Source organism: Pseudomonas sp. 478, from assembly GCF_003254125.1.
Lineage (GTDB): Bacteria > Pseudomonadota > Gammaproteobacteria > Pseudomonadales > Pseudomonadaceae > Aquipseudomonas.
On record NZ_QKZG01000004.1, the window covers coordinates 228763 to 459448 of the forward strand.

At 58.1% G+C, this 230686-nt stretch carries 174 protein-coding genes, 2 tRNA genes, 7 pseudogenes and 2 riboswitches (2 of these 185 running past the window's edge); of the genes and pseudogenes, 89 read left to right on the plus strand and 94 right to left on the minus strand.

Annotation, left to right across the window (positions count from 1 at the left end; genetic code table 11):
* Positions 1-919: the 5' portion of a thiamine pyrophosphate-dependent enzyme gene (locus DFS28_RS10890; protein WP_111449748.1), read on the minus strand. Its footprint begins 254 nt before the window's first position; the window shows 919 of its 1173 coding nt (coding positions 1-919); it begins with the start codon at positions 917-919; the stop codon falls past the left edge of the window.
* A gap of 515 nt (positions 920-1434) precedes the next feature.
* Between DFS28_RS10890 and DFS28_RS10895 the strand changes: the two genes are divergently transcribed.
* From DFS28_RS10895 to DFS28_RS10915, 5 genes are all read left to right on the plus strand, one after another.
* Entirely contained in the window at positions 1435-2595 is a 1161-nt protein-coding gene (locus DFS28_RS10895) for a PotD/PotF family extracellular solute-binding protein (protein WP_111449749.1), read from the plus strand.
* A gap of 211 nt (positions 2596-2806) precedes the next feature.
* Positions 2807-3742, plus strand: a complete 936-nt coding sequence (locus tag DFS28_RS10900) for an ABC transporter permease (protein ID WP_111449750.1) — start codon at positions 2807-2809, stop codon at positions 3740-3742.
* Between the two features lie 31 nt (positions 3743-3773).
* The gene (locus tag DFS28_RS10905; protein WP_046053026.1) at positions 3774-4565 is read left to right on the plus strand and encodes an ABC transporter permease; all 792 of its coding nucleotides are present in this window, start codon (positions 3774-3776) and stop codon (positions 4563-4565) included.
* Positions 4566-4570: 5 nt separating this feature from the next.
* Complete coding sequence (locus tag DFS28_RS10910) at positions 4571-5650, plus strand: ABC transporter ATP-binding protein (RefSeq protein ID WP_111449751.1); 1080 nt, start codon at positions 4571-4573, stop codon at positions 5648-5650.
* Between the two features lie 113 nt (positions 5651-5763).
* The gene (locus DFS28_RS10915) at positions 5764-7350 is read left to right on the plus strand and encodes a GMC family oxidoreductase (protein ID WP_111449752.1); all 1587 of its coding nucleotides are present in this window, start codon (positions 5764-5766) and stop codon (positions 7348-7350) included.
* Positions 7351-7517: 167 nt separating this feature from the next.
* Here the strand turns inward: DFS28_RS10915 and DFS28_RS31170 are convergent, their stop codons facing one another.
* From DFS28_RS31170 to hisD, 3 genes and pseudogenes are all read right to left on the minus strand, one after another.
* Positions 7518-8357, minus strand: coding sequence for a methyl-accepting chemotaxis protein (locus DFS28_RS31170; RefSeq protein ID WP_371922168.1), 840 nt, complete (start codon positions 8355-8357; stop codon positions 7518-7520).
* An 18-nt stretch (positions 8358-8375) separates the two neighbouring features.
* A pseudogene (locus DFS28_RS31175) lies at positions 8376-9632 on the minus strand (HAMP domain-containing protein); the annotation flags it as partial.
* 180 nt (positions 9633-9812) lie between these two features.
* Positions 9813-11096 (minus strand): histidinol dehydrogenase, encoded by a 1284-nt coding sequence (hisD, locus tag DFS28_RS10925; protein WP_111449754.1) that lies wholly within the window; start codon positions 11094-11096, stop codon positions 9813-9815.
* Positions 11097-11491: 395 nt separating this feature from the next.
* On the opposite strand from hisD, the gene DFS28_RS10930 reads away from it, so the two are divergent.
* The 3 genes from DFS28_RS10930 to DFS28_RS10940 are packed head-to-tail and all read left to right on the plus strand — an operon-like array spanning position 11492 to position 15620.
* Positions 11492-12208, plus strand: coding sequence for a ThuA domain-containing protein (locus DFS28_RS10930; RefSeq protein WP_111449755.1), 717 nt, complete (start codon positions 11492-11494; stop codon positions 12206-12208).
* Entirely contained in the window at positions 12205-13992 is a 1788-nt protein-coding gene (locus DFS28_RS10935) for a thiamine pyrophosphate-binding protein (protein ID WP_111449756.1), read from the plus strand. The genes DFS28_RS10930 and DFS28_RS10935 overlap by 4 nt, the downstream gene beginning before the upstream one ends.
* A gap of 17 nt (positions 13993-14009) precedes the next feature.
* The gene (locus DFS28_RS10940; protein ID WP_111449757.1) at positions 14010-15620 is read left to right on the plus strand and encodes a GMC oxidoreductase; all 1611 of its coding nucleotides are present in this window, start codon (positions 14010-14012) and stop codon (positions 15618-15620) included.
* A 62-nt stretch (positions 15621-15682) separates the two neighbouring features.
* Here the strand turns inward: DFS28_RS10940 and DFS28_RS10945 are convergent, their stop codons facing one another.
* Both DFS28_RS10945 and DFS28_RS10950 read right to left on the minus strand, forming a co-directional pair.
* Positions 15683-16783 carry a LacI family DNA-binding transcriptional regulator gene (locus DFS28_RS10945; RefSeq protein WP_111449907.1) on the minus strand — a complete coding sequence of 367 codons (1101 nt, stop codon included), beginning with the start codon at positions 16781-16783 and terminating at the stop codon, positions 15683-15685.
* Between the two features lie 55 nt (positions 16784-16838).
* Positions 16839-17966, minus strand: coding sequence for an MFS transporter (locus DFS28_RS10950; RefSeq protein ID WP_111449908.1), 1128 nt, complete (start codon positions 17964-17966; stop codon positions 16839-16841).
* A gap of 304 nt (positions 17967-18270) precedes the next feature.
* Between DFS28_RS10950 and DFS28_RS10955 the strand changes: the two genes are divergently transcribed.
* Together DFS28_RS10955 and DFS28_RS10960 are read left to right on the plus strand one after the other, a co-directional pair.
* Positions 18271-19563 (plus strand): MFS transporter, encoded by a 1293-nt coding sequence (locus tag DFS28_RS10955; RefSeq protein WP_111449909.1) that lies wholly within the window; start codon positions 18271-18273, stop codon positions 19561-19563.
* A gap of 78 nt (positions 19564-19641) precedes the next feature.
* Positions 19642-21042: an amino acid permease gene (locus tag DFS28_RS10960; protein WP_111449758.1), complete on the plus strand. Its 1401-nt coding sequence runs from the start codon at positions 19642-19644 to the stop codon at positions 21040-21042.
* A gap of 53 nt (positions 21043-21095) precedes the next feature.
* On the opposite strand, the gene treS is transcribed toward DFS28_RS10960, so the two are convergent.
* Positions 21096-23162 (minus strand): maltose alpha-D-glucosyltransferase, encoded by a 2067-nt coding sequence (gene treS / locus DFS28_RS10965; RefSeq protein ID WP_111449759.1) that lies wholly within the window; start codon positions 23160-23162, stop codon positions 21096-21098.
* Between the two features lie 508 nt (positions 23163-23670).
* Positions 23671-25566, minus strand: coding sequence for a sigma-54-dependent Fis family transcriptional regulator (locus tag DFS28_RS10975; protein WP_111449760.1), 1896 nt, complete (start codon positions 25564-25566; stop codon positions 23671-23673).
* 244 nt (positions 25567-25810) lie between these two features.
* Between DFS28_RS10975 and DFS28_RS10985 the strand changes: the two genes are divergently transcribed.
* Positions 25811-27634: an NAD(P)/FAD-dependent oxidoreductase gene (locus tag DFS28_RS10985; protein ID WP_111449762.1), complete on the plus strand. Its 1824-nt coding sequence runs from the start codon at positions 25811-25813 to the stop codon at positions 27632-27634.
* Between the two features lie 30 nt (positions 27635-27664).
* On the opposite strand, the gene DFS28_RS10990 is transcribed toward DFS28_RS10985, so the two are convergent.
* The 7 genes and pseudogenes from DFS28_RS10990 to DFS28_RS11020 form a co-directional block, all read right to left on the minus strand.
* On the minus strand, positions 27665-28507 hold the full coding sequence (locus DFS28_RS10990) for a LysR family transcriptional regulator (RefSeq protein ID WP_111449763.1): 843 nt from the start codon (positions 28505-28507) through the stop codon (positions 27665-27667).
* Positions 28508-28538: 31 nt separating this feature from the next.
* Positions 28539-28649 (minus strand): annotated as a pseudogene (locus DFS28_RS10995) (AbrB family transcriptional regulator); the annotation flags it as partial.
* Entirely contained in the window at positions 28649-29053 is a 405-nt protein-coding gene (locus DFS28_RS30615; RefSeq protein WP_178082206.1) for a hypothetical protein, read from the minus strand. The pseudogene DFS28_RS10995 and the gene DFS28_RS30615, both read right to left, overlap by 1 nt.
* Positions 29054-29076: 23 nt before the next feature.
* Positions 29077-30057: an isopenicillin N synthase family oxygenase gene (locus DFS28_RS11005; protein ID WP_111449764.1), complete on the minus strand. Its 981-nt coding sequence runs from the start codon at positions 30055-30057 to the stop codon at positions 29077-29079.
* Between the two features lie 170 nt (positions 30058-30227).
* Complete coding sequence (locus DFS28_RS11010) at positions 30228-31127, minus strand: glycine betaine ABC transporter substrate-binding protein (protein ID WP_111449765.1); 900 nt, start codon at positions 31125-31127, stop codon at positions 30228-30230.
* Positions 31128-31268: 141 nt separating this feature from the next.
* Positions 31269-32204, minus strand: coding sequence for an electron transfer flavoprotein subunit alpha/FixB family protein (locus DFS28_RS11015; RefSeq protein WP_111449766.1), 936 nt, complete (start codon positions 32202-32204; stop codon positions 31269-31271).
* A complete protein-coding gene (locus DFS28_RS11020; protein WP_111449767.1) occupies positions 32204-32953 on the minus strand; it encodes an electron transfer flavoprotein subunit beta/FixA family protein in 750 nt (249 codons plus the stop codon). Before DFS28_RS11020 ends, DFS28_RS11015 begins: the two co-directional genes overlap by 1 nt.
* A gap of 205 nt (positions 32954-33158) precedes the next feature.
* Here DFS28_RS11020 and DFS28_RS11025 point away from each other — a divergent pair, with 205 nt between their 5' ends.
* The 3 genes from DFS28_RS11025 to DFS28_RS11035 all read left to right on the plus strand — a co-directional run bounded on the left by DFS28_RS11025 (position 33159) and on the right by DFS28_RS11035 (position 36822).
* Entirely contained in the window at positions 33159-35195 is a 2037-nt protein-coding gene (locus DFS28_RS11025) for an NADH:flavin oxidoreductase (RefSeq protein WP_111449768.1), read from the plus strand.
* 55 nt (positions 35196-35250) lie between these two features.
* On the plus strand, positions 35251-36375 hold the full coding sequence (locus DFS28_RS11030) for an S-(hydroxymethyl)glutathione dehydrogenase/class III alcohol dehydrogenase (RefSeq protein WP_111449911.1): 1125 nt from the start codon (positions 35251-35253) through the stop codon (positions 36373-36375).
* Between the two features lie 63 nt (positions 36376-36438).
* Positions 36439-36822, plus strand: a complete 384-nt coding sequence (locus DFS28_RS11035; RefSeq protein ID WP_111449769.1) for a VOC family protein — start codon at positions 36439-36441, stop codon at positions 36820-36822.
* A gap of 70 nt (positions 36823-36892) precedes the next feature.
* Here DFS28_RS11035 and DFS28_RS11040 read toward each other — a convergent pair whose 3' ends face one another.
* Together DFS28_RS11040 and DFS28_RS11045 are read right to left on the minus strand one after the other, a co-directional pair.
* On the minus strand, positions 36893-37669 hold the full coding sequence (locus tag DFS28_RS11040) for a pyrroline-5-carboxylate reductase (protein WP_111449770.1): 777 nt from the start codon (positions 37667-37669) through the stop codon (positions 36893-36895).
* On the minus strand, positions 37659-38366 hold the full coding sequence (locus tag DFS28_RS11045; RefSeq protein WP_111449771.1) for a TetR/AcrR family transcriptional regulator: 708 nt from the start codon (positions 38364-38366) through the stop codon (positions 37659-37661). Before DFS28_RS11045 ends, DFS28_RS11040 begins: the two co-directional genes overlap by 11 nt.
* Positions 38367-38604: 238 nt before the next feature.
* On the opposite strand from DFS28_RS11045, the gene DFS28_RS11050 reads away from it, so the two are divergent.
* Both DFS28_RS11050 and DFS28_RS11055 read left to right on the plus strand, forming a co-directional pair.
* Positions 38605-39372 carry an SDR family NAD(P)-dependent oxidoreductase gene (locus tag DFS28_RS11050; protein ID WP_111449772.1) on the plus strand — a complete coding sequence of 256 codons (768 nt, stop codon included), beginning with the start codon at positions 38605-38607 and terminating at the stop codon, positions 39370-39372.
* Between the two features lie 12 nt (positions 39373-39384).
* Positions 39385-40140 (plus strand): SDR family NAD(P)-dependent oxidoreductase, encoded by a 756-nt coding sequence (locus tag DFS28_RS11055; RefSeq protein WP_111449773.1) that lies wholly within the window; start codon positions 39385-39387, stop codon positions 40138-40140.
* 78 nt (positions 40141-40218) lie between these two features.
* Here DFS28_RS11055 and DFS28_RS11060 read toward each other — a convergent pair whose 3' ends face one another.
* On the minus strand, positions 40219-40998 hold the full coding sequence (locus tag DFS28_RS11060; protein ID WP_111449774.1) for an SDR family NAD(P)-dependent oxidoreductase: 780 nt from the start codon (positions 40996-40998) through the stop codon (positions 40219-40221).
* A 446-nt stretch (positions 40999-41444) separates the two neighbouring features.
* Between DFS28_RS11060 and fdhA the strand changes: the two genes are divergently transcribed.
* Entirely contained in the window at positions 41445-42644 is a 1200-nt protein-coding gene (gene fdhA, locus DFS28_RS11065) for a formaldehyde dehydrogenase, glutathione-independent (RefSeq protein WP_033061695.1), read from the plus strand.
* 103 nt (positions 42645-42747) lie between these two features.
* Here the strand turns inward: fdhA and DFS28_RS11070 are convergent, their stop codons facing one another.
* From DFS28_RS11070 to DFS28_RS11085, 4 genes are all read right to left on the minus strand, one after another.
* Entirely contained in the window at positions 42748-43677 is a 930-nt protein-coding gene (locus tag DFS28_RS11070) for a DMT family transporter (RefSeq protein ID WP_111449775.1), read from the minus strand.
* Positions 43678-43785: 108 nt separating this feature from the next.
* Positions 43786-45132, minus strand: a complete 1347-nt coding sequence (locus tag DFS28_RS11075) for an FAD-binding oxidoreductase (protein ID WP_111449776.1) — start codon at positions 45130-45132, stop codon at positions 43786-43788.
* On the minus strand, positions 45129-46646 hold the full coding sequence (locus DFS28_RS11080) for an aldehyde dehydrogenase (RefSeq protein ID WP_111449777.1): 1518 nt from the start codon (positions 46644-46646) through the stop codon (positions 45129-45131). The genes DFS28_RS11075 and DFS28_RS11080 overlap by 4 nt, the downstream gene beginning before the upstream one ends.
* Positions 46639-47550 carry a dihydrodipicolinate synthase family protein gene (locus DFS28_RS11085; RefSeq protein WP_111449778.1) on the minus strand — a complete coding sequence of 304 codons (912 nt, stop codon included), beginning with the start codon at positions 47548-47550 and terminating at the stop codon, positions 46639-46641. The genes DFS28_RS11080 and DFS28_RS11085 overlap by 8 nt, the downstream gene beginning before the upstream one ends.
* 790 nt (positions 47551-48340) lie before the next feature.
* On the opposite strand from DFS28_RS11085, the gene DFS28_RS11095 reads away from it, so the two are divergent.
* Entirely contained in the window at positions 48341-49576 is a 1236-nt protein-coding gene (locus DFS28_RS11095; RefSeq protein ID WP_111449912.1) for an SRPBCC family protein, read from the plus strand.
* Between the two features lie 137 nt (positions 49577-49713).
* Here the strand turns inward: DFS28_RS11095 and DFS28_RS11100 are convergent, their stop codons facing one another.
* The gene (locus DFS28_RS11100; protein ID WP_165933958.1) at positions 49714-50676 is read right to left on the minus strand and encodes a LysR family transcriptional regulator; all 963 of its coding nucleotides are present in this window, start codon (positions 50674-50676) and stop codon (positions 49714-49716) included.
* 448 nt (positions 50677-51124) lie between these two features.
* Between DFS28_RS11100 and DFS28_RS11105 the strand changes: the two genes are divergently transcribed.
* From DFS28_RS11105 to DFS28_RS11130, 6 genes are all read left to right on the plus strand, one after another.
* Complete coding sequence (locus tag DFS28_RS11105; protein WP_111449779.1) at positions 51125-52162, plus strand: glycine betaine/L-proline ABC transporter ATP-binding protein; 1038 nt, start codon at positions 51125-51127, stop codon at positions 52160-52162.
* 8 nt (positions 52163-52170) lie between these two features.
* Positions 52171-53175, plus strand: a complete 1005-nt coding sequence (gene proW, locus DFS28_RS11110) for a glycine betaine/L-proline ABC transporter permease ProW (protein ID WP_223527127.1) — start codon at positions 52171-52173, stop codon at positions 53173-53175.
* Between the two features lie 69 nt (positions 53176-53244).
* Entirely contained in the window at positions 53245-54288 is a 1044-nt protein-coding gene (gene proX, locus DFS28_RS11115; protein ID WP_165933957.1) for a glycine betaine/L-proline ABC transporter substrate-binding protein ProX, read from the plus strand.
* A gap of 86 nt (positions 54289-54374) precedes the next feature.
* Positions 54375-55724 carry an MmgE/PrpD family protein gene (locus DFS28_RS11120; protein ID WP_111449780.1) on the plus strand — a complete coding sequence of 450 codons (1350 nt, stop codon included), beginning with the start codon at positions 54375-54377 and terminating at the stop codon, positions 55722-55724.
* Between the two features lie 47 nt (positions 55725-55771).
* Positions 55772-56806, plus strand: coding sequence for a GlxA family transcriptional regulator (locus tag DFS28_RS11125; RefSeq protein WP_111449781.1), 1035 nt, complete (start codon positions 55772-55774; stop codon positions 56804-56806).
* 100 nt (positions 56807-56906) lie between these two features.
* Entirely contained in the window at positions 56907-58058 is a 1152-nt protein-coding gene (locus DFS28_RS11130) for an MFS transporter (RefSeq protein WP_111449782.1), read from the plus strand.
* A gap of 475 nt (positions 58059-58533) precedes the next feature.
* On the opposite strand, the gene DFS28_RS11135 is transcribed toward DFS28_RS11130, so the two are convergent.
* From DFS28_RS11135 to DFS28_RS11160, 6 genes are all read right to left on the minus strand, one after another.
* A complete protein-coding gene (locus DFS28_RS11135; RefSeq protein ID WP_111449783.1) occupies positions 58534-59643 on the minus strand; it encodes a hypothetical protein in 1110 nt (369 codons plus the stop codon).
* Positions 59640-65411 (minus strand): hypothetical protein, encoded by a 5772-nt coding sequence (locus tag DFS28_RS11140; RefSeq protein ID WP_111449784.1) that lies wholly within the window; start codon positions 65409-65411, stop codon positions 59640-59642. The genes DFS28_RS11135 and DFS28_RS11140 overlap by 4 nt, the downstream gene beginning before the upstream one ends.
* Complete coding sequence (locus DFS28_RS11145) at positions 65389-66237, minus strand: hypothetical protein (RefSeq protein WP_111449785.1); 849 nt, start codon at positions 66235-66237, stop codon at positions 65389-65391. Before DFS28_RS11145 ends, DFS28_RS11140 begins: the two co-directional genes overlap by 23 nt.
* A complete protein-coding gene (locus DFS28_RS11150) occupies positions 66224-67690 on the minus strand; it encodes a hypothetical protein (protein WP_111449786.1) in 1467 nt (488 codons plus the stop codon). The genes DFS28_RS11145 and DFS28_RS11150 overlap by 14 nt, the downstream gene beginning before the upstream one ends.
* A gap of 105 nt (positions 67691-67795) precedes the next feature.
* The gene (locus DFS28_RS11155; protein WP_111449787.1) at positions 67796-68965 is read right to left on the minus strand and encodes a hypothetical protein; all 1170 of its coding nucleotides are present in this window, start codon (positions 68963-68965) and stop codon (positions 67796-67798) included.
* Positions 68962-72753: an ATP-binding protein gene (locus DFS28_RS11160; protein WP_132834025.1), complete on the minus strand. Its 3792-nt coding sequence runs from the start codon at positions 72751-72753 to the stop codon at positions 68962-68964. Before DFS28_RS11160 ends, DFS28_RS11155 begins: the two co-directional genes overlap by 4 nt.
* Before the next feature lie 159 nt (positions 72754-72912).
* Here DFS28_RS11160 and DFS28_RS11165 point away from each other — a divergent pair.
* From DFS28_RS11165 to DFS28_RS11180, 4 genes and pseudogenes are all read left to right on the plus strand, one after another.
* Positions 72913-73189 (plus strand): annotated as a pseudogene (locus DFS28_RS11165) (transposase); the annotation flags it as partial.
* Between the two features lie 64 nt (positions 73190-73253).
* Positions 73254-75071, plus strand: a complete 1818-nt coding sequence (locus DFS28_RS11170) for a hypothetical protein (protein ID WP_218281364.1) — start codon at positions 73254-73256, stop codon at positions 75069-75071.
* A complete protein-coding gene (locus DFS28_RS11175; RefSeq protein WP_111449789.1) occupies positions 75068-78172 on the plus strand; it encodes an AAA family ATPase in 3105 nt (1034 codons plus the stop codon). Before DFS28_RS11170 ends, DFS28_RS11175 begins: the two co-directional genes overlap by 4 nt.
* Positions 78173-78292: 120 nt before the next feature.
* The gene (locus tag DFS28_RS11180; protein WP_111449790.1) at positions 78293-80566 is read left to right on the plus strand and encodes a hypothetical protein; all 2274 of its coding nucleotides are present in this window, start codon (positions 78293-78295) and stop codon (positions 80564-80566) included.
* Positions 80567-80689: 123 nt separating this feature from the next.
* Here DFS28_RS11180 and DFS28_RS11185 read toward each other — a convergent pair whose 3' ends face one another.
* The 4 genes from DFS28_RS11185 to DFS28_RS11200 form a co-directional block, all read right to left on the minus strand.
* The gene (locus DFS28_RS11185) at positions 80690-80926 is read right to left on the minus strand and encodes a hypothetical protein (protein WP_111449791.1); all 237 of its coding nucleotides are present in this window, start codon (positions 80924-80926) and stop codon (positions 80690-80692) included.
* A 17-nt stretch (positions 80927-80943) separates the two neighbouring features.
* The gene (locus DFS28_RS11190) at positions 80944-81984 is read right to left on the minus strand and encodes a hypothetical protein (RefSeq protein ID WP_111449792.1); all 1041 of its coding nucleotides are present in this window, start codon (positions 81982-81984) and stop codon (positions 80944-80946) included.
* Between the two features lie 286 nt (positions 81985-82270).
* A complete protein-coding gene (locus tag DFS28_RS11195; protein WP_111449793.1) occupies positions 82271-82984 on the minus strand; it encodes a hypothetical protein in 714 nt (237 codons plus the stop codon).
* Between the two features lie 322 nt (positions 82985-83306).
* The gene (locus DFS28_RS11200) at positions 83307-84164 is read right to left on the minus strand and encodes an HNH endonuclease (RefSeq protein WP_111449794.1); all 858 of its coding nucleotides are present in this window, start codon (positions 84162-84164) and stop codon (positions 83307-83309) included.
* A gap of 325 nt (positions 84165-84489) precedes the next feature.
* On the opposite strand from DFS28_RS11200, the pseudogene DFS28_RS30825 reads away from it, so the two are divergent.
* The 3 genes and pseudogenes from DFS28_RS30825 to DFS28_RS11215 form a co-directional block, all read left to right on the plus strand.
* Positions 84490-84687 (plus strand): annotated as a pseudogene (locus DFS28_RS30825) (hypothetical protein); the annotation flags it as partial.
* Between the two features lie 217 nt (positions 84688-84904).
* Positions 84905-85195: a type II toxin-antitoxin system ParD family antitoxin gene (locus DFS28_RS11210; protein WP_111449795.1), complete on the plus strand. Its 291-nt coding sequence runs from the start codon at positions 84905-84907 to the stop codon at positions 85193-85195.
* A gap of 2 nt (positions 85196-85197) precedes the next feature.
* A complete protein-coding gene (locus tag DFS28_RS11215; protein ID WP_111449796.1) occupies positions 85198-85554 on the plus strand; it encodes a type II toxin-antitoxin system RelE/ParE family toxin in 357 nt (118 codons plus the stop codon).
* A 207-nt stretch (positions 85555-85761) separates the two neighbouring features.
* Here DFS28_RS11215 and DFS28_RS11220 read toward each other — a convergent pair whose 3' ends face one another.
* The 7 genes from DFS28_RS11220 to DFS28_RS11250 form a co-directional block, all read right to left on the minus strand.
* Positions 85762-86061 (minus strand): Arm DNA-binding domain-containing protein, encoded by a 300-nt coding sequence (locus DFS28_RS11220; protein ID WP_111449797.1) that lies wholly within the window; start codon positions 86059-86061, stop codon positions 85762-85764.
* Between the two features lie 225 nt (positions 86062-86286).
* Positions 86287-86362, minus strand: a tRNA-Gly gene (locus DFS28_RS11225).
* A gap of 62 nt (positions 86363-86424) precedes the next feature.
* Positions 86425-86985, minus strand: coding sequence for a CDP-diacylglycerol--glycerol-3-phosphate 3-phosphatidyltransferase (pgsA, locus tag DFS28_RS11230; RefSeq protein WP_008150904.1), 561 nt, complete (start codon positions 86983-86985; stop codon positions 86425-86427).
* Positions 86986-87017: 32 nt separating this feature from the next.
* Positions 87018-88841, minus strand: coding sequence for an excinuclease ABC subunit UvrC (uvrC, locus tag DFS28_RS11235; RefSeq protein ID WP_056741535.1), 1824 nt, complete (start codon positions 88839-88841; stop codon positions 87018-87020).
* Between the two features lie 2 nt (positions 88842-88843).
* Positions 88844-89485, minus strand: coding sequence for a UvrY/SirA/GacA family response regulator transcription factor (uvrY, locus tag DFS28_RS11240; RefSeq protein ID WP_008015884.1), 642 nt, complete (start codon positions 89483-89485; stop codon positions 88844-88846).
* A 126-nt stretch (positions 89486-89611) separates the two neighbouring features.
* On the minus strand, positions 89612-90055 hold the full coding sequence (locus tag DFS28_RS11245) for an N-acetyltransferase (protein ID WP_111449798.1): 444 nt from the start codon (positions 90053-90055) through the stop codon (positions 89612-89614).
* Entirely contained in the window at positions 90055-90813 is a 759-nt protein-coding gene (locus tag DFS28_RS11250; RefSeq protein WP_111449799.1) for a carbon-nitrogen hydrolase family protein, read from the minus strand. Before DFS28_RS11250 ends, DFS28_RS11245 begins: the two co-directional genes overlap by 1 nt.
* Before the next feature lie 624 nt (positions 90814-91437).
* On the opposite strand from DFS28_RS11250, the gene DFS28_RS11255 reads away from it, so the two are divergent.
* From DFS28_RS11255 to DFS28_RS11310, 11 genes are all read left to right on the plus strand, one after another.
* Entirely contained in the window at positions 91438-92526 is a 1089-nt protein-coding gene (locus DFS28_RS11255) for a 3-deoxy-7-phosphoheptulonate synthase (RefSeq protein ID WP_111449800.1), read from the plus strand.
* A gap of 288 nt (positions 92527-92814) precedes the next feature.
* The gene (locus DFS28_RS11260; RefSeq protein ID WP_111449801.1) at positions 92815-93696 is read left to right on the plus strand and encodes a triacylglycerol lipase; all 882 of its coding nucleotides are present in this window, start codon (positions 92815-92817) and stop codon (positions 93694-93696) included.
* Between the two features lie 108 nt (positions 93697-93804).
* Positions 93805-94086, plus strand: coding sequence for a peptidylprolyl isomerase (locus DFS28_RS11265; RefSeq protein WP_008150918.1), 282 nt, complete (start codon positions 93805-93807; stop codon positions 94084-94086).
* A gap of 135 nt (positions 94087-94221) precedes the next feature.
* On the plus strand, positions 94222-96090 hold the full coding sequence (locus DFS28_RS11270) for an extracellular solute-binding protein (protein WP_111449802.1): 1869 nt from the start codon (positions 94222-94224) through the stop codon (positions 96088-96090).
* A complete protein-coding gene (locus DFS28_RS11275; RefSeq protein ID WP_111449803.1) occupies positions 96090-97151 on the plus strand; it encodes a microcin C ABC transporter permease YejB in 1062 nt (353 codons plus the stop codon). The genes DFS28_RS11270 and DFS28_RS11275 overlap by 1 nt, the downstream gene beginning before the upstream one ends.
* A complete protein-coding gene (locus tag DFS28_RS11280) occupies positions 97151-98173 on the plus strand; it encodes an ABC transporter permease (protein ID WP_111449804.1) in 1023 nt (340 codons plus the stop codon). Before DFS28_RS11275 ends, DFS28_RS11280 begins: the two co-directional genes overlap by 1 nt.
* A gap of 14 nt (positions 98174-98187) precedes the next feature.
* Positions 98188-99762 carry an ABC transporter ATP-binding protein gene (locus tag DFS28_RS11285; RefSeq protein ID WP_111449805.1) on the plus strand — a complete coding sequence of 525 codons (1575 nt, stop codon included), beginning with the start codon at positions 98188-98190 and terminating at the stop codon, positions 99760-99762.
* A 56-nt stretch (positions 99763-99818) separates the two neighbouring features.
* Positions 99819-101234, plus strand: coding sequence for a sigma-54-dependent Fis family transcriptional regulator (locus tag DFS28_RS11290; protein ID WP_111449806.1), 1416 nt, complete (start codon positions 99819-99821; stop codon positions 101232-101234).
* Positions 101235-101540: 306 nt separating this feature from the next.
* Positions 101541-102932, plus strand: a complete 1392-nt coding sequence (locus DFS28_RS11300) for a GntP family permease (RefSeq protein ID WP_111449808.1) — start codon at positions 101541-101543, stop codon at positions 102930-102932.
* Positions 102933-102939: 7 nt separating this feature from the next.
* Positions 102940-103713, plus strand: a complete 774-nt coding sequence (gene hbdH, locus DFS28_RS11305; protein WP_111449809.1) for a 3-hydroxybutyrate dehydrogenase — start codon at positions 102940-102942, stop codon at positions 103711-103713.
* A 148-nt stretch (positions 103714-103861) separates the two neighbouring features.
* The gene (locus DFS28_RS11310; RefSeq protein ID WP_111449810.1) at positions 103862-105817 is read left to right on the plus strand and encodes an acetoacetate--CoA ligase; all 1956 of its coding nucleotides are present in this window, start codon (positions 103862-103864) and stop codon (positions 105815-105817) included.
* A gap of 19 nt (positions 105818-105836) precedes the next feature.
* On the opposite strand, the gene DFS28_RS11315 is transcribed toward DFS28_RS11310, so the two are convergent.
* Positions 105837-109673, minus strand: coding sequence for a hypothetical protein (locus DFS28_RS11315; RefSeq protein ID WP_132834024.1), 3837 nt, complete (start codon positions 109671-109673; stop codon positions 105837-105839).
* 147 nt (positions 109674-109820) lie between these two features.
* Positions 109821-110930, minus strand: coding sequence for a PilT/PilU family type 4a pilus ATPase (locus DFS28_RS11320; protein ID WP_111449916.1), 1110 nt, complete (start codon positions 110928-110930; stop codon positions 109821-109823).
* Positions 110931-111049: 119 nt separating this feature from the next.
* Between DFS28_RS11320 and DFS28_RS11325 the strand changes: the two genes are divergently transcribed.
* Positions 111050-113587, plus strand: coding sequence for a PAS domain S-box protein (locus DFS28_RS11325; protein ID WP_111449812.1), 2538 nt, complete (start codon positions 111050-111052; stop codon positions 113585-113587).
* 69 nt (positions 113588-113656) lie between these two features.
* A complete protein-coding gene (locus tag DFS28_RS11330; RefSeq protein WP_007898282.1) occupies positions 113657-113932 on the plus strand; it encodes a peptidylprolyl isomerase in 276 nt (91 codons plus the stop codon).
* Positions 113933-114057: 125 nt separating this feature from the next.
* Here DFS28_RS11330 and DFS28_RS11335 read toward each other — a convergent pair whose 3' ends face one another.
* The 8 genes from DFS28_RS11335 to DFS28_RS11370 form a co-directional block, all read right to left on the minus strand.
* Positions 114058-114990 carry a sugar kinase gene (locus DFS28_RS11335; protein ID WP_111449813.1) on the minus strand — a complete coding sequence of 311 codons (933 nt, stop codon included), beginning with the start codon at positions 114988-114990 and terminating at the stop codon, positions 114058-114060.
* A 141-nt stretch (positions 114991-115131) separates the two neighbouring features.
* Positions 115132-116349: an amino acid deaminase gene (locus tag DFS28_RS11340; protein ID WP_111449814.1), complete on the minus strand. Its 1218-nt coding sequence runs from the start codon at positions 116347-116349 to the stop codon at positions 115132-115134.
* Positions 116350-116388: 39 nt separating this feature from the next.
* Complete coding sequence (locus DFS28_RS11345; protein WP_111449815.1) at positions 116389-117153, minus strand: IclR family transcriptional regulator; 765 nt, start codon at positions 117151-117153, stop codon at positions 116389-116391.
* Between the two features lie 143 nt (positions 117154-117296).
* Complete coding sequence (locus tag DFS28_RS11350) at positions 117297-117686, minus strand: RidA family protein (protein WP_038982964.1); 390 nt, start codon at positions 117684-117686, stop codon at positions 117297-117299.
* A gap of 44 nt (positions 117687-117730) precedes the next feature.
* Entirely contained in the window at positions 117731-118522 is a 792-nt protein-coding gene (locus DFS28_RS11355) for an amino acid ABC transporter ATP-binding protein (RefSeq protein WP_111449816.1), read from the minus strand.
* Entirely contained in the window at positions 118519-119181 is a 663-nt protein-coding gene (locus tag DFS28_RS11360) for an amino acid ABC transporter permease (RefSeq protein ID WP_111449817.1), read from the minus strand. Before DFS28_RS11360 ends, DFS28_RS11355 begins: the two co-directional genes overlap by 4 nt.
* A gap of 9 nt (positions 119182-119190) precedes the next feature.
* On the minus strand, positions 119191-119853 hold the full coding sequence (locus DFS28_RS11365) for an amino acid ABC transporter permease (RefSeq protein ID WP_007941741.1): 663 nt from the start codon (positions 119851-119853) through the stop codon (positions 119191-119193).
* A 52-nt stretch (positions 119854-119905) separates the two neighbouring features.
* Entirely contained in the window at positions 119906-120754 is an 849-nt protein-coding gene (locus DFS28_RS11370; RefSeq protein ID WP_111449818.1) for a transporter substrate-binding domain-containing protein, read from the minus strand.
* A gap of 343 nt (positions 120755-121097) precedes the next feature.
* Between DFS28_RS11370 and DFS28_RS11375 the strand changes: the two genes are divergently transcribed.
* Entirely contained in the window at positions 121098-121541 is a 444-nt protein-coding gene (locus tag DFS28_RS11375; RefSeq protein WP_111449819.1) for a co-chaperone YbbN, read from the plus strand.
* 39 nt (positions 121542-121580) lie between these two features.
* Here DFS28_RS11375 and DFS28_RS11380 read toward each other — a convergent pair whose 3' ends face one another.
* Positions 121581-122447 carry a LysR family transcriptional regulator gene (locus DFS28_RS11380; RefSeq protein WP_111449820.1) on the minus strand — a complete coding sequence of 289 codons (867 nt, stop codon included), beginning with the start codon at positions 122445-122447 and terminating at the stop codon, positions 121581-121583.
* 103 nt (positions 122448-122550) lie between these two features.
* On the opposite strand from DFS28_RS11380, the gene DFS28_RS11385 reads away from it, so the two are divergent.
* Positions 122551-124101, plus strand: coding sequence for an MFS transporter (locus tag DFS28_RS11385; protein WP_111449821.1), 1551 nt, complete (start codon positions 122551-122553; stop codon positions 124099-124101).
* Here DFS28_RS11385 and DFS28_RS11390 read toward each other — a convergent pair.
* Positions 124091-124495 (minus strand): MerR family transcriptional regulator, encoded by a 405-nt coding sequence (locus DFS28_RS11390; RefSeq protein ID WP_111449822.1) that lies wholly within the window; start codon positions 124493-124495, stop codon positions 124091-124093. The two genes, DFS28_RS11385 and DFS28_RS11390, sit on opposite strands and share 11 nt — an antisense overlap.
* Positions 124496-124572: 77 nt before the next feature.
* Here DFS28_RS11390 and DFS28_RS11395 point away from each other — a divergent pair, with 77 nt between their 5' ends.
* Positions 124573-125808, plus strand: a complete 1236-nt coding sequence (locus tag DFS28_RS11395; protein ID WP_111449823.1) for an NADH:flavin oxidoreductase/NADH oxidase family protein — start codon at positions 124573-124575, stop codon at positions 125806-125808.
* Positions 125809-125913: 105 nt separating this feature from the next.
* On the opposite strand, the gene DFS28_RS11405 is transcribed toward DFS28_RS11395, so the two are convergent.
* The 5 genes from DFS28_RS11405 to cobW form a co-directional block, all read right to left on the minus strand.
* A complete protein-coding gene (locus DFS28_RS11405; RefSeq protein WP_111449824.1) occupies positions 125914-127560 on the minus strand; it encodes a phospholipase D-like domain-containing protein in 1647 nt (548 codons plus the stop codon).
* Between the two features lie 25 nt (positions 127561-127585).
* A complete protein-coding gene (locus DFS28_RS11410; RefSeq protein ID WP_223527069.1) occupies positions 127586-128242 on the minus strand; it encodes a VWA domain-containing protein in 657 nt (218 codons plus the stop codon).
* A 2-nt stretch (positions 128243-128244) separates the two neighbouring features.
* Positions 128245-129243 (minus strand): ATP-binding protein, encoded by a 999-nt coding sequence (locus DFS28_RS11415; RefSeq protein ID WP_111449826.1) that lies wholly within the window; start codon positions 129241-129243, stop codon positions 128245-128247.
* A gap of 151 nt (positions 129244-129394) precedes the next feature.
* A complete protein-coding gene (gene cobN / locus DFS28_RS11420) occupies positions 129395-133258 on the minus strand; it encodes a cobaltochelatase subunit CobN (protein WP_111449827.1) in 3864 nt (1287 codons plus the stop codon).
* A 3-nt stretch (positions 133259-133261) separates the two neighbouring features.
* Positions 133262-134323: a cobalamin biosynthesis protein CobW gene (gene cobW, locus DFS28_RS11425; protein ID WP_111449828.1), complete on the minus strand. Its 1062-nt coding sequence runs from the start codon at positions 134321-134323 to the stop codon at positions 133262-133264.
* 98 nt (positions 134324-134421) lie between these two features.
* A riboswitch (cobalamin riboswitch) is annotated at positions 134422-134637 on the minus strand.
* Positions 134638-134892: 255 nt separating this feature from the next.
* Positions 134893-135122: riboswitch (cobalamin riboswitch) on the plus strand.
* A 120-nt stretch (positions 135123-135242) separates the two neighbouring features.
* Between cobW and DFS28_RS11430 the strand changes: the two genes are divergently transcribed.
* From DFS28_RS11430 to cobM, 4 genes are all read left to right on the plus strand, one after another.
* Positions 135243-135446: a CbtB domain-containing protein gene (locus DFS28_RS11430; RefSeq protein WP_111449829.1), complete on the plus strand. Its 204-nt coding sequence runs from the start codon at positions 135243-135245 to the stop codon at positions 135444-135446.
* Positions 135447-135457: 11 nt separating this feature from the next.
* Positions 135458-136165: a CbtA family protein gene (locus tag DFS28_RS11435; RefSeq protein ID WP_111449830.1), complete on the plus strand. Its 708-nt coding sequence runs from the start codon at positions 135458-135460 to the stop codon at positions 136163-136165.
* Positions 136162-136575 (plus strand): cobalamin biosynthesis protein, encoded by a 414-nt coding sequence (locus DFS28_RS11440; RefSeq protein ID WP_111449831.1) that lies wholly within the window; start codon positions 136162-136164, stop codon positions 136573-136575. Before DFS28_RS11435 ends, DFS28_RS11440 begins: the two co-directional genes overlap by 4 nt.
* Positions 136576-136658: 83 nt before the next feature.
* Positions 136659-137405 carry a precorrin-4 C(11)-methyltransferase gene (cobM, locus tag DFS28_RS11445; RefSeq protein ID WP_008150987.1) on the plus strand — a complete coding sequence of 249 codons (747 nt, stop codon included), beginning with the start codon at positions 136659-136661 and terminating at the stop codon, positions 137403-137405.
* 300 nt (positions 137406-137705) lie between these two features.
* Here the strand turns inward: cobM and nfuA are convergent, their stop codons facing one another.
* Together nfuA and DFS28_RS11455 are read right to left on the minus strand one after the other, a co-directional pair.
* Positions 137706-138290 (minus strand): Fe-S biogenesis protein NfuA, encoded by a 585-nt coding sequence (nfuA, locus tag DFS28_RS11450; RefSeq protein ID WP_046048486.1) that lies wholly within the window; start codon positions 138288-138290, stop codon positions 137706-137708.
* A 98-nt stretch (positions 138291-138388) separates the two neighbouring features.
* Complete coding sequence (locus DFS28_RS11455; protein WP_111449832.1) at positions 138389-140683, minus strand: fatty acid cis/trans isomerase; 2295 nt, start codon at positions 140681-140683, stop codon at positions 138389-138391.
* A 155-nt stretch (positions 140684-140838) separates the two neighbouring features.
* On the opposite strand from DFS28_RS11455, the gene metH reads away from it, so the two are divergent.
* Together metH and DFS28_RS11465 are read left to right on the plus strand one after the other, a co-directional pair.
* A complete protein-coding gene (gene metH / locus DFS28_RS11460; RefSeq protein ID WP_111449833.1) occupies positions 140839-144549 on the plus strand; it encodes a methionine synthase in 3711 nt (1236 codons plus the stop codon).
* A 151-nt stretch (positions 144550-144700) separates the two neighbouring features.
* Positions 144701-144919, plus strand: coding sequence for a DUF2970 domain-containing protein (locus tag DFS28_RS11465; protein ID WP_111449834.1), 219 nt, complete (start codon positions 144701-144703; stop codon positions 144917-144919).
* On the opposite strand, the gene DFS28_RS11470 is transcribed toward DFS28_RS11465, so the two are convergent.
* Positions 144916-145989, minus strand: coding sequence for an ABC transporter substrate-binding protein (locus tag DFS28_RS11470; protein ID WP_111449835.1), 1074 nt, complete (start codon positions 145987-145989; stop codon positions 144916-144918). The genes DFS28_RS11465 and DFS28_RS11470 overlap by 4 nt on opposite strands.
* 523 nt (positions 145990-146512) lie before the next feature.
* Between DFS28_RS11470 and DFS28_RS11475 the strand changes: the two genes are divergently transcribed.
* Both DFS28_RS11475 and DFS28_RS11480 read left to right on the plus strand, forming a co-directional pair.
* Complete coding sequence (locus DFS28_RS11475) at positions 146513-148171, plus strand: nitrite/sulfite reductase (protein ID WP_111449836.1); 1659 nt, start codon at positions 146513-146515, stop codon at positions 148169-148171.
* On the plus strand, positions 148155-148649 hold the full coding sequence (locus tag DFS28_RS11480; protein ID WP_111449837.1) for a DUF934 domain-containing protein: 495 nt from the start codon (positions 148155-148157) through the stop codon (positions 148647-148649). The genes DFS28_RS11475 and DFS28_RS11480 overlap by 17 nt, the downstream gene beginning before the upstream one ends.
* A 73-nt stretch (positions 148650-148722) precedes the next feature.
* Here DFS28_RS11480 and DFS28_RS11485 read toward each other — a convergent pair whose 3' ends face one another.
* Together DFS28_RS11485 and sohB are read right to left on the minus strand one after the other, a co-directional pair.
* The gene (locus tag DFS28_RS11485) at positions 148723-152553 is read right to left on the minus strand and encodes a dermonecrotic toxin domain-containing protein (protein ID WP_111449838.1); all 3831 of its coding nucleotides are present in this window, start codon (positions 152551-152553) and stop codon (positions 148723-148725) included.
* A 199-nt stretch (positions 152554-152752) separates the two neighbouring features.
* Entirely contained in the window at positions 152753-153775 is a 1023-nt protein-coding gene (gene sohB / locus DFS28_RS11490) for a protease SohB (protein ID WP_102614296.1), read from the minus strand.
* A 203-nt stretch (positions 153776-153978) separates the two neighbouring features.
* Here sohB and DFS28_RS11495 point away from each other — a divergent pair, with 203 nt between their 5' ends.
* From DFS28_RS11495 to DFS28_RS11520, 6 genes are all read left to right on the plus strand, one after another.
* On the plus strand, positions 153979-154689 hold the full coding sequence (locus tag DFS28_RS11495) for a histidine phosphatase family protein (protein WP_111449839.1): 711 nt from the start codon (positions 153979-153981) through the stop codon (positions 154687-154689).
* 64 nt (positions 154690-154753) lie between these two features.
* Positions 154754-155068, plus strand: a complete 315-nt coding sequence (locus DFS28_RS11500; RefSeq protein WP_020296906.1) for an SCP2 sterol-binding domain-containing protein — start codon at positions 154754-154756, stop codon at positions 155066-155068.
* Positions 155069-155376: 308 nt separating this feature from the next.
* Positions 155377-157224 (plus strand): amidohydrolase, encoded by a 1848-nt coding sequence (locus tag DFS28_RS11505; RefSeq protein WP_111449917.1) that lies wholly within the window; start codon positions 155377-155379, stop codon positions 157222-157224.
* Positions 157225-157430: 206 nt separating this feature from the next.
* The gene (locus DFS28_RS11510; RefSeq protein WP_111449840.1) at positions 157431-158294 is read left to right on the plus strand and encodes a LysR family transcriptional regulator; all 864 of its coding nucleotides are present in this window, start codon (positions 157431-157433) and stop codon (positions 158292-158294) included.
* A gap of 106 nt (positions 158295-158400) precedes the next feature.
* Complete coding sequence (locus DFS28_RS11515; RefSeq protein ID WP_111449841.1) at positions 158401-159546, plus strand: SRPBCC family protein; 1146 nt, start codon at positions 158401-158403, stop codon at positions 159544-159546.
* Positions 159519-160634: an SMP-30/gluconolactonase/LRE family protein gene (locus tag DFS28_RS11520; RefSeq protein WP_371922166.1), complete on the plus strand. Its 1116-nt coding sequence runs from the start codon at positions 159519-159521 to the stop codon at positions 160632-160634. Before DFS28_RS11515 ends, DFS28_RS11520 begins: the two co-directional genes overlap by 28 nt.
* Before the next feature lie 111 nt (positions 160635-160745).
* Here DFS28_RS11520 and DFS28_RS11525 read toward each other — a convergent pair whose 3' ends face one another.
* Together DFS28_RS11525 and DFS28_RS11530 are read right to left on the minus strand one after the other, a co-directional pair.
* Positions 160746-160985 (minus strand): hypothetical protein, encoded by a 240-nt coding sequence (locus DFS28_RS11525; protein ID WP_111449843.1) that lies wholly within the window; start codon positions 160983-160985, stop codon positions 160746-160748.
* Positions 160986-161094: 109 nt separating this feature from the next.
* A complete protein-coding gene (locus tag DFS28_RS11530; RefSeq protein ID WP_111449844.1) occupies positions 161095-161337 on the minus strand; it encodes a hypothetical protein in 243 nt (80 codons plus the stop codon).
* 217 nt (positions 161338-161554) lie between these two features.
* On the opposite strand from DFS28_RS11530, the gene DFS28_RS11535 reads away from it, so the two are divergent.
* The gene (locus tag DFS28_RS11535; protein WP_111449845.1) at positions 161555-162076 is read left to right on the plus strand and encodes a DUF4142 domain-containing protein; all 522 of its coding nucleotides are present in this window, start codon (positions 161555-161557) and stop codon (positions 162074-162076) included.
* A gap of 216 nt (positions 162077-162292) precedes the next feature.
* On the opposite strand, the gene DFS28_RS11540 is transcribed toward DFS28_RS11535, so the two are convergent.
* From DFS28_RS11540 to DFS28_RS11550, 3 genes and pseudogenes are all read right to left on the minus strand, one after another.
* A complete protein-coding gene (locus DFS28_RS11540) occupies positions 162293-164917 on the minus strand; it encodes an excinuclease ABC subunit UvrA (RefSeq protein ID WP_111449846.1) in 2625 nt (874 codons plus the stop codon).
* A 126-nt stretch (positions 164918-165043) separates the two neighbouring features.
* On the minus strand, positions 165044-167155 hold the full coding sequence (locus DFS28_RS11545) for a PAS domain-containing sensor histidine kinase (protein ID WP_111449847.1): 2112 nt from the start codon (positions 167153-167155) through the stop codon (positions 165044-165046).
* A 329-nt stretch (positions 167156-167484) separates the two neighbouring features.
* Positions 167485-167775: pseudogene (locus DFS28_RS11550) on the minus strand (FCD domain-containing protein); the annotation flags it as partial.
* Between DFS28_RS11550 and DFS28_RS30830 the strand changes: the two are divergent.
* Positions 167771-167997 (plus strand): annotated as a pseudogene (locus DFS28_RS30830) (flavin reductase family protein); the annotation flags it as partial. The pseudogenes DFS28_RS11550 and DFS28_RS30830 sit on opposite strands and share 5 nt — an antisense overlap.
* Before the next feature lie 228 nt (positions 167998-168225).
* On the opposite strand, the gene DFS28_RS11560 reads toward DFS28_RS30830, so the two are convergent.
* The 9 genes from DFS28_RS11560 to DFS28_RS11600 all read right to left on the minus strand — a co-directional run bounded on the left by DFS28_RS11560 (position 168226) and on the right by DFS28_RS11600 (position 178263).
* Positions 168226-168885, minus strand: a complete 660-nt coding sequence (locus DFS28_RS11560; RefSeq protein WP_111449848.1) for a DUF799 domain-containing protein — start codon at positions 168883-168885, stop codon at positions 168226-168228.
* Positions 168882-169226, minus strand: a complete 345-nt coding sequence (locus DFS28_RS11565) for a DUF4810 domain-containing protein (RefSeq protein WP_371922169.1) — start codon at positions 169224-169226, stop codon at positions 168882-168884. Before DFS28_RS11565 ends, DFS28_RS11560 begins: the two co-directional genes overlap by 4 nt.
* A gap of 60 nt (positions 169227-169286) precedes the next feature.
* The gene (locus tag DFS28_RS11570; protein WP_165933960.1) at positions 169287-169961 is read right to left on the minus strand and encodes a CsgG/HfaB family protein; all 675 of its coding nucleotides are present in this window, start codon (positions 169959-169961) and stop codon (positions 169287-169289) included.
* A 311-nt stretch (positions 169962-170272) separates the two neighbouring features.
* Positions 170273-173371 (minus strand): error-prone DNA polymerase, encoded by a 3099-nt coding sequence (locus tag DFS28_RS11575; protein ID WP_218281365.1) that lies wholly within the window; start codon positions 173369-173371, stop codon positions 170273-170275.
* A complete protein-coding gene (locus DFS28_RS11580) occupies positions 173347-174762 on the minus strand; it encodes a DNA polymerase Y family protein (protein ID WP_111449852.1) in 1416 nt (471 codons plus the stop codon). Before DFS28_RS11580 ends, DFS28_RS11575 begins: the two co-directional genes overlap by 25 nt.
* A gap of 7 nt (positions 174763-174769) precedes the next feature.
* Positions 174770-175387, minus strand: a complete 618-nt coding sequence (gene imuA, locus DFS28_RS11585) for a translesion DNA synthesis-associated protein ImuA (RefSeq protein ID WP_008155007.1) — start codon at positions 175385-175387, stop codon at positions 174770-174772.
* A complete protein-coding gene (lexA, locus tag DFS28_RS11590; RefSeq protein WP_111449853.1) occupies positions 175387-176004 on the minus strand; it encodes a transcriptional repressor LexA in 618 nt (205 codons plus the stop codon). Before lexA ends, imuA begins: the two co-directional genes overlap by 1 nt.
* A gap of 386 nt (positions 176005-176390) precedes the next feature.
* Positions 176391-177359 (minus strand): Gfo/Idh/MocA family protein, encoded by a 969-nt coding sequence (locus tag DFS28_RS11595; RefSeq protein ID WP_111449854.1) that lies wholly within the window; start codon positions 177357-177359, stop codon positions 176391-176393.
* Positions 177360-177375: 16 nt separating this feature from the next.
* Complete coding sequence (locus DFS28_RS11600) at positions 177376-178263, minus strand: Dyp-type peroxidase (RefSeq protein WP_111449855.1); 888 nt, start codon at positions 178261-178263, stop codon at positions 177376-177378.
* Between the two features lie 212 nt (positions 178264-178475).
* Between DFS28_RS11600 and DFS28_RS11605 the strand changes: the two genes are divergently transcribed.
* Positions 178476-180101, plus strand: a complete 1626-nt coding sequence (locus DFS28_RS11605) for an NADP-dependent glyceraldehyde-3-phosphate dehydrogenase (RefSeq protein WP_111449856.1) — start codon at positions 178476-178478, stop codon at positions 180099-180101.
* Positions 180102-180169: 68 nt separating this feature from the next.
* A complete protein-coding gene (locus DFS28_RS11610) occupies positions 180170-181189 on the plus strand; it encodes an FUSC family protein (protein ID WP_111449857.1) in 1020 nt (339 codons plus the stop codon).
* Positions 181190-181203: 14 nt separating this feature from the next.
* On the opposite strand, the gene DFS28_RS11615 is transcribed toward DFS28_RS11610, so the two are convergent.
* Positions 181204-182100, minus strand: coding sequence for a DMT family transporter (locus DFS28_RS11615; RefSeq protein WP_111449858.1), 897 nt, complete (start codon positions 182098-182100; stop codon positions 181204-181206).
* Between the two features lie 135 nt (positions 182101-182235).
* On the opposite strand from DFS28_RS11615, the gene DFS28_RS11620 reads away from it, so the two are divergent.
* Entirely contained in the window at positions 182236-182673 is a 438-nt protein-coding gene (locus DFS28_RS11620) for an Lrp/AsnC family transcriptional regulator (RefSeq protein ID WP_008155029.1), read from the plus strand.
* Between the two features lie 65 nt (positions 182674-182738).
* Here DFS28_RS11620 and DFS28_RS11625 read toward each other — a convergent pair whose 3' ends face one another.
* Positions 182739-183410 carry a Bax inhibitor-1/YccA family protein gene (locus DFS28_RS11625; RefSeq protein WP_111449859.1) on the minus strand — a complete coding sequence of 224 codons (672 nt, stop codon included), beginning with the start codon at positions 183408-183410 and terminating at the stop codon, positions 182739-182741.
* A 123-nt stretch (positions 183411-183533) separates the two neighbouring features.
* Here DFS28_RS11625 and DFS28_RS11630 point away from each other — a divergent pair.
* A tRNA-Ser gene (locus DFS28_RS11630) sits at positions 183534-183621 on the plus strand.
* A gap of 401 nt (positions 183622-184022) precedes the next feature.
* On the opposite strand, the gene DFS28_RS11635 is transcribed toward DFS28_RS11630, so the two are convergent.
* Positions 184023-186149: a TonB-dependent siderophore receptor gene (locus DFS28_RS11635; RefSeq protein ID WP_111449860.1), complete on the minus strand. Its 2127-nt coding sequence runs from the start codon at positions 186147-186149 to the stop codon at positions 184023-184025.
* A gap of 202 nt (positions 186150-186351) precedes the next feature.
* The gene (locus DFS28_RS11640) at positions 186352-187287 is read right to left on the minus strand and encodes a LysR family transcriptional regulator (RefSeq protein ID WP_111449861.1); all 936 of its coding nucleotides are present in this window, start codon (positions 187285-187287) and stop codon (positions 186352-186354) included.
* 165 nt (positions 187288-187452) lie between these two features.
* On the opposite strand from DFS28_RS11640, the gene DFS28_RS11645 reads away from it, so the two are divergent.
* Genes DFS28_RS11645 through DFS28_RS11675 form a run of 7 tightly spaced genes read left to right on the plus strand, consistent with a single transcriptional unit; the run spans position 187453 to position 193728 of the window.
* The gene (locus tag DFS28_RS11645; RefSeq protein ID WP_111449862.1) at positions 187453-188793 is read left to right on the plus strand and encodes a cation:dicarboxylate symporter family transporter; all 1341 of its coding nucleotides are present in this window, start codon (positions 187453-187455) and stop codon (positions 188791-188793) included.
* A 12-nt stretch (positions 188794-188805) separates the two neighbouring features.
* Positions 188806-189366, plus strand: coding sequence for a carboxymuconolactone decarboxylase family protein (locus DFS28_RS11650; RefSeq protein WP_111449863.1), 561 nt, complete (start codon positions 188806-188808; stop codon positions 189364-189366).
* A 10-nt stretch (positions 189367-189376) separates the two neighbouring features.
* Positions 189377-190195: an SDR family NAD(P)-dependent oxidoreductase gene (locus DFS28_RS11655; protein WP_111449918.1), complete on the plus strand. Its 819-nt coding sequence runs from the start codon at positions 189377-189379 to the stop codon at positions 190193-190195.
* A gap of 20 nt (positions 190196-190215) precedes the next feature.
* Positions 190216-191043 carry an amidohydrolase gene (locus tag DFS28_RS11660; protein WP_111449864.1) on the plus strand — a complete coding sequence of 276 codons (828 nt, stop codon included), beginning with the start codon at positions 190216-190218 and terminating at the stop codon, positions 191041-191043.
* Between the two features lie 26 nt (positions 191044-191069).
* Positions 191070-192005, plus strand: a complete 936-nt coding sequence (locus tag DFS28_RS11665; protein WP_111449865.1) for an SMP-30/gluconolactonase/LRE family protein — start codon at positions 191070-191072, stop codon at positions 192003-192005.
* 53 nt (positions 192006-192058) lie between these two features.
* Positions 192059-192844 (plus strand): substrate-binding domain-containing protein, encoded by a 786-nt coding sequence (locus tag DFS28_RS11670; protein ID WP_111449866.1) that lies wholly within the window; start codon positions 192059-192061, stop codon positions 192842-192844.
* Entirely contained in the window at positions 192844-193728 is an 885-nt protein-coding gene (locus tag DFS28_RS11675; RefSeq protein ID WP_111449867.1) for an alpha/beta fold hydrolase, read from the plus strand. Before DFS28_RS11670 ends, DFS28_RS11675 begins: the two co-directional genes overlap by 1 nt.
* Before the next feature lie 111 nt (positions 193729-193839).
* Here DFS28_RS11675 and DFS28_RS11680 read toward each other — a convergent pair whose 3' ends face one another.
* Complete coding sequence (locus tag DFS28_RS11680; protein ID WP_111449868.1) at positions 193840-194718, minus strand: alpha/beta fold hydrolase; 879 nt, start codon at positions 194716-194718, stop codon at positions 193840-193842.
* A 236-nt stretch (positions 194719-194954) separates the two neighbouring features.
* On the opposite strand from DFS28_RS11680, the gene DFS28_RS11685 reads away from it, so the two are divergent.
* The gene (locus tag DFS28_RS11685) at positions 194955-196250 is read left to right on the plus strand and encodes an MFS transporter (protein WP_111449869.1); all 1296 of its coding nucleotides are present in this window, start codon (positions 194955-194957) and stop codon (positions 196248-196250) included.
* A gap of 45 nt (positions 196251-196295) precedes the next feature.
* On the opposite strand, the gene DFS28_RS11690 is transcribed toward DFS28_RS11685, so the two are convergent.
* Positions 196296-196757: a 3-hydroxyacyl-CoA dehydrogenase family protein gene (locus tag DFS28_RS11690; protein ID WP_256596865.1), complete on the minus strand. Its 462-nt coding sequence runs from the start codon at positions 196755-196757 to the stop codon at positions 196296-196298.
* Positions 196758-196782: 25 nt separating this feature from the next.
* On the opposite strand from DFS28_RS11690, the gene DFS28_RS11695 reads away from it, so the two are divergent.
* The 4 genes from DFS28_RS11695 (at position 196783) to DFS28_RS11715 (ending at position 202610) form a co-directional block, all read left to right on the plus strand.
* Positions 196783-197091 (plus strand): DUF4198 domain-containing protein, encoded by a 309-nt coding sequence (locus DFS28_RS11695; protein WP_256596868.1) that lies wholly within the window; start codon positions 196783-196785, stop codon positions 197089-197091.
* An 866-nt stretch (positions 197092-197957) separates the two neighbouring features.
* Entirely contained in the window at positions 197958-198506 is a 549-nt protein-coding gene (locus DFS28_RS11705; RefSeq protein ID WP_111449871.1) for an Hsp20/alpha crystallin family protein, read from the plus strand.
* 298 nt (positions 198507-198804) lie between these two features.
* Entirely contained in the window at positions 198805-200628 is a 1824-nt protein-coding gene (gene ftsH / locus DFS28_RS11710) for an ATP-dependent zinc metalloprotease FtsH (protein WP_111449872.1), read from the plus strand.
* Positions 200629-200801: 173 nt separating this feature from the next.
* Positions 200802-202610, plus strand: coding sequence for a DAHL domain-containing protein (locus DFS28_RS11715; protein WP_111449873.1), 1809 nt, complete (start codon positions 200802-200804; stop codon positions 202608-202610).
* A 106-nt stretch (positions 202611-202716) separates the two neighbouring features.
* On the opposite strand, the pseudogene DFS28_RS11725 reads toward DFS28_RS11715, so the two are convergent.
* Positions 202717-202905: pseudogene (locus DFS28_RS11725) on the minus strand (arginine-ornithine antiporter); the annotation flags it as partial.
* Between the two features lie 353 nt (positions 202906-203258).
* On the opposite strand from DFS28_RS11725, the gene arcD reads away from it, so the two are divergent.
* The 9 genes from arcD to DFS28_RS11770 all read left to right on the plus strand — a co-directional run bounded on the left by arcD (position 203259) and on the right by DFS28_RS11770 (position 215010).
* Positions 203259-204686, plus strand: a complete 1428-nt coding sequence (gene arcD, locus DFS28_RS11730) for an arginine-ornithine antiporter (protein WP_111449874.1) — start codon at positions 203259-203261, stop codon at positions 204684-204686.
* 35 nt (positions 204687-204721) lie between these two features.
* Positions 204722-205978 carry an arginine deiminase gene (arcA, locus tag DFS28_RS11735; protein WP_111449875.1) on the plus strand — a complete coding sequence of 419 codons (1257 nt, stop codon included), beginning with the start codon at positions 204722-204724 and terminating at the stop codon, positions 205976-205978.
* An 81-nt stretch (positions 205979-206059) separates the two neighbouring features.
* The gene (locus DFS28_RS11740; protein WP_111449876.1) at positions 206060-207070 is read left to right on the plus strand and encodes an ornithine carbamoyltransferase; all 1011 of its coding nucleotides are present in this window, start codon (positions 206060-206062) and stop codon (positions 207068-207070) included.
* A gap of 179 nt (positions 207071-207249) precedes the next feature.
* Positions 207250-208179 (plus strand): carbamate kinase, encoded by a 930-nt coding sequence (arcC, locus tag DFS28_RS11745; protein WP_111449877.1) that lies wholly within the window; start codon positions 207250-207252, stop codon positions 208177-208179.
* 63 nt (positions 208180-208242) lie between these two features.
* Positions 208243-208605, plus strand: coding sequence for a DUF5064 family protein (locus tag DFS28_RS11750; protein ID WP_111449878.1), 363 nt, complete (start codon positions 208243-208245; stop codon positions 208603-208605).
* 83 nt (positions 208606-208688) lie between these two features.
* Positions 208689-208880, plus strand: a complete 192-nt coding sequence (locus DFS28_RS11755; protein ID WP_256596872.1) for a hypothetical protein — start codon at positions 208689-208691, stop codon at positions 208878-208880.
* A gap of 400 nt (positions 208881-209280) precedes the next feature.
* Positions 209281-210369: an efflux RND transporter periplasmic adaptor subunit gene (locus DFS28_RS11760; RefSeq protein ID WP_306109811.1), complete on the plus strand. Its 1089-nt coding sequence runs from the start codon at positions 209281-209283 to the stop codon at positions 210367-210369.
* A complete protein-coding gene (locus tag DFS28_RS11765) occupies positions 210366-213575 on the plus strand; it encodes an efflux RND transporter permease subunit (RefSeq protein WP_111449880.1) in 3210 nt (1069 codons plus the stop codon). The genes DFS28_RS11760 and DFS28_RS11765 overlap by 4 nt, the downstream gene beginning before the upstream one ends.
* A gap of 1 nt (position 213576) precedes the next feature.
* Positions 213577-215010 (plus strand): efflux transporter outer membrane subunit, encoded by a 1434-nt coding sequence (locus DFS28_RS11770; RefSeq protein ID WP_111449881.1) that lies wholly within the window; start codon positions 213577-213579, stop codon positions 215008-215010.
* 673 nt (positions 215011-215683) lie between these two features.
* On the opposite strand, the gene DFS28_RS11780 is transcribed toward DFS28_RS11770, so the two are convergent.
* The 7 genes from DFS28_RS11780 to DFS28_RS11810 all read right to left on the minus strand — a co-directional run bounded on the left by DFS28_RS11780 (position 215684) and on the right by DFS28_RS11810 (position 227022).
* The gene (locus tag DFS28_RS11780; RefSeq protein WP_111449883.1) at positions 215684-217327 is read right to left on the minus strand and encodes a fatty acid--CoA ligase; all 1644 of its coding nucleotides are present in this window, start codon (positions 217325-217327) and stop codon (positions 215684-215686) included.
* 31 nt (positions 217328-217358) lie between these two features.
* Positions 217359-219137, minus strand: a complete 1779-nt coding sequence (locus DFS28_RS11785) for an acyl-CoA dehydrogenase C-terminal domain-containing protein (RefSeq protein WP_111449884.1) — start codon at positions 219135-219137, stop codon at positions 217359-217361.
* 7 nt (positions 219138-219144) lie between these two features.
* On the minus strand, positions 219145-221661 hold the full coding sequence (locus DFS28_RS11790) for an RND family transporter (protein WP_111449885.1): 2517 nt from the start codon (positions 221659-221661) through the stop codon (positions 219145-219147).
* A gap of 31 nt (positions 221662-221692) precedes the next feature.
* On the minus strand, positions 221693-222766 hold the full coding sequence (locus tag DFS28_RS11795; protein ID WP_111449886.1) for a YCF48-related protein: 1074 nt from the start codon (positions 222764-222766) through the stop codon (positions 221693-221695).
* Positions 222767-222915: 149 nt separating this feature from the next.
* On the minus strand, positions 222916-224274 hold the full coding sequence (locus DFS28_RS11800; RefSeq protein ID WP_111449887.1) for a DUF1329 domain-containing protein: 1359 nt from the start codon (positions 224272-224274) through the stop codon (positions 222916-222918).
* A 41-nt stretch (positions 224275-224315) separates the two neighbouring features.
* Positions 224316-226328, minus strand: coding sequence for a DUF1302 domain-containing protein (locus DFS28_RS11805; RefSeq protein ID WP_111449888.1), 2013 nt, complete (start codon positions 226326-226328; stop codon positions 224316-224318).
* A gap of 127 nt (positions 226329-226455) precedes the next feature.
* Complete coding sequence (locus DFS28_RS11810; RefSeq protein ID WP_111449889.1) at positions 226456-227022, minus strand: alpha/beta hydrolase; 567 nt, start codon at positions 227020-227022, stop codon at positions 226456-226458.
* A 355-nt stretch (positions 227023-227377) separates the two neighbouring features.
* Here DFS28_RS11810 and DFS28_RS11815 point away from each other — a divergent pair, with 355 nt between their 5' ends.
* Entirely contained in the window at positions 227378-228436 is a 1059-nt protein-coding gene (locus DFS28_RS11815) for an AraC family transcriptional regulator (protein ID WP_111449890.1), read from the plus strand.
* A 190-nt stretch (positions 228437-228626) separates the two neighbouring features.
* On the opposite strand, the gene DFS28_RS11825 is transcribed toward DFS28_RS11815, so the two are convergent.
* The 4 genes in view from DFS28_RS11825 to DFS28_RS11840 are tightly spaced (each overlapping or abutting the next) and all read right to left on the minus strand, a layout consistent with a single transcriptional unit that may run on beyond the window.
* Entirely contained in the window at positions 228627-229637 is a 1011-nt protein-coding gene (locus DFS28_RS11825) for a YeiH family protein (RefSeq protein WP_111449892.1), read from the minus strand.
* Positions 229634-229960: a Rieske 2Fe-2S domain-containing protein gene (locus DFS28_RS11830; protein ID WP_111449893.1), complete on the minus strand. Its 327-nt coding sequence runs from the start codon at positions 229958-229960 to the stop codon at positions 229634-229636. Before DFS28_RS11830 ends, DFS28_RS11825 begins: the two co-directional genes overlap by 4 nt.
* Positions 229957-230619 carry a DsbA family protein gene (locus DFS28_RS11835; protein ID WP_111449894.1) on the minus strand — a complete coding sequence of 221 codons (663 nt, stop codon included), beginning with the start codon at positions 230617-230619 and terminating at the stop codon, positions 229957-229959. Before DFS28_RS11835 ends, DFS28_RS11830 begins: the two co-directional genes overlap by 4 nt.
* Positions 230616-230686 carry the final stretch of an MFS transporter gene (locus DFS28_RS11840; protein WP_111449895.1) on the minus strand. The gene runs 1258 nt beyond the window's last position, so only the last 71 of its 1329 coding nucleotides appear in the window; the start codon falls outside the window, past its right edge — the gene reads right to left on this strand; its stop codon occupies positions 230616-230618. Before DFS28_RS11840 ends, DFS28_RS11835 begins: the two co-directional genes overlap by 4 nt.

The following is a 230686-nucleotide window of genomic DNA, read 5'->3' on the forward strand; positions in this document are numbered from 1 at the left end:
ACACCAGGAACACCACGGGAATGCTGTGCATCACGCACACCGCCATCTCCTGCATCGACTGCAGGAAATCCCCGTCGACTACGGCGCACACCACCTGACGCGCCGGCATGGCGAGCTTCGCGCCGATCGCCGCCGGCACCGCCCAACCCAGCGTGCTGACACGACCGGTGCACAGATGGTTGCCGGGATTGTCGAGGGGGAACATTTCCCGTGCGATGGCCTGGATACGCCCCGAGCCGATGACCAGCATCGCATCGCTTTCCAGCACCGCGCGCAATTCAGCCAAGGGTTTGTGAACGGTCAAGGCCAGGACGTCACTGGCGCTGTCTTCAACCCATCGCGCCGCTTGATGTTCATCTGGCCCGGCTGTTTTCAATCGGGGATCTGGCCGTTGCACTTCGCTGCTCGCTCGTAACGTAGCGGGCGCCAGGCTGACGTCCAGCGAGGCGGTCTGCACCGCTTGCGCAATCTCCAGGCTGACCGGGCCGACGCGGCCACTCAACATCGTATCGAACGCCTGACGCAGGGCGCGCGGCAGCTGTTCAATCGCCGAGACCTGCACATGCTCTTTGGTAATGCCGGGGGCCAAAGTGGCCGGACGCTGAACAGCGCTATCACCACTGATGACCAGCATCGCCGATGAATCCGCCAACGCGGCCGCCATCGCACCCAGGGCTTTCGAAATAGCCGGCGGGACGGGCAGCAGGACCGCCATGGGACGACCGCAGGCGCGGAAATAGCCATCGGCCACATGCACCGAGCTTTGCTCCTGCATCACTTGAATGAACGGGATATCGGTACCAGCCGTCAGCAATGCTTCCACCAATGCCCACGAGCCGTCACCCGGCATCCCGGCAACATAGTCGACACCGTTCGCTTTCAGCGCTTTCGCCACAATCTGGCCACCAGTGAGTTTCACAGGACACTCCAATCAAATCTCAGGATCGCGATTGGAGTATTCGCCCGCAGCAGCCCCGGCTCAATTTCGCACCCCCGGTAAAAGAGACGCAGGTTGACGCAGCTCATCCATCCCCCTCACCCGTTAAGGGAGAACTATGGTTAAAGGGAGTCTGCTGCGCCGATTAGGTCACTTTGATGCGTCAGAGTGCGTCGCTTTTAAAGATGCTGCGAAATTGAGTGCTCTGCCTGCCAGGCCAATACTCGATCCATGAAAACAACAAGCCGAGCCTATCAAGCGCTAGGCGCGCCGCTTCAAGTCTTGACCTTGCAACCCGAGGTAAGCGGCGCAGCCCAGCCAAGGAAGAGTCAATCGGATCAGTGGAGGTCAACCGCGCAATGCCCGCTGCATCAGGCAATTTTGCGCCGCCCGCCTCCCCAGCTGCAAAGGACCCATGCTGGCCATAACACTGCCGATCTACAGACATTGCTAGTCGCAAAGCGTTTGCTAACAACCACCCTAGGCAGGAACTCGAAATGAAAAAAGAAACAGAAACGGGTTATGGCTTGACCGGCATTGACCTGGATTCGATCAGCTTGAAACGGCGCACGTTTTTGCTCGGGGCCGCCGCCTCTGCCGTGGGGTTGTACGTGGGTTCTTTTGTGCCCAGTGCGTTCGCCGCGTCGGGCGGGCATTTGGAGATTCTTGGCTGGGAAGGTGAAACCGGTGACGCGGAACTGGCCGAATGGCGCAAACAGCGTGGCATCACCGTGCGCTCCAGCTATGCCAGTAATCAGGACGACATTACCGCGCGGTTGGCCGGTTCCGATCCCGTGCAACTTGACCTGACCATGTACGCGTTGGGTTACGAGACCATCTACCAGGAAATGGGCCTGCTCAAGGCCATCGACACCTCGAAGATCCCCAACTACTCGCAGGAAAATACCGTCCCGCTGTTCTACAAGGGCAAACGCTGGTTCTGGGATGGCAAACAGTGGGGCGTGCCGCTTCTGTGGGGCATGAACACCATTGTCTACAACCCGAAAAACGTGAAAAAGCCTAGCGAGTATAAGGACCTGCTGGACCCGAAACTGAAAGGCAAGCTGACCTTCGTCGATGACGGCACCTCGAACTGGTCACTCATTGCAATCATTGCCGGCTACGGCGACAAGTTCCCCAACCTGACCCGTGCCGAGTTCGACGACGCCTTCGAAAAACTCAAACCGTATCGCGATCAATGCCGCGTCTTTGCCGCCTCTTCGGGTGACGCGGTGTCCCTGCTGGTGTCGGGCGAAGTCGACGCGGTGTTCTCGGCGTCCGCCAACACCCCGAGCGAAACCGTCAAGCGCGGCGTGACCACCGCGCTGTCCGTTCCCAAGGAAGGCGCAGCGCTCTGGTGCGATGCCCTGTTTATCCCGAAAACCGCCAAAGACGTGCCCTTGGCGCTGGAGTTCATCAACAAGACGCTCGAGGCGGAAACCCAGGCCAAGATGGCTACCACCATGTTCTCGGGCGTGGTCAACCAGAAAGCCGTGCCGCTGCTGCCCGAAGACCTGCGAAACACCTTCGACTACGCGAACCTCGACAGCTTTTTCGAGAAGTCGAAACTCTACGGCCAGCCACCCCTGAGCTCCGACAAGTATGTGACCTATGCTGAATGGATCGATCAGTGGGCGAACTTCAAAGGCTCGTTCTAGAGCGGCCGGCAACCCGGTGTAGTGGAAGGTTGGTTTGAACGGACGGTAACCGGAGGGCGCGTGTCTACGGGCACGCGCTGCTCCGTTTGATTAGGGCGATGCAATGGCCTGTCGACGCCATTCGCAGCGCCCGGAAACAGCACACGTTACGCCGTGCATGCGCTCGCCAAAGCGCCCTCGTTATCGATAAAAAAGTAAAGGCACCCTAATCATGAACGTAGTCAACAACAGCGAGCCCATCCTTCTTGATGAACGGGATTCGCAGGCCGGTAAACACGTGAAAATCGACAAAAAAACCCTGAGCGGTTATTTGCTGGCGTCGCCTCCCCTGTTTTTCCTGGTCGTGTTCTTTCTCATCCCGTCGGTACTGCTGCTGGTCGCCAGTTTCTGGACCGCCAAGACCTTCAGCATGGAACCGGCCGCCACCCTGGCCAACTATGCCAAGGCCCTTGGCGCCAGCGGGTTTTACGACTCGCTCTGGATCGCGCTGCAAAACGGTTTCTGGACCGCCGTGCTGTCAACGCTGATCAGCGCCCCGGTGGCCTATTACATCGTTTATCGAACGCGCTCCAACGCCGTGCTGTACCTCGCGTTGATCTCGTGGTTTTCCAGCTACCTGGTGCGGGTCTACGCCTGGCGCTCGATCCTGGGCACCAACGGCGTGATCAACTCCACCTTGCTGCACCTGGGGCTGATCGATCAACCACTGGACTGGCTGGTGTTCAGCAAGTTTTCCGTGGTGTTGACCCTGGTCCACATCATGTTGCCGTTCACCCTTTTGCTGTTGGTCTCGGGCCTGCGCGACATCAAGAAGGATTACCTCGAAGCGGCCGCCGACCTGGGCGCCAGCGGCGCCACTATTTTGTGGCGGGTGATCATTCCGATGGCGCACAAGAGCATCGTCAGCTCGTTCATGTTCACCTTCGTCCTCGCCGCCAGTGACTACGTCACACCGCAGTTGTTGGGCGGTCGAGATGCCATGACCACGGGCCTGGTGATCGCCAACCAGTTCCGTTCGGTGGGTAACTGGCCACTGGGTGCGGCGATGGCCTACCTGCTGTTGATTGTCTTCATGCTGGTCTATGCGCTGCTGCTGGGTGTGTTGCGGGCGGCCAACCTGGCGCCCGGCAAGCGTTACCACGACTGAATGCCGCCCATAACAATGCAAGGTGACCGCCATGATCAGACTCTTCACTTACGTTTACATGCTGTTTCTCTACGCGCCGATCGCGATTATCACGCTGTTCAGCTTTCACTCGTCGGCTTCGTTGTCGTTCCCGTTCGAGGGCTTCTCCACCCAATGGTATGAGGCGCTGTTCAGCAGTTCGGACTTCATGACGGCACTGACCAACAGCGCCATCGTCGCCGCGGGCTCGACCGTACTCACCACCCTGCTGGGCACGTTCTCGGCACTGGCGCTGATGCGCATGAAAGGCCGTGTCAAATCGGTCTTTGCCTTCATGAACTTCGCCCCCATCGCCCTGCCCGGTCTGTTCCTCGGGATCGCGCTGGTGATTTTCTTCTCGTTGATCGGCCTGCCGCGTTCGCTGCTGACCGTGGTCATCGGCCATACGTTGTTCACCTTTCCGTTTTTCGTCGAGTCCGTGCGTTCACGCCTGGAGTACTTCGATCTGTCGTTCGAGGAAGCGGCGCGTGACCTGGGCGCCACACCGCTCAAGGCGTTCTGGCTGGTGACGCTTCCGATCATTGGCCCGACGATTGCCGGCGCCGCGATCCTCGCAGTGGCGCTGTCCATGGACGAATTCCTGATCACCGTGTTCGTCACCGGCAGCGACACCACGCTGCCCCTCATGATTCTTTCGATGATGCGCCGCGCCGTCAGCCCAACCATCAATGCCGCCTCGGTATTCATGCTGGTCGTGACCATCGCCATCATCGTCATCGCCGGCCTGGTCATGACCTTGCGCCGTCGTCGTCTCGAACTTGAACGCGCTGAAACTGCAGAGTAATCACCATGACCAACAGTATTGAACTGACCGGAATCTCCAAAAGCTACGGTGGCCTGACCGCCCTGGGCAAAGTCGACCTGACCGTAAAACGCAACGAAATCCTGACCTTGCTCGGCCCCAGCGGCTGCGGCAAGACCACCCTGATGCGCATCATCGCGGGCTTCGAAGAACCCACCACCGGCAAGGTCGTGATCGACGGCAAGGACTCCACGTCCCTCCCGCCCGAGCAGCGTCCGGTGAACATGGTGTTCCAGAAATACGCGCTGTTCCCGCACCTCGATGTCTTCGACAACGTGGCGTTCGGCCTGCGCCTGAAGAAGAAACCGAAGGATGAGATCAAACGTGAAGTGACTAAGGCCCTGGAGCTGGTGCAGTTGGAAGGCTTCAAGAATCGCTGGATCTCCGAGCTCAGCGGCGGCCAGGCACAACGGGTCGCTCTGGCCCGGGCGCTGGTGAATCGCCCTGCCGTGCTGTTGCTCGACGAACCGTTGGCGGCGCTGGACCTGAAGATTCGCCACCATATGCTCAACGAGATCAAACGGATCCACGAAGAGACTTCGACCACCTTCGTGTATGTCACCCATGACCAGGACGAAGCGATGATCCTGTCTGACCGCGTCGTGTTGCTGAACAAGGGCGGCATCGAACAGATCGGTGGCCCGCAAGAGATGTATTGGTCGCCGCGCACACTGTTCGCCGCGAAGTTTTTCGGCGACACCAACATCGTCAACGGCACGTATGGGCTAGCCGATACCAGCAATGGCTTTGTCGATCTGCCGTTCGGTCGCTATGCACACACGGCCAAGAACAGTCTCGGTGCCGGGCCGGTCAATGTGTCGATCCGTCCTGAAACCATCGGCCTTGAGCCCGCTCTAGGCGCGACGCTGGCTGACGGCGCCTTTGCCGGGAAGGTGAAGGACACATCGTTTATCGGCAATCGGGTCATTTACCGGGTGGCGGTGGCCGGCGGCACCATCGATCTTAAATGCCAGCAACTGCCCACGCCGGGTAGTCACACGCTGGCGCCCGGCTCGGATGTGGCGCTTACCTGCAAGCCGGACAGTTTTGTGGTGATACCGGCGTAAACATCACTCAGCAAGGCATTACACAGTACCTGTGGCGAGCCCCCTCGCCACAGTGCTTTGCGTTTGCCGCATCTTTTCCTCAATTGATCGACGTCAGTCACGGGCACACAACAATGGTCGACTATATCGTGGTCGGGGGCGGGTCAGCCGGGTGCGTGATTGCAGCACGTTTGAGCGAAAATCCGCAGGTTTCAGTGATCCTCCTCGAAGAAGGTCCGAGAGACAGCCACCCGTTTATTCATCTGCCGGTCGGTTTCTACAAGACCAGCCAGGGCAACCTGGTCGAGCATTACCCCTGGGAGCCGATAGCGGACTACATCGGCGCTGCGAATCCCACCATGGTGCAGGCGCGCGTGCTTGGCGGCGGCAGTTCGGTCAACGCCATGGTGTATCTGCGCGGGCAACCCGCCGATTACGACAGTTGGGCCGCCGGCGGTGCCCAGGGCTGGGCCTATCAGGACGTCCTACCCTTCTTCAAGAAATGCGAAATCAACGACCGCTTCAGCAACGACGCACACGGCACCGATGGCCCGCTCGGCGTCAGCGATCAGCGTTATACCCATCCCTTGACCAAGCTCTGGCTGCAAGCCTGCCAACAAGCCGGGCTGGTCTATAACGCCGATTTCAATTCAGGGGTACAGGATGGCTGCGGGTTGTATCAAATCAACACAAAAAACGGCCTGAGATCGAGCACCTCCATTGCGTACCTGAAGCCTGCGCGCAAGCGACCGAACCTGACGGTTAAAACTAACTGCCGGGTCTTGCGCATCCTCATCGAAAAGGGGCGCGCGACGGGCGTTGAATACATGGAGAAAAATCAGCGCCGAGTACTCAGGACTGATGGCGAGATCATCGTCAGCGCCGGTGCGATCAACTCGCCGAAACTGTTGATGCTATCGGGCATTGGCCCGGCCAGTCACCTGCACGAAAAAGGGATCAAGGTGATGCATGACCTGCCTGGAGTCGGGCAGAACTTGCAGGACCACATCGAAGTGTCCTTGATCAATGAACTGCGGCGCCCCTTGAGCTACGACAAGTACAAAAAGCCGCACTGGAAACTCGCAGCAGGCTTGCAGTACGCGTTGTTTCGGGAAGGCCCGGTGACGTCCAACGTGGTCGAAGGTGGGGCGTTCTGGCGCACGTCGGTAGCGCAGAACCGCGCGGATGCGCAGTACTGCTTCATGGCCGGCGCCGGCGTCGAGGCGGGCGTCGGTTCCGTCCCAGGCGGCAATGGCTGCACCTTGAACGTGTGCCAGACCCGCCCGCGCTCGACGGGTGCCGTGCAACTGCGCAGCGCCAACCCGATGGACTTGCCGTCGATTGAACCCAACTACCTGACCGATCCTTTCGATCTGGAGTGCATGGTGCAAGCGACCGAGTTCGGCCGCCACATCATGTGCCAGAGCGCCATGGCCGGGCACATTCTGCGCGAGCACGTCCCCGCCGGACCTTTGCGCACCCACGACGATTACCGGAAGTTCGTGCGCCAACAGGCCCACGCCGCGCTGCACCCGGTCGGCACCTGCAAAATGGGTGTGGACGAGATGGCGGTGGTGGATAACACGTTGCGCGTACACGGGATCGAAGGCCTGCGAGTCGCCGACAACTCCATTGCACCGAGTTTGTGCTCCAGCAATACCAACGCACTGGCGATCATGATCGGCGAGAAAGCGGCGGATCATATCCAGAACGCTCATTAGCAAGCACAACACAGCCCCCCCCAGTGGGAGCAAGCTTGCTCGCTATAGCGGTGTAACAGGCAACATTGATGTTGAATGTACCGCCGTCATCGCGAGCAAGCTCGCTCCCACAGGTGATCTTTGCCGGGCCCAGGACTTGTGAACGACACCAGTCCAGTGTGGGAGGGTCAGATCCTGAAGTTGTTCATCAGCACCTGTTGCTGGTTCGCCAGGTCGTTCAGGGATTGGCTGATCCGCGCCGATTGATCGGCTTGTTCCACCAGCGCGCCCGTCACGTCCCTGATCGCCGAGACATTGCGGTTCACTTCTTCGGTCACCGCACTCTGCTCTTCCGCCGCACTGGCGATTTGCAGGTTCATGTCCGTCATGATCTCGATGTTCTGGCTGACATGGGCCAGTGCGTCGACCGCCTCCAGTGCCTGGGCGGCGCTGGCGTCTGCCTGGAGGTGCTGGCTCTGCATGGCATTCACCACCTCGCGCGTACCGCTTTGCAGGCTTTCGATCACTCCCTGGATCTCACTCACGGAATCCTGGGTGCGCTGGGCCAGATAACGAACCTCATCCGCCACCACCGCAAATCCCCGGCCCGTCTCCCCGGCCCTCGCCGCTTCGATCGCAGCGTTGAGTGCCAACAGATTAGTCTGCTGTGCGATGGTGCGAATCACGTCGAGCACGCTGCCGATTTTCTCACTGCTGTCGGAGAGCTGGCGGACCCCGGTCATTGCGCCGCTCATGTGATCGGCCAGGGACTGAATGGAGTGCGCCGCCGTCTCGATCGTAGCTTTGCAGGACTGCGCAGCGATATCGCCATTGCGCGCGGCAGTCGCGGCCATGGACGCATTGCGCGCGACGTCTTGAGAGGTGGCGCTCATCTCATGGGCGGCGGTGGCGACTTGCTCGACCTCGCGCAGTTGTTGCTGCATGCCACTGCTGGTCCGGGTGGCAATCGACGACGCCTGGTCAGCGGTGGATCGGGTCTCCAGAACGCTCTGACTGACCTCGGCCATGATGGGCTGCAGCTTATCGAGGAAGCGATTGAACCAGCCCACCAGCACGCCCATTTCGTCCTGACGCTCTGCGCTCAATCGGCGAGTCAGGTCGCCCTCGCCATTCGCGATGGCTTCCAGCATGGCGGACACCCGACGAATAGGCCGCGTCACGCTGACCGCCAACAACCCCATCAACAACGTACCGGCCACGGTGACCCCGATTCCGGTGGCCACTTGCACCATGATCGACCGCCGATTGGATTGCTCCATGATCTGCTGCATCGCCGCGACCGAGGCCATTAGCGCCGCGCGCGGCACTTCGATGATGGTCATCCACTGGCTGGCGTTTGGAATCGGGGAGAACGGCACGACGAGCATCACGTTGGCGCTGTCAGGCTCATCGTGGACCAAGGTTTTCCCTGACTTCGCGCCCTCGAACATGTCAGCAGCCTTTCGTGGGTAGAGGTCCTTGATGGATTTGCCCAACGCCGCAGGGTCGCCGCTTTTACCCATGACGGCACCGGCGGCGCTGACAAACGTCAGTTGCCCCAGGCCTTCGAACAGCGAGGTACTGGCTTTCTGCGCAATATTTTGCAAGCTGCTCAACGGCACGTCGATGCTGACCACGCCAATGAATTTGCCGCCGTCCAGCAACGGTATCGCGATGCTCGAGGTCAGGGTCGCCACACCGTTGAGCTCGAAGGTATAGGGCTCGATCAGGCAGGCCTTGCGGGTTTTTTTCGGGCAATTCCACCAGGCTTTCCCAGGGTCACCGTCGTCCAGCATTTCCTTTTCGTCGAGGACGAAGTTCTGCATCGACGAGACGTATACCGCAAACCGGCCCTTGGGGTTGCCGGTGAAATCGGCGCCATTGATTGCGCTCCCGTCGGCACCGTCCAGGGCATTCGGTTCAAAGGAAATGCCGACGCCGAGGATCTCCGGTGTGGTTGCCACTTGCGCGCGAATCAAGCGATAAAGATCGCCACGCAGCTGCGCCGGGGCCAAACCATTTTGCTTGGCCTGGCGACGCATCATCACGACTTGGGTGGCCAGGGAACGGGTGAACATCAGGCTGCTGAGGAAGCGCTTCTCAACCCCGTTGGCCTGCAAGAATCCCGTCGCCTCCAGGTACTGCATTGACGCTTGGGACAGCGCCTGGGTACTGGACTCGCTGACCACCGCAGAGGTGTCGCGCATCTGTTGAATCGAAAACCCCACCAGGCAAAGCACCATGACAAACAGGCAACTCCCGGCAGCCAGCGTAATTCTTGTTTTAATCGAGAAGGTTCCCATCGCATCGCCTCACTATAATCCAGCCTGGAACAACGAGTTCTTTCGAGCGCTTCAAAAAAAAGCTCCCCGTACGGAGAGCCTGAAAACACTTGGAAAGACGGTGAGAGTGACCAACAGCAGCGAGAAACGACCCTTTTTCTCGCTACCCGCTTGCCAAGTGCTGCAACTGAGCAACAACCCTCAAGCGTGTTTCTTGTAGCGACGAATGCGAATATCCGCCTGCTCCTTGTGCCCGGCGAAGCCTTCCATGCCGCACAAGCGCGAGCAGTATTCGCCGACCAGCACCGACGCCTCGTCCGTCAGCACTCGCTGATAAGTGCAGGTCTTGATGAACTTTCCGACCCACAGCCCACCGGTGTAACGCGCGGTGCCGGTGGTAGGCAGGGTGTGGTTGGTGCCTATAACCTTGTCGCCGTAGGAGACGTTGGTCCGTTCACCGAGGAACAGCGCGCCGTAGTTGGTCATGTGCTCCAGGAAATACAGCGGCTCGCGAGTCATCACCTGGACGTGCTCGGATGCAATCCGGTCGGCTTCCTGCACCAGCTCGTCGACGGTGTCGCACAGGATGATTTCGCCATAATCACGCCAGGCAACCGAGGCGACGGGCGCGGTCGAGAGAATGGCCAACTGGCGCTCGATTTCGGCCGGCAGGTTTTCTGCCAGTACCGTGCTGTTGGTCAGGAACACCGCAGGCGAGTTGACGCCATGTTCAGCCTGGCCTAGCAAGTCGGCGGCGATGATTTCAACATCGGAACTGTCATCGGCAATCACCAAGGTTTCGGTCGGACCGGCGATCAGGTCGATACCAATTTTGCCGAACAGTTGGCGCTTGGCTTCCGCGACATAAGCGTTACCTGGCCCGACGATCATGTCCACCGCTTTGAAGGTGTCGGTGCCTAGGGCAAACGCGGCGATCGCCTGTACACCGCCGACGCAATAGATCTCATCGGCACCGGCCAGGTACATCGCGGTGACGATGGCCGGATGGGGTTTGCCATCGAACGGTGGCGCGGCGGCGACCACGCGTTTCACGCCCGCGACCTTGGCGGTCAACACGCTCATGTGCGCCGAGGCCAGCAACGGGTATTTGCCGCCGGGGATGTAGCAGGCCACCGAGTTCACCGGAATGTTGCGATGCCCGAGGATCACCCCCGGCAGGGTTTCGACTTCGACGTCGTGCATGGAGGCTTTTTGCACTTCGGCAAACCGGCGGACTTGCGCCTGGGCGAATTTGATATCGCCGATTTCCTGCTCCGACAGACTGGCGACACACGCCGCGATTTCTGCGTCGGTCAGGCGGAAAGACACGGGTTCCCATTTATCAAATTGCTTCGAGTATTCACGCACGGCGGCGTCGCCGTTCCTGGCGATGTTGGCGATGATCTGCTCAACGGTGTCGCGGACTTGGGAGGCGATTTCGGCTTGAGCTTCGACAGGCTTACTTTTTTTCAGATAACGAATCATCAACTTGCTCCAGGTGGTTCTTGAGGGCACGCCACATGCACTCAGCATTGGCGACCATCTTTTCTCACCCCCCTGCCCCGGGCAATTTCGCAGGCTCCTTATTGATGACGCGATCTGACGCAGCACAGACGCAATGCTGAAGCACTGACAGCGACAACTACTGTTATTCGTATAACCATTTATTAACAAACCCTTGCGACCTGATCGTTCTCAGAACTACCGGTTATTTACAAACTGCGCCCTGTGCGGCTTTAAGGCCCATAAAACAAGGCCTGCAAGCCATCATCCATAAAAAAACAACGAAGGCATTGACTTAGTTATTCGGAGTGATAGCTTAAATAAGCGGTTATACGTATAACCTAATAATCACACCCAACTTGAAGAGGTGACCAACCGTGAGTCGAGTCTTGTATCTATACGGTGGCTGGCCCGGCCATTACCCCTACGAAATTGCTGCATGGGCACGGACCGTTTTCCAGGAACTGGATTTCGATGTCGAAGAGTCCACCGACATCTTCACACTGGACAGGGACTTGACCGGTTACGACCTGATCGTGATCGGCTGGAACAACGCCGTGACCACGGAAACGCTGACCGCCTCCCAGGAAAACCGCCTGCTCGAAGCCATAGAAAGCGGCACCGGGCTGGTCGGCTGGCATGGCGCCGGCGCGGCGTTTCGCGCCAGCCTCAAGTATCACTGGGTGCTGGGCGGCTCGTTTCTCGAGCACCCGATGGGCGAAGGTTTTCCCCATCCGTACCAGGTCAACATCATCGACCACAGCCACGAAGTCACCCAAGGCGTCGAGGATTTCGAGGTGCGGTCCGAGCAGTACTACATGCAGGTCGACCCGAACATCCACGTATTGGCCGAAACCACCTTCGACGGTAACCCGCTCCCGTGGCTCAAGGGCCATCGCAGCCCGGTCGCCTGGGTTCGCCAGTGGGGTCAGGGCCGGGTGTTCTATCACTCGATCGGCCACGACACCAGCAACCTCGCCGACCCGAATATCCGCCGCCTGACCAAGCAGGGCCTGAACTGGGCAACTCGCGGCCGCGCACAAGGCACGGAAAAAAACACCTCACTTTCATCAACCCAAGGAGTCCTGTCATGACTAAATTGACCGGCAGCCAGATCGTGGCTCAAACCCTGAAAAACTATGGCGTCGAATACGTCGCCGGTATCCCCGGTCACGGTATCTGGACCCTCACCGATGCCTTCCTTGAGGAAGACTCCAAACTCAAGTTCATCCAGGTCTTCCACGAACAGAGTGCGGTTCACCTCGCGGACGGTTACTACCGGGTTTCCGGCAAGCCGATGGCGGCGGTCACTTCCATCGGTGCCGGCGCGGCCAATACCGTTATCGGCATGGCCACCGCGTTCACCGACTCCACCAGCCTGATGCTGATCACCGGCGGGCCGCCCACCCACATGCGCGGCCACGGATTGCTGCAGGAGCTGGAGCGCTACACCGACAACGACTTCCCGAAAATCGCCGAAGCCGTGACCAAACGTCACTGGGTCGCGACCCGCGTTGAAGAGCTGCCGTTCATGATGCATCGGGCCTGGAGCGCGATGGTCACCGGCCGCCCTGGCCCGGTTCATCTGGAAATCCCGATGGACGTTCAGGCCGAAGCCGCCGAAGTAACCCTGCACGCCCTGGAAGAACGCACCCCGATCGGCAAATGCTTCCCGGACCCGGCAGCTACCGCCCGCGCGGTTGAAGAGTTGAAGGCGTGCAAGCGCCCGGTGCTGGTGATCGGCGGCGGTGTCATCACCGGCGAGGCCAGCGCTGAAGTGCTCGCCCTGGCCGAAGCCTGGAAGATTCCGGTGGTGACCACCTGGAACGGCAAAAGCGGCTTCCCGGAAGATCACCCGCTGTTCGCCGGCAGCGTCGGTCAGACCGGCACAATGTGCGGTAATACCGTGGCGTCCACCGCCGATGTGATCATCGCCGTGGGCTGTCGTTTCACCGACTGGTCATCGTCCAGTTATGCCAAGGGCGTGACCTTTGCGATTCCGCCGTCGAAGCTGATCCACATCGACATCGATCCGCACGAAATCGGCAAAAACTACCCGGTGACCGTGGGCATCTGCGCCGATGCGAAATACGCCCTGGCCCACATCGTCGAAGGCTTGAAAGGCCAGACCGTGGACCGCGAAGGATACCTGGCCGACCTGCGCGGTTATCAGGACGAATGGGAAACCAAACTGGCGGGTCGTCGCGACTCCGACCGTTTCCCGTTTACCTCGCAACGTCCGCTGGGCGCGCTGCGCAAGATCTTCCCGCGGGACACCATTGTGGTTGTCGGCTCCGGCAACACCCAAGGCGCGGTCAAGCAGACCTTCCCGGTGTACACGCCGCGCACGCACCTGACCTCGGGCGGCTTCTCGTCCATGGGCTGGGCGGTGCCGGCCGCGATCGGCGCCAAACTGGCGGCACCGAACCAACCGGTGGTGTGCATCCTCGGCGATGGTGACTTCCTGATGACCTCGCAGGAAATTGCGATCTGCGTGACCAACAACATTCCCGTGGTGTTCATGATCCAGAACAACGCCGGGTACATGTCGATTCGCGGTGGCCAGCGCAAGCAGACCAGTCGCCACATCGGCACCGAGTTCAACCACCCGGACGGCACGCCGTACAGCCCGGATTTCAAAGCGGTCGGCGAAGCCTTCGGCCTGAAATCCTATCGCGTGGAGCGCCCTGAAGACCTGGAGCCGATCCTGCAGGAAGCCCTGGACCTGAACGTGCCGGTGCTGATCGAGATCCCGACTGACCGTGACGCCGCAGGTCCTTGGGTACCAGGCTGGTGGGATTTCCCGATTCCCGAGTACATCACTGACGAACGCCAGGACGAATACCGGGAACTGCGCAACTCCGAACAGCACCTATAAGAACTGGAGCAGCTCAAATGAGTGATGCCTTGATTTCGCATCATGCAGAGCTGAATCCACAACCGGGGGCGCCGCGCGAACCGCGCGCCCTCGACGTGGTGACACCTGATGCAGATGGCAATATCAACTGTGATGTCGTGATTATCGGCTCGGGCATGGGCGGCTCAACCTTTGCCCATGCGCTGCGCGAGAGTGGGCTGGACATTGTGATCGTCGAACGGGGGGATTTCCTGCCCCGTGAAATACAGAACTGGAGCACCGAATCGGTGTTCGCCGAAGGCCGCTATCGCAATGCCGAACAGTGGCTGGATGAATCCAATCAAGCGTTTTCGCCGGGGGTGTTTTATTACGTCGGCGGCAATACCAAATTCTACGGCGCCATGCTGCCACGGTTTCGCGAAGAGGATTTTGGCGAAATTCAGCACGCCGAGGGCGTTTCACCCGCATGGCCCATCAGTTACGCGGAGTTGGAACCCTGGTACGCCGAAGCCGAAAAGCTTTATCGGGTGCATGGCCAGGCCGGCATCGACCCCAGCGAACCCTGGCGCTCGTGCCCTTTTCCGCAGCCTGCGCTCAAACATGACCCCGCCCTGATTCCGCTGGAGCAAAGCATGCGCCGTTCCGGACTCAAGCCCTTCGTGATGCCGGCAGCGGTGGATTATGGCGACGGCGGTGACTGCGTATTGTGTTCAACCTGCGACGGCTATCCTTGCCTCGTCGATGCCAAGGCTGACGCTGAAGTATCGGCGCTGAGACCTGCCTTGCGCAGTGGCACCGTCAGGCTGATGACCCGCACCATGATCAAACAACTGATCACCGGCACCGACGGCCGGACCGTGAACGAGGCCCGTGGCCTGATTGATGGCCGCGAGGTGACGCTTCGAGCCAAACGCTTTGTCCTGGCGTGCGGCGCGGTGAACAGCGCAGCCCTGTTGTTCAAGTCGGCAAACGATCAGCACCCTGAAGGCCTTGGCAACAGCTCTGGGCAACTGGGGCGCAACTACATGGTTCACAACAGCACCTTCATGCTGGCGGTGGACCCGCGACGCAAGAACAAAGTGATCTTCCAGAAGACCCTGGCCATCAACGACTGGTACAGCGCCAGCCCGCACAATTCGTTCCCGCTGGGTAACGTGCAGATGCTGGGAAAAATCCGCGAGCCCATGATTACCTCCATGCGCCCGTGGCTGCCAAAGTTCGCATCGCGATACATCACCGACCACAGCGTCGACCTGTATCTGACCTCTGAGGATTTGCCGACGCAGGAAAACCGCGTCACGTATGACAAACAGCGTGATGCGATCAAGGTCCACTGGACGCCGAACAACCTCAAGGCTCATGAGGGTTTGGTGAGCAAGACCAGTAAAGTGATGCGCGAGGCGGGCTATCCAGTGATTCTGAAAGCACGCATGGGGATTGCCACCAACTCGCATCAATGCGGCACTGCCGTGATGGGCACCGACCCCGCTACCAGTGTGCTGGACGTGAATTGCAAGCTGCATGACCTGAATAACGTCTGGGTGGTCGACAGCTCTTTCTTCCCCTCATCGGCCGCGGTCAATCCGGCACTGACCATCGCCGCCAATGCCCTTCGGGTCGCGGCGAGTTTCAAACGCCTGCCGAGTTGAACGGTTAAAAACCAACCTGAAGAATGGTTGCGGCGTACTTTACGCCGCAGCCCTGCAAGTTCTTAAACGTCTGCAGCCTGCACATTGAGCGTCGATGTGCGCACAATCAATTTCGTGGCGAAAATCTTCTGCTCGGGTTCGAGCCGGGTGCCGGCTGGTGCATTCAGTTGTTCGGTCAGCATTCTTGCGGCATAAACGCCCTTCTCCACCATGGGCTGGCCAATCGTGGTCAAGCCGAGCTGAACCGCCTCAGGAATATCGTCAAAGCCAATTACAGAAAGGGTTTGCGGGACATCGCGATTGAGCGCATGAGCCGTTTTCATGCAGGCGATCGCCATCACATCCGAGCAGGCAACCACCGCCGTGACGTCGTTGGACGTCAGCAGCGTGAAGGCGGCCGCTTGCCCCGCCGTCGAATCAAGTCCGCCGGCCTCGATAATGCTCAGGTCTTCGAAGGCCAGGCCGGCCACACTCGCCGCTTCCACGTACCCGGTCAGCCGCTCCCTCACAATGCGCTCACTGGCGCTTTTGAATCGCTGCTGATCAATCGGGCCGCGATAACCGTCGGGGTTCAGACGGTCAATGATGATGCCTATTTTGCGATGCCCCAGGTCCAGCAGGTGTTGCATTTGCGTACGGGCGGCACCGCGATCATCAATCCCGACAAAAAACGAGTCTTCCACCAGTGGGGAATCGATCACCACAAACGGAATGTTCTGTTTCACCACGGCCAATACGGCTGGGTGATCATCAGGCAAAGTTGAGATAATCAAACCATCCACCAGCCCGCGCAGTGCAAGGCTGCCGTGGTTCGCCGCCTGCGCACGACCGACGAGCCGGTTGTTATTGAGTGGAAACAACGTCAGCGCGACATTTTCCAGCTCCCCTACTTCACTGATCCCGCGCAATAAGGCGATGGTGCAGGGATCGGCGAACGCCAGGGACAATTTGTCCATCATCATCAGCCCGATCGCCCCAATCTTGCCCGAGCGAAGGCTTCGCCCCAGAACATTGGGTCCCGGGTAGCCCAATGAGGTGGCCACCTCAAGGATGTGCTCACGCTGGGCTTGCGACAATTTGGAGGGGCGATTGTAAGCGTACGACACAGCAGCCTGAGACACCCCCGCAGACAGTGCTACATCTTTCATTGAAACGGATGCCATCGCTTGCTTCCCAATCTTTTTGAACCTCATACGAGGTCCGTGAAAAAACATGCACTCAGTGTAACCGTTGACGGGAAGCCTTCGGAACCAGTCGAGTAGCACTGACCATGATCGCGATCATTAATGAAGCAACTGCGAGCAGCGCCGCAGACAGACCGGTCGCGTGAGCGAAGAGCCCAATGACTGCCGGACCCATCAAGATGCCGAGGTAACCGAGACTGGTTGCCGCGGCAATCGCCAACTCACCCGGCATCGTCTGTTGGGCACCTGCCAGCGATAAGTAAACCGGAGCAATGTTCGCCAAACCAATGCCTATGACGGCGAACCCCACCAGGTTCAGGAGCCAGTTCGTCGCCAGCACGACCATCATGAATCCCAGTATGACAATAAGGCCGCCACCGATGAGCACCACGCGCGAACCAAGCTTCAGCAGAATCCGGTCGCCACTCAATCGTCCCAGGGCCATCATCACTGCGAACGCCGCGTAGCCCAGGCCGGCAATCGAATGCTGAACCCCACGTACCTCCGCGAGAAACACCGCGCTCCAGTCAAGAATCGCCCCTTCCGCGAGAAAGGCGAACAGACAGAGCAAGCCCAACAACAAGACTTTTCGCGTGGGCCGGACAAATATCGGGCTGCCTTCATCGCCGCTGCGCCCCAACATTTGTCGCCCGGAGGTCAGGGCGAAAGCGACCAGTGCCGCCAACACCGCGCTGCTCGCCAGCAAAGGCGTAGCGCCGAGCCATAACAAGGTGGTCATACCCGCCGCACTGACAATCGTTCCCAGGCTGAACAATCCATGAAAGCCTGACATGAGTGAACGGCCCGTCGCGCGTTCCACCATCACCCCTTGTACGTTCATCGTCACGTCGACTGATCCGCACCCAGCGCCGAAAACTGTCAGGGCAAACATCAAGCCTGCAAATGAATGCGTCGTCGCTAGCATTGGCAATGTCAGTAATACCAGTGCAATACCGACGTGCATGGTAAAGCGGCAACCTTTCCTGGCGTTCAGAACGCCGGCAAGCGGCATCATCACCAGTGAGCCCAGGCCGAGGCATAGCAATAGCAGGCCTAACGCACCGTCGTCGACCTCTGCTCGACTACGTGCATAAGGAACCAGGGGTGCCCATGCGCCCATGCAAAGGCCTGACATCAGAAATGTCAGTCGGTAGGCGGCCATATCAGGTGTGGCGCACGGCAATACCAATTCTTGAGACGACACGGAAACCTCTGTGTTCGATTCAGTAAGGTTATACGTATAACTCAAAACAATAGAATAGGCCAACAGGACAACGAAAAGCGGGACAACGACGCCCAGCAGGATGTGAGATACGAATGCGCACGTACTGGCCACAAAACCGAAAAGGATTGACAGCCAGTCTGTTGCCAATGTTACTTTTATAGGGTTATACGTATAACTCTATCGACATAAACTTCCAATTGCATGAACACCCCCAAAAAAACAAAAGGGACAATGCAGCGTGATTAACAACATTCAAAAAACACAGATCCCCGATCGCATTCGCAGGGCGCGTATCGCGACTTTCCTGGGCTTCATGATGATTGGGGCCATGATGTACATCTGGTCGACAGGTGTCAGTGTCTTCAGAGCGCAACTGGGCTTTACCGGCGAGTTGGGAGATGCGAACTTCGGTTTAGTCGCTCTCGGGGTTGGTGTGGGTTCGGCAACGGGTGCGCTGTGGGTTGGCCGCTTGTTGGACACTTTCGGTGCAAAGCCAGTCATCACGGTGTGCGCACTCGCGTATCCCCTCTCCATTATTCCGCTGGGTTTCGTCAGTGGTTTCTGGTTCGCGTTGTGCTTCGGTGTTGTGCTCGGTCTACTGCGAGGTGCTCTGGATACCGCGTTGAATGCGCATGGTGTTCAAGTCGAACGCTTCTACCAGCGCTCGATCATGTCTGGCTTCCACGCGTTTTATTCACTGGGCGGCTTTCTGCTGGGAATGGTGTGCAGTTGGCTGACCGGTTTCTACACCGACAGCGTGCAAGTGCCCTACACCGTACTTGGCGTGGCGCTATTTATCGTGGGCTGTTTTTTCAGCCGATGGCTGCTCGGCAAGCATGATGTTCCCGAGTCGTCATCCAGCGACTGGCACACAGGCGCCCGCCCGACAGATGAGTCAGGCAAAGGCCCATCGACCAAATCGTTACTGGTCATGATTGCGCTCGGTACCCTGTTGCTCGGCAGCATGATGGGAGAAAACGCGATTGCCGACTGGGGCCAGGAATACATTCGGCGTGAGTTCTCGACAACGACCTCGACAGCCGGCATGGCAGTCTCCGTCTTCGTCGGTGCAGCCTTTGTCGGGCGTCTTTTCGGTGACCGGTTGGCTGCCGCGTTCGGTAACTCACAGGTGGTTTTCGGCTGCGGGACGCTGTGTGTCCTCGGCATGATCATCACCATTGTCGGTGGCACCGCAATGACCGGCATCGTCGGCTTCGCACTGTTCGGCCTCGGACTGTCCTGCATCGCCCCCCTGATGATTTCTGCCGCCGGACGCCGCGATCCACAACATGCGGGTCGCAACATCGGCATCGTTAACTGTATCGGGTTCTCCGGGATGCTTGTGGGGCCGGCCGCCATCACGGTGATTGTCAGCAACTTTGGCCTGGGCAGACTAATGTTTTTCCCGTTGATCATGCTGGGCTTGCTGGCAACGTTCGGCCCATTACTGACGCGAACACCCAAAACAGCTTCGACCGATAAACAACGCCAGGCACGCAGCAACAACGCCTCATTAAAAAAAAATGTTCTCTAAACGTGCAACAGCAAAAAGTAACTGGCGACTCATCACGTCCGGGTTTCTGACAACGATAAAATCGGGGGATCTATACCAATGAGCACTTACAACACGCAGGAGACTCCGCCTGTTGGCGGCAAACTTTCAAAAGGCCTAAACAGCCGGCAGATCACCATGATCTCGATCGGCGGCGTGATTGGCGCCGGATTCTTCGTCGGATCGGCCAGCGCCATTTCCGCCGCTGGCCCGGCAGTCCTTGTCTCATTTGCTATCGCCGCGGTCATGGTAATTTTGGTTATGACCATGTTGGGAGAACTGGCGACCGCCAATCCGGATACGGGCTCATTCTCAACTTACGCTCAACAGGCATTGGGACGCTGGGCCGGCTTCTCTATCGGATGGTTGTATTGGTGGTTCTACGTGCTGGTCATCCCGCTTGAGGCCATCGTCGCCTCGGACATCCTCGGCGGCTGGCTGGGCGTACCGTCAATGTTGGTGGGCGCCGCCATGATCGCTTTGCTGACGGCAACCAACATCCTCAGCGTCAAGAACTTTGGCACCCTGGAGTACTGGTTCTCGCTGTTCAAGGTCATCACCATCTTGGCCTTCACCGCACTGGGCCTCACTGCGATCTTCGGATTATTACCTGGCTCCTCAACAAGCGGTGTGAGCCACCTCTGGATTGATGGTGGCTTCGCCCCTACGGGCGGCACGGGCATACTCGCCGCGCTGGTACTGGCGATGTTCAGCTTCACCGGCATGGAGATCGTCACCATTGCCGCCGCCGAATCCCCGGATCCGCGTACCAGCATTCGCAAAGCCATACGATCGGTTGTCTGGAGGATGGTGATTTTCTACTTCGGCTCAATTTTCGTGATCGTGAGCCTGGTTGCCTGGAACGCCCCGGCGCTGGCGAACGGTTCTTTCCAGGCAACGCTGGAAGCGATAAACATTCCCGCTGCGGCGACGATTGTCCAGACCGTCATCCTGGTTGGCGTCGCCAGCACCTTGAACTCTGCAATCTTCACCGCCTCACGGATGGGTTACTCCCTCGCTTCACGAGGTGACGCTCCGCGATCATGGGCTAAAACGACACATAACGGTGTGCCACGGATCTCGATTTTTTACTCCAGTGCAGCATCGTTGATTCTGCTGGTCGCTAACTACACCCTGCCGCAAGCCGTTCTGGTGCCACTGATTGCGACGATTGGCACAATTGCGTTGGTTATGTATCTGGTGATTGCGATCAGCCACGTCATTCTTCGCAAGCGTGCCATTGCGAGTGGAGAAAAACTGCTGGTAAAGGTGCCCTTCTTCCCGGTGCTTTCTTACATCACCATCGCCTTTATTCTGGTGTTCCTGGGCCTTATGGCTTTCGTCCCGGGGCATCAAATGGAATTGGGGGTTTCCGCTGTCTTGTCATTGATGTTGGTCGTGATCGGTGTGTACCTACAGCGGCGCGATGCTGGTGACGCAACGGTGATGAGCCGAGGTTGAAGTGCCGTCGAGGTGGTTGAGCGATCAACCACTTCGATTTCCCCTACAGGTTACTAGATCATAGGTGAGCTGCTCACCACCCGCAGTGCCAACCCCTCATACGCATCCAGCGTAATGGTGAACTCGCCCTCAGGCGTAAGATCACCTTCGACTCGTTCATTGATGATGTCGACCACCGGCCCGGGTGCGATATTGGGCAGATGCAGAGTTTCGGTGATCGGAGTCGAGCCGAAGTTCAGCGCGGTGATTTGCGTACCTTTGCCGGCCGGCAGCTCATGGACCATGATCAGCAACCCCGGATGCTCGACATCCGGCACCAGGATCTGGCGACTGGCGGCGATGTCGTAGGCGCGGCGCGCAGCAAGAATTTTGCGCAGTTGTGAGACGAACGAATCCGAATCCTTCAGTTGGCTCGGCAGGCTGCCATACAAAGTCTTCGGACGTGGCATCCGCCCCGCCGACATCGATGCCTGCGGGTTGAGGTCCACCAGATCATAGGCACCGCGATGTATCCAGCGTGTGTCACCGTCGCCCATCAAATGCTCGACTTGTTCCGCAGGCAATGGCAACGCGCCAACCAGGTCCCAGCCAGACAATGCGAACACGCCGGGTTGCATGGCGTTGTACATCACCAACAACAGATGGACCTGGCGGATCTGCTGAATATCCGCAGAGGTTATCGCCTCGAGGTCACGAATGCCCAGAGCCGCCGTAATGAGGCTGGTGGTGGTGCAGGACACGCCATTGGTGACGAATTTCAGATTGTAGGGAGCATGTTCTCCCGCCAGGCGCTCATACATCTGCTCGCGAATGTGCTCGCGCAAGATGTTGCCGGGAAAGGTTTGGCCCTGATAGAGGTAGGTGTCGTGAGCGTGCAGCGTCCAGAAATGCACCAGTTCCAGGGTCAATTCATCATGGTTCTGCAAGGCATGGATCAGCGAGCCCGGATCGATGCCGAGGTTGTGCATCTGACGCAGCATCAAGCGCAAAAATTCGGTGTCGCCCATCAGTAAGGCGTGTTGGTAGGCCGGTCGGGTGATGAAGTCATAGGACAGGTCGGCGCCGCCATGGGACATGGCGGCAATGTCGTCGACCGTCAGGTTCAACTCTTGGAAACTGAAGCCACCGGCCTTGCGAATCGCCCCGCCCAGCAGTTGGTTGCCAGTGATCGACAACGGATGGCTCTCGGACCAGGCGGTGCCATCGATTTTGCGTTCCACGCCGAGGAAACCGTTGGCGTCCAGACGCAGGATTTTCGCCCCCATGACGTCGATGGCATGTAGCGCATCTCCGATGATCATCTGCTGAGCGGCAAAAGTCGGGTCAAGCCAGTTCAGCGACGGTTGCCCCTCCTTGAAGTAATGCAGGTAAACCCAACGTCGCGGCTTGCCGTCGACCCCCATCACGATCGATGTCGCACTCCAATCGGTTTCCTTGACTCCCGGCTCGAAGAAGATCACCCGTTGCAACTGGCCGACGATGTAATGCTTGTCTCGCAGAACGTCTACCTGCTGCGGGGTCAGGTTCTGCGCATCGCGTCCCTCGGTAATGTCGGGCAGTAGCGGCCAGTCTTCTTCGCGAATCTCCACCATATGGTAGAGCCCCGGATAGTCTTCATACGCCATCTCGGCAAGGCGAAAATCCGCGCCTTTGCCGGTGTGCGACGGGATTACATCGTCGATGATGACCGCATTGTGCGCGGCGGCCATGCGCACCAGCGCCTGAAGCTGAGCCTCGGTGCCCAATTGCGGGTCGATGTCGAAACTGATGCGGTCAAAGTTGCCGTCAATCGTCGGCGTGTGTTCCGTGCCCGAAAGGCCGCCAGACCTCTTCAACGGGCCATTGTGGATGCCCTGGATACCGATTCTCGACAACGCGTGCCATAAGGTTTCATCCCCCAGGGCTTCCAGTACGCTGCCGTCTTCGCGAGTGACAATGGACGCCGGGTAAGCGGTGAACCACACCGACGCCAGGGCCGAAGCATCACGGGGCCGGGTATGGGCGTAAGGCTGTTGCCACAATCGACCTTGTCCCGAATAGAGCTTGGCCCGCTGTTTTGCGGCATGAAGCATCGATTGTTCGACCAGCCAGTCGACATGATTTTTCTCAGCTGCCGTCATGGAAACAATCACCTCTGTAATGAAAAAACCGCACTCGCCCCTCTCCACCAAAGGCGCCGCTCGTTTTTATATGAGGCCATGACGTGGCATTCGTTGCATCGAGTCAGCAGGACGCTTGCGATGCGCAATGGGTTAAGTAAAAACCTAGAGGCCCAACGCAGCGCACTGACATTTCCAAGGTACCGGCACGTATTTCAACAACGAGTACTTTTCAGGCTCAATATTTTCACTGGCGATGATTTTGGGAACGATGAGTATCTACCTTCTGCTGCTGTCGAGATAAAGCACGTCAAACTCATCGGGCCGCACATTTTTGCAAGGTGAAAAATTACTGAAATCCGCCAGATGAGCAAAGCGATAAAGTACTTCACGGCGCCGTGACCAAACTTGGACCTGCTTGTGCACACTGAGCTTCATCCATCACGCTATAACAAGTCCTGAGCATGCGGAACAGAGCCTCTCAGTCCAAGTCCACAGAGGCAGGAAACGCGACGATGTCATTCTGCATTCAACCGGGTCGTGAAATACCGTGATGACGCAGTTTGCGATAGAGCGTATTGCGGCTGATCCCTAGGCGAGCGGCAACATGGGCGATATGCCAATGTTCCGCCTCAATCAATGTGAGCAGTGTCTGCCGCTCGGATACGCCTAGCGGATTTTCAGCCAGCGCAACTGTCGCTGGCACTGCCGGCAGCAACTCCGCCAAATCGTCAAGGGTGACACGCCCCTCCAATGCCAACGCTACCAGCGTGCGCAGGCACGTACGCAACTGCCGGACATTGCCCGGCCAAGGCTGCGTCAGCAGGCGCTCTCTGACGCCCGCCTCTAGCCGAATCCTGACCCCTGCTGCCTCCTCGCGCAGCAATAGGTCCAGCAAACGCCCCTTGTCTGATCGTTCACGCAGCGGTGGGAGCTGCACGGCGAATCCGGCAACGCGGTAGAACAGATCCTCGCGCAAGCGCCCTTCGGCCACACAGGCGTGCAGATCCTGGTGGCTGGCACTGATGAGGCGAACATCGAGTGGACGTGCCGTCGCGCCGCCTAAGGGCACCACCTGACGCTCCTCCAACACGCGTAGCAGGCGAGTCTGTAAAGCCAGAGGCATATCGGCGATCTCATCAAGAAATAGTATGCCGCCGTGGGCCTGTTCCAGCTTACCGATCATCCCGTCTTTACGTGCACCAGTGAAGCTGCCACCGCGATAGCCGAACAGCTCGCTTTCGATAAGCGCTTCTGGAATGGCTGCGCAATTGATCGCCACAAACGGCTGGGTTGCTCGGGAGCTGGCGCGGTGCAGCGCCGCAGCAAAAGCTTCTTTGCCAGTACCGGTTTCGCCCTGTAAAAACACCGGAACGTCACGCTCCAAAACACGTAATGCGCGAGCAAAGCCGCGTTGCAGGCGTGGGTCTTCCAAGCACACGTGCACATCGTTGATTTTGGGGGGCGCGGGAATGACTAAAGGCGCCTGGTGCGCGGGCTCTCGCAGCTGCCCGTAGAACTGGCGTCCGTCCAGCAGCCGCACTGGCCAACAGACACTCGGCTGAGCGCTGGCCTGGCTCATCACCTGCTCAATAGGTGTTTCCAACAACGCTGTTAGAGACTGGCCGATCACTTGATCACGGCTGAGGCCTAACAGATCCAGCGCAGCATGATTGACTGAGCAAATACGGGCACTCTCGTCGAAACTGAGCAGACCTTCACCCAGCAGTCCAACGAAGCCTGCCTCAGGGTGGAAGCGCAGCAAATATCGCTGCGGATCATGCCCCAAGAAAAAACAGCTCTCTATTAACTTGGCCGATAGGTTGGTCAATGCCATGGCCTGGAAGTGTCGCTGAAGGCTGTGGTCATCCCTTACAGAAGTGAGGTTGAGCACGGCTAGCAACTCTCCACTCGCATCAAATATCGGGCTCGCCGAACAGGTAAGACCGACGTGCTTGCCACGGAAATGCTCATCACGACGGATGGTTACGTCCGCTCGCTCGACCAAGCAGGTGCCGACACCGTTGGTGCCTTCGCAATCTTCACTCCATACAGAGCCGAGCCACAGCCCGGAACGCTGAAATTCGGCTCGTTCGGATTCGTTAAACACACTGTCGATCGCCACACCGCGAGCATCGGTGAGTAGCACCACGTGACCATCACGTCCGAGTTGTTGGTGCAGGTTGCTCATCTGCCAGTGCGCCACAGCGATGATGTGTTCCAGTGGCGCGCGGTGATCCTGCAAGCGTGGATGCTCAACCACGTTCGGTGCGCGGCGACTGGCAGGATCGAGCTGATACTGATCCAGGCACCGACGCCAAGATCGTGTGATGGCACGGTCAACAATAGGGCCATGGTTGGCGTGAGTGTCCTGCACGGCTTGCAGCACTTGTTGTGCATGGGCGTTGATCAAGGCCGGCTTCATTGTTCTTGTTCTCCGTTACGGTTAGGACACGGGTCTGTTCGCAGCTTATATGAAAAGATCTCAACGAGCGCTTTTTGCACCGAGTGACACTCTGTCATCCACCCTTTCCAGAATCGTGACAGAGAGGTGAATCCAAGCCTGAGCAATACTGCCGCAGCAGCTCTGCAATGGGGCTTTCGCGAAGGTGGCCCGAGCCTTGCTCTGGAGCAAGTTGTACAAAAACAACAAGATCTGGAGAAGCCCCATGAACATCGCTGTCGAAACGCCTCTGCACACGCCAACTGCTCAACTCGCTGCTTGGATCGAAAACCTCGGCGAGCGTCTCGCCCAACGTGATTTGAACGGCGTACTGGAACTGTTTGCCGAAGAGTGTCACTGGCGTGACCTACTACTTTTCAGCTGGAACTTAGTGACCTTGGAAGGCAAGCCTGCCATCCGAGACATGCTCGAAACACGCCTCGACCAGACTCGTCCTGAGCGATGGAAACTAGAAGGTGAGGCGACGCTGAATGACGGTGTGCTCGAAGGTTGGATCAGCGTGGAAACCGATGCGGCGCGAGGTAAAGGCTACGTGCGTCTAAAGGAGGGCCTGTGCTGGACGCTGTTGACGACCATGCGCGAGCTCAAAGGCTTTGAAGAACCCAGCGGCCGCCGTCGTCCAATGGGTGCCAATCATGGTCACGCCAACACCGACAAACGCAACTGGTTAGAGCGCCGTCGCGATGAGGAAGCTTCGCTAGGCATCACCACCCAACCTTACTGCCTGATCGTGGGTGGTGGCCAGGGTGGGCTGGGGCTCGCTGCGCGGCTCAAGCGAATGGGTGTGCCAACTCTGATCGTCGACAAGGCCGAGCGTCCTGGTGATCAGTGGCGCGGTCGCTACAAGTCGCTGTGCCTGCACGACCCTGTCTGGTACGACCATATGCCTTACCTGCCCTTCCCCGATCACTGGCCAGTCTTCACCCCAAAAGACCAGATTGGCGACTGGCTGGAAATGTACACCAAAGTCATGGAGCTCAATTATTGGCCGCGTACGGAATGCGTGAGCGCCAGCTTTGACGAGCAAAGTGGCACCTGGAAGGTTGAAGTGCAGCGCGATGGCGAGCGTGTGACTTTACAGCCTACCCAGTTGATCCTCGCCACCGGCATGTCTGGCGTACCCAATGTTCCGAGTTATCCGGGTGCCGAGGTTTTCAATGGCCAGCAGCATCACTCCAGCCGCCATCCCGGCGGGGACACCTGGAGCGGCAAGCGCGCGGTGGTCATCGGTGCGAACAATTCGGCTCACGACATCTGCGCCGACTTGGTGGAGAACGGCGCCGAGGTGACCATGGTGCAACGCTCCAGCACCCACATCGTGCGCTCCGACAGTTTAATGGACCTCGTCTTCGGCGGGCTCTACTCTGAAGACGCTCTGGAGATGGGTTTGACCACGGACAAGGCTGACATGCTGTTCGCCTCAATCCCCTACAAGGTCATGCCAAGCTTTCATCAACCCATCTTTGACGCGATCAAGGAGCGCGACAAGGACTTCTACGAGCGCTTGGCCAAGGCCGGCTTCATGCTAGATTTCGGTGACGATGAATCTGGCCTTTTCATGAAGTATGTACGCCGTGGTTCTGGTTACTACATCGACGTCGGCGCCTCCGAACTGATCGCTAACGGCACGATCAGGCTCAAGAGCGCGCCTGGCCTGGGTGTCGAACGCATCGAAGCAGATGCCGTCGTTCTCAACGATGGCAGCCGACTACCGGCAGATCTGATCGTCTACGCCACGGGCTATGGCTCAATGAATGGTTGGGCAGCGAAGCTGATTTCCCAGGAAGTAGCTGACAAGGTCGGCCGCTGCTGGGGCTTGGGTTCTGGAACCACGAACGATCCTGGCCCGTACGAGGGCGAACTGCGGAACATGTGGAAGCCAACACAGCAGGAAAACCTCTGGTTCCACGGTGGCAACCTGCATCAGTCACGGCATTATTCGCTGTATCTGGCGCTGCAGATAAAAGCGCGCTTCGAAGGCATCGACACATCCGTCTATGGCCTTGCCGAGAGTCACCACACTGGCTGAGTCAAATGGCGCCCAACCGTGGTTGGGCGCCTATCCACAATGCCCCGAATGCAGCCTACTCGTAGAGACCCGCTTGGAAGGTACCGGGTAACCGTCCAGCGCTCGAACAAGCGAACCGTCTTTTAGATGCTCTCGCACCGTTAACTCAAGCGCTTGAAGCAGTCCAAACCCGGCTAGTGCCGACGCAACGAACGCTTCGCTGTCATTCACGTTGATTGCCGAATTAAGGCGTATAGTCTTCACCTGCCCGTCCACGACGAAGATCCATTCGATTGGCCGTGGATGGGTACCGGAGAAATAATTGACTGCTTGATGGGTGTCCAGGTCGGCTAATGTGCGGGGCTCTCCAAAGCGCTCAAGGTAGGCCGGCGCAGCACATGTCACGATCGGTAGAAAACCTATGCCGGTAGCGACCATGCTCGAGTCTTCAAGGGCCCCCAACCGCACCACACAATCCACTCCCTCTGCGATCATGTCGATAGGCTTGTCATTCGTGCCAAGGGTCAATTCGATACCTGGATATTGGCTTTGAAACTCCATCAGGGACGGGATGATAAGCAGCTTCCCCAAGGCGACAGGCATATCTACACGCAGCTTTCCAGTGAGATGTGCTGGACGATTACCGAATGACGCCATGGTCTCATCGACCTCGGCCAAGATGGCTTTGCACCGTTTGTAGAACACTTCACCCTCAGGGGTGAAGCTCACCTGGCGAGTTGTTCGATTAAGCAATCGCCCTCCCAGTTGCAGCTCCAAAAGCTGAATCGTTTTGGAAACAGCAGGCCGGTGAAGGTGTAAGGCCTGTGCTGCCTTGGTGAAACTGCCGGTTTCCATGACGCTGACGAAAACCTGCATCGAGTGAACGATGTCCATTAAAACGCACCTGACGAAGGATCATCACAGCTTACTCCCCTCTTCTCCGCCAATAACGGTATAGAGGCTCCGCAAGAAAAAGCACCAGCACGAGCCTTAGCGTTTGCATGGCGGTAACCAAGGGTACCGACAACGCAAGCGTTAAGGAGTTGCAGCACCCAAGCCGCGAGCCCGCCGACTGGAAACAGCCCCAACAGCCAATACCAATTCACCTCCGCGACGTGGTGTGTAGACGATTCTATCGGCAGCAAAAAAGGCTGGCGCTATCGCACCGTCCTTCTGCAGGGCACGGTGAAAATCCACCAGCCGTATGAGCGACACGTGAGCAGGCAAACGGGCCAAATCGAACTGATCAACTCCAGCCCCCGCAGCGTAGAGGAGCCGAAGATTACCAAACTGCTCCGCAAGGCTGGCAAGAGGCTCCCAAGCCAGGATGTAGTGCACCTCTGCCGGGTTACCGATATCAGGCCATTGGCGGAACTCTAGTTGAGGAGCGAGCGTTGACAGGCCATCTCGCCATTTCTGCGCATCGGCGGGATTGGCCATGTATAGGATGCACATTGCCCCCCCTATTCGCCTTTCAAATGCGCATAGCTATCAACGAAACGCTTAAATTTGTGTTGGCCACACGTGTACGCTTCATACTTCGCGGGTAGAGCCTCACTCACGCAGGTTGGCACAGGTTCAACCACCGCATCGAAATCCAAATCAATAAAGAAAGGTATTGAATAGCGCTCTAGACCGCTAGTGTTTATGACGCGATGCATTGTCGAGGTGTAGCGATCGTTGGTAAGGGTTTGAACTAGATCACCAATATTGACGATAAAAGTGCCTTCAACTGGAGGGGCAGTAACCCACTCCCCTGCGCGGTTCCTGACTTGCAAACCGCCAACTGCATCTTGGGATAGGACCGTCAAGAAACCATAGTCCGTGTGCGCCCCAATACCGATCTCCTCTTGGGAGACCCTTCCGATCTGGGGCGGGTAATGCAAAATTCGTTGGATAGTGATGGGCTTACGTTGAAGATGTTCAAAGTAATCTTGTGGTAGACCCAAGCTCAGCGCGATCCCACCAATAAGCATTCGCGCGAGTGCCAATACAGAGGAATGGTAATCTTCGGCAATCTTCTCAAATTGCGGCAGTGCCGACGGCATTTGATTAGGACCAAAAAATGGAGAGACCTCATCGTAATGAGCTCCGCAATCAAAACATTCTTTGAAATCGCGGGTATTAGCAGGATCGACGTTTTCCGCGTACATCGGTATATAACCACGTAGCGTGGGCCCGGAATTTACGACATTAAGCTTGTTCTTCTCATCAAAAGGAAGCTTGAAAAAGCTTTTGGTAAGCGCATACATCTCATCTATTAACTGCTGGCCAATGCCATGGTTTTTTATATAAAAAAAACCCACCTTTTCGCAGGCATCACCTATTTGGCTTGCCACCTTCAGTGGATTTTCGCCATTTATGAGCGACGATATATCTATGACTGGAATTTCAGTGAAAGCTGTTTGTTTGCTAGCCAGACGAATATCAAATAACTCTGTCACGTATGCTCTCCTTTCCAAAATATCAATTAGGCAGAAGATCTAGAAGGCACGGTGGCGCCCTCTTTAATCTCGCCTCCTATAAAAACCCGACCCGAAGATAAACATTCAACACCCTTCACTCACTGCAAAGGGCATCGAACTGCAAAATAGTGACAAAACAGTGGCAGTCGTCACTGGCCCGCTGTTGTTGCAGCAGTCGTGCCGTCAAACATTGCTGAAAAGCGGGGCTTGTTGGCTGAGTAGTATTCTGCAACTACCTTATCTGCCGAACTATCACGCGCAGCAGCCATCATTTCCTCAAGGTCAGCTTTAGGAATTTTGAAGTTGGCGAAGAATCGAGCAACATCGGGATGTTCTGCGCTAAAACCTTTGCGTGCAACCGCGTGGATTTGCTCAGAGCCTCCGAAGATCTGCTTCGGATCATCCAAATATCGCAGTGACCACTTGGAGAACATCCAGTGCGGGCTCCATGCGTTAATCAAAGACCACTTGTCACGTTTCAGATTACGATCCAACTCGCTCAACATTCCAGACTCTGAAGAAGCGACCATCTTATATCCATCCAGACGATATTCTTTAATGGCCTTTTCCGTAAGTTTGTACTGACCATTACCAACTTCGGAAGTCAGAATTTTGCCGCCGAGTTTTCCCCTTACATCTGGCTTGTTGAGGTCTTCGACACTGGCGATTTCACTGACAGGAATAGAAGTAGGCACAGCCATGCCAATCCGACCTTCATAAAGCACCCCTAAGTCTTCGAGCTTGTCGCGGTATTTGTCATAAAAAGACTTGTGAGTGCTCGGCAGCCAAACCATAGGAATCAGGTCGATATTACCGTTAGCCAGCGCCTGGAACTGAATACCAATATCGGCCAGAATCAATTTGACCGGCTGCTTCAGGTGATCTCGCAGCGCCGTGTCTGCCAGCTTTACAGCGATCTCCGTATCCGACCAATTCACCCAACCAATACGGATAGGCGCGGGCTCCTCGGCTTGAGCAATCAGGCTGCTGGAGATCATAACCAACCCTGCAAGCCAGCCGGTACAAGTTTTACTGGATAACGTAATCATGTGCATCTCCGCGTGCGGCATTAATAGTTATTGGCAGGACAGCAGAATCATCAACCCCCTCATAAAAGTTCGAAGATAATATTAAATCTTCAAATATGAAATTTAGTTCATTGTTCTGCCATGGAATCATTATTAACTCACTCACAATGCCTTTTCGAGCGCCGGTAATGCCTCAAACAAATCCGCCACCAACATGTAATCTGCAACTTTGGCGATCGGCGCCTCAGCGTCCTGGTTGATCGCGACGATTACCTTTGATCCACTCATACCCGCCAGGTGTTGAATAGCGCCACTGATTCCAGCGGCGATATAGAGATCCGGCGCCACTATTTTCCCCGTCTGCCCGACTTGCAAGTCGTTGGGGGCAAAACCTGCGTCCACCGCAGCGCGTGATGCGCCTACGGCGCCACCGAGTTTGTCTGCCACACGTTCGATCAATGCAAAATTCGCTTTGCTTTGCATCCCGCGACCACCGGAAACGACAACACGAGCGCTCGACAGGTCAGGCCTTTCGCTCACCGTCAGCTGTTCGCTTACAAAGCTGACAGTGCTTGCACTGCGCCCCCCATTAACGGCCATGACTTCGCAGCGATCCTGATGGGACGAGGCTTGGGTAAAAGCCGAGGCACGGAGGGTCAACAACTTGACTGAATCGATGGACTGAACGGTGGCGATCGCATTACCCGCATAAATGGGTCGCTCGAAAGTGTCTGCCGACACAATTTTGATGACGTCCGAAAGCATTCCGACATCCAGGCTGGCCGCTACCCGTGGCAACACATTGCGACCCATGCTGCTCGCATCGGCCATTACATGGGTATAAGTGTCGCCCACTAGCGAAGTGATCAGTGGCTGGACATTTTCGGCCAGCGTCTTCTCGAACATCTCATCCTGCGCGAGCAGCACTCGATGCAGGCCCTTGGTAAGCGCGGCCTGTTCCGCAACGTCTGATGCCTCCGGCCCCCCCATCACAAGCAAATCCGTTTCGAAGCCCAGATCGATAGCAGCAGTAATTGCACTCAACGTGCCTGCCGTGAGTTGACTACCTGTGTGCTCGGCTATAACCAATGTGCGCATCAAACTAACCCCGCCACGTTTCTCAGTTTTTCCACCAGTTCAGATACCGAACTGACGTTGATACCTGCTTTTCGCACTGGAGGTGGCGTCACCTTGAGCAGCCGGGTGTGCTCCCTCACGCTCGCGCCCAAGCCATCAGCGGCAATCACCTCGAGCGTTTTTTTCTTGGCCTTCATGATGTTCGGTAACGAGGCGTAGCGCGGTTCATTAAGGCGCAGATCACAGGTAACAACTGCGGGTGCCGTAAGGGCCACAACCTGGCTGCCACCATCGACTTCACGCTCAACAACCCATAGGCCATCGGCATAGCTGATGGCTGAGGCAAAGGTGGCCTGACCACTACCTATTAATTGCGCAACCATCTGCCCGGTCTGGTTGTTCTCCTGGTCGATAGCCTGTTTACCAAAAAGGATCAATTGCGGCTTTTCGTTATCGATCACTTTACTTAGGTATTTGGCCACGTTGAGCGGCTCGAGCATCGTGTTCGTTTCAACCAGGAGTGCTCGATCTGCGCCAAGCGCTAATGCCGTACGTAATTGTTCTTGCGCAGCAGAAGTGCCAACTGAAACGACCACCACCTCGCAAACCACGCCTTTTTCCTTAAGGCGAATAGCTTCTTCCACTGCGATTTCGCAGAAAGGGTTCAAGGCCATCTTTACGCCATTCAGGTCGACGCCTGAACCATCGCCTTTAACACGAGCCTTCACGTTCGGGTCGATGGCGCGTTTTACCGCTACGAGCACTTTCATAATTCCCTCGGACACTCATCAATCGATGCAATGGATGACAGGCGTGGATGAGCCAGTTCAGTCCTTGTTTTGACGGATGTTAATCCTGGATTTTTTGTTGCGCAAGCAAAATGTACACCGGTGTCACCAACCATTGACACAGGTGTACATTTATCCTAATTTCTAGTCACCAAGCCTGATGAAGCCCACTTTGGAGCGCACCACGATGTCCAGCGATCCCTTGCTGCAACCCTATAAAATCAAGAATCTGACCCTCAGAAACCGGATCATGACCACCTCCCATGAACCGGCCTACCCTGTGGATGGCATGCCCAAGGATCTCTATCGCGCCTACCACGTGGAGCGCGCAAAGGCCGGTGTCGCCCTGACCATGACTGCCGGTTCCGCAGCCGTCTCCCGAGACAGCCCGCCGGTATTCAACAATGTGCTCGCCTACAAGGATGAAGTGGTCGGATGGTTGAAGGACCTGACCGATGAATGCCACGAACATGGCGCGGCAGTGATGATCCAGTTGACTCACCTGGGCCGCCGCACCCGCTGGGACAAGGCCGACTGGTTGCCGGTGGTGTCGCCGTCACACCGTCGCGAGGCTTCACACCGCTCCTTCCCGAAGAAAATGGAAGAATGGGACATCGAGCGGATCATCAAGGACTATGTAGACGCGGCGGAGCGCATGAAGGCGGCAGGTCTCGATGGTCTGGAGCTTCAGGCTTACGGGCATTTGATGGACCAGTTCTGGTCACCGTTGACCAATGACCTCGACGGCCCTTACGGCGGCTCGCTGGAAAACCGCATGCGCTTTACCTTCGACATCCTGCGTGGCATCCGCCAACGGGTCGGCGAAGACTTTCTGCTCGGGGTTCGCTACACCGGTGATGAAGAACTGCCCGGTGGCTTCAATGCCAGCGAGGGCATGCAGATATCCCACATGCTCAAGGACAGCGGACTGGTCGATTTCCTGAACGTGGTACGCGGCCACATCGATACGGACGCCGGCCTGACCGATGTCATCCCGATTCAGGGTATGCGCAACTCACCCCACCTCGACTTCGCTGGCGAGATCCGTTCGGCAACAGGCTTCCCGACCTTCCACGCGGCGAAGATTCCCGACGTGGCCACGGCGCGCTACGCGATCGCCTCGGGCAAAGTGGACATGGTGGGCATGACCCGCGCGCACATGACCGATCCGCACATCGTGCGCAAAATCATCGAGAAGCGCGAAGAAGATATTCGCCCGTGCGTCGGCGCCAACTATTGTCTGGATCGCATCTATCAGGGTGGCGCGGCCTACTGCATCCACAACGCAGCGACGGGGCGGGAAACCACTATGCCTCATGACATTCCCAAAGCCGCGGTCAAGCGCAAGGTGCTGGTGGTCGGTACGGGCCCTGCCGGGCTGGAAGCGGCGCGGGTCGCCGGTGAGCGCGGCCATGATGTAACGGTACTTGAGGCGGCTGACCAACCTGGCGGGCAGATTCGTCTGACGGCATTGAGCGAGCGTCGTCGCGAGATGATCAGCATCATTGATTGGCGCATGGCGCAATGTGAACGGCTGGGGGTGAAGTTTCACTTCAACACCTGGGCCGAAGCCGACACTGTGCAAGCCTTCGAGCCTGACGTGGTCATCGTTGCGACCGGCGGCCTGCCGGATACCGAGGTGCTCCGCAAAGGCAACGAACTCGTGGTTTCAACCTGGGACATCATTTCCGGTGACATCAAGCCCGGACGCAACGTACTGATCTTCGACGATGCAGGGGATCATGCTGCCCTGCAGGCTGCCGAGGTTATCGCGCAAAGCGGTGCGACCGTGGAGATCGTTACCCCTGACCGCTCGTTTGCACCGGAAGTCATGGCCATGAACCTGGTGCCGTACATGCGCAGCCTGCAGGACCTGGACGTCACCTTCACCGTCACCTACCGGGTCGATACCGTGGAAAAACGTGATGACGGGCTCGTTGCAACCTTTGGCAGCGATTACGGACAGGTCCACAAGCAGCGCGTGGTCGATCAGGTGGTCGTCAACCACGGCACCCTTCCCCTGGACGACTTGTACTTCGACCTCCGTCCTCTCTCCACCAATGGCGGCGCGGTAGAGCAGCATGACCTGATCGCCGGCACGGCACAGAACATCGTCACCAATCCCGAAGGACGCTTCCAGCTGTTCCGGATCGGCGACGCCGTGTCTGCTCGCAACACCCACGCGGCCATCTACGACGCGTTGCGCCTGGTGAAAGAAATCTGAATCCGAACCTCCATTCCTGTTGGAACGGAGGCTCGCCATGAACAAGAGGGAAACCATGTCAGCAGTGACCATCAAATCGAAGGCGGCAGTCGCTTTCGGCCCAGGACAGCCGTTGCAGCTGGTGGACATCGATGTCGCACCACCCAAGGCCGGCGAAGTAAGGGTACGAATCGTGGCAACCGGTGTCTGCCACACAGATGCTTTTACCCTGTCGGGCGACGATCCCGAGGGGATCTTTCCTGCCGTGTTGGGTCATGAGGGCGGCGGGATCGTCGAGTCGATCGGCGAAGGCGTGACGTCATTGTCGGTCGGCGACCATGTGATTCCGCTGTACACGGCCGAGTGCCGACAATGCAAATTCTGTCTGTCGGGCAAGACCAACTTGTGCCAGGCAGTCAGAGCGACACAGGGCAAGGGCTTGATGCCTGACGGAACATCGCGTTTCTCCTTTCAGGGCCAGCCAGTATTCCACTACATGGGCTGCTCGACCTTCTCCGAGTACACGGTATTGCCGGAGATCTCCCTGGCCAAAATCCCCAAGAATGCGCCTCTAGAGCAGGTGTGCCTGCTGGGCTGTGGCGTGACCACAGGCATAGGTGCCGTACTCAATACCGCCAAGGTTGAGGCCGGGGCAAGCGTTGCGATATTCGGGCTCGGTGGGATCGGGCTGGCGGCCATCATCGGCGCGAAAATGGCCAACGCCGGGAGAGTCATCGCCATTGATATCAACCCGGCCAAGCGGGACGTCGCCCTATCGCTCGGCGCCACCGATTTCATAAACCCCATGGACTATGACAAGCCCATCCAGGACGTGATTGTCGAGCTCACCGACGGTGGCGTGGACTATTCGTTTGAATGTGTCGGCAACGTCAAATTGATGCGAGCTGCTCTGGAGTGCTGCCACAAGGGCTGGGGTGAATCGATCATCATCGGTGTTGCCGGTGCGGGCCAGGAAATCAGTACCCGCCCTTTCCAACTGGTAACCGGGCGCGTCTGGCGTGGCAGCGCGTTTGGTGGAGTCAAGGGCCGCACGGAGCTTCCCAGCTACGTCGAGAAAGCGAGCACCGGCGAAATTCCGCTGGAAACCTTCATCACTCACAACCTTGGCCTTTCAGACATCAACAAGGCTTTCGAATTGATGCATGCAGGGCAAAGCATCCGCACCGTCATTCATTTTTGACCAAGGCACTGCCGTGATACCGGCCAGCGCTCACACCCGCATCACAACCCAAAGGAAATCAAAATGTCTGTTTTTACCCATGTCACTGTCGGTACCAATGACCTTCCCAAAGCACGGACCTTCTATGATCGTATTCTCAAAGAAATTGGTCTTAACCGTGTTGCCGACCTTGATGAATCCGGCTCCATTTGGGGCGTGGATAAACCGTCGTTCTTCGTGCTAAAACCCGCCAATGGCAATCCTGCCAACGTTGGCAATGGCGTGACTGTGAGCTTCGAAGCGCCGAATCGCGCGGCAGTACATGCATTCCACGAAACCGCACTCGCCGCCGGTGGCATCTGTGAAGGCCAACCGGGTTCGCGTAACTGGGCTGAAAATGCCTATGCCGCTTACGCTCGGGACCTTGATGGCAACAAACTGGCTGTCTATTGCTTCAAGGCCGAATAATCGCAATCGGTTGACGCTTTCTACAGTGAAGGCCCTTCAGCGGGCCTTCACTGTATATCCCCTGCCCTGGCTACATTCCCCGCCGCGCAACTTCAGCGCCGGCCTTTACCGCCGTCCCCACAATGGACTCGATGTTCTGATCGACCATCGACTGCAGCGCTGCCGCCGTCACGCCACGGTAAGCCATCAACGACTCAATCATTTGCCGCGGATCGCGGCTGGCTAGCATCTGGCCGCCCCCCACCACCACGCCTTGTGCAGCGCGCTGCGCGATGGCTAGGGGAATACCCGCAGCCACCGCCTGATTAGTCAGTGCCATTTGCAACATCGCCGGGAAGGCCGGCCCAGTCCCGGACAACGCGCTGAGGTAATCAATACAGTCTTCATCAGGCACTTCGTCCGCCGAACCTACGCACTCGAACAGTCGCTGCACCCACTGGCGGTCGCTCTCAACAAGGTTTCCGACACAGTACCAGGGCGTGAACGACTGCCTGATTTCCACGGCCGCATTCGGCATGGCCCGCACTATTACATCCGCACCGGTTGCGGCGCTGATGGCTGCCGCCGGAACTCCGGCCATCAGAGAAATCACTAGCTTGCCGCGGGCATTGATCAGCAGTTCGCGAAACTGCTCCGGCCGGATGGACAGCACGACAATATCGCTGAGGTCCACCAACTGCTGGTTGTCGGCCAGCAGCCTCACGCCTGGCTCGAAAGTACTGACGCCGGAACGGTTCGAGATCAACAAGCGGTCAGGCTCGATGAACCCGCTATCGAGCAGCGCCTGCGCAATTGCGCGCCCGAGCCAGCCGGTGCCCCCAATGATGCCCAGGGTTCTATTCTCCATCGGCAGGAGACTCCTCGAATGTTTCTACCAAGGGGACGAAAACGCCCGGCTCTTTTTCTGCGTAGCCGAACTTTCCATAAAAGCGGTCCAGCTCGCGACGCTTCGGTACCTTGCCGGTAAACACGCTCACGTACTGAGGAATCCGTCGAAATCGCACGACAATATCTTCATTGGTTTTCATCGAGATGTAGCCGATCTGTGTGAGGTAGATCGTCCTGGCCCGAACGTCAGCCCCCTCGACGTCGTAACCAAACCGTCGGAACATCGCGGCCAGGGCATTCATCCGCGCTTCATCGGCTAAAGCGATTTCAGCTTTGACCTCGTCCGATTGCAGCGCCCAACTGCGCACGGCAAATTCGAACTGCGAATCAAACAGCTCAGGGTTCAGCCAGCACTCGAAGATGTTGAGAATCGCTTCAGAAATACTTTCTGCATAACTCTCACATTGGCTGACCATACCGCCGGTGTTCTTGTCCCGCCATCGAGCGAGGAGCGCTGCTAACAGCTGCTCCCGATCTTCATAGAACCAGTAGAAGCTGGTACGAGACAAATTCAGGCGCTTGGCCAGCGGCATCACCCGCACAGCATCCACACCCGACTCTTTAAGAGCGTCGTAGGCGGCATCCAGCCAACCATCGACGGAGCCTCGCCAGCCTGCATCCTGCGCTTTGGTTTTCGCCCTTCCTGTCTGTGACATTCGGGTTGACCTTTCTTTGAAAATTCCTCGTCACTGTACACCCCAGAATCTGTGTCGTACACGGCATGTACATCGGCGTACATTTTTTAGACATATGTTCGCCATGCCAAGAGGATGTTGCGCGCGCGATTTTTTGGATAACGCCACGTCATCTTTGGCCCAGTAAAAAAGTTGTTGGACGCTGCGATCCATTGAAACCAAATAATGGCTGCGCCAAAAACTTCAGGCAGGTTGCCCTATGAAATTCAATAATAAAGTGGTGGTCATTACCGGCGCTGCCGGGGGCGTCGGACAGGCGTTAGCGTTATTATTCGCTCGCGAAGGCGCCAAGCTTGTTTTGTCTGACCTTGACGAAGACGGTTGCAAATCAATTTCCGCCAGAGTCCGTGACTTAGGCGCCGAAGTACACTATCTGGCGGGCGATTTACGCCGCAAAGAATATTGCGAAGCCATTGTCCAAACGGCCGTCGATATATTTTCGGGTATCGATATCGTATTGAACAATGCGGGCATCATTCCCCGGGGCACCATTGAAGAAACAACTGATGAGATGTGGTTTGACGCCATGGGCGTAAACCTGAATGCCGTGTTCTTCATCTGCCGAGCAGCGATACCACACATGAAAAATCGCCCCGGCGCCGCGATCGTCAACACATCATCTGTTTGGGGTATTTATCCCGGCCCCGCCCATGTGGCGTATTGCACAAGCAAAGGGGCTGTTGCGGCGTTAACCAAAAATCTGGGCCGCGATTGTGCCCCTTTGGGTATCCGCGTCAACGCCGTGTGCCCGCACGAAATCAATACCCCGATGATACGCAGCGGCTTTGAGCGTCGTGGCCTGGATCCGGATAAGGCCGTGCAAGAACTGAACAAGAGCGTGCCATTAGGCCGTATCGCCGAGCCTGAAGACATTGCGGATGTCATCGCATTTCTGGCGTCCGACGAGGCCAGGTACATCGCCGGTGAAACGGTGGAAGTCACAGGCGCCAAGCCGGTATCCGGCTAAGGAGAGGTAGCGATGCTCAACGGTAAAAATGTAGTGGTGACCGGGGGCGGCAGAGGGATTGGCCGAGGCATCACCGAACAATTGCTTGAGGCGGGAGCTTCTGTGTTGATCGCTCAGCGTCAGGCACTGGACGCCGACTTGCAAAATCACCCTCAAGTCTATTTCGTCGAGGCTGATCTCGCCTCGATGGAGTCACCCAATTTGATTGCCCAGTTCGCCCAGGAGCAGCTTGGCGGAATCGATGTCCTGGTTAACAACGCCGGGTTCATGTTCGAGAAATCCATTGATGATATGACCGAGCAGGACTGGGATCGCATGATGGCAGTCAATCTGCGGGCGCCAGCATTCTTGTGTAAGGCGTTGGTGCCTCAGATGCGTCAGCGAGGCGGTGGCAGCATTATCAATATCGGGTCGATCGAAGGCATAGGCGCCAACCCTGAACATGCTGCGTACTGTGCCTCCAAGGCCGGCATCCATGGGCTGACCCGAGCCTTGGCAATCGATCTCGGCCGGGACGGGATCCGCTGCAATGCCATTGCTCCAGGGTGGATCAATTCCGAGTTGAGTGATGCGTACCTCGCCGCTCAAGCTGATCCGCGTGCGGCGCGCCAGGCACTCCTGCGCCTTCATCCGGTCGGGCGTACCGGATTGCCGGCGGATGTTGGCGGGACAGTCGTATTCCTGGCCTCGGAGTCATCGGCCTTTATCACCGGGCAGGTCCTGGTGGTGGACGGAGGTCGCACGGCAAAACTGCCACTGCCGTTTTGATCGAATCAGCCTGAATTGCGACGGAGGGAGTCACTTACTCTCCTCCGCCGCATTTTCTTGCGGCGGGCAACGCATTCATTACTTGGGTGCTTTGTTCTCTATCAGGCAATTGCCACCATCGATCACCAGCAACTCCCCAGTGATGTAACTGGACTCAGGTGAGGCCAGGAATGTAACGGCAGCAGCCACTTCTTCTGGGCGACCCGCCCTGCCAACCGGGACATACTTCGCTGCATTCTCTTCCTCTGGAGTGCTTGACCCAGTGGCGATCCAACCCGGCGCGACCGAATTCACAGTGATTCCATAGCGCGCGACCTCAAGGGCCAGGCTCATGTTCATACCCACCATTCCGGCTTTTGCCGCAGCATAAGCCGCCTCGCCTCGATTACCGGCTCGAGTGCCAGTCGTGGAGCTGACATTGACGATACGGCCGTAACGTCTGTTACGCATCCCCGGCAAAATTCCACGGGTCAACAGAAAGGCGGTTGTCAGATTTCGAGCAATTGAAAGATTCCAGCTATCGACACTCATATCCGCCAGATCGGCAAAAGGCTCCGGATGACCCTGGGCGGCCATGCCGGCATTGTTCACAAGAATATCGATTCTTCCCCATATCGATTCAGCCCAGGTGGTCAACTCAAGGACTTGATCCTCTTCGCTCAGGTCAGCCGCACGCCCGTGCACTTCAAACCCTGCGACGCGTAACTCCTCCACTCGATCATGGATGCGAGCGCTGCTGCCTGTGATGATCAACCTCACGCCGAGGCTGCCCAGACGCTTCGCAATCGCAAAGCCAATTCCACGTTCACTGCCGGCGCCACTGACAAGCGCTACCTGATCACTCCAGTCCGCAACCATTGCATTTTGCTCCTGTCGTCCAGGGTTAGCCCCTGAATCTATGGAAATTGAGGGGAAAGAGAGACTCAACACACAACTCACACCGAGCACTGCAGGTGGATATCTGGGGGTACAGGCGCTGATCCTGATGGTAAGTACTGCGTCTTCATAAACGATCCAGGCTGAATCATAGACGCACTCGGTACGGAGCGATGCATACCTCCAGTAAGACTGGCGGTTGAGCGTCCTGAAACTGGTGGTGATCGGGTGCTAAATGCTCTCGCCGGGTGCTGATACCAGGCGTAGGATCGATACGATGACGGCTAATCACGCGTCGTTGGAAGGTGACTTCCAATCAATCTGCACTCACGCGCAAACGCAAGACATATACCGCCGCACTGTAAGGCCGCGCGACCCTTCCTAGTACAAGGGCCGTGTTCTCACAACAACAAAAGCGAGGTGAAATCATGTCTGGTAATCGTGGTGTCGTGTATCTCGGCGCTGGCAAGGTCGAGGTGCAGACCATCCCCTATCCGAAAATGCAAGACCCGCGCGGCAAGCGCATTGACCATGGCGTGATTCTGCGCGTGGTCTCGACCAATATCTGCGGCTCCGACCAGCATATGGTGCGTGGCCGGACCACAGCCCAGGTCGGGCTGGTGCTTGGCCATGAAATTACTGGTGAGGTGATCGAGAAGGGCCGCGACGTTGAAAACGTGCAGATCGGTGACTTGGTCTCGGTGCCGTTCAATGTCGCCTGCGGCCGTTGTCGCAGTTGCAAGGAGCAGCACACCGGCGTCTGCCTGACGGTCAACCCGGCGCGCCCTGGCGGTGCCTATGGCTATGTGGACATGGGCGACTGGGTTGGCGGCCAGGCCGAATACGTGCTGGTGCCGTATGCCGACTTCAACCTGCTGAAGCTGCCCGACCGCGACAAGGCAATGGAGAAAATTCGCGATCTGACCTGCCTCTCCGATATCCTGCCGACCGGCTACCACGGCGCGGTGACCGCCGGTGTCGGCCCTGGCAGCACGGTGTATATCGCTGGCGCCGGTCCGGTCGGACTGGCTGCCGCCGCCTCCGCCCGTCTACTGGGTGCGGCGGTAGTGATCGTCGGCGACGTCAATCCGCTGCGTCTGGCGCATGCCAAGGCCCAGGGCTTCGAGATCGCCGACCTGACCAAGGACACTCCACTGCACGAGCAAATCGCCGACCTGCTCGGTGAGCCGGAAGTCGATTGTGCGGTCGATGCGGTCGGCTTCGAAGCCCGAGGCCACGGCCATGACGGCGCGCAGCACGAGGCCCCGGCCGATGTGCTCAACGCGCTGATGGGCGTGGTGCGGGTCGCCGGCAATATCGGTATCCCCGGTCTGTATGTCACCGAAGACCCGGGCGCGGTCAACAAAGCCGCCAAGCATGGCAGCCTGAACATCCGTTTCGGCCTCGGCTGGGCCAAGTCCCACAGCTTCCACACCGGCCAGACCCCGACGATGAAGTACAACCGTCAGCTGATGCAGGCGATCATGTGGGACCGGATCAACATTGCCGAGGTCGTCGGCGTGCAAGTGATCAGCCTGGACGACGCGCCGCGCGGTTACCACGAGTTCGACGCCGGGGTGCCGAAGAAATTTGTCATGGACCCGCACAAGCTGTTTAGCGCGGCCTAAGGGGTAGGTTGGGAAAAGGGCAGCGTTGAGCTGCCCTTTTTTATCGCCGTGCCTCGCCCTGAAAACCAACCACGCATTGATTACTTCATACACTCAGGTACGTTCACGCCTTTGCCTTAATCGCATACAGCCCCCCAATAATCACCAACGCTGCACCGACAACCACCCAGGTGTCCGGGCGCTCGGCAAACACGATCACACCAATCAACGTGGCGAACACCAGAAGCGCATAGTTGAACGGCTGCAGGGAAGAAGCGGTCGCGTATTTCAGTGCTTGAATGAAGAGAATCTGTGCGACTACTCCGGTCAATGCCAGGATCCCCATCAAGAGGCCCTGGACTGGAGTCGGAGTCACCCATGCAGGCAGCCCCGCAAATGTGACCGTCAGGGCACCCACACTTGCCATGTAGAGCATGTTCGTTGCGAAGGAGTCGTGCTGGCTAATCCGGCGCGTCAGTACATTGAACACCGCGAACGCCAAAGCAGCCAGCAGGGGGATCAGCGCCGCGAGTTCAAAGACGCCCGCGCCTGGTCGGAGAATGATCAGTGTGCCGGTGAACCCTATCGCCGCAGCAACCCAGCGCCGCAGCCCTATGAACTCCCCAAGCACCGACCCCGCCAATGCCAGTGTCATCAGCGGAAATACGGCATAGAGTGCATGCATTTCGGCCAGGCCCAAATATCGTAGCCCCACTGCAAACAGTACGGTTTCACCCACAGCCAGCAACGCTCGAATGATTTGCAGCCAGGGGTGCTTACTGCGAAACGACGCTTTTGCCCTACCGTGGCAGGCGGCATATCCGAGTGCAAAAACGACAAACACCCAATAGCGCATCATGACCAGTTGGGCGACCGGGAAGTCTTTGACAAGCACCTTGGTTATTCCGTCCTGGCTCGCAAAGATAAGCATTGAAAGCAGGCATAGAAAGATCCCGAGTTGTGGCCTCGCGACAACAAGACTAGCGGCAATAGAGGGCGTCGTTAAGGGCTCCGTGTTTTTTGTTTGATCGCTCTTCAATCGCACTTCGGTCATGCCCTTCCCCTTTGCAGGATGCCCTCCAGATATTTCTCATGGATTATTCCGTGCTTATTAGTGACTTGTTAAACGGCCTTTATTGGAAAATCCGACAACTTAAATTTGTTAACCTTCTCGCCCGGCCCAAAACTCATGCCAGCGAATAACCGAACTGACGCCCAGTTTCGTTATTATCTTGGGTGGTAACTTGCTGGGGCCTGGCGCGTGACTGAAGCTATCGAGAAACTCCGAACGCGTACCCGATGCCAACTCCGCAGCCATCACACCTGCCAGAGTGCTTTTCACAGTACCCAGTCCATTTTCGCAACATGCCGAATACAGATTTTCTTCAATCTCGCCAAATGCCGCAGCACTGTTACGACTTAAGCACAGGCGGCCGGCCCAACTAAATTCCAACGCCGTGGATTTCAGCTCGGGAAAGCGCGCATCCAGGGAGTGACGCTGCTCCTTAGCCACCGCAGCTACCTGCTCTGGAGTGACTTGGATGCTCGGTTCATAGGTGAACTTTGTCCGAATGACAATTCGCGAGAGACCGTCTGAACAGATCTTGCGAACGGTCGCTCCCATAGGATCCGCCGGCAACAACGCCCACTTGGCTTTGCCCGGTACCTCTTTCCTGAATTCATCATCACTGTACGCCGCCGTCATGGACGCGTAAGTGAAGACGTGCAGCAGGCGTCCTTGATAATGGCCGAAGTTTTCAATGTGCCCGTTAACCCCCAGGATGACCTTGGGTGCGTGCACCGTACCGTTATGAGATCGAGCGCTCCAACCGCTTCCCTGTTTGGTCAACTCAATAATCGGAGAGCGCTCGAACAGCGTGATTTTCCCGTCGAGCCCTGCTGCCAGGTCTCTAATGTATTGCGCGGGTTGAATCATCACCGCGCCGGGCGTGTAGATCCCACCGTGGTAATAGGTGGACCCGGTGATTTCACGCATTTGCGCGGCATCAAACATCTCGAACTTTTCGCCAATGCGCTCAAGGGATTGAGCGTAATTGACGTTCAGCTTCAATCCCCGCTCAGTGGCGGCCGCGTTGATCTTCCCTGAAGGGTCGAAGGTGTCGGCGGACATGCCGTACTCCCGCGCAGCTTCAGCGGCAAATGCAATCGCAAAACGATTTTGCGTGATTTCCAGGGCCGTTGCTGACTCGCTCGCCACGGAGTATTCCCCGGACGACAGACTGTGCGGCACATCGATCATGAAACCAGAGTTTCTGCCCGCCGGCCCCTTGGCGACTTCATGAGCATCGACCACAACAATGCTGTCACCCGGGTGTAACTGTGAAAGCCTGCGAGCAGCGGACAGGCCAGCAAAACCGGCACCGATAATCAGCCAATCCGCCGTCACGTTTCCATCAAGCATGCGGACAGGCGCAGTGCGTGCGGAAATCGCCTCCCAACCTGAAACCCCGGTGTCTACCGGCAGCCGCTTGATGGTATGGGTGCTCATTTTTCGGTCTCTTCGTCCGACCGATCAGACACATCGATCCAGATGGTTTTGATTTCGGTGTACTGGTCATGGGCGAAAATGGATTTGTCCCGACCGCCGAAGCCCGACTCCTTGTAGCCACCGAATGGTGTCGATGCGTCGCCCTCACCAAAGCAGTTCACGGTAACGATGCCCGCGCGAATTTCCCGCGACAACTTGATTGCCCGCCGCAGACTGCCGGTATATACCGAGGCGGCCAGGCCGTAGACCGTGTCATTGGCCAACGCAATGGCTTCGCTGATCGTGTTGAACGTGGTGACCGAAAGGATCGGGCCGAAGATCTCTTCCTGGAACAGCCGGTTGTCTCGACCAACACCGTCAATCACCGTTGGCTCTACAAAGGCTCCGTCTTTGGTCGCGCCACCGTAAACAACTTGAAGCTTTCCGGCAGCGGCGTGCTCAAGGTACGACTTCACTTTTGCGAAATGCTCTGGGCTGACCAACGACCCTACGCGGTTCTGCGGATCGAGTGGATCACCCATTTTCCATTCGCGGATGTAAGCGCCCATGCGCTCCAGCAGCTCATCTTTGACAGACGCATGGACGATCAGACGAGAAGTTGCGGAGCAGTTTTCGCCCATGTTCCAAAACGCACCATTGACGACATGCTGAGCAACGAGGTCCAGGTCTTGCGCATCGTCCATCACCACGGCCGGATTTTTTCCGCCGCACTCAAGGACGATGCGTTTCAGGTTCGAATCGGCGGCGTAATGCAGGAAGCGGCGACCGGTCGCGGTGGAGCCGGTGAAGCTCACCATGTCGACGTCGTTGTGCAAGCCAATGGGTTCACCGACGTCTTTGCCCGTGCCGGTGACAATATTGAGGACACCGGCGGGTATACCGGCTTCAAACGCCAACTGCGCGACACGCAACGTGGTCAGCGAGGTTTGTTCAGCAGGTTTGACGATGACCGAACACCCCGCAGCGAGCGCCGGGCCGATTTTCCAGGCAAGCATCAGCAGCGGGAAGTTCCAGGGCAATACGCAGCCCACCACGCCGATCGGCTCCCGGACCACCATGGTCAGCGCGTCACTGCCCACCGGAGCGGTGTTGTCATAAATCTTGTCAATCAGTTCTGCGTGCCAGCGGATCGTGTGGATGGTGTCCGGGACGTCGACCAACTGACATTCACTGACCGGTTTGCCGCTATCGAGGCTTTCGAGGACGGCCAGTTCGTGTTGATGGCTTTCAAGCAGGTTTGCAAACTTCAACAGAACCGCTTTGCGCTCCCGAGGAGAAATAGATCTCCAGCGTCCATCCTCAAATGCCTCCTTGGCATTGCTCACTGCGAAGTCGACATCATCGGACGAACAAGCTGCAACGTCGGTCAAAAAGTCACCGGTCGCCGGATTGTTCGTGGCGAAGGTTCTGCCAGAGATCGCGGGTTTAAACGCGCCATTGATGAACGCCTTGGATGGCAACGAAATGTCTTTGGCCAGAGCGGCATATTCGGCCTTGCTCAGAAGATCACCCATGGCTGGCTCCCGAAGAAATGTTGGCTACGTTACGTTTGAGTTCAGTAATGACCGACGCGAAACTCTGTTTTTCGTCCGCTTCAAGTGGCTGCAATGGCAGGCGCACGTTACCGACTTTCAATCCCGCAACTTCGCAGCCGTACTTGATCGACTGCACGAACTTGCCACCGTCCAACGCATTCATCAGCGGCATCATCGCCGACATGATTTGACGGCCTTTGTCGAAGTTCTTTTCGATCACGCAGGCTTCATAAAGCGCAACGTGTTCCTTGGGCAGGAAGTTGGAACCTGCGCACACCCAACTGCGGGCGCCCCAGGCAAAAAACTCAAGGGCCTGGTCGTCCCATCCGCAGGACAAGGCGATGTTGGGGAACTGCAGGGCCAGCCTATGCACCTGGCCCATGTCGCCGGAACTTTCCTTGATGGCGACGACGTTTTTCGATTGGCTGACACGGGTGAAATATTCTTCGTCCATCGAAACGCACATCCGCCCCGGATAGTTGTAAAGCATGATCGGCAAGTTCGCAGCACGATCGATAGTGAGCGCGTGAATCGCGTTTTCCTGTGAGGTAGGCAGCGCGTAAGGCGGGGACGTGACGAGAATGGCGTCTGCTTTGATCGATTTGGCATCCTTGGCGTACTGAACCGCATCTTCGGTACGAATCGCCCCGGTACTGACGATCAGTTGCACCCGAGTGCCGATCACATCTTTGGCGTAGGCCGCCAACTCGGTGCGTTCTTCAAAGGTCTGCGCATAATACTCGCCGGTCGACCCGCCGATAATAATGCCGTGCACCTTCGCCTCAATCAGCGACTCCAAAACTTGCGAGTACACATTCCAGTCAATCTCCCCGTCCGAGTTATAAGGAGTTACTGCTGGCGTATAAATACCTTCAAATTTCAAGATAAATGCTCCGAATGCGAGTCAGGTGGAAGATAAACGAGCGCGTCAGCGTTGATGCCTTGAGGCGCAATAAAAAAACCCATGTTTCACGGGACACAGGCCCTGACGTTTAAAGTCTCTGTAAAGAGCAGTTTTCTGCTTTCACAAATGACCTGCAGAGGCTGTGTTACCAACTAGTGCGGTGGACTGCTGAATCCAGACTCGCATGCGCCAAGAAGGTGGTCAATAGAGTGTATTGCTGCCGCATACCTTTCTGAAAGGGTAAATCCTTCAGCCAATAAAATTACTTTTCCTTAATAATCAATAACATAAAAAATCATCACCGAAGCGGCGGCATCAATCGATAACATTTGTTTATGCATTGATAAGAGTAAATGTTTCTTGTTGACGCACGATTACCGTCGTAGCCTTACAACAGCGATATTCTACCGATACATTGGATAAAAGATTTTCTCGTACAGTCGTCTCATTAATTAAGATCTGGTTTCCCAGGCTCGAATTAAGGTGATGTAGAAATATAGCTATTGATGCAAACATTGGCATTCCAGAAATGTCTGCATGAGTAAGGACTCGAACGAAATGAGTGCACGGATGGCACCACCATCCAAGAAGGCACATTTTTCGTAAGACGCTTCCTGAACGTGGCAAAGCGTTCCGGTTCGCGGATAGAAGCAGCACGGTTTGATGGGCTTGCATCCACAGACGGTACTGCGAACTCAAGACCGTTTGGCCTCACCTCGGTGAGCAGGCTGAACGTTTCGCCCCCTTGGTATTTTGGAGTGTGTTGACCGTGAGCACTAAATCGGCAGTTTCAAATCTTATCGCGCAGCGCAAGCCTGACCACGCGCTGCCAGGTGCCCTTTATAGCGATTCAGACGTTTACAGGCAGGATCTGCAACAGATCTGGCACAAAAGCTGGATCTTCGCAGGGCACACATTTGAGCTGGAGAAGTCAGGTCAGTACCTGTCGCTGCAAATCGGCGACTATCCTGTCGCTATCGTGCGCGGCGCAGACAAGCAGATTCGTGCATTCCACAACGCCTGCCGCCATCGCGGTTCCAAGGTGTGCCCGGAAGCCAGCGGCAAAGTTGCCAAACTGGTGTGCCCTTACCACAAATGGACATTCGAGCTGGACGGCAAACTGCTTTTCGCCGGGAACATGGGGGACGATTTCGACAAGTCTCAGCATGGGTTGAAGTCGGTGCATTGTGAGGTCGTCGAAACGTACATCTATGTGTGCGTTGCAGAGGTCGCCCCAGACTTTTCGTCGTTCAGAAAATCCGTCACCCCTTTCGTTGCCCCTCATAACCTGGACGACTGCAAAGTCGCGTTTGAGTCGAACATCATTGAGAAAGGCAACTGGAAACTGGTTTTCGAGAACAACCGTGAGTGCTACCACTGCGATTGTACTCACCCGGAATTGATGCACTCATTCGTGGACAACCCATCGGTGGGTGGCGCCGGCGGCGATGAAGATCCCGAACTCAAAGAGCACTGGGATCGCTGCGAGGCGGCAGGTCTGCCTAGCCGATTGGTCATGGATGATAAAGGTCGTTTCCGAATGACGCGCATCCCCCTGTTTTCCGGGGCCGTCAGCTACACAATGGATGGCAAGCCTGCAGTCGCTGGCCGGTTGGACACCACCGGAGAAGCCAACATCGGTGCGCTGCTGTATTTCAACTACCCATCAACCTGGAACCACTTTCTGGGCGATCACGCGCTGAGCTTCCGCGTACTGCCCATTGGTCCGGGCGAGACGTTGGTCACCACAAAATGGCTCGTCAAGAAGGACGCGCAGGAAGGTGTCGACTACGACCTCGATCGATTGACCAAAGTCTGGCTTGCAACCAATGATCAGGATCGCACCTTGGTGGAAGGCGCACAGGTCGGGGTCAGCTCCCCTGCTTACGAGCCAGGCCCGTTGTCGGTGGCCAGCGAAATTGGTGTGTGTCAATTTGATGATTGGTACTGCAAAACGATGCTTGATCAGCTCAATGACACCATCCCGTTAAGATCTGTCGGCTAAGCGCAACACTGCCGGTGGTGAGAATCATGAATGATCACCACCGGCATCCCCTTCAGTTCTGCCTTGAGCAATACCTGTTGGTGGTGGAGCTCCCCGCACCTCGAGTGATTGCTCAAGCACGGCCGCCTTCCTTTCCTCTAAACGGCTCTGGAAAACTGGGCCAGAATCCAGTCGCGTAGCCGGCAACAGGCGTCATCATTGATCCGGTCTTCACGGAATGTCAGATAGTGCTGACTTTCATGGAGAACCACTTCTTCTTCGATCGGACGAATCAGCGTGCCGTTTTCGATCAGGTTTTCGACCAGGTGATTCCAGCCCAGCGCTACACCTTGGTGTGTCAACACCATGCTAATCACCAGGTTGTAGTCATTCGCGTTGAAAACGTGAGGACTGTCGTGGGGGCGCTTCTCGATATCAACATCGTGATAAGCCAGCCAAACACCCCAGTCGACGTGCTCCGCTACCTGGGATCTGCCATAGGGGCTGAGGTTTAGCAAAACCCCGTCGCGTAATCCTTCCAGGCTGGATAGCTCAGGGTGCTCCGCTTTGTAACGAGGCGTGCACACCGGGTAGATGACGTCATGGAACAACGGATAGCTACGATACCCATCCTGAATCCTGGCCATCTTGGTGATGAAGATGTCCGGAGTTACACCCGGCTCCATCGACAAAAAGTTTTGAGTGGTTACCAGATTGAGGTCGATGTCTGCGTTCTTAGTAAAAAACCCCGGCAGCTTCGCTGCGAGCCAGAGGGCTGAAAACGCGGGAGAACAGCAAAGCGTCAGCGTGCGTTTGCCTGCATTGTTGGTGCGAATGCGCTCCGCCGCTTGGGAAATATTGACGAAAGATAGCTGTGCCGCATCAAAAAAGATGGACCCGGCTTCCGTCAACTCGACCGCTCGACCCACCCTCTTGAAAAGATCCACCCCAAGGTACGCCTCAAGCTCCCGAATCTGACGGCTGATTGCCGCTTGGGTAACGCACAGCGCTTCAGCCGCACGCGTAAAGCTCTGATATTTGGCGGCGGCTACGAATGACTTCACTGCTTTCAGAGACGGCATTTTCAGCAGCGTCATGTCTGGATCGATGTGCTTAACCATAACCTAGAGTATTGAATATCCGGTTTGGGGCCTTTCGGAGGGCCGTTAGGGATGAGATCGGCCGAAGGGTTCCACCTAGAGCCTACACTGGAGCGTAGCTGAAACAGTGGGTCTAAGACAGGCCCCGCGGCAGTCGTCTTCGCAACTAGCACTGCCGCAGTCGCAAATTGACCTATTTAAATGATTGATAACATCACGTTATTGATTGGCGGGAAGAAATGTTGTTAGACGCTGACCCTATTAGGTAATAACTTGGTTCCCAAGGAACTGCTTAATTCAGCGCCGATAAAACAAAAATAATAAACATCACATAATAAAGAGGATGGTCACAATGACTAATTCCCAATCTGTCTCCCATTTTGACTGCCCCCACAAGCACCGTCTTAACTGATCAAGACACGTACACCTAAATTCTTGATCTTACGTCGTAATTGCAGCAGGAGGGGTTATGAGTCTTGGTGACGAGATACTCTCGGTAAAAAACATTTACAAAGTCTTTGGTGCTCAGCCAAAGCTCGCGATGGAGATGCTGGCTCGCGGTGCTGACAAGAATGAAATTTTCAGCAAAACCGGTCAAGTCGTTGGCGTTTTTGATGCCAGTTTCTCCGTAAAACGCGGTGAGATTTTCGTCATCATGGGACTTTCCGGCTCTGGAAAGTCGACGATGGTTCGGCTGTTCAACCGACTGATAGAACCGACCTCGGGCACCATCCATCTCAACGGCCAGGAAATCACCGGTCTGTCAGATGCTGATCTCCTCAGCGTTCGTCGCAAAGACATGAGCATGGTGTTTCAGTCATTCGCCCTGATGCCCCACATGAGTGTGATCGACAACGTCGCTTTCGGCCTGGAAATCTCGGGTGTCGAGGAAAGTGAACGGCATAAACGTGCACTCGAGGCACTCAAACAGGTGGGGCTCGATGGCCACGCCTACAGCTATCCGCATCAACTGTCCGGCGGCATGCAGCAGCGGGTAGGCCTGGCCCGAGCGCTGGCCAATGACCCCGCCATTCTGCTGATGGACGAAGCCTTCTCGGCACTCGACCCGTTGATTCGCCACGAAATGCAAGGCGAGCTGATCCGCCTGCAGGCAGAACAGCATCGCACCATCATCTTCATCTCCCATGACATTGACGAGGCTATTCGCATCGGCCATCGCATCGCGATCATGGAGGGTGGTCAGGTCGTTCAGATCGGTACCCCGCAAGAGCTGCTTTGCAACCCAGCGAACGATTACGTCAGAGCTTTCTTCAAAGGCTTTGATGCCTCGAAGATCCTCAAGGCGGGTGATGTCGCCAAAATTTGCGCAGAGCATCCGTACGCCATGGATCACTCCACTCCTACGCTGCGCGACGATGTACTTCTGCAGGACGTCTTTCACATCGTTGCTGATGCCGTTAATCCAGTTGCCGTGCTCGATCGCCAGGGTGTGTTCAAAGGCACGATCTCCAAGAGCCTACTGCTTCAAACAATGAGCCGACACTAACAGGCTCTATTTGCTGGCTTGCCAGGCTCGGACATTCAGGTGATGACATGAACGAATTCAATTTCCTAGACCCCTTTCAATCCATCAACGTCCCTTTGGGCCAATGGGTAGAAGTTGCCCTGAACTTTCTGGTTCATAATTTCCGCGAGGTTTTCCGATCGATAAGATGGCCAATCGACCAAGTACTTAATGGTATTCAGTTCGGATTGTTGGCTATTCCTCCGTCAATATTCATTATTATTGCAACGCTCTTCGGCTGGCAGATAGGAGGGAAAAAGATAGGCATACTTTGTTTCGTCACCCTCACCCTCTTAGGAGTGATCGGCGTATGGAATGACGCCATGATCACCCTCGCCCTGGTGCTCACTTCACTGTTTTTCTGTGCAGTTATTGGCATTCCGCTGGGCGTCCTGTGTGCCCGAAGTGACCGACTAGAGATGCTTCTGCGCCCGGTTCTCGATGCAATGCAAACACTGCCTGCATTTGTTTATCTGGTGCCCGTGGTGATGCTGTTTGGCATCGGTAACGTACCGGGAGTACTGGTCACGATCATCTTTTCAGTCGCACCACTGGTCAGGCTCACCAATCTGGGCATTCGCCAGGTACCGGAAGACAAGGTTGAAGCTGCACGCGCTTTCGGATGCACCCCACGCCAGATGCTGAGGCGGGTTCAACTTCCCTTAGCTGCACCGACGATCATGGCGGGTCTGAATCAGGCATTGATGTTGTCACTGTCCATGGTGGTGATCGCTTCAATGATATCGGTTGGTGGACTGGGGATGATGGTACTTCGAGGGATTGGCCGCCTCGATATGGGCTTGGCAACCGTCGGTGGATTGGGTCTGGTATTGCTGGCGATTTTCCTCGACCGACTGACCCAGGCAATGGGCGAACGCAGTAACAGGGCAACCAAAGGTGAACACTGGTATCAGACAGGACCGGCGGGCGTCATTTATCGCCTGAAAAGAAAAAACACTGTCATGAAAATAGAAGTCAGTCCTAAAGAAAGCTAACTCCGCCAAGTGGCGCGTCGTGAACCAAAAGAAATGCCAACTTCTTTAATCCAGCCAAGGCAAACGATAATGAACTTCACAACCTTCGGAATAAAACAGAAATTCATTCACTCTGTGGCGCTTTTAGTACTAGCGGTCTCCCCTGTTTTCGCATCAGCCGCCACGGCGCAGGAGCCCGGAAAAGGGGTATCAATCACCCCGATTTTCCCGTCAATCGCCGAAGAGCGATTTCGCGGAGAGATCGCAATGGCGGGGCTCAAGGAATTGGGCTACGACGTTCAGACGCCTAAGGAAACCGAATACTCCACCATGATGATTGCGATTGCCAATGGTGACGCTGATTTCTCGGTTCATCTGTGGGAGGAACTGCACAAATCGTTCTACGCGAAGGCCGGCGGTGATGAAGCGATGGTGAAAACCGGCAATATTATGCCGGGCGTACTACAGGGCTACATGATCGATAAGAAAACGGCTGACCAGTATCACATCACCTCTCTCGATGATTTGAAAAAGCCAGAGATTGCCAAGCTGTTCGATAGTAACGGTGACGGCAAAGCGGACCTGACTGGTTGCAACCCCGGCTGGGGCTGTGAGCTGATCATTGCCCACCATATGAAAGCCTATGGCCTGGATAAGACTGTCACAAATAACCAGGGCTCCTATTTTGCCCTGATGGCCGACACCATTGCTCGTTACAAAGAAGGCAAGCCGATTCTCTATTACACCTGGGTACCTCAGTGGATCTCCGGTGTTCTGATCGAAGGTAAAGATGTTGTTTGGTTAACCGTGCCACGTACGGATCTTCCAGGTGGTAAAAACGATGTCAACACTACCTTCAATGGTAAAAACCTTGGTTTCGCGGTCGACAGTGTCAGAGCGGTCATCAACAAAGAGTTCGCCGAGAAAAATCCGGCTGCCGTGAAGTTCCTGTCTGAAATGCAGATCTCTACTGACGATGAAAGCGCGCAAAATCTCAAAATGCACAATGGTGAAAAAAGTGCAGCTGACATTACTCGTCACGCCAAAGAATGGATCGCGGCCCATCACGCGAAATACGACAGCTGGCTGGTAGACGCACGAGCCGCGGCTAATACCGCCACCGCAAAAAATTAATCCCTTCATTTAAATCTGCATAAAAGGTTGCCCTTCCCCGGGCAACTTTTTATCCGTTTCGGCGTTCATCATTCAGGAATCATGAAATGCAGTTGTATTCATTCGTCCAGAATTTCAGTTACAAGGACGCGCCCCTGCATACACGCGAGTTGGTTAAAACTTGCCTGCTCGACATCATTGGTGTGGCCGCCGGTGCTCGCGACAATCAAACCAGCGTGATGCTCAAAACCTACGCTGACACCCACTACTCTGCCAACAAGCTGTCCAGCCGCCTTTGGTTCGACGGCAGAGCCGTGCATCCATTGGGCGCTGCGTATGCAGGCGGTTTCTGCGTTGATAGTCTGGATGCACATGAAGGTCACTTCACCTCCAAGGGACATGCGGGTGCAACCGTTGTCCCGGCCCTTGTTGCATTGGTTGACGCGTATCGCAGCCAGGGCAAAGACATCAGCGGCGAGGAATTCCTCAGCGCACTGTGCATCGGTTACGAGACCGCCCTGCGTGCGGGCCAGGCATTGATGGCCACCGCTCCTGAATATCATGCCTCAGGCGCCTTTTCCGGAATCGGGGTCGTTTGCGCCGGTGCCCGCCTGCTGAAGCTTGATGAAGCGACATTCCGTCATGCGCTGGGTATCGCAGAATACTTCGGCCCGAGATGCCCGATGATGCGCCTGGTGAGCTTTCCGACAATGTTGCGTGATGCCCACGGCGCCGGGGCGTATGCCGGACTGAACGCACTACTGATGGCGCAGCTCGGTGTCACTGGCGCCCCAGCCGCCACCGTTGAACCGTTGGAGATTTCCACTTTCTGGCAGGACATCGGAACCCGTTGGGAGATCGACGAGCAATATTTCAAGCCTTGGCCGGTATGTCGCTGGGCGCAACCGGCACTCACCGCCATGACCGATTTGATGCGAGCACATCCGGTCATCACTGCAGAGTTGATCGAGACCATAGATGTCGAAACATTCCATGAGTCTGTGTGCTTGCAGGGGCATTTTCCGAAGAATGCGGACGAAGCCCAGTATGCGCTGGCGTTCCCGCTGGCGGCCTTGATCGTTCGCGGGAAGCTGGGCCCTAAAGAGGTCACCGGGGATTCCATTCATGCGCCAGACATCTTGAGTATCAGCGAGAAAATAACCCTTCATGAGGCGCCTGACCTGTCGGCCAGGTTCCCGGAGGAAATACTGTCCCGCGTCACGGTTACCCTGAAAGACGGCACGCGTCTTACGAGCCCAACCGCGACGGCCAAGGGCGACCCCGGCAACCCTATGTCGAGTGACGAACTCACCGCTAAATACCATTTACTGGCTGATGACAGTTTGGGAACCACACTCAGCAATGCCATCAAAAACAGTGTTGAGGCACTGCCCGGTAGTGATGACTGCCAATCATTCTTTGATTTGTTGCTGTCTGCTCCAAAAACCGCTGCCTGAATTTAGCAACGGTTTTTAGCTATTCGTTCAGGTGTCAAAGAGGATTTATGCCATTCGTATTCGAGAGCGTGCTCAAAGACAAAAACATGGGGTACTCCTGTACGGCGCAGAAACTAACAGAGCCACAGGCGGTGACTCGTGTAGCTTTCGTGCTTTTGAACAATTTCTCGATGATGTCGTTTACCGGCGCTATCGACGCGCTGGTGACCGCCAACCTGATTAGCGAAACACCGGCGTTTGAGGTGTTGACTGTCGGCATCAAGAGCCGTCTGGTCATGAGCGATCTGGGAATTGCGATTTCGGCAGACCTGGAGCTATCACAACTTACAGATCGTATCGACGTTCTCATCGTCGCCGGGGGATTGCGAGTGAAGCTGATCAGCGACCCGCTATTACGACGCAAGCTGCGTAACGTCGCGTCCCTTGGCGCGACCATGGGCGGCTTGTGGAACGGGGCATTTTTCCTGGCAGACGCTCAGCTTATGGATGGTGTCGAATGCGCCTTCCATCCCGATGGGCGAGCGATGATGGAGGATGTTTTCCCCAAAGTCCTGGTCACTTGTCGAACTCACGTAATAGACAAAAATCGTATCACGTGCGCTGGCGCCAGCAGCTCGTTACGCATGATGCTCGAGCTCATCACTGCTAAACAAGGCGTGTCGCTGACCCATGCTGTCGAGGAAATACTCAGTTGCGATCAAGCCTCTGAAGTGTCTGGGATATCGACTGTCATCGTTGACTCTGACCCCACCTTGCCACAAACCCTGAAGCTCGCTTTAGAACTGATGCAAAAGAATATCGAAGAGCCGTTATCGATCGACGAACTGGCTGAATGTGTGAACATTTCCCGACGACAATTGGAGCGTCGCTTCTGTCGTTTCGTGGGCGCCACGCCCACGCGTTACTACCTGGAGCTGCGCTTGACTCGAGCACGGCAACTTATTCTGCAGAGCAATCGGCCGATCACTGATATCGCGATTGCGACCGGCTTCTGTAGTTTCGCCAACTTCCATATGCGCTTTCGAGACTTCTTTGGCGTCGCGCCAAGCAGTTATAGAGCAACGTATGAGCGCAGGCGCTAGGTTTTCCGAAACCCCGGCCCACCAAAAACACACAAGAAACCCGTACTGTCTAAGCCGAACAAACGATGGCTAGCATCATCGATAAGGATTACCGAGAACTATGAATGCTCCATCGCCCGTGTTGGTCCCCACGGCTAACCACAGCGAGCGGATGTCTACACGCATCGCCTTCCTTATCGCGGGTTTACTCATGTCCGCATGGGCGCCTCTGGTCCCATTGATTAAAGCCCGCACTGGCTTGGACGATGGTGGCCTGGGGTTGCTGCTGCTTGGCCTGGGCGGTGGATCTATTGTGGCCATGCCCTTCGCTGGGTATCTCACTGCACACTATGGATGCCGCCCGGTCGTAATCTGGGCGACGATTGTCTTGTGTGCCGTTCTTCCGCTATTGAGCACCTTGATGTGGCTGCCGGGTCTGGTCATCGCTGTCATTCTCTTCGGCGTCAGTATGGGCATGCTGGATTGCGCCATGAACATTCAGTCCGTCATAGTCGAAAAAAACAGCGGGCAGGCACTTCAATCCGGCTTCCACGGCCTCTACAGCGTTGGAGGTATTTTAGGCGCCGGGGCGATGACCGCTCTGCTGACCTTGGGCCTGCATCCGTTGGTTGCTGTGCTCTGCATCGTTGCCGCCGTTTTGGGATCGCTTTACAAGGCTGCGCCTGCTTTGCTGACTTACGGCACTGAACGGGGTGGACCGATGTTCGCGATGCCCAGGGGTATCGTGCTGTTTTTAGGGGGACTCTGTTTCATCGTCTTCCTCACTGAAGGCGCAATCCTCGACTGGAGCGCGGTTTTCCTTGTCTCGAGCCGAGGGTTAGAGCCGAGCATCGCCGGCTTGGGCTACGCATCCTTCGCCGCTGCGATGACGGTGGGCCGCCTGACAGGAGATGCCATCGTCAGCAAACTAGGCGGCGTGTGCGTCGTTGCACTTGGCGGACTCTGCGCAGCCGCAGGCATGATCGTGTCGCTTGGAATCGATGGCTGGGCCGCATCCTTGATTGGCTACGCTCTGGTCGGTGCTGGATGCTCAAACATTGTCCCTGTGCTCTTTACTGCTGTAGGCCGCCAGCAACGTATGCCACAGGCGGTAGCCATCCCCGCTGTCATCTCAATGGGCTACGCGGGAATTCTGATAGGTCCGGTGTTTATCGGAGCGGTCGCCCATCTGAGCACGTTGTCATTCGCTCTTGGCTGCGTAAGTGTTCTGTTGGTTTTTGTCAGTGCGACCGCTCGATTACTTCGACATTAACCATCTTTTCAGACGCGAGCTCAGCATTGGCCACTCCGACACGCCATATCGCATTGGCAGCCACGAGCGTGCTTTCAGGAGGAACTCGGCAAAGGCGAAAGAAAGACTTTTCTTTGGACGAAAAAAAATGGACCTCTTTTCAGAGATCCATTTTTTAATGCTTGGAGCGGGAAACGAGACTCGCATCTGGCGTCCGACCCATTGAAATCTAAGGTTTTTCTTTTCTTGCCGAAGCAGGAAAAGACTCAATTCTGGACTTGTTTTTGGGGTGTTTCAAGAGCGGAAAAAGGGGTAATTCTAAGCAAGGCTATTGGATTCTACCCATAGCCAATCGGACGAACGATCATCAAGCCGGCGGTGTCAGGATCAACAGGGGATGGGTCCCCACCGAAAAGACAGATCCAGGTTCACTAGACATGGATTCTGCTTGAGATCACTCTAGAGCTTCGACTTTCACTGCTTCATTCTCCACCACTTAGCATGGGAATTGGTGTTCGGATTCGCCATGGGTGGCAATTTCTTGCAACGAGAGACACTCCTGATCCAAGCCGCATTTGGCGCACAGTTCCGCAAGTTGTCGGATCTCTGGCAGGTCCGCAAACTCATCGGCGCTTAAAGCAGCCTGTCCCTCCTTACCAGTGATCTGATGATACTCATGTCCTTTGCCTGCCTGAAGGAGGGAGTGCAGTGGCCCGTAAAGAGGACTGAGAACAAGCTGCGGAATGCGCTTAAGCAGACTCCGGTATATCCGAAACGCTTCCAGGTCGAAATCGCCCCAGAACTCGATCCTAGGATGAGTGAGCAACTCACTCATCTCTGCAACTTCGGAATTTCTCCGCAATTGGATCAGGGCTGACCAATTTCCTGTAAGCAGGTTCTGCAACTGCTTGCCATAGGCATCACCGCTCTTGGACAGCCCATAGCCAAAAGTGGCAATCAATGCGTGACGCCTCGCCAGGCCCGCCTCAATGGCGCGCTCAAATGCCCAAGGATTCTCAATCAGCACGACTCGCTCTGGCATCGCGGGACCAGCAGTCACCACATATGGAATGCGATCTGGTTGGGCGAACAGGGAGGGACAGAACTGTCGCAACGTAGCTGCCGGAAGTTTGCCGATGACTTTTGATGACCCAAGTAGGTGCTTGGAGCTAATGACAAACATCGACTCTGTTGAGGGTTGGTTAAGCTCGTTTCGCAAGTGGCCAAGTCCAGCCGCCAAACGTTCCAACATCTCTGGAGACAATCCATCAGTCACCAAATGTATTGTCTCGAGCAGAGCCTTGGAACCCTCATCCAAGGCACAGCGCTGTAACGCCGAGCGCCAAGCTAATAGCGATGCTGGTTCAGCTTCCGCTGGCTTCGGAGTCAGGATACTGACCTGGCCGAGCGGAATTCCGTTGGATGCCACGTTTCCCAACCACCCCTGCTCCTTGAGACGAATAAATCCACGCCGGACGTCGTCGGGGTGAATTCCCAGGTCTTTACCAAGCTTTTCCAGTAACCCAGTTGGCCTCAGAAAAGAACCTTTCCCAAGTCGTTTCCAGATTGCATCTTGTAGCTCCGGCAACCGGTCATCAATGCTCACCGACTATCCTCCGTTGAGGCTGGTCGTAACACCCGTATGGCTTGGAAGGTAGCAAGGCTGTTCTGACCTAAAGCATCTGTTTCTCCGATTTCATTCAGGTGAGACCAGGCGCGCATGTAATGCCCCTGCATCTCTCTCGCTACAACCAGGGCCGGGAACCGGTTGAAGTCATTCTGGTAGGCCGGATCGTGGACAGTGACAATCAGTTGGAAGCGCCCCGTCGTGTCCTCGATCCCCTTCAAGGTTTCGGCGATCAAGTTTTTCGAAGACAGGTGCGAGAAGGCACCGTCCAGAATGGTGAAGCCTGTGGACCTATCGCGCATCCGCTTACGTTGTGCACGCCCAACGGTTTGTCGACGGATTTCTCGCTCACTGATGAACTCAGAAAGCCGCAAGATCCACAGGAAGGTGATTGCGATGCCCTGGCCGGAGCTTGCCATGTTGCGTTCCATCTCGAGAGTTACCGCACTCATCGCGGGCAGAACGAGATAGATGCGCGGGCTGACGATGACTTTCCGATAGAAGTTCTCGCGGATATTGTCTCTCAACGAGCGCTTCAGGGTATCCCTTACGAAGGACTCCTTAGCCTGATCATTTGCCTCGTAATCCTCTACATCCTGGATGATCGATTCGATCAACGCCTGGATTCCCTCTGAATCGATAACCTTTGCCTCGATGATGAACCCAGCCCGAAGTACAGTCTTGGAGACTGGGTCCACCTTGGGGGAGAAGATACTTCGCAATGTCTTAAGGTTGTCAGGCAGGCGTAGCGTGAAGTTTGTAAGCCAGCTGCTGAGTCCAGCACGCTCCTCAGTAAGGTGATTATCAGCAATCGTGTTGACCTTCAGGTTCTCAGTGTAAGACACCTGGGTCGCTTGTAGCATCGCAGTGACTAACAATGGATTTTGTCGCGCTTGCCGTAGCTGCGTGCGTGCCACCTCAGGCAACTTGAGGTAAGAGTCGCCCAGCGCCTTGTCGATGAGCTTAATGAAATTCTCCGTATGACGCTGGAGATTCTGGTCAGCATCTTTGTAGCGTTGCTGCAACTGCTCAGCCTCCTCCGACGTTAGTCTTTCACAGGCTTGATCCATGCTGCGCGCGAGGTCCATGAGCAAGAAATCGCCCTTAGGATGAAACGCCTGATAAAGCTCGTGGCTGCGGAGCTGTTCGGGGCTCAGAGCGATGGCGTCAGGTATCACTTTCTTGCGCTCTAGGTAGCTACGTCGCACTCGTATAATTGACTCGTCAATGATCTGAGCAGCTCTTCGAAGCGGATCCTGGGCCTGCCGTAGTTGTTCATGCGTTGTCAGATTGGTCTTAAGCACCTCGGCAATGTCTAGCCGGCGCTTTTCTCCCTGCCCTAATTCCGTCTGAATTGACGTCAGGCGAGCGCTTCCTCCGCTTTCCACAAACTGCGTCACGCCCTGAAAATCGAACGCAGCTCTGCGCTGAGCATGGTCTCGCGCACGCTCAAGGTGGACGCTTGTATCGTCAGCCCTACTCATGAAGTCGGGCCCATATTCCGTGTGATCTGCGAAGGTTTGGAGACCTCTGAGGTCATCAATCTGGTGGTACTGTGAATAGGCTTGGAGAAGTCTTTCCCGGCATTTTTTGCCCAGTTGTTCCAGCTCCTGGAGCAATGTCTGGCTGGTAGCGAGATCGTCAGAGAGGTCGCCTTGCTTGGTATCCGCCGCTTCAATCGCAAGACTCAACTCATCAATCGATCTGCCCTGCAGCTCCTGCTCTACAGCACGCATGGCTCGAATGGACGTAAGTGCATCGAACGAAGCTCGCGCCTCAAGCAGAGGCATCCTTTGGCCAAGATCAATGTTCAGCGACACCAATGCGGCATGTCGCTCAGGAACTCCGCTTTCGATGGCCGCGGCGGCCTCGCGTGCGAAGGACTCAATCGATGAAGACTGGTTCAACTCCTCGATCGATTGGAAAATTTCCTGGAGCTTTGCCTCCTGGACGGCCTGCTCTTCCTCAACCTTGGACCGTGCTTCCAAAACGATCTGCCAGGAGGCGTGAGAAGCGAGTCCAAGCAAGTCCTGAAGGCTTGCCATGGCGCGAATAGAAGACCTAGCTTCATCCGATACCCTATCTTCAAAACCGGGCAATGCAGAGCGAAGGCGGGCAATGGATCCGCACAGCTGTTCTGCCTGAGACGGTTTGCCTTCACCAATGGCTTTCGCAGCGATGGCCGCATTGGCTTCCTGGTCCACATCTCGCTCAAGCTCGGCAAGAATAGTTTGCGCCTCACTGATACAGGATTGAAGCTCCTGGATACGGCTATCCAATTCAGCCATGGAGTGCAGAATGGAATCCCAGCTAGCGCCGGACTCCAGGCCTAATACTTCGGTGACAACAATCCGAGACTCAATCGTTCGCTGAGCATCATCAGAGGCACGATTCGCAAGTGCTGGGAGGGCCTCGTCGATCCGCTGGATCTGGGCTTTGAGCTCACTTCCGCGATCAGGGATCCCGCGCTCAATCGCGTCCTGGGCCCGCGCAGCAATACGAGCAAATGGCTCCTGCGCCACGAACCGCTCGTAGCTTGTCTTCAGGTCGCCAATATGGCTCAGCAGCTCACTGAGCAAAGAATTAAGCCGAGCGCGCTCTTGCAGAAGAAGATTAGGGTCTAGCAGACAAGCTACCGGCCAGGTCTTCACTCCTACTAGCCAGCTATCAGCCACTCCATCTCGATAAGAAATTGATCCGCTGCGACAAAACTCGGCCAGCGGACCGGCAACCAATACGGGCACGTCAATATCGGCTGCAGCCAATCGCACAGCGACCTCGGCAGCAGCTTCAACGTTGGACAGCACGGGAGCAAATATCAGAGCAGAGAACAGCGATAGAACCACTTCCCTGCGAGCTTCATTGAGTTCTAGAGACTCGATAAAAGCGTAAAGTGGTTGAGCCGCAGTCCCCGCTATTTCCGTCGCCGCACGTGCCGTTGCATTCGGTACTACAGGCTCTTTATCGAGGATTCGGCGCCGCTCAGCGACGCGCTCATATTCTCCGCGCTTCTCGGCCAGAGCATGCTCAACGTCAGAACGAGATGCACGCCATTGTTCAAGCCAGAGACCGGGCTCCACCTCAGCAACCTCGGCCCTAAACACATCGACAGCATCAAGCTCTGCCTGGATGTGAGTCAGGGCTTTGGCGAAATCAATTCGCCGCTGTCTTGCTGACTCCAACTGTGCTACGACCTTGCCCGCTAGGCCGTACGGATCCTCATTCAAGAACCAAGTGTCATATCCTTCAGCTTGAGCCCGCGGCTCCAAAACGACCTGGTGCTGAGCAAGTGACGATTCCAATCGCGGCCTGTTTGCAGAAATCTGCTCGGCCGCATGAGCCGACTTCTGGTCTCGGTCTGCCAGCCACTCACTAGGATGCATGTTGGGGAAGCGATGCTGAAACTGCTCAATCGCCGCCAAGTCCGGCTGAATGGAGCGCAGGGCAGACTCATCTTGGTCGAGCGACGCTTGCGCTCTTTGGAGCTCGTTCAGAACGTTCGCTTCCAACCCGTCAGTCGAGGATCCCGAGAAGCGCAGCTCAAATGGAATGGCTGTCTGCCAATGCTTGTCGGCGCGCTGCAGCAACTCCTGCGAACGTCCCAATGCCATGCGAGTGGCTGCATTTTGGTTTATCAATTCCTTTCGCGCATCTTCTCGCGCACGGAGCCACTGAGCCGGGTCACTGTTTGGATACGCTTGATTGAATACATTGAGCGCTTTGACTGCTCCAAAGAGTGCTCCCATATCTTCAGAGCAACGCTTCTGCTTCGCTTTGGCATCATCTAGCTGGCTGCGAACTAGTTGCTCCAACCCGTCCGAGGGTTCACCCGCAAACATCTCCTTGAACTTGTAGGTGCCAGGGAGATGGTGGAGCACCTTGGAATGACTTTGGCGAAGTTGCTCTACGGTGGATCTAGCCTGTTCGTGTTCCCGAGACAATCCCGAGACAAAGTCCTTCTGGGTAGCATGGCGGCCTTCCGCGTCTTTCGACTGTTGCTCTGCCACGGTCTTCTCTTGCTCCAGGTCTTCCGCCAGCGCTCCTGGAGAGGTGCCGTCACCGTATTCGGCCTGGAATGCTTGCCACTGCAAAAAAACTAATCGACGTTCGGACGTGATCTTGTTGTGGTCATCGACCCCCTGGTTGGCGCGCGCGGCTTCAGACGCGACAGCTGCTGCAGTGTTTGTTGGGTCAGCTAGCTCTTGTTCACTGAAGTAGCCGCTTTTCTGAAGCGCCTCCCAAGCCATGCCGCCGCTCTTAAGGCCTTCTTCCTCTTGCCTCAGTTCGGAAGCTTTTTCATCAAGCGATGCGCTCTCCGTTTCCAAAACGCGGCTCTGCGCCGCGATAGCAGCTAGTTGAAGATTAGCCTTTCGGATCTCGCGACGAGCCGGATTGGTATCTGCCTGATCCTTCGCCCAAGCAAAAGCCGCTTTCAACTGCGAAACAACGGCTTCGCTGTCCTCTCCCGACCAATTTTTCATCGCGTCGAAGCAGACAGTCAGAGCATCCTGCAGATTGTAAAGCTTGGCTGAGTGCCCCCCGCGATCAGGCGTTCGACGAGCAAGGTCACAATATAAATCAATGACTTGCGATTTCTGAACGCTAGTGATGTCGGTGCGTGCAACCAAGGCCCTCATTGCTCGCTGATTAATAGTTTTCACAGACTCATTCAGCAGGAATGCGAGCCCCTGATCGGTGATCCACCATTCGCTGCGCTGGAGAAGCATGTAGAGATACAGATCGGGATCATCTGCAGAAGGAACCCTGGGTGAACCTGCGATCGGATTCGTGACGACGGCGTCCTCAAGAACGCAAAGCTCCTCAATCAATGGCTGCCGTGTGGCATGTAGATCGGCTTGTGCCGCTTCAATCTGCTGCACTTCAGCGTCGAGCTCACTCAAGCACTCAAGAACACGATTAGCCGCTCCCAGCTCGCGCGCTGTCTCCCGAGTTCGCTTACGCGCCCGCACCACGCTACTGGCCTTTTCATGGATAGTGTCTTCGATGCCACGTTCATCTTCCTCGCTGTAACTCCCCATCACATCTGCGAGTAGCTCAGGGGCGAGGTGCTTGTAGAACAGTTCAGCGCTGTAGTTGCCGGTCTTGGAGGCGACATCAAAGTACGTACTTGCCCCCTCAGCAGCATTCGCCAACTGATATGCGTATTGCTGCTGAATTGCCGCCGAATCGAAGTGCTCCGCGATGAAGCGCCGCCACTCTTCGTCCTGCCGCTCCTTCTGGTTGGATGGAAACAGACCTGCGCGCTTCCTCAGACAATCTAAAAATTCCTCACGAGAGAACAGGTCGATGACCGGCCCTACCTGCACTCCCAGAGGGCAGTCATCTAACGTCCCTCGATAGGCGTAGAAGTCGAATGCCCGGTTTTCCCTCGCGTTGCCATAGATACCGAACACCATTCTTTCGCCATCGCTGGGTCCAACAAGCCCCAGCAGCAGGTCTTCGTGGTCCGGATTGCGGTGAGTGATCTCGACGCGCAGATGCGTGAATGAACCTGTAAACTCCGGCGCGCCGTGTGTTCGCATAAGTTGATTCAGTTTTTTTGTTTTCCCCGCCAGCATCGCCAGGAGCATCAACATCATCGTGCTTTTGCCGCGCCCGTTCGGAATGTTGAGCGCCGCATGGAAGCCACCCAGCAGAAAGCGATTGCAGGGCCAGTCGGGCATCCAAGGAGATTTTCGTCGATGATTCAGGAAGTTTGAGACCTCAAATGCGTGAATCAGGGGCATCTTCCTCTCCTATAGAAAACTCTTCATAGCCGTTGATGAGCGATTGGGAGCGAAGCAAAAGCGCTTGATCGGCCGCGGGCATCAAGTAGCGCAACGAACGGTCAGCGATACCAGACATATCCACGGCAGCCACCAGTGTCTGACGCCAAATTCCTTCCTGGTCAGTCGGCTCGATCATTCGGTACTGCTTCATGAGCTTGAAGAACCGGCGAGCAATCTGAGGGATGCTCTCTCGCTTTTGCCAATAATCGTCCCAAAGAAGCCCAGCCTCGCCTTCAGGGCGACCTGCGTTTCCCATCGTCTCGACATCAGTCTTCAGTTGAGTGATGAAGTCTGTCTCCTTCACCATGGCGTTGCGCCAGTTGTAGAGGTTGCCTACCGGCCGATCAATTCGATCGTAAAAGAAGTACTGGAGGGTCAACCAAAGCCTCGCAATCCAAAACACCGAGGATGTTTTGTTCAACTCCACCGCTTCGTCATCAGCGCTACGCTCTCGACGCCGGTCGCGGAAATCCGAAAAGAATGCCCGGACGTCCACGTAGGACGGAGCCTCCTCACCGAACCGACGGCACAGGATATAGTAGACAATCGGGCGCCCGCTCTGGTCCGGAATAGCGAGGTCTGCGATGCCATCAAGAATCCGCAACCCAAGACCTTGCCCGGAGAGAAATTCATCGAAGTCATCAAGTACCGTCTGCCCACAGTCGTACAAGATTCGAGCTGTTCGTATTTCTTCGGGAAACGCCGAGCGCCCTATTGGACGGGTGGAGAGTTCCCGGTGTTTAAGTAGCATCGAGAAAACGAAGCCTTGCTCAGCTGGGGACATCAGCTACTTCCTCCAGGGACAGAATCGGATTATTGGTAACCAGCACGGAGTTTTCTGATGAAACCTCAATAAGGTCGTCCTGATACACCACTCGGATGCTCTGGTTACCCACCTCGAAGACCTCAGGGTAGGAGTAAATACCTGTGAAGTCGGCTAGCCCCTCCCCCCCTTCGTAGACCAACCCGTCAAGACTCATCAGCTCTTCGAGTGGCTTGGGGCCAACCTTCAACGAATCAATTATCAGCTCAGCATTGCGCAGCAGGAATTCATGCACCTGTTCAACACGATCATCCACCTGATCGGTCTGGCGGAACGAGAGCTTGGGCGGAGCAGGTAGACTTTGGGCATAGAGCCTCGATAGGCTGATCTCGCCAGCGATGAGATCGGGGCTAAAGAAGGCCAGGTCGGGGGACCAGGGGACAAAATCGGTCGTTGCAGATTCGAGTTGCTCAAGGAACCCATCTGGTCGTGAATGAAGCGAGTGGACCAGCTCCAAAAAACCTACCGATGGGCTTCGAACTGTTTGCGCCTTCTGCGCATCGGTCAGAAAGCGCACGAATTTCCTGGAAAGACTCTCCGTCACCTGAAGAACGTTTTCCATCTCCGCCTGGAGATTGCTCAGCTCATACGAAATGTTGTTCGAGACTTTCCATAGATCGAAGGCGCTTACTACAGGTGGCGAGAAGAGGTGTTGCATCGCCTTATGCACTAGGTCTGCAGCATCCCGAAGTGCACTGCTGATGGTGACGCCCTCGCGAATCAAGCCATAGCGCAGATCGGTATAAGCTGGTCGCTCCGAAACATCCGAAATTTGACGGGCTTTGGCCGCAAGATCTCGGAGCATCTCCCGGCAGAAGCGCGGGATATCCCCAAACTGCCGCCGCTCGAGAGCGGCTAGCAGACGCTGCGCATCTAGATCGCTGTACAACCAGCTGTCCTTTAGCTCAGCCACACGGATGAACAGTCTCGCGTTATCGGTAAGACCAACCTGTCTCAAGCTGCTATCAAAGATCAGAAGCGGCGTCGTATCGCTGGTGCGAGCGTAGGCAATGCCCTCTGTGGTCTGGACGCCGTAACGAATTTCTCGTGGACGGGAAAGCGACAGGATGCAGTGTTCCAACGCTGCCTCATCGAAGGCTTGCACGTCTTCGCTAAGGATCTGCTGTAGGAGTTTGATCGAAACCAGAGTCTGACCTTGCTCCAGCTCCCAGCGACCAAGCGCAGAGATCAACGAGATTGCGAGATGAAGGTTGCCTGCTGCGGACTCAGGAACCTCAGGGGTCGAAATACTCCCACCACTACTGCGGGTTTGGTGGAAATCGATAAGCCGAGAAACGGCCGCAACCAGTCTCACCTCTGCTGGCAGTTCAGATGACGCCTCGGGCGACGAGCCAAGTTGGCTCAAAGAGAGATTTTGTGCCATCACCGGCACGTCGTCCTGAAACAGATCCATTGTTTACACCCTCCGATGCCTCTACCCAGAAGGGTCCGGCCAGGTTCGCCCTCAGCTACCTCATATGCATCCATCGCGCTGAAATGTCAAAGATAAACTGCTTGCTCAACGCAGCAGGTCTGGAAGATCGTAAAGAAGCTTAAGCGCATCGGGCCATCCGACCTCGGAGAAGACCTGAAGAATCGCCACCAGCCTGTTACGTTGATCTTCGTCCTCAAAGATCGAGCGATGGTCGGCGATGTAACGTTGCACAATCTCTACGATCACCGAGCCACCAAGACTTTCGTAGTGATAGCCCTCCTCCTTACCACGTCCGAGTAAAATCTCGTGAATGGTCTCAAAGACAGCGATTGGGTTGCCGGGGATCAAGAAGCCGTAAAGCTCTATCAAATGGTGCAACGTCGCGGGATTGCGTGTGTTTGCAATAAGCGCAAGTATTTCAGCATAGTCAGCTAGGAAGTGCGCCATTGCAGACTCATTCGGCAACCCGGGTTTCTCATCACCATGGCTCTCAAAGGCACCGGAGCCGAAGTAAAGCTGATTCATCCCTTGATGGATAACCTTCTCTGCTGCTTCGAACCGTTTGCCTGCTGCCTCCTTGTCAGCTTCACCGGCATCAGAAATAAGCACCCCATAGGCTTCAGCTGAGATGGCGATTGCCGGCCTCAGGATAAGCGCGAGACTTTCCTGCGCGCGATCACAGATGGCGCAGATTTGGGTCGTGTTCTCGGGCTGATAGCGCTCAAAAAAAGCTGCGCGCAGGTTGAAAGTAAAACGGCCGAGCAAACCGCCAAAGCGCTCTGGTTCGACTACCCATTCCTCGAGCCAGGTACGCGAGAGTGCTCGGCCCTGACCTACATACAGCTGGGCAAGCCAGCCGCTGAGAGTATCTTGAAGATGTTCGTTTTCTTGATCATCTAAATCAAGATCTACAAACAGTCGATTCTTGATGATGCTTAAGACAGCTTCACACCGCTCTGGCTCCGACACACTGAAAGGATCCATCGAATACTGGAGGTAAAAGCCAACTATTTCAGCGCTGGTCTCCTGAGCCGCTATACGCTGCCCCATCGCCCACATGCGTTCGGGGGCGACAGCGCTTATGACCTGAAGTCTTTGAGCCACCTGAAGCCGAACCGCGGGCTCACGATCTTGGAGAAATTCTTCGAGTCGGTCGATGATTACCGAATGCTCTGCCCCAAAACGAGAAGCAAGTGAAACCCAGGCATCAGCAGCATATACACGCACGTCCCAATTCCCCCAGCTGATGGTCATGACTCAGTCTCGTTCGGTTCGGGATAGCGGCTAGTCGAGAGCCGATCCAAGACTGCAATTAGCGTTTCAATATCCGGCAAGCCATCTGCGCCCGGCATAAAACTGGAGCTAGACGCAACCCGCTCTACTGCACACGCAAGATGTCCCCAGGCTGGGCGATCGACTTGATCGTGCAGATCAGGATTCGCATTAATCAAGGTAAGCAACGCCATTGCCTCGTCCCATAGCAATACCAGTTCGGGCGCCAGGCTGTCGTTGGATGTGCGTTGTACGTGGGCGTAAAGAGCGTTCGAAGCATCGAGCACCTCACGGTGGGGGCCGGCGTTCGTATCGACACCCGCCCGGCGCAGTTGCTCAAGTTCGTAATCTTCTGTGTCTACCCAAGCAACCTGGGGTCGATACGGCTCGTCATTTATCAGGAGCTCCCGAGTAGTAAGCGAATTTTGCAGCGTGCGCATTGCCTCCAGCTCAAGGGTTTCCGGTGGCATTGGCGCTAAAATGTGGCCCAAGACGCGATGCCATTGGTGAAGACGCTCTGTATCAGTGAAGCGCGTCGCATCGAGCGCCATTGTCTCAAATGTCACGCGCTCTTCCTGCGTACGCGACGTCCAGGCGGCATTTAAAAACTGAGCCGCGGCGCGCGAGGTAAACCTGTTTTCGAGAAAATCAGGTCGCTCAATCAGCGGCCAGAGAAGGTCGCCCAACTCAGAAATCCGTTCGCTACCAACACCAAAAATCCGCGTCCAGACTGACGCGGTGGCGTAATCACGCGATGCGGCTGTGACGCTAAGCCTAAAGGTTGCAACGTTGCACTCACGCAGAAAGCGCACATAGTGATGCAACAAATCTTCCTTTGCCGGATGACTTTCCTGCTGATCCCACGCCCTGAACTCAGTGAAGAGCCCGCGAAGCTCTAGCGTCGAGCTGCCGATATCGATCAGTTCAGCCGCAAAATTGCCGCCACGGCTTCGAATAGCGACTGCACCTATCAGGGCCTCGATCAGTGCGCGCGTGCCATGTTCGGGCGAAATCGCCAAAACTTCGCCCATGGCTGCACCCAATTGATAACGGCAATGCTCATAGTTCTGCCGCCTATTAGAGGTAAGCTGCATAATGCGACTGTGTTGCCCGCCGAGCGCAGTGGGAGCGTCGTCAGCAATCTGCTGGCTGTAGAGGGCCGCGTAGATTTCGACACTAAACTCAGGATCAGCACGCGTGATCGGAACAATCTCTCCGGCGAGCCGTGTGGCCTCTCGGTCAGCATGTTTCGAAAAATGGGGTTCACGCAATATGCGGTCTAGCAGTGTCCGTGATGCCACCGGGTCCGAGGCAAAACTTCTGCCGACGAAGCGAATTGCGCTATCTGCGATGTGCGATGAAGCGGTTATCCAACCCACCTCCAGTAGTGCTCGTGCTGCCTGCCCGAACTCTGCCAGAAGCTTTGGATCCTCGAGATCACCATGATCAATCAGCGTATGGAGCAGGTACCGAGCCGGATCCAGCAGCATCTGCTCTTCGCTTGCTAAAAGAGCATTTGCGAGCTTACCCCACGCGATGGCTGTAGGGGTTGCAATGACTTTGACCGATTCAGAAACCATTTTGGCGAAACGAGCAAGGCGCGCGAGCAGCGATGCGAATCCTGGTTCTTTTGAGGCGGTAGCCATACGCGCCATCAACCCGGCGACATCACTCTCATCTTCGATGTTTTCGACTGCGATCCGCAGCGCCATGCTCCCCAACACTGAATTAATAGTACTTGTCCCGTAAATCCCGCTGATCAGTTTCCAGCTCGTAGGTCGTCCCACTTGATCGAAACGCCAGATTCTTTCGATTGCAAATCGAAGCGCTGGCGCGAGCAAAAGCGCCGTTGATGCATCACCGGCGATCTGAGCAAGGAGTGCCTCAGAGTTGTCCCAGGCGAGATGGAAACGACTGGCGATATGATCAAACAATACGTGGTGGGCAAAACTTACCAAGTCCCCCGTGGCAGTGAGTACGCCTGCCTGGATAACCGCGTCGAGAGCAGCATGTTCAATCAACACCTTGCGCACTACTAGGCGTTGGCCGTTTATCATAGTCCTCACCGCAGTAGTCGCGGCCTGTTGAAGCTGCGTCGTGTTGAGCCGCGCATCTTCATAAACGTCAACCAGTCCTGATTGAGTACGAATTGCGCGGAATGCTTCAGGTGCGGTGCCGTCGGCGAGTAATTCTGCAGCCAAGGACAAGTTAAAGACGTTACCCAGTAGCTCTGCGAAAGGCCGAGTCGCCGAACTGAGCAATACGCCCAGCTCCGGTGATGCGGTACCTACTGCAGCGAGATCGACCTCACTCAGGCGTGGAACAAGAAAGTGACGTACGTTTGAAAGACCAGATTCCGCAAATCCGGCATTGGCAGGTTCGCCCAAAAAAGCTTTCTTGTAACGATGACCGTTTCTGAGATCGAAGGTACGGATCGATGCTATGACGATCCATTCATCAGCGAGTTGTTTACGAACATCTTCAATCAGCGCAGCAAATACCCCTTCTGCGGGTGCACCACGCGCAGCATCGAGCGCATCAATGAACAGTACCTTTTGACCGGCTCCGGGCATGGCTGCAAGGGTTTCAACGAGCGGGTGCGTGAGCCCAAGCTCAGAGGTAAGTTGAGACGCCATAGTGACGCCAGGAAAACGATCGAGTGAAAGAAACACAACGGTGTCGCCCGCAGCCGCGATTGCAGCAGCGGCATGGATCAATGCGCCTGTTTTCCCCCCACCCGGCTCGCCAACTACTAGCAGCGAACCCGACATGATGGCTGCCAACAACGGTGCATCGCTCTCGCGCGTGATTGGCACGCCATCACCAAGTGGCAACTGACCATGGCTCGCGAGTCGAGTAAGCTCGCTGGCGGTTGCTGTGCGCAGTTTGGCGATATCCGGCTCAAAGCCTGGGGCGCCGACATCGACGTGGCCACGACGACGCAGAGCGCGCAACAAACCGTCACGATCGGCAGGGGCGCCGGTGGCAATCAGATTACGCATGATGCCCTTGAGGTCGCGCAGAGGCGCTTCGCCCGCAGCATCCCCACCGAACAAGGCACGTCCCAATAATTGTGAGGCTTCGCGCCAATTACTGTGTCCTTCATCCATGGAGAAGCGCGGGATGCGAAAAATTCGCGCTAAGTCCGCAAGATCGCCACCTCCAGGTGCCGCGCCTCGATACTCGCTCCAAGCCGGGGAAGCAATCGCCTCAAATGTGTCGAGGGCCTCCCGCTCTGCCTGATTACGTTGAGTGCGCGTCACAGTCCAGGCACCACCCAGATCGAACGCCCGACAAGCTGATTCAAGAGTGTCCAACGTACGCGGCGCGTCGGCGTGCACCGCAAGCAGGGCGACGTTTCGATTCAGATCAGGAAGACCGCCCGTAGCCTTTGCATCAGCAACCCAGCGCACGAGCTGTCCAACCGTTTTGGACAGCGGTGCCCTTGGCCCGAGACCTAAGGTCGCGCTGGTCTTGCACTGGATATGGAGCGCACCACCGTCCGACTGGGTCACCTCGATGTCATCAAGGCCCTCCCCTGTTTCGAGCCGGATAGCGATCGGAAGCGCCTGATTATTGATGCCGAACCTGCCCCCTACTGGCATGCGCACAAGTATGTGAACGGCAAACCAGGTCGCCACTTCCGCCTGGAAAGCCATTCCAGCTTCTGTGGCACGGCCGCCGGCGCGCATAGGTGCCGGTAGCGCTGAAGATGTCTGCTCCATTGTTATCGAAACGCTCCAAAAATCACTTAATCTGAACACAATCATGTCATCCGGCGTGGGCGATTGTCTCGCCTTAGCTCAACGCATTCCGTTGATGCCGCTACTGATCAAAAAATGCAGCCATCGGTCGGGGCATCGGGCGCCGGTTTCAGATGGGAGCATTTCGGCATGAGTGCTCGAGGGATCGGCCAGCGACGAGGTTTTGGTTACAGCCTTAAACGCTGGATGGCGTTGGCGCGCTATCCTGGCGAAGACGCGGTACCTATCAACAACAATTGGGTGGAAAACCAAATCCGGATATGGGCACTTGGGCGCTCGAACTGGCTGTTCACAGGCTCGTTGCGCAGCGGCGGCCGTGCGGCTGCGATCCTGAGGTTGATCCGGTCGGCAAGGCTTAATAGGCATGATCCGCATGCCTACTTGAAGGAGCGTTCTAACATGTTGTCCGACGCAGCGGGCGTGTGAGATTACGAGCTATTAACACGTGGGCGCCCGTTTAACCACGCAAGGTGTGTTGGGCAGGCGCTTAAAAGTGACTCAACTGGATGACTCCCCAAAGCCAACATTTGCAGCTATTGTTGGGACTCCTCACGGAAGATAAAAATAATATGCCGACGCGAGACGTATCATCAGCCCTCCTTCCCTTCGGCCTTCTTGAACCGGATCTGGAAATGCTTCGGCCGACAGAGACAAGCTATACATCTCTGCTATTGCAACCCAGCGGCCCAATTTTTGCGTCAGAGCAGCGCATTGGCAGCCTAGATGTGTCTACAGCGATCGCTAAAAGTCTATCGTTCTTGACATTAGCTCGCGACAGAGGCGCGCATCTTGCGATAACACCTGAATATTTCATGCCATGGGTGGCGTTGAGCGAAGCAATAACAACCGGCATTGCGCCAGCTGCAGATGCGCTCTGGGTTCTGGGATGCGAAAGTATTACTGAAGAAACACTTGAGCGGTTTACGCAGACCGTTAGCGCTCATTGCTTGGTCATTCACGAACCAATGGAAGATTTAGCCCAGGATCGCGATCTCTTTGACCCTGTGGTGCTTATGTTTCAGGCCAAGCATCAAGACGGCTCATCCCAATTAGTTGCGCTGGTCCAGTTCAAGACGTTTCCGTCGAGAGACGAATTATTTCTGGAGGAGCGGTGGTTGCGTCGGGGCACCCAGATCTATCGGTTTCACGGGCGTAGTAGACGTCTTTCGGCTGCTGTAATCATATGCTCTGACGCCTTCGCTGTCGGGGATGATTGGCTAGCGGACTTCAATGATCGCTCAACACTGATTCATATCCAACTCAATCCAAGTCCGCGGAACACAGCATACCGTCACTATCGAACGACAACATTCAATACGGATCCGCGATCCAGCAATTGCCATATCGTCTGCCTGAACTGGGCGCAGTCCATCGTCCAACATGGCGCCCCCGGAACCCCTCCTTACCCATGGAGGAACATCGCCGCATCGACCTGGTACTGCTCTGCGGAAGATTGTTCCTCCGACGATGCAGTGGTCATGCCGAATCATAATCTAGGTCTTTACTATGCCTATATGACAGAGCGACGCCATGCTCTTATTTTTCACTATGACGAAGCGGTGTTCGAGCTACGGGTACCGAAAGTATTAACGGTCGGCATCGCAGTCATGGCCAATAGAAATGGCCCCACTGCAGTCCAGCGATACGTTTGGGATGCTGCTGATGATACATGGGTGATAGCAGGCGCACCCGAGGCGGGGTTTGCAGCCCTGGTTGCTGCCAGCCCGCCGACGCAAATAGCTCTGCAGCACATTATTGCAGCTCACAATCCCTTAGCCATTGAACGAGTATTGGCATTAAGCGCTGGCCAGATAACCGGCCAATCAAATTGGCGGGCACTCAAAGAGATTGATTCTTGCAGGATGGGACCAGACGAGGTGGTACGTAGATTAACTGTTGCTCAAGATCGCGAGGGCCAAGATTTTCGTCATCAGCGGCTCAATACTGCAGCTCAGATCCATCATGAAATTTTGAACAGGATTGAATGGCCTCCTCAGGTTCGCGGAGTGGATGCCGCATCTACTCTGCAGTGGGATGACTCCAATCCGAACTTCAACGTGCTGACCGCGGACAACCAACCAACTCTCATCGCATATCTAGGAGAGTCACCTCAGCCTCGCCACATAGAAAACATTGCGGACAAACTCTACGATTTGCTACGACGAGAAGGCGGGCAGCATCAAAAGAGGCTGTGCATAGCGTACCGAGAATTTGGGCAAGTCAAATTTGCAGGCATTGATGCACTGACCCGCTTTGATGATCCAGCAGAAGACAAGACCGATTTCCTTGCCGTTACTCCGCTCGACACCACGGACGCCTTATGATTGATTCAGCCGCTTTGCGTCGCACGATCACGGAAAAGCTCACCCGGGTTCAAGATTTGGGTAACAACATTTTTCGTGGGGAACGTATCTACCAGGGTAAAACCTTCGCTACGGCCTATATAGACCTATCGGATAACATTATCCAACGGGCAGCGAACCTGGCGAAATTTCAAGAAGGGTTACTGGGAAGTGAATTCTTCACAGCCGATGGCGACCAGCGCTGGAACAGCTATCTGTATTTTTGGGCAGGCCCCGACTCTCAGAACGATGAAAGCTTTTTGAAAGCGAAGGCGCGTATTGAGGGGGATAGGCATTTTGCGAGAAAATTTGTCCTTACTGAAGAGGATCTTTTAGAGCGTTTTGAGGACGTCTCGATTCGGAAGCACAGCGCGCAAGTCGCTACCGACGCCAGTGTCCAATGGGAAGAAATTTTACGAACTGCAGCGCTCAGTATCTTGTTAGAGAAGCGCCCTCGAACCCAATTAATAGAACTGATAGGCACGGGAGAAGCCTTTGCCGTCGACACCGTCCCGGTAGCGCGTGCGCTTCCTAATCCCCTGTCTGACCCGCTGAGTACCGGTCTGCTTCGTAGTTTTCGGGTAGGAAAATTTCGGGCAGCCCTCACTGATAAGCAGTTTCAGTTTGGCGATGTGAACCTGATATTCGGCCCAAACGGAGTAGGCAAAACTTCATTACTCGAGTCCATAGAAGCCCTGTACTGCGGACGTGTTCGCCATGATCGTGAAGCAACGTTTGAGAACATCGAAGCCGATGTCTTCACCCCAGCCGGTGAAGTAGTAACTGTAAAAAGCACGGCTGTGCCTGCAATCATAAGGGCACGCAATCTTGCATGGTACGGACAGTCGAACCAAAACGCTGGAGCAATCAGCCAGTCATTCACCCGGTTCAACTTCCTAGATACTGATGCCGCATTCCGACTTTCGGGCGAATCAACACCGGACCAGCTTAAGAAGGATCTGAGTCTATTGCTGGTCGGGGCCGAAACCTCATCGCTATGGACCGATCTCTGCAAGCTTCGTGACGACGCCATGTCAAAGCGTACGAGCTTCAGCGAGCGCATTCCCTCGCTCCAAAAGCAGACTGAATTGCTCGGTAATGAGGTCAAGCGGCTGCAAGATTCACCAACTGAGACGACCGCTTTCAGAAAATCATATCGTGCAAGTTTGCACGAACTCGGCTGCTCCTGGGCTCAGGACGGCGGCAATGAAGCACTCGCACCTTCCGACCGATCTCGTCTTGAATCGCTTTCACGCGGGTTACGCCAAGCTATCGCTTTAGCGCAAGGCACGCCTGCGAAAATCACAATGCTACGCCAGCAAGCGCAGTCGCTGTTGGCTGCGCTCGATAAGATTCGGAACCTGGTAGAGGCTGACACGAGTAAGCGGCAGGAGCTTCGTGAGCATGAAGCGCAGATAGAGGCCTTTCAGCCAATGCTGTCTGACTTGGGGGTATGGTCGATATACTGCGAAGCGGATGCGCCAGCTCTTGCCAAATCGATTGAGCAAGCCAAGCTTGCGACTTCTAATGCGCGGATCGCCCTCTCAGGAATATCTCTCGACGATGTCCATGAGGTTCCTGCTGAGTACGCTATTCGTGGGCTATCCGCAGCCTTCCAAATCGCCTCGGAAAGCCTCGCGCTTGCTGAGCAGCAAGAGAAGTCAGCTTCAGACAGCCTGGCGCAACAGGAGCGAATCGGCCAATCATTGACTGCACTTCGCTCTGATCTGCGAGGGCTTGCGCAGGCAATAATCGATCGTACGGGCGACACACTGCATTGCCCTGTTTGCGCGACGCCTCACCTAGACGGGGAACTGCTGCACAAAATTGAGGCACTCACCGCGACGGACAATGCGGGCCTGAGCAATGGGCTTCATCAGGCTGCACAGGTAGCCAGAGATCGCGCGCAACGAGAGCGTGATGCACTAGCTACCCTGCAAGTACTTCAACGCTTCGCCGAGGCAAATGATGTAAAGAATTCAGCAACTGTTCGCGAAACTCATCAACGATTGATTTTAAAACACCGAGAGCTCATCGACGCAATGTCCGAGCTGGAAAGATTGGAATCAGCGACGCATTCGCTCGGTCAGTATGGTGCAGACTGGGCTGGCTACCCCAACGCAGAGGCGGCAGCTTTCAAATTGCTGGGAGCCGAGGAAGACCTTTCAAATCTGCAGGTGGTGAACTCACGTATAGCAGCAATACGTAAAGATGCAGAGGCGGCAGACAAAGCCGCATCTGAAGCTCGTGAGTCTTTGGCGGTTACGAACTCCGAGGTGAACGCAATTGCTCTCTCTGTAGGGCTACCTGCGGATGGCGCCTCTCCGAAGGACATGGACATTACGATCCAACGAGCGATGGGGACGCACGACACAGTCTTGGATTTTCTCGGTGAAGCTTCTCGGGTAATTACCTTGGCAGATGATCAACCATTAGAGCCTATTTTGCAGGCAATCGATGACACCATTAACGCCTTTGACCGCGCCCAACATGCGGAGAAATCTGAGATAAATGCGCGTTCCGAGCTAAACGCCAGGGCCGAAGAGCTTCAAGAGAGCACCGCACAGCTCAGCGCGGCGTCAGATCGCAAAGAAAATCTCACAAAAGCTATTGATGTGCTGTCGGAGATTGTGGAAATGCACTCTCTTGAAAAAGCGACCCAAGAAGCTCTCGAATCGATACGAGGGCACGTCAGCGAAATTTTCTCCAGGATTCATTCTCCCGCGGAATACACGCTAGGAGACTTTCACGGCGACCACCTTCTTATTACGCGCGATGGTCTTCGCACCCACGGCGCTGCTCAAGTGAGTACGGGGCAACGTGCGGCATTGGCGCTATCGATATTCTTGGCGATGAACCGCAGCGCAGATTCCGCCCCGCCGGTATTGCTTATCGATGATCCCATCGCACACATTGATGACCTCAACGCATTGTCATTTCTAGACTATCTGCGCGATCTCGCAGTGAGTACGCGCAAGCAGATTTTCTTCGCCACGGCCGACGCTCGGCTCGCCGCATTGTTCCAACGAAAGTTCGAGTTTTTGGGGAGCGAGCGATTCAAAAAAATTGTCCTAGCTCGCTAACAGGCGGTTCGCCGGATTACCTCGCCCACCGCTGAGCAACCCCGGCCTCGGCGCACGGTTTTAGTCGGCACTCCAACTGACGGAACCCGCCAAACGCGCACACGTTTTTGAGGTTTATGCATGTACGATTTGCACCGTCTTGGATGGAACAGTTTTCAGCAACTTTGCCTCACCATAGCCCGTGAAGTGTTAGGGCAGACAGTGCAGACTTTTCTGGATTCGAATGATGCAGGGCGCGATGGTGCTTTCGCTGGGAATTGGACGGTTGCACCGGGCCAGTGTTTCAGTGGGAAATTTGTCATCCAATGCAAGTTCTTAAGCAAAGCTGGAGATCGCCTCACCAAATCCGACCTAGCGGGGGAAATACCCAAGGTGCGCAAGCTCGTATCAGGTGGGCTATGCGATGTCTATGTCTTGATGACGAATGCTGGGATAAGCGGGAAACAAGATGAGCAGATTACATCGGAGTTGATCGATGCCGGAGTGAAACATGTTCTCATCTGCGGCCGCCCTTGGATCGAAGATCAAATCAAAGAAAGCACTAGACTTCGTATGCTCGTTCCCCGCGTATACGGATTGGGGGATCTAAGCCAGATCCTGGATGAGCGAGCCTACGCGCAGGCTCGAGCTGTTCTAGAGTCTCTGCGGGAAGATTTAGCCAAGGTCGTTATCACAGACTCATACAGAAAGGCCGTGCGCGCGCTCGACGAACATGGATTCGTGTTGCTCATCGGCGAACCTGCTGCTGGCAAAACGACCATCGCCTCCATGCTGGCGATGGCTGCTGCCGATATGTGGAAATCTCAGGTGCTCAAACTAGCCGACCCAGCAAAGGTCGTGGAACGCTGGAATGTGGATGAGCCCTCACAATTTTTCTGGATCGATGACGCATTTGGCGTGACTCAATACGAACCACCGCTGGTGCATGGCTGGAACCATTCTCTCCCGCAGGTGAAAGCTATGCTGCGTCGTGGAGCCAAGATCGTCATGACCTCACGGGATTATATCTACAATCGTGCCCGTCAGGAGCTCAAAGAAAGCGCCTTTCCCCTTCTCAGTGAAAGCCAGGTTGTGATCGACGTTCACGATTTGTCCGATGACGAAAAACAACAGATCTTGTACAACCATCTAAAGCTAGGTAAGCAGCCTTCAGTCTTTCGCTCAGACATCAAACAGCATCTAGAACACGTAGCGTCACACCCTCGCTTCATACCGGAAACAGCAAGGCGCATTTCAGATCCGTTGTTTACTAAAAATCTTTATGTGAACGAATACCACTTGGTGCAGTTTGTAGAGAAGCGCGAGCAACTTCTGCTTGAGGTGATCCAGGGACTGGACATGAAGAGTAAGGCCGCGCTGGGTCTGATTTACATGAGGAAAGACTTTCTCGAAAGCCCAATCACGTTGCAGGGAGCGGAATCACAGGCGCTGGAAAGGCTCAGCAGCACATTAGGAGAGTGCATCGCGGCGCTAGACGCCCTCAACGGCAGCCTTGTGGCACAGGCGCTCATTGACGACCAACTGGTGTGGCGCTTCAAACACCCGACCATCGGCGACGCTTATGCCGCGACGCTGTCTTTCAGTCCAGACTTGCTTGGGATTTTTTTGAGTGGCAGCTCTGCGGAAAATCTTACATCCCAAGTCACTTGCGGTAACGTCGGGGTGGAAAAGGCGGTTGTTGTCCCCAAGTCGCTGTTCTCACTGATGATCAATCGGCTACGCGAATTCTCTACCAGTGAAAAATACAAAGTGCAGTGGCTCTCCTCATGGATGGCCCGACGCACTCTTTATCGATTTCTTGCTAATCGCTGCTCAAAAGAGTTCCTTGCTCTGTATCTCGGACAAGACCCTGAGACACTGAAGCGCATAGCAGAACCAGGTCTAAGTCTCAGCTTTTCTCCCGAGGTCGATCTCGTGGTACGTCTGCATGCACTTGGCCTACTGCCCGAGGAAAGCCGCAGGAAGTTTGTTGAAGCTGTCAGCAACTACGCCATCGAGGGTGACGACGTTCTCGCACTGAATGATTCCAGCATGCGGGAAGTTTTCACAGAAAATGAGCACGAGGAGCTTGTGAGGGCGGTCCGAACGGATCTTCTACCCAAGTTGGCAGATGTGAGGAGAAATGCGCAAAGCAATCATGACCCGGCCAAGCCACCAGATGAGCATATGCAGGATCTTTTCGAATCGTTTAGCACGCTCAAAAAACGATTTGCCGACGACGATGAGGCAATCAAGATCATTGAACAAGAAACTGCTCTAGCGAATGATTGGATTGCGGAAACGGAGATTCCCGAGCCGAAAGTAAGTCCACGAGTTCTCGGGGCTTTGGAACCTTCTGAAAAAAAACACGGTACGAGAAGTATTTTTGACGACATCGATGAAAGTGATGAATGACGATGTAAAAAAGGCTGTGCGCATGCTAAGAAAATATCACCCTTTCTCCCCCACATCCCTAAGGAACCGCCAAACAACTCAGCGAAGCTCCCGCAACCTGGGCTGAAATAGCCCGTCATCCAGTCACGACCAGCCCCCTGTGTACGGCGATATCCGTCGCTTCGGCGCCAGGCACAAATCGGCATTATCTATCACCGTGCCATAGGTATCGGCCTGCAGGCCGAGGCTACCTTTGTGGTTGTCACGGTCCCAGCCCAGGCGTGCGGAAATATCGGTGCTGCTTTCCGCACCGGTGTAATACAGGCGGCTGTCGGTGATACGCCCCTGTTGGTCGTAGAGAGTTTCGCGTAAATAACGCACCCCTATCACGGGGCCGTTTATTTACACCCCAAGTCCAGTAGGAAGGAGGTGGTATCTACAGGTGCCAGGTGTTCCGTATAAAATCGTCCAAACGTCCATGCCCCTGCAGTATTAAACCTACCGTCTGACGCAACCGTAATCGACAAAAACGCAGGCCTATTCCCTCTCTCCCAAGATGGAACTAGAATTTCCCTGATCGTTTCCAACCAAGATGGATGTTCCTCATCCAAAAAACTCTTGAACTCATCATTATATCGAGGCTGAAAATATTTAATCAAGCCTGCCTCCAAAACTTTGGCAGCATTGTGTTTTCCAATCTTCGCTTCAAGAATTCCGCTATTGTGAATAAACCCACCAGGCCTTGGCTCTACAACATATTTAGCGCTAAACCCAAAAACATAAACCTGTAAATTAGGCGAATCTCTTTGAATTATCCCAGAAACCTCTCTTACTTTCTCATGATTCCAAAGACGATCGCCAAAATCACGATTCCCTGTTTCCCCAGTAGAGATACCTATATACTCGACCTTGAAGTCCAAAATATTAGGAAACTCCTGGTCATCCACAGAAATATAATGTAAAAAATCAGGCTCAAGAAAAAAACCAAACACACCACTCTTTGTTTTCAGAACCACTCGATTTGGAAATCCGAATTCAGACTCTTGAATTTCCGCGTGAATTATATCTTTAGCACTATCCAGCCCCTCTTTCTGAGGAAATGGATAGGGTGAACTGCCATCCAGCAACAGCTGAAACGGGACCTTCCTATATTTTTTATATCCAACCTCGAACTCGAGATTCCCATACCCGCGACTATTCATAGCATCCCAATAGAAACTATCCTTATCAAACATACACCGCGGGCGAGTAGTTATGAAATAATGATGATAGCCGTGCACAACTCCAAAACCTGTGACCTCATAGCCTGACTTTGTTAGCACAGTCAGCTTTGCGCCTTCATCAGACACTTTTATTTTTTTGTAATTTTCAACATGATGCAAGCCAATAACCAGTGGAAAGCCAGTTGAATAATGGAGAACTGAAGGAAAATCTGACATGTTAAATCCTTTTACAACATAAAAAACAAGCAATCAACCTTAGCAGCTCACAATACTCATTCACATTCAAAACATCGAAAGAAGGGAGCGATCTACTTTACAGAAAATAAATCAGCCCTCTTTTCGCTGTACGTAGGCCGCTACCCTTTAGGCCACATCCGACTTTGGCGAATCAATATTATCATCACTTGCCCGCGCTCGGAGTGGCGGACTGCCCATATAAATTTATCAATTATTTGGAAAGTTCCGCCTTGGTTTGACTCTTAAGCTCCGCGCTAGACTCAAGTCAACCAGGCAAACGCGGCAACCCCCATCCGCCCTGCCCATCCTGCGACATTATCGACAGCAGATAGTTATCGACCTCTCTTAAACTGACCGACGTCCTAGTACTTTCTTCCATTGAATCACGTAGTGCCAGAACACGTATGCACCAACCCTGATAGCGATCTACCTTGCCAAACCCACGCCAGCCTTTGTAGCTTTCGTTCAGTTCGTCCATAACCCAAGACCAACCCTCACGAACATAAGAGTCCACAATCGGGAAAAAAGCGGGCCGATGAAAATGCAAGTACTTCGACGCAAGGCTGCTGTTCTCACGATTGTTCGCCGTCGCCAGGGCACCACAAAGCTCGAGATGAATCGCGACAGCTTCCGGTAAGCGCTCAAGGGTGAGACGCTCATCCACCTCGATAGCATCTAGCATCACCGAACACTTTGATGCGGCAATTGCTTCGGCGGCCGCGATGATGACCTCCAGCGCCTGCCGCTCATCCTTGACGTGGCCCTTGGTTTTTCTGCGTTCCACAGAGGCAGAGTAGGTACGCCCAATTAGCATCAGCTTACCGATAATCTGCGACCTTTCGACGTTGCTGGGCTGCGCCGCTACAGCTTCATATAGCATCGAATTTAGCACGTCGAAGGGAGGGCACCCGTGCTCATTGCCAAGCCAATCGAGCTTTGGAGGAAACAGAGCTAGAGGGTTGAGCTTTTTCTTTTTCATTGTGCACTTATCCGTAGTTTAATCTCATCACGCGCCTCATCAATTGTACGGCAAGCACCGGATAACTGAATTGCCTTTGGTTTTGTAGACATATCTGGATGACCACTATCGCCGAAGGAGCTCTAAGGCTGGGCGCCCGCCCGCTGGCCGACTTCTGCCGGTCGTGATCGGCAGCTGCGCCCGGACGCTTGTGCGAGATCTGCATCTCCGTTAACTGCGGACTACGGGAACGGAGCTGTTCGTATGAGGCATAATCTCGTCCTGGCGCGCTTGTGATTTGGCCTTGGCCAATTCGGCAGGATCACCGCGCTAATGGTGTCGACTAAGGAATGGCCTCAGTGTCATCGGGGCCAGTCTGTAAGCTGAGCCCTGCCAGTGGTACTTCCGGTGACCAAACTGCTGCACACTTGATGTCTGAATTTTCGTTGTTCGCTTCATCTGCTGAATTTTTCGCATTCCATTGAGCGATTTGCTCAAACCAGATTTTTTCGTCGCTCGATACGGCGAAAACAGTGCGAGCTGACTCGCCACTTGCAACAAGAGGTCCGACTTCAACACCGCCGAAAAATGTCATCTCCCAAATGATTTTCTTCGGGTTAGTTCGTTGATACGCCCCGTGGTATCGAAAGACATCCTTGCCCAAGGTGACCTTCACCTGTTCTCCATGTGCAGGCCCCGCCATTTGACCTCTAAAGTACTTGGCGCCTTCGCTGGTCATACGTCTCGCGTCGGTAAGCGAATCGGGCGCGAGCAGGATCTGCCAATGGTGCCAAGCAAGTCCCTGGGCAATGAGGCTAGCCAGTTTCAGCAACATGGTCACATCGAATGGGGTGATCGTCCCTGAATGCCATGTACGAGCTGCATCCAGCACAAAAAATGACCGCTGCGCCTCAGCAATGCTCTTGGCCAGCTTCTGATTCTTAGCCAGCCGCGGCCCTACCTGATCGGAAATGGCAATAGCTGCGCCATCATGCCTGCCCCCCAACGGTAATACCGCAAGAACGTAATGTTCTAGGGCTGCCTTAGCGTTGTTGCATGGCACACAAGCTGGCACTTGGGGCAGGTTGTGGCGATCGTCCTTAGGGAAAAATTCACGCGCAATGACGTGGTCACCAGTGGTCGACGAACCGGGCTTTCCACAGTAAACGCAGGTCTTGTTGAGGTATTTCTTACTGCCCATCTGTACTTTCCACTCCCCAAGAAAAGTGTAAATCGGTTCAGGCTTGCGACTCGGTGCAAGCTGTTACCCTTAAGGTAAACGAGGATCGGGCGCAAGAACGGCGCTTATGGAAACACCTTTTTCGGCGGTTTGATCCATGTGCAGATCAAGAGCGGGGCAAATATTCAGGGCCTGCCTTAGGATCTTATTCGGTTGGCTGCTTTGGCCGATTGTAGTCACCTGCCCCAAGTCTCCTTTGCTAAATCGTACAAACACCCTGGCGGGCCTTTTGTTGTAAGCCCTCCCCCGCGGCTACGCTTTCGATTCCTCGATTGGAGTCGAAACGATGTCCACTGAATATTCACTACCTGATGTCCTCGAACGGCTGTACCAAAACCAGCTCGCCTTAGAAGCGGCCGTGATGGAGTAGACCTTGAGGGTTGAGCGCCAAGGTGCGACTGATACTGGCGACAATGTCCGCGGCGCGCTTCATACGATCGGTGAGAACGCCGGACACATCAAGCAGGGCTTGACCAAGCTGAGGGCCCACACTGATCAAGTTGCCCCCGACGTCCCGCCTGCAACAACCTTTTTGGACTTTGTGTGCATGCAGTCGGGGCCAGCACGCGCTGTTCGGCGCGAAGGATGGCCACGTACGACACAGTTTGTCAGATACAAATCCCAAACTATGTGCTCGCGGGCAAAATGGCATAATATGCCAATGGTCGAAAGAATCTGTTTGCCCAGATCTGGAGTTCATTATGGCGACGCGAAACGTTGTGCTCACCCCTCACCAGGAACAGGTTATCCAGGACCTGGTTCAGTCCGGCCGTTATCAGAATGCCAGCGAAGTGATGCGAGAAGGTTTGCGTCTATTGGAACAACGCGTCGCCGAAGACACCGCCAAAATTGAGGCCCTGCGTCAGGCGACCTCGATCGGCATCATGGACCTTGAGCACGGTCGCTTTACTCAGTTGAACGAAGGGGATCTGGAGCACTACCTCGAAGGCTTGAGCCAGGAGGCGACCCTCCCCGCGAGAGAGAAACACTGAGCATGCCGCAGTATCGGATTTCCAACGCGGCGCGCGCCGACATTGTCGACATCCTCCGGCTCTCCCAGACGCAGTTCGGCGATCAAGCACGCCAGCGCTACCAGGCGCTGATCCTCGCGGCGCTGCAAGCGATTGCCGGCGCGCCTTATCGGGTTGGCAGCCACGACCGCGATGAGCTTGCACCGGGCCTTCGCAGTTATCACCTCATCTATTCACGCCAACAGGCCAAACACCCCCATGGGACGGTCAAAAGTCCGCGCCATATCGTGTTCTATCGTGTGGCAGACGGCGACGTGATCGAGGTCATCCGACTCCTTCATGACTCCATGGAAGTGCAGTTGCATTTGCCTAATGACTGATCACCGACCTGGCCCAACGGCTTAACTGACCATGAACAGCGAAGGTAAGGCGCCCGCCTCTACATCGCAACCTGAGCGCCCTCGCTGCCAGCCGACTCGGCGGCCAATTGAAGCGGGAGGTTCTGGGTCCGACCGGACTATCGAGACCCACGACCAGAAACACGATGCTCAACTTTGCGTCCACTTTCAATGCTGAACAACCGCTTCTTAGGCGTTTTCCGTGACCAGGCGCCTAGCATTACGCTCCAGCTGCCGATGGACACGCGGATCGATGCCCCGAGCGACCAGTGCCCTCGCAACATCACGCAGAGCGCGAGCATCTCGTAAGCTAATTTCAGGATAGGTACCGAGAGAAACACGCGGTTGCTTATCTGCCCAGGAAAAGCGGAAGTGCCAGCACTTGGCGCCTTTCGTATTCACGAAAAGAGCGAGGCCGTTGTAGTCAGGGAGGGTGTAGTCCTTGGCACGGGGTTTGGCGTGCCGGACTGCAGTATCGGTGAGGGCCATCGTACAATCTCCGTCTCGTTTGAATAGAGGAGATTTGTACGGTTTCCAGAAAGGCGAGTCCCACGAAAAAATGATCTACCAAGCTCCGGATTAATGTACTAAACGATGTACTAAAAAAACGTGGATGGTAGTGCTTTCGAGTAGAACTTACTGGAACGAAAAAAGAGGCCGAAGCCTCTTTTTTCAGTTTCTGCAGACTTCAATAGAAGCCTGTAGAACAATAATTGGAGCGGGAAACGAGACTCGAACTCGCGACCCCGACCTTGGCAAGGTCGTGCTCTACCAACTGAGCTATTCCCGCGTCTTGGTGAGGCGCATTCTATAGAATCCAGAAGCCCCGTCAACCCCTTGATTCAAAAAAGTTTATTTCTTTTCCACGTCGGTCTTCAGATGCGGCCAGGCAGCCCGCAAATACTGGACCATTGACCACAACGTCAGGCCCGCGGATATCAGCAGCAAGGCATAACCCAGCAGCACCCAGAACGTGAAATCCGACGGATTGGCCAACAGGATCACCAGCGCCAGCATTTGCGCGGCGGTCTTCCATTTGCCCAGGTTCGACACGGCTACGTGAGCGCGGGCGCCGAGTTCCGCCATCCATTCGCGAAGTGCCGAGACGACAATCTCGCGACCGATGATCACGGCGGCCGGCAGTGTGAGCCACAGGTTGCCATGTTCTTGCACCAGCAATACCAGCGCAACAGCGACCATCAGCTTGTCAGCCACAGGATCGAGGAAAGCCCCGAACGGTGTGCTTTGTTCCAGTCGGCGGGCCAGATACCCATCCAGCCAGTCTGTGGCGGCGGCAAATGCGAACACCGAGGCGGACGCCAGGTAGCTCCATTGATACGGCAGGTAGAACAGTAAAATGAAGATCGGAATGAGCAGGACGCGTAGTACGGTAATCAGATTAGGGATATTCATCGGCACAACTGGCTACGAGGTGAGGGGGCATTCTACTCGCTGTGCAGATTGGCATAAATCAACTCTGCGAGCTTTTTACTGATCCCGGGTGCTTTGGCGATCTCTTCGATGCTGGCACGAGACAGCTCCTGCAATCCACCAAAATGTTTCAACAAATCGCGGCGGCGTGTCGGTCCGACGCCAGCAACGCCCTCAAGTGTAGACGTGCGCCGGGTTTTGCCACGGCGGGCGCGGTGCCCGGTAATCGCGAAACGGTGAGCTTCGTCGCGTATCTGCTGGATCAAATGCAGCGCAGGGGAATCACCGCGCAAGGTGAATTCGTGGGCAGCATCATTCAGATACAAGGTTTCGAAACCGGCCTTGCGCGTGGCGCCCTTGGCGACGCCCAGCAGAATCAGATCAGGCACGGCCAATTCATTGAGCACGTCGCGGGCCATGGACAGCTGCCCCTTGCCACCGTCCACCAGCAAAATGTCCGGCAGCTTGCCCTCCCCGTCCTTCAGTTTGCTGAAGCGTCGGGTCAGGGCCTGATGCATCGCGGCGTAGTCATCGCCCGGGGTGACGCCTTCAATGTTGTAGCGACGGTAGTCGGACTTGATCGGACCTTCGGGGCCGAACACCACGCAGGATGCCACGGTCGCTTCGCCGCTGGAGTGACTGATGTCATAACACTCCAGGCGCTGTGGTGGCTCATCCAGATTCAACACTTCCGCCAGGGCATCGAAACGTGCAGCAACGTGTTGACGGTTAGCCAGTCGCGCTCCCAGGGCCTGCTCGGCGTTGGTGACCGCCAACTGTTGCCAGCGTGCTCGCGTACCCCGAACCCGATGACTGATGGTCAGTTCGCGACCGCGCAGCTCATCGATGGCCGCAATCAGGGTCGGGAAGTCTTCGTGAACCACGTTGACGATCAGTTCGCTGGGCAAGTCGCGCTCGGGACTGCTGATGAAGTACTGGCCGAGAAACGCCGCCATGACTTCAGAAACGTCCTCTTCAATACCCACCTGCGGAAAGAAGTTCTTGCTCCCCAACACCCGCCCGCCCCGCACACTGATCAAATGAACGCAGGCACCACCCGGATTGACGAACGCTGCGATCACGTCGACATCGCCCGTCCCGCCTTCCATGCTTTGCTGGTCCTGGACCCGGCGCAGTAATGAAATCTGATCGCGCAGCTCGGCCGCACGCTCGAACTCGAGGTTGATCGCCGCCTCTTCCATTCCTGCGGACAACTCATCCGTCAGCGCATTGCTGCGCCCCTCAAGGAACATCACCGAGTGTCGTACGTCTTCGGCATACACCTCGGGCTCCACCAGCCCGACACAGGGTGCCTTGCAGCGTTTGATCTGGTATTGCAGGCAAGGACGCGTGCGGTTCTTGTAATAGCTGTCTTCGCACTGACGAACGAAAAACGTCTTCTGCAGCAGGCTCAGGCTTTCACGAATCGCACCGGCGCTGGGATAAGGGCCGAAATACTTGCCCTTGGCCTTTTTTGCACCGCGATGGATGCTCAAGCGAGGGAACTGGCCATCCGAGAGAAAGACATAAGGGTAGGATTTATCGTCGCGCAGCAGGATGTTGTAGGGCGGACGCCATTCCTTGATCAGCGTCTGCTCAAGCAACAAGGCTTCGGTTTCATTGGCCGTAATCGTCGTTTCGACCTGAGCGATACGCGCGACCAGCGCCGCGGTCTTGGGCGCAAGACCGGATTTGCGGAAGTAACTCGACAGGCGATTCTTGAGGTTCTTGGCCTTGCCGACATAGAGCAGGCGTGCCTCGCTGTCGAACATGCGATACACACCGGGACGCCCACTGACCGTCGACAGAAAGGCGCTTGGATCGAAGACTTCAGTCATTTTCAGAGACTGGCATCGACCATGCCGTGCCGAACCGCCAACAGCGTCAACTCGACATCGCTGCTGATCGAAAGCTTTTCGAAAATGCGGTAACGGTAAGTGTTCACGGTTTTTGGCGACAGACACAGTTTGTCGGAAATGATCTGGACCTTCTGACAGCCGACAATCATCAGCGCGATCTGGATTTCCCGCTCCGACAAGGCGTCGAAAGGCGAATCATTGGTCGGCTGGAAGGATTTGATCGCCAGTTGCTGTGCAATTTGCGGGCTGATGTAGCGCTGCCCGGCAAACACCAGGCGGATGGCCTGGACCATTTCCGGCAATCCGGCGCCCTTGGTCAGATAGCCTGCGGCCCCTGCCTGCAACAACCGCGTCGGAAACGGATCTTCTTCGCACACGGTGACCGCGACGACTTTGATATCCGGATGACTGCGCAATAATTTGCGTGTGGCTTCAAGACCGCCGATGCCGGGCATCTTGACGTCCATCAGCACCACATCGGGTTTCAACTCACGCGCCTTGAGCAGGGATTCTTCGCCTGACTCAGCCTGGCCGACTACTTGCAGGCCATCGATGTCAGCCAGCATTCGTGTAATGCCTGTACGAACGAGATCATGATCATCGACTACTAGCACCCTAATCAAGCAGACACCTCGCGAAATGGTCTTATTGGGTTGCCGACACCTTAGCAAAAAGCAACTGGCAGACCTAGCGGCAAGCATCATATAAAAAGTTTCAATACATCTTGAAAGACTTGTCGTATGCGTGTTTCAGCCGGGCGAGGCATCGATATCACGCTGCATTCTCAGGAAACACGCGTCTGTGCCGACCACCTTCAACCCCTTTCTCTCATACAACGCTTGCGCGGGATTATTTTCAAATACCGTCAAACGCAATGCCGGACGCCGTTCCTTGCACGCCATGGCGAATACCTGATCAATCGCCCAGGAACCGGCGCCCTGCCCTCGAAACGCTTCGAGGACGTGCAATTCGCGGATGTACAGGGCCTTGGCGTCACGACTCAGACTGAAAAAGCCCAGCACCGTACTGCCACTCACAATCAACCAGTTCTCGCGCCCGGTCCAGCCCACGTCGAACCCTTCGTCCTGCCACAGCAGATTGTGCTGTATGTAATAGCGGAGCATGTTGTTGCGGGTCAGTTCACGAGCGAAGTCGAGGTCCCGGGATGTCGCCGGGCGTAAATTAAATACCATCACCCCTGCGCAACCTCCACTGTTTGCCCTTTCCAGCCGTCAGCGTTGCGTCGAGCGACAACCATCAGGTTACCCGTACCCGGTGCGGCCGCAATCAGCGAACCGTCCGACGCCCAGATCGCGCTGCGTCCTGCCGATTCCCAGCCACCCGTTGCACCGCCATGGTTGGCCATCAGGACCGTCATCGAATGAGCGCTGGCGTAGCCTTGCAACAACGCGGTATCCGGGGCGTAGCCGTTTTCCGTGATCAGCACGCCCGCCGCATAGAGATCGGCGCCTTGCTGCGCCGCTGCGGCGGCATGACTGGCGTGAGAGAAGTCCGCGCACACCGCCAATGCGACCGTATCGGCACCTACGGTCAGGGTCGAACCGCCGGCTCCCGGTGCAAATGCCACTTCCTCGCCCGGATGCAGATGTTGCTTGCTGTAGATCCCGAGCGATCCATCAGTGCCCAACACCAGCGCCCCAATCAATACGGGCGAATCCTCCGACAGGCGAATCGGCATCCCCACGACTGTCGTCACACCGACTTCCCGCGCGAAATCCCGTAGCGGTTGCAGGACCTCGGCATCTGGCGCAATGGCCAATTCAGCCGCAAGTCCACGCTCGTACCCGGTCAGCGATAACTCCGGGAACACCAGCAATTGCACGCCCTGCTCCGCGGCAACTTGCATGAAGCGCTGATGCCACACAATGTTTGCGGCAACGTCACCGGCGATGGAGATCGATTGAGCAGCGGCGATGATCAGTGGCGTCATGGTTCGTCCTTGTGACGTTCATGTATGTGAAGCACAAAGTGTGTCACAACCGGCGACGCACTCAAGCGATAGAAAATGCCGTCGGCGATCGATAGCATTTTCTGATTGAAACCACGTACCAGCCTCGCGTAAGCTCGGCGCACTTATCGGAGAAACACCATGTCCAGCACCCTCTCACAGCTTCGTACCGTCAGCGCCCTGCGCTCGGTGGCGGCTGCCCGGGTGAATGACGTTTGTGCTCCGGTCAGCTTTTATTTTGGGTATTGGTTTAGCCACTGGCGCGCCTGATACCCACACGGCGCCCACTTTAAACGGGTCGCCACCAGAGAATTCTCAACCCCCGGTCGGCTTCCCGACCGGGGGTTTTGTTTTTTCAGCCCCGCACATTTTTAGCGACACACCAGACAACCAGAGGATTCAACAATGAACTACGCCACTTATTACCGTTACGACAGTTTTACCGCCTGGCGATTTAGCAGCCTCCGCTCGGGACAGCCTGCCGCCTCCGATCGGTCACCCACAGGTGGCAAGCACACACACGCAGCCAATCCGGCCAATTGTCGAACACCCCAGTAGGGCCGAGCGCGCGGGAACGAACCCGCCGCCAGCCCAGGAAGCCCGAATATGAACTCGTCCGTCTCTGCTCTGCCGCTGTCCACCTTGAGCCCTGCCAATGAAGCGCTGACCCTGCGTCTGCCCAGCTCATTGCAACTCAAACAGCAACTGCCACTCAGCAACGCCCTGAGCCAGCAAGTCGCCGCCCACCGCCAGGCGGTTCGCGCGATCCTCAACGGTGAAGACTCCCGTCTGCTGGTCATCGTCGGCCCCTGCTCGATTCACGATCCTCAGTCCGCCCTCGAATACGCCGGCAACCTCGCCCGCCTCGCCGCCGAGGTCAGTGATGAACTGCTGCTGGTGATGCGCGCCTACGTCGAAAAACCCCGCACCACGGTCGGCTGGAAAGGCCTGGCCTACGATCCCCATCTGGATGGCAGCGATGACATGGCCGGCGGCTTGACGCTGTCCCGCGAGTTGATGCGCGAAATGCTCCGCCTGGGACTGCCGATTGCCACCGAACTGCTGCAACCGATGGCTGCCGGCTACTTCGACGATCTGCTGAGCTGGGTCGCCATTGGCGCTCGCACCACCGAATCGCAGATCCACCGTGAAATGGCCAGCGGCCTGAACATGCCGGTCGGCTTCAAGAACGGCACCGATGGTGGTGTCGGTGTGGCCAGCGACGCCATGCGCTCTGCCGCCCATCCGCATCGCCATTTCGGTGTCGACAGCCAGGGTCATCCGGCAATCATTCAAACGCCGGGCAACCCCGACACCCACCTGGTGCTGCGTGGCGGACATCGCGGGCCGAACTACAACCGCGACAGCATCGCCCAAGTGAACAGCGATTTGACCCAACTGAAGATCCCGGCCCGGATCATGGTCGACTGCAGCCATGCCAACAGCGGCAAAGACCCGTTGCGTCAGCCAGCGGTGTTTAACGATGTGCTTGAACAGCGCCTGCAAGGTGATCGATCACTGATCGGCATGATGATCGAAAGTCACCTGTTCGAAGGCTGCCAACCGCTGAGTACGTCCATGCGTTACGGCGTGTCCGTCACGGACGGCTGCCTTGGCTGGAGCGGGACAGAGTCATTGTTGCGCCAGGCAGCCGACCGGCTCAGAGCCCAGAACCGGGATCAACAATCGGCGTGAGCCACACCCTCGTCCAGTCCTCCTATCGAGGACTGGACGTCGGAATTGAGACACGACTCACAGGCAAAGGGTGTTCCCGAAGTAGGCCATCGCAGAAAAGCGCTCTGTTACAGATCAAAAGATGTCCAAATATTCCGAACAAGACCTCATCTACTTTCGAACTTTCGTACATTTTCTATTCCGTTTTCATCAGGTTACAGCGGCTTTTTCATACAACGCCGAACAGCAGGTGTGCTTTAGAGTGAGCCCATCAACACACCTCTGAACGACTGCGAAAAAGGAAAGAACATGCTACGGAATGCAACTACTCAGTATCCGATCCTGTTGGTCCACGGGCTCTTCGGCTTCGACCGCATCGGCAAGATCGAACTCTTTCGTGACGTCAAGCAGGCACTCAGGAGTGCAGGCGCAAGAGTGTTTATCCCGCACTTGTCGGCTACCCATAGCAACGAAGCTCGCGGCGACCAGCTTCTGGCGCAGATCGAACGTGTACTGGACGGAACCGGTGCGAACAAAGTCAACCTGATCGGCCACAGCCAGGGCGCACTCGCTGCACGTTATGCGGCGGCGACGGCGCCGCAAATAATTGCTTCGGTAACCTCCGTCAGCGGACCGAATCACGGCTCGGAACTGGCCGACTTCTTGCGCAAGGCGCTGACGCCCGGGCGCCTGCCGGAACACGTCGCCTCGACAGTTGCAACGTTGTTTGCAGACTTTCTATCGTTGCTTAGCGGCCACCGTCACCTGCCACAGAACGCCATCGCCGCGCTGAATGCCCTGACCACCGAAGGTGTAGGCGCGTTCAACGACAAATACCCGCAGGGCTTGCCGAAAACCTGGGGGGGCAAGGGTCGCGAACTGGTCGACGGCGTACGTTATTACTCCTGGAGCGGCACCCTGCAGGGCGATCTCCTCGACAAAGGGCTTGATGCCCTGAGTCCGCTGCACGGGTTCCTCCGCGCCTTTTCCCACTACTTCACCACCGAACCCGAACAGAACGATGGCCTGGTTGGCCGCTACAGCTCCCATTTGGGCAAAGTCATCCGGTCCGACTACCCGCTGGATCATCTGGACAGCCTCAGCCAGACCGCCGGTCCGTTGCGCAAGGGCATCGACCCGATTGCCCTGTATGTGCAGCATGCCGAGCGCCTGAGAAATGCCGGCCTATAAAGGAATACCGTACCGGCCTGCATAGTCTGTACGGAACTTTGAGAAGAAATAGACCACTGAATCCGGTAGGCTCCGCACTTTACTGAACATTGAAAGGAGTATTTCACCATGGCTAAAGCCACTGCCCGTCACATCCTCGTTGCCAGCGAAGCCAAGTGCAACGAATTGAAAGCCCAAATCGAAGGCGGCGCCGATTTCGCCGAAGTCGCCAAAGCCAACTCCACTTGCCCGTCCAGCCGCCAGGGCGGTGATCTGGGTTCGTTCGGTCCAGGCCAGATGGTCAAGGAGTTCGACACCGTGGTCTTCAGCGCACCGATCAACGTGGTGCAAGGCCCGGTCAAGACCCAGTTCGGTTACCACCTGCTGGAAGTGACCAGCCGTCAGGACTGATCAAGCCTGAAGTTTTCTGCTCAACGGCCCGCCTTTTGGTGGGCCGTTGTGTTTCGGATACGTGATACGGGTGGCGAGGGACGCGCCGCTAGCGTACAAATTGCGGTTATTGACCACCCGGCTCTAAGGCTGACAATGCGACTGGCGTTCCCTACTTTATTGTTCACGGCCGTGGCTCTGTTATTGAGCGTCACCGGCGTGACTGCAGCACCGCAACATGCGTTGACCGTGTACGGTGAACCGGCGAAGTATCCTGCCGGCTTTAGTCATTTTGCCTACACAAACCCGCAAGCCCCCAAGGGTGGCACGATGCGCCGCTCGGCCGTCGAAATCGGTCATTTCGATCATATGTTGCCCTACATCGATAAAGGCATTGGCGTCACACAGGTCGACGGCCTGCTTTACTCGCCCCTCGCCCAGCGTTCACTGGACGAGCCTTACACCGTGTACGGCCTGGTGGCTCAGAAGATGGAGCGCTCGGACGACGGTTTGTTCCTGCGCTTCTACCTCAACCCCAAGGCCCGTTTCGCAGACGGCAAACCGATCACGGCCGAAGACGTGCGCTACACCTTTAACCTGTTGATGACCCAGGGCAGCCTGCGTTATCGCACTCAGTTTGCCGACGTCAAAGGCGTCGAAGTGGAATCACCTCTGACGGTTCGATTCGACTTTAAAAGCAATGAAAACCGTACCCTGCCCCTGGATATCGCGACCTTGCCGGTGCTTCCTGAGCATTGGTGGAAGACTCGCGACTTCGCCAATGGGGGCGGTTACGAGCCCCCGTTGGGCAGCGGCCCCTACAGGGTAGGCAAGGTCGACTCCGGTCGCAGCATCACCTTCGAGCGCAACGCCGATTGGTGGGGCAAGGATTTACCGGTCAGCCGCGGCCTCTACAATTTCGATCGATTCAGTATCGAGTACTTCGGCGATACCGACGTCGCCCGCCAGGTTCTGCGCGGCGGTGCCTACGACTACAACCGAGAATTCTCCGCCACCGCTTACTCCATCGGCTACGACGGCCCGGCCCTCAGTGACGGGCGCCTGCAAAAGGCGCACCTGGCAACTCAAGCCCCGCAACCGGCTCAGGGTTTTGTGTTCAATCTGCAAAACCCGCTGTTCCAGGACCGTCGAGTGCGTCAGGCGCTGGTCATGCTCTGGGATTTCGAGTGGAGCAACCGGCAGATGATGCGCGACATGTACATCCGCCAGCAGAGTTACTTTTCCAACACCGACCTCGCCGCCCGACACCTGCCGGACGCCGGCGAACTGGCGATTCTCGAACCGCTGCGCGGGCAGATCCCCGACGAGGTGTTCACCCAGGTTTTCCAGGCACCGAAAACCGACGGCAGTGGCGTGATACGCGACAAACAGTTGCAGGCACTCGATTTGCTCAAACAGGCCGGCTGGAAACCCGATGGCGATCAACTGGTCAACGCCGAAGGCCAGTCATTGAGTTTCACTTTCCTGGTCAGCCAGAACGGCATGGACCGATTGCTGCTGCCTTATAAGCGCACCCTGAAACAGATCGGCATCGACATGAACATCCGCCGCATCGACTCCTCCCAATACGTGAATCGCCTGATGAGCCGCGACTACGACATGATCGTCACCGGCTACCCGGTCACGACGTCGCCCGGGGGTGAACTGCTCAATTACTTCGGCTCGGTCTCGGCCAACGACCCAGGCGCCAATAACTACATGGTGTTGAAAAATCCGGCGGTCGACACACTGATCGCCGGACTGATTCGCGCCACCACCCAACCCGAAATGCTGCACTACGCCCACGCGCTGGACCGGGTGCTGCAATGGAACTACTACTGGATTCCCAACTATTACCCGCCGGGCAGCTCCACCGTTTGGTGGAATCGTTTCGGCAGGCCCAACGAGCAAGCGAGCAATGACGAAGCGATCGAGAGCTGGTGGGAAATCAGCACCACGCCGCTGACCAACCAACAGATGACCGCTGAGCAAATCAGCCGTGGCAAACCCGGAGGGCCGCACTGATGTGGGCTTACATACTGCGGCGTCTGCTGCTGATCATTCCGACGCTGGTGATCATTCTTCTGGTCAACTTCATCATCGTCCAGGCCGCGCCGGGCGGCCCGGTGGAACAGGCCATCGCGCACTTGCAAGGCATAGGCGGCGCGAGTGTCGGCGGCGGTTCCAGCGAACGCATGTCCGGCACCTCCCGATCCAGTCGAGGCCTTGATCCGCAGCTGATCAAGGACATCGAAAAGCAATACGGCTTCGATAAACCGGCGCACGAACGCCTGTGGCTGATGCTCACCAGCTATGCGCGCCTGGACTTCGGCAAGAGCTTTTTCCGCGGTGCGACCGTCACCGACCTGATCCTGGAAAAAATGCCGGTGACCATTTCCCTCGGGCTCTGGGCAACGCTGATCACCTACCTGGTGTCGATCCCTTTGGGCATCCGCAAGGCCGTGCATCACGGCAGCCATTTCGATATCTGGAGCAGCACCGCGATCGTCATCGGCTACGCCATGCCGGCGTTCCTGTTCGCGATGTTCCTGATCGTGGTCTTCGCCGGCGGTACCTCGCTGAACTGGTTCCCGGTGCGCGGGCTGGTCTCGGACAACTTCGAATCGCTGTCGACCGTGGGCAAAATCGCCGATTACTTCTGGCACCTGGTACTGCCGGTGACAGCGCTGGTGGTCGGCGGGTTCGCCACGCTGACCATTCTGACCAAGAACTCCTTCCTCAATGAAATCACGCGCCAGTACGTGGTCACCGCCCGCGCCAAAGGCCTGAGCGAACGCCGAGTGCTTTACGGTCACGTGTTTCGCAACGCCATGCTGCTGGTGGTCTCGGGAATTCCCCAGGCGTTCATCAGCGTATTTTTCGCCGGATCCCTGCTGATCGAAGTGATCTTCTCGCTCGACGGACTGGGTCGCATGAGCTACGAAGCCGCGGTTTCCCGGGACTATCCGGTGGTGTTCGGTTCGCTGTTCATCTTCACGCTGTTCGGTCTCTTGATAAAACTGGTCGGCGATCTCTGCTACACCCTCGTCGACCCGCGTATCGACTTCGCCGCGAGGAACGCCTGATGTTCAAGCTCTCGCCGTTAGGTCGTCGTCGCTTCGAGCGCTTCAAGAAAAACCGTCGCGGCTGGTGGTCGCTGTGGCTGTTTGTCGGCCTGTTCCTCTTGACTCTGGGTGGCGAGCTGATCGCCAACGACAAACCGCTGATCGTCAGCTATCAGGGCTCCCTCTACTTCCCGGTCCTGAAGCGTCATACCGAGCAGGAGTTTGGCGGGCAGCTGCCGTTCCAGGCGGACTACCGCAGCGATTATGTGCAGAAGCTGATTCAAAAGGACGGTGGCTGGATGCTGTTCCCGCCAATCCCCTTCAGCGACGACACGCCGAACTATGACCTCAACCAACCGGCGCCCAGCCCTCCGACGAAGGTCAACTGGCTGGGCACCGATGATCAGGCGCGGGATGTGTTGGCCCGAGTGATTTTCGGTGCTCGGGTGTCGATCCTGTTTGCCTTGATGCTGACGTTTGTCAGCGCACTGATCGGCATCGCTGCCGGCGCCCTGCAAGGCTATTACGGCGGCTGGGTCGACCTGATCGGTCAACGGTTACTGGAGGTTTGGTCGGGACTGCCGGTGCTGTACCTGCTGATCATCCTGTCGGGGTTCGTCGAGCCTAATTTCTGGTGGCTGCTGGGGATCATGGCGCTGTTTTCCTGGCTGGCCCTGGTGGACGTGGTGCGCGCCGAGTTTCTGCGCGGACGCAACCTGGAATACGTCAAAGCCGCCCGTGCGCTGGGCCTGACCGACCGCAAGGTTATCGTCCGGCACATCCTGCCCAACGCCATGAACGCGACCCTGAGTTATCTGCCGTTCATTCTGACCGGAGCGATCTCCACCCTTACGGCGTTGGACTTCCTCGGTTTCGGCATGCCCGCCGGCAGTGCATCGCTGGGCGAGTTGATCGGTCAAGGCAAGCAGAACCTGCAAGCGCCGTGGCTGGGACTGACGGCGTTTTTCACCCTGGCGTTGATTCTTTCTTTACTGGTGTTTATCGGAGAGGCATTGCGAGATGCCTTTGATCCCCGGTCATGACGCGGACTGTTGATATGAGTAACAACCTGATCGAAATCCGTGACCTCAACGTGGCCTTCAGCGGCCAGACCGTGGTGCGCAATCTGTGCCTGGACATCCGCCCCGGCGAATGCCTGGCGCTGGTGGGCGAGTCGGGCTGCGGCAAGTCGGTGACCGCTCACTCGATCCTGCAACTGCTGCCCGAGACCGGCACCGAAACCACCGGCAGTATTCGCTACCGTGGCCAGGAGTTGGTCGGCGCTCCGGCCAAGGTGTTGCGAGAACTGCGGGGTGACCGCATCGCGATGATCTTCCAGGAGCCCATGACCTCGCTCAACCCATTGCACAGCATCGAAAAGCAAATCGGCGAAACGCTGCTGCTGCACAAGGGCCTGGCCGGTAAAGCGGCGCAAGCGCGGATTCTCGAGTTGCTGCATCTGGTTGGCATTCAGAAACCCAAAGAGCGGCTCAAGGCCTATCCCCATCAATTGTCCGGTGGCCAACGGCAACGGGTGATGATTGCCATGGCCCTGGCCTGCGAACCGGAGTTGCTGATCGCCGACGAACCGACCACCGCGTTGGACGTGACAGTGCAGCGCAAGATCCTGCTGCTGCTCAAATCCCTACAGAAGCGACTCGGCATGTCGCTGCTGCTGATCAGCCACGACCTCAATCTGGTGCGCAGCATTGCCCAACGAGTCTGCGTGATGAAGGCCGGGGAAATCGTCGAGCAGGCACCTTGCGAAACACTGTTTACCGAACCGAAACATCCTTACAGCTGCGTCTTGCTGAACGCGGAACCGGAAGGTGAAGCGCTGCCCCGGGACGAGCGCGAGAACGTGCTTGAGGTAGATGACTTGCGGGTGCAGTTTGCCCTCGGTGGCGGGCTGTTCCAGCGCAAGACCTACCTGAAGGCCGTGGACGGCATCAGCCTCAACATTCAACGCGGCAAGACGCTGGGCATTGTGGGCGAATCCGGTTCCGGCAAGTCGACGCTGGGGCAGGCGATCCTGCGCTTGCTCGACTCCGAAGGCAGCATTCGCTTTCAAGGTGAAGCGCTGGACGGCCTGACGCAAAAACAGCTGCGACCGTGGCGCAAGAAAATGCAGGTGGTGTTCCAGGACCCGTTCGGCAGCCTCAGCCCGCGCATGTCCGTGGCGCAGATCATCAGTGAAGGCCTTGAGGTGCATAGCCAGTTGACGGCTGACGAATGCAAAGCCGAAGTAATTCGGGCATTGCTGGAAGTCGGCCTCGACCCGCAAAGCCGTCATCGCTACCCGCACGAGTTTTCCGGCGGCCAACGCCAACGCATCGCCATCGCCCGGGCGCTGGTGCTGAAACCGGCGCTGATCCTGCTGGACGAACCAACCTCGGCGCTGGATCGCACGGTGCAAAAACAAGTGGTCGCCCTGCTCCGCCAACTTCAGGAAAAACATGGCCTGACGTATCTGTTTATCAGCCACGACCTGGCAGTGGTCCGTGCCCTGGCTCATGACATGATCGTGATCAAGGACGGCAAAGTGGTGGAAAGCGGTGCCAGCCACGACGTGTTTGAATCGCCGCAGCATCCGTATACCAAAGAGCTGTTGGCAGCGGCGCATCCGGGTTAAGACTTGAAACCGCGATTAGGCCTGCACAGACACTACACATTTTGGACATGACGCCCATGAACACCACCGAAAGCCTCAAGGACTACCAGCGCGTTCGCCTGCTGGCCATCCGTTCGCTGTTCGAGATCATCGAGCAGTCCAGCGAGGGCACGGTGATTGTCGACCGCGATGCGAACATCGTCTGGATGAACGAGCGCTATGCCCGGCGCTTTGGCCTGGAATCGGCGGAAGTGGCGATCGGCAAGGCCTGCGAAAGTGTAATCCCCGGCAGTCTGTTGCGCGAGGTGGTGCGCACCGGTCGGCCGATCCTGCTCGATATGCAGGACACCCCCAAAGAACCGCTGGTGGTGATGCGCCTGCCGATTCATGACGACGCCGGCGTGGTGATCGGCGCTATCGGGTTTGCGCTGTTCGACGAATTACGCAGCCTCTCGCCGATGCTCAAGCGCTACATGAGCATGCAGGAAGAACTGGCGTCCACCCGCTCGCTGTTGCGGGCGCGGCAGACCAAATACAACTTCGCGCACTTTATCGGCACCAGCGCCGCCAGCCTCGAAGTCAAACGCCGTGCCCGACGCAGTGCGAGCGCCGAGTCCCCGGTGTTGCTGCTGGGTGAAACCGGCACCGGCAAAGAGCTGCTGGCTCAGGCGATCCACGGCGCTTCGCCGCGCGCGCACAAAGCCTTTGTCAGCATCAACAGCGCGGCGATTCCCGAATCGTTGCTGGAAGCGGAATTCTTCGGCACCGCACCCGGTGCGTTTACCGGCGCTGATCGCAAGGGCCGTGCCGGCAAGTTGCAGATCGCCCAAGGCGGCACCCTGTTTCTCGATGAAATCGGCGACATGCCGTTGCCACTGCAAAGCAAACTGCTGCGGGTACTGCAAGAAAAGGAATTCGAACCGGTGGGTTCCAACGAAGTGATCCAGAGCGATGTGCGGGTGATTGCCGCGACCTCCACGGATCTGGAAGCTGCGATCAAACGCGGTGAATTTCGCGCCGACCTGTATTACCGCCTCAACGTGCTGCCGATCCAGGTCCCGCCGCTGCGTGATCGACTCGATGACCTGCCAGCCCTCAGTGAAGCGATTCTGGAGGAGCTGCGCAGTCAACACGAATTGAACCGCGAAGCCCTGGAACTGCTGGGTCAACATGCCTGGCCGGGGAACATTCGCGAACTGCGCAACGTGCTGGAGCGTGCGGCGCTGCTCAGTGATGACTTGATGCTGACTGCCACAGATATCCGCGCGGCGATTGGGACGTTCACACCGGTAGAGCGCGTGGCGCCTGTCACGATTGAGCCGGTTGTGCATGAGACGTTCAGTGCGGCTCGGGAGCGGTTTGATCGGCAGTTGATTGAAGCGGCCCTTGCGCAATGCGGTGGGAAGGTTGTTGAAGCGGCGGCGCAGTTGGGGCTGGGGCGGTCGACGTTGTACAAAAAGATGGTGGCGTTGGGGATTGCGGAGTCTCTATAAAGAGACATAAGTCTCTATTGTTAGACATGACCTCGTGAGCGCTGCGCGCTCTTCGCGAGCAAGCCCGCTCCCACATTTGACCGCATTCTTTGGAACGACTCGATAGAAATGTGGGAGCGGGCTTGCTCGCGAAAGGGCCTGCCCAGTCAGAAAAAGTCTCAAAATAGAGACAAACAATCCAGAACCGATGCCCCGCTCAAAAAATATCTTTATATTTCAACGTGTTGCATGCATGGCACGAAACTCGCTAAAGCCCTCTCCCACAACAGTTCCACCCTACAAAAATAACAATTCAGGAGACACACCATGAGTGTGATCATTGCCTTGGCAGCCCTCACGCTGCTAATGCTCGCGGCCTACCGTGGCTACAGCGTTATCCTCTTTGCCCCGATTGCCGCCCTCGGCGCCGTTCTGCTCACCGACCCTTCCGCGGTCGCCCCCGCTTTCACCGGGGTGTTCATGGAGAAAATGGTCGGCTTCATCAAACTGTATTTCCCGGTGTTCCTGCTCGGTGCCGTGTTCGGCAAGCTGATCGAGCTGTCGGGCTTTTCGCGCTCCATCGTCGCAGCGGCGATTCGCCTGCTCGGCACGCGTCAGGCGATGCTGGTGATCGTACTGGTCTGCGCCCTGCTGACTTACGGCGGCGTGTCGCTGTTCGTGGTGGTGTTCGCGGTCTACCCGTTTGCTGCTGAAATGTTCCGCCAGAGCAATATTCCCAAGCGTCTCATCCCGGCGACCATCGCCCTCGGCGCATTCTCGTTCACCATGGACGCCCTGCCCGGCACCCCGCAAATCCAGAACATCATCCCCAGCACCTTCTTCAACACCACCGCCTGGGCCGCGCCCTGGCTGGGCCTGATCGGCGCGATCTTCGTGGTCTGCGTCGGCATGCTGTTTCTGCAGCGCCAGCGCAACAAGGCCCAGCGCGCCGGTGAGGGTTATGGCACCGAGCTGCGCAACGAGCCGGAAACCGCTGCCGACATCAAACTGCCCAATCCATGGATCGCACTGTCGCCGCTGCTGGCGGTGGGCATCATGAACCTGCTGTTTACCCAATGGATTCCACAGTGGTACGGCAAAACCCACAACCTCGCGCTGCCGGGCATGGCCGCGCCGGTGACCACCGACATCGCCAAACTCACGGCGATCTGGGCCGTTCAAGCTGCGTTGCTGGTGGGCATCGTCATGGTGCTGGTGTTCGGCTTCCAGGCGATTCGCGGCAAGTTGGCTGAAGGCAGTCGAAGCGCGGTCAGCGGTTCGTTGCTGGCGGCGATGAACACCGCATCGGAATACGGCTTTGGTGCGGTAATCGCCTCCTTGCCGGGCTTCCTGGTATTGGCCGACTGGCTCAAAAGCATTCCCAATCCGCTGGTCAACGAAGCGATCACCGTGACCCTTCTTGCCGGTATCACCGGTTCTGCATCGGGTGGCATGAGCATTGCGCTGGCGGCCATGGCCAATGACTTCATCGCAGCGGCCCACGCCGCCAACATCCCGCTGGAAGTGCTGCACCGGGTGGCCGCGATGGCCAGTGGCGGCATGGACACCCTGCCGCACAACGGCGCGGTGATTACCTTGCTGGCGGTCACCGGCCTGACCCACCGTGAAGCCTACAAAGACATTTTCTGTATTACGCTGATCAAGACCCTGGCGGTTTTTGTGGTGATCGGTACTTTCTACGCCACTGGCATTGTGTGAGGTATTCATGACGACTCTTTCGGGCAAGACTGCACTGGTCACCGGTTCCACCAGCGGCATCGGCTTAGGGATAGCCCTCAGCCTGGCCAAGGCTGGCGCCAACCTGATCCTCAACGGTTTCGGCGATGCGTCCAAGGTGATTGCCGAGGTTGAGCAATTTGGTGGCAAGGTCGGCCATCACCCGGCTGATGTGAGCAACCCTGAGCAAATCGCCGACATGATTGCCTACGCCGAGCGTGAGTTCGGCGGCGTGGACATCCTGGTCAACAACGCCGGTATTCAGCATGTGGCGCCGGTGGAAGAGTTCCCGGTGGAGCGCTGGGATTCGATCATTTCGATCAACCTGTCGTCGGTGTTCCACAGCACCCGTTTGAGCCTGCCAGGCATGCGCGCCAAGGGTTGGGGACGGATCATCAACATCGCTTCGGTGCACGGCCAGGTCGGGTCGGTGGGCAAGGCGGCTTACGTGGCAGCCAAGCATGGGGTGATCGGTTTGACCAAGGTGGTCGGGCTGGAAACCGCCACCACCAATGTCACCTGCAACGCCATCTGCCCAGGTTGGGTGTTGACGCCACTGGTGCAGAAGCAGATTGATGACCGCATCGCCAAAGGGATCGACCCGCAACAGGCGCAACATGATTTGCTGGCCGAGAAGCAGCCTTCCCTGGAGTTTGTGACGCCGCCACAATTGGGCGAGCTGGTGCTGTTTTTGTGCAGCGAGGCCGGTAGTCAGGTGCGTGGCGCGGCGTGGAATATTGATGGTGGGTGGTTGGCGCAGTGATCTGACGTTAGACCGCGTTATCGTTCATCGCGGGCAAGCCACGCTCCCACAGGTTTTTGTGGTTGGCGCTGGATTAGGGTTCGACACAAACCCTGTGGGAGCGTGGCTTGCCCGCGAATGGATCTGAAGATAGAAGAAGAGGCAAGCCATGTCCGACATCCTCTGGCAACCCAGCGCCAAGCGCATCGGCAAGACCCGCATGGAGGCCTTCCGGCGCTTCATCAATCAGCGACACAATCTCCATGTCGACGACTACCCTGCCCTGCATCAATGGTCCATCGATCAGCGTGAAGCGTTCTGGCAGGCCATCGTCGATTTCTTCGACATCCGTTTCCACGATCAACCGGACGCTGTACTGGTTGAGGGCGCGCAAATGCCCAGCGCCCAATGGTTTCCCGGCGCCACCCTGAACTTCGCCGAACACCTGATGCGCCGTCGTGACGATGCCGTGGCGGTCATTGCCATCGGCGAGAACGGCCAGCGTGAACACCTGACCTGGGCAGAACTGGCGGAGCATGTCGCCGGCTTTCAACAGAGCCTGATCGCCGCTGGCGTCGTCGTTGGCGACCGAGTGGCCGCGTGCATGCCCAATACCTGGCAAACCCTCGTGGCGATGCTCGCCACCACTAGCCTGGGGGCGATCTGGTCCTGCTCCTCACCGGACTTCGGCACCCAGGGCGTAATCGACCGTTTTGGCCAGATCGAGCCGACAGTGCTGATCACCTGCGCCGGTTACCGCTATGCCGGCAAGGACATCGACCAGACGGCCAAGGTCAATGAAATCCTCGAGCGCTTGCCGTCCTTGCAGCAGTTGATTGTCGTGCCTTACGCCCGACCGCAAGCGCGCATCGAACATTTCCACACCCGGGCCAACGTGACGCTCTGGGATGATTTCTACGATGTGGGCGGCGAGCCGGATTTCGTCCCCGTGCCCTTTGCGCATCCGCTGTACATCCTCTATTCCAGCGGCACCACCGGCGTGCCGAAATGCATTATTCACAGCACCGGCGGCGTGTTGCTGCAACACGTCAAGGAGCATGGATTGCATTGCGACCTCGGCCCCGGCGACCGCTTGTTCTACTACACCACCTGCGGCTGGATGATGTGGAACTGGCTGGTCTCGGCGCTGGCCGTGGACAGCACGGTGGTGCTGTACGACGGCTCGCCATTTCATCCAGGTCCCGAGCGTCTGGTCGACCTGATCGACGACGAACGCATCAGTGTCTTCGGCACCAGCCCCAAGTACCTCGCGACCCTGGAAAGCAGCGGCATCAAACCTCGCGAAAGCCACGACCTGAGCAGCCTCAAAACCCTGCTGTGCACCGGCTCCGCGTTGTCGCCGCAGAGTTACGACTACGTCTACCGCGACCTCAAGCCTGACCTGTGCCTGGCCTCGATGTCCGGCGGCACCGACATCGTCTCGTGTTTTGTGAACGGCAATCCGCTGCAACCGGTACGCCGTGGCGAGATACAAGGCAAAAGCCTGGGCATGGCGGTGGAAGTCTGGAACGACAATGGCCAGCCGGTGATTGGCGAAAAAGGTGAGCTGGTGTGCACCCGGCACTTTCCGGCAATCCCCATCGGGTTCTGGAATGACCCTCGGCAGGAAAAGCTTCGCGCCTCGTATTTCAGTCAGTTCCCCGGTGTCTGGGCTCAAGGCGATTACGCGGAACAATTGCCCCACGGCGGGATGATGATCCACGGACGCTCCGACGCCGTGCTCAACCCCGGCGGCGTGCGCATCGGCACCGCGGAAATCTACCGTCAGGTGGAGAAAATCCCACAGGTTCTGGACAGCGTGGCCATCGGTCAACAATGGCAGGATGACGTGCGGGTGGTACTGTTCGTGCGATTGCGCGAGGGCGTCGAACTGGACGAAGCGCTGCAACAACAGATTCGCCAGGTCATCCGCGCCAACACCACACCGAGGCATGTGCCGGCGAAGATTGTTGCGGTGACCGATATACCGCGCACCATCAGCGGCAAAATCGTGGAACTCGCGGTGCGTAACGTGGTGCATGGCGAGAAAGTAAAAAACACTGATGCCTTGGCCAATCCCGAAGCGCTTGAGCAATTTCGGGATCGGCCGGAACTCGGCACTTAAACGATCGTGCGTGCGCGTGTTAACTCATGTGCGAACCTGGGCGCCTTCCACTGGTAGGTTTCGGCGCAATAGAGTTGTTCAGAGTGATCAGAACCGGCTGGTCAATCGCGCGCCCGGAGTTCGCTTCGAGCGCGCCGCGCAGGATGGACATATTGAGTTCATAAGCATTCCTGTCCGTATACAACTGGCTCAGCAGCGAGGTGGTCACCGCCAGTGAGTCAGCATTTTCAAAGGCTTTGGAACTGGCGTGACAGGCTGGGCCCTCATCTGTAACTGGCAGACGTCCCGACGCCAGGTTCAGCAGCGGCGCTACATCCAGCAACTGCCCTCTTTCGCCGTTGCGTCCGGCATCGCGGGCGTAGCTGACATCATCGGTCTGTGAAGCACCGTGGAACAACTCATGAATCAAGTCGTCTGCCACGACATCATGGTTGAAACCCAGGCCGATGAAGTGTTTGTTGAGATTGGGCGTATAGATTTCAATGAATTTCGTGTCGGATGGGTCTTGTGCGTCTTTCCATTGCTGGTACGCGTCCATGTTGAAAGCAGCAATGTTGTTAGTGGTCTTGAGTGGGTCGAGAAATATGTTACTGATGGAAAGACCTGCAAAGTCAGCCCTGACCAATCTCAGATAGCTCAACAACCGTTCGAATGCATCGTTTGAGTTGCTTCCCATCAGCACCTTGACGATTGCGTTGCGTTCCTTCGTCAAGTCAAGACTGTTCAGGACGTTGATCGCGTTTTCGATTTTTGCACGCGCCAGCGGCAAGCTTTGCTCAATGAACTGCCGGGTATAGTTGAGAGGCAATGTCTTACTGAATCGCGGGAATTGAATCGGTGCCTGAAAGGTGAAGTTGTTCAGTTTTGGTCCCCAGGGTTTGCCCAATCGATCAAGGGCATACCATTGGCGAGCGTTACGCGTTGCTACCACCGTTAATGTGTCACCGGTTGCGCCAAGGGGTCGCCAGGTACCCTGTCCGGTGGTATCGGCGCGATTGGCTGCGCGAATCAAGTCATAGGTTTTGTGCCGGCCATTGAGTTTTTGCAACTGGGATTGCGCCAGCCCGAGTATCTCTTGAGCCTGCCTGTTAAAGCGTAGCGCCCCCTTGTGGACGAGTTTCCCGGCGCCGAACAATGCCGTAGGCACGCCATCCAGCGGGTTGATAAGGGAAACGGAAGTCACGAAGGCTAGCTTGGTCATCTGGGCGGCTTTGGACGACAAGGAGACGGCCTTCGACGAAATGCTCAGCGCTTTGGCGGCCGCACCCGCGAAGGCCCCTCCCAAAGCAATGGCATCCATGGCACAACCATAGATCCCGTCGACCACCTTATTGTGTTCCCCAGAAGATAAATCCTCGATGCACTTTTTAAAGGGCACCACCAGATCCACGATGTAATCGGCAGTGTCATTGCCCATTTTGCGCTGGCTTTCAAGCGCTGTCGGCACGGTGGCCATTGCTTCAACTTCAGAAAACTTGCGAAACGGGTGATTGTTCACGACGAACTCGGCGATTCTTACAAACTGTGGGTTGCCAAAATTCATATAAACACTCTGCGTGCGCGCTACCACAGACCTTGGTGCCGGGAGCTCACCCAACTTTTCAATAATCGCCATGTCGCTGCGTGCATGATGCTCAGCTGCAACCCCCTCCGTGTATTCCTTGAGAGTGATAGGCAACGCTTCCAGAGGCGTAGGTGCCACTTGCGCATTCATATCGCCGTTAAAATCGATTCTGGAGCGACCCGAACATTTTCCTTGCGAAGTTATCAGCTTCCCGAGAATGTCGTTTTTCCGCAGTTCCCCTCTGAAGGTAAACAACTCATAGCAGGCAACCGTGTTTTCGTGGGTAGCGTACATAACAACGCCAAAGCGCCCTGTGACAGCATCCTTGCCTTGCTGGGTTTCGTAGTCTGTATCAAGCGTAAGCGGCCCTCCGAAACGGCGGGAGGATATCTCTACCGCCGCACCGCGAAGGGTAAAGAAAGTAATCTTGCCTTTCAGAAAGATTTCCAGATCAAAGGGGAGCATGTGTGAAAGGGCCAACTTCACATTTGTGACCACCGCACTATTCAAATTCCCGAGATAGCCCCGCAATTGCCGGTGAAATTCGACATTGTTGGGTGCCAGGTACGACAACAGAGGAAAGCGTTTGTAAATGCTGAGTACGGAGGGATCGTGGTAGGTTGGCCTTTTGTAACGGGTCACACCGGCCAGCAAGTCAGGTGTCGTGACGTCGTCGGGAAAGACAGCGCGAAGATCCCACTGACCGCTCGCCAGGTCTCCCGACATATGCAAATCGACCATCGACATGGCGGTGGGTGAGGCATACAGGCCGGGGCGTTGATAGATAACTTTCTGGTCGAGGAAATCACAACCGGGTGCCACTTCTTCCAAGGCTTTCCGAGCGATGTCTTCTCTACTGGGCAAGGGATTGGAAACTACCCGCGCTAGATGGGTGAAGTGCTCTGTGTAATCCTCGAAAGCGGCAATAGCCCGCTCCGTCGTTTCCTTCGCCGCTTGAGTGAGTTCACTTGACTTGATAACACCATTCAACAATGCCCAGTCAACGATTGGATCGATCATTGCCAAATCCCGCAGACGGGATAGGGGCGAACTGACAGGCTCAAGTTCGACGTAAGCCATGATTTGCCCATAGGTCAGCACACGCGACGCCCCTTTCGTGACGGCCTCCACCAGCGCAACGCCACGGCAAAAGACCACCCAGGCAACCGAGCCCATCTTCAGCGACGATGGAACACCCCTGACCAGAAATTCCGGGGCAATTTCCGCCAGTAGCAGGTGCGATGCCATTGGGGCCAAGACAGGACTTACCCAGCCTTTGGTGCACAGAAAGGTTTCCAGCTCGTTGCGCACGACCAACGAAGATCGCTCGACATTGGTCGGTGCATACAAATCGAGCCCGCCGATACTCTTCCTGCCTTGAGCTTTACCGATGTCTGGATACAGCTCCAGCAAAATAGCCGTTATCAATAGTTGCTCAAGATCCTGTGCAAATACGTCTTGCCCGGATGTTGCACCGAACCAGTCCAGTTCCTTCAGGAGGTTTCTGGCGCAGGCTTGGGCCACCGGATGCTTGACCAACTGAGCGATACGTTCGGCGACGTTATCGTGCGTTACAAAAGTACCACCCGTTTCGCGGTACAGTTTGTCCAGCAGCTTTTTGTCCGGAGCTATAAGTTTTGCAGTGGCCTGACGAACACCCGTAACTTGCTCGGCGGACAACACGACTAACGACTGGTTATCAGTAACAAGTTGCCCCCAGTAGTTACCCAGCTCATCAACGACCGGATCAAATTCAAAAACATCAATCATGTTTTTGGTTTGCACAGCGTCTATTGGCAAATGCAAGTCGTGAAACCTGAGCCATTGTTCAACATCCACAACATCTGTCGCGTTTATAAAGCCACCGGCTTGCTTGGCGATATCCCCCAGTTCACTGAGTCTACGGGGGACATCTGTTAAAGCATGCGCATTAACCTCAATTTTTTCCCAGCTCACTGATGCATCCCTGTACAGCTCAATCGTGCCATCGTCAGCCACACGAATCATGTCCGAGCTCATGGGCCTGTTTTCGCGAAGCGCCGCAAACACGTGGGAATTTTGAGTTAATTGATGCCATATTACCCGCCCGGGCATATGAATTTCATAAAGCGAGGACCCCTCTTCCAAATATAAATCATACCCTTGCCACTCAAACAACTCATCTGAGGGTTGTTCTTCCAAGGCGTCCTTTAACAACTGCAATACTTTTTTCCGTTCTGCTTCATCTGCCTTTGAACGACGCTGTAATTCCTCAGGAGCAAAAACAGACGAATAAAAAAATTTACGTTTCAACGCAACACACACAATACCACCTCATATATTTAAATGACTGACAATGCAGCAAGAACAAAGTCTTACTTTCCGGCGCAAAACAAGCCACTCAAAAACTATTAGATGGAATTTCAGAACTTGCCAACTAACACAAAATCAAAAGAACAATCACTCCATTAATCCCCACTCACCAGAAGATGAATCAGGGGTAGAAGCGCCATTATTATTTAACTTAATCCGCAGTTTAAGATTATTGGCAGAGTCGGCATTTTTCAGGGCTTCGTCTTCGCTGACAGCACCTTCTTTCACTAATGCAAACAGCGCGTCATCGAAGGTCTGCATACCCAACTGCGCAGACTTTTCCATGATGTTTTTAAGTTCATCCAATTCATTGCGCCGGATCAGATCGCCAATGGTCGGCGTGCCAATCATCACTTCCACCGCCGCCCGTCGCTGACCATCCCGGGTGTGCACCAACCGTTGGGACACGAACGCCTTGAGGTTGTTGCCCAGGTCGTGAAGCAGCTGTGTCCGCCGTTCCTCGGGGAAGAAGTTGATGATGCGGTCCAGCGCCTGATGGGCGTTGTGGGCATGCAGGGTGGAAATCACCAGATGACCGGTATCGGCAAACGCCAGCGCATGCTCCATAGTCTCGCGGTCACGGATTTCGCCGATCAGCACCACGTCCGGTGCCTGGCGCAGGGTATTTTTCAATGCGGCGTGAAAACTGCGGGTATCGACGCCGACCTCGCGCTGGTTGATGATCGACTTCTTGTGCCGATGGATGTACTCGACCGGGTCTTCAATGGTGATGATGTGGCCACTGCTGTGGCGATTGCGGTAGTCGATCAATGCCGCCAGCGAGGTAGACTTGCCCGAGCCGGTAGCGCCGACGAACAGCATCAGCCCTTGTTTGAGCATCACCGTCTCGAGCAGTACCGGCGGCAGTTTTAAGTTTTCGAAACGCGGAATGTCGAGCTTGATGTTGCGCGCCACGATCGACACATCATTGCGTTGTTTGAAGATATTGACCCGAAAGCGCCCGACACCCGTCAAAGAAATGGCCAGGTTCATCTCCAGTTCCCGATCGAACTCCAGACGCTGTTCGGCGTCCATGATGGACGCGGCAATGGCCGCGACTTCCCCCGGCTTGAACGGCTGATCAGCCAAGGGTTTAAGCACACCCTCGAACCGTGCGCTGGGTGGCGCACCGGTGGACAGATAAAGATCGGAGCCATTCTGGCTGGCCAGGAGCCCTAACAGTGCATCGATTTCCATGGCAAAAAGCACCCGCGAAGCATTCAATGAATAAAAACGACCCAAACGGGTCTTCCAGCCTCTACTGCGGTACAAGGATAGTCGACACCGCCACACCGACTTAAGTGCAGGACATCTTGATGAACGCAACACCGACCGGCAGCGATGCCCAGGCCTTGATTGCCCGACTGGACTGGAGACTCAGCCCACTGGGCGCTGCCAGTACCTGGCCGCAAAGCCTGCGAACCGCCGTGGATATCGTGATTCATTCGCCGATGCCCATGCTGTTGCTGTGGGGGCCGCAGCTCACGCAGATCTACAACGACGGCTTCGCCCTGCTGTCCGGCAGCAAGCATCCACATGCATTCGGACAGCCGACACACCTGATCTGGCCAGAGTTAAAAGACTTTACCGACCCCATTTACAGCGCCGTCCTACAAGGACAGGTACGGACCTACAGCGAACAGCGCTTCACCTTGCAGCGTAATGGCCAGGATTCCGACTTCTGGCTGGACCTGACCTACAGCCCCATCCGCGATGAAAGCGCCCAGGTCGCCGGGATTCTGGTGACCGCCATCGAAACCAACGAACGCCGACGCATCGCCCTGGAACTCGAGCAGCGTTCGGCTGCCAGCCTCAAGGCCCAGCACGAAACCGAGGAGCGCCTGCAACTGGCCCTCGCGGCCACCGACGCCGTGGGCACCTGGGACTGGGACATCAACGAAGACCGTTTCATTGCCGACGCCCACTTCGCCCAGTTACACGGTATCGACCCGCTGCTTGCCAATCAGTTGCCCATCAGCGCCTACCTTCAAGGCGTGCACCCGCAAGATCGCGCCATGGTCGCCCGCAGCATCAAGCACTCCATCACCCACGGCACCGAGTACGCCGAGGAATATCGCCTGCTGCAAGCCGACGGTCAGCTGCGCTGGGTGTTCGCCCGGGGTCGTTGCTACAAGGACCACCATGGCCGGCCGATCCGCTTCCTCGGCGCCGCCCTGGACCTGACCGAGCGCAAACACACAGAACAAGCCTTGCGGCAAAGTCAGACCGAGCTGCAACTGATCATCAACGCCATGCCGATCCTGATCAGCTACGTGGACAGCGAAGAACGCTTTCGCCTGAACAATGCGGCCTACCTCGACTGGTACGGGCTGACGCCTCAGGAGCTCTTTGGCAAAACCATCCGTGAAGTACTGGGTGAAGAAGCCTATGCATTGCGCGCCGAATACATCGCCCAGGCGCTGTCCGGCAAGCCTTGTTGTTTCAGCATTAGCACCCCGCACCGTGACGGCAGCATCCGCCATGCGCTGATGAACTACTTGCCACGCCATGGCGCGGATGGTGCGGTCAATGGTTTCTATATCTTTGTAATTGACGAAACCGAGCGCAAACAGACCGAAGAAGCCCTGCGCAATCTCAACGAAACGCTTGAGGAGCGAGTCGCCGCCCGCACCCAACAATTGGCGCAAGCCAACCAGCGACTGCAGAACGAGATGTTCGAACGCGAACGCGCCGAAGAAGCATTGCGGCATGCGCAGAAGATGGAAGCGCTCGGCCAGCTCACCGGCGGCATCGCCCATGACTTCAACAATATGCTCACCGGGATCATCGGCAGCCTCGACTTGATGCAGCGCTACATCGCCGACGGGCGCGCCGCCGAGGTAGGGCGTTTCAGCGAGGCGGCAGTGTCCTCGGCCAACCGCGCCGCCGCCCTGACCCATCGCCTGCTGGCGTTTTCCCGGCGTCAGTCACTGGACCGCAAGCCGCTGAACGCCAATGATCTGATCCATTCCCTGGAAGATCTGCTCAGCCGGACCAAGGGCGACCACATCGAGCTCAAACTGCAACTGGCCGATGACGTGTGGCCGGTCAGCACCGACGTCAGCCAGCTGGAAAATGCCCTGCTCAATCTGGTGATCAACGCCCGGGACGCCATGCCCGATGGCGGCGAGTTGCGGATTGAAACCGCCAACGTTTACCTCGACAGCAGTGACATCAACACCCTGGAACCGGTCAAGGCCGGGGATTATCTGATGATTGCCGTCAGCGACAACGGTACCGGCATGACCCCGTCGGTGCTGGCCAAGGCTTTCGACCCATTCTTCACCACCAAACCCATCGGCCAGGGCACCGGTCTTGGGCTGTCGATGATTTATGGTTTTGCCCAGCAGTCGGGCGGGCATGTCAGCCTGTTCAGCTTGCCGGGCCAGGGCACCAGCGTTCGTCTGTACCTGCCGCGGTTGCACGACGCAGAGCCCGAAAACGTCCTGATGCCGGTCACCAGCGAAACCCCGGCCGCGATTGCCGGTGAAACCGTGGTGTTGGTGGAGGACGACCCGGCGGTGCGCATGCTGGTGCTCGACCTGCTCAACGAGCTGGGTTATCACGCCCATGAAGCCGAAGACGCGAAGACCGCCCTGCCCCTGCTGGAGTCCGACCTGCGGGTCGATTTGCTGGTCACCGATGTCGGGCTGCCGGGGATGAACGGCCGGCAACTGGCAGAGATTGCGCGCCAGCACCGCCCCGAGCTCAAAGTGCTGTTCATGACCGGTTATGCGGAAAAAGCCACCGAGCGCCAAGGCTTCCTGGAAGAAGGCATGGACATGGTGGCCAAGCCCTTTTCCATGGACCTGTTGGCCAACAAGATTCGCGCGATGATCGGCCAACCGGACTGAGTTAAGGCATAATCGCGCGCCCCACGCTGGCACCCACATAGCCACCACCGTTGCAAGGTACCTGCCCCAATGAAAGCTCAAGCCCGCCATATTCTGGTGAAAACATCGGAAGAAGCCGAACAGCTCAAACAACGCATCGCCAAGGGCGAAGCCTTCGATGTGCTGGCCAAGAAGTATTCCACCTGCCCGTCCGGCAAGCGCGGCGGCGACCTGGGCGAAGTGCGGCCCGGACAGATGGTCGGCGTCATCGATGCAGTGATTTTCAAAAAACCGTTGCGCGTGGTGCACGGACCGATCAAGAGCAAGTTTGGCTATCACCTGGTGCAGGTGTTTTACCGGGATTGATGGGTTGGTTTAAGGACCCCTTCGCGAGCAAGCCCGCTCCCACATGGGTTATGTGAACACCGGAGATCTAGTGTGGGAGCGGGCTTGCTCGCGAACCGATTGCGCAGCAAGCGGCCATCCTCCACTTATCGGGGAATGAGCGCCCCCGGCACCTGAATCACCCGACTCGCCAACCGATGCCCTGCTTCAGCCGCCTCAACCGGGCTGCCTCCTTTCAGGCGACTGGCCAAATACGCCGCACTGAACGAATCCCCCGCCGCCGTGGTGTCCACCACCCGCTCGACCACCTGCGCCGGCACTTCAAACGACTCGCCATCACAACGAATCAGACACGCCTCGGCGCCACGCTTGAGTACCACTTCAGGCGTACCCATCTGCTCGTAAGCGGCAAACACCGCCTCGCAATCGGAAAAATCAAACAGCGCCTGCTCGTCATCAACGGTCAGCAATGCCAGGTCAACATACGGCAGAACGCTGCGATAGGCCGCCCGTGCGTCCTCGACCGACGTCCACAAACGTGGCCGGTAGTTGTTGTCGAACACGATCCGCGCATCCCGCTGCCGGGCTTCGATCAGGGTTTCCAGTAACTTTTCCCGACCTTGCGCGCCGAGCACCGCCAGGGTGATGCCACTGAAATACAGCACATCGTAATCCGGCAGTGCCGCCAGGATCGGCGCGGCGGCCGGGGTGGTGAAACAATCGCGGACTGCCGCTTCGTTGCGCCAGTAGAGAAAGCGCCGCTCGCCGGCAGCGTCAGTCTGGATGCAGTACAAGCCGGGCAAGCGGCCGGGCAAGCGCTGGACCATGCCCAGCCCGATGTTTTCATCGGCCCAGCTCTGGCACATGGCGTCGCTGAAACTGTCGTCACCCAGGGCGGTGACGTAATCCACCGTGCCGCCCTCACCCAGCTCCCGGGACAGGTAGACCGCCGTGTTCAAGGTATCGCCGCCGAAACTCTGTTGCAGGCTGCCGTCGGCGCGTTGCTGCAACTCGATCATGCATTCGCCGATCAGGGCGATGCGCGGGGTGTTGGGGCCGAGGGTGTTGATGGTGTTCATTGTTTTTGTAGTCTCTGGTGTTTCTGTGTTGTCTGGCCGGACGTCTTCGCGAGCAAGCCCGCTCCCACAGGGGTCTTGTGAACACCGGAGATCCAGTGTGGGAGCGGGCTTGCTCGCGAAGGCCGCGCCTCGGTCTAAACCTTAGAAACAGGTTTCCATGGTTTCGATGACATTCAACTGCTCATCCACCAGACACCCGATACGCCACTTGTCGAACGTCAGGCACGGGTGCGAAGTACCAAAGGAAATAATGTCCCCCACCCGCAACTCGACTCCCGGCGCCACGGTCATGAACGCATGCTGGTCCATCACTGCCGTCACCTTGCAGGCGCTGACGTCGTCGCCTGTCGCCGGCACCACGCCCGCCTTGTAACGCAACAGCGGCACCGGCAACCCGGCGTCGTAGGCCACGTCGCGTTTACCCAGGGCGATCACCGCAAAACCCGGTTCCGGCAACGACTGCACGTGAGCCCAGACTTCCAGCGCCGGGCGCAGGCCTTCGTGCAGGTCGCTGCGGCGGTCGAGCACGCAGCATTGCGCTTCTTTGTAGATGCCATGGTCGTGAGCTACGTAGCTGCCGGGACGCAGCACGCTGAGGAAACGCCCGCCGGCGTTCTGCGTTTCGAAGGATTCAGCGATCAGGTCATACCAGGCCGAACCCGACGCAGTGATGATCGGCTTGGGAATGGCGAACGCGCCGCTGTCCTGCAATTGCACGGCCAGGCGCACCAAAGAATCAGCGAACGCACGGATGCCGCTCACCGCGTGATCGCCGTGAATCACCCCTTCGTAGCCTTCGATCCCGGTCAGCGCCAGGGCCGGTTGTGCCGCAATGGCTTTGGCCAGCGCGACCACTTCGTCTTCCGTGCGGCAACCGCAACGACCGCCGACCACGCCGTACTCGATCATCACGTTCAAGCGCACACCGCGGGAGGCGAAATACGCGCCCAGGTCAGCGACGTTGTCCGGGTGATCGACCATGCAATGGAAGTCGAAAGTCGGGTCCGTCAGCAGATCGGCGATCAACGCCATGTTCGGCGTGCCGACCAATTGGTTCGCCATCAGCACCCGATGCACGCCATGGGCGTAAGCCGCGCGGGTTTGCGTGGCGCTGGCCAGGGTGATGCCCCAGGCACCGGCGTCCAGTTGGCGGCGAAACAGCGCCGGGGTCATGCTGGTTTTACCGTGGGGCGCCAGTTCCGCGCCGCTATTGCTGACAAAGTCCTGCATCCAGCGAATGTTGTGTTCCAGCGCTTCGCGGTGCAGCACCAGCGCAGGCAGGCTGACGTCGCGCACCAGATTGGCGCCGGTGTGGGCAAAGCCCTTTTCCACGGTGGCAGTATTTTTGGCAGAAAACATGGTCGAACTCCTCACATTCGCGGCCGCAGGCAGCCGCTGTTATTCGTTGATGCGACGGGCCAGGCTGTTGGCACTGTCAATCAGCACCCGGCGGTAGTCGTTGTAATTGTTCTTGGCATCGGCCCGTGGGGCGACGATGCACAGGGTCGCAATGGCCACGCCGTTCGGGTCTTTGACCGGGGCGGCGAAGCAATGGGTAAAGGTGTCGGCCACGCTATCGAAAGAGAAGAACCCATCAATAGCAGCCTGACGAATCTCCTGGAGAAACTGCTCCAGCGGCAGACGCTCGCCATTGGGCAGGATGAAATCGTCGTGGTCGATCAGGTCGACGATTTCCTGGTCGCTCAAGTGCGCCAGCAACAGGCGCCCGGAAGCGGTCCAGGGGATCGGCGCGTTCTCGCCGATGTCCGAGGAAATGCGGAAATGCCGCTCGCCCTCTTTCATCAAGGCCACGGTGTATTTTCGTCCGTTGAGCAGGCACATCTGTGCGGTTTCGCGGGTCTGGCTGACGATCTCCTGCAAGGCATGATCAGCCTCGCGGGTCAGGTCGAAATGGCGTAAATGTGCCTGCCCGAGGAAGTACAGCTGACGGCCGAGGTAGACGTGACCGTCCTTGCCCACGGCCTCCAGAATCCGTCGCTCCAGCAGCGAGGCAACCAATTCGTAGACCGTGGATTTCGGGCTGCCGATGCCGCTGGCGATTTCGTTCGGGCGCAGGGGCTTGCCGACTTCCTTGAGGAAATCGAGGATATCGAACGCCCGGTCCAGACCGCGAGCCCGGCGCTTGATGGTGTCTTCGGTCATTTCATTGGTTCCCATAAAAGTGCCGGGAGTTTAACCAGAGTGCAGCGGCGACCGTTAGGCCGCCATCGCTAGCAGGCTAGCTCCCACATTTGGAATGCGTTTCCCTGTGGGAGCTAGCCTGCTAGCGATGAAGTCACCGCGGTTCAGGCCTTTTTCTTGTACGCGACGCAGTCGATCTCGACCTTGCAATCGACCATCATGTTCGCCTGCACACAGGCCCGGGCCGGGGCGTGTTCGCTTTTGAAGTATTCGGAGAACACCTTGTTGAAACTCCAGAAGTCCCGCGGGTCTTCCAACCACACACCGGTGCGCACTACATCTTCGAGGCCATAACCCGCCTCTTCGAGAATCGCGATCAGGTTCTTCATAGTCTGGTGAGTCTGTTCGACGATGCCACCCACAATGATTTCGCCATCCAGCGCCGGTACTTGCCCGGACACATGCAGCCAGCCATCGGCTTCAACGGCGCGGGCGAAAGGACGGGGCTGGCCGCCACCGGCGGTGCTGCCGGTGCCGTAACGAGTAATGCTCATGAGTGTTTCTCCTGATTGAAAAGTGAAAATGCTTTTGAAAAAAATCAGAACCGCGTGTTCTTGAGAAATTCCGACAGACGCGGTGATTGCGGGCGTTCGAACAGTTCCTTGGGTGGCCCCTGCTCTTCGATCCGCCCCTGATTCATGAAGACGATCTTGTCCGAGACCTCGAAAGCAAACCGCATTTCGTGGGTCACCAACAGCATGGTCATGCCGTCCTCGGCCAGGCCTTTGATCACGCTCAGCACTTCGCCTACCAGTTCCGGATCGAGGGCCGAAGTGACTTCGTCGAACAGCATCAGGCTCGGGTTCATCGCAATCGCCCGGGCAATCGCCACACGCTGCTGCTGACCACCGGACAACTGACCGGGGAAGTGATCGCGACGTTCCAGCAAGCCGACCCGTTCCAGCCATTTTTCCGCCAGGGCCACCGCTTCATCCTTGTGCAGCTTTTTGACCTTGAGCAAACCGAGGGTTACGTTCTGCAACGCCGTGAGGTGCGGAAACAGGTTGAACTGCTGGAACGCCATGCCGGTCATGGCCCGATGCCGGGCGATGACTTTTTCCGGGTGACGCACGCGCTTGCCGTTGACCTCGTCATAACCGATGGACTCTCCATCGAGCATGATCTGCCCGCCCTGGAACTCTTCGAGCATGTTCACGCAGCGCAGCAGCGTGGTCTTGCCCGAACCGCTGGAACCGATCAACGTCACGACGTTGCCGCGCTGCATTGTCAGGTCGACGCCCTTGAGCACTTCGAGCTGGCCGTACTTTTTGTGCAACCCGCGAATGTCCAGCAAGGGCTGATCGTTTTGAGCGTTATTAGATGGAGTCATGGCAAGGCCACCCGCTTTTCAATGTGCCGGCCGAGTAATTCGATGGCGTAGTTGATGACGAAAAACAGCAATCCGGCGAACAGGTAAAACTCGAGGGTCATGAAGGTCCGGGCGATGATCTGCTGCGTGCTGAGCAACAACTCGGCGACACCGATCACCGACAACAGCGTCGAAGCCTTGACGATCTCGGTGGACGAGTTGACCCAGGTCGGCAAGATCTGCCGCAACGCCTGAGGCAACAACACGTAACCGAGTGCTTGATAAAACGTCAGGCCGATGGCCTTGCTCGCTTCCATCTGACCACTGGGCAACGCTTGCAACGCGCCGCGCACGATCTCGGCGACATGGGAGCCGCAAAACAGCGTCAGCCCCAACGCACCAGCCTGAAACGCACTGATCTGCCAGCCCAGCGCCGGCGCCATATAGAAGCAGGCCAGCACTAATACAAACACCGGCGTGCCGCGAATGATGTCGACGTAAAACCGGAAAGGCGCGCGCATCCAGAACTTGCCGTAGGTCAGCACCAGGCCGGCGACGATGCCGACCATCGTGCCCAGCAGAATCGCCAGGGCCGAGACCTGCACACTGGTCAAAAAGCCTTGCCACAGCACCTCCCGGGCAACCCACAACTCATGCAACCAACTGGGGGATTCGTACATGTGGGCCTCCTATCGGCGAATCGCCAGACGCTGCTCGAGGTAACGCAGCATCATGGCAATGAGGTAACAGGCCGCCACATAGAGCGCGGTGGTCACCAGCCAGGTTTCAATCACCCGGTAGCTCTCGACATTGATCTTGCGCGCGTAATAGGTCAGCTCCGGCACGGCAATCGCCGCGGCCAGCGAGGTGTCCTTGAACAGCGAAATGAAGTTGTTCGACAAGGCCGGCAGCACATTGCGCAGCATCACCGGCACGGTGACGTACGCCTTGACCTGCCACTCGCCCAGACCGATCGCCAACCCGGCTTCGCGCTGGCCTTTGGGAATGCTCAACAACCCACCGCGGAACACTTCGGTCAGATAGGCCCCGGCATACAGCGACAGAGTGATGATGAACGACGGGATCTTGTCCAGACGAATCCCCAGGCTCGGCAAGGCGAAGTAGATCAACAGAATCAACACCAGAATCGGCGTGTTACGGATCACCGTCACATACACCGACGCCAGCACCCGCAACGCGCGGTGCTTCGACAACAAAGCAAACGCCATCAGCAGGCCGATCACGCAGCCGATGGCGATCGACACCAGCGCCAGTTCGAGGCCCAGACCGAGCCCCGCCAGCAAGGTGTCGAAATCGCGCCACACGGCGGCAAAATTCAACTGATAGTTCATGGTCAGCGGTACCTTGAACGGGGCGATTGATGACCGCCCCGCTCTCACGGGATCATTTGAATTCGACGGGGAAACCGATGGCTGGCGTCGGCAGATCGACACCGAACCACTGCTTGAAGGAAGCCGCGTAGGTCGGGAATTCAACGCCGGTCATGCCTTCATGCAAGACGGTATTGACGAAGTTCAACCAGTCCTGGTCGCCGCGTTTGACCGCGCACGCGTAGGTTTGCGGGCTCCAGGCATAAGCCGGGCTGCGATAGCGCCCCTGGTTCTGCACCATCAGGTATTTCACCGACGACTGATCGGTCGCAGCGGCGTCGGCACGGCCGGAGTTCACTGCCTGATACATCAGGTCCACGCTGTCGTACTGATCGACCTTGGCTTTGGGCAAGGCCTGATGCACCAGTTCTTCGGCGTACACGTTCTGCAGCACCGCCACGGTGACGCTGTCGCCGGCGGCTTTCAGGTCTTCAATTTCCTTGTACTTGCTGTTGGCCGGCAACAGCAGGCCGACACCTTCGCGGTAGTACGGCAGCGTGAACGCCACTTGCTGGGCACGGCTGGCGGTGACGGTAATGAACTGACAGCTCATGTCGACCTTGTCGGTCAGCAGGTTGGGAATCCGCGCATCGGACGACTGCACCACGAACTCGACTTTGCTCGGATCGTTGAACAACCCTTTCGCCACCATCCGCGCGATATCGATATCAAAACCCTGCAACTTGCCGTCCGCTCCCTGGAAGTGCCACGGCGCATTGGTACTGCCCGTGCCCACAATCAGTTTCCCGCGGGCCAGCACGCTATCGAGCTTGCTGTCCGCCGCCTGGGCCACGCCCATGACAGCAGCCGAAGCCGCGAAAACAAAAACACACGCTTTAAACAAGAAAGGTCGGCGATGCATGGCAAGCACTCCAGGGTGATGTTTATTCCGCTATACCGGAAGGTGGTATGTAACAACGGAATAGACAGCAGAAAGTGTGCCACAGGATGTGGGCGGAATGTTGGGGAGATTGAAAAACCAGGTGAATCAATAAGATGGGCAAAGCACAGGCCACGCTGTTACCTAATGCACACCTCCAGCATCGCTACCGTTGGCCACATCACACGGGTACTTGCACCACATTTGAAGGGTAGCGATTCAAAATGAAGCAACGCTCTACCTGTAATTTCTGACAGTAGACTGAACGCGGCTGACTCCTTTACCTTCAACAGGCACTCGATGCACTGTGAAAAAGGAGATTTCAATGAGCTCGAAAATCGCTCGCAAAGCGCTGGCCCCGGTCTACCGCAAGGCGCTGAAAACCTGGCGCCCGGTGATCTTGTACTTCGGTAGTCAGCACTGTCCCGCCTGCGAAATGGCCGGACCGGTGTTTCGCCAGATCGCCGAGCCGTATCGGCATCACGCGCAGATCTACATGCTCAATACCAGCGAATCCCCCCGCCACCCGGACGTCACCGGCACACCCACCGTGCTGTTTTACAAGGAGGGGAAGTTGGTGAAGAAGCTCAAGGGAATCGGCACTGAGCAAACCCTGCAGGAGGACTTCGCCAGGCACATTGGCAAGGTGAAACCGGCAACGGTGAAGCGCAAACCGGTCCACGATCTGGCGTGGTTGCGCCAGACCCTGCGAAGGTTGCGCACTGTGCCTCGCGCAACCCGGCAGTTGAGTCGGCGGGTTTACGGTTAGTCGGTGCCATTTCCAGTGTTTGAAGGATCGTTTTTGCGCTTAGCGATTTTTGACTTGCTCGATGTACCGGATTACCGCCGCGGACTTCTCGAATCGCCGATAAATCAAAGACAACCACGAACTCGCCTCGCAACCTTTGATTGCCCGGTACACCACGCCGGGCAAACCCACGTGACCCACCACTGATTGGGGCACAACTGCAACGCCCTGCCCCAACGACACCAACGCAATGACCGCCACCAACCCACCCGGTTGCGCCCCCAGTTTCGGCGCGAATCCGCCCTCGGCTGCGACTTGCAAAGTGCCGCTGATTTGCTCCGGCAGGATGAACGTCTCGTTCTGCAAATGTTCCGGGCCAATATCTGGCAGTCGGCACAGCCAGGACTCGGTCGGCAGCGCCAGCACAAAGCCTTCTGCGTCTAGGCGAATGGCTTCGAGGCCCTCTGGCAAGGTCATGGGTGAGCGGACATAGCCAATATCGAAACGCCCCTCGACCACCATCATCGGCAATGACGCCATGGGACTTTCCCGTACGTTCAGGCTGACGTCAGGACACTCGCGACCGAAGGCTTGCACCTGTTTCTGCAGCAAGCCCGAATACACCGCCGACGCCACGTAACCCAGTTCGATATGGCCAATATCCCCGCGCCCGGCACGCTGGGCGTTGAACTGAGCGTATTCGAATTGCCGCACCGTCGCCTCGGCTTCGATCAACAGCGCGGCGCCGGCCTCGGTCAGGCTGACTTCACGTGTCTGGCGCACGAACAATCGCGTGCCGAGTTCGTTCTCCATGTCCTGGATCTGTCGGGTCAAGGTCGGCGGTGCGATACCGAGTTGTTCGGCGGCGCGGGTGAAGTTGCCTTGCCGGGCGACGGCGAGGAAATAGCGAAAATGGCGAATATCCATCGTTGCGTTAGCTCAAAGGTAATGAAGTGACAAGGCGTACCTAACAAGGAAAGTAGCGACCGGCGATAAGCTGCACTGACTTTTACAGTAGAGAAACGCTGCCATGCCCGTCAAACCCAAGGTGAGCCCGCGCTTGACATTACTCACAGCCTCAGGCGTTTGCTCGCTGATCGTCCTCGACACCAACATTGTCGCCGTCACCCTGCCTACGATCGCCCGGGACCTGGGCGCTAACTTTGCCGACATCGAATGGGTGGTCAGCGCTTACATGCTGGCCTTCGCCGCTCTTTTGTTGCCGGCTGGCAGCATCGCCGACCGCTTCGGCCGGCAGAAAACCCTGCTCTGCGGATTGGCCATTTTCATCCTTGCGTCCATCGGTTGCGGTGCCGCGCCCACAGCGCTGTTCCTCGACATCGCCCGGGCGATCAAGGGTGTCGGCGCGGCCTTGCTGCTGACTTCGGCCCTCGCCTCCATTGGCCACACGTTTCACGATGAAGTGGAACGGGCCAAGGCCTGGGCGTTCTGGGGCGCGTGCATGGGGGTGGCGATGACCGCCGCGCCGACGGTCGGCGGGCTGATCACCGAATACATGGGCTGGCGCTGGATTTTCTACCTGAACCTGCCCGTCGGATTGTTCCTGATGGTGATGGTCTGGCGCGCCGTGCCGGAGTCCCGCGACACTCAGTCCGCACGCCTCGATCCCTGGGGCAGCCTGGCGTTCAGTGCGAGTTTGCTGTGCCTGATCTGGGGCCTGATCGAGGCGAACCGAATCGGCTGGAGCAACCCGCTGACCTACGCTCGGCTTATTAGCGGCGCCTTGTTGCTGGGGCTTTTCGTGGTGATTGAACGGATGCAGCGGCGGCCGATGGTCGACCTGCAACTGTTCAAGCATCCGCGTTTCATCGGCGCGCTGTTGGGCATGTTTGCCTACGCTGGTTGCGCCCAGGTGATGATGACCCTGCTGCCGTTCTACCTGCAAAACGGCCTGGGTTTCTCGGCCATCGCCTCAGGGCTGGGGATGTTGCCGTTTGCCCTGACCATGCTGATTTGCCCGCGCATCGGCGTACGTCTGGCGAGTCGATTTACCCCCGCCACGTTGATGGCCGCCGGTTTGACCCTGGTCGGCAGCGGCAATCTGCTCAGCGCCTGGGCGGTCAGCAGCGGCGGTTACCTGTCCTTCGCCCTGGCGATTGCAGTGACCGGCGCCGGTGCCGGGCTGCTCAACGGTGATACGCAAAAGAACATCATGGCCTGCGTGCCACGGGAGCGCACCGGCATGGCTTCAGGCATGAGCACCACCATGCGCTTCAGCGCAATCGTGCTGGCCATCGGCGTGTTCGGCGCGTTGCTGTCCAGTCATACCGAGCTGTTGTTGCGTACGAGCCTGGCGGCACAAGGTGCGCAATGGCTCGGCCAAACCCAGGGCATCGCCTCGCGGGTGGTGGCCGGTGACATGACGGCGGCGATGGGCCTGTTGCCGGAAACCGCGCGCACGGTGGTCGAACCGTTGGCCCGGCAAGCCTTTGTCGGTGGCTTCAGTCTGTTGCTGTGGGTCGCGGGGTTGTTGGCATTACTGGGTGCGCTGGTGGTGGGCATGCTGATGCGCAATCCGATCCCTGCCCCCTCGACTGCAGCCCTCGGCGCTAAGGCTTGAACGACGCCAATACCCGCTGGGCATTCGCTTCGCAGCCCATGCCCTCGGGTCGCGTCTGAATGTTGTCGATCACCTCCAACAGCTGCGCCTTGCTCTGCGCCAAGTGCAGCTGCATCTCTTCAATCTGTTCGACTTTGCGCGTAAGACCCGCGAGCAATTCGTCTTGCTTGAACTCACCGGTCGCACTGTCCGGTAACAACTGTTTCAACTCTTCCAGGCTGAACCCGGCCTGCTGGGCGCAAAGGATGATTTTCAGGGTTTGCAACGCTTGGTCGGGGTAATGCCGGTAACCGTTGGCCCGGCGTTCCACCTGCCGAATCAAACCTTGAGCCTCGTAAAACCGAATGCGCGACGCGTTCAACCCGCTTAACTGCGCCAATTCACCAATCTTCATCTCAGCCTCATTTGCCTGCTTGACATTAAAGTTAACTTTAAGCTTAGCCTCTGCTCATCACTGATGAGGAGTCAAGTATGTCGCCCTTCCAAGCGTTGAATTTGCCCAACGGCCAGACCATCGGCAACCGCATCGCCAAAGCTGCGATGGAAGAGAACCTCGCTGACAGCGGGCAGGTACCTGCAGAGGCCTTGTTCCGGCTGTATCAGGCGTGGGCCGAAGGCGAAACCGGCCTGTTGCTGACCGGCAACGTGATGATCGACCGCCGCGCCATGACCGGCCCCGGTGGCGTGGTGCTCGAAGATGAGCGGCACCTTGAACGCTTTCGCCAGTGGGCCAGCATCGGTCGGGCCGGTGGCGCGCAGTTCTGGATGCAGCTCAATCATCCTGGCCGTCAGACCATGGCCAATCTCGGCCAGCAAGCGTTGGCGCCTTCGGCAGTGGCGCTGGACCTGGGCGCGTTCTCGAAGATGTTTGCCGAGCCCAAGCCCATGAGCGAGCACGACATCGAAGACGTCATCCAACGCTTCGCCACCAGCGCGGCCCTGGCGGAAAAGGCCGGTTTCACCGGGGTGCAGATTCATGCTGCGCACGGTTATCTGATCAGCCAGTTCCTCTCGCCCTTGACCAACCGCCGAACCGACCGCTGGGGTGGTTCCCTGGAAAATCGCGCGCGCTTGTTGTTGGCGGTGGTCAGCGCCGTGCGCAAATCTGTGTCGCCGACATTTTGTGTGGCGGTGAAGCTCAACTCCGCGGATTTCCAGCGCGGCGGCTTCGATGCCGACGATGCCCGGCAAGTGATTCAGTGGCTCAACGATCAATCGATCGATCTGCTGGAACTCTCCGGCGGCAGCTACGAAGCCCCGGCCATGCAAGGCGAGGCCCGGGATGGTCGGACCCTGGCGCGTGAAGCGTACTTTCTGGAAATGGCCGGTGAGCTGGCCAGTGTGGCGAACATGCCGGTGATGGTGACCGGCGGGATTCGACGCCTGGCGATCGTCGAACAGGTGCTCGACAGCGGCATCGCCATGGCTGGAATCGGCACAGCACTGGCGATTGAACCTCAACTGGTCAAACGCTGGCGCGAAGGTCAGAACAGTCACCCGCAACTGCCGCCGATTCGCTGGAAACGCAAACCTTTGGCAGCACTGGCGAGCATGGCCGTCGTGAAGTTCCAGCTCAATCGCCTGAGCCGTGGGCGCAAGACTCGTCCCGACGTATCGGCGCTATGGGCGCTATGGGCGTTGATTCTCGACCGCGTGTACATCGCCCGGCGGACTCGCCAGTATCGGCAGGCGATGGGAATGAAGTGATCCAATGTGGGAGCGGGCTTGCTCGCGAAAGCGGAGTGCCAGACAACATTATTGTTGACTGTAAGGCCGCCTTCGCGAGCAAGCCCGCTCCCACAAGGGGGGTGTTTACCGTCCGGAAAAACGCAATCTGGATAGCTGGCGCAAATCCCCGTCGAGGTAATAGTCATCGGTCCAGCTGTCATCCGCCGCCAACGGCTGGACCTGCTTGAGCGCGAGTTTCCGGGCGAAGTAGCGAAAGCGGTAATGCTCGTAGAACCGCAGCAGTTCCAGGCCATAACGGTCTGCCAGATCGGTATCGCCGCGAATGATCAGGTAGTTCTCGTCATTGCCATTACTGGCCGCGGCACTGAGGTTGTGGCTGCCGCTGATGATCGTCGGCGCATCGCTGGTGAAGTCCGTCACCACGGCTTTGGTGTGCACCAGCAGGTTACCCTTCTGGCCTTTCATGTTCTCTCGAAGCCAGCCTTCCAGCCCGGTGTTGAGCAGCGCGGTGGCGGCGAATTCGGCGGTGCGGTCGGCGTGGAAACCGGTGATACGGCTGGCGGTGTTTTGCAGGCCGTAACGCAAAATGTCGTCGTGGGGCAAGCCGAGCAAGGCGTTCAGGATGTCGTCGGGCAAAGCGAATGCGGTGACGAACAGCACGTCTTTTTTCGCCGTGTTGATGATCTCGACAAACGCTTGCAGATCCCCTTGGCCCGAGCGGGGTGAGAAGCCGGCGAACATCGGCTGCAGCGAATCCATCGGGTTGTTTTGCGTGAGCCAGTTTCGGGTGGCATCGACATCCGCCGGGTGAGCCCAGACCTGCTCGAAGGTGTGCAGATAGCTGGCGCTGATGCGCGTGTCGTCCAGCACATGCACCACGTTGGCCTGGCGGTAAACACCGTTGGGCGTGAAATTGGTGCTGCCGCACAGCACCGCCTCCGGCTGACGCTGCCCTGCCGCGTCGAGCCGGCTCAGCACCATGAACTTGTTGTGGAAGATGTTATGGGTGACTCGCCCGCGCTTGTTCTCTGCCGGAATCTTCTCCAGGCTGGCCTCGTTCATGGTGGTGTCTTCATCGCCCGGCTGGGCGTGATAAAGCACGCGAACGTTTACCCCACGTTCGAACGCGGCATTGACCGCATCGACAATGGCCTGCAATTCATACTCGTAGATGGCAATGTCCAGCGCCCACTGGCCATCCACCGCACGCTCGATAAACCCCAGCAAACGTCCGAGCAAACCGTTTTCCAGCCATTGCCGCGGGATATCCGGCCAGGCTTCGATGGGCAGGTTCTTGTTGGCGCTGATCAGCGCGTCGAGCTCGGGAAACTTGCGCTGGAACGCCTGACTGGCGGCCACTGCGCGATTGAAGATCACGCTTTGATTATTCGGCTGCCCATTGTCGGAGGTGACCGTCACTTCCAGGAACTCACCCAGTTGCGGCGCATCAACGCTACCGTAAGCCAGGTGGATTCGGTAATGGATCGTCATCCCCGGATTGACCGCGTAATCGGCCCAGCGAAATTTCTGTAATGGCGCGATATCGCTGGGGGTGGCGTGAAACTGGGGAAAGGTATGCACCTTGCCGGGGAAGGTCAGGCTGTTGAACAGGAACAGCCAGGGCTTGGGGCCTTGCTGCTTTTCGATGGCGAAACCCAAGAGGCCTTTGCGCCGGTGTTCGGCCAGGTCCATGGCCAACAGCACGCCATTGGTGCCGGCGTAGGCTTTGACGCGGAAATCGTCCTGAATGTTGGCGGCTAGAACGCGCATGACTCACTCCTGTGATTTTTTCGGCTCACTCCATATCATCGATATGTCGATATTCGGCCTGCAACTCGGTAGCCAAGACTTTAGACCGTCCAAGCCGAATCGGCCCCCGTTCGATGTCGATCAGCAGCCCCGGACAATCAAGCGCCGGCAACATCGACCAGTCCTTCAATCGGCCATCGGTCACCAGCAACAAACGCTGCCGTTCCGCCGGAAAACGTTTCTGCCTGACCGCCAGCCAGCGCCCCGCTTCACCCAGCGCTGCCAGCAACGGCGTACCACCGCCCGCTCCCAGCCCATCAAGCCAGTCGCGCAAACCCGCGGAGGCTTTCAACCCTTGCACTTGCCATTTCGGCACATGACCACTGGCCGTGAGCAACGCCAGACGTGCACGCTGGCGATAGGCATCGTCGAACAGTTGCGCGAGCAAGCCCTTGGCATCGCTCAACGCCTGATGGCGACGAGTCGAAGCCGAGGCGTCGACGATCACCAGCCACAGTTCGTGGGGCGAGCGGGTGCGCAGGTGAAACAACACATCGTCGCGTTGACGCGGACGGCCGTTCAGCAAGGTGCCGGGCCAATTGATCGAGCCGCTGCGTGCCGCGTGACGTTTACCCTGTTTGCCGTTATCCAGTCGTCCGGCGCGGGGTCTGGCATTCGCCCCCGCGTCAGATCGAGGGCGAATGCCTAGGGCTTTTTTGGCCAGCTCGGCACGTCACGTCGTGCGCCGACCGGGAGCGCCTGAGCGGGCATTTCACCCCATTGGCCCTCGCCTTCGCTCGGGTTGGCATTTTGCGTAGAGGGCGGCTGGCTCTGTTGCGGCGCTGGTGGCGATGGCTCGCGGCGGCGATGGCGCAAGGCAAACTCGGCGACGGCATCGATGTCTTCCTCGGCGATTGCATTCGCCCCACGCCATGCCGCGTGGGCACGCGCAGCACGCAACCAGACCAGGTCGGCCCGCAAGCCGTCGACACCGGCAGCAAAGCAGCGCTCGGTAATCTGCGCCAGCGCATGATCGTCGAGTGGGATGCTGGCCAGTGCGCTGCGTGCTTTCTGGCAACGTTCGCGCAGCGACTGCTGTTGGCTTTCCCATTCGGCGCAGAAGCTGTGGGGATCGCTGTCGAAATCCAGCCGTCGCCGGATGATCTGGCCGCGTTCGGTCGGTGCAGTGTGACCACTGAGGGCGACGTTCAGGCCAAAGCGGTCGAGCAGTTGCGGACGCAGCTCACCCTCTTCCGGGTTCATGGTGCCGATCAGCACGAACTTCGCCGAATGCCGATGGGAAATGCCGTCGCGTTCGATCAGGTTGGTGCCGCTGGCGGCCACGTCCAGCAGCAGGTCCACCAGGTGATCGGGCAGCAGGTTGACTTCATCAACGTAGAGCACGCCGCCGTCAGCCTTGGCCAGTACCCCGGGGGAAAACTGCGCGCGCCCCTCGCTCAGGGCGGCGTCCAGGTCGAGGGTGCCGACCAGCCGTTCTTCGGTGGCGCCGAGCGGCAAGGTGACGAATTGGCCGCTGGCCAGCAAATCCGCCAGGCCACGGGCCAGCGTTGACTTGGCCATGCCGCGAGGGCCTTCGATGAGTACGCCGCCGATTTTCGGGTCGATGGCGGTCAGGTACAGGGCGAGTTTGAGATCGTCAGCGCCGACCACGGCGGAAAGCGGGAAATGGGGAGTGTCGGTCATGTCAGGTCTCGTTTGTGGTCGGTAGTGTGATCGTTCCCACGCTCTGCGTGGGAATGCCTCAACGGACGCTCCGCGTTCGGCTCTGGGTGGGACGCGGAGCGTCCCGGGCTGCATTCCCACGCGGAGCGTAGGAACGATCAGCTACAGTCGGTCAACTGTCTTCTTCGATGTCCAGCAACAAATTCTCCAGCGCCTCGCGATACTCACCTGGCTCCTTCCACATCCCCCGCTGCTGCGCCTCAAGCATCCGCTCGGTCATGTCGCGCAACGCATGCGGATTATGCTCACGAACAAAATCCCGGGTCACCGGGTCCAGCAAATACGCATCCGCCAGTAACGCGTACTGGTGATCGTCAATCAACTGCGTTGTTGCGTCGAAGGCAAACAGGTTATCGACCGTCGCCGCCAGTTCAAACGCACCTTTATAGCCGTGGCGCTTCACGCCATCGATCCACTTCGGATTGGCTGCCCGCGAGCGAATCACCCGGTTCAGCTCTTCCTTCAACGTGCGGATCTTCGGCAGATCCGGCTGACTGTGATCGCCATGGTAACTGGCCGTCGCTTCACCACTGAGGCTTTCCACGGCGGCGAGCATGCCGCCCTGGAACTGGTAATAGTCGTTGGAATCGAGCAAGTCGTGCTCACGATTGTCCTGGTTTTGCAGCACCGCCTGCACCTGGCTCAGGCGCTGAGCGAACTGTTCTCGCGCCGCAGTGCCTTCGTCAGAACCGCCGTAAGCGTAGCCGCCCCAGTTCAGGTAAACCTCGGCCAGGTCGTCGCGGCTTTGCCACAGACGACCATCGATGGCGCCCTGCACGCCCGCGCCGTAAGCACCGGGTTTGGCGCCGAAAATTCTCCAACCGGCCTGACGCTTGGCCGCCTCTTCATCCAGCCCCGATTGCATTAACGCTTCGCGCTCGGCACGCACCTTGGCGGCCAGGGGGTTGAGGTCGTCCGGCTCATCGAGCGCGGCGACCGCTTGCACGGCGGCATCGAACAGGCGGATCAGATTGGCAAAGGCATCGCGGAAGAATCCGGAGACGCGCAAGGTCACGTCCACACGCGGACGGTCCAGCAGACTCAGCGGCAGAATCTCGAAGTCGTCGACCCGCTGACTACCGGTGGCCCAGACAGGGCGCACACCCATCAACGCCATGGCCTGGGCGATGTCGTCGCCACCGGTGCGCATGGTCGCGGTGCCCCACACCGACAGGCCGAGCTGACGCAGGTGATCGCCGTGGTCTTGCAGGTGTCGCTCAAGAATCAGGTTGGCCGACTGGAAACCGATACGCCACGCGGTGGTGGTCGGCAGGTTACGCACGTCCACCGAGTAGAAGTTGCGCCCGGTCGGCAGCACGTCGAGCCGTCCGCGACTCGGCGAACCGCTGGGGCCGGCCGGCACGAAGCGGCCGCTGAGGGCATCGAGCAGACCGCGCATTTCCGCCGGGCCGCAGGCGTCCAGCCGTGGCGCGACGACTTCGCGCAGGCTGTCGATGATGGCGCTCACTTCGAACCAAGTGGCCTCCTGTGGGAGCGGGCTTGCTCGCGAAAGCGGTGGATCAGGCAAATCAATGTCGACTGACACTCCGCTTTCGCGAGCAAGCCCGCTCCCACAGGGGCCGGGCTCGACCTCGGTATTCAACGTCTGAGAGATCAGTTGAGCGGCGAACAGTTCCAGACGTTCACGGGTATCACCGGCTGTGCGCCAGACTTCATCGGTGAGGGTTTGCAGTTCAATCGGACGTGGCCCGGTCCAGGGTTCGGCGAGCGCGCAATCCAGCGGATCGAAGCCCAACGAGAACGCCTTGGCCAAGGCCCGCAGCAGACTCGATTGCGCACCGCGCCCATCGCCTCGCGGAATGCGCAACAACGCCAGCAAGGTATCGATGCGCAAACGCCCGGTCGGAGACTCGCCAAACACATGCAGGCCGTCGCGGATCTGCGACTCTTTCAGGTCGCACAAATAGGTGTCCAGCCGCGGCAGCCAGATCGCCGCATCGGCATCACTGTCGAGCTTTTCGTCCAGTTGCAGTTCGCGGTCGATGTGCGTCTCGCGCACCAGTTGCAGGATGTCGCGCTGCAATTCCCGGGCACGGCGCGGATCGAGCAATTGCGCTTCGTAATACTCGTCGGCGAGTAATTCGAGGTTGCGCAACGGGCCGTACGTTTCGGCGCGGGTCAGCGGCGGCATCAGGTGATCGATGATCACCGCCTGCGTACGGCGCTTGGCCTGGGCGCCCTCGCCCGGATCGTTGACGATGAACGGATAGATGTTCGGCAGCGGACCGAGCAGCACATCCGGCCAGCACTGCTCGGACAGACCGACGCCTTTGCCCGGCAACCATTCGAGGTTGCCGTGCTTGCCGACGTGGATCACGCCGTGGGCGCCGTAGGTGTTACGCAACCAGAAATAGAACGCCAGGTAACCGTGAGGCGGCACCAGGTCCGGATCGTGATACACCGCGCTCGGATCGACCTGATAACCCCGCGCCGGTTGAATGCCGACGAAGGTCAGGCCAAAGCGCAGCCCGGCGATCATCATCCGCCCGCCACGGAACATCGGATCGTTTTCGGGCGAGCCCCAACGTTCCAGCACGGCTTGGCGATTGGATTCGGGCAAGGCGTTGAACATCAAGTTGTAGTCGTCCAGCGCGAGGCTTTGCATACACGGACGCTGGTCGAGGGTGTCGAGGTCGTTGCTGACGCCGCCGAGTAATTGCTGGATCAACGCGGTGCCGCTATCAGGCAACTCGGTCGGTAGCGGATAACCTTCTTTATGCAGCGCACGCAGGATGTTCAGCGCCGCGGCTGGAGTGTCGAGGCCGACACCATTGCCGATGCGCCCGTCGCGGGTCGGGTAGTTGGCGAGGATCAGGGCGATGCGTTTTTCAGCGTTGGGCACCCGCGCCAGATCGATCCAGCGTCGCGCCAGTTCAGCGACAAAATCCATGCGCTCCGGTTGTGGCCGATAGCAGACCACATCGGATTGGCTGCGCTCGCTGCGCCAGGCCAGGTCTTTGAAGCTGATCGGTCGGCTGATGATCCGCCCATCCAGTTCCGGCAGCGCGATGTGCATCGCCAGATCACGCGGGCCGAGGCCTTGTTCGCTGGCGCGCCATCCGGGCTCGTTGTCCTGGGCACAGATCGCCTGGATCACCGGGATGTTGCGGCGAAACGGTCGCAAATGCGGCGCTTCGGGGCTGGATTGGGCGAAGCCGGTGGTGTTGAGAATCACGCCGGCCTCGACTTCATCCAGCCAGTCCTCGACCACTGTCAGGCAGCCGGGCTCTTTCAGACTGGCCACAGCAATCGGTAACGGGTTCAGCCCCGCCGCCTGCAAACGCTGGCAGAAAACATCGATAAAACCGGTGTTGGCCGCCTGCAAATGCGAGCGGTAGAACAGCACCGCCGCCACCGGTTGACCGGCCTGCCAGTCGGCTTGCCAATCCTTCAGTTCAGCGGGGCTTTTGTGCGGGTGGTAGATCGCCGTGCGCGGCAGGGTTTGCGGCTCGGCCCAGGCGTAGTCGCGATCCAGCCAACGATTGGCAAGGCAGCGAAAAAAATCCAGGGCATTGCTCATGCCGCCCTGACGCAGAAACTGCCAGAGCCGGTCGCGGTCTTGCGCGCCCACTGTGCTTAGGTCGCTGAGTTCCGGGTCCGGGCGGTCATCGCCCGGCACCAGAATCAGCTGCACACCACGCTCCGACAGTTGCACCAGACGCTCGACGCCGTAACGCCAATAGGCGATGCCACCGTGCAGCGAGATCAGAATCACCTTGGCGTGGCGCAGCACTTCGTCGACATACAGGTCGACCGAGGCGTGATTCTGCACCTGCATCGGATTGGCCAGGCGCACGCTGGGGTAATCGTCGGGCAACTGCTGCGCCGCTTCGGCGAGCAGTGCCAGGCTGGAGTCGCCGCTGCACAGGATCACCAGCTCGGCGGGGGTTTGTCCAAGGTCGGCAATGTTGTCATCCGACACGAAACCGCCGGGCTGGGTCCTGAGCAGGTGCATGACTTAAACGCTGAGCGCAGCGCGCAATTGCGCTTCAAGCAGAGTGGCGTCCAGCTCCTGACCGATCAACACCAGGCGCGTGGTACGCGCTTCGTCGGCGCCCCACTGACGGTCGAAGTGCTTGTCGAAACGTGTGCCCACGCCCTGGATCAGCAGGCGCATCGGCTTGTTCGGGATGGCGGCGAAGCCTTTGACCCGCAGGATGCCGTGCTTGACCACCAGTTGGGTCAGCACGTCCAGCAGCAGGCTTTCGTCGGCTTGCGGCAGGTCAATCGAAATGGAATCGAAGGCGTCGTGGTCGTGATCTTCCTCGCCTTCATGGTGATGGTCGTGGTGGCTGTGACGGCTGTCGATGTGCTCTTCGGAACCGGCGCCGAGGCCGATCAGCACATCCAGTGGTACGCGACCGCTGCTGGCTTCGATGATTTTCACTGCTGGCGGCAGTTCTTCGGCGACTTCCAGGCGTACACGGGCCAGGTCTTCAGGGCTGATCAGGTCGGCCTTGTTGAGGATCACCAGGTCGGCGCTGGCCAGTTGGTCGGCGAACAGTTCGTGCAGCGGCGATTCGTGGTCCAGGTTCGGGTCGAGTTTGCGCTGGGCATCGACCTGGTCCGGGAAAGCCGCGAAGGTGCCGGCGGCGACCGCTGGACTGTCGACCACGGTGATCACCGCGTCAACGGTGCAGGCGCTGCGGATTTCCGGCCACTGGAAGGCTTGTACCAGCGGTTTTGGCAGGGCCAGGCCCGAGGTTTCGATGAGGATGTGGTCGAGGTCGCCGCGACGGGCGACCAGTTCGCGCATCACCGGGAAGAACTCTTCCTGAACGGTGCAGCACAGGCATCCGTTGGCCAGTTCGTAGACGCGGCCGTTGGCTTCCTCTTCAGTGCAACCGATGGAGCACTGCTTGAGGATTTCGCCGTCGATGCCCAGCTCGCCGAACTCGTTGACGATCACCGCAATGCGACGGCCCTGAGCGTTGTCGAGCATGTGCCGCAGCAACGTGGTTTTGCCCGAGCCGAGGAAGCCGGTAACGATGGTGACGGGGAGTTTGGCCAGTGTTTTCATCGGATGCCCTTTGGCAAGGTGGCGGGCATACGGGACGACAATCGCTGCGACGGAGGCGCGCGCAAGAGTTCCGCCACCGGATCACCCCGCCCGGTTGTAGTGAGAATCTGTGTCGAGGCAGGTCTCCTGGCTGACGGTGTGCCGGACTGGTGGGCCTGGCATTCGCTGCGCCTTCCCGCGAACCCGTTGCACAGGGTTTGCAGTGGCGTGGCAGCGAACATCACCGTTCACAGTTGCGGGGGCAGCCGCGGCATCGACCGCGTTCCCTTCTTAGCTTCGGCAGACGCCGAAGAACCTCGAAAGCGCAAGGCTACGCATCGTGTGGGGGCGGGTCAATGTCCTTGGACTGATCGCGGTCCCTGTGGTGAGGGGGGTTATCTGTGGCGAGGGGATTTATCCCCGTTGGGCTGCGAAGCGGCCCCCTGCATTTCCTCAGGCATACCCCGCAAGCAGGTCTTGCGACGGTTTCGCCGCCGGACGGGGATAAATCCCCTCACCACAGATAATTCCCTCACCACAGCTCAAACGAGAACCCTTGCCAATTGACGCCCAACCCCCGCCCATGCTCTCCTACACGCCTTGTTATGGGTGCCCTTCACAGGGTGAAACGGGAAACCGGTGAATCATGTGCTTTACTCTAAAGCCATGTCAGTCCGGTGCTGCCCCCGCAACGGTAAGCGAGCGAAGCGTCAGATCCACTGTGCCAGCAGTTCGGCATGGGAAGGTGATGCTTGCAGGTCAAAGCGAAAGCCAGCGCCCCTCGTGAGCCCGGAGACCGGCCCGCAACACAAAGTGACCATTACGATCACTGAATAACAAACCCGCGGTGGGCGGGCGCTGTTTGAACCTCTGCGTGCCCGACTCGCAGGGGTCTTCCATGCGCTCTATATCACCCGCTGACAGACCAGAGGGAAGCGCCATGTCGATCATCAGCACTACCGGCAGCAACACCGATAAGAGCACCGCCAGCACCACCAACACCTTGACTCAACGCCTGACCGCCGCCGTGTGTGCGTCGATCCTGGGTGCGTGCCTTGTGTATTTCGCCGGTTTCTCGCACATCGAAGCGGTGCACAACGCCGCTCACGATACCCGCCACAGCTCTGCATTCCCGTGTCATTGAGACCAGCCAACATGATCAAGCGTATTGCGCAAACCGCAGGGTTCACCGGGCTGCTGGCCGCCCTGTTGCTGACCTTGCTGCAAAGCTTTTGGGTGGCACCGCTGATCCTGCAGGCCGAGACTTACGAAAAATCCGAGCCCGCCGCGGTTGAAGTTCACGAACACGCCGCAGGTGCTGTCGCCGCTCACACCCACGATGCTGAGGCCTGGGAGCCGGAAGACGGCTGGCAGCGCGTGCTGTCCACCACCGGCGGCAACCTGGTGGTAGCAGTCGGTTTCGCCCTGATGCTGGCCGGTCTTTACACCTTGCGCGCACCGACCAAAACCTCCCAGGGCCTGCTTTGGGGCCTGGCCGGTTACGCCACGTTCGTACTGGCACCGACCCTCGGTCTGCCGCCTGAGCTGCCGGGCACTGCCGCCGCTGATTTGGCGCAACGGCAGATCTGGTGGATCAGCACGGCTGCCTCCACCGCGGCCGGCATCGCATTGATCGTGTTCAGCCGTCACTGGCTGATGAAAATGCTCGGGGTGGCCATCCTGGCCGTTCCTCATGTGATCGGCGCACCACAACCGGAAGTCCACTCGATGCTGGCTCCGCAAGCCCTGGAAGCTCAGTTCAAAATCGCTTCGCAGCTGACCAACGCGGCATTCTGGCTGGCCCTGGGCCTGATCAGTGCCTGGTTGTTCCGCCGCAAAAGCGATGGTCAATACCACGCATGACCGAGATCAGCACAGCGCCGACCTTAGTGGTCGGCCTGGGCTGCCAGCGCGGCTGCCCCGTCAGTACGCTGCGGGCGCTGCTCGATCAGGCGTTACAGGCTCATAAAATCGAACTTCACCAGATCAAGGCCCTGGCCAGCATCGACCTGAAGCGCGAAGAACCTGGCTTGATCGAACTGGCCGAACAGCTTGAGTTACCGTTGATGTACTTCAGCAGCGAACAATTGGCCGGCTATCAACCGCAACTCAGTCACCGCTCGGACATCGCGTTCGAACGCACTGGCTGCTACGGCGTAGCGGAAAGTGCCGCCCTGGCCCTGGCCGAACAACTGACCCAGGCACCGGCAAAATTGCTGATTCCACGACAAAAATATGCCCAGGCCACCTTGGCATTGGCCTGTGCTGCATAAAATCCTCGATAATCACCGCCATCGATCATGAGCAATCTTCATCTGAAGCCTTGCCCTGCCCCTTTTTCTCACAGGAACCGACGATGACCGTCTACTTCATTGGCGCAGGTCCCGGCGACCCGGAACTGATCACCGTCAAAGGCCAACGGCTGATTCGCAGCTGCCCGGTGATCATCTATGCCGGCTCCCTGGTGCCCGCCGCCGTGCTGGAAGGCCATCGCGCCGAACAGGTGGTCAATAGCGCCGAACTGCACCTGGAACAGATCATCGAGCTGATCAAATCCGCCCATGCCAAGGGCCAGGACGTGGCCCGGGTGCACTCCGGCGATCCGAGTCTTTATGGTGCGATTGGCGAGCAGATCCGCTACCTGCGCGAACTCGACATCCCGTTTGAAATCATTCCCGGTGTCACGGCCACGGCGGCCTGCGCAGCACTGTTGGGCGCGGAACTGACGTTACCCGACGTGTCGCAAAGCGTGATCCTGACCCGCTATGCCGACAAAACCGCGATGCCTGCCGGCGAAGAGCTTGGCAGCCTGGCGCAGCACGGGGCGACGATGGCGATTCATCTGGGGGTCAATCATCTGGAGAAGATCCTGGCCGAACTGCTGCCGCATTACGGCGCGGATTGCCCGATCGCGGTGATTCACCGGGCGACCTGGCCGGACCAGGATTGGGTGGTGGGGACGCTTGAAGACATTGCCGCGAAGGTTGAAGCCAAGGGGTTTCGGCGCACGGCGTTGATTTTGGTGGGTCGGGTTCTGGGCAGTGATCACTTCAGTGAGTCGTCGCTGTATCGCGCGGGGCATGCGCATCTGTATCGGCCCTGAGCCAAGCACAACCCTGTGGTGAGGGGAATTACTGTGGTGAGGGGATTTATCCCCGTTCGGCGGCGAAGCCGTCGCTAAACCTGCTTGCTAGGTCCGCCTGAAAGAATGCAGGGGTCCGCTTCGCGGCCCAACGGGGATAAATCCCCTCGCCACAGATAAATCCCCTCACCACAGTAATTCCCCTCACCACAGTAAATCCCTTCACCACGGTAAATCCCGTCATTCACAGGTTATCTATCGCCCATAAAAAAACGGCGCTCACGGGGCGCCGTTTTTTTATGTTTGCAGCGAACACCTTACTTAGTAGTAGGCGTTTTCTTTCTGCGTGTGGTCGGTGACGTCACGAACACCCTTGAGCTCGGGAATGCGCTCGAGCAAGGTGCGCTCGATGCCTTCGCGAAGGGTGACGTCTGCCTGGCCGCAGCCCTGGCAACCGCCGCCGAACTTCAGCACGGCGATGCCGTCTTCGACCACATCGATCAGGCTGACCTGACCGCCGTGGCTGGCCAGCCCCGGGTTGATCTCGGTTTGCAGGTAATAGTTGATACGCTCGTTGATCGGGCTGTCGGCGTTGACCATCGGTACTTTGGCGTTTGGCGCCTTGATGGTGAGCTGGCCGCCCATACGGTCGGTGGCGTAGTCGACTACCGCATCGTCCAGGAACGCTTCGCTGAACGAGTCGATGTAAGCGGTGAAGCTTTTGAGCCCCAGCGCCGTGTCTTCAGGTTTTTCTTCGCCCGGCTTGCAATAAGCAATGCAGGTTTCGGCGTACTGGGTGCCAGGCTGGGTGATAAAGACGCGGATGCCGATGCCTGGGGTGTTCTGCTTGGAGAGCAGATCAGCCAGATAATCGTGGGCGGCGTCGGTAATGGTAATAGCGGTCATGGAAACTCCTCGCAGGCTTGGGCGCAGTTTACGCCAATCATCGCGCCGTACAAAGTCCTAGTATTTTTGTCGGGAAAGCACACTGAATCACAGGCACCTCAGAGGTTCTGATATCGGTTCATGTCCAGCACGCCCTCTTCCACCGGGTCGGTCTCGTGGACATACCGGTTCAAGTCATGAAAGTAGAACCAGAACTGCGGATGGCTGCGGCGAATCCCCCAGCGCTCGACGATTTTCTCGAATCGATTGGCGTCCTTGGCGTTTTCCATCTCGTCCACGAACTCAGGCACTTGCTCGGCCGGAATGTTGAACATGAAGTTCGGATAGCTGCTGAGCACGCCCGGATAAATGGTCAAAGTGTCGAGCCCCGGCTGATACCGCAGGGATTCACCGAGCAGGAATGCGACGTTACTGTGCGCCCGGTTGCGCAGCAGGCTGTAGACCTCGCGCTTGCCGCTTTGGGTTTCGATGCGCAGCAGGGTCGCTTCCGGCAACTGATCGATAACCTTCAGCCCGGCCGCCGGACGCGAAGTCAAGCGACTCAACGCCTGTTCGGCGCTCTGCAAGGCTAGGTCGATGTTCGGCCGCGAGCAATAAGCGCCGTCACAACGGTTGATCGGATCCGGCTTGGCGTTGAGGTCGCCGTAACGGACCAGCAATTGCTGGGCGAAATCGCGTTTCGGGTCCTTTTTGTCCAGCACCAGCGCCGTCTCTTTATCGTTATCGATGGCCTCGTAATTCAGCCACATCTTGAATTTGCCGCCACTCTGGTACCAGTCGTCGAGGTAGTCGTCACGCGAATCGGCAGGCATCAGGCGCAGAAAGTTCTGCTCGGCACCGTTGCGGATCAGGTCGAAATACAGGCGGGTCTGGGCTTGATGGGAGACGTTGCCGAACACGTCGAAGTTAACTGCCAATTGATAATACGTGCGCTCCAGCAGCGGGAAGTCAAACAGCCACATGGTTTGCGGCACGTCACCGATCAGGCCTTTGTTCACCGAGGCACTGTCGAAATGCCGGAAGATCGTCAGCAAGGCGTTATCGTTGCCCGCCCATAAGGTCGACCAACTTGGCGCCGGCGCATCGGCGTAACTGTCACGGCGCAGCGCCTCGTACTCGTTACGCTTGTCGCGGTAGTCACGCCACAGGCTCAGGATGCTGCCGACATCGTCGTTCTGCCCCGGCATCGCCAACAACGGCGTGGCCTGGCCGCGGTAGTTCGGATCAATGATGTAGAGGTCGTGCTCAGGCGCCTGGAACAGTGCCCAGAAGTTATCGCGAATCACGTCAGTGGCGATCTGGCCGCGGCATACCGGGCCGCGAATAAACGTACGGACGAAGTATTCGGCGTTATAGAGCATGAATTGATAACGCGCCTGGGCCGGGATCGCCTCGAACGTGGTGAACGGATTGGCCCGACGCTCCGGCCCGTATCCCGGCAAGGCGTCGACTTGCCAGTTGCCGTTATAGAAAAGGCTTTTGATCCGGGCCATCTTCGTCGGACTCAGCGGGTAAGTGATGTGGGTCTTCTGCACGATCACACCTTGCACCGGCCACAGGCGGTAATACACCTGAGTGCCTGGATCGTCATTCGGGCGGCGGGTGTTGATCAGGTCGATCGGCTGGCCGGTCGGCGTGCGCGAACGTACCCACTGAAAGAAATGCCCTGGCTCGCCGTCCTTGAAATAGAGGTGAGCGAGAAACCAATGCTCGAACAACCACCGCCCCACCAGGCTTTGCCGTGCCCCCGGGGCGTTGAGCAGGTTTTCCCACAGAACCACCTGCAACGCCTCCTTGGCGCTCGGCACAAGGCCTTGCTCGTCAATCGGCGCGCCGGAGGCCAGCCAGCGTTGCAACGTCTGGTATTGCTGATCGGTCAGGCCGGTAACCGCCAGCGGCATGCCCTCTTTGGGGTGTGTTTTGGCGTAGCCGTCGAACTCGGCCGGCAGCGCGCACATGTTTTCCCGGTTCAGACCAAGGACGATGTCCTCCGGCAGCTTGGCATTGGGTTGCAAGGGAGTTTTGTGGCCCAACTCAAGCATCCGCGCCATCAACGCGGCCTGACTGCCCTGAGCGTCGAGCACCGAATAGAAGTCCTTTTGCTGCCAGGCGCGTTTACCGAAGGCGTCATAAAACAGCCGAGTCGGCACGGCAGCCTGGCGGCGATCGCCATCATAGACCGGGTTCTTGGTTGCGCCACGGCCCGCCCCTTCCCCACTGCCCAGATTGAGCTGACAGGCGGCGTCATAGCAGGCATGGCAGGCCACACACTTTTCGGTGAAGATCGGTTGTATGTCGCGGCTGTAGGAAATGGCAGAGGAAATGGCCGGATCCTGCGCGGCAGCGCCCCAGCTTAAAAACAGCAAAACAACGCTGATGACGCGATAAGACATATCCCTGGTCCCGATCATGAAAAAACGCCGCGATTCTACCGGTCCGCACCCCACTCCAACATGAGCGATATTCATGCAAAACCGGGACATGCTCTAAAACCGCACAGGTTTGCTATTATTCCGCCCCTTCGTCATGGCCTTACCGAGTAGTCCAAATGTCCGATCGCAGCGTTCGCCTTCAAGCTCTCAAGCACGCCCTCAAAGAGCGCATCCTGATTCTCGATGGCGGCATGGGCACGATGATCCAGAGCTACAAGCTCGAAGAGCAGGATTACCGCGGTAAACGCTTCGCCGACTGGCCAAGTGACGTCAAGGGCAACAACGACCTGTTGATCCTGACGCGTCCGGACGTGATTGGCGCCATCGAGAAAGCCTACCTGGATGCCGGCGCCGACATTCTGGAAACCAACACCTTCAACGCCACCCAGGTGTCCCAGGCCGACTACGGCATGCAAGGTCTGGCGTACGAGCTAAACGTAGAAGGCGCGCGTCTGGCGCGCAAGGTCGCAGACGCCAAAACCCTGGAAACCCCGGACAAGCCGCGTTTCGTCGCTGGCGTGCTCGGCCCGACCAGCCGCACCTGCTCGCTGTCGCCTGACGTGAACAACCCCGGCTATCGCAACGTGACCTTCGATGAACTGGTGGAAAACTACACCGAGGCCACCAAAGGCCTGATCGAAGGCGGCGCCGACCTGATCCTGATCGAGACCATTTTCGACACCCTGAACGCCAAAGCGGCGATCTTCGCGGTGCAAGGCGTGTACGAAGAACTCGGCGTCGAGTTGCCGATCATGATCTCCGGCACCATCACCGACGCCTCCGGCCGTACGCTCTCCGGCCAGACCACCGAAGCGTTCTGGAACTCCGTGGCCCACGCCAAGCCGATCTCGGTCGGCCTGAACTGCGCCCTCGGCGCCAGCGAGTTGCGCCCGTACCTGGAAGAGCTGTCGAACAAGGCCAGCACCCACGTTTCCGCGCACCCGAACGCCGGCCTGCCAAATGAATTCGGCGAGTACGACGAACTGCCGGCGCAAACCGCAAAAGTCATCGAAGAATTCGCCCAAAGCGGCTTCCTCAACATCGTCGGTGGTTGCTGCGGCACCACGCCGGGCCACATCGAAGCCATCGCCAAGGCCGTGGCCGGTTATGCGCCGCGTGAAATTCCGGACATCCCAAAGGCCTGCCGCCTGTCGGGCCTGGAACCGTTCACCATCGATCGCAACTCGTTGTTCATCAACGTCGGCGAGCGGACCAACATCACCGGTTCAGCCAAGTTCGCCCGCCTGATCCGTGAAGATAACTACACCGAAGCCCTGGAAGTTGCCCTGCAACAGGTCGAAGCCGGCGCCCAGGTGATCGACATCAACATGGACGAAGGGATGCTCGATTCGAAGAAGGCCATGGTGACCTTCCTCAACCTGATTGCCGGTGAACCGGACATCTCCCGCGTACCGATCATGATCGACTCCTCCAAGTGGGAAGTGATCGAAGCCGGCCTCAAGTGCATCCAGGGCAAGGGCATCGTCAATTCCATCAGCATGAAAGAAGGCGTCGAGCAGTTCATTCATCACGCCAAACTGTGCAAACGCTACGGCGCCGCAGTCGTGGTGATGGCCTTCGACGAAGCCGGCCAGGCCGACACCGAGGCGCGCAAGAAAGAAATCTGCAAACGCTCCTACGACATTCTGGTCAACGAAGTCGGCTTCCCGCCGGAAGACATCATCTTCGACCCGAACATCTTCGCCATCGCCACCGGTATCGAAGAACACAACAACTACGCTGTGGATTTCATCAACGCCTGTGCCTACATCCGTGACGAACTGCCCTACGCGCTGACCTCCGGTGGCGTGTCCAACGTGTCGTTCTCGTTCCGTGGCAACAACCCGGTGCGCGAGGCGATTCACTCGGTGTTCCTGCTGTATGCAATCCGCAACGGCCTGACCATGGGTATCGTCAACGCCGGCCAGCTGGAGATCTACGACCAGATCCCGGCCGAACTGCGTGACGCCGTTGAAGACGTAGTGCTCAATCGCACCCCGGAAGGCACTGACGCCCTGCTCGCCATTGCCGACAAGTACAAGGGCGACGGCAGCGTCAAGGAAGCCGAGACCGAAGAATGGCGCGGCTGGCCCGTCAACAAGCGTCTGGAGCATGCGCTGGTCAAGGGCATCACCACGCACATTGTTGAAGACACCGAAGAATCCCGTCAGTCGTTCGCCCGCCCGATTGAAGTGATCGAAGGCCCGCTGATGTCCGGCATGAACATCGTCGGCGACCTGTTCGGCGCCGGCAAAATGTTCCTGCCGCAGGTGGTGAAATCCGCCCGCGTGATGAAGCAGGCCGTGGCCCACTTGATCCCGTTCATCGAACTGGAAAAAGGCGACAAACCGGAAGCCAAGGGCAAAATCCTCATGGCCACGGTAAAAGGCGACGTGCACGACATCGGCAAGAACATCGTTGGCGTTGTGCTGGGTTGTAACGGCTACGACATCGTCGACCTCGGCGTGATGGTCCCGGCGGAGAAAATCCTGCAAGTGGCCAAGGAGCAGAAGTGCGACATCATCGGCCTGTCCGGCCTGATCACCCCTTCGCTGGATGAAATGGTCCACGTGGCCCGCGAGATGCAGCGCCAGGACTTCCATCTGCCGCTGATGATCGGTGGCGCGACCACCTCGAAAGCGCACACAGCGGTGAAGATCGAGCCGAAATACAGCAACGATGCAGTGATCTACGTCACCGACGCTTCCCGCGCCGTGGGCGTGGCGACGCAATTGCTGTCCAAGGAATTGAAGCCGGCGTTCATCGAGAAGACTCGCCTGGAATACATCGAAGTCCGCGAGCGTACCGCCAACCGCAGCGCCCGCACCGAGCGCCTGAGCTACCCGGCGGCCATCGCCAAGAAGCCGCAGTTCGACTGGACTACTTACGAGCCGGTCAAACCGACGTTTACCGGCGCCAAGGTGCTGGACAACATCGACCTGAAAGTCCTGGCCGAATACATCGACTGGACGCCGTTCTTTATCTCATGGGACCTGGCCGGCAAATTCCCGCGCATCCTCACGGATGAAGTGGTCGGTGAAGCCGCCACGGCGTTGTACGCCGACGCCCGGGAAATGCTTGCCAAACTGATCGACGAGAAACTCATCAGCGCCCGTGCGGTGTTCGGCTTCTGGCCGGCCAACCAGGTGCGTGAGGATGACATTGAAGTCTATGGCGATGACGGCAAGCCGATTGCCAAGCTGCATCACCTGCGTCAGCAGATCATCAAGACCGACGGCAAACCGAACTTCTCCCTGGCTGACTTCGTTGCACCGAAGGACAGCGAGGTAACCGACTACGTGGGTGGTTTCATCACCACTGCCGGGATCGGTGCCGAAGAAGTGGCCAAGGCCTATCAAGATGCCGGCGACGACTACAACTCGATCATGGTCAAGGCACTGGCCGACCGCCTGGCCGAGGCGTGCGCCGAATGGCTGCACCAGCAGGTCCGTAAAGACTACTGGGGTTACGCCAAGGACGAGACGCTCGACAACGAGGCGCTGATCAAAGAGCAATACACCGGTATCCGCCCTGCCCCAGGCTATCCGGCCTGCCCGGATCACACCGAGAAATCCACGCTGTTCAAGTTGCTGGACCCTGAGGCCTCGGAAATGAAAGCCGGCCGCAGCGGCGTGTTCCTTACCGAGCACTACGCCATGTTCCCGGCGGCAGCGGTCAGCGGTTGGTACTTCGCTCACCCGCAGGCGCAGTATTTTGCCGTGGGCAAGATCGACAAGGATCAGGTGCAGAGCTACACGTCGCGCAAGGGCCAGGAATTGAGCGTGACCGAGCGCTGGCTGGCGCCGAACCTGGGTTACGACAACTAACCCCCCACTGTGGGAGCGTGGCTTGCCCGCGATGAACGATGACGCGGTTTCCCTGTGAGACCGCGGCGCTTCCATCGCGGGCAAGCCACGCTCCCACAGGTTTTTGGGGATTGTCTATGCTTAGCTCTCACACATTGGTGACGAGGGGTTTATGGACGATCCAGCCGACAACAAGCCACCCACTTTCTGGCAGATGCTGCACAGCGTCCTGGCGGCGGCGTTCGGGGTGCAGAGCGGGAAGAACCGGGCCCGAGACTTCACTCACGGCAAGCCCAGTCATTTCGTGATTCTGGGGATTTTGTTCACCGCGGTGTTTGCGTTGACGCTGTATGGCATCGTGCAACTGGTGGTGCATCTGGCCGGGGTTTAGCGCATCAAGGTTTGCAGACTGAACGGATAGCGATACGACGTCGACCGGCCCTTGGCTGAAAGACGGCGGAAGTTCACACCGTAATCCGGTGATTCACCCATGGCCAGCAAACGCCTGGCCTGTGCCTTGTCGATCAGTTGCAACAACGGGATTTGCCGGTCTCGGCCGCCGTAATGGCTGAGATCCACGCCCTGATCAAGATCATGCAACGCCACCAGTGCCCAGCCGCCCAACGTGAAGTGCCCGCCCAACAGCACGCTGATGCGTCCGTCAACTGTCGCCTGTAACGCCGCCGGCGAGGTATTGACCGCACTGAACAACGCATCCTTGCCGGGTATCCCGCCCGCCTCCGAATACGCCTGCATGGCGCCAAACGCCATTTCGTCATTGGCTGACCACACCAGCGAAACCTTCGGGTAACGCCGGAACAGCAGTTTGGCTTGTTCATAGGCCCGTTCCCGGGTCCAGCCGCTGTAAACCAGTTGGCGCAAGCGCACTTCAGGGTGCTCGGCCAAGGCCCGCATCATGCCTTGCTCGCGCAGTTGCGCCGAAGGGGTGATCTTCAGGCCGGAAAACGCCAGCAACTCGATGACCTGACCGGGCGCCACGGGCGGATGTTGGCGAATCAGTTCCTTGAGCATCAGGTAGCCACCCTCCTCGTCGTTGGGCACCAGGCTGCCCAATCGATCAGAGCGATCCCCCAGCAGACTTTGCTGATTGGCCGTCAGCGAAGCGTTGACCATAAACAGCTTCACCCCGCTGCCTTCGGCCAGGCGAATGATCTGCGGAGCGACGTACTGTTCGTTGGCGAACATCAGATAGTCCGGACGATCAGGGCCTTGCAGCGCCTGACGGGCCTGCGCCAGCGTGAGCTCCGGCATGCGCCGGGAATAGAGAATTCGCAGATCAATGCCCAGATCCGTGGCTGCCGCCTGCATGAATTGCGAATAGCTGACCCAGAAGGCTTCGTCAGTCTTTCCAGGGCTTAGGAACAATACCGATTCCGCGCGCGCAACAGGGCCGTAAACCGCGCCAAGCATCAGCAGGAATGAGTAGAAAAACTTCAACATTGATCGTCCGAGCCCCCCGGCAATTCGCCGCGCATTATAGCCAGCGAAGTCCCGGAAAACGGCGCTTATTCCGGTTATTGTCCGACAATCGTCGGAATGAGGCCCGGACGGGGTCGGTTATTGATGGCTGACCCAAAATACCGCGGTGCCCACGACCAGGATGATCAGGAACAGAATGGCCCAAGCATCGACCGTGCTATCGGGTTTTGACGTTTTGGTAGGGTTGCTCATTGCATCGCCTCTTGTCGGTTTTATCGGTGATTGCATAAAGACTCGAGCACAGTTAAGACGATGATTGCCCGCACCACAAATGTGGGTTTTACGTCATTGGATCTCATTAGTCGTTTTGGTTCTTTACATATACTCAAACATCACTTTTGCGCATAACTGCAAACTGGTATCTTGCCCCGGCTCCGTTGGGAGTGCGCGGCCGTGCGCGCAGAATTGCCGAGGCAGTATCGGAGACTTCCAAGCGAAAAACGCAACTGGATCCGACCGGCCCAAGCCTGAGAACAGGACTTATATGTACGTATATGACGAGTACGATCAGCGGATCATCGAGGACCGCGTCAAGCAGTTCCGTGATCAGACCCGACGCTATCTGGCAGGCGAGCTGAGCGAAGAAGAATTCCGCCCTCTGCGCCTGCAAAATGGCCTTTACATTCAGCGCTTCGCGCCGATGTTGCGGGTGGCGGTGCCTTACGGCCAACTGACTTCGCGCCAGACGCGAATGATGGCCAAGATTGCCCGTGACTACGACAAGGGCTATGCCCACATCAGCACCCGGCAGAACGTACAGTTCAACTGGCCGGCGCTGGAAGACATCCCGGACATCCTTGCCGAACTGGCGACCGTGCAAATGCACGCGATCCAGACCAGCGGCAACTGCTTGCGCAACGTCACCACCGACCAGTTCGCCGGTGTCGCTGCCGACGAGCTGATCGATCCGCGCCCGTGGTGCGAGATCGTCCGCCAATGGACCACGTTCCACCCTGAATTCGCTTACTTGCCGCGCAAGTTCAAGATCGCCATCAACGGTTCGACTTCCGACCGTGCGGCCATCGAAGTCCATGACATCGGCCTTGAGCCGGTGCACAACGCCGCTGGCGAGCTGGGCTTCCGTGTGCTGGTGGGTGGTGGTCTGGGCCGTACCCCGGTGGTGGGCGCGTTCATCAATGAATTCCTGCCGTGGCAAGACCTGTTGAGCTACCTCGACGCCATCCTGCGGGTCTACAACCGCTACGGCCGTCGTGACAACAAGTACAAGGCGCGGATCAAGATTCTGGTCAAGGCCTTGACCCCTGAAGTCTTCGCACAAAAAGTCGACGCAGAGATGGAGCACCTTCGCGGTGGCCAGACCACGTTGACCGACGCCGAAGTGCATCGTGTGGCCAAACACTTCGTCGACCCCGAGTACAAGGCTCTGGACAACCAGGCCCTGGCATTGGCCGAACTCGACAAAGAACACCCGGGCTTCGCGCGCTGGCGCACCCGCAATACCCTGGCCCACAAAAAGCCGGGTTATGTCGCCGTGACCCTGTCCCTGAAGCCGACCGGCGTTGCACCGGGCGACATCACTGACAAGCAGCTCGATGCCGTTGCCGACCTGGCCGATCGTTACAGCTTTGGTCAACTGCGCACGTCTCACGAGCAGAACATCATTCTGGCCGACGTTGAACAAAGTCAGTTGTTCGCGATGTGGGGCGAGTTGCGTGAGCAAGGTTTCGCCACGCCGAACATAGGCTTGCTGACCGACATCATCTGCTGCCCGGGCGGCGACTTCTGCTCCCTGGCCAACGCCAAGTCGATCCCGATCGCCGAGTCGATCCAGCGTCGCTTCGAAGACCTGGATTACCTGTTCGATATCGGCGAACTGGACCTGAACATCTCCGGCTGCATGAACGCCTGTGGTCACCACCACGTCGGCCACATCGGCATCCTCGGGGTGGACAAGAAAGGTGAAGAGTTCTACCAGGTGTCCCTGGGTGGCAGCGCCAGTCGCGATGCGAGCCTGGGTAAAATCCTCGGCCCGTCTTTCGCCCAGGAAGCCATGCCTGATGTGATTGAAAAGCTGATCGACGTGTACATCGAACAACGTACCGAAGACGAGCGTTTCATTGACACCTATCAGCGTATTGGCATCGACCTCTTCAAGGAGCGCGTCTATGCAGCGAATAATTAAGAACAACGAAGTCGTCGACGAAACCTGGCACTTGCTGCCCAAGGACTTCAACATCGACGAGATCAGCAACTGCGACGACTACATCGTCCCGTTGCAACTGTGGCGCGAACACAGCCGTATGCTCAAGGCCCGCGATGGCGGCCTGGGCGTGTGGCTGGATGCCGATGAAGAAGCGGAAGAAATCGGCGACGACGTGGAAAATTTCCAGGTCATCGCCCTGAACTTCCCGGCCTTCACCGACGGTCGCAACTACTCCAACGCCCGCCTGCTGCGTGACCGTTATGGTTTCAAAGGCGAATTGCGGGCAATTGGCGATGTGCTGCGCGACCAGCTGTTCTACCTGCACCGCTGCGGTTTCGACGCCTTTGCGATCCGCGCCGATAAAGACCCGTACGAAGCCCTTGAAGGTCTCAAGGACTTCTCGGTGACCTATCAGGCGGCTACCGACGAACCGCTGCCGCTGTTCCGTCGCCGCTGATCGTTAAACCTTGAACCCCTTGGCAGGGGTTCAAGGCCTCCCTCCTTGTCAGTCACGACACGAACAAATCCGTTCAAAAACCTGCGCGCTGTTCCAATGCCCTGAACGCCACCCATGGGTTTTCAAGCCGGCCAAGCACTGCGCTCAATCGACTCAATACTTCGTCTGAAGCATCTGCCGCCTCCAAAAGCCGCCAGACTCGCGCCTGAAGCGACTGATAACTGACCTGAAAGTCGGCGGTCAGGCTCAGCCTGTCGATTGCGCTTAAAAACCGCGTACCGGAGGGTTTGCCCGCCAGCCTCTGCCAAAGGGCTTGTCGGGACTGTTGCAGCGGTTCATCGCAGTCCCGAAGCCACACAATCGGCTGTCCATAGTCAGCACCTGGTGCGCTCAGCCATAAATTGATTCCGGTTTGCTCACGATGACTGATCAGTCGGCGGAGCGTGTCCTCGTCTGTCAGTGGATTGCTCCAAAGCAGCAGACGATCCACCGAGACGGCCTGATTTATCACGGCGGGCGGAACCCGGGTGATCCGGTTATGACTCAAGTCCAAAGAGGTCATATAGGGCTCATCCCTGATGCCGATCGGGCACCGGGTAATCTGGGTGTCGCAGAGGTTCAGCCGACGCAAGTCATTCATCCCGAGCAACATGGGGGGCACGCCCAAGGGGTTTTCACTCAGGTCCAGCGATTGAAGCCTGGCCATCCCGCTCAGCTGTGACGCCGTCTCTTCGGTGAAGACCAGGCCGGTAGCCTTGAGATTCAGCGACGTGAGATGAGTCAGGCTGAACATGGCCGTCGGCAGAACAGACTGCGCCTCACCCTCGAGGTCGAATTGGGTCAACTCGACACCCTCAAGATTCAAGGTCTGCAGATTCGGAAAACACTCGAGGAACCCATTCAAGGTTTCACGCTCGGTCACATGGAAGTGCGGCATCGACAACTCGACGACGTCGTGGAACCTGACGTTCATGATCGGCAATCGATGATAGTCCTCGCCCGCCATGTCGAGCTTGAACCCCACAAGCTGTTCGCCTGAATAGACGCGCTGATCTTGCGATGCCCGCTTTCGCCAGAGGGTGATCAGCTCGTCAGCCAGCTCGATCCTGGATTCACGCTCGTAGTACATGGCGCTCTGAACCAGGTTCTCGTTATGCACTTCAATCTGCTCTTCAGTCAGCCCCTGTGCCTCGTTGTCAGCTTCATTCAGGAAAGGAACGTCCATTTCCACAATGTCTTGCGCTACCTGATCGATCCAGCCGCTCAGGTCGATGTGCAATTGTTGAAACTCCTGCTTCAGCGCGTCGATATGAGCCTGGGCCCTGCCAACGGTACGCTGTAGGACTTCATCGGCCTCCGCATCCGAGAAATCCGGATAAAGCTCCTTGAGCTGCAACCTCATCATCTCGTGCGTCAGCTCTTCGGCCTGAGGCGTACCGGGGAAGCCGCCGCCACGCAGCCCTTGCGCCTCGAAAGGCAGGCCGGAATCCATCCTGCCCAAACCAAGCACTAACTCGGATCGGGGCATTGCCCGCTCGCCGACTTTCAGCCGCAACTCGCGGGCCGGATCGAGCGATAAAAGTTGCAGGGCCGAGCGCTCGTCTTCGGTCAAGACTTCAAGCACAGCCTCATAAAAGTCCGTTTGCACATCGCGACTCAGGTAACGACTCCCCACCTTGATCAACCGTCGAACATGGGTGGCGTCGAACGCACCGCTACGGTCCAGAACGCGGCTTGCGAGGGAACCGTCCTGGACTTCGATTCGAAGGTTCTTTGGCCATCCGGGCAGATTTTTGAGGGAATGCAGGGCCAGCGTATCGGACTCCGGGTTGACCACCGAAGGAAGGTACACCCCCTCATACGCACGATTAAGCCGTACATGCTGTTGGTATTGCCGGGCCTTGCTGTCGAGACGATTGAACATCTGCCGGAGCTGGACCGCGTCTGAAGGGCTCTGGATATCCACGCCATAACGGTCGAGCATTTGCTCGATTGCGCTTTTGGGCAGGTCGGGGTATTGGCGTTGAAACAATCGGACCCCTGCATGTTCCGAGTGTTGAAGCGCTTCGTAACGGCTGTTGAACAGTTCGACTCGCTCGCCCTGTGCCACAGCGGCTTGCTCGAGTTCCTGATCGATCCTGAAACGGCTGATGGTATCGGCCAGCAAAGGCGTCGGCGGGCGCCCGGCCTGCATCAGTCGCAGCATGTCGTCATCGACAGCACTGACCTTGGCGATCTGCGCCAGCATTTCATCGTTGAAAGACGCCACCGACGGGCCAATTCCGCGCAGAAGTTCCACGCGGGTCGGCGACGCCAGGTTTGGTGGTCCGGGAATCGGGGCAACGGCCTGATCCGGCGTCGGCCTGGCAGACTCTTCCTTCGGTGCTGCACCAGGTTCGCGCGCTCTCTCGGCAAGGGCACCGGCCTCGGCAGCTTCACCTTTGAGCGCCGCGCCTGCGCCGGCCAGCGGCAGCGCATTAAGCAAGCCAAACACCGTGCGTGTCACGCCCGCCGCTCGATCGCTCGATGTCGCACCGTTGACGACCTGATCAAGGCCATACCCGGCATCGATGATACCGGCCAGCACCAGCAACCCTTCACCACCCGGTACGAACAACGCCAAAGGACCGAAACGGTTGATCCACTCCACAACCGGTTCGACGAAGGCACTCAAGTTACCCCGGTTGACCTGCGCATCGTCACGAATGGTGTTGACCCCGGCCAGGGAGGCCTCCTTCATGGTCAGGACCAACTGGGCAAACGGATCGGTGCCCGATGGCGAGTCATCGAAGCCGATGTATCGGGCAGGCTCCCAAAAACCGTCATCGTTGAAGAAGCCCGCCTCTTTGGTCAGCCGGTGTTCCCTCGGGTAGACCGCCATGCCGTCCAGCGCCGTCAACACACCGGCATGGAAAGTGCCGTCCTTGCGATCATCCTCGGCGAAGTGAGCGGCCAAGGCCTGTTTCGTATCATCACGCCTGCCCTGCTCTACAATCCACTGGTGCAATTTCCCGGAATCCTCAAACCCATGCAGGGGCGACGAGTTGCCGGGGATGTACAACACAATCCTGCCGCCAGGTTCACGCAAACCCCAGATGTCTTTCGAGGTGTAGCGATAAAGCTTCAAGCGTCCCGTAGCGAGCATCGCGGGCACGCTGGTGGGTGCCTGTAATTGTTCGAATGTGAGCGTTGCCCATGCCTGATCCGACGGCAGCCCTGCCGCCTGCAGGGCCAGTGCGAGCCCTTCCGGGTCCAGACTGCTCTCACCCCGCTGCAATAAAGCGGCCATGACGAAGGCGGCTTTGACCGAGGTTTTCAGTGCGTGGGGGGCAGGTGCGACGATGATTTCGTCCGATGGCCAGGCTTGATCAAGATAGGCCTGATACAGATCCTTGAGAGCCAGCTCCCAGACCCACTTTTTGAAGTCCGCCGGTCGCACGGCGATCTGGTTGGCTGGCCCGAAGATTTGCCCGGCGTCTCGGCGATAGAGGCCTTCATAACTGTCGTGGTTGCCGTCGCCACTATCGGCAAACTCATCGACGTGTTCCACGACCTGTATGGATGGCCCGATGTCAGGCGGCGTATACAACCCAAACGCTGTTTCACCGAAGCGCCCGTCACCCACGGTTTGATAGTTGGAAATCAGCACCTGCACCAGCGACATGGCACTCGCCACCCGTCCCTGGTGGATGCCGTTCTGCGCGGGATGCCCCTTGTAGTCGTAATCGAGGGTCACCAGCTGTGCGGTGGCGGGATCAATATCATGACCCCACTTTTCTTTGATCAGGTGTTCGCCAAACTGACTGGGAGTTAGTGGCAGCGCAGCATCCATGGCGGACTTCAGCACTTGGGGCATGCCGGTAGAGGCCGGTACATCGTCGGCTTTTTTAGGGTGGTCGATCATGGTGCATTCCATTGCAAGCATTTCAGGAACACCAGCCTAACTGACCACGGATCAACCGGAAGCGGGAGCGATCGACACAGAGCTCAGGAAAATTCTCAAACACCGTAAGGAAAATGGATGGACTTGAACCCCGCCCAAAAAAAATGAAACCGGGGAAGAATCCACGGTTTCATTTTTTATCGATGATGCTTGTCGAGTATTACCAGAAGCGTTGCTGGGTCAACCGGCTCCACCAGCTCAGCAGCACACGATCGACCGAGCCACTGGCCGCCATGCCGATGCGCTCCTGCAGGCTTTTGCGTTCGGCGTAGTGCAAGTGGTACAGCTCGGACTTCTTCGCTCGTTCGGCAAGGTATTCATCGCTGGTCTTGAGTTCGTCCACCAATTGTTTGTCCAGTGCAGCAATACCGAGCCAGATTTCGCCGGTGGCCACTTCGTCGATGGCCAGTTGCGGGCGATAGCGCGAAACGAAGTTCTTGAACAACTGGTGAGTGATGTCCAGGTCTTCCTGGAACTTCTCGCGGCCCTTCTCGGTGTTTTCGCCAAACACCGTCAGGGTGCGCTTGTACTCGCCCGCAGTCAGCACTTCGAAGTCGATGTCGTGCTTTTTCAGCAGGCGGTTGACGTTAGGCAACTGCGCCACGACACCGATCGAGCCAAGGATCGCGAACGGCGCGCTGATGATCTTCTCGCCGATGCACGCCATCATGTAGCCGCCGCTGGCCGCGACCTTGTCAATGCACACGGTCAACGGCACACCGGCATCACGGATACGCGCCAGTTGCGAGGACGCCAGGCCGTAGCTATGAACCATGCCGCCGCCGCTTTCCAGACGCAGCACCACTTCATCCTTGGGCGTGGCGAGGGTCAGCAGCGCAGTGATTTCATGGCGCAGGCTTTCAGTGGCCGACGCCTTGATGTCGCCGTCGAAATCGAGCACAAACACCCGTGGCTTGGCCTCGGTTTTCTTCTTTTGCTTTTTCTCGGATTTAGCCTCGACCTTGCGCAAGGCCTTGAGCTGGTCCTTGTCGAGCAAGGTTTGCTCCAGGCGTTCGCGCAGCCCTTTGTAGAAATCATTGAGTTTGCTGACTTGCAACTGGCCGACCGACTTGCGTCGACCTTTGCTGCGCAACGCCGCGAAACTGGCCAGGACCACCAGAATGGCGATCACCAGTGTCACGGTCTTAGCCAGAAAAACTGCGTACTCGGCAAAAAACTCCACAGGGACTCCTTTAATACGATGCGCTGCATAAACGCGCGCGGGATGCCTCCAGCATACCCATGCGCCGCCCCGGCGGCCAGCCGTGAAACCTCTGGCAACAGCCCTGTAACGGGCATTTCAAACAAGCGTATGTTTTTTCATTGACAGCTCACCGTCATCCTCATAACCTCGCCGAACCTTCAACGTACCGGGATGACGCGGACGTGGGCAGTATCTATTTGATTCGACATGGCCAGGCCTCCTTTGGTGCAGACGACTATGACGTCCTGTCGCCGACCGGTGTTCGCCAGGCAGAAGTCCTCGGCCAACACCTCGCCGCGCTGGGCATCCGCTTCGATCGCTGCCTCTCGGGCGACCTGCGCCGCCAGCAGCACACGGCCAACAGCGCGCTGGAACAGTTCGCGGCGGCAGGCCTGCCGGTTCCCGTCCTGGAAATCGATTCCGCTTTCAATGAGTTCGACGCCGACGCGGTGATCCGCGCGCTGTTGCCAGCCATGTTACCGGACGAACCCGAAGCGCTGCACATCCTGCGCAATGCCGCGCAAAACCGCGGCGAGTTCCAGCGCATCTTCGCCCTGATTATCGAACGCTGGCTCGCCGGCACCTATGACACACCGGGCCTGGAAAGCTGGCTGGGGTTTGTCGAACGGGTGCAAGCCGGTCTGCAGCGAATCCTCGAAAGCGCCGACAATTCCCAGAAAATCGCCGTGTTCACCTCCGGCGGCACTATCACGGCGCTGCTCCATCTCATTACGCAAATGCCGGCAAAGCAGGCGTTTGAACTGAACTGGCAAATCGTCAATACCTCGCTCAACCTGCTGAAGTTTCGCGGTCGCGAGGTGGCTCTGTCTTCTTTCAACAGTCATGCGCATTTGCAGCTGTTGAAGACCCCGGAACTCATCACGTTTCGCTGAGTCCGGACCCTTGTGACCCTGGCTGTATTCACCCAGCTCTAATTACCCAAGAAAGGATCGAACCATGACCTCCGTAGCTGATGCCGTACAAGCAATGAAAGCCAAGTTCAACCCAGCCGCTGCTGCCGGTCTGGACCTGGTATTCGGTTTCCGCATCGACGACACCAAAAACTTCTCGCTGATCGTCAAGGACAGCACCTGCGAGCTCCAGGAAGGCGAGAACCCGGACGCCCAGGTGACGCTGGTGATGGACGGCGAAACCCTGGATGGCATCGTCAGCGGCGAAACCGACGGCATGCAAGCCTTCATGGGCGGCAAACTGCGCGCCGAAGGCGACATGATGCTGGCCATGAAACTGTCCGAGCTGTTCCCGGCCTAAGCGCGCCGCTCCCGACCTTCGGGAGCACGCCTGGCTGCAAACGAATCCCGCCCCTCGAGGCGGGATTCGTCGTTTTTCGCCATCGGAAAACGGCTACCTGCGGATTTGCCGTCTATATTCCTTCTGGCCGCATGCGTCAGACATCGGCTGTTTGCCCTCGCTTTCTTTATCAAGAACCTTTGCGCGGAGCACTGCCCATGAGCCCACCTGACGACCACGACGGATTTAACCGCCGCCGTGTACTGCAAGGCCTTTCGGCAGGCGCCGTCGGTGCCTGGATCAGCCCGCTAATCGCAGGGAGTAAAACCATGCCCGACGCCCCCGCCGACCTCATTCTGTACAACGGACGCCTGCACACCGTCGACCGCAAAAAACCTCAGGCCAGCGCCGTCGCGATCAAGGACGGACGCTTCGTGGTGGTCGGCAGCGATGCTCAAGCCATGGCCCTGCAAGGTCCCGGCACACAAATTATCGACCTGCACGGTCGCACGGTGATTCCCGGTCTCAACGACTCACACTTGCACCTGATCCGTGGTGGCCTCAACTACAACCTCGAACTGCGCTGGGAAGGCGTCCCTTCACTGGTCGACGCGCTGCGCATGCTCAAGGATCAGGCCGACCGCACACCCACGCCGCAATGGGTGCGGGTGGTCGGAGGCTGGACCGAGTTCCAGTTCGCCGAAAAACGCCTGCCGACGATTGATGAACTGAACAAGGCCGCGCCGGATACCCCGGTGTTCGTCCTGCACCTCTACGACCGCGCCCTGCTCAACCGCGCCGCGTTGAAGGTGGTCGGCTATACCCGCGATACGCCAAATCCGCCGGGTGGTGAGATCCAGCGCGATGCCAATGGCGACCCGACGGGCATGCTGATCGCCCGCCCCAACGCGATGATTCTCTACTCGACCCTGGCCAAGGGGCCAAAGTTGCCGCTGGAATACCAGGTCAACTCCACCCGCCAATTCATGCGTGAACTCAATCGCCTGGGTGTCACCAGCGCCATCGATGCCGGCGGTGGTTATCAGAATTATCCGGACGACTATCAAGTCATCCAACAACTGGCCAAAGACCAGCAACTCACGGTGCGCATTGCCTACAACCTGTTCACCCAGAAACCCAAGGAAGAGCTGACCGACTTCAAGAACTGGACCAGCACCTCCCACTACGGTCAGGGCGACGATTTTCTACGGCACAACGGTGCCGGGGAAATGCTGGTGTTCTCGGCGGCCGACTTCGAGGACTTTCTCGAACCCCGCCCCGACCTGCCGCAAACCATGGAGCAGGAGCTGGAACCGGTGGTGCGCCATCTGGTGGAACAGCGCTGGCCGTTCCGTTTGCACGCCACGTACAACGAATCCATCAGCCGCATGCTCGACGTGTTCGAGAAGGTTAACCGCGACATTCCGTTCGACGGTTTGCCATGGTTCTTCGACCACGCCGAAACCATCACCCCGCAGAACATCGAACGGGTCAAAGCCTTGGGTGGCGGCATCGCGATCCAGGACCGCATGGCCTTCCAGGGCGAATACTTCGTCGACCGTTACGGCGCCAAGGCTGCCGAAGCCACGCCGCCCATCGCTCGCATGCTGGCCGAAGGCATTCCGGTCGGCGCCGGCACCGATGCCACGCGCGTCTCCAGTTACAACCCCTGGACTTCGCTGTACTGGCTGATCAGCGGTCGCACCGTCGGTGGTCTGGCGCTGTACCCGCAAGGTTTGAGCCGCGATACCGCGCTGGAACTCTTTACCCATGGCAGCGCCTGGTTTTCCTCCGAGCAAGGCAAAAAAGGCCAGATCAAGGTCGGGCAACTGGCCGACTTGATTGCGTTGTCGGCGGACTATTTCCACATCGAGGATGAAGCAGTCAAATGGATCGAATCGGTACTGACCATCGTTGACGGCAAAATCGTCTACGGCAGCGTCGAGTTTGAAAAACTCGGGCCGCCTCCCGTCCCGGTGGTGCCTGAGTGGTCGCCCGTTGCCAAAGTACCGGGCCATTGGAAACCCCTGGCGCCGCTGACGGCGCAGGTTCATCAATGTGTCGGGGCTTGCGCGGTGCATGCCCATAGCCATGAACGGGCACGGTTGTCCTCGGCGCCGGTCAGTGATTTCGCCGGTTTCTGGGGGGCCTTTGGTTGTTCGTGTTTCGCGTTTTGAACGAATAGCCAAGTGAAAGGGGAAACTGTGGCGAGGGAGCTTGCTCCCGTTCGGATGCGCAGCAGCCGTAAACTATCCGACGGGAGCGTATCTGGAAAATCGCGGCGACAGGTTTTGGGGCCGCTTCGCGCCCCAGCGGGAGCAAGCTCCCTCGCCACAGGTGAGCGGTGCTCTTACAATGGCGCACCTCCCGCACCGGCCACCCCATGGACATCGATCTAGCCCGCACCTTTCTGGAAATCGTCCGCCACGGCAGCCTTGCCGCGGCGGCTGAAAAACTCCACGTTACCCAGACCGCGATCACTGCGCGGGTACAGAAACTCGAAAGCCAGCTAGGAAGTACGTTGTTCGTACGCAACCGCGCCGGTGCGCGCCTGACGCCGAACGGTGAAGCCTTCGTGGTCTACGCCAATCAACTGGTCGAAACCTGGGAAGCGGCGCGCCGGGACTTGCCGTTGCCCGAGGGTTATCGCGACGTATTGCACATCGGTGGCGAGGTCAGTCTGTGCAACCCGCTGATGCTCAGCTGGGCCGGCGCGCTGCGCGAGAAGATTCCCAGCCACGCCCTGCGCATGGAAATCCGTGACGGCGAAAACCTGCTGCGCCAACTGGAACTGGGGGTTCTGGATGCGGCGCTGGTTTACCAGCCCGAGTATTGGCCACGCCTGCAAGTCGAACAGGTGCTAGAAGAAAAACTGGTCCTCATCCGCCTGGCCGCACGACCCGATCCCTACGTGTATATCGACTGGGGCCCGGACTTCCGCCGTCAGCACGATGCGGCCCTGCCGGAAAAAGCCAAAGCCGCGTTGAGCTTCAACCTCGGCCCACTGGGCTTGCAGTACATTCTGGAAAACGGCGGCAGTGGCTACTTCCGTACCCGGGTGGTTCAGAGCTATCTGCAAAGCGGTGTGCTGGAGCAAGTGCCCAAAGCCCCCGAATTCAGCTACCCGACCTATCTGGTTTACTCCCGAGACCGCGATTCGGCGACCCTGCAACACGCCTTCGACCTGCTGCGCGAAGTGATCAAATCCGACGATGACTGGTCGCAACGCTGGAACCCGCTGACCTGAGCCCGGTTTGCACCGAAGCATGGCAGTTGCGTCCTCAAGGTTGGGCCAGCCAAAACGCCGGGATCGTCTAATCTGCTGGAGATAACAATAACGACAGGTGATTGCAGTGAGGCAGACCACCGAAGCTTTCCGCGCCCGCTACCGCGCTGCTATTCATCCGCTCTACAACCCATGGCTGCACGGCGCTTTTGTGCTGCTATTCGGGGTGCTGGCCATCGGCGGATTCTGGAGCACCGTGCACCGGGTACAGCCACTGGAATGGCTGGCGGTGCCGTTGACGTTGTTGTTTTTCAACTTCGGCGTGTACAGGGTCCATCGGCACTTGGGGCATCATAAAAAAAACTTCGCGCGGATGTTCTACGCCCGCCATGCCGGCGACCATCACAGCTTTTTCGCCCCCGGCCACATGAGCTACGACACTGCCAGGGACTGGCGGGTGATTCTGTTTCCAGCCTGGCTGATCGTGTTGCACACGGTCGTCATCACCCTGCCCGTCTGGTGGTTGCTTGAGCAGTTCGATGCCAACGTCGCCGGGCTGTTCGGCGGCTGCCTGGTCCTCGGCTACCTGACCTATGAAGTGTTCCATGCCTGCGAGCACCTGCCACCCGAGAACCCCGTCACACGGTTGCCGTGGATCCGCCAGATGCGCCGCCTGCATGAGCTGCATCACCGTCGTGAGCTGATGCAGGAACGCAATTTCAATATCGTTTTTCCGCTGATGGACTACCTGTTCGGCACCCTCTATTGGGAACCCGAGCCGATCGATCTGCACCCGACGAGAACGCCCATGACCTGCATGCAGCATCAGATCGACATTGCTGGAGACCCGATTGACGTACTCGCCTATGCCAGCACCGTGACCCGTTGGCCGGAGTGGCATCCTTCGTCCCTCAAGGTCGATGGCCAGAGCGGTCCGCTGCATGCCGGGGGGCGGTTCGAGGAAGACATCAAGGCGGGCGGGCGTGAGGGACACTTGCACTGGGAGGTTAACGAATACCTGCCAGGACGCCGCTGGAGTGCCTGGGCCCATGACGATCACGGGTTGTCTTTGGTGGTGACTTACGAGTGCGAGGCCCAGGGCGATGGCACACGCTTTGTCCGCACCCTGGAGTATCGGTTCAGCGGCCTGGCGATGCGCATTGCCAATCGACTGCTGCTCAGGCGCCGCATCGATCGTGAGTCGGCAGCGTCGATGCTGGCATTGCGCGAAATGGCGCAAAAACAATGGGCCCCGGCAGGAGTCAGCGTGTGAGTCGAACCGTCAAGTTTCGCCATGTGGTGTTGCTGGTGGTCGTTGCCATCGGCGCCTTTCTGCTGCTGATGCCGACCAAGGTTCAACCGGTGGCCTGGACACCGTCACCGGCGCCCTCCCTCACCAGCGGCCTCTACGCCGACAATCAGCGCCTCAAAGGCATGGAGCGCGTCGGCGCCGCTGATATCGACGGCCCGGAAGCGTTGCTGCTGGAGGAAAACGTGCTCATCACGGGTTTGCATGACGGCCGATTGATCCGTACCAGCCTCGACGGCAAAGTCACCAAGGTTCTGGCTGATACGGGCGGCAGACCCTTGGGCCTGGCCCGTCATCCCAACGGTCTGCTGGTGATTGCCGACGGGGTCAAGGGCTTGCTGTCACTGGATGCCCAGGGCCGGTTGATTCCATTGACTACGGCGGCCAACGGCGTGCCCTTCGGTTTCACCGACGACGTGGCGATCGACAAATCCGGGCACTACGCCTATTTCAGTGATGCCTCCAGCCGCTTTGGCTACGGCAGTGACGGCGACGCGATTATCGAGCACGGCGGCGATGGCCGCTTGCTGCGTTATGACTTCCAGACCGGCAAGACCGAGGTCCTGCTGGATAAGCTGGAATTCGCCAACGGCGTGACCCTGGGCCCAGACGATGCCTTTGTGTTGGTCAACGAAACGGGAGCCTATCGCATCAGTCGCTACTGGCTGAGCGGGCCGAAAGCCGGCACCCGTGATCTATTCATCGACAACTTGCCAGGGTTGCCGGACAACCTCGCGTTCAATGGCCACGACCGCTTCTGGGTGGCGCTCTATGCACCGCGCAACGCATTGCTCGATGCCACCGCGTCGCATCCCTTCGTGCGCAAGATGATCGTGCGGGCCATGACTTTCCTGCCTAAACCGGTGGAGAAACGCGCCTTCGCGCTGGGCCTGGATCTGGACGGCAAAGTGATCGCCAACTTGCAGGACGGTAGCAGCGACAACTATTCGCCGATCACCACCGTTCGCGAGTATGGGGATTGGTTGTATTTCGGATCGTTGAAGGCCAGACACATGGCGCGGTTACCGTTGAGCACTGCGCTGCAAAAGTAACGCAAATCAAATGTGGGAGCGGGCTTGCTCGCGAAAGCGGAGAGTCAGGCGACCTCTTTATCGACTGGAAGATCGCTTTCGCGAGCAAGCCCGCTCCCACATTGATTGTGATCAACGCGGATCCATCTCTCTGTCGCGCACCGCATTATCCGTTTCCTCACGCACCCTTTCCGGGTCCATGCCGGTGGTTTCATCCTCGTCCAGCGGGCGCACGCCTTCATTGTCGGGCAGTTCGTCGATGCCCGGCTCATCTTCGGGATTGAGGGTGGTGCGTCCTGGACTCAGGGGTTCGGGATGCGTTGGGATGGGATCGTAGCCGCCCTGCTCTTCGCTGGGGAATTTTGGATTCATGGGGCACCTCGCATGGAGCCGTCAATTCGGACTCTGAACATTCGAGGTGCCGGTATTTATCACCGTTCCAATTTTTCAGTCACCGATCGTCGGTGACCAGATGGGCGCGTCAGGACGGCGTCTGGAGCCGATCAACGATCTTTTGCTTAACCTGCACACGCTTCTCCTTGAGTTTCTTCAATGCGTCATCGCTGGGCGCATCCGATTTTGCGGATTCAGCTTTTACGACCTCCGCATCCGCCTGTGAATACTTGTTGATCAGTGAATCCAGTAATGGATCCTTGGTGCGTTTTTGCTGGATATCTTCCTTTGAAAGTTTGAGATCCTGATAAAGGTCGTGTGGCACCGGCATGGAACACCTCCGTTTGTTGATCGGAGGCAAACGCGATCAATGGCGTTCACCAAGTACCAGAATGGCCTCGGTTAGCCCCTTCTGTCGACCGCCTATCAGACCAGCGGTGCCCGTTCGTCGCCCTGGCGCAAACGCAATAAAACCTTTGCCCGCTCGTCGGCATCCACACGTTAACGATCACTCGATCGCCCATGAAAACCTGTGTGGAGAATAACCAATGGACGGATTTACCCTGCGCCACCTCAGTTTGGCTATTGCCTTGAGCACCAGCATGGGCACGGCGCTCGCTGCCACTTCCAAAGACTTCGTCGACAACGCGGCCGCGGGTGGTATCGCGGAAGTCGAAACGAGCCGATTGGCCCTGGAAAAAAGCTCATCGGCGGACATCAAGGCATTCGCCAACATGATGATCACCGACCATTCCAAGGCCAACGATGAACTGGCGGCGCTGGCGAAAAAGCATGACATCAAGGTGCCGGACAGCACGACGCTGGTCAAACAAGCGAAAGAGAAAATCCTCGACTTGCGCGATGAATCTTTCGATGCGGCCTACGCCAACAATCAGGTAAAGGCCCATGAAGACACCATTGAGCTGTTCAAGAAAGAAGCCAACACCGTGACGGACGACAGAAGCAAAGGCGCCACGGAGCTGAAAGGTTTCGCGCAAAAAATGCTGCCGACGCTGGAGAAGCATCTGGATATGGCGAAAAAACTCCAGGCGGCTCATCCAGACAAATGAAGCTGTCCAGTCCTGAAACAGGTTTACACCTGTTTCACCTCAGCGCCCGATGCACCGCATCGGGCGTTTTGTATTTTAAGGACAAGGTGCGGCGAACTTTAGACCGGCCTGACAAATTGCCATCGCGGGCAAGCCCGCTCCCACAGGAACTGAGTCGTTCACAAATCCTGTGGGAGCGGGCTTGCCCGCGATGAGGACCGCAAGAACACCACGAATTCAAGCCGTGCCAAGAACTCTGGCCAAAAACGGCGCCGTCCGGCTCTTTTTGCTTTTAGCCACTTTCTGCGGTGTGCCTGCAATAACAATCTTCCCGCCCTGATCCCCCGCCCCCGGGCCGATGTCGATCACCCAGTCACTCTGCGCCACCACGCGCATTTCATGTTCGACGACGATCACCGTATGCCCCGCCGTCACCAGCGTATTCAGCTGTTCGAGCAAGCGATCGACATCCCTTGGGTGCAAACCGGTGGTGGACTCGTCGAGCACATACAGGGTTGCCCCGCGCTGGTTGCGTTGCAGTTCGGTGGCCAGTTTGATCCGCTGGGCTTCACCGCCCGACAGCTCGGTCGCCGGCTGGCCGAGGCGCAGGTAACCCAGGCCGATATCGCGCAGCACCTCCAGCGAGCGGCGAATACCCGGTTGCTCGGCAAACACCGTGACCGCCTCGTCCACCGTCAGTTGCAGCACCTGGGCGATGTTCAACCCTTGCCAGATGATTGCCAGCGTCTCGGGGTTGTAGCGCGCGCCGTGGCAGGTCGAGCACGGTGCATAGACGCTGGGCATGAACAGCAACTCGACGCTGACAAAGCCTTCACCTTCGCACGTCGGGCAACGGCCCTTGGCGACGTTGAAGGAAAACTGGCCCGCGTCGTAACCCTCGGCCCGGGCTTCAGGCGTGGCGGCGTACAGTTTGCGTACGTTGTCGAAGAGCCCGGTGTAGGTCGCCAGGTTCGAGCGCGGTGTGCGGCCGATGGGTTTCTGATCGACTTGCACCAGGCGCTTGATCGACGCCAGCCCCGCCGTGACCTGACCGCCGCTGACCTGCGGTGCGTCGTCCTCAAGGCTCAACTCCTCGGGCTCGCTATCACTCACCGCCCGCCCTAGATGGGCGCCTATCAGCTCGAGCAACGCCTGACTGACCAGGCTGGATTTACCGGAGCCCGAGACACCGGTCACCGAGGTGAAACAGCCCAGTGGAAACTCGGCACTGAGGTTGTTCAGGTTGTTGCGGGTGATGCCTTCGAGCCGCAACCAATCGGTCGGCTTTCGGCTGACACGCGATTGGGTGACCTGCTCGGCGAACAGATAAGCACGCGTCTGCGAGTTCGTTATCTCGGCCAGCCCTGGCGGTGGCCCGCTGTACAGAATTCGGCCACCCTGCTCGCCGGCCGCCGGGCCTACGTCGATCAACCAATCGGCGCGGCGCATGGTTTCCAGATCATGCTCGACCACAAACAGGGTGTTGCCGGCAATTTTCAAGCGTTGCAGGGCTTCGAACAGCGCTTCGCCATCCGCCGGGTGCAGGCCGGCCGACGGTTCATCCAGCACGTAAATCACCCCGAACAACTGCGAACCCAATTGCGTCGCCAGGCGCAGACGCTGCAACTCGCCGGACGACAGCGTCGGCGTGCTGCGTTCCAGCGCCAGGTAACCGAGCCCCAGATCGGTCAACGTACTGACCCGCTCCAACAAATCCTGAGCTATCCGTTGCGCGGCCAAGCGTTTCTCCACCGACAGGTTCGGTGTGTGGCGTACATCCGGCGCGTTGGCGTGACCACTGGCACCGTGGGCCACTCGTTGCTCGCGGGCTTCGCGGGTCTGGTCGTGTGTCAATACCTCACCCGCCGCCTCGGCCTGTTCGAGGTAGCTGTGAGCGGCGACTGGTTTCAAGACTTCGGCCACTTGCAGCAACGGCATCTGCGACAGTTCGCCGATATCGTAACCGGCAAAGGTTACCGACAACGCCTCGCGCTTGAGCCGTTTGCCGTCGCACAACGGGCACGGGCTGCCGAGCATGAATTGCGAGACGCGCTTCTTCATCAGCGCGCTTTGGGAATGGCTGAAGGTGTGCAGGATATAGCGCCGGGCGCCGGTGAACGTGCCCTGGTAACTCGGTTCCATGTTGCGCTTGAGCGCGACTCTGGTTTCTTCGGGGGTGAGCCCGGCATACACCGGCACCGTGGGGGTTTCTTCGGTGAAGAGAATCCAGTCGCGCAGTTTTTTCGGCAGATCGCGCCAGGGTTTATCGACGTCGTAACCCATCGTCACCAGAATGTCGCGCAGGTTCTGTCCCTGCCAGGCGGTGGGCCAGGAGGCGACCGCGCGCTGGCGAATGGTCAGGCTCGGGTCCGGTACCATCAACGCTTCGGTGACTTCATACACCCGCCCCAACCCATGACATTCGGGGCACGCGCCCTGGGGCGTGTTGGGCGAAAAGTCTTCCGCATAGAGCATCGGTTGCCCCGATGGATAACTGCCGGCCCGGGAGTACAGCATGCGGATCAGGCTCGACAACGTCGTCACGCTGCCCACCGAAGAGCGCGTGCTTGGTGTGCCCCGTTGTTGCTGGAGCGCCACCGCCGGTGGCAAGCCTTCGATGGAGTCGACGTCCGGCACGCCGACCTGATCGATCAGACGCCGCGCATAAGGCGCCACGGACTCGAAATAGCGGCGTTGCGCTTCGGCGTAGAGGGTCGAGAACGCCAACGACGATTTCCCCGAACCGGACACGCCAGTGAACACCACCAGGGCATCCCGGGGGATATCGACATCGACGTTTTTGAGATTGTGTTCCCGGGCGCCGCGCACCCTGACCATGCCGGAGGGGGGATTGGAAGTCATGAGCAGCCTTGATTGGAAGGTTCAAAGAAATGCGGTTCACCTGTAGGAGCTGAGCTTGCTCGCGATAGCGGTGTGTCTGACGCACCGCCATCGCGAGCAAGCTCGGCTCCTACAGGGGTTGATCGTTCAGCCGTTGAGAACGGTGCGCACCATATGGGTCAGCGCCTGGGGACCATAGGGTTTGCTCAGTAAATAAGTATCAGGGCTGAGCTGGTGATTGCGCGAGATAATGTCACGGGTGTGGCCCGAGGTGAACAGCACGGCCACCGGCGGCGTCTGCACCTTGGCCCAGGCGGCCAGGTCCGCGCTTTTGATCAGGCCGGGCATGACCACGTCGGTGAAAATCAGGTCTACCACGGCGCCCTCCAGCAACATCTGCATCGCGACGTCACCGTTGGCCGCCGTCAGCACTCGATAACCTTCTTCACTCAGCAACTCCACCGCTGAGCTGCGCACCGCCTCGTTGTCCTCGACCACCAGAATGGTTTCGTGTCCGCCTCGCTGTTGCGGGTCATGACGTGTCGTTTCGTTGAGCATCGGGCGCAGGCTGCGAGGGAAATACAGCTGCACCCGCGTGCCCTGCCCGACCACACTGGAAATCTCGATATGCCCGCCACTCTGCTTGACGAAACCGAACACCATGCTCAGGCCCAGCCCCGTGCCCTGGCCATCGGCCTTGGTGGTAAAAAACGGCTCGAAAGCCTGGGCGAGTACTTGCGGCGACATGCCGATACCCTTGTCAGCCACCGCTACACAGACATAGTCACCGGCGACGATGCCCTTGCCTGCACAAAACTTGCTATCAAGGGCAATGTTCTCGGCGCTCAGGTCAATGGTCCCCTCGCCGTTCATAGCGTCACGGGCATTGATCGCCAGATTGAGGATGGCATTTTCCAGTTGATTGCGGTCCACGTAGATGTGCCAAAGGGCTTCAGCCGCGCTGACATTGATCTGGATGGTTTCCCCCAGCGCCCGCTGCAACAATTCCCCGAGCCCATCGAAGACCTGCCGCAGATCGCAGACCGCTGGCGACAAGGGCTGACGACGGGCGAACGCGAGCAATTGCGAAGACAGTTTGGCGCCACGTTCGACCGCGGCAATCGAAGCGCTGACCCGGCGCTGCACATTGGCGTTGTCCGGTTCATGCCGCGCCAGCAAGTGCAGGTTGCCGGCGATCACCTGCAACAGGTTGTTGAAGTCATGGGCCACGCCGCCGGTGAGGCCGCCGATGGCTTCGAGTTTCTGCGATTGACGCAATTGTTCTTCAGCAGCCAGTCGCGCTTCGACTTCGTCGGCAACGCGTTGCTCCAGGTTGCGGGTGAACTTGAGCAGGGATTCTTCGGCGCTCTTGCGTTCGTGGATATCGATCAACACCCCGGGAAAACGGAACGGTTCGCCCTGCTCGTTGAACTCGCAGCCACCACTCGCCAGCACCCACAGATAACTGCCATCCGGGCGCAGGACCCGATACTCGGCGTTAAACGGTTCGCCGGTTTCCACGGATTGATCGATCTGCTCCTGCACCCAACTGCGGTCATCGGGATGGATCCGTGCTGCGGCGATCTCCATTGGCAGGTCGGCCAGGTTTTGCTCCGGCGGGTAGGAAAAGGTGCGGGCAAAACGCTCATCACCGGAGAGCACATTGTCCTTGATGTCCCAGACGAACGAGCCGAGCAAAGCCCCGGCATTGAGCGCCAGGCGCACCCGCTCGTTGTCGGCGTGATAGGCGTCCTCGGCGGCCTGACGACGGCGTTCGGAAATCACATGCTCGGTGGTCTCGACCACCATCGCCATGACCCCGGCCGGTTTCCCGTCGTCATCCGCCACCGGGCTGTAATAGAGGTCCAGCCAGACATCTTCGGGAACCCCGTCGCGCAGTAATTCCAGGACTTTGTTGCGATAGGACAAGGTGCCGCCGGCCAGGCAGGTATCGACCACATGCCGATTGAATTCGGCGACTTCCGGCCAGCCCAGCTCCACCGGAGAACCCAACAGGTAAGGATGGCGGCCACCGGCAAATTTGGAGTACGCATCGTTATAGATCATGTAACCCGGTCGGCCCCACAGCATCACCATCGGCAATGGGGACGCGAGCATCAACTGCACCGCGCTGCACAAGCTTCTGGGCCAGGAGTCCATGTTCCCAAGCTCAGTCAGGCTCCAGTCGAACGCGCGGATGCGCCCGGCCATTTCACCGTTCCAGCCTGCACACCCATGGCTATAGTCTAAAAACTGCATCGACTGATTCTGTATCCCTGTAGATGACTGGCTTAAGGGATCGCAACGGCATGAGGACGGTACGTGCCCGTTTGTTTCGAGCCTCGCCGTCGCCAATGGTTTCATAGAGGTTAGCTGATTCACATCATCCAGGCTTTTGCAGCAATGGAGCTCTACAGACGAACCATGTAGCAGCTACCTTGTGGCGAGGGGATTTATCCCCGTTCGGCTGCGAAGCAGTCGTGAATTCAGACGACGCGGTGCATCAAATAGACCGTGCGTTCAGGTTTTGCGCCTGCTTCGCAGCCGAACGGGGATAAATCCCCTCGCCACAAGCACTGTGTTGAGCATCAAACCTCAATCAGGTGCTTGAGCGGGTGGTAGCCGGTTTTCAGCGTGGCGGCGACGTCGAGAATCGCCTTCTCGATGCCATTCAAATGCATGCAGGTCAGTTCGATCGCGGCGCTCTGATTTCCCGCCTCGATGAACTCGATCAGCCGCAGGTGTTCGTCGTCGCGGCAGGCTTCGTGACTGTCGTCATTCAGCGCGGCGGCGTACAGCGAGGCGCGGGAAATCAGCTTGCGGAACCAGTCCAGCAACACCGGGTTGTTCAGGCTTTACGCGAGTTTGATGTGGACCTCACGGGAGATTATCTTTGGCGAAGTGTTGATGGCGCATGTACGGGATGAATTGATCGACCCGAAAACCTTGTATATCGATCAACTCGGGCTCAATGCGATTGGGCGGATGGGGGGCATGGGTATGCGCGCGCACGCGATTATTTTGATTTGCCGACACGCTCGTTGCAGGCGTGGACGGAGGCGCCGGGAGGTGGCAAGCGGTTTTGGCCGCTGAGTAAGTGAGACTTGTGCTGTGTCAGGTAGATCCCGCCTCACCCTAACCCTCTCCCAGAGGGAGAGGGGACTGGTCGTGGGTATCTCACGGTATACGGCGACCTGAGTATTTTGTTTTGAATCCATAATCGACCCGATTTAACAGGTCGATGAATTTCGCCACACACCTCGGTCAGTCCCCTCTCCCCCTGGAGAGAGGGTTAGGGTGAGGGGTGGCCCGTGAGCATGAAAACAATCTCAATCAGTGCCGTATTTCGGCGAACGCGGCCCGTACAGCAACCCTGCCGGTTGTCCTGCCGATAGCAGCCGTGCACTGGTCACACCGGCAATCGGGTGACCGGCATCGGTGGAACTGTTGATCACTTGCTTCACCGCCGCCGTAATCAGCATGCCAACCAAACCACCGCCACCGTTGTTACCGCCCTCCTCGCTCGAAGCCCGAGCCGAGCCGGTCCACAGGGTGGTGCCGCTCTTGAGGTCCACCAGTTTCGCGCTGGCCGTCACCACGGTTTCACTGTTGATGATCATGTAGCGAGTGCCGTAGTCCGTCACAGTGATGTACAGCGCAGCATCGGCACCGAAGATTTCTTGCAGTTTGTTGGCCGGTGCCTGATGGATATCCGCCGGTGTGGTCAAGCCATTCTGGCGGAACGTCTCATCGACCAGAGCGATCGGTAGCACGTAGTAACCGGCTTCAGCCAATGGGTACGTGACCTGCGACAACAGGCTGTAGGACGCCTTGACGTCCGGCGAGTTGTTCAGCGGCGGCAGCACCAGAATGGTTTTTGGACGACTTTGCTTGTAGGCCGAATAGTCCACGGTCTTGGGGCTGACGCAACCGCCGAGTACCGCCAGAGCCAGTAGCCCGGCCATCAGTTTCAATGAGCGCGCGGTCATTGGATGTCTCCGGTCTTGGCGTTTTTAAGCAAAAAGTCCATGTACGGCGTCGACTCGGGGAACAACGTCTTCTCGGTTCTGAATTGCTGCACCATCTGATCATCCTTTCCCATGCTCAGGTACAACAGCCCCAAGTGAGCGTGGTAGCCAGGCGGCGGAGTATTGCCGGTGGACCTGATCTTCTGCAGGTCGCGCTCCAGCGCTTCGGCCTGAGCTTCCTTGGGTTCTTCACCCTTGAAGTACTCATAGACTTCCGGCTGGTAGCTTTCCCACTGGTAAAGGGTTTTCGGGCCGCTGTTGCAGCCGGCCAACAGGCCACTGACCAGCACGGTCGACGCCATCAGCGCCCATTTCGCATAAATCTTGAACATGCTTGTACCGCTCCTTGTCATCGACTTCGATCAGTTGTGCGGTTTCCATGCACCGGCATTCATGCCGTCCACCAGACGATTGATCGCCTCGCGCATGGCCAGGTCGAGCACTTTGCCGTTGAGGGTCGAGTCGTAGGCAGCGGTGCCGCCAAAGCCGATGACTTCGCGGTTGGACAAGGCGTATTCGCCCGCGCCCTGAGTCGAATAAACCACTTCGGACGTGCTGATGTTGACGATGTTCAGGTTGACCTTGGCGTAGGCCACCTGGGTCTTGCCGCGACCGAGAATGCCGAACAACTGGTGATCGCCAGTCTCTTTGCGGCCGAACTCGGTGACATCTCCGGTGACCACAAAGTCAGCCCCCTTGAGGCGCTGGGACTGGCCCTTGATCGCGGCCTCTTGCTGGATTTCGTCCATATTGTCGCGATCCAGCACGCTGAAGCGGTTGGTTTGCTGCAAGTGAGTGATCAGGATGGTCTTGGCCTGACCGCCGAGGCGATCCACACCGTCGGAAAAGATCCCGCGCATGTAGCTCGAACGGTTGTCGAACTTGCCGACCGCCATGGGTACGCGAACGCCGGCATAAGCGAGGCTTGCGCTTTCGACCTTTTCTACCGGCAAGGCGCGCGAGCTTTCGGTCGCACACCCGGCCATCGCGCCGAAGAGGGCAATCGCTGCCGCCGATACCAACATCCGAGAGATCATTCTCACTGCGCATTCCTTTTGAAAAACGGTTTATCCCGACACGGCAATAGCTGGCCACTGCGGGTTGCAGCGGCGAAAAAGCGAGAGGGGAATCAAATCGACAATCGACGTGCGGGACGTCGGCGGCCGGCATTATGCCAAAGTGCCACTATCGAAGACAGTATTAAATTATTCAGGCATCAACGCATTGGCTCGCGCGATCGTTCCCACGCTCTGCGTGGGAATGCAGCCACGGACGCTCCGCGTCCGCTGTGACGCAGAGCGTCACGGGAGGCGTTACCACGCAGAGCGTGGGAACGATCAGGTCGGGCTCAGCGGAAATCCCGGCTGCGTACGCTGATGCCGTCGAGCAATGGGCTCAGGTCGCTCAACCGTCCGGCAATCAAATGCCGCACTTCGCCTTCCTTTTCCCAGCGCCCGTCGACCTTGAGCAATTGCGAGCCCACCAACACCTGGCGCTGCCGGTCGGCCAAGTCGCGCCAGACAATGACGTTGACGTTGCCGAACTCATCTTCAAGGGTGACAAAGGTCACACCACTGGCGGTGCCCGGGCGTTGTCGGCCGGTCACCAGCCCGGCGACGCTGACCGGTCGTCCATGCTCGACCTCCAGCAGCTCCTTCGAACTGCGGCAGCGCCGGGCTTTCAATTCACCCCGCAATAGAGCCAGCGGATGCGGACCGAGCGTGGTGCCGACACTGTTGTAATCGGCCAGCAGGTCCTCGCCGACGGTGGGTTTTGGCAACGACACCGCGCCCTCCTCCTGACTCGGCAGACCGGCAAACAAGCCGAGCTGTTTCTGCACACCCGCCACTTCCCAGCGCGCCCGATGGCGGTCACCCGCCAAGCCACGCAGCGCACCGGCATCGGCCAGTTGCTCCTGGGCGCGGGCATCGAGTCGCGCCCGTTCGCCGAGGTCGGCAATGTCGATAAACGCCCCTTTCGACCTCGCCGTTTCGATGCGCCGGGCATCGTCCTCACGAAAGCCCTTGATCATCCGCAACCCCATGCGGATCGCCGGCTGGGCACCGGTGATCGGTTCGAGGCTGCAATCCCAGTCACTGGCGCGCACGTCCACCGGGCGAATCTGCAAATGATGCCGGCGCGCGTCCTGCAGAATCTGGTCCGGGCTGTAGAAACCCATGGGCCAGCTGTTGATCAGCGCACAGGCGAAGGCCGCCGGCTCGTGGCATTTCAACCAGCAACTGGCGTAGGTCAACAAGGCGAAACTGGCGGCGTGGGACTCGGGAAAACCATAACTGCCGAAGCCTTTGATCTGCTCGAAGATCTGCGCGGCAAACTCGGCCGTGTAGCCGTTTTTCTTCATCCCGGCGGCCAGGCGATCCTTGTGCGGCTCCAGCCCGCCGTGGCGTTTCCAGGCGGCCATGGAGCGGCGCAACTGATCGGCCTCGCCGGGGCTGTAGTCGGCGGCGACAATCGCAATCTGCATCACCTGCTCCTGGAACAGCGGCACGCCCAGCGTGCGCTTGAGCACGGTTTCCAGTGCCGGGGACGGATAGACCTCGGGTTCTTCCTTGTTTCGGCGTCGCAGGTACGGATGCACCATCCCGCCCTGAATCGGCCCCGGACGGACAATCGCCACCTCGATCACCAGGTCATAGAAGGTCCGGGGTTTGAGCCTGGGCAACATCGACATCTGCGCCCGGGACTCGATCTGGAACACGCCGATGGTGTCGGCACGACCGATCATGTCGTAGGTCTGCGAGTCTTCGGCCGGGATCGTCGCCAGACTCAGGTCCCGATGGCGATGACGGCGCAACAGATCGAAACAGCGGCGGATCGCACTGAGCATGCCCAACGCCAGGATATCGACCTTGAGCAGCCCGACGGCATCGAGGTCGTCCTTGTCCCACTGGATGATGGTGCGCTCGGCCATGGCGGCGTTTTCCACCGGGACCAGGCTGTCCAGAGGCTGCTCGGAAATCACGAAACCGCCGGGGTGCTGGGACAGGTGTCGGGGGAAACCGATCAGCTGCCCCGTCAGGCTCAGCACCCGGCGCAGCACCGGACTCTCAGGATCGAACCCGCCTTCAAGCAGGCGCTCCACCGGCGGTGTTTCATCACTCCAGTGGCCACAGCAATCGGCCAGGGCGTTGATCTGATCCGGCGGCAACCCCAGAGCCTTGGCCACATCACGTACCGCGCCGGCCGCATGATAGGTGCTGACCACCGCCGTCAGCGCCGCGCGGCTCCGGCCATAACGCTGGAACACGTACTGCAGGACTTCTTCGCGGCGTTCATGCTCGAAATCGACGTCGATATCCGGCGGTTCGTTGCGCTCTTTGGAGAGAAAGCGCTCGAACAACAGCGTGGTGCGATCCGGATCGATTTCCGTGATGCCCAAGGCAAAGCACACCGCCGAGTTGGCCGCCGAACCACGGCCCTGACACAGGATTTTTTGCTCACGGGCAAATCGCACAATGTCGTGAACTGTCAGGAAATAGCTTTCGTAGCCCAGCTCGGCGATCAGCTCCAGCTCCTTGTCGATCTGCGTCAGCACCTGGGCCTGCGGGCCTTTTGGCCAGCGCCACGCGATACCCTCCTCGGTCAAATAACGCAGCCAGGACGTGGCTGTCTGGCCTTCAGGGACCAACTCCCGGGGATATTGATAACGCAACTGACCGAGGTCGAAGGTGCAACGCCGGGCGATGTTCAGCGTTTCGTCGAGCAGTGTTTGCGGGTAGATCGATTGCAGAGCCTCGATACTGCGCACATGCCGCTCGCCATTGGGATGAAGACGCAACCCGGCCTCCGCCACCGGCACGTGATGACGGATCGCTGTCATGGTGTCCTGCAAAGCGCGTCGCCCACGAGCGTGCATGTGCACATCACCGCTGGCCACTGCCGGAATTCGCAGTTCGCCCGCCAGAGTCAGCAGCGCAGCCAACCGTCGGGTATCGTCCTGGCCGCGATGTAGCTGGACGGCCAGCCACAGGCAATCGACGAAGGTCTGTTTCAGCCAGTGGCCCTGTTCGACGTCATCGACCGCGTCCGGCACCCACAACGCCAACAGCCCCGGTAAAGGTTCACTGAAGTCCTCGCGCAGCACTTGATACTGGCCTTTCTGCGTGCGGCGCCGCGCTCGGGTAATCAGTCGGCACAGGGTCTGGTAACCCTCGAGGTTTTCCACCAGCAACACCAGTTTCGGACCGTTCTCGATGCGCATTTCGCTGCCGATAATCAGCGGCAGCTCCACGGCTTTGGCCGCTTGCCAGGCGCGGACGATACCGGCCAGCGTGCATTCATCGGTGATCGCCAAGGCCTGATAGCCCTGCTTTTTCGCCCGCTGAAAGAGTTCGAGGGCACTGGAAGCACCGCGCTGGAAACTGAAGTTCGACAGGCAGTGCAGCTCGGCATAGTCGACACTCATGCGAACCAGCCTTGCAGCCACAACGGGCCGTCCTCGCCGACCGCACGATAGGCCCAGCCCTGCTGGCCGGAACGGGTTTCGATCAGGAAGTAATCGCGGCGCACATCAGCGCCGTCCCACCAACCGGACTCGATGCGTTCCGGGCCCATCAGGATGCGCGCCGAACCTTCGTGCACCGCCAGCGGTTCAGTCAGCAGCCAACCCGGACGTTGCACCGCAGGCAGCCCTGCACAGCGCTGACTGTCGACACTGGCCTGCCACGCGCATTCCGGCCGGTGATCGGCCTGGAACCGCAAGCCCTGCACCGCGTCATCCCCCAACCGCGCACGCAAGCGTTCGCGCAGTTGCTCCCAGGGCAAGGACTGCTGCGGGCGGTCGTCGAACAGTTCCTGATACTGGGGAACGAAGGCCGGCAAGTCTTCGGCGCGCAGGCGAAAACCGCGCACCGGGGCCTCGACCTGGACGTGCTCCAACCGACCCCGGGCCAGTTCAAAGAGCATCGCCGGATCACGTTCGGCGCTGAGCAGGCCGACCTTGATGACGGTGTCCGGCAAGCCGGCGTGCTCCAGGTGCAGGTCGAAACGCTGCACGCCGCTGTCCCGACCGCAAAGAAACGCTGACAGGTCACCGGTCAGCCGGCGTAACGGAAACAGCAGCGCCTGATGGGACTGCACGTCGAAGTTGAGCTCGATGCGCACATCGAACCGGTCCGGCGGCAAGTAGAACGCCAGCGCCAGCCGCCGTAACCCGAGCAAGGCGTCCAGATGCTTGAGCACTTGGGCCTCGAAACGCCGGGCCAGACTATGGCGAGGCAACGCCTGAACCTGGCTCAAGGTGCGCAACCCCATGCGCGACAATGCGCTGGCAACGCTGGTTTCCAGCCCGATCCGGTCGATGGGCAACTGCCCTAGGTGATGTTGCAAGGCTTGATCGTCGGGCACCACCAGACCGTCATAAGCGTTGGCCAGCACCCGTGCCGCCACCGGGTTGGGCGCGGCAACAATCCGATGGCGAAACCCCAACTCGCCGAGTTCGGCGCGCAACCGCGCCTCGAATTGCGGCCAGGCGCCGAACAACCCCAGGCTGGACTCGATTTCAAACACCACCGCACGCGGGTAATGCACGCTGACTTGTGAACTGAATCGATAAGCCCAGGCGGCCAGAAACTGCTGCCAGTGCTCGATCTCGGCAGCGTCGTATTCAGCCGTGACAAACCCTTTGCTCAAGGCCTGGGCGGCGGTCATCGACTGGCCCGGACGCAAGCCCAGCGCCCGGGCCGAAGCGTTGACCGCTTGCAACACCCGACGCTGGGCCGGGCCGGTCAGCAGCGCCAGCGGCTCATCGGGATCGGCGCGCTGACGCAGTACCGCGTCCAGCGCCAATTGCGGGAAGAGAATGCACACCCAGCGCATGGCAACCTCAATGTCCCACGGGGAAGGCAATCGGCGCCGAACGCGCCAACCCGCCCCGGCACTTGAGCACGCGCAATTGCGCAGGTTTGGCATCGATGGCGATGCGCAGCGCCGCGGGCGAAGGGTTGATCGCCTCATTGATCGAGCGGTAGGCAAACGCCAGGGTCGAGCCGGTTTCCGCCGCCACCTGCAAACGCCGCAACGCCCGGTCATCGGCCTTGTGCGGCCAGCACAACACCGCGCCGCAACTGCCCGAACGCAGGCATTGTTCCGCTGCCCACAAGGCATCGCGCTCGCTGGCCTGGATGATCGACAACTGACGCAGATCGACCCCGGCGTTCTGCCAGGCCTGGGGATAGGGCACGTAAGGCGGTGCCACCAGCACGATGCGCTCGCCCGCGGCGGACAACCGCGCCAGCGCTGGCCACACCAGTTGCAACTCGCCAACACCCTGCCCGGCCAAAAGGATTTCGGTCAGCGCCGCTTCCGGCCACCCCCCCGTAGGCAACGCCGCATCCAGCGCGGCATGCCCGGTGGGTTGCGGGCTGACAGCCGGTGGCGCAGGCCGGCCCTTCCAGACCTGGCCGCCATTGAACAGCGTATCCAGCGCAACGACGGCGCCCATCACCCTTGCCTCACCAGACCGCAGAACACCCCTTCGATGGCCAGGTCCTGACTGGCTTCGACGATGATCGGCTGGTAGGCCGGATTGCGTGGCAGCAATCGGACACTCTCACCGACCCGCTCGAAACGTTTGATGGTGACTTCCCCGTCGAGTCGCGCAACGACGATCTGGCCGTTGACCGCCTCGGGATTGCGGTGCACGCCCACCAGGTCGCCGTCGAGTATGCCGTCCTCGATCATCGAGTCACCCTGGACCCGCAGCATGTAATCCGGCACCCGCGAGAAGATCGACGGGTCGAGCAGCAAGCGGCTGTGAACCTCGGCATCGGCACCGATCGGCGCCCCCGCCGCCACCCGACCGAGTACCGGAATGTCCAGCAACTCGGGCCGCGCCGGTTGCCCGAGCAAACGAATGCCCCGGGCCTGATGCGCATTGACCTCGATAAAACCGGCCTCGGTCAGCGCCAGCACATGCTTGCGCGCCACGCTGCGGGAGGCGAAACCGAACGCCTCGCTGATTTCAGCGAGGCTCGGGGACTGGCCCTGCTCGGCGATTCGATCGCGGATAAAGGTCAGGATGGCGGTACGGCGGGGAGTTAAAGTCGTCATGGAGTACATTTGTACTCTTTTGGCTTTTTTCTGGCAAGGACCGCCAGTCAGCTGGCTGGTCGACCACACAACCCGAGGCAAACACAAATTACGGTGTCGGCGGAGGCCGACAGGGTGAATGAGGCTCCGTTCCACTCAGGGCCGGCCTCTTCGCGAGCCTCGCTCCCACAGTGGATCGAAGCCAGCCGCAAATCCTGCCTACACCACGAAACCTGTGGGAGCGAGCCTGCTCGCGATGGCGGCCGTTCAGTCAATGCAGATGCAAGCTATGCCGGCCTCTTCGCTCTCCATTTGGATTGAGTTTCAACGGAGCAAGGGATTTCGACTTTCAGATGCGCCGAACGCAGCCTCACGCTGCTCGACAGCTGCTACATCGACGGGGCATTCAGTGAGCGTTAGCCGCGCATGAGGATCTGATCCATCACCCAATCGGTTTTCAGCGCCTGTTCGGCAACCGCTGGATGCTGCGCTTCTCCACGGATATGGGCGTTCATACCCAGTACGTGATGCCACTGGATGTGCTCATGATTGTCGATGTGCAGGCTGAGAGTTTCATCGGCTTCAAGCTGAACCGGATGCTCATCGAATACGGAAAAGCTGATCCGGCCTTTGCTACCGATCAGTTCGACCCGGTCCTCGCGACGATCCGCCACAAAGTTCCAGCAGCCCATGCCCAAAGCACCGCCAGCAAACCGCCAACTGGCGCTGACGGCATCCTCGGCGGCATATAAACCGGCCTGGTGCGCGGTAAACCCGGCGACTTCGACGATGTCACCCAGCAGGTACTGGAACAGGTCGAAGCCATGACTGGCCAGGTCGGCGAAATAACCACCGCCAGCAATAGCCGGGTCGGTGCGCCAGTTATCTGTACCGCCAAGATCGGTCGGAGATGGCGCTTTGGTCAGGGTCCAGGTCAGGTGCCGGACCTCGCCGATCCGCCCTTCCTCCAGCCATTGCCGCACTTGCTGGAAGCGCGGCAGCGAACGTCGGTAGTAGGAAACAAACAGGTGCAGCCCGGCGTCGGCAAAGACCTTTTGCATCTCATGACTTTGCCCGGCATTCAACGACATGGGTTTCTCGACGCAGCAATGTTTGCCGGCGGCGGCCACCCTCAAGGCGTAAGCGTGATGACTGTCAGGTGGCGTGGCGATGTACACCGCGTCGACCTCGGGATCATTGATCAACGCTTCCACGTCGGTGTAGACCCGAGCGATGCCGTGGCGCGCCGCGTAATCCGTCACCGCTTCCAGACGCCGGCCCATCACCGCCACCAGCGCCGAGCCGGGCGCCTTGTAGAAGGCCGGCCCGCTCTTGCGTTCAGCGACGCTGCCACACCCGATCATGCCCCAGCGCACCACGTTCATAGTCACTCCCTGATGTTTAGCCGACGCGCAGTGCGCGCAGGTCCAGATGACCGTCCTTGAGCGGCGGGCACCAGTAATAGCCGCCGGTGATCGGCCGGCTGATGCGATACAAACCGTCGGTGATGCCGTCTTCCAGACCGCTCATGCGGCGCAGTTGGGCTTCGAAAGCGTCGAGGGAGAAACCGAAGGCCAGGAACATCAGGCCGGCGCGATCGCCTTCGATCCAGGGCATGGAGCGGCGCACCACGAAAGCCTCGGGGGCGAAGCTCTCCTGGGCGGTGCGTTTGACGTGAGCGGAGATCGGCGCGTCGTCGAGTTCTTCGTTGTCGCTCAAACGACGGCCCATGATGTTGTCCTTCTCATGGGACGGCATCGCGTGAAAGCCTTTCAGATCATGCTGCCACTGCTGGATCGCGGCGAAACTGCCGCCGACCATTCCGTCAGCGCCGTCACTCACCAGCGCAGCAGCAACGGCGGCTTCGTCGTGAGGGTTTTCGGTGCCGTCTTCGTAACCGGTCAGGTCGTGGCCGGAGAGGTGGCGGAAGGTTTCGTTCATCTGCACCAGGCGCAGGGCCGGGGCCAGCGCGGCTTCGATGGCATTGCTGCGGTTGAGCAATTCGCCACGGTCGACACCGTGCAACCAACACCAGAGCGCGTGCTGGGTGGACGGGTTGTCGACGCCGACACCGGTCAACGCCGGAAAGGCGCGCAAGCCTTCGATTTGACCCTTGAGGGCCTTGACCAGGGACTCACCGAACCCGACCACGGCCGACTTCCCGTCCACCAGGCCTTTAAGATTCTCCAGCGCGGCCGGCAAGGCAGCGGCGGATTCGAGTGCGAAGAACATATGACGAGCTTGAGGCGGAACTGGGGTGGCGAGAATGCCCGGCTGGTAGTAACTCATATGAACTCCTTCAGAAAGAGCGCGAAGTTTAACCGCAGGATCGGCACTTGTGTGTTTTCAGGGCAAAAGGTCGCAGCCCCGTAACCCTATAGCCGCTATGACGATCCGCAACGTCAAGCCAAAAGAATCCTAAGATGAGCCATGACAAGCGAGTCCGAGGTCTGCTAAAACGATTCATCAATTGCATCACCCAATCCAGACGGGGTAGCGACATGACCACAGCACACATCCTTGGCAACCTGTTTCCCGACGCCAGCGACATCCCGGAAAAATATCGCCTCAATGGCCAGACCGAACAGCGTGAATACCTGGTCGACGGCGAGCTGAAAACCTGGTCCGGGCCCCTCGCCCAAGTCCGCAGCCCGGTGTACCTGACGGGTGAAAATGGCGATGAACAAGTGATCCTCGGCAGTACGCCGCTGCTCGATGCCGACACCGCATTGACCGCCCTCGACGCCGCCGTCCGTGCCTATGACCGGGGCCAAGGTCTGTGGCCGACAATGCGTGTGGCCGAACGCATCCAGCACGTCGAAACCTTTCTCGGACGCATGCGCGAACAGCGCGAGGCCGTGGTCAAGTTGCTGATGTGGGAAATCGGCAAGAACCTCAAGGACTCGGAGAAAGAGTTCGACCGCACCTGCGATTACATCGTCGACACCATCAATGCGCTCAAGGAACTCGACCGTCGCTCCAGCCGTTTCGAACTGGAACAGGACACCCTCGGCCAGATCCGCCGCGTCCCGCTGGGTGTGGCGTTGTGCATGGGACCTTACAACTACCCGTTGAACGAAACCTTCACCACGCTGATCCCGGCGCTGATCATGGGCAACACCGTGGTGTTCAAACCGGCCAAGCTCGGTGTGCTGCTGATTCGTCCGTTGCTGGAAGCGTTCCGCGACAGCTTCCCGGCCGGGGTGATCAACGTGATCTACGGCAGCGGCCGCGAGACCGTCAGCGCGCTGATGGCCAGCGGCAAGATCGACATCTTCGCGTTTATCGGCACCAACAAAGCCGCCAGCGACCTGAAAAAACTCCATCCAAAACCACACCGCTTGCGTGCGGCGTTGGGCCTGGACGCGAAGAACCCCGGCATCGTGCTGCCTGAGGTGGATCTGGACAACGCGGTCAGCGAAGCGCTCACCGGTTCCTTGTCTTTCAACGGTCAGCGCTGCACCGCGCTGAAAATCCTCTTCGTCCATGAAGACGTGGTCGACTCGTTCATCGAGAAATTCAACGCCAAACTCGCCAGCCTGAAACCCGGCATGCCGTGGGACAGCGGCGTGGCGCTGACGCCGTTGCCAGAAGCAAGCAAGGTCGATTACCTGCACTCGCTGGTGGCGGATGCCGTCGGCAAAGGCGCCACCGTGGTCAACCCCAACGGCGGTGAAGCCCGCGCTTCGTTCTTCTACCCTGCCGTGCTGTACCCGGTGACGCCGCAGATGCGCGTCTATCAGGAAGAACAGTTCGGCCCGGTCGTGCCGATCGTGCCTTACCGGCATCTGGACACAGTGATCGATTACGTTCTGGAATCGGACTTCGGCCAGCAGCTGAGTATCTTCGGCACCAACCCGGTGGCGGTCGGCCGGCTGGTCGACACCTTCGCCAACCAGGTCGGCCGGATCAACCTCAACGCCCAGTGCCAGCGCGGTCCGGACACCTTCCCGTTCAACGGACGCAAGAACTCCGCCGAAGGCACGCTGTCGGTGCATGATGCGTTGCGGGTGTTTTCGATTCGCACCCTGGTGGCGACCAAGTTCCAGGAAACCAACAAAGAACTCATCAGCGAAATCATCAGCGGACGCAGTTCGAGTTTCCTGACCACCGATTACATCTTCTGAGGAGACCGAGCCTGAGCACATTCAGAGACAGCCGACTGCCACTGCTACTGCGCCGACTGCTGCGTCCGTTGCTGGACCCGTATCGGCGCTATCGCCACGCCAGGGTGATCCACGCGGTGCGCGTGTCGCTGGGGTTGCTGGCAACGATCCTGCTGACCACCGGCATCCATCTGCCCCACGGTGAGTGGGCGTCGGTGACGATGCTGGTGGTGATCGGCGGCTTGCAGCATCACGGCAACATCGGCAAAAAAGCCGCCGAACGCGCCATCGGCACCTTGATCGGTGCTGGCGTCGGCTTGCTGCTGGTGGCGCAACAGGCCTGGCTCGGGATGCCGTGGCTGACCTATTTCGCGATGGCCGTGGTCTGTGGGTTCTTCTCGTACCACGCCATCGGCAAGGGCGGTTACACCGCGTTGCTCTCGGCGATAACCGTGTTTATCGTCGCGGGGCATGGCGACAATCCGATAACCGACGGGTTGTGGCGTGGGGTGGACATCCTGATCGGCATCGCCCTGGCCCTGGCATTTTCTTTCGCCTTGCCGCTCTACGCGGTTTATTCCTGGCGCTACAACCTGGCCGATGCCTTGCGCGACTGCGCGACGATCTACGGACGCATCATCAATGGCCAATCGGTCACCGATGACGAACACCATAAACTCGTGGGGCGCCTGAACACGGTGATGGTGCAACTGCGCTCGTTGATGCCGTCGGTGTCCAAGGAAGTGCGGATTTCCATGACTGAACTCGATGCCATTCAGCGCCACTTGCGGATGTGTGTCAGCACCCTGGAAATTCTCGGCAACACCCGACCTGACGCCAGTGACCCCGATGCCATGGCCCATCTGCAATCGTCCTTGAAAGCCGAGCATCGACTGATTCGGGTGCAACTGATCGGTATGGCCCGGGCGCTGAAATCCGGGGCGTCCCAGCGGCTCAACCGGCCCGTCGAATTGCCGTCGGATTCAAGCCTGACCGCGCCGGTTTACAATCCGCTGGACGGCTACCGGTTATTGGTCCGGCAATTAGCCGCCAACATCGGCGAGATGCGCCAGCGCCTGGCCAAGACGGCACCGCGCTGGAACATCTGACGTTTCTTTACGGTTTACTGCGTCGTCACTGTCCGACGTAACTTCAGGTTCCAGCCCTGTTGCATGCCGGCAGCGGCCAACAGAATCGCGGCAACACCGATCCATTGCAGCGGTTCCAGGCGATGGCCGAAGGCAAACCAGTCCACGAAAATCGCCGCAATCGGGTAGATGAAAGACAGCGCACCGGTCAGTGCCGTCGGCAGTTTTTGGATCGCGCCGTAGAGCAGCACATACATCACGCCGGTGTGGACAATGCCCAGGGTTACCAGACTGGCCCAGGCACTCGGCGCTTGCGGCAGCGCCGAAAAGTGCGCAAATGGCGCGAGTAACAGCACACCGGTGGTGACCTGGACCAACGCGATCAGATGCGGCGGTGTGCCGGTCAGGCGCTTGATGATCAACGCAGCAATCGCGTAAAGAAATGCCGCCCCCAGCGCCAGAGCGATACCCATCAGGTAATCGTTACCACTCTCGCCCTGCCCGCCATGTGCGCTGACAATCGCCAGCATCCCGAGAAACGAAATGCCCAGCCAGAACAGTTTCTGCAGGGTGATTTTCTCGTTGAGGAACAACGCGGCCAACCCCACCAGCATGAACGGCTGAACGTTGTAAACCGCTGTGCCAATGGCAATCGAGGCGCGGGAGTAAGAAGCAAACAACAGCACCCAGTTGCCGACAATCGCCACGCCGCTGAGCACGGCCAGCAGGAACGTGGTGCGGGTCAGAATGCCGGGGCGCAGGAAGCCGAATGCCGCGCAGATCAGCAACAACGTGCCGGCACCGAACACGCAACGCCAGAACACGACGTCCAACACCGGTTGCCCGGACACCAGCACGAACCAGCCGATGGTCCCGGAAATCAGCATGGCGGCGGTCATTTCGAATGACCCGTGACGTATTGATTTGTCCATCATCAGACTCCTGTGTTTGAGCCCAAAGTATGCCAATCCGCCGTGGGGCTTCTCCAGCGCAAAAAGCAGGCTAAACTCGGAATCTGCCTTTTTTATCAAGGCGGTTTTAATTAATTGCCTAATAGGGGTTTCGCCATGACCGACGATATCGACCAAGTGCTGATCACGGCATTGATGGAAGACTCACGCCGCTCGCTCAAGGCTCTGGCGCAAATCAGCGGCCTGTCTTCGCCCAGCGTCGCCGAGCGTTTGCGTCGTCTCGAAGAGCGTGGAGTGCTCAAGGGTTACACCGTCGAGATCGACCCCAAATGCTTTGGCTATCAACTCCAGGCCATCGTCCGTATTCGTCCGCTGCCGGGCCAGTTGCAGGAAGTGGAACGGCAGATCCAGGCCATTCCCGAATTTACCGAGTGCGACAAAGTCACCGGCGACGACTGTTTCATCGCACGCCTGCATGTGCGTTCGATGGAACAACTGGACACCCTGCTCGACCGCCTCAACACCCACGCCGAAACCAACACTGCAATCGTCAAGAAAACCCCGGTCAAGCGCCGCTTGCCACCGATGGCGTGACCCTTTACTCAAATCCCAGGCAAGAAAAAACCCGCCGAAGCGGGTTTTTTCCTCAAGGCTGACGATTAGTCATCGCGGCTCATGATGCCGAAGATCTGCAACAAGCTGATGAACAGGTTGTAGATCGATACATACAGGCTGATGGTCGCCATGATGTAGTTACGCTCGCCGCCGTGAATGATGGCGCTGGTCTGGAACAGAATGCAGACCGAGGAGAACAGCACGAAACCTGCGCTGATCGCCAGTTGCAGACCGCTGATCTGAAAGAACAGGCCCGCCAGCGTCGCACCCAGCAGCACGAAGAAGCCTGCAGTGATGAAACCACCCAGGAAACTCATGTCCTTGCGGGTAATCAGCACGTAGGCCGACAGACCGCCGAACACCAGCGCGGTCATCGCGAAGGCCGAACTGACCACCTCGGCGCCGCCCTGCATACCCAGGTAACGGTTGAGGATCGGGCCGAGCAGGAAACCCATGAAACCGGTCAGGGCAAATGCCGACACCAGGCCCCAGGCCGAATCACGGAGTTTGTTGGTAAGGAAGAAAAGGCCGTAGAAACCGATCAGCACCACGAAAACGTTCGGGTAGCCGACACGCATCTGCTGAGCGACAAACGCCATCACGCCGCTGAATGCGAGGGTGAGAGCGAGTAAGCCGTAAGTGTTGCGCAGGACGCGGCTAACCTCTAGCTGCTCAGCCTGCACGCTGTTATTAACTGCGTAATCCTGTTCGCGCATGGCGACACTCCTGTTGGTTTGAAACGTTCAGTCGCAAAGATCATAACAGACGCTCTGTAACAAGCTATGCAGAGAGTTTGACAGTGTGTTTCATTCAGGTATTATGGCGCCCGCAACGCAAACGGAGGTGTGGCCGAGTGGTTTAAGGCAACGGTCTTGAAAACCGTCGACTGTAACAGGTCCATGAGTTCGAATCCCATCGCCTCCGCCATCTTTATACGACAAAGCCCTGATTATTCAGGGCTTTGTCGTTTCTGGGGTTTGGAAAAACCTGCCAGCCCACACTTCAGCCCATTTCTTATCAGTATCGAACTTTCATCGACTATCCTCCGCCAGCTTTAACTGGCGCACTAAGCGACCGGTTATTTCAGCCTGGGGCACGAACACCCAGCTCCAGTGAGACTACGACCACACAGCGACAAATTTATGCGCAACCGTACGGGACTCGTCTTAAATCCGTATAATCCGCTCACTACATGTTTAAGTCTGATTTCGACATACTGATCGCTCGACAGGGCCAGATCCAGACACTTGGACCGGAATACCCATGACGATTAGAGAGCGGCGTATCCGACCTCATCGAGCAAGCGCAGCGTGTGCCAGCAAGGCGCGTTACAAGGTGTAGGAAATACCGACTTGCACGGTTCGTGGCGCACCCGGAAAGGCGTATACGTTGCCGAACGCACCTTCTTCGTAATCGCGATCAAGCAGGTTTTTCACGTCGAGATTGAGCCGTACCTTGTCATTGATCTTGTAGAAGCTGAGCAAGTCAACGACGGTGTAGCTGCCCATCGAAAACGCGGTGTTGGCGGTTTGCCCAGCGCGCTCGTCGACGTACTTGAGTCCGGTGCCCACGCCGAGCCCCTTGAGGGTACCGTCCTGGAACTCATACATATTGAGCAGGCTGAAGCTGTTTTTCGGGATGTTCAGCAGGCGCGTGCCGGAGCGCAGCACATTGTCTTTGGTCACCGCGGCATCAACATAGGCGTAGCCGCCGATCACGCGCCATTCGGGGGTGAGGTTACCTGCGACGTTGACGTCGAAACCGCGGCTTCGCACTTCACCGGCAGCAACGCTGAAGGTCGAATCAACGGGATCGGTGGTCAAAACGTTACGCTTCTCGATCTGATAGATCGCCGCATCGACACTCAACTGCTCATCCAGTGCTTCCCACTTGATGCCCATTTCGTAAGACTTGCCCTTCTCCGGCGCAAACCCACCGCCGAGACGGCTTGCGCCGGTGTTGGGCTTGAACGATCGCGCGGTGTCGGCGTAGACCGCTAAAGTCTCGGTCAAATCGTAGGTCACGCCAATGCGCGGGGTCACCGCGTTGTCACTGGCCTGCCAACTCTTGCCGCCCGGCACGTAGGTTTCGTAGTCATGTTCGAAACGTTCGAAACGCGCCCCTGCCAGCACTTTCAGTTTGTCGGTCAGGGCCACCTGATCCTGCACGAACGCGGCATACGTCTTGAGGTTTTCCTTGTCATGAGTCGGCGTGCGAGTCAGCGCCGGACGCGGCTGGCCGTACACCGGATCGAAGATGTCGATCGGGTACGCGCCGACAGCACCGCTGGAGCGTTGAATGATCGACTTGTAGTCGTAATCTTCGTACTCGATACCGGTGAGCAAAGTGTGCTGCAAACCAGCGGTATCGAAATGGCCGGTCAAATTGAGTTGGGTGTCCTTGTCGGTCCACTCCAGCTTGCGATAGTTGAAGTTGCGCGCCAAGGTGCGGCCGTCATCGGCAATACCGTTGGCCTCGACCGCGTTGCCCTTGAGCGAACCATCAAGCCACTGGACGCCGCCCCCCAACGTCCAGTCGTCATTGAGCATGTGCTCGAAACGCAGTTGCGCCATGTTGTTGTCGTTGTGCAATTTGCCAACGTCTTTTTCGCCGAAAAAGCTGTCGCGGGAGGCGGTGCCAATCTGTCTGGCGTAACGCGTAACGCCTCGATCCAGAGGCGCGTTGTTGCGCATGAAATCGCCTTCGAAAATGAGCTTGGTCGCATCGGTTGCCTGCCACGTCAGCACAGGAGTGATACCGTAGCGTTCGGTTTCGACGTGATCGCGGAAGGTGTCGCCGCCCTCGCCCACTACGTTCAGTCGATAAGCCAGACGGCCTTCTTCGTCAAGCGGGCCGGAAGCGTCCAGCGTGCCGCGCTTCATGCCCTGATCGTTCAATTGACTGCCCAAGGTGACGGTGCGCTCGGGTAGCGGCTGTTTGGAAACCACGTTGAACGTCCCGCCAGGATCACCCCGACCGTAGAGCATGGTTGCCGGGCCGCGCAGCACTTCGAGTCGCTCGATAGAGTTGGCATCCGGCATGTTCGGGTAGCCGCGGTTGATCGGAAAACCGTTGCGGTAAAACTCGCCAGTAGTGAAGCCACGAATTGTAAACGTGGTCAGGCCCTGCCCACCGAAATTGTTCGCCCGCCCCACGCCCCCGGCATAGTCCAGCGCTTCCTGCAAACGGGTCGCTCCGAGATCCTCGACCGCATCCTTCGAGACCACACTGATCGATTGCGGGGTTTCATGGATCGACGTGTCGGTACGCGTGGCGCTGGCCGAGCGCGTTGCCCGATAACCCTGAACCGGCCCGTCCGCCCTTTCGTAATTCGTGGTACCGATAACATCGGTTGCGTCCAGCTCAAGCGTTGAGGGGGCTACATCCGTTTGTTCAGCCCATGAGGAAGACGACAACGCTTGCATTACACAAATGGAAAACAGGGTTCGACGCATGGAGAGGAAAACCTTTACGAATAGGCCAAAGCACAGGGTAAAAACGCCAATAAAGACCCGTGCATGCTATACAAAACCATTCGCAATTAAAACTTATTCCCATTAACACACATGAACAACTCATCACGTCATTCGGAGAATGGGCGAAACGAGCGGTGCGCCATCCAGTGAATTTTCGCTGCGATGCTTACGTGATGCTCTCTCACGCGCCCTCTCTACCCAGCCAAAGAGTGGCCTCCTTCCAGGCTCCAACCGTCACAAGCTCTTCTAAAGTTTCCAACAGAATTTTTTCCCAACTCAACGCCAGGCGACTGTTTCTGCGCTCCCTGAGCGTAGTGAGCGAAACGGTAGACCGGATGCCGGGTCTCTCAATGGCATGCCCCACCAGAATGCCATTGGCGATATCCTCCTGGACTGCGGCGTGGGCAAGAATCGAATAGCCCATGCCTTCGGCAACCATGCGTTTGGTCAAATTGACGCTGTCCACGTCGAATACGACATTCAACTGGAATCCGTTTTGCGCCGCTACCTGTTCGATCAGGCGTCGGTTGCTATGGGGTAAACCAGGAAGGATCAGCGGAAAATCCGCCAGGCCCATGATACGCACCGATTTTGGCGACTCCCCTGGTGGTCCGACCAATACCATCCGCTCGCTGAAAATCGGTCGCACATCGAAAGCCTCAAGCAACGGCTGGTTGTACACCACCGCCACCTGGATCCGGCCATCCAGCAACCACTCCTGCAGGGAAGTACTCAAGCCTTCCAGTACATGCAATGACGCCTTCGGCCAGCGTTCGTGAAAACGCCGAATCAACTGCGGCCCAACGATGGTACCGATTGCAGGCGGCAACCCAACCGCCAGATGCCCGCGCTCTTCAAACGCACTGTTGCGCACATGGTCGGCGGTTTCTTCCATATAGCGCAGCATCACGTCCGCACGTTCGAGCAGGCGCGCGCCGGCAGCGGTGAGTTCCACTCCCCTTCCATGCCGAATAAACAGTGCCACCTGCAACTGCTCTTCTAACTTGGCGATCTGCCGACTCAGGGCTGGCTGGGCGATGAAAAGCTCTTTCGCCGCGCGACTGAAGCCGCCGCACTGAGCCACTTTTACAAAGGAGCGGAGTTCTCGAATGTCCATCGTACTCACCATGCCGTCAGAGCATAGCTTTGTATCAAAATAAGGTTTTTGTGCCTAGCGTTGGTTTTTTCTATGCTCAACGCAGATAGCTGAACGCCCAGCTTGCCCGCCAAGGGACGTATTACCACAAGAATAATGATGCCCACTATTGGGTCAGGAAATGCCATGAATCAGTTGAAGAAGCTCCACGTGCAGGTGCTGATCGCACTTGTTGCTGCCGTCATCCTCGGTTTCGCCGCGCCACAATGGGCGGTGGCCATGAAGCCCCTTGGACAAGCGTTCATTGCCCTGCTGAAAATGATGCTGGCACCGATCGTCTTCGTGACCCTTGTCCATGGCCTCACCCACGTTCAAGACATGCGCAAACTCGGCCGGCTCGGGGTCAAATCGCTGATCTACTTTGAAGTGGTCAGCACGGTCGCGATGTTGATTGGTTTCATCCTGGTCAACGTGGTGGAGCCCGGCGTGGGCCTGCATGCCACCAGCCTTAACGAATCCAGCGAAGCGATCAAGGCCACCTCCGCCGCCGGCAGTGTGTCCATGATCAACTACCTGCTGGGGCTGATCCCGCACACGCTGGTCGATGCGTTCGCCAAGGGCGACATCATCCAGGTACTGATCATTTCGGTACTGGCCGGCATCGCCATCAACCGCGTGTGCGGCCCGGATTCGGTCGCCGTGAAAGCCATTGGCGAAGCCCAGAGCATCCTGTTCAAAATGCTCAGCTTCATCATGAAACTGGCGCCGTTGGGCGCGTTCGGCGCCATGGCCGCGGCCATCGGCAGCTACGGTGGCGACACCCTCCTCTACCTCCTGAAGCTGATCGCGGTGTACTACGCGGCGTCCCTGATCTTCGTGTTTGGCATTCTGGGGTCGATCAGTTGGTCCATCGGCTTGCCGTTCGGCAGCGTACTGCGCTTGATTCGCGATGAAATCCTGCTGGTATTCGGCACAGCGTCCGGTGAGGTGGTGTTTCCACGCCTGATCGAAAAACTGCAGCGCAGCGGTTGCGATGAAGTGGTGGTCGGTTTTGTCCTTCCCGCCGGCTATAGCTTCAACCTCGACGGCACCGCGATCTACATGGCGATTGCTATCGGCTTCATCGCCCAGGCCACCGACACGCCGTTCTCCTTGGTACAGCAACTGGGCCTGCTGGCCATCCTGAGTATCACCTCCAAGGGCGGCACTACGGTTGCGGGCGGCGCCTTCATAAAACTGGCTGCGACGTTGCAATCGGTCCAAACCCTGCCCCTGAGTGGCTTGGGCTTGCTGTTCGGCATTGACCGCATCATGGCCACCGCCACTGCCCTGACCAATATCGTCGGCAACACCGTCGCGGTGTTTGCCATCGCACGCTGGGAAGGCGCCTTCAAGCCGGAAGATTTCGAGCGCGAAACCGGCCGCAAACCGAGCCGCAGCCTGCTGCGCCCACCGGTGGAAAACCAGTCGGACGAGAGCCCCATCGAGCCTGCGCAAAAATCCCACGTTCATTCACCGCGTCCCTGACAGGAAAGCTCCATGAATCGTCTGCCCCCTATTGACCCGAACAACCTCAGCGATGCGCAGCGCGCGGTTTACGAGCGCATCGCCAATGGCCCGCGCAAAGGTGTACGAGGCCCACTAGCCATCTGGCTGCATCGGCCGGAACTGGCCGAGTGCGCCCAGGCACTGGGCCGCTACTGTCGCTATGACACTTGCCTGGAACCGCGCCTGTCGGAGCTGGCCATCCTGATGATGGGTCGCCACTGGCTCGCCGAGTACGAATGGGCCGCTCACAAGCCGTTCGCGCTGGAAGCGGGTCTGGCAGCGCACATCATCGACGCGATTCGCGATGACTTGGCGCCTGCATTCGAAAACGCCGATGAAGCGCTGGTGTATCGCTTCATTCGCGAACTGCATGCCCAGCGTGCAATCAGCGACGGCCTTTACGCCGAGTTCGTCGAGCTGCTGGGCACCGATGCGGCCGTCGACCTGGTTGGCATCGCCGGCTACTACAGCCTGATTTCCATGACCATCAAGGTGTTCGAAGTGCCTCCGCCTGCGCACGCCACTGCCGAACTGCCGACTACATTGAACTGAGGATATGTGCATGACCGATACTCTTCCAAAAAGCGACCGTCTCAAAGGCAAGGTCGCTATCGTCACCGGTGCTGGCTGTGTCGGCAGCGGCTGGGGCAATGGCCGCGCGGTCGCGGTGATATTCGCCATGGCCGGTGCCAAGGTCTTCGCGGTCGATCGTGATCTGGGGGCCATGGAGGAAACGCTGGAGTGCATCCGCGATGCGGGCGGTGAAGTCGCGCCTTATGCCTGCGACGTCACCAATACCCAAGCCGTCGCCGCCATGGTTGCAGCCTGCAAAGAGACCTATGGCACAGTCGATATTCTGGTGAACAACGTCGGCGGCTCGGCGGCGGGTGGCGCAGTTGCCTTGGCTGAAGAAAAGTTCGACGCCCAGATTGCCCTGAACCTCAGCAGCGTCTATCTGACCTGCAAGCACGTGCTGCCGCTCATGGAAGCTCAGGGCAGCGGTTCGATCATCAACACCGCCTCGACGTCAGGTATTCGTTGGACAGGCTCGGCCCAAGTGGCGTACGCCGCCAGCAAAGCCGGGGTGATCCAGCTGTCGCGTGTGACCGCCGTGGAATACGCGCCCAAGGGCATCCGCGTGAACACCGTGGTGCCCGGGCAGTTGCATACGCCGATGGTCGAAGTGCGCCTGGCCGGACAACGCACCGGCGGTGACGTGAGCAAATTGCTCGACACCCGTCTGGCACGCATTCCCCTCGGGTTCATGGGCGACGGCCGCGATACCGCTTACGCCGCGCTGTACCTGGCCAGCGATGAATCACGCTTTGTCACCGGCACCGAAATTATCGTCGATGGCGGCATGACCGCGCGTTGCGACTGAGCCAACCCGCAGGAGCCAGTATGTCGACTTCATCCAGCCCTACGGGTGTGTGGGATTGCCACACGCATATCTACGGCCCCTGGGCCCAATTCCCGCTGCCGGCCAATGCCGCCTACACGCCGGAGCCGGCGCCCTTCTGCAAGTTACTGGCGGTGCATCGGCGACTGGGCATCAGCCACGGCGTGTTGGTGCAGGCCGCGCCCTATGGCACCGACCACGCCGCCATCCTGCAGGCAATTGCCGGCAGTGGTGGGCGTTATCGGGGTGTCGGGATCATTGACGACACCACCACCGACGCCCAGTTACAAGCACTGCACGACGGTGGCCTGCGCGGTATCCGCTTCAACTTGATGGGCCACCTGCCAGGCGCCCGCGACCCACAGCAACTGCGCGTCTTGGCCGAACGCGTCGCGCCCTTCGGCTGGCATGTGCTGGTACATGGGCAATTGCCGGTGCTGCTGCCGTTTCTACAGGCCTGGCGCGATCTGAAGACGCCGCTGGTCATCGATCATATGGCCCGTCCCGACCTCACCGGGCTCGTTGATCCAACGCTGATACGCGAACTGCGTGTCGAGCTGAGCCATTCAAACCGCTGGATCAAACTGTCCGGCATCGACCGCGCCATGCAAGGCATGCCCGGCCCGTGGCCGCAGGCGCTGGATCAGGTGCGCACGCTGCTCGAATGCGCGCCGCAACGCGCTATCTGGGGCTCGGACTGGCCGCACCCGAATATCAAGGGGCCGGTCCCGGATGACGCGCAGTTGCTCGATTTCATTGCCCAAGTCTGCGACAGCCCCGCCTTGCAGCAGGCGGTCCTGATCGATAACCCAGCGCGTCTATATACCTGACGCCCGCCCATTTCGGAGATCAAACGATGGACGAGATCACATGGTCGCCCAGCCCGCGCGTGCCCGATCCCAGGGTACGCGAGCTGGACCCGCGCTTTGCCCACTACCGCCTGGCGCATGCCAAGGTCGAACGGCTCGGCGGCGGCTTGCGCTGGGCGGAAGGCCCGGCCTGGTTCGCCGACGCACGCTTTTTGCTGTTCACCGACTTGCCTAACGATCGCATCATGCGTTGGGACGAAGCCACCGGCAGCCTGGGGGTGTTTCGCCACCCTTCGAACCAGGCCAACGGCATGACGCGAGACCGTCAGGGCCGCTTGCTGGTGTGCGAACACGGTGGCCGACGTGTCACCCGTACCGAGTACGACGGCAGCATCACCGTGCTGGCCGACAGCTTCGCGGGAAAGCCGTTGAATTCGCCGAATGACATTGTGGTGAGATCGAACGACAGCGTCTGGTTCACCGACCCGCCTTTCGGCCTGATCAGTGACTATATGGGCCGTCAAGGCACGCCCGAACTGCCGGCCAACCTGTATCGCCTCGATGCGGATGGCACGCTGCACTGTGTGGCTGAAGACCTCGAGGGTCCCAACGGCCTCGCCTTCGCCCCGGATGAAAAAACCCTTTACCTGGTCGAGTCCAGGGCGCGCCCGCGACGGATCGTGGCCTACAGCGTCGACATCCAGGGCCGCCTCAGCCAACGGCGCGAGCTGATCGATGCCGGAAGCGGGCTGCCCGATGGTTTGCGCCTGGACATGGACGGCAACCTCTGGTGCGGCTGGGGTGCACCCGAGCCCGGGCTGGATGGTGTACGCATCTTTGCCCCCGATGGCAGCGCCATTGGGCATATCGACTTGCCGGAACGTTGCGCCAATTTGTGCTTTGGCGGGCCACGCGGCAATCGCCTGCTGATGGCTTCAACCACCTCGCTGTATTCGTTGTTCGTCAACACCCGCGGCGCTTGAAACGAGCGCCTAATAGAGAAGGTAGCACCATGAAAAAAACAAGATCTGCCCCGATGTTAGTGACCACCGGCCTGGTCAGCCTGCTCGGGTTTTCTCAGTTGGGCGAAGCGGCTGAACTGAAGGTCATTGCCAGTGGCGCACTGCGCGGCGCAATGGAACACCTTCAGCCGGCCTATGAAAAAACCAGCGGCAACACCCTGAGTTTCAGTTGGGGGCCTTCGATGGGCACCTCGCCTGAATCCATTCCAGAGCGCATCCGGCATAAGGAGCCGATGGACCTGGCGATCATGGCAGACGAAACCCTTGAGCTGCTCTCGGCCACCGGCGCCTTCGACATGACCACGCGCCGCGAGATCGCCGATTCACGCATCGGTGTCGGCGTGCCTCACGGCAAGCCCAAGCCGGAAGTCTCAAGTGTCGCCGCGTTGAAAGCAGCGCTGCTGAAGGCTGACAAGATCGCTTATTCCCAGGGCGCCAGCGGCGTGTACATCCGCACCGAGCTGTTCCAGCGCTTGGGTATTACCGACCAGGTGAAAAACAAAACCGTTGAAATCGCCGGTAAAGAACTGGTGGGCACGGCCCTGGCCAGGGGCGATGCGGATATCGGCATGCAACAGATCAGCGAATTGAAAGTCACCCCAGGTGTCGACTACCTGGGCCCGCTGCCAGAGGAGGTGCAGAAAGTCAGCCGCTTCTGCGCAACCGTTGCCCAGCAAACGCCCAATGCGGTGCCTGCCCGCGAATTCATTGCCTTCCTCAACAGCCCGGCCGCACGCCGCCTGCTTGAAGAGAGCGGCCTTGAGCCGGCGAAAAACCTGACTACCCAGGAATCCAAATAATGAAAACAGTCTCGCGTCTTCTGCTCGGTGCCACCTTTGGCCTGGCCTCTGCCATTGCGATGGCCGCCAGTGCTCCGTTCAAACAGGAACTGGTCAGTTACGACAATGTGCAAATCGAGGTCAACTCCCAAGGCACAGGGCCAGTGATCGTGATGCTGCCCTCGCTGGGGCGCTCGGGTCGCGATTACGACCAGGTCGCCGATTATCTTCAGGCCGACGGCTTCCGCGTGATCAGGCCGGAGCCGCGTGGCATCGGACAAAGCAAAGGGCCGATGGAAAACCTGACCGTGCACGACTTTGCCCGCGACGTCGCGGCAGTGGTGGAGCATGAAAACAAAGGCCCCATCGTGGTGGTCGGTCACGCCTGGGGCAACTTCGCGGCGCGCATGCTCGCCGCGGACCGCCCCGACCTGGTACGCGGCGTGGTCATGGCCGCAGCGTCTGCCGGCAAGGTACCGCCGGGCTCGACTGAAAAACCCATCAACGCAGAGATGCGCCAGGCCATCGATGGCGCGGGCGATCTGTCGCTTTCCGAAGAGCAACGCCTGATCTACCTGCGCAAAGCGTTCTTTGCACCTGGCAACGACCCCAGGGTCTGGTTGGACGGCTGGCACCAGGCAACCCACGATGTCGAAGGCCACGCACGCAACACCACGCCGGTGGACGACTACTTCGCCGCCGGCACTGCGCCGATTCTCGACCTGCAAGGCGAAGCGGACACGGTGGCCCCCCGACGTTTCTCAGGCGTGCTCAAAAGCATGCTCGGTGACCGGGTCCAGGTGGTGGTATTGAAAAATGCCGGCCATGCCATGGCCCCGGAACAACCCAAGGCGATGGCGGATGCAATCGCCACGTTCGCCAAGGCGCAGTACGCAAAAAAATAATGTAGCGGGTGATGAGGAATGCTCCGAGTCGAACGACTCGGAGCATTTTTTTGTTAGGGCGTAGCCAAATGGCGACGGGCGCCCTCCTCCAGGGAATGCACCGTCAGTTGATCACTTGGCCGCATACACGCGCTGCGCAAACTCGGCGATGGCATCCGCCATTTCACGAGGCTGCTCAGGCGCCATGGCGTGTCCGGCGTTGGCGATGGTCTTGTGCTCGACCCGGTCGCCGAGCATCGATTTGAGAATGTTCGGGATCACCACCGCGTCATGCTGCCCCTGCAAGTCAAGAATGGGCACGGTGTTACCGGCTGACCAATAAAGCTCCACGGGCGTGGTATCGCGCGCATGGTCCTGGGCCTGGTGGGTCTTGTCGTACCATCCACTCAGCCAGGCGCGCGGGTCATTGCCGGGGGCGAAGAACGCCTCTTTGAGATAATCGATACGCTTGGCTTCCGGCAACGAATAATTACCCGCGCCTTTGATGGCCTCGACCATGCGGCCATAGGGTTTCTCCGATGAGCCGGCGGGCAACTTGCCAATCGACGCGGCCGCCAACACGATGCCATTGACCAGGTCCGGGCGATCCACCGCCAGCACGCGTGCGGGCTGGCTACCCCAGGCATGCCCGACCACCACAGAAGGCCCGGTCCTGGCCTTGTCCATCACCAGGGCCACGTCGGCAGCAAAATCGTGCAGCGTCGGCGTGTCCATCGGCGCCTTGCTGCCCTTGACCCCACGCGGCTCAGGGCGGATTACGCGGTAGCCGTCCGCGGCAAGGTAGCGTGCCACCTCGTCATAATCATTCGCGCCCCGGCCTTTTGACGGCAAGATCACGATGACATGGCCCTTGCCCTGGTCCAGCGCCTCGATATGCACGTTGCCTTTTTCGGCAACCAGCGTGCGTACCGAATCATCGGCATTTCCCGGCAGGCTATAGGCAATGACGCCAGCGACGATTAAAGATTGCATGACGCGAGTGTAGTGCATGGGGTGTGCCTTTTATTATTGGTGTGAACGCTCAGGTTTATGCACTGGGAAGAAAATAACCAATACCGATATCTCATGATGTTCAATGCCTGTCGGGCATGACCGCAGCCCTGCACTGATGCCCTCCAAGTCCCATGCTCTGCCGTTATGGACACCTATGGTTTAAAGGTCTTGGCGCGCACCAGAACGCCGGCCATATGCTTCCAGGCTCCTGATGACAATAATAATGGAGCCTCATGAATACACTCACAGCCGGTCAAGTCACACCCCAGGAGGAACTGGAATCCAGCGCCTGTCGCAAAGCCGCGATCAGGTTGATTCCCTTGCTCGCCATTGCGTATTTCTTCAACTATCTCGACAGAACCAACGTCGGGTTCGCGTCGCTAACCATGAACGACGACCTGGGTCTTACCGCCTCACAATTCGGTTTTGCGGCTGGCATCTTTTATGTCGGTTATTGCCTGTTCGAAGTACCCAGCAACCTGGCGCTCTACCGCTTCGGCGCGCGGCGATGGCTGGCCAGGATCATGATCACCTGGGGACTGTTCTCCGCCTCCACCGCGTTGGCTCAAGGGCCGCTCAGTTACTCGGTGATTCGGCTACTGGCCGGCATCGCGGAGGCTGGTTTTTTCCCCGGTGTAATCTTTTTCCTGTCGCTGTGGTTTCCCCTCCAGTATCGGACGCGGGTCATGGCCTGGTTTCTGTTCGCCATTCCAGTGTCTTCCGTGCTCGGTGGGCCGCTCTCGGCCGCCATGCTGGCGATGGATGGCCTCTGGGGTTACCGCGGCTGGCAATGGCTGCTGGTGCTGCAAGGCCTGCCGGCCTGCGTACTGGGTGTGATGTGCCTGAACATGCTGGCCGACAAGCCCGCCGACGCGAAATGGCTGACCGTGCAGGAGCGCCATGCGCTGCAATCAGCCCTCGATGCCGAGCATGAGTCACGGGGTTCGCACAGCTTTCGCGAGTCAATCAAGGATGTGCGGGTATGGCTGCTGGCAGCGATTCTGTTCAGCTATATCATCGGCATCCTCGGCATCGGCGTCTGGTTGCCGCAAATCCTCAAGACCCATGCGCTGACCACCACCCAGATCGGCTGGGTGTCGGCGATTCCCTATCTGATTGCCAGCATCGCCATGTTGCTGTGGGCGAAGGTGCTCGCACGCAAGCGCCGTTATGTCTTGCACTTGGCGATTACCTGCGCCACGGGGGCGGCCGGGTTTATCTTCTCGGTGGTCTACAGTGACCTGATTCCAGCCCTGATTGGCCTCACGGTCGCGTTGATCGGCTTGAGCTCGGTGCGCACCTGCTTCTACAGCATCCCTACGACGTTCCTCAGCAAGCAGGCGGCGGCCGGCGGCATCGCTTTCATCAATGCGGTGGGCAGCCTTGGCGGGTTGGTGGGGCCGTACGCGGTGGGCTGGCTCAAAGACGTCACACACTCATTCAACGCCGGGCTCATTGCGATGGCGACGATGCTGTGTGTAGCCACGGTGTTGACCTTGATTTTGCGGTACGTGATCAAGGAAGCCTGACCCCAAAAGGTCCCGGCGGGCTCGATCAGCCGCCGGGGCTTTTCGTCAGTTGACGTGGAAGGTTTTCCGGCGCGTCATGAACGTAGAGAGTTCCCTCCCTGCTTCCCGGTCATAGCGCTTAAGCGCCTTCGCCACATAGCCGAGCCCTGTCTGGTCGGCATAGTAGGTCAACCCGCCCTTGTAACGCGGGAAGCCGTAGCCATGAACCCATACCAGATCGATATCAGCAGGGTGCTCCACTATTTCGTTGTCGAGCAACCAGGCAGCCTCGTTGATCATCGCAAACAGGCAGCGTTCTTCGATTTCCTGATCAGTGATGCTACGGGGCGCAATATTCCATTGCTGGCGATGCTGCTCCAACAATTGCGCCAGCCATGAATCCGGCACAGCCTGGCGGCTGCCCGGCGCATAGCAATAAAACCCAAGCCCGGTTTTTTGCCCATGCCGTCCTGCGGCATACAATTTATCGACCCAGTCGCAACGTTGCTCACGCTCGCCACTGAACAAGCCTTATGCAAACTGGACCGGCGGAGTGTTCCGCGCCTTGGTGCTGGCCGATGGCAAGCCCGTTCCGTTCGCCGAAATCGAAATCGGATACATCAACCATTCCGTCGATATCGAGAAAAACGCCTTCGGCCAGCAAGACTATGTAACGGCCCCTCAAGCTTCATTCAAATCCCTGAGCACCTACACGGACGCCCAGGGCGTCGTGACCATCGGCCTGCCCCGGGCCGGCTGGTGGGGCATTGCAGCGCTCGACATCGGCAAAACGAAAACCCATAAGGACAAACCCTTGTCGCAAGACGCGGTGCTGTGGATGCAGGTGAGAGATATGAAATGACACAAGCCCACCGGGGGCAGTAGCAGAGGAAATGAGAAAGATTTAATTTGCGGGTGTTTGGATGACGTCAGTAACATCCGTTGGAACACAAAAGACAAAAAACCGAACATCTACATGTTTAATAAAGATTTTTAGTAAATAGCTAGACAGCGATGGAAGTCAAAATACGTCAAATTAGCGGACATCGCCCCTGCAAATACGCCAGGCCCGGGGCGGATCGAAGTACGAAGATCTATTCCGAAGTGATCGATTTCCTCGAAGGGCTCGACAAGCTTCCAGATCGCTCATTGGTGGCGCGGCGCAATAAGGAAACATTGTAATCGTAGGTCGATATCAACGGCATTGGCCCCTCGTTCCGAGCCATCCCAAGCCATTGCCTTGTTCGCTCAACGTCAAAGAGTTCGTTCTTGAACTTCATCTTCGCGACAAGGTTCGCTGAGACCCTGAAGTGTCCACATCCGGCCGAGCATTTGACCTCGGACCAGCATCCTGTCGCGTGAACAATTTTTGCCGCAGCCTGGCAAATCAAGCATTGCATGTCCGATCTCCATTTCGATGACTTACCTACTGTAGCCGAACATCGGCCAAGGCTCTCCCCATTCTCACTGGAACAGCTTTAACTGGTGATCAGACAGGCTGGACTCCTCCAGATTGGGTTACGCAGAAGGTGCGAAACTTTCCCCGCCTTCGCTCTTCGGTGCGCGCAAGTTCTCGAAAAAAGACGGCTCGCCGTCATCAACCGACTGTTGGTCGGTCTGGCGGTCGCAGGAATACTAACCTTTTAAGGTAAGGCCTGAATTTGTCGTGGTGGACCGGTCTCCGAGTTGCTCCCGGCCCACCGCAGTACTCGAGAGGAGGTATGAAAAATGGCCAATTTCGAGAAGAAAATGCCGGTGCAGACCGACGATGAAAAAACCAATCAGCAACCGATGGCTACATCAGACCCTTGGCGTCCTCTGGAAAAACTGCGCCAGCAGGTCGATCACCTGTTCGAAGACTTCAATCGTGGCTCGGGGCTAACGCCTTTCCGGCGAGGACTGTTCGATGTCGAACCGTTCTGGAGCCGGGAATTTATCGGGCGCAGCCTGCCTGCGGTGGACATTACCGAGAAAGATGAAAGCTTCGAAATCACCGCCGAATTGCCAGGCATGGATCAGGAGAATATCGACATCAAATTGTCCAACGGCAATTTGATCATCAAGGGTGAAAAGAAAGAGGATAAGGAAGAAAAAAGAAAAGGCTATCACGTGTCAGAGCGTCATTATGGCGCCTTCGAGCGGGCGTTCAGCCTACCAAAAGGTGTCGATACCGACAAGATCGAAGCAAATTTCAGCAAAGGCGTGCTGAGTATTTCACTGCCGAAAAAGCCCGAAGCCATGAAAGCGGACAAAAAGGTGCAAATCAAATCCGGTTGAATTCGAGACAACCCTTCGCGCCAGAAAAGCCCCTTGTCGGGAAGCCGGCACGGGGCTTTTTTGATGGGGTCTAAAAATAACCGGGCGGGCGCGGTTTAATGCCAGTCAGTTGATGTGCATAAACCTGTGGGAGCGAGCCTGCTCGCGATGACGGAGATACATTTAGCATCGATGTCGACTGACCCGCCGCCATCGCGAGCAGGCTCGCTCCCACAGGTTCAAGTGTTAAACCAGCATCAGGCGTGCGTGGCTCGTTTTTGACGACCCTGCGTTCTCATGCTGATGCTGAGCCAAGGCCATGAAAAAGAATGACCAGTGGAATCTGTCCTACTTCGCGATCGTTTTTATCGTGCTGAGTCTCATGCAGATATTCTTTGGCGAGCGCCAGACGGTGCAGCCCCTCCCGTACAGCCAGTTTCTGCAATTGTTGAACGAGCAGAAAGTCAGTGATTTGCAAGTCGATAAGGACCAGATCAGCGGCAAGTTGCAAGAGCCCATCAACGGACACGATCGATTCTCCACCGTGCGGGTCGATCCGGCGCTGGCGACAGAACTCTCTCAATCGGGCGCCAGTTTTACCGGAATTACCGAAAACACTTTTATGAACAGCCTGTTGGGCTGGCTATTGCCGTTTGTCCTGATTATGGTCTTTTGGAATTTCCTGTTTCGCGGGATGGCGGACAAACAAGGCCTTGGCGGTTTGATGAATGTCGGCAAATCCCGGGCCAGGGTGTTTGTCGAACGCGACACCGGAGTGACCTTCGCCGATGTCGCCGGCATCGACGAAGCCAAGGCCGAGCTGGTGGAAATCGTCTCGTTTCTCAAAGACAAGGACCGATACGCACGCTTGGGTGCGCACATTCCCAAGGGTACCTTGCTGGTCGGCCCGCCCGGCACCGGCAAGACGCTGGTGGCCAAAGCCATCGCCGGTGAAGCCGGTGTGCCGTTTTTCTCGATCTCCGGCTCCGAGTTCGTCGAGATGTTCGTCGGGGTCGGTGCAGCACGGGTCCGCGACCTCTTCGAACAGGCACGGCAGGCAGCACCCTGCATCATCTTCATCGATGAACTCGATGCGCTGGGCAAGATGCGCGGCGTCGGAACGTTGGGCGGCAATGACGAAAAAGAACAGACCCTCAACCAGTTACTGGCCGAACTGGATGGCTTCGATCCCCGCGAGGGCGTGGTGTTGCTGGCCGCGACCAATCGCCCGGAGGTCCTCGACCCGGCGTTGTTGCGGGCCGGGCGCTTCGATCGGCAGATTCTGATCGACCGACCCGACCGCAAAGGTCGGGAAGCAATCCTCAGCGTTCATCTCAAGAAAGTCACCGTGGAGCCAGGGCTTGATGGCGCACGTATCGCCGAGATCACCACCGGTTTCACCGGCGCCGACCTGGCCAATCTGGTTAACGAAGCGGCCATCGTCGCCACCCGACGCGGCGCCGAGGCGGTCGGTCTGAATGATTTCACCGCAGCGGTAGAGCGCCTCATCGCGGGGCTCGAGCGCAAGAGCAGCCTGCTCGATCCTGACGAGCGTCGGGTGGTGGCCTATCACGAGATGGGGCATGCCCTGGCCGCCAGCACGCTGCCGGCGATGGACCCGGTGCATAAAGTGTCGATCGTGCCCCGCGCCATCGGCTCGCTCGGCTATACCCTGCAACGACCGACCGAGGATCACTTCCTGATCAGTTGCCAGACGCTCAAGGACCGGATTGTCGTGCTAATGGCCGGGCGTGCCGCCGAAGACCTGGTCTATGGCCAGATCTCCACCGGTGCCGCCGATGATCTTGTCCGCGCGACCGATATCGCCCGGCAACTGATCACCCGGTTCGGCATGAGCGCCGAACTCGGACAATCGGTGCTGGAGCGGCAAAACGCAACGTACCTGGGAGACCGAATGGCCACGGTGGGCGAGAAGGATTACTCGGAGCAGACCGCCCGCGAAATCGACCTGGGTATCCGCGCCCTGCTCGATGAAGCCTACCAGCGGGCCAAGGCATTGCTGGAGAGTCGTCGGGCCGACCTGGATGAGGGCGCCCGCCTGTTGCTGGAAAAGGAAACCCTCACACCGGAGGAATTCCCGCCTCTGCTACCCGCTGCAACAAAGCGCGACGGGTCTGATTGAGGCGATAGCGGCGCTGATAGCGCATTCGGTGTTTTTTTCAACGGTGTCCGCCAACAACGCTAGGCTTACAAACAATGTGGTGATGATCGCCATTTTGCAGGGAGCGCAAAAATGGAAATTATTAACCGTCGGCAAATCCTCTCTCTCAAGATGGCCCAGGGAGGAATGCCGCAATGACGCTTTCCAATCATTACAAATGGACGGCCTTGGGCACCATTGCGCTGACCCTTTTCAGCGTACTTATATTTTTGCTGATCAAATCCTATTCCTATGACACATCGACCTACTTCGAGTCGCGCGACTTCGTTCGCCAACTCAAGCAGTTCGATGCCAATTGGAACGTGAAAATTCTTAGAGCAAAAATCGGAATAAACAACAATCTGCTTCTGGTGCCACATCCTGAAGCAGAGCAACGATGGCAGCATCTCGATGACCTGAACGCTGCCGGCCCGCTTTCGACACTTTGGCAATCCCGGCGCCAGGGTTATCTGGATGCGGTGGAAAACAAAACCCGATTGGTCGAGCAATTCAAACAGCACAACACGGCATTGCGAACTTCACTGGATGCCCTGCCTGAAAAGGAGGATGACATTCAGGCATTACTGGACATTAACAACACCAAGGATTTAATTACCGCCTCAAACGTATTCGATCTCACGCTGACAACCTTCGAGTACGCGCTCTATGTATCCCGTGACAAAGCCGACGAGATCGCCCATCAATTGATCGAGTTCAACGAATACATTGATCAACTGCCATTTGATCGGCGCCAGCCTTTTACTGCATTAGTCGAGCATGTAAACGCCATCGTTCGAGAGCAGCCCATTGTCAATGACCTGCTTGATCGTATCAGTGTGATTCCGGTCGCACAGCAACTGGACAGCATTAACGAATTATTGAACGAGACTCAACGGCGCACTGGCGCGACGGACCACCAATATCACCTTTATCTCAGCGTATGCGCCGGCATCATGGCGTTGCTGTTGTTGTACCTGGTGGCCCGGCTGGTTCGCAGTTATGCCGTGATCAACAAGATGAACAACGAATTACAGACGGCAAACGAGCGGTTGGAGCAACGCGTCGAGGAACGCACCCGCGAGTTGATCGAAGCCGAGCGCGAACTGGTCGATGCCGCGCGAATGGCCGGCATGGCAGAGATCGCAACCAATGTGTTGCATAACGTCGGCAATGTGCTGAACAGCGTTAATGTCTCGGCAGAGTTGATCACGCGCAAATTAGCGGTCAGCAAAACCCTGGGCCTGGGTAAAGCGGTAAACATGATGAACGAGCATGCCGAAGATCTGGGGCAGTTCATGACCTTTGATGAAAAAGGCAAACTGCTGCGCGGTTACCTCAATCAACTGGTCGATTCCATCGCGGCTGAGCAATCGAGCATCGTTGAGGAACTGTCACAACTCAGCAAAAGCATCGATCACATCAAGGACATCGTTTCCACTCAGCAGGCTTATGCCGGCGCCGCCAGGCTGGTCGAGCCGTTGAACGTCGTCGATCTGTTCGAGGATGCGTTACGCATGAATTCCGGTGCGTTGAGTCGCCACCATGTCGTCGTCACCAAGGACTACCAGGACACGCCGACGATCATCGGCGACAAACACCGACTGCTGTTGATCCTGATCAACCTGATCAGCAATGCCAAATATGCAATGTCCAAGGTCAGCGATCATCAGCGCCATATGACGTTGGGCGTCAAGATTGTCGATAACGCAACACTGCGCCTCAGCGTAGAAGATCAGGGCGAAGGGATCGCTGCCGAGAACATCACCCGCATCTTTAATCACGGTTTCACCACGCGCAAGGAAGGCCACGGTTTTGGCCTGCACAGTTGTGCACTCGCAGCGGTAGAGATGAACGGGCATCTTTGCGTGCATAGCGACGGACCAGGCCACGGAGCGGTTTTCACGCTGGAGATTCCGCTGGAGACAGCGCATGCATTGCCGACCGCCGGAATGCCAGTCAGTTAAGCGCAGTACTTGTGGGAGCGGGCTTGCTCGCGAAGAGGGTGTGTCAGCCGACATCAATGTTGCCTGATACACCGCCTTCGCGAGCAAGCCCGCTCCCACAGGGATTAAGCGTCTGAAAGACGAAAGCCAGGGTCAGCATGCCAACGGCCGTAATGGCCCAGCCGATCAATATCGCGCCAGCATCGGCTTTCTCGGTCATATTCTGCGGCAGGGAAAAGATGCCGCCACCAATCATCGATGCCACTACTAAGGCAATCAGCGCATTCAAGCGGAGCTTTTGCGTCGTCTGTGACATTTTTTTTGAGCCTCCCGGTATTAACCAATCAACAAGGCGTAATAGGGGTTACCGATTAACGCCAGGCGGTAATCTTTTTTATACCTTATCGAAATAAAAACGGCAGTTTAATTACCAACACTTAATCCAGATTCTATTTGCACCAATTAAATTTGCCAAACCCCGGAAACCAACTAGCGTGAAGTCAGTAATTATTTTCTGTCTATCTGCAAAAAAATGTTCACAGCAACAAGATTGTTACGAACAGCCTTATCTTCGTAAGTCTTTAAATAACAACAAAATATAGATTTGCATTAAACGAAAGAAAATTACGAAACCAAATGTTGTTCTCCTCCCTGCAATGGAGTCATGCAATGTCTCAATCCCCCGGAAAACTAAAACTAGGCGCTCTGGTTGCATTGGTCGTCGGTTCAATGATCGGGGGCGGGATCTTTTCCCTGCCGCAGAACATGGCCGCCAGTGCTGACGTCGGCGCTGTGCTGATCGGTTGGGCGATTACGGCCGTCGGCATGCTGACCCTGGCCTTCGTTTTCCAGACGCTGGCCAACCGCAAGCCAGATCTGGACGGTGGTGTCTACGCCTACGCCAAGGCGGGTTTCGGCGACTACATGGGTTTCTCGTCTGCCTGGGGATACTGGATCAGTGCCTGGCTGGGTAACGTTGGTTACTTCGTTCTGTTGTTCAGCACCCTCGGTTACTTCTTTCCGATCTTCGGTGAAGGCAACACCGTGGCCGCGATCATTGGCGCATCGGTGCTGCTCTGGGCCGTGCACTTTCTCGTGCTGCGTGGAATCAAGGAAGCCGCATTCATCAACCTGGTGACCACGGTCGCCAAAATCGTACCGCTGCTGCTGTTTGTCCTGATCGCGATTTTCGCCTTCAAACTGAATATCTTCACCGCCGATATCTGGGGCCTCAAAAACCCGGACCTGGGCAGCGTGATGAACCAGGTGCGCAAGATGATGCTGGTCACCGTCTGGGTATTCATCGGCATTGAAGGCGCGAGCATCTTCTCGGCCCGGGCGGAAACACGCAGCGACGTCGGTAAAGCCACCGTGATCGGTTTCATCACTGTGCTGCTGTTTCTGGTGCTGGTGAACGTGCTGTCGCTGGGCATCATGACCCAGCCGGAACTGGCCAAACTGCAGAACCCGTCGATGGCCGCGGTGCTGGAACATGTGGTCGGGCCGTGGGGTGCAGTGCTGATCAGCGTCGGTCTGATCATCTCCTTGCTGGGGGCCCTGCTGTCCTGGGTGCTGCTGTGTGCGGAAATCATGTTCGCTGCCGCCAAGGACCACACCATGCCGGCGTTTTTGCGCAAGGAAAATGCTAACCAAGTGCCAGTCAATGCCTTGTGGCTGACCAACGCGATGGTGCAGCTGTTCCTGATCATCACCCTGTTCTCGGCCAGCACTTACCTGTCGCTGATCTACCTCGCCACCTCGATGATTCTGGTGCCGTATCTGTGGTCCGCGGCTTATGCCTTTCTGCTGGCAGTGCGCGGCGAAACCTATGAAAAAGCCGTGGCAGAACGCAAGAAAGACCTGTTCATCGGCGCCGTAGCATTGATTTACGCGGTTTGGCTGATCTATGCCGGCGGCGTCAAATATCTGCTGCTCTCCGCCCTGCTCTATGCCCCCGGCGCGATTCTTTTTGCCAAGGCTAAACTTGAAGTCAATAAACCGGTTTTCACCAACGTCGAGAAGTTGATTTTCGCAGCAGTCGTCGTGGGCGCCCTGGTCGCAGCCTACGGACTGTATGACGGCTTCCTGACCCTGTAACACCTGAGTGTTTTGTCATCTGGAGGATCACTGTAATGACCACCGAAAAAGTTAAGTACGGCGTCCATTCCGAAGCCGGCAAACTGCGTAAAGTCATGGTTTGCTCTCCAGGCCTGGCTCACCAGCGGCTGACCCCGAACAACTGTGACGAACTGCTGTTTGACGATGTGTTGTGGGTCGCCCAAGCCAAGCGCGACCATTTCGACTTCGTCACCAAAATGCGCGAGCGCAACGTCGACGTGCTGGAAATGCACAACCTGCTGACCGATATCGTCGCCATCCCGGAAGCGTTGGACTGGATTCTGGAACGCAAGATCACCGCCGACTCGGTTGGGTTGGGATTGATCAACGAAACCGGTTCCTGGCTGCGCAGCCTCGAGCCGCGCAAGATTGCCGAATTCTTGATCGGCGGCGTCTCTGCTGACGACCTGCCGGACAGCTTCGGCGGCAAGACCATCCAGATGTTCCGCGATTTTCTCGGGCACTCCAGCTTCATTCTCCCGCCGCTGCCCAACACCCAGTTCACCCGCGATACCACCTGCTGGATTTACGGCGGTGTGACGCTGAACCCGATGTACTGGCCGGCCCGCCGTCAGGAAACCCTGCTGGCGACGGCCATCTACAAGTTCCATCCGCAGTTTACCAACGCCGACTTCCAGATCTGGTATGGCGATCCAGACAAGGAGCACGGCAGTTCCACCCTGGAAGGGGGTGATGTCATGCCGATCGGTAACGGTGTGGTCTTGATCGGTATGGGCGAACGCTCGTCTCGTCAGGCTATCGGCCAACTGGCAGTCAATTTGTTCAAGAACAAAGCCGTCGAGAAAGTGATTGTCGCCGGCCTGCCGAAATCCCGTGCGGCGATGCACCTGGACACGGTGTTCAGTTTCTGCGACCGCGATGTGGTGACCATCTTCCCGGAAGTGGTGAACCAGATTGTGGCCTTTACCCTTCGCCCTGACGAAAGCAAACCGGGGAACATCGACATCCGTCGCGAAGAGACCAGCTTCCTCGACACCGTGGCCAAGGCCCTCAACCTCAAAACGCTGCGTGTCGTCGAAACCGGCGGCAACAGCTTCGCCGCCGAACGCGAGCAGTGGGACGACGGCAACAACGTGGTGGCCGTGGAACCAGGCGTGGTCATCGGTTATGACCGCAACACCTACACCAACACCCTGCTGCGCAAGGCCGGTGTGGAGGTCATCACCATCAGCGCCGGCGAGCTCGGTCGCGGCCGTGGCGGCGGCCACTGCATGACGTGCCCGATCATTCGTGACCCTATCGACTATTAAAATTGCCCACCTCGACTCGCGCTGCCTTCTACACCAAGCATGCGCGGCCAAGGGGATAACCGACATCTAAGGAGATCCAAAATGGCTTTCAACATGCGCAACCGCAGCCTGCTCTCGCTGATGCACCATACGACTCGCGAACTGCACTATTTGCTGGACCTTTCCCGCGACCTCAAACGCGCCAAGTACACCGGCACCGAGCGTCCGCACTTGCAAGGCAAGAACATTGCACTGATCTTCGAGAAAACCTCGACGCGCACCCGTTGTGCCTTCGAAGTCGCGGCCCATGATCAGGGTGCCCACGTCACCTACATCGACCCCGTGTCGTCGCAGATCGGCCACAAGGAAAGCATGAAAGACACCGCCCGCGTGCTGGGGCGTATGTTCGATGCCATCGAGTACCGTGGCTTTGAACAGGAAATCGTCGAGGAGTTGGCCAAGTTTGCCGGCGTGCCGGTGTTCAACGGACTGACCGCTGAATTCCACCCGACCCAAATGATCGCCGACACTCTGACCATGCGCGAACACAGCGACAAACCGCTGCACGACATCAGCTACGCATACCTCGGTGACGCCCGCTACAACATGGGCAACTCGCTGCTGATGATCGGCGCCAAACTCGGCATGGACGTGCGAATCGGCGCGCCGAAAGCCCTGTGGCCACACGCTGACTTCATTGCCCAGTGCAAAGCATTCGCCAAAGAAAGCGGCGCGCGCATTACCATCACCGAAGACCCGAAAGAAGCGGTCAAGGGCGTGGACTTCATCCACACCGACATTTGGGTGTCGATGGGTGAGCCAGTGGAGGCATGGGACGAACGCATCGAGCAACTGTTGCCGTACCAGGTCAACGCCGAGATGATGAAGGCCGCCGGCAACCCGCGCGTGAAATTCATGCATTGTTTGCCGGCGTTCCACAACAGCGAAACCAAGGTCGGCAAGGACATCGCCGCGCGCTATCCGCACCTGGCCAATGGCGTCGAGGTGACCGAAGAAGTCTTCGAATCGCCGGCCAACATCGCCTTCGAGCAAGCGGAAAATCGCATGCACACTATTAAGGCGATCCTGGTGTCGGCGTTGGCGGATATCTAAGGACCCATGCGGCTCCTCCTGCAGGAATACAAACCTTGTGGGAGCGAGCCTGCTCGCGAAGACGGACTTACATTCACCATTAATGTCGACTGATACACCGCTTTCGCGAGCAGGCTCGCTCCCACATTGACCGGGTTTCGACAGGGAGACCGAGTCACCTCATTTAGAAGGACTGCATTATGCGTATCGTCGTTGCTCTGGGTGGTAACGCCCTGCTCCGCCGTGGTGAGCCCATGACCGCGGATAACCAGCGCGCCAACATCCGCGTCGCCACCGAACAGATCGCCAAGATTTATGCCGGCAATGAACTGGTCATCGCCCACGGTAATGGCCCGCAAGTGGGCCTGTTGTCGCTGCAAGCCGCCGCCTACACCTCGGTTTCGCCGTACCCGCTGGACGTACTCGGCGCCGAAACCGAAGGCATGATCGGCTACATCATTGAACAGGAACTGGGCAACCTGCTGGACTTCGAAGTGCCCTTCGCCACCCTGCTCACTCAAGTCGAAGTCGATGCCAATGACCCGGCCTTCCAGAACCCCACCAAACCCATCGGCCCGGTCTACGCAAAGGCTGAGGCGGAAAAACTCGCGGCCGAAAAAGGCTGGGCGATTGCCCCGGATGGTGACAAGTTCCGCCGCGTAGTCGCCAGCCCGAGACCGAAACGCATCTTCGAAATACGCCCGATCAAATGGCTGCTGGAAAAAGGCAGCATCGTGATTTGCGCTGGCGGTGGCGGCATCCCGACGATGTACGGCGCCAGCGGCAAACTGCAGGGCGTGGAAGCGGTGATCGATAAAGACCTGTGCTCGGCGCTGCTGGCCGAACAGCTGGAAAGCGATCTGTTGGTAATCGCCACCGACGTCAACGCCGCCTACATCGACTTCGGCAAACCGACCCAGAAGGCCATCGCTCAGGCACACCCCGACGAAATGGAAAAACTCGGTTTCGCAGCAGGCTCCATGGGACCGAAGGTTCAGGCCGCCTGCGAGTTCGCCCGCCATACCGGAAAAGTCGCGGTGATCGGCTCACTCTCGGACATCGAGGCCATCGTTCAGGGCACGGCCGGCACCCGCATCAGCACAGCGAAACCTGGCATCAGCTACCAATAAAAGAACTCCGGGGACGGCCTGAAACCCGCCCTGATTCAATGTCTTTTTGAAGGAGAGACAACAATGGCTACCTTTGAGCCCGGTCATCTGCACATCGAGCGCCACGCGCTGAACAAGGACGATGTCAGTTACAACATATGCATCGACTATGAAGTCCACCAGGATCCCAAGGAAGGTAAAGGCATGCTGTTCACGATGCACGGCAATATCCAGGGCCGGGAGATGGAAGAAAAATTCTTCCTGCCCAAGGACCAGGCCTACAACTTTGGTCGCAACGTCACGCAAATTGCAGAGAAGTACGGCATACCCAAGATGTACAGCGCCATCGGTTCAATGCACAAAAACTACGACTTGATGTTCGAAGATGTCAGGGTGCAACTGGATATGAAGTCGGGGGACGCGGTCAAACCCGAGCATCTGGAATAACCTGACTTTTCTGCGTTTTAAGCGCCGAGTCAGAATGGCAATGATGCCATGCCGTAGCATCAACCTGGGCAAGCAGGTCATCGATGTATCAGAACTTAGCCCTGCTTGCCGCTTTCCTCATGACCTACAGCCTATTTGCGGGGCGTTTCGAGTCACGTCTGCTCAATGGTCCGCTCATGTTCATGCTTGCCGGTCTGATTCTCGGCCCGGCGTTTCTGGGGTTGGAATTGGTACTGGCGACCCTTCTGGCGTCCCACCGATGCTGCACTGGGTAAGGCCGTTGTGAGCAATCCCAAGGTTTCGGCGTCCGTGCGTGAAGGGTTAAACGTGGAGAGCGGAGTTGGGCATCGGTGCAGTCATCGGTATGTCTGTACCGTTTTACTCAGCGTGCTACTACATGGCTTGAGTGCCAATCCATGGGTTGCTCGGCTGGCTCGTCGTGATCATTGATTTCAGTGAAATTTTCCTCGGTTTATTAGTTCGCATTGTGAAGACATAGTGGCTACGCTTTTGTTCGAGTGACCTTTATGGAGCATGGGCATGGGCGCAAACATGAACGTTGTCAGACAGCTCGTCGGTTTGCCCATCGCCATTATGGTAGGGGTCTTAAGCCTGGTTGCAGGTTGCGGCAAAGAGCCCACTACGCTTGCCCGTCAAGCCCCCGATGTAACGGTCATGACGGTCACCGCGCGCAACACCCCGGTGACGTTCGAATTCGTTGCCCAAACACAGAGTTCCCGAGAGGTGGAGATCCGCGCCCGGGTTGCCGGCTTCCTGGAAAAGCGGCTGTACACCGAAGGCGATTTGGTGAAAAGCGGGCAAACGCTGTTCCAGATGGACCGTAAACCTTTTGAAGCCTCGTTGCTGTCGGCGCAGGGCCAATTGGCTCAACAACAGGCACGCTGGGAAGTGGCCAAGGCCACACTGGCCCGTGTCCGTCCCTTGGCGGCGCAGAATGCGGTCAGCAAGATGGATCTGGACAATGCGGTCGGCGATGAGCGTCAGAGCCGGGCCGCCGTGCTTGCCGCCGAGGGCACGGTTCGAACCGAGCAGTTGAACCTCAGTTACACCACCATCGCCTCTCCCCTCACCGGCCTTTCAAGCTTTGCCAAAAAGCAGGAAGGCAGTTACGTCACACCAGGTGAGTCCGGGCTGCTGACCACCGTCTCACAGATGGACCCGATCTACGTCAACTTCAGTCTTTCGGAAAACGAGACGCTCAAGTACCGCGACGAGATTGCCTCCGGGCACCTCATATTCCCTTTGCGCAGTGAGTTTGTCGTAGAAGTGGTGCTGGCCGACGGGTCAGTGGTACCTGACCGTGGTCGCCTGAATTTTGCCGCGCCCTCTTATAGCCAGGACACTGGCACCTTTCTGGTCCGCGCCGTGGTGGCCAACCCCAACGGCCAACTGCGTCCCGGCCAATTCGTAAGGGCGCGGGCAATCGGAGCTTCCAGGCCGAACGCCATTGTGGTGCCGCAAAAGGCAGTTCTGGAGGGTTCCAAGAGCCACTTCGTCTGGGTGATCAATGCAGAGGGCAAGCCCGAACAACGCGTTGTCGAAGTGGGTGACTGGCATGGCGATGACTGGTTCATTACCCAAGGCTTGCAAGCGGGCGAACGCATAGTGGTCGACGGAGCGATCAGAGTGACGCCCGGAGGGCCGCTGAATATCATCTCCCCCGCTCCCCCCGCGCAGGCAGGCGACACAACGGCGAAACCGACACCTGCCAAATCGGCGCAAGACACTGGGCGCAGCCCATGAGCATTTCACACTATTGCATTGATCGACCCATCTTCGCGTCGGTGATCTCGATCATCATCACCTTGGCTGGCGCAGTGGCGATGGCTAAATTGCCGGTCGCCCAGTACCCGGATATTACGCCACCGCAAATTACGGTTTCAGCAACCTACCCGGGGGCAGATGCACAGGTCGTGGCCAATAACGTGGCAGCGCCAATCGAGCAGCAGGTCAACGGCGCCGACAACATGATCTACATGAACTCGTCGAGCTCCGCGACGGGCAACATGACCCTCAACGTCTTCTTCGAGATTGGCACCGACCCTTCTCTTGCCCAGGTGGACGTGCAAAACCGGGTCAATCTGGCCCTGCCGCAATTGCCCTCCGCGGTTCAGAGCCAGGGTATTCAGGTACAGAAAAAATCCTCGGCGTTCATGATGGTTCTTGCCGTGTATTCTGCCGGCGACCGCTATGACAGCACCTATGTCGCCAACTACGCCAACCTCTACATTCTGGATGCGATCAAGCGTATTCCGGGCGCCAACCAAGCCAGTATTTTTGGCACACCAGACTACGCCATGCGGATCTGGCTCAAACCCGATCGAATGGCCCAGTTGGGGATTACTGCCGCTGACGTGCAGAAAGCGGTCACCAACCAGAACCAGCAATTCGCCGTAGGCCGTGTGGGTCAATCCCCGACGGGCCAGGCCGTGGAACAGTCTTTTGCCGTGACCACCAAGGGACGCCTGACTGAACCTGCGGAGTTCGAGAACATCATCTTGCGCGCGAGCAATGACGGGGCTGCCATTGTTCGTCTGAAGGACATTGGTCGAGCCGAGCTCGGGCAAAAAGACTACTCCCTGCGCAGCACCTATCAGGGACGTCCCGCCACATTGATCGCGGTGTACCAACAACCGGGGGCAAACGCGCTAGACGTCTCGGCAGCCGTGACGTCAACCCTGGCGCAAATGAAGACGACCTTTCCCGAAGGGATCGAATACAAAATCGTGATGGACACCACCGCGTTTACCCGCGCGTCGATTTCCGAGGTGATACACACTTTTTTCGAAGCGTTGGTGTTGGTGGTCGTGGTGGTTTTCATCTTCCTGCAGAGCCTGCGCGCCACACTGATCCCGGTGCTCGCCGTGCCGGTGTCGATTGTTGGCACCTTTATCGGCATGTCGGCCCTTGGGTTTTCGGTGAACATGCTGACGCTGTTTGGCATGGTGCTGGCCATCGGCATCGTGGTGGACGACGCCATCGTGGTGATTGAAAACGTCGAACGCAATATGCACGTGCACAAGATGAACCCCAAGGAGGCGGCCAAACGCGCCATGGATGAAGTGGCCGGTCCCGTGGTGGCCATCGTGCTGGTGCTGTGCGCGGTGTTCATCCCGGTGGCATTCATGGGGGGAATCACTGGCCAACTCTACAAACAGTTTGCGATTACCATCGCCATCTCCGTGGTGATCTCCGGCCTCGTGGCCTTGACACTTTCGCCGGCCTTGGCGGCCCTGCTGCTCAAGCCCCAACACGGCGAAAAAAACGCTTTTTTCCGCTGGTTCGAGCGCAGCTTCGAACGCATGACCGAGGGCTACTCACGCTCGGTGGCGTTTATGATCAAGCGCTTTGTCCTGGCGTTGTTACTCTTTGCCGGCATGATCGCTCTGATTCTGGTGATGGCGCAGCGCATTCCCAGTGCCTTCCTGCCACCGGAAGACCAGGGTTATCTGCTGGGGGCCGTGATCATGCCCGATGCCGCGAGCCTGGATCGCACCGGCGAGGTGGGCAAAGTAGCCAGTGACTTCTTCATGAACGATGCGGCCGTCGAGGGCGTCGCCATCGTTAACGGCTACAGCCTGCTCGACGGCCAGAACAAGAACAATGCCGGCGCCTTTTTTGTCGGGTTCAAGGATTTCGAGGAGCGCTACAAGGACTCGGAAACAATCAAGGCACAAAGTGCCCCTGCGGTGATTCAGAAAGCTGCCCGCGCTTTTTCCACGGTACAGGGCGGGATCATTCTTCCGGTCAATCCGCCCTCCATTCCCGGCCTGGGCACTACAGGCGGCATGGAGGTATGGGTTCAAAGCAAAGGGGACGCCACCGTCGACCAATTGGCTGAGATGGTCGGCACCCTTGTCGCAAAAGCCAAACAGCGCCCGGAACTCGGCGCTATCACCTCCACCTTCAATGTGTTTTCCCGGCAATTGCTGGTCGACGTAGACCGAGAAAAGGCAGAGACGCTGGGGGTGCCGGTGGAAGACGTCTACAGCACCATGCAAACCATGTTCGGCTCTCTCTATGTGTCTCAATTCAATAAATTCAGCCGCCTGTGGCAGGTGATTCTGCAGGCTGAACCGAGCTATCGGCTCAAGGCCGAAGACTTGCAGCAGATTTTCGTGCGCAGCAAAAACCTTGGGATGGTGCCGCTCAAGGCCCTGCTGACCACCCGCTACGTCACCGGTCCCGACCTGCTGACCCGTTTCAACAACTTCCCGGCGGTCAAACTCACTGCCAACGCGGCACCCGGCTACAGTTCCGGCCAAGCGCTCAAGGCCCTGGAAGAAATCAGCGCTGAAATCATGACCAACGACTACGCCCTGGCCTTGAGTGGCGAAGCCTTCGAGGAGAAAAAAAGCGGGGGAGCCTCCTCTCAGGTGTTCATCTTCGGCCTGATCATGGTGTTCCTGATCCTGGCGGCTCAGTACGAGAAATGGTCCCTGCCCGTCGGCGTATTGCTGGCGGTGCCCTTCGCATTGTTCGGTGCACTGCTTGCCGTCCTGATCCGGGGGTTAAGCAATGACGTCTACTTCCAGATCGGCTTGACCATGCTGGTGGCCCTGGCCGCCAAGAACGCCATCCTTATTTTCGAGTTCGCGGTACTGAACCGGGAAAACGGCATGTCTGCCTATGATGCTGCAATGACTGCCGCCAGGGAGCGCTTGCGGCCTATCGTGATGACGTCCCTGGCGTTCATTTTGGGTTGCGTTCCGCTGGCCATTGCCGTCGGGGCATCCGAAAACAGTCGACACTCCATCGGTACAGGTGTGATCGGCGGGATGCTGGCGGCGACCGTCATCGCCATCTTCTTTATCCCTCTCTTCTACTACCTCGTTGAACGTTTGACTGAGAAAAAAGGCGCGGTCAAACAGACAACTCCGCCACCTTTGTTAACGTCGCCCGGGGAGATTCCCGGCGGCGCCCCCCTGCACAGACATGAGGGGGATTGAGATGCGCACACGCCATCTCCCGTTGTTGATTTGCCTGGGCCTGACAGGCTGTATGCTCGGCCCGGATTATCAGCGCCCTGCCACAGACACCCCTGCTGCCTATCGCTATGCAGAGCAGGAGGCCAACAATCTGTCCAACACCCTGTGGTGGGAACAGTTCAAGGATCCGGTCCTGAATGACTTGATCCGCAGTGCGCTGGTCGAGAATAAAGACATCAAGATTGCCGCCGCCCGGGTCGAGGAATTCCAGGGTCGTTACGGTGTGGTGCGCTCGCAGATGTTTCCGCAAATCGGCGCCGCCGCGCTAGGCAGTCGCGCCAGGGCACCGCGCGACAACGGCCCGGTGCCATTGGATTCCAGCGTCGACCCGATTTACAAAAACTACCAGACGACCCTCAATGTGAGCTGGGAGTTGGACGTCTGGGGTCGTTTACGGCGGCTCAATGAGTCGGCGCGGGCTGACTTGCTGGCCTCGGAGGAAGGTCGGCGTTCGGTCATTCTGAGCCTGGTATCGTCGGTGGCATCCAGCTACATAGCGCTACGCGATCTTGACCGGCAGCTGGAAATCGCCCGCACCACCGCCAAGGCCCGCGGCGACTCCTACGGAATTTTTAAACTGCGCTTTGGCGCCGGCACCATTTCCGAAATGGAGCTGGCGCAAAACCTCTCCGAATTCCAGCGCACCCAAGCGTCTGTATCGCTACTCGAATACCAGGTGGCGCAACAGGAAAACAATTTGGCGGTGCTGCTTGGACGCAATCCGGGCCCCATCATCAGAGGCCGTGATCTGACGCAACTGACCCTGCCATCGGTCCCCGCCGGGTTGCCTTCGGACTTGCTGGAGCGACGCCCCGATCTACGTCAGGCCGAACTGGACCTGATCTCCGCCAATGCCCGTATCGGTGCCGCCAAGGCGCTGTACTTCCCGACGATATCCCTGACCGGACTGTTGGGCTCAGTCAGTAACCAACTCTCGAATTTGTTCACCGGGCCGGCCGCCACCTGGTCCTATGGTGTCGGCGCGAGCATGCCCATTTTCACCGCTGGCGGAATCGCCGGTCAGGTCCAACAGACCGAGGCCTTTCAACAACAAACCTTGCTGGTCTATCAGCAGTCGATTCAATCAGCCTTCAGGGATGTTGAAAACGCGTTGGTGGCGGCGAGCAAATCCCGCGAGCAGATGGCTTCCCAAGCCAGTCAGGTCGAGGCGCTGCGTACTTACACCAGGTTTGCGCGATTGCGCTACGACAATGGATACACCAGCTACATAGAAGTCCTGGATGCCGAACGCAGCTTGTTCGATGCCGAGTTGAATTACACCCAAACCCGGGGTTCGGTGTTCACCGCCATGATCGATGTTTACAAGGCAACAGGCGGCGGTTGGGTGACCGAAGCGGACAAGCTGACGGCAACCGTCAGCGAAAAAAGACCCTGATCAGATAGCCGCCCGCCAATATTCAATTGACGCGGCACAAGTGCAGGAATCCGACACGCGGCATCAAGCTATTGGGAAATAGGCCAGAAGGGTTGATTTTTATCAACAGCTTGCCGGTTATTCGAGTACAGGCTAACAAGCAGGAAGATCAACAGCATGAATGGCTACCGTCATCGTACTTAGAGAACAAAGGATGACTCTGCACAGGTCAGGATGATTGAAACCCTGTATCGCCGAGCGCCGTAAATGAACATTTATATTGAAAAAGATCCTGTACAGAATCTCTGGTGGGTTCACATGGATCTGTGGGGTGCAAGTTTCCGCAGCCTTGCTGGAGCTGAGTCATTTGTTGAGCGATTGAGTTCGAGAATTAATGCACCTCATTCTCTGGGAGCGATTGCGAATAATTCTCTGTCGCCAGAAACGTTTCCGAATAGTCAGCCGCTCGATCAGCACACTGTGTCTGACTCGGTAAAGACTCGTTCTCACGCTTGATACCAATTGAGGCCTCGGTGAGCCGTGCTTCCGACCACGATATTCGCGCATTGACCCGCACCGTGGTCAGCCGCGCAGCTCACCGCCAAGTCATCAGCTCCTTAAAGCAGCTGATCCGAAACAGAACACCTGGCGACGTGTGATCACGGGTTGACGTAGCCCCCCAACCGCACCTTTTTCAGCCCAATTCACTTTCCCGGATGAGCTTCTTGTTAATCTTCCCGACGCTGGTTTTAGGGATTTCGGCGACGAACTTGAACTGCTTGGGGATCGCCCATTTGTTGATGCGGCCACGCTCGACAAACCCTTGCAGGTGCGTCTCCAGGATCTTGCGATCGAGATACTGCCCGGGCTCGCACACCACCAGCGCCATCGGCCGTTCGCCCCATTGTTCATCGGCGATGCCCACGACTGCGACCGACATGACGGCCGAGTGCTCGCTGATCAAGCTCTCCAGTTCCAGCGAGCTGATCCACTCCCCGCCCGTCTTGATCACGTCCTTGATGCGATCCTTGATTTCCACTCCACCCAACGGTTCGATAGAGGCCATGTCGCCGGTGTGCAGCCAGCCGTTGTGCCACAACTCGGCGCCCTTTTCCGGCTCCTTCAAATAGCCTTGGGTCAGCCAGGGGGCGCGCACCACGATCTCGCCCAAAGACTCGCCGTCATGGGCAACGTCATTGCCATTGGCATCGATGATTTTCAGGTCGACCATCGGTACCGGTGTGCCCGTCTTGATGCGGCTGGCCAGTTGGGCTTGCGTGGATTGAGCAAGGTCTTCGTCGCGCAGGTAAGTCAGGCACAGCAACGGACAGGTTTCCGACATGCCGTAGCCGCTGTGCACCTGAATACCTTTGGCGCTCGCTTCGCTGGCAATACCTAATGTCAGCGCGCTGCCGCCCAGGAGCATTTTCCAGCCATCAAAACGGGTCTGTGCCGCTTCCTCGCAGTTCAGGATCATTTGCAAAATGGTCGGCACACAGTGGGAGAACGTCACCTTCTCCTCTCGATACAGCCTGACCAGGCTGTTGGGCTCGTAGCGTCCGGGGTACACCTGCTTGATCCCCATCAGGGTGGCGACATAGGGCACACCCCAGGCATGCACGTGAAACATCGGTGTGATCGGCATGTAGACATCATCGGAACGCAGCAACGGCAACCCCTGATAGACGCCCAAAGTGCCCACCGCATTCAAGGTATGCAAGACCAGCTGGCGGTGGGTGAAATACACGCCTTTAGGGTCGCCAGTGGTGCCCGTGGTGTAGAACAGGGTCGCGACGGAGTTTTCATCGAAATCGGGAAAGTCGTACTGATCTGCCGACCCGGCCAACAGGTTTTCATATTCGCCCAGCACTGGTAACGACGTGTGAGTGGCTGTGTCGTCCGTGAGCTGCAGGTAGCCTTTGACGGTTTCAAGCCGTCCGTGAATCTGTTCTACCAGCGGCAGGAAATCATCATGTACCAGCACCAGGTCATCCTCGGCATGGTTCATGGTGAAGAGCACCTGATCCGGCGAAAGACGGATGTTCACGGTATGCAGCACCGCGCCGATCATCGGCACGGCAAAGAAGCATTCCAGGTAGCGATGGCTGTCCCAGTCGAGCAGGGCCACGGTATCACCCGCCTTGACGCCGGCAGCGGTCAAGGCGTTGGCCAGCCGACGGATCCGCTGATTGAGGGTCTGGTAGCTGTAGCGCAGTTTGTCGGCGTAGACGATTTCCCTGCCCGGCTCGTAGCGCACGCCGGACAGCAGCAATTGCTTGATCAGCAAGGGATAGGCATAGGCGCCGTCGGCGGGCGGAATTATTTTTGTCGCCATCATGGTTGTGGTTCCCGGTCCTTTTTACGTGGGCTCAGAACTGCTCTGCATCCAATTGATAGAGGCATTCGCTGCCAGCCTTGGCCGATACACTCAACGAGTGGATGCGTGGCAACAGACGGGCGAAGTAGAAGCGCGCGGTGGCCAGTTTGCTGGCGTAGAAATCGTCTTTGGAATGCGTGCTCATGGCAGCTTTGGCCATTCGCGCCCACATGTAGGCGTACGCGGTGTAGCCGAACACGTGCAGGTACTCGACCGAAGCCGCGCCGATTTCATTCGGGTTGTTCTGGGCTCGGTCCAGCAGCCATGCGGTCAGTTCGTCGAGGGTGTCGACGGCGGCGTTCAATGGTTTGGTGAACTCGCGGAGGTCAGCGCAGGCATTGGCTGTAAAGTTGCGGATTTCTGAAGCGAACAGCCGGTACAGCGCACCGCCGCTGCCGACGATTTTGCGCCCGGCCAGGTCCAGTGACTGGATGCCGTTGGTGCCTTCGTAAATCTGAGTGATGCGCACATCGCGAACCAGTTGTTCCTGGCCCCATTCGCGGATGTAACCGTGGCCGCCGAAGATCTGCTGGCCATGCACCGTGGTTTCCAGCCCCATGTCGGTGAGGAACGCCTTGGCCACCGGGGTCAGCAGCGACACCAGTTCCTGGGCGCGACTGCGGGTGGCCGCGTCATCGCTGTACTTGGCGGTGTCCAGTTGCAGGGCCACGTAGCTGGAGAACGCTCGCCCGCCTTCGTTCAAGGCCTTCATGGTCAACAGCATCCGCCGTACATCCGGGTGCACGATGATCGGATCGGCCGCTTTGTCCTTGTTCTGCGCGCCCGTCGGCGAACGGCTTTGCAGGCGGTCACGGGCGTATTCGACGGCGTTCCGGTACGAACGCTCACCCAACGCCAGGCCCTGGATACCCACGCCCAAACGTTCGTAGTTCATCATGGTGAACATCGCCGCCAGGCCCTTGTTCGGCGCATCGATGATCCAGCCGGTCGCCTCGTCAAAGTTCATCACGCACGTAGCGGAGGCCTTGATGCCCATTTTGTGCTCGATAGAACCGCAGGACAGCGCGTTGCGTTCACCCAGCGAGCCATCGGCATTGACCAGCACCTTGGGCACCAGAAACAGCGAAATTCCCTTGGGGCCGGCCGGTGCATCCGGCAACCGGGCCAATACCAGATGGATAATGTTTTCGGTCAGGTCGTGCTCGCCGCCGGTGATAAAAATCTTGCTGCCGCTGATCTTGAAACTGCCATCGGCCTGAGGTTCGGCACGGGTGCGAATCAGCCCCAGGTCCGTGCCGGCATGCGCTTCGGTCAGGCACATGGAACCGGTCCAGGTGCCGGCGTACATGCTCGGCAGATAGCGTTCCTTGAGCTCTCGACTGGCGTGGGCATTGATCGACAGGCACGCGCCGGCGGTCAGCATTGGATACAGGCCGAACGACAGGCTTGCCGAGTTGACCATCTCCTCGACCTGAGCCGAAATGGCCTTGGGCATGCCCATGCCACCGAACTGCGGATCGCCGCCAACACCCACCCAACCGCCGTCGGCGAATGCCTGGTAGGCCGCGACAAAACCGTCCGGCGCCTGGACCGCGCCGTTACTCCAGGTGCAGCCCTGCTCGTCGCTGCTGCGGTTCAGCGGTGCGATAACTTCACCGCTGATTTTGCCGGCCTCTTCAAGGATCGCAGCGGCTGTTTCTTCATCGATCACCTCGGCCAGGCCAGGCAATTGGGCCCATAGCCGGGACACTTGGAAGACTTCGTTGAGTACGAAGCGCATATCGCGCAAAGGAGCTTTGTAATCAGACATGGTTGGCTTACTCGGAAGTGGTCAGGGCATGCGGCATACCCTGGCGTTGAGAGGTATCGGTTTCAGCGGCTTGCGCCACTTGGGCTTGCGCAACGGGGTGACGCAGCAGGAAGTACGACAGGGCAGGAATCAGCACCAGCGCGCCGAGCATGTTCCACAGGAACATGAAGGTCAGCAGGATGCCCATGTCGGCCTGGAACTTGATCGGCGACCAGACCCAGCACACAACGCCCGCTGCCAGGGTGATGCCCACCAGGCCCACGACCCGGCCGGTAAACGACACGGCGTTGCGGTAAGCCTGAGACAGCGGCAAGCCCTGGCGCTGGTAATGCAACTGCACGCTGAGCAGGTACAACGCGTAGTCCACGCCGATGCCCACACCCAATGCGATCACCGGCAGGGTCGCGACTTTCACGCCAATGCCCATGGCCACCATCAACGCCTCGCAGAGGATCGAGGTCAGCACCAGTGGCAACAGGGCGACCAGGGTCGCGCGCCAACTGCGGAAGGTGATCAGGCAGAACAGCGTCACCGCCGCATAGACGTAAAGCAGCATGGTGCGATTGGCCTCGCGCACCACGATGTTGGTCGCTGCCTCAATCCCGGCCGACCCGGCCGCCAGCAGGAACTGGCGATCTTCGCTGTTGTTCTCCCGGGCAAATTTCTCGGCGATGCCCACTACGGCATCCAGGGTCTCGGCCTTGTGGTCCTTGAGGAAGGTGATCACCGGCATCAGCGAACAATCGGTGTTGAACAACTCCGGGGAGTTGACCGAGGCTTGTTGCGCGGCGTAGTTCAGCACGTCCTGATTGCGCTGGATGCTGTTGAGCTTGGGGTTGCCTTCATAGGTGCCGGCGGTGATTTGGCGCACCGCGTTGACCAACGAAGCCGTGGCCTGTACGCCCGGGTACTGCTGTAGTTCCCAGGCCAGACGGTCGGCGAGGACCAGCGTCTTGTAGTTCAAGCAGCCTTCCGGCGCAGTCTTGATCATCACCGCGAACAGGTCACTGGACAGCGCGTAGTGGCTGGTGATGTAGGCGTTGTCACGGTTATAGCGCGAGTCGGCACGCAACTCCGGTGCGCCACTTTCCAGATCACCGATCTTCAGTTGCAGGCTGACCATGAAGCCGCCGATGCCCATCAGCACCGCGACCAATACCGCCCCCGTGGCCCACTTGCGCGTGGTGAAGCGGTCGAGCAAGTCCCACAGTTTGCCGAAGCCTTTGTGCCCTTCTGCGCGCGTGTCGATTTTCAGCGCACGCTCGGCCGCCTTGGTGCCGACGCCGACATAAGACAGCGCCACCGGCATCAGCAATAGCGAGGTGAAAATCAGCACCGCCACACCGATGCTGGCGGTGATTGCCAGGTCGCGGATCACCGGAATATCGATCAGCATCAGCACCGCGAATCCGACGGCGTCGGCCAGCAGCGCCGTGACGCCGGCGATGAACAGACGGCGGAAGGTGTAGCGTGCGGCGATGAGTTTGTGGGTGCCACGGGCGATGTCTTGCATGATCCCGTTCATCTTCTGCGCCGCGTGGGACACGCCGATGGCGAAGATCAGAAAAGGCACCAGCACCGAGTACGGGTCGATGGCATAGCCTAGCCAGGCGACGATGCCGAGTTGCCAGACCACCGCGATCAGCGAGCAGCCGACCACCAGCAAGGTGCTGCGAACGCATCGGGTGTAGGCGTAAATGATGATCAGCGAAGTGACGACCGCCAGGCCGAAGAACATCATCACCTGAATCAGCCCGTCGATCAGGTCGCCCATCAGTTTGGCGAAACCGATCACCCGGACTTTGTACTGGCCCTTGCCCTCCTCCCCGGCCTTGCGTGCCGCACTGTCACCGGCGAATTCGATCTTGTCGCGCAACTGCTCCTCGAGCATCTGCGAAAAAGCGTGGTAGTCGATGCGCTGACCGCTGGCCGTGGCCTTGTCCAGCAGCGGCACGATCAGCATGCTCGATTTGTAGTCGCTGGCCACCAGACTGCCGACGATACCGGCGCGGGAAATGTTCTGGCGCAGCTGTTCTATTTGCTCAGGCTTGCCCTCATAGGTATCGGGCATCACCGGGCCACCCTGGAACCCTTCCTCGGTGACTTCGGTCCAGCGCACCGCCGGGCTCCACAACGACTTCATCCAGGCGCGGTCGACGCCTTCGGTGAGGAACAATTTGTCATTGACCTGCTTGAGCACATCCAGATAGCCAGGGTCGAAAATATCGCCCTGAGTGTTCTCCACCACCACCCGCACCGAGTTGCCCAAACCGCGCAGCGACTGGCGGTTTTCCAGGAAGTTCTGGATGTACGGCTGACTCTGCGGAATCATTTTCTCGAAGCTTGGACGCAGCTCCAGGCGAGTCGCGGCCATGTAGCCCAACACCACGGTGGCCAGCGCCATCAGCAGCATGAACAGCGGACGGTAGTTGAACACCAGCCGCTCCAGCCGATTGCCGGATTGGCGGTCGAAGTCCCGCAGATCGCGGATCACCGGCATGGTTTCTTGTTTGATATGGCCCATGTCTGGGTTCTCGCTCTAAGGGTTCGAGGGCTTATTCAACGGACAGCGTCCGTGCACCACGGCTGCCAACCACCACCAGCGCACCGTTGGCAGCGCGCGTGACGCCCGTCACCGGGACCGGTTCGGCTTGCTGCAACCAGTGCAGTTGCGCACCGGCGCCCTGGCTCACCAGCATCTGCCCGCCCTGAGTGAACAAGCGGTAATCACCTTGCGCATCGACGATGCCGGCGGTGATGCTGACGTGCAGGCCACTTTCCTGCGGGGTCCAGCTGAGACCGCCATCGGTGCTGCGCAGCACATTGCCGCGCAAGCCGTAGACGAGCGCTTCCCCGGGCTTGCCGAGTACCCCGAAAAAACTGCCTTGATAAGGTGTCTGCACGGCGGCGAAACGCTGTTGGGCGTCATTCCATTTCAGCAACAAGCCTTGCTCGCCGGCGATGTACAGCGCATCCCCGGTGGAGGCGATGGCGTTGAGGTGAAAGCCCTGCGGGTTGTCGGTGCGGTCCTGGAACGGGGTCCAGCTCTGGCCGCCGTCTTCGGTGCGCAGGATCAGGTTGAACACCCCGACCACATAGCCGAGGCGGTCGTTGGCGAACCAGACATCGAGCAAGGGTTTGTCGGCGCCCTGCGCCACCAGGCGCTCACCTTCGGCGACCAGCAGTGGCCATTGTTCGTTGTCAGGTTCTGTACTGGCCAACGCACCGTAATGCTTGACCAACAACGCACCGATCTCGCGACCGTCCAGTTGCTTGCGCCAGGTCGCCCCCGCGTCGTTGCTGTGCAACACCACACCGTCGCCGCCCACCGCCCAGCCCTGGGTGGCGGATGGAAAGCTGACGGCATTGAGGTCGGCACTGACCGGCACCGCGGCCTGCTGCCAGTGCTGGCCGGCATCATCGGAAAACAGAATATGGCCACGCTGGCCGACGGCGATCACGCGCTCACCGGCGCGGGCCATGCCGGACAACGGACTGTTGATGGCCAAGGCACTGACCCTGGCGGGCAGGTCCAGCACATCGACGTAATCGGCCGCGTGGGTGACGCCCTGCAACAGGCCGAGCACAACCCCAAACGCCACCTGCAAATAATTCTTATACGAACACATACCGCGTCCTCTTCGGAAAACCGCGCCGGGACACACATCCGTGTGTCTGACGTTCACACTTGGCGCCCGCGACGATCGGCGTGCACCGACCGCCGCACGGTCCACGCCTTGTGAGTCGTGGACTTTGCGGGCGCTTTTTTGCGTTTGGCTTAGCGAATGCCGCTGCCGGCCAGGGATTCCGACGACCATTGCGCCTTGGAGAGCGGATCGATGTACTTGATGCCGCCGTAAGGCCCGACCACGCCGTTGATGTTGTAGGAGCCCCCCACCAGGTCGTAGATCATGAAGGGCGTGGAATCCGGGATCTGCTTGTCGTAGCTCTGGCTGAGGAACGCGAAGGAGCCACGGTACAGCTGACCACGGGCGTCGTATTGGTCAGAGGCCAGAGCGGTCCAGCTGTCTTCATCGAGGTAGAAGCGGCGCTTCTGATAGATGTGTCGAGCGCCGGCCTTGAGGTTGCCCTCCACCACCCAGACGCGGTGTTTTTCCCAACGCACGTAATCGGGAGCCAGGTGATTGGCGGTGGTCAGCGACTTGGGATCCTGGGCGTAGGTCAGCTTGTAGGTGTTGTAGGGCACGATCATTTCCTGCTTGCCCACCAGCTTCCAGTCGTAGCGATCCAGTGCACCGTTGAACACGAAAACATCGTCGTAGGTGCCCGCGCCGGCGGTGCCGGGGTTAGGCGTGTCATAAGCCAGGTTCGGTGCCAGTTTGACCCGACGCTGGCCAGGCAAGTACTGCCAGGCGCGGCGCGGTTGCTGCAGCGGGTTGGCGGCGTCCTTGAGCATCACCGCTTCACCGGCCCGGCGCGCTGGGCCGGTATAGGACAGCTTCATCTGGTAGTACACGTCGGCGCTGCTGATCGGCTGCGCGAGGTTTTCGTAGATCGGATAGGAAATGAACGCCTGCCCGGTAGTCGCGAGGCTCGGCACGCCGGCGGAGTCAACGTTCCAGGAGTCGTACTTGGAATTGATGCTCACGCCTTGATAGCGCAGCAGGAAGTTCCACATCGCTTCGTTGCCCGACTGCGGGATCGGGAACGGCACGCCCGGCAGCACGTTATCGATGGCCAAACCGCCTTCGAGGGACTTGGCACCGCTGGCATTCTTCACGCCGTTGTCGAGGATGGCTTTGGGCAGCGAAACGGTGCGGTGGGTCGGGTAGACATTGACGTGGAAGCTCGGGAAACGTTTGGCCAGTTCCACCGTGGTTGCACTGAGCAAGCCCTTGTACTGATCGACGTTTTTACCGTCGATCACCAGCAACGGTTTTTCGTTGACGAAGGGATCCGGGCGCATGCTGTCACCGGATTTGAAACTGGCCGGCGGCGTGGTCAGGCCACCGTCATAGGCGGGGATGGAACCATCAGCGTTCCCGGCCTTTTCGGCGCCCACCAGGGTCAGGCTGCTGCCCAATTTGGCAGCGTCCTGGGTTGAAACAGCGGCCTGTGCCTGGGCGGCAAGGACCATGGCCAGCGACGCGGCCAACACGGTTTTTGCGAATTTCATCTTGTTATTCTCCTGCTTGCATTGAGCAAATCAGTGGTGCATCAAAAAGTGGTTTTCATCGTCAGGTAAACGGCGCCACGGTCCTCAGTCGTGGCCCCTCCACCGGAGAAGGCTGAGTAGCCACCGCCGTAACAGGCGTAGTTTTCATTGCCGCTAAAGGCATTGGGTGTGGAGCCGTCGCCGCTGCCGGCATTGGCCGCGCCGGTACTCAGACCGCTGGTGTCGCACTTGTCGGTCTTGCCGAAGGAGTCCACGTACTTCAGGTCGACGAAGTATTTGTTGTACACAACGGCACCCACGCCCACGGCATAGTTACCGGTGTCTTTGGCGCCGCCACCGGACACTGGCGACACGCCGGCAAGGCCCACGTTGACGGACATCGGTGCGTTGAGGTCGACGCCGGGAAACACCTGGTACCAGGTCGGCGTGAAGTTGACCGCGACGCCCCAGTTGTCCCGGGTCGGCTGGTCGATGCCGCGATAGGTGTCCTTGCCCTTGTAGAGCGCCTCGTTCTTGCTATCGAGCTTGAGCAGGTTGCTGTAATACAGCTCGCCCAGCAGGGTTGCCGAATCGAACACCGGCGTTTTGGCAATGGTCATCAGACCGTTGAGCGTCCAGTGCAAGGTGTCGCCGGTGGCGGCCATGCTGTCGCCCCTCTCCGGGGTGTCATACACCACACCGGTGGCAGCCGTACGCGCCGGCAACAGGCCAAGACCCGCGCCCAGGCCCAGCGGACTGTTGGTGCTGACAATCGCCGGAATACTGGCCAGCGGCATGTTGTGACGAATGTTCAGGTCCGAACCCACACTCACCCCGCCCACATCCTTGGACAGGCTCAGGCCAACGATCTTGATGTTGTCGGCGTAGGCCATTTGATAGGTGGCGGTGCTCAGCGAGTTGAGCGTATTGACCACCGCAGGCACTTGCCCAGCCGGCCGGGTGCCGTTGGGGTTGGCCGAACTCAGGCCTCTGGCATCCAGCCACGCTTGCGGCAGGATTTCCGAGGTTTCGCGGTAGTAAACGCCGAGGGTGCCATCCAGCCAGGCCGGCGACCACTTGGCCATAACGCCCCAGTCACCGCGCTTGTCCGGCGTCAGGTCGTGACCGCGACGCACATTGGTCAGACCGTTGCAGGGCGCCAGACCACACCCCAGCGGACTGCCCGGCACCACGCCATTGGTGTTGCCCAGCAGGAAAGATTGCGCACCGAAACCGACCAGATCGGAACCGCCGTAATAAGTGCCGGCTTCCGGCAGGCGCGCGGCGTCCCAATCGAGGAAATACTGGGCACCCACGGTCAACTCGGGATTGACGGTGAACGACATCGACAACTGGTTACGCGGAACGAACAGTTCCTTGGCTTCGGTACCGGGCGAGGCAGCCAGTTTGGCCAGGTCCAGGCCCGATTGGCCGTAACTGATCGAGTGCACCGGGTTGAGAATGGTCTCGCCCCAGAACACGTTGTGCTGACCGGCCTTGACGCTCAGCAGCGACTCCTCGCCCACTTCGGTGCTGTAGAACACGAAGGCATCGAGGATTTCGCCGGACGGTCCGGTGTAGTAGCGCTGGGCATAGTTGCTCAGGTGCGGGCTGCCGTTGCCGACATTGTCGCCGGTGACCGCGGCCAGACGTGGGTCGTTGGCGACCAGCCCCGACCTTGCATCGTTGCCGTTGACGAACGGGTTGGAATTGGAACCGGTGTTCTCGTAGGCCTTGTCGTACCAACCGGCAGCGCTGACACGAAAACCCATGTGGTTCTGGTAGACCACATCCATCTCGGTCAGCAGGTCGACACGGTTGGTGATGTTGGTCCCGGCCCTGCGGAAGTTGTAGTCGCCGTCGTTGTTGTTCGGCGTTGCCAGCATGCGTTTGTCAGCACTTTCGGTGCGTACGCCGTAGTTGTACTTCACGGTGTTATCAAGACGTACGGTCCAGTCCGGGTTACCTGTGTCGAACTCGACCGCCTGCGCGACCGGCACGGCTGCGGCCAGAATGGCCGAGGCCAACAAGGTGTAACGCGAGGGTGCGAACCCGTGACTCTTATTGTTGTGCATTGCGTTGTCTCCGCCTTTTTGTATTTGTTTTAAGCGCAGCCGCCCTCGCGCACCCCCTTGTTCCAGGGGTTTACGGTTTCAGGAATGAGGGCAAATGCCGGATGGCGCGGGCCAACCGGCGCCTGAACTAGCGATCCAACTCGAGGATGAGGGCTTCGGCGTGTGGCCAGTGCCCATACCCGGCAGCAGGATTGAGATGACCGACTTCGCCGAGATTGAGCAGCTCGCTGCCCCAGCCTTCGGCCATGCGCGTGGCGGCGTCCAGGCTGGCGAGGTGGTCGTTGGTACTGGCGGCCAGCAGACTGCGGAAGGGCAACCGGCCTTTGGGTAAAGGGTCCCAACCCTGGGTACGCAGGGTTTCAGCGGATGGGTAGCCCTGCGGCCATTGGGCATCAAGGTCCGGCGGAGCGGCCAGCAGCGCGCCCTTGATCGGCCGACTGTGCTGCGCCGCCCAGTGCGCAACCATCAACACGCCGGCGCTGTGAGCGACCAGAATCACCGGCCCGTCAATCTGTGCCAGTGTGTGCTGGATCGCTTCGACCCGCTTGCTGCAATCAAGCTTGTCGGTGTCCAGCGGCGGCACACTGCGTACCTTGCACAGCCTGGTTTCAAGCAGCGTTTGCCAATGCTCGGCAACGTGCTCGCGCAGACCCGGTACGATCAGAACGGTTGCTGCAGTTTGCAGTTTGTTCACTTCAACACCTTCGCTTTCTCGATGACTCGACTGGCTCTATTCGCCAGGGGCTTTTTGTAGGACTGACATTAAAGAGCGCCCGCCCGAGGCGCTTTTCATTAGACGTCAGGCACTTTTCTTTTCATGACAAATTTCCAGCTGTTGGCACATGGTGACCATTGGTCGAATATCCCCGCAGGTTCTCTACAGCTCACTGTAATCAATGGGTGAGCGTCGATTGCTGCACAACGACGGTGTGATTTTGGACAGCATTGGGCGAGCGCCCTCGCCAACGTCACAACTGTTCAATTGTTGATGTGCTGGATATAGTCGCCACGCAAATTTGAATCGCAACTGGCCCAGGAAAGACCTTCGCATGCCCAAGCTTGTTCGCGCCGCCGTCTTGACCAACTACCTGGAGGTTACTCAGTACCTGGGGTTCAACCCGCGCGATGTACTGGCCGGCGTCGGCTTGAGCAAAGCCAAGCTGCAAGCCCCTGAACATCGCATTCCCATCGATGCCGCCGTGCGTCTGCTGGAGGATTCGGCCGTCGCCAGTGGCTGCCAGAGTTTCGGCCTGAGCATGGCCGAGTCGCGCCAGCTCTCGGACTTCGGCGTGGTCAGTCTGCTGCTCAGTCACCAGCGAACGCTGCGTGACACCTTGCAAGTGTTGGTGCACTACCGTCATCTGATGAACGATTCGCTGGCCCTCTTCATCGAGGAGGCTGGCAAGATGGTGATCATTCGCGAAGAGGTGGTCACCGAATCGCCGATGCCCTGCCGACAAGCCAATGAACTGGCGATCGGCGTGATGTTCCGCTTGTGCGCCGCCCTGCTCGGCGCACACTGGCAACCCTACAGTGTCAACTTCACGCACCAGCCACCCGACAACCTGCAACTGCATCGCCGTCTGTTCGGCTGCAAACTGGAGTTCGGCAGCGAGTTCAATGGCATCGTCTGTCCCAATGCCAGCCTCGACATGACCAACCCCCATGCCGACCCGGCCATGGCGCGCTATGCCCAGAGTTACCTCGACTCACTGCTGAACCACGAAGGCCCTTCGATGCTGTTCGAGGTGCGCAAAGCCATCTACCTGCTGCTGCCGATGGGACGCGCCACCATCGAGCAGATTGCCCAGACCCAGGGCATGAACGTACGCACCCTGCAACGTCGCCTGAAAGACGACGGCTGCGCCTTCAACGACCTGATCAACGACGTGCGCCGTGACCTGGTGTTGCGCTACCTGGAAAACCCGAATTACTCGTTGGGCCGGATCGCCGACATGCTCGGCTACTCCATGGCGAGTTCCTTCACACGCTGGTTCATCACCCAGTTCGGCATGCCGCCGGCGGCTTGGCGCAGCGCGCAAAAACAACCCAAGGCACCCAGCGAGCCGAGCACCCTGCCCGGCCCCACGCAACCTTGGGAAGACTGAAAGGGACGCAAAAAAAAACCGGTGTTCGTGACACCGGTCGAGGAGTTCTGTGGCGAGGGAGCTTGCTCCCGCTGGGCTGCGCAGCGGCCCCAAAAAGGACGCCGAGTGGTTTCTGAAAAAACGCGGTGTTCTTTGTGGGGGCGCTCCGCACCCCAGCGGGAGCAAGCTCCCTCGCCACAGTGTTGTGTGCCTACATTCCCCAACGCAGCAACAGCAGCACCAGCACGACGAGGAACACCGTTTCCCCCACCATCAGCAGGATCGGTTTGATGCCCACCGCTGCCAGCTCCTTGAGCTGGGTTTTCATGCCCAGGGCGCTGATGGAAACCACCAGGCACCAGCGCGACAGTTCATTGACCGAACCCTGCACCACCGGGGCCACCCAGCCGGTGCTGTTGATGCAGGCCAGAATCAGAAACCCGACGGCGAACCATGGCAGCAGCGGCGGTCGTTTGCCGGTCGGGTCGGCGCCCTGCATGCGGGTGATCATGGCTGCACAGACGATCACCGGCAGTAGCATGGCAACCCGCATCAACTTGACCACCGTGGCCGTATCGCCGGTCTCGGTCGACATGCTGTAACCGGCACCGACCACCTGGGCGACATCGTGAATGGTTGCCCCCAGGAACACGCCCGCCACTTGTGGCGACAACGACAGCCAGTTGGCAATCATCGGGTACACGATCATCGCCAGGGTCGACAGCGCCGACACCCCGATCACCGTGAACAACGTCGCGCGTTCTTTCTGCGGATGGTTCGGCAATGCCGCCGCCAGCGCCAACGCGGCCGATGCACCACAAATCGCCGTGGCGCCACCGGTGAGCATGCCGAACAAACGCTGAAAGCCCAGCGCCTTGGCTGCGATCACTGAAACGCCGATGGTCACCACCACCAGAATCACCACCAGCGCCACAGGCTTCCAGCCCAGCGCAGCCATCTGTTCGAGGGTGATGCGCATACCCAGCAGCGCCACACCAATGCGCAACACCGTACGCGCCGTGAACTCGATGCCAGCCTTGCAGGCACCGTCACCGGCCAGGAAGTTCACCGCCATGCCCAGCAACAAAGCGAACAGCATCACCGGCGCGCCGTAGTGCTCGGACAAAAAGGACGCAGCCGCTGCAACGATCAGACTGACGATAAAGCCCGGCGCCAATTCGCGCGTTCGGCTGTGGATACGGGTGAGAGCGATGGCGCTCATGGCGCGGCCTCCTGGGGAACGATGACGATGAATGCCTGGCCGTCGATGATCTCGACCGGGTAGTTGGCGACTTTGACTGCGGTGGAATTAAGCAAGTAACCGCTGCGCAAATCGAAGCGCAGGCCATGGGCGCAGCACTGAATCACCCGCCCCTCAAGGCGCCCGCCACACAGCGAGGCGCCCTGGTGCGGGCAACTGTCGTCGATGGCGAACACGTCACCTTCGACGTTGAATAACGCCAGGCTTTTGTCATCGAATTCGAACAGCGCACGACCGCCCGCCTGCGGGAGTTTTCCGGCAGGCACGGGGATACGCCGGTTCATGCAGGTTGCCGCTCGTGATCACTTTCTTTCAGTGCCTGGCTCATGGCCCCGAGCAATGCCTGAGCAGGTTGTGCACCGATCACCGTCATGCGACGGTCGAACTGAAAGCTCGGCACCCCACTGGTCGCGCCGGGGAGGCCTTCGAACGGCGTGGCGTCGCCCTTCAGGCAATCGAGCACCACGTCCGTATCGACGCCGCAGGAGCGGGCAATGGCGAGCAAGGTCTCGCGGCACCCCAGGTTTTCTCGTCTGCGGAAATAAGCGCTGAACAGCCGTTCGAGCAACATTTCACGCTGAGCAGCATTGCCCAGTACGCTGACTCGTTCGAACAAACGGTGGGCGTCTGCGGTGTTGGGCATCGTCTCGATGTGGTTGAGGTCGATGGTCAGTCCAACCGCCGCGGCAGCCTGCTGAACCTGGGCCTGGCGCATGGTCATAGCGTCGGCATTACCCAGACGTTTGCGGTAGAAATCGGCGAAGGGCTCGCCTTCTACCGGCAACTGAGGTAGCAACTGCACGCCATGCCACACCGTGGTGATCTGCACATCCGGGTGGCGACTGCGAAACTGTACCTGCGCATGCTCCAGTTGACGTTTGCCGATCAGGCACCAGGGGCAGATGAAATCGAAGAACACATCAATACGTAAACGACTACTCACAACTTCACCTCTAACACGGATTCGCCCACCGGATCGTTGACCCGCTCGCCCTTAAGCCGGGCAATGT

Coding starts and splice junctions, on each gene's coding strand:
- DFS28_RS11170 (WP_218281364.1), top strand. CDS start 73,254: ATGACTCCCCAAAGCCAACATTTGCAGCTATTGTTGGGACTCCTCACG.
- DFS28_RS11570 (WP_165933960.1), bottom strand. CDS start 169,961: ATGATCTCTCGGATGTTGGTATCGGCGGCAGCGATTGCCCTCTTCGGC.
- DFS28_RS10975 (WP_111449760.1), bottom strand. CDS start 25,566: ATGAAGCCGGCCTTGATCAACGCCCATGCACAACAAGTGCTGCAAGCC.
- DFS28_RS11050 (WP_111449772.1), top strand. CDS start 38,605: ATGAAATTCAATAATAAAGTGGTGGTCATTACCGGCGCTGCCGGGGGC.
- DFS28_RS11660 (WP_111449864.1), top strand. CDS start 190,216: ATGTCGACTTCATCCAGCCCTACGGGTGTGTGGGATTGCCACACGCAT.
- DFS28_RS10900 (WP_111449750.1), top strand. CDS start 2,807: ATGAACGTAGTCAACAACAGCGAGCCCATCCTTCTTGATGAACGGGAT.
- hbdH (WP_111449809.1), top strand. CDS start 102,940: ATGACGACTCTTTCGGGCAAGACTGCACTGGTCACCGGTTCCACCAGC.
- cobM (WP_008150987.1), top strand. CDS start 136,659: ATGACCGTCTACTTCATTGGCGCAGGTCCCGGCGACCCGGAACTGATC.
- DFS28_RS11475 (WP_111449836.1), top strand. CDS start 146,513: ATGTACGTATATGACGAGTACGATCAGCGGATCATCGAGGACCGCGTC.
- DFS28_RS10960 (WP_111449758.1), top strand. CDS start 19,642: ATGAGCACTTACAACACGCAGGAGACTCCGCCTGTTGGCGGCAAACTT.
- DFS28_RS30615 (WP_178082206.1), bottom strand. CDS start 29,053: ATGGCCAATCCCGCCGATGCGCAGAAATGGCGAGATGGCCTGTCAACG.
- DFS28_RS11405 (WP_111449824.1), bottom strand. CDS start 127,560: ATGCGCGTTCTAGCCGCCAACATTCAGGACGATTTCCGCGTCAAAGCC.
- DFS28_RS11465 (WP_111449834.1), top strand. CDS start 144,701: ATGGACGATCCAGCCGACAACAAGCCACCCACTTTCTGGCAGATGCTG.
- DFS28_RS11635 (WP_111449860.1), bottom strand. CDS start 186,149: ATGCGTCGAACCCTGTTTTCCATTTGTGTAATGCAAGCGTTGTCGTCT.
- DFS28_RS11245 (WP_111449798.1), bottom strand. CDS start 90,055: ATGGTATTTAATTTACGCCCGGCGACATCCCGGGACCTCGACTTCGCT.
- DFS28_RS11330 (WP_007898282.1), top strand. CDS start 113,657: ATGAAAGCTCAAGCCCGCCATATTCTGGTGAAAACATCGGAAGAAGCC.
- hisD (WP_111449754.1), bottom strand. CDS start 11,096: ATGATTCGTTATCTGAAAAAAAGTAAGCCTGTCGAAGCTCAAGCCGAA.
- DFS28_RS10940 (WP_111449757.1), top strand. CDS start 14,010: ATGAGTGATGCCTTGATTTCGCATCATGCAGAGCTGAATCCACAACCG.
- DFS28_RS11685 (WP_111449869.1), top strand. CDS start 194,955: ATGAATACACTCACAGCCGGTCAAGTCACACCCCAGGAGGAACTGGAA.
- DFS28_RS11595 (WP_111449854.1), bottom strand. CDS start 177,359: ATGAACGTGGTGCGCTGGGGCATGATCGGGTGTGGCAGCGTCGCTGAA.
- DFS28_RS11035 (WP_111449769.1), top strand. CDS start 36,439: ATGTCTGTTTTTACCCATGTCACTGTCGGTACCAATGACCTTCCCAAA.
- DFS28_RS11785 (WP_111449884.1), bottom strand. CDS start 219,137: ATGTCTGATTACAAAGCTCCTTTGCGCGATATGCGCTTCGTACTCAAC.
- DFS28_RS10950 (WP_111449908.1), bottom strand. CDS start 17,966: ATGGCCGCCTACCGACTGACATTTCTGATGTCAGGCCTTTGCATGGGC.
- DFS28_RS11750 (WP_111449878.1), top strand. CDS start 208,243: ATGGCTACCTTTGAGCCCGGTCATCTGCACATCGAGCGCCACGCGCTG.
- DFS28_RS11335 (WP_111449813.1), bottom strand. CDS start 114,990: ATGAACACCATCAACACCCTCGGCCCCAACACCCCGCGCATCGCCCTG.
- DFS28_RS11020 (WP_111449767.1), bottom strand. CDS start 32,953: ATGAAAGTGCTCGTAGCGGTAAAACGCGCCATCGACCCGAACGTGAAG.
- DFS28_RS10915 (WP_111449752.1), top strand. CDS start 5,764: ATGGTCGACTATATCGTGGTCGGGGGCGGGTCAGCCGGGTGCGTGATT.
- DFS28_RS11160 (WP_132834025.1), bottom strand. CDS start 72,753: ATGATTGTGTTCAGATTAAGTGATTTTTGGAGCGTTTCGATAACAATG.
- DFS28_RS11075 (WP_111449776.1), bottom strand. CDS start 45,132: ATGAGCACCCATACCATCAAGCGGCTGCCGGTAGACACCGGGGTTTCA.
- DFS28_RS11355 (WP_111449816.1), bottom strand. CDS start 118,522: ATGACTCCATCTAATAACGCTCAAAACGATCAGCCCTTGCTGGACATT.
- DFS28_RS11105 (WP_111449779.1), top strand. CDS start 51,125: ATGAGTCTTGGTGACGAGATACTCTCGGTAAAAAACATTTACAAAGTC.
- DFS28_RS11380 (WP_111449820.1), bottom strand. CDS start 122,447: ATGGATATTCGCCATTTTCGCTATTTCCTCGCCGTCGCCCGGCAAGGC.
- DFS28_RS11520 (WP_371922166.1), top strand. CDS start 159,519: ATGGGCCCCGGCAGGAGTCAGCGTGTGAGTCGAACCGTCAAGTTTCGC.
- DFS28_RS11070 (WP_111449775.1), bottom strand. CDS start 43,677: ATGACCGAAGTGCGATTGAAGAGCGATCAAACAAAAAACACGGAGCCC.
- DFS28_RS11040 (WP_111449770.1), bottom strand. CDS start 37,669: ATGGAGAATAGAACCCTGGGCATCATTGGGGGCACCGGCTGGCTCGGG.
- DFS28_RS11485 (WP_111449838.1), bottom strand. CDS start 152,553: ATGATCGACCACCCTAAAAAAGCCGACGATGTACCGGCCTCTACCGGC.
- DFS28_RS11175 (WP_111449789.1), top strand. CDS start 75,068: ATGATTGATTCAGCCGCTTTGCGTCGCACGATCACGGAAAAGCTCACC.
- DFS28_RS11195 (WP_111449793.1), bottom strand. CDS start 82,984: ATGAAAAAGAAAAAGCTCAACCCTCTAGCTCTGTTTCCTCCAAAGCTC.
- DFS28_RS10985 (WP_111449762.1), top strand. CDS start 25,811: ATGAACATCGCTGTCGAAACGCCTCTGCACACGCCAACTGCTCAACTC.
- DFS28_RS11375 (WP_111449819.1), top strand. CDS start 121,098: ATGAGCTCGAAAATCGCTCGCAAAGCGCTGGCCCCGGTCTACCGCAAG.
- cobN (WP_111449827.1), bottom strand. CDS start 133,258: ATGCACCTGCTCAGGACCCAGCCCGGCGGTTTCGTGTCGGATGACAAC.
- DFS28_RS11765 (WP_111449880.1), top strand. CDS start 210,366: ATGAGCATTTCACACTATTGCATTGATCGACCCATCTTCGCGTCGGTG.
- DFS28_RS11525 (WP_111449843.1), bottom strand. CDS start 160,985: ATGAATCCAAAATTCCCCAGCGAAGAGCAGGGCGGCTACGATCCCATC.
- DFS28_RS11390 (WP_111449822.1), bottom strand. CDS start 124,495: ATGAAGATTGGTGAATTGGCGCAGTTAAGCGGGTTGAACGCGTCGCGC.
- DFS28_RS11580 (WP_111449852.1), bottom strand. CDS start 174,762: ATGCGCTGGGTGTGCATTCTCTTCCCGCAATTGGCGCTGGACGCGGTA.
- DFS28_RS11480 (WP_111449837.1), top strand. CDS start 148,155: ATGCAGCGAATAATTAAGAACAACGAAGTCGTCGACGAAACCTGGCAC.
- pgsA (WP_008150904.1), bottom strand. CDS start 86,985: ATGAATATCCCTAATCTGATTACCGTACTACGCGTCCTGCTCATTCCG.
- ftsH (WP_111449872.1), top strand. CDS start 198,805: ATGAAAAAGAATGACCAGTGGAATCTGTCCTACTTCGCGATCGTTTTT.
- DFS28_RS11060 (WP_111449774.1), bottom strand. CDS start 40,998: ATGGTTGCGGACTGGAGTGATCAGGTAGCGCTTGTCAGTGGCGCCGGC.
- DFS28_RS11440 (WP_111449831.1), top strand. CDS start 136,162: ATGACCGAGATCAGCACAGCGCCGACCTTAGTGGTCGGCCTGGGCTGC.
- DFS28_RS11045 (WP_111449771.1), bottom strand. CDS start 38,366: ATGTCACAGACAGGAAGGGCGAAAACCAAAGCGCAGGATGCAGGCTGG.
- lexA (WP_111449853.1), bottom strand. CDS start 176,004: ATGTACTCCATGACGACTTTAACTCCCCGCCGTACCGCCATCCTGACC.
- DFS28_RS10905 (WP_046053026.1), top strand. CDS start 3,774: ATGATCAGACTCTTCACTTACGTTTACATGCTGTTTCTCTACGCGCCG.
- DFS28_RS11605 (WP_111449856.1), top strand. CDS start 178,476: ATGACCACAGCACACATCCTTGGCAACCTGTTTCCCGACGCCAGCGAC.
- DFS28_RS11320 (WP_111449916.1), bottom strand. CDS start 110,930: ATGGAAATCGATGCACTGTTAGGGCTCCTGGCCAGCCAGAATGGCTCC.
- DFS28_RS11770 (WP_111449881.1), top strand. CDS start 213,577: ATGCGCACACGCCATCTCCCGTTGTTGATTTGCCTGGGCCTGACAGGC.
- DFS28_RS10990 (WP_111449763.1), bottom strand. CDS start 28,507: ATGGACATCGTTCACTCGATGCAGGTTTTCGTCAGCGTCATGGAAACC.
- DFS28_RS11815 (WP_111449890.1), top strand. CDS start 227,378: ATGCCCAAGCTTGTTCGCGCCGCCGTCTTGACCAACTACCTGGAGGTT.
- DFS28_RS11740 (WP_111449876.1), top strand. CDS start 206,060: ATGGCTTTCAACATGCGCAACCGCAGCCTGCTCTCGCTGATGCACCAT.
- DFS28_RS11510 (WP_111449840.1), top strand. CDS start 157,431: ATGGACATCGATCTAGCCCGCACCTTTCTGGAAATCGTCCGCCACGGC.
- DFS28_RS11080 (WP_111449777.1), bottom strand. CDS start 46,646: ATGGGTGATCTTCTGAGCAAGGCCGAATATGCCGCTCTGGCCAAAGAC.
- DFS28_RS11190 (WP_111449792.1), bottom strand. CDS start 81,984: ATGTCAGATTTTCCTTCAGTTCTCCATTATTCAACTGGCTTTCCACTG.
- DFS28_RS11665 (WP_111449865.1), top strand. CDS start 191,070: ATGGACGAGATCACATGGTCGCCCAGCCCGCGCGTGCCCGATCCCAGG.
- DFS28_RS11705 (WP_111449871.1), top strand. CDS start 197,958: ATGGCCAATTTCGAGAAGAAAATGCCGGTGCAGACCGACGATGAAAAA.
- DFS28_RS11030 (WP_111449911.1), top strand. CDS start 35,251: ATGTCAGCAGTGACCATCAAATCGAAGGCGGCAGTCGCTTTCGGCCCA.
- DFS28_RS11055 (WP_111449773.1), top strand. CDS start 39,385: ATGCTCAACGGTAAAAATGTAGTGGTGACCGGGGGCGGCAGAGGGATT.
- DFS28_RS11655 (WP_111449918.1), top strand. CDS start 189,377: ATGACCGATACTCTTCCAAAAAGCGACCGTCTCAAAGGCAAGGTCGCT.
- DFS28_RS11025 (WP_111449768.1), top strand. CDS start 33,159: ATGTCCAGCGATCCCTTGCTGCAACCCTATAAAATCAAGAATCTGACC.
- DFS28_RS11545 (WP_111449847.1), bottom strand. CDS start 167,155: ATGCAGTTTTTAGACTATAGCCATGGGTGTGCAGGCTGGAACGGTGAA.
- DFS28_RS11255 (WP_111449800.1), top strand. CDS start 91,438: ATGAACTCGTCCGTCTCTGCTCTGCCGCTGTCCACCTTGAGCCCTGCC.
- DFS28_RS11530 (WP_111449844.1), bottom strand. CDS start 161,337: ATGCCGGTGCCACACGACCTTTATCAGGATCTCAAACTTTCAAAGGAA.
- DFS28_RS11675 (WP_111449867.1), top strand. CDS start 192,844: ATGAAAACAGTCTCGCGTCTTCTGCTCGGTGCCACCTTTGGCCTGGCC.
- DFS28_RS11760 (WP_306109811.1), top strand. CDS start 209,281: ATGACGGTCACCGCGCGCAACACCCCGGTGACGTTCGAATTCGTTGCC.
- DFS28_RS11415 (WP_111449826.1), bottom strand. CDS start 129,243: ATGACCGACACTCCCCATTTCCCGCTTTCCGCCGTGGTCGGCGCTGAC.
- DFS28_RS11275 (WP_111449803.1), top strand. CDS start 96,090: ATGTGGGCTTACATACTGCGGCGTCTGCTGCTGATCATTCCGACGCTG.
- DFS28_RS11220 (WP_111449797.1), bottom strand. CDS start 86,061: ATGGCCCTCACCGATACTGCAGTCCGGCACGCCAAACCCCGTGCCAAG.
- DFS28_RS11795 (WP_111449886.1), bottom strand. CDS start 222,766: ATGTGTTCGTATAAGAATTATTTGCAGGTGGCGTTTGGGGTTGTGCTC.
- DFS28_RS11805 (WP_111449888.1), bottom strand. CDS start 226,328: ATGCACAACAATAAGAGTCACGGGTTCGCACCCTCGCGTTACACCTTG.
- DFS28_RS11200 (WP_111449794.1), bottom strand. CDS start 84,164: ATGGGCAGTAAGAAATACCTCAACAAGACCTGCGTTTACTGTGGAAAG.
- DFS28_RS31170 (WP_371922168.1), bottom strand. CDS start 8,357: ATGGCCGAGGTCAGTCAGAGCGTTCTGGAGACCCGATCCACCGCTGAC.
- DFS28_RS11180 (WP_111449790.1), top strand. CDS start 78,293: ATGTACGATTTGCACCGTCTTGGATGGAACAGTTTTCAGCAACTTTGC.
- DFS28_RS11325 (WP_111449812.1), top strand. CDS start 111,050: ATGAACGCAACACCGACCGGCAGCGATGCCCAGGCCTTGATTGCCCGA.
- DFS28_RS11350 (WP_038982964.1), bottom strand. CDS start 117,686: ATGAGCATTACTCGTTACGGCACCGGCAGCACCGCCGGTGGCGGCCAG.
- DFS28_RS10945 (WP_111449907.1), bottom strand. CDS start 16,783: ATGGCATCCGTTTCAATGAAAGATGTAGCACTGTCTGCGGGGGTGTCT.
- arcD (WP_111449874.1), top strand. CDS start 203,259: ATGTCTCAATCCCCCGGAAAACTAAAACTAGGCGCTCTGGTTGCATTG.
- DFS28_RS11300 (WP_111449808.1), top strand. CDS start 101,541: ATGAGTGTGATCATTGCCTTGGCAGCCCTCACGCTGCTAATGCTCGCG.
- DFS28_RS11470 (WP_111449835.1), bottom strand. CDS start 145,989: ATGTTGAAGTTTTTCTACTCATTCCTGCTGATGCTTGGCGCGGTTTAC.
- DFS28_RS10935 (WP_111449756.1), top strand. CDS start 12,205: ATGACTAAATTGACCGGCAGCCAGATCGTGGCTCAAACCCTGAAAAAC.
- DFS28_RS11365 (WP_007941741.1), bottom strand. CDS start 119,853: ATGAACTATCAGTTGAATTTTGCCGCCGTGTGGCGCGATTTCGACACC.
- DFS28_RS11265 (WP_008150918.1), top strand. CDS start 93,805: ATGGCTAAAGCCACTGCCCGTCACATCCTCGTTGCCAGCGAAGCCAAG.
- DFS28_RS11370 (WP_111449818.1), bottom strand. CDS start 120,754: ATGCATCGCCGACCTTTCTTGTTTAAAGCGTGTGTTTTTGTTTTCGCG.
- DFS28_RS11150 (WP_111449786.1), bottom strand. CDS start 67,690: ATGGATCTGTTTCAGGACGACGTGCCGGTGATGGCACAAAATCTCTCT.
- DFS28_RS11100 (WP_165933958.1), bottom strand. CDS start 50,676: ATGGTTAAGCACATCGATCCAGACATGACGCTGCTGAAAATGCCGTCT.
- DFS28_RS11125 (WP_111449781.1), top strand. CDS start 55,772: ATGCCATTCGTATTCGAGAGCGTGCTCAAAGACAAAAACATGGGGTAC.
- nfuA (WP_046048486.1), bottom strand. CDS start 138,290: ATGACCGCTATTACCATTACCGACGCCGCCCACGATTATCTGGCTGAT.
- uvrC (WP_056741535.1), bottom strand. CDS start 88,841: ATGACTGAAGTCTTCGATCCAAGCGCCTTTCTGTCGACGGTCAGTGGG.
- DFS28_RS11640 (WP_111449861.1), bottom strand. CDS start 187,287: ATGGACATTCGAGAACTCCGCTCCTTTGTAAAAGTGGCTCAGTGCGGC.
- DFS28_RS11395 (WP_111449823.1), top strand. CDS start 124,573: ATGTCGCCCTTCCAAGCGTTGAATTTGCCCAACGGCCAGACCATCGGC.
- DFS28_RS11830 (WP_111449893.1), bottom strand. CDS start 229,960: ATGAACCGGCGTATCCCCGTGCCTGCCGGAAAACTCCCGCAGGCGGGC.
- DFS28_RS11270 (WP_111449802.1), top strand. CDS start 94,222: ATGCGACTGGCGTTCCCTACTTTATTGTTCACGGCCGTGGCTCTGTTA.
- DFS28_RS11800 (WP_111449887.1), bottom strand. CDS start 224,274: ATGAAATTCGCAAAAACCGTGTTGGCCGCGTCGCTGGCCATGGTCCTT.
- DFS28_RS11615 (WP_111449858.1), bottom strand. CDS start 182,100: ATGGACAAATCAATACGTCACGGGTCATTCGAAATGACCGCCGCCATG.
- cobW (WP_111449828.1), bottom strand. CDS start 134,323: ATGAAAACACTGGCCAAACTCCCCGTCACCATCGTTACCGGCTTCCTC.
- DFS28_RS11535 (WP_111449845.1), top strand. CDS start 161,555: ATGGACGGATTTACCCTGCGCCACCTCAGTTTGGCTATTGCCTTGAGC.
- DFS28_RS11790 (WP_111449885.1), bottom strand. CDS start 221,661: ATGGGCCATATCAAACAAGAAACCATGCCGGTGATCCGCGATCTGCGG.
- DFS28_RS11250 (WP_111449799.1), bottom strand. CDS start 90,813: ATGACGCCACTGATCATCGCCGCTGCTCAATCGATCTCCATCGCCGGT.
- DFS28_RS11140 (WP_111449784.1), bottom strand. CDS start 65,411: ATGCCCCTGATTCACGCATTTGAGGTCTCAAACTTCCTGAATCATCGA.
- DFS28_RS11565 (WP_371922169.1), bottom strand. CDS start 169,226: ATGGCGTCGACCGTGCTGGTCAGTGGCCTGTTGGCCGGCTGCAACAGC.
- metH (WP_111449833.1), top strand. CDS start 140,839: ATGTCCGATCGCAGCGTTCGCCTTCAAGCTCTCAAGCACGCCCTCAAA.
- DFS28_RS11650 (WP_111449863.1), top strand. CDS start 188,806: ATGAATCGTCTGCCCCCTATTGACCCGAACAACCTCAGCGATGCGCAG.
- DFS28_RS11755 (WP_256596872.1), top strand. CDS start 208,689: ATGTATCAGAACTTAGCCCTGCTTGCCGCTTTCCTCATGACCTACAGC.
- DFS28_RS10910 (WP_111449751.1), top strand. CDS start 4,571: ATGACCAACAGTATTGAACTGACCGGAATCTCCAAAAGCTACGGTGGC.
- treS (WP_111449759.1), bottom strand. CDS start 23,162: ATGACGGCAGCTGAGAAAAATCATGTCGACTGGCTGGTCGAACAATCG.
- DFS28_RS11385 (WP_111449821.1), top strand. CDS start 122,551: ATGCCCGTCAAACCCAAGGTGAGCCCGCGCTTGACATTACTCACAGCC.
- DFS28_RS11825 (WP_111449892.1), bottom strand. CDS start 229,637: ATGAGCGCCATCGCTCTCACCCGTATCCACAGCCGAACGCGCGAATTG.
- DFS28_RS11505 (WP_111449917.1), top strand. CDS start 155,377: ATGCCCGACGCCCCCGCCGACCTCATTCTGTACAACGGACGCCTGCAC.
- DFS28_RS11340 (WP_111449814.1), bottom strand. CDS start 116,349: ATGTTTTCTGCCAAAAATACTGCCACCGTGGAAAAGGGCTTTGCCCAC.
- DFS28_RS11345 (WP_111449815.1), bottom strand. CDS start 117,153: ATGACCGAAGACACCATCAAGCGCCGGGCTCGCGGTCTGGACCGGGCG.
- DFS28_RS11435 (WP_111449830.1), top strand. CDS start 135,458: ATGATCAAGCGTATTGCGCAAACCGCAGGGTTCACCGGGCTGCTGGCC.
- DFS28_RS11680 (WP_111449868.1), bottom strand. CDS start 194,718: ATGCACTACACTCGCGTCATGCAATCTTTAATCGTCGCTGGCGTCATT.
- DFS28_RS11310 (WP_111449810.1), top strand. CDS start 103,862: ATGTCCGACATCCTCTGGCAACCCAGCGCCAAGCGCATCGGCAAGACC.
- DFS28_RS11280 (WP_111449804.1), top strand. CDS start 97,151: ATGTTCAAGCTCTCGCCGTTAGGTCGTCGTCGCTTCGAGCGCTTCAAG.
- DFS28_RS11210 (WP_111449795.1), top strand. CDS start 84,905: ATGGCGACGCGAAACGTTGTGCTCACCCCTCACCAGGAACAGGTTATC.
- DFS28_RS11600 (WP_111449855.1), bottom strand. CDS start 178,263: ATGAGTTACTACCAGCCGGGCATTCTCGCCACCCCAGTTCCGCCTCAA.
- DFS28_RS11215 (WP_111449796.1), top strand. CDS start 85,198: ATGCCGCAGTATCGGATTTCCAACGCGGCGCGCGCCGACATTGTCGAC.
- DFS28_RS11290 (WP_111449806.1), top strand. CDS start 99,819: ATGAACACCACCGAAAGCCTCAAGGACTACCAGCGCGTTCGCCTGCTG.
- DFS28_RS11145 (WP_111449785.1), bottom strand. CDS start 66,237: ATGTCCCCAGCTGAGCAAGGCTTCGTTTTCTCGATGCTACTTAAACAC.
- DFS28_RS11360 (WP_111449817.1), bottom strand. CDS start 119,181: ATGTACGAATCCCCCAGTTGGTTGCATGAGTTGTGGGTTGCCCGGGAG.
- DFS28_RS11780 (WP_111449883.1), bottom strand. CDS start 217,327: ATGATGGCGACAAAAATAATTCCGCCCGCCGACGGCGCCTATGCCTAT.
- DFS28_RS11015 (WP_111449766.1), bottom strand. CDS start 32,204: ATGCGCACATTGGTTATAGCCGAGCACACAGGTAGTCAACTCACGGCA.
- DFS28_RS11130 (WP_111449782.1), top strand. CDS start 56,907: ATGAATGCTCCATCGCCCGTGTTGGTCCCCACGGCTAACCACAGCGAG.
- DFS28_RS11645 (WP_111449862.1), top strand. CDS start 187,453: ATGAATCAGTTGAAGAAGCTCCACGTGCAGGTGCTGATCGCACTTGTT.
- DFS28_RS11260 (WP_111449801.1), top strand. CDS start 92,815: ATGCTACGGAATGCAACTACTCAGTATCCGATCCTGTTGGTCCACGGG.
- DFS28_RS11010 (WP_111449765.1), bottom strand. CDS start 31,127: ATGATTACGTTATCCAGTAAAACTTGTACCGGCTGGCTTGCAGGGTTG.
- DFS28_RS11715 (WP_111449873.1), top strand. CDS start 200,802: ATGACGCTTTCCAATCATTACAAATGGACGGCCTTGGGCACCATTGCG.
- DFS28_RS11670 (WP_111449866.1), top strand. CDS start 192,059: ATGTTAGTGACCACCGGCCTGGTCAGCCTGCTCGGGTTTTCTCAGTTG.
- DFS28_RS11500 (WP_020296906.1), top strand. CDS start 154,754: ATGACCTCCGTAGCTGATGCCGTACAAGCAATGAAAGCCAAGTTCAAC.
- DFS28_RS11430 (WP_111449829.1), top strand. CDS start 135,243: ATGTCGATCATCAGCACTACCGGCAGCAACACCGATAAGAGCACCGCC.
- arcA (WP_111449875.1), top strand. CDS start 204,722: ATGACCACCGAAAAAGTTAAGTACGGCGTCCATTCCGAAGCCGGCAAA.
- DFS28_RS11285 (WP_111449805.1), top strand. CDS start 98,188: ATGAGTAACAACCTGATCGAAATCCGTGACCTCAACGTGGCCTTCAGC.
- DFS28_RS10895 (WP_111449749.1), top strand. CDS start 1,435: ATGAAAAAAGAAACAGAAACGGGTTATGGCTTGACCGGCATTGACCTG.
- arcC (WP_111449877.1), top strand. CDS start 207,250: ATGCGTATCGTCGTTGCTCTGGGTGGTAACGCCCTGCTCCGCCGTGGT.
- DFS28_RS11455 (WP_111449832.1), bottom strand. CDS start 140,683: ATGTCTTATCGCGTCATCAGCGTTGTTTTGCTGTTTTTAAGCTGGGGC.
- imuA (WP_008155007.1), bottom strand. CDS start 175,387: ATGGGCGCCGTCGTTGCGCTGGATACGCTGTTCAATGGCGGCCAGGTC.
- DFS28_RS11560 (WP_111449848.1), bottom strand. CDS start 168,885: ATGACCGCGCGCTCATTGAAACTGATGGCCGGGCTACTGGCTCTGGCG.
- DFS28_RS11625 (WP_111449859.1), bottom strand. CDS start 183,410: ATGCGCGAACAGGATTACGCAGTTAATAACAGCGTGCAGGCTGAGCAG.
- DFS28_RS11155 (WP_111449787.1), bottom strand. CDS start 68,965: ATGACCATCAGCTGGGGGAATTGGGACGTGCGTGTATATGCTGCTGAT.
- DFS28_RS11620 (WP_008155029.1), top strand. CDS start 182,236: ATGACCGACGATATCGACCAAGTGCTGATCACGGCATTGATGGAAGAC.
- proX (WP_165933957.1), top strand. CDS start 53,245: ATGAACTTCACAACCTTCGGAATAAAACAGAAATTCATTCACTCTGTG.
- DFS28_RS11120 (WP_111449780.1), top strand. CDS start 54,375: ATGCAGTTGTATTCATTCGTCCAGAATTTCAGTTACAAGGACGCGCCC.
- DFS28_RS11540 (WP_111449846.1), bottom strand. CDS start 164,917: ATGACTTCCAATCCCCCCTCCGGCATGGTCAGGGTGCGCGGCGCCCGG.
- fdhA (WP_033061695.1), top strand. CDS start 41,445: ATGTCTGGTAATCGTGGTGTCGTGTATCTCGGCGCTGGCAAGGTCGAG.